The 190,360-nt window shown below is 68.5% G+C and carries 179 protein-coding genes and 4 tRNA genes; 137 read left to right on the forward strand and 46 right to left on the reverse strand.

What is annotated here, in order from left to right; translation table 11 throughout:
• On the forward strand, positions 1–668 hold a 668-nt coding region (locus BN948_RS03965), incomplete at its 5' end, for a fumarylacetoacetate hydrolase family protein (RefSeq protein WP_035620567.1).
• A 39-nt stretch (positions 669–707) separates the two neighbouring features.
• Here BN948_RS03965 and BN948_RS03970 read toward each other — a convergent pair.
• On the reverse strand, positions 708–1,490 hold the full coding sequence (locus BN948_RS03970; protein ID WP_009519120.1) for an IclR family transcriptional regulator: 783 nt from the start codon (positions 1,488–1,490) through the stop codon (positions 708–710).
• Between the two features lie 272 nt (positions 1,491–1,762).
• Between BN948_RS03970 and fdnG the strand changes: the two genes are divergently transcribed.
• From fdnG to BN948_RS04035, 12 genes are all read left to right on the forward strand, one after another.
• Positions 1,763–4,849, forward strand: a complete 3,087-nt coding sequence (gene fdnG / locus BN948_RS03980) for a formate dehydrogenase-N subunit alpha (RefSeq protein WP_138819907.1) — start codon at positions 1,763–1,765, stop codon at positions 4,847–4,849.
• Positions 4,846–5,724 carry a formate dehydrogenase subunit beta gene (fdxH, locus tag BN948_RS03985; RefSeq protein WP_009519117.1) on the forward strand — a complete coding sequence of 293 codons (879 nt, stop codon included), beginning with the start codon at positions 4,846–4,848 and terminating at the stop codon, positions 5,722–5,724. The genes fdnG and fdxH overlap by 4 nt, the downstream gene beginning before the upstream one ends.
• Positions 5,721–6,344 (forward strand): formate dehydrogenase subunit gamma, encoded by a 624-nt coding sequence (locus BN948_RS03990; protein WP_009519116.1) that lies wholly within the window; start codon positions 5,721–5,723, stop codon positions 6,342–6,344. Before fdxH ends, BN948_RS03990 begins: the two co-directional genes overlap by 4 nt.
• Positions 6,341–7,381 carry a formate dehydrogenase accessory protein FdhE gene (gene fdhE / locus BN948_RS03995; RefSeq protein WP_009519115.1) on the forward strand — a complete coding sequence of 347 codons (1,041 nt, stop codon included), beginning with the start codon at positions 6,341–6,343 and terminating at the stop codon, positions 7,379–7,381. The genes BN948_RS03990 and fdhE overlap by 4 nt, the downstream gene beginning before the upstream one ends.
• Positions 7,381–8,835, forward strand: coding sequence for an L-seryl-tRNA(Sec) selenium transferase (gene selA / locus BN948_RS04000; RefSeq protein WP_009519114.1), 1,455 nt, complete (start codon positions 7,381–7,383; stop codon positions 8,833–8,835). Before fdhE ends, selA begins: the two co-directional genes overlap by 1 nt.
• Before the next feature lie 39 nt (positions 8,836–8,874).
• Positions 8,875–10,227 (forward strand): NAD(P)/FAD-dependent oxidoreductase, encoded by a 1,353-nt coding sequence (locus tag BN948_RS04005; RefSeq protein ID WP_009519113.1) that lies wholly within the window; start codon positions 8,875–8,877, stop codon positions 10,225–10,227.
• A complete protein-coding gene (gene selB / locus BN948_RS04010) occupies positions 10,224–12,143 on the forward strand; it encodes a selenocysteine-specific translation elongation factor (protein ID WP_009519112.1) in 1,920 nt (639 codons plus the stop codon). Before BN948_RS04005 ends, selB begins: the two co-directional genes overlap by 4 nt.
• A 42-nt stretch (positions 12,144–12,185) precedes the next feature.
• Positions 12,186–12,278: transfer RNA gene (locus BN948_RS04015), tRNA-Sec, on the forward strand.
• 130 nt (positions 12,279–12,408) lie between these two features.
• Positions 12,409–12,849 (forward strand): glycine cleavage system protein H, encoded by a 441-nt coding sequence (locus tag BN948_RS04020; protein WP_009519111.1) that lies wholly within the window; start codon positions 12,409–12,411, stop codon positions 12,847–12,849.
• Positions 12,842–13,234, forward strand: a complete 393-nt coding sequence (locus tag BN948_RS04025; protein ID WP_009519110.1) for a DsrE family protein — start codon at positions 12,842–12,844, stop codon at positions 13,232–13,234. Before BN948_RS04020 ends, BN948_RS04025 begins: the two co-directional genes overlap by 8 nt.
• A 21-nt stretch (positions 13,235–13,255) precedes the next feature.
• Positions 13,256–13,864 (forward strand): nitroreductase family protein, encoded by a 609-nt coding sequence (locus BN948_RS04030; RefSeq protein WP_009519109.1) that lies wholly within the window; start codon positions 13,256–13,258, stop codon positions 13,862–13,864.
• 118 nt (positions 13,865–13,982) lie between these two features.
• Positions 13,983–14,846, forward strand: a complete 864-nt coding sequence (locus BN948_RS04035; protein WP_009519108.1) for a putative selenate ABC transporter substrate-binding protein — start codon at positions 13,983–13,985, stop codon at positions 14,844–14,846.
• A 16-nt stretch (positions 14,847–14,862) separates the two neighbouring features.
• Here the strand turns inward: BN948_RS04035 and BN948_RS04040 are convergent, their stop codons facing one another.
• Positions 14,863–15,990 carry a substrate-binding domain-containing protein gene (locus BN948_RS04040; protein ID WP_009519107.1) on the reverse strand — a complete coding sequence of 376 codons (1,128 nt, stop codon included), beginning with the start codon at positions 15,988–15,990 and terminating at the stop codon, positions 14,863–14,865.
• A gap of 98 nt (positions 15,991–16,088) precedes the next feature.
• Between BN948_RS04040 and BN948_RS04045 the strand changes: the two genes are divergently transcribed.
• The 7 genes from BN948_RS04045 to BN948_RS04075 all read left to right on the forward strand — a co-directional run bounded on the left by BN948_RS04045 (position 16,089) and on the right by BN948_RS04075 (position 21,909).
• Positions 16,089–16,817 (forward strand): ABC transporter permease, encoded by a 729-nt coding sequence (locus BN948_RS04045; RefSeq protein WP_009519106.1) that lies wholly within the window; start codon positions 16,089–16,091, stop codon positions 16,815–16,817.
• Positions 16,814–17,566 (forward strand): ABC transporter ATP-binding protein, encoded by a 753-nt coding sequence (locus BN948_RS04050; protein ID WP_009519105.1) that lies wholly within the window; start codon positions 16,814–16,816, stop codon positions 17,564–17,566. Before BN948_RS04045 ends, BN948_RS04050 begins: the two co-directional genes overlap by 4 nt.
• On the forward strand, positions 17,563–18,366 hold the full coding sequence (locus tag BN948_RS04055) for an ABC transporter substrate-binding protein (protein WP_009519104.1): 804 nt from the start codon (positions 17,563–17,565) through the stop codon (positions 18,364–18,366). The genes BN948_RS04050 and BN948_RS04055 overlap by 4 nt, the downstream gene beginning before the upstream one ends.
• Positions 18,363–19,109 (forward strand): substrate-binding domain-containing protein, encoded by a 747-nt coding sequence (locus tag BN948_RS04060; protein WP_009519103.1) that lies wholly within the window; start codon positions 18,363–18,365, stop codon positions 19,107–19,109. The genes BN948_RS04055 and BN948_RS04060 overlap by 4 nt, the downstream gene beginning before the upstream one ends.
• A gap of 82 nt (positions 19,110–19,191) precedes the next feature.
• Complete coding sequence (locus BN948_RS04065) at positions 19,192–20,142, forward strand: iron ABC transporter substrate-binding protein (protein ID WP_202901755.1); 951 nt, start codon at positions 19,192–19,194, stop codon at positions 20,140–20,142.
• 1 nt (position 20,143) lies between these two features.
• Positions 20,144–21,127 carry a FecCD family ABC transporter permease gene (locus BN948_RS04070; protein ID WP_009519101.1) on the forward strand — a complete coding sequence of 328 codons (984 nt, stop codon included), beginning with the start codon at positions 20,144–20,146 and terminating at the stop codon, positions 21,125–21,127.
• Positions 21,124–21,909, forward strand: coding sequence for an ABC transporter ATP-binding protein (locus BN948_RS04075; RefSeq protein ID WP_009519100.1), 786 nt, complete (start codon positions 21,124–21,126; stop codon positions 21,907–21,909). Before BN948_RS04070 ends, BN948_RS04075 begins: the two co-directional genes overlap by 4 nt.
• Here the strand turns inward: BN948_RS04075 and BN948_RS04080 are convergent.
• The 5 genes from BN948_RS04080 to BN948_RS04100 are packed head-to-tail and all read right to left on the reverse strand — an operon-like array spanning position 21,844 to position 25,260.
• Positions 21,844–23,616, reverse strand: a complete 1,773-nt coding sequence (locus BN948_RS04080) for a SulP family inorganic anion transporter (RefSeq protein WP_009519099.1) — start codon at positions 23,614–23,616, stop codon at positions 21,844–21,846. The two genes, BN948_RS04075 and BN948_RS04080, sit on opposite strands and share 66 nt — an antisense overlap.
• A gap of 11 nt (positions 23,617–23,627) precedes the next feature.
• Complete coding sequence (locus tag BN948_RS04085) at positions 23,628–24,047, reverse strand: protein tyrosine phosphatase family protein (RefSeq protein WP_009519098.1); 420 nt, start codon at positions 24,045–24,047, stop codon at positions 23,628–23,630.
• A gap of 9 nt (positions 24,048–24,056) precedes the next feature.
• Positions 24,057–24,488, reverse strand: coding sequence for a YeeE/YedE family protein (locus BN948_RS04090; protein WP_009519097.1), 432 nt, complete (start codon positions 24,486–24,488; stop codon positions 24,057–24,059).
• Between the two features lie 10 nt (positions 24,489–24,498).
• On the reverse strand, positions 24,499–24,936 hold the full coding sequence (locus BN948_RS04095; RefSeq protein WP_009519096.1) for a YeeE/YedE family protein: 438 nt from the start codon (positions 24,934–24,936) through the stop codon (positions 24,499–24,501).
• A 12-nt stretch (positions 24,937–24,948) separates the two neighbouring features.
• Positions 24,949–25,260 (reverse strand): ArsR/SmtB family transcription factor, encoded by a 312-nt coding sequence (locus tag BN948_RS04100; protein WP_009519095.1) that lies wholly within the window; start codon positions 25,258–25,260, stop codon positions 24,949–24,951.
• A gap of 107 nt (positions 25,261–25,367) precedes the next feature.
• Between BN948_RS04100 and BN948_RS04105 the strand changes: the two genes are divergently transcribed.
• Positions 25,368–26,246, forward strand: coding sequence for an MBL fold metallo-hydrolase (locus BN948_RS04105; RefSeq protein WP_009519094.1), 879 nt, complete (start codon positions 25,368–25,370; stop codon positions 26,244–26,246).
• 52 nt (positions 26,247–26,298) lie between these two features.
• Here the strand turns inward: BN948_RS04105 and BN948_RS04110 are convergent, their stop codons facing one another.
• Positions 26,299–26,604 carry a c-type cytochrome gene (locus BN948_RS04110; protein ID WP_009519092.1) on the reverse strand — a complete coding sequence of 102 codons (306 nt, stop codon included), beginning with the start codon at positions 26,602–26,604 and terminating at the stop codon, positions 26,299–26,301.
• A gap of 117 nt (positions 26,605–26,721) precedes the next feature.
• Between BN948_RS04110 and BN948_RS04115 the strand changes: the two genes are divergently transcribed.
• Positions 26,722–26,964 (forward strand): TIGR04438 family Trp-rich protein, encoded by a 243-nt coding sequence (locus BN948_RS04115; RefSeq protein ID WP_009519090.1) that lies wholly within the window; start codon positions 26,722–26,724, stop codon positions 26,962–26,964.
• A gap of 30 nt (positions 26,965–26,994) precedes the next feature.
• Here BN948_RS04115 and ilvD read toward each other — a convergent pair whose 3' ends face one another.
• Complete coding sequence (gene ilvD, locus BN948_RS04120) at positions 26,995–28,689, reverse strand: dihydroxy-acid dehydratase (RefSeq protein ID WP_009519088.1); 1,695 nt, start codon at positions 28,687–28,689, stop codon at positions 26,995–26,997.
• 106 nt (positions 28,690–28,795) lie between these two features.
• Here ilvD and BN948_RS04125 point away from each other — a divergent pair, with 106 nt between their 5' ends.
• From BN948_RS04125 to BN948_RS04135, 3 genes are read left to right on the forward strand one after another with little or no spacing between them, the layout of a single operon-like run.
• A complete protein-coding gene (locus BN948_RS04125) occupies positions 28,796–29,716 on the forward strand; it encodes a LysR family transcriptional regulator (protein ID WP_009519087.1) in 921 nt (306 codons plus the stop codon).
• A gap of 5 nt (positions 29,717–29,721) precedes the next feature.
• The gene (gene lgt, locus BN948_RS04130; protein ID WP_009519086.1) at positions 29,722–30,537 is read left to right on the forward strand and encodes a prolipoprotein diacylglyceryl transferase; all 816 of its coding nucleotides are present in this window, start codon (positions 29,722–29,724) and stop codon (positions 30,535–30,537) included.
• Complete coding sequence (locus tag BN948_RS04135) at positions 30,527–31,087, forward strand: type III secretion system chaperone (protein WP_138819903.1); 561 nt, start codon at positions 30,527–30,529, stop codon at positions 31,085–31,087. The genes lgt and BN948_RS04135 overlap by 11 nt, the downstream gene beginning before the upstream one ends.
• An 18-nt stretch (positions 31,088–31,105) precedes the next feature.
• Here BN948_RS04135 and BN948_RS04140 read toward each other — a convergent pair whose 3' ends face one another.
• The gene (locus BN948_RS04140) at positions 31,106–33,361 is read right to left on the reverse strand and encodes a hypothetical protein (RefSeq protein ID WP_035620576.1); all 2,256 of its coding nucleotides are present in this window, start codon (positions 33,359–33,361) and stop codon (positions 31,106–31,108) included.
• 418 nt (positions 33,362–33,779) lie between these two features.
• Here BN948_RS04140 and BN948_RS04150 point away from each other — a divergent pair, with 418 nt between their 5' ends.
• Genes BN948_RS04150 through BN948_RS04170 form a run of 5 tightly spaced genes read left to right on the forward strand, consistent with a single transcriptional unit; the run spans position 33,780 to position 39,222 of the window.
• Entirely contained in the window at positions 33,780–34,448 is a 669-nt protein-coding gene (locus BN948_RS04150) for a GntR family transcriptional regulator (protein WP_009519080.1), read from the forward strand.
• 37 nt (positions 34,449–34,485) lie between these two features.
• A complete protein-coding gene (locus BN948_RS04155) occupies positions 34,486–35,823 on the forward strand; it encodes a malonyl-CoA decarboxylase (RefSeq protein WP_009519079.1) in 1,338 nt (445 codons plus the stop codon).
• Between the two features lie 56 nt (positions 35,824–35,879).
• On the forward strand, positions 35,880–36,875 hold the full coding sequence (locus tag BN948_RS04160) for a Bug family tripartite tricarboxylate transporter substrate binding protein (protein ID WP_009519078.1): 996 nt from the start codon (positions 35,880–35,882) through the stop codon (positions 36,873–36,875).
• 4 nt (positions 36,876–36,879) lie between these two features.
• Positions 36,880–37,650 (forward strand): enoyl-CoA hydratase/isomerase family protein, encoded by a 771-nt coding sequence (locus BN948_RS04165; RefSeq protein WP_009519077.1) that lies wholly within the window; start codon positions 36,880–36,882, stop codon positions 37,648–37,650.
• Between the two features lie 9 nt (positions 37,651–37,659).
• Complete coding sequence (locus BN948_RS04170; RefSeq protein ID WP_009519076.1) at positions 37,660–39,222, forward strand: malonate--CoA ligase; 1,563 nt, start codon at positions 37,660–37,662, stop codon at positions 39,220–39,222.
• 312 nt (positions 39,223–39,534) lie between these two features.
• On the opposite strand, the gene BN948_RS04175 is transcribed toward BN948_RS04170, so the two are convergent.
• Positions 39,535–39,978 (reverse strand): universal stress protein, encoded by a 444-nt coding sequence (locus tag BN948_RS04175; RefSeq protein ID WP_009517505.1) that lies wholly within the window; start codon positions 39,976–39,978, stop codon positions 39,535–39,537.
• 115 nt (positions 39,979–40,093) lie between these two features.
• Here BN948_RS04175 and BN948_RS04180 point away from each other — a divergent pair, with 115 nt between their 5' ends.
• The 9 genes from BN948_RS04180 (at position 40,094) to BN948_RS04220 (ending at position 47,745) form a co-directional block, all read left to right on the forward strand.
• Complete coding sequence (locus tag BN948_RS04180) at positions 40,094–42,370, forward strand: heavy metal translocating P-type ATPase (RefSeq protein ID WP_009517506.1); 2,277 nt, start codon at positions 40,094–40,096, stop codon at positions 42,368–42,370.
• Positions 42,371–42,373: 3 nt separating this feature from the next.
• On the forward strand, positions 42,374–42,511 hold the full coding sequence (ccoS, locus tag BN948_RS04185) for a cbb3-type cytochrome oxidase assembly protein CcoS (RefSeq protein ID WP_009517507.1): 138 nt from the start codon (positions 42,374–42,376) through the stop codon (positions 42,509–42,511).
• Positions 42,512–42,589: 78 nt separating this feature from the next.
• Positions 42,590–44,038: a cytochrome-c oxidase, cbb3-type subunit I gene (gene ccoN / locus BN948_RS04190; protein WP_009517508.1), complete on the forward strand. Its 1,449-nt coding sequence runs from the start codon at positions 42,590–42,592 to the stop codon at positions 44,036–44,038.
• Positions 44,039–44,048: 10 nt separating this feature from the next.
• On the forward strand, positions 44,049–44,675 hold the full coding sequence (gene ccoO / locus BN948_RS04195) for a cytochrome-c oxidase, cbb3-type subunit II (RefSeq protein ID WP_009517510.1): 627 nt from the start codon (positions 44,049–44,051) through the stop codon (positions 44,673–44,675).
• Positions 44,676–44,689: 14 nt separating this feature from the next.
• Positions 44,690–44,827, forward strand: a complete 138-nt coding sequence (locus tag BN948_RS04200) for a cbb3-type cytochrome oxidase subunit 3 (protein WP_138819902.1) — start codon at positions 44,690–44,692, stop codon at positions 44,825–44,827.
• A gap of 43 nt (positions 44,828–44,870) precedes the next feature.
• A complete protein-coding gene (gene ccoP, locus BN948_RS04205) occupies positions 44,871–45,779 on the forward strand; it encodes a cytochrome-c oxidase, cbb3-type subunit III (RefSeq protein ID WP_009517512.1) in 909 nt (302 codons plus the stop codon).
• Positions 45,776–47,194, forward strand: coding sequence for a cytochrome c oxidase accessory protein CcoG (ccoG, locus tag BN948_RS04210; protein ID WP_009517513.1), 1,419 nt, complete (start codon positions 45,776–45,778; stop codon positions 47,192–47,194). Before ccoP ends, ccoG begins: the two co-directional genes overlap by 4 nt.
• Positions 47,195–47,213: 19 nt before the next feature.
• Positions 47,214–47,504 carry a hypothetical protein gene (locus tag BN948_RS04215; RefSeq protein WP_009517514.1) on the forward strand — a complete coding sequence of 97 codons (291 nt, stop codon included), beginning with the start codon at positions 47,214–47,216 and terminating at the stop codon, positions 47,502–47,504.
• 1 nt (position 47,505) lies between these two features.
• Positions 47,506–47,745: a hypothetical protein gene (locus tag BN948_RS04220; protein WP_035620583.1), complete on the forward strand. Its 240-nt coding sequence runs from the start codon at positions 47,506–47,508 to the stop codon at positions 47,743–47,745.
• On the opposite strand, the gene fnr is transcribed toward BN948_RS04220, so the two are convergent.
• A complete protein-coding gene (fnr, locus tag BN948_RS04225) occupies positions 47,723–48,442 on the reverse strand; it encodes a fumarate/nitrate reduction transcriptional regulator Fnr (RefSeq protein WP_009517516.1) in 720 nt (239 codons plus the stop codon). The genes BN948_RS04220 and fnr overlap by 23 nt on opposite strands.
• Positions 48,443–48,556: 114 nt before the next feature.
• On the opposite strand from fnr, the gene hemN reads away from it, so the two are divergent.
• Both hemN and BN948_RS04235 read left to right on the forward strand, forming a co-directional pair.
• Complete coding sequence (hemN, locus tag BN948_RS04230) at positions 48,557–49,954, forward strand: oxygen-independent coproporphyrinogen III oxidase (RefSeq protein WP_035620585.1); 1,398 nt, start codon at positions 48,557–48,559, stop codon at positions 49,952–49,954.
• Positions 49,955–49,964: 10 nt separating this feature from the next.
• On the forward strand, positions 49,965–50,636 hold the full coding sequence (locus BN948_RS04235) for a sulfite exporter TauE/SafE family protein (protein WP_009517518.1): 672 nt from the start codon (positions 49,965–49,967) through the stop codon (positions 50,634–50,636).
• A gap of 3 nt (positions 50,637–50,639) precedes the next feature.
• On the opposite strand, the gene BN948_RS04240 is transcribed toward BN948_RS04235, so the two are convergent.
• Positions 50,640–51,554 (reverse strand): DMT family transporter, encoded by a 915-nt coding sequence (locus BN948_RS04240; RefSeq protein WP_009517519.1) that lies wholly within the window; start codon positions 51,552–51,554, stop codon positions 50,640–50,642.
• Positions 51,555–51,835: 281 nt separating this feature from the next.
• Between BN948_RS04240 and aceA the strand changes: the two genes are divergently transcribed.
• From aceA to BN948_RS04305, 13 genes are all read left to right on the forward strand, one after another.
• Complete coding sequence (gene aceA, locus BN948_RS04245; RefSeq protein WP_009517520.1) at positions 51,836–53,167, forward strand: isocitrate lyase; 1,332 nt, start codon at positions 51,836–51,838, stop codon at positions 53,165–53,167.
• Positions 53,168–53,330: 163 nt separating this feature from the next.
• Complete coding sequence (locus tag BN948_RS04250) at positions 53,331–54,845, forward strand: ATPase domain-containing protein (RefSeq protein WP_009517521.1); 1,515 nt, start codon at positions 53,331–53,333, stop codon at positions 54,843–54,845.
• On the forward strand, positions 54,842–56,389 hold the full coding sequence (locus BN948_RS04255) for a hybrid sensor histidine kinase/response regulator (RefSeq protein WP_035620586.1): 1,548 nt from the start codon (positions 54,842–54,844) through the stop codon (positions 56,387–56,389). The genes BN948_RS04250 and BN948_RS04255 overlap by 4 nt, the downstream gene beginning before the upstream one ends.
• A 245-nt stretch (positions 56,390–56,634) precedes the next feature.
• Entirely contained in the window at positions 56,635–58,542 is a 1,908-nt protein-coding gene (gene thrS, locus BN948_RS04260) for a threonine--tRNA ligase (RefSeq protein WP_035620589.1), read from the forward strand.
• A gap of 115 nt (positions 58,543–58,657) precedes the next feature.
• Positions 58,658–59,266, forward strand: a complete 609-nt coding sequence (gene infC, locus BN948_RS04265) for a translation initiation factor IF-3 (protein WP_272945535.1) — start codon at positions 58,658–58,660, stop codon at positions 59,264–59,266.
• 192 nt (positions 59,267–59,458) lie between these two features.
• Entirely contained in the window at positions 59,459–59,662 is a 204-nt protein-coding gene (gene rpmI / locus BN948_RS04270; RefSeq protein ID WP_009517525.1) for a 50S ribosomal protein L35, read from the forward strand.
• Between the two features lie 24 nt (positions 59,663–59,686).
• Positions 59,687–60,049 (forward strand): 50S ribosomal protein L20, encoded by a 363-nt coding sequence (gene rplT, locus BN948_RS04275; RefSeq protein ID WP_009517526.1) that lies wholly within the window; start codon positions 59,687–59,689, stop codon positions 60,047–60,049.
• Positions 60,050–60,154: 105 nt separating this feature from the next.
• The gene (gene pheS / locus BN948_RS04280; protein ID WP_009517527.1) at positions 60,155–61,207 is read left to right on the forward strand and encodes a phenylalanine--tRNA ligase subunit alpha; all 1,053 of its coding nucleotides are present in this window, start codon (positions 60,155–60,157) and stop codon (positions 61,205–61,207) included.
• Positions 61,208–61,216: 9 nt separating this feature from the next.
• On the forward strand, positions 61,217–63,637 hold the full coding sequence (gene pheT, locus BN948_RS04285) for a phenylalanine--tRNA ligase subunit beta (protein ID WP_009517528.1): 2,421 nt from the start codon (positions 61,217–61,219) through the stop codon (positions 63,635–63,637).
• Positions 63,638–63,666: 29 nt separating this feature from the next.
• Positions 63,667–63,993, forward strand: a complete 327-nt coding sequence (locus BN948_RS04290) for an integration host factor subunit alpha (protein ID WP_009517529.1) — start codon at positions 63,667–63,669, stop codon at positions 63,991–63,993.
• A gap of 125 nt (positions 63,994–64,118) precedes the next feature.
• Complete coding sequence (locus tag BN948_RS04295; protein WP_009517530.1) at positions 64,119–64,571, forward strand: MerR family transcriptional regulator; 453 nt, start codon at positions 64,119–64,121, stop codon at positions 64,569–64,571.
• A gap of 37 nt (positions 64,572–64,608) precedes the next feature.
• Positions 64,609–64,685, forward strand: a tRNA-Pro gene (locus BN948_RS04300).
• 160 nt (positions 64,686–64,845) lie between these two features.
• Positions 64,846–66,078: a CaiB/BaiF CoA transferase family protein gene (locus tag BN948_RS04305; protein ID WP_138819900.1), complete on the forward strand. Its 1,233-nt coding sequence runs from the start codon at positions 64,846–64,848 to the stop codon at positions 66,076–66,078.
• Here the strand turns inward: BN948_RS04305 and serB are convergent.
• Positions 66,071–66,796, reverse strand: a complete 726-nt coding sequence (serB, locus tag BN948_RS04310; protein WP_009517532.1) for a phosphoserine phosphatase SerB — start codon at positions 66,794–66,796, stop codon at positions 66,071–66,073. The genes BN948_RS04305 and serB overlap by 8 nt on opposite strands.
• Positions 66,793–70,281 carry a transcription-repair coupling factor gene (mfd, locus tag BN948_RS04315; protein ID WP_009517533.1) on the reverse strand — a complete coding sequence of 1,163 codons (3,489 nt, stop codon included), beginning with the start codon at positions 70,279–70,281 and terminating at the stop codon, positions 66,793–66,795. The genes serB and mfd overlap by 4 nt, the downstream gene beginning before the upstream one ends.
• 76 nt (positions 70,282–70,357) lie before the next feature.
• Between mfd and ispD the strand changes: the two genes are divergently transcribed.
• The gene (gene ispD / locus BN948_RS04320; protein WP_009517534.1) at positions 70,358–71,083 is read left to right on the forward strand and encodes a 2-C-methyl-D-erythritol 4-phosphate cytidylyltransferase; all 726 of its coding nucleotides are present in this window, start codon (positions 70,358–70,360) and stop codon (positions 71,081–71,083) included.
• Positions 71,080–71,577, forward strand: coding sequence for a 2-C-methyl-D-erythritol 2,4-cyclodiphosphate synthase (gene ispF / locus BN948_RS04325; RefSeq protein ID WP_009517535.1), 498 nt, complete (start codon positions 71,080–71,082; stop codon positions 71,575–71,577). The genes ispD and ispF overlap by 4 nt, the downstream gene beginning before the upstream one ends.
• 1 nt (position 71,578) lies before the next feature.
• Here ispF and BN948_RS04330 read toward each other — a convergent pair whose 3' ends face one another.
• Both BN948_RS04330 and ompR read right to left on the reverse strand, forming a co-directional pair.
• On the reverse strand, positions 71,579–72,979 hold the full coding sequence (locus BN948_RS04330; RefSeq protein ID WP_009517536.1) for a sensor histidine kinase: 1,401 nt from the start codon (positions 72,977–72,979) through the stop codon (positions 71,579–71,581).
• Positions 72,979–73,710, reverse strand: a complete 732-nt coding sequence (ompR, locus tag BN948_RS04335) for an osmolarity response regulator transcription factor OmpR (protein ID WP_009517537.1) — start codon at positions 73,708–73,710, stop codon at positions 72,979–72,981. The genes BN948_RS04330 and ompR overlap by 1 nt, the downstream gene beginning before the upstream one ends.
• Before the next feature lie 170 nt (positions 73,711–73,880).
• Here ompR and BN948_RS04340 point away from each other — a divergent pair, with 170 nt between their 5' ends.
• Together BN948_RS04340 and BN948_RS04345 are read left to right on the forward strand one after the other, a co-directional pair.
• Positions 73,881–74,183, forward strand: coding sequence for a hypothetical protein (locus BN948_RS04340; protein WP_009517538.1), 303 nt, complete (start codon positions 73,881–73,883; stop codon positions 74,181–74,183).
• 30 nt (positions 74,184–74,213) lie between these two features.
• Positions 74,214–74,957, forward strand: coding sequence for an SIMPL domain-containing protein (locus BN948_RS04345; protein ID WP_009517539.1), 744 nt, complete (start codon positions 74,214–74,216; stop codon positions 74,955–74,957).
• A gap of 5 nt (positions 74,958–74,962) precedes the next feature.
• On the opposite strand, the gene BN948_RS04350 is transcribed toward BN948_RS04345, so the two are convergent.
• The gene (locus BN948_RS04350; protein WP_035620655.1) at positions 74,963–75,733 is read right to left on the reverse strand and encodes a 3-hydroxybutyrate dehydrogenase; all 771 of its coding nucleotides are present in this window, start codon (positions 75,731–75,733) and stop codon (positions 74,963–74,965) included.
• An 80-nt stretch (positions 75,734–75,813) separates the two neighbouring features.
• On the opposite strand from BN948_RS04350, the gene BN948_RS04355 reads away from it, so the two are divergent.
• The 5 genes from BN948_RS04355 (at position 75,814) to rimO (ending at position 81,250) form a co-directional block, all read left to right on the forward strand.
• Entirely contained in the window at positions 75,814–76,734 is a 921-nt protein-coding gene (locus tag BN948_RS04355; protein ID WP_009517541.1) for an alpha/beta fold hydrolase, read from the forward strand.
• A complete protein-coding gene (locus BN948_RS04360; protein WP_009517542.1) occupies positions 76,731–79,016 on the forward strand; it encodes a RelA/SpoT family protein in 2,286 nt (761 codons plus the stop codon). The genes BN948_RS04355 and BN948_RS04360 overlap by 4 nt, the downstream gene beginning before the upstream one ends.
• Positions 79,017–79,059: 43 nt before the next feature.
• Positions 79,060–79,136 (forward strand) — tRNA-Val (locus BN948_RS04365).
• 108 nt (positions 79,137–79,244) lie between these two features.
• A complete protein-coding gene (gene phaR, locus BN948_RS04370; protein ID WP_009517543.1) occupies positions 79,245–79,784 on the forward strand; it encodes a polyhydroxyalkanoate synthesis repressor PhaR in 540 nt (179 codons plus the stop codon).
• A 71-nt stretch (positions 79,785–79,855) separates the two neighbouring features.
• Positions 79,856–81,250, forward strand: coding sequence for a 30S ribosomal protein S12 methylthiotransferase RimO (gene rimO, locus BN948_RS04375; protein ID WP_035620592.1), 1,395 nt, complete (start codon positions 79,856–79,858; stop codon positions 81,248–81,250).
• A 93-nt stretch (positions 81,251–81,343) separates the two neighbouring features.
• Here the strand turns inward: rimO and BN948_RS04380 are convergent.
• Positions 81,344–81,428 (reverse strand) — tRNA-Leu (locus tag BN948_RS04380).
• Positions 81,429–81,461: 33 nt separating this feature from the next.
• Here BN948_RS04380 and rnr point away from each other — a divergent pair.
• The 3 genes from rnr to BN948_RS04395 are packed head-to-tail and all read left to right on the forward strand — an operon-like array spanning position 81,462 to position 85,163.
• Positions 81,462–83,708 (forward strand): ribonuclease R, encoded by a 2,247-nt coding sequence (gene rnr / locus BN948_RS04385; RefSeq protein WP_009517545.1) that lies wholly within the window; start codon positions 81,462–81,464, stop codon positions 83,706–83,708.
• A gap of 32 nt (positions 83,709–83,740) precedes the next feature.
• A complete protein-coding gene (locus tag BN948_RS04390) occupies positions 83,741–84,622 on the forward strand; it encodes a gamma-glutamyl-gamma-aminobutyrate hydrolase family protein (protein ID WP_236953938.1) in 882 nt (293 codons plus the stop codon).
• Positions 84,623–84,632: 10 nt separating this feature from the next.
• On the forward strand, positions 84,633–85,163 hold the full coding sequence (locus BN948_RS04395; protein WP_009517547.1) for a YggT family protein: 531 nt from the start codon (positions 84,633–84,635) through the stop codon (positions 85,161–85,163).
• Positions 85,164–85,167: 4 nt separating this feature from the next.
• On the opposite strand, the gene BN948_RS04400 is transcribed toward BN948_RS04395, so the two are convergent.
• Together BN948_RS04400 and BN948_RS04405 are read right to left on the reverse strand one after the other, a co-directional pair.
• Positions 85,168–86,682, reverse strand: coding sequence for a bifunctional ADP-dependent NAD(P)H-hydrate dehydratase/NAD(P)H-hydrate epimerase (locus BN948_RS04400; RefSeq protein WP_035620594.1), 1,515 nt, complete (start codon positions 86,680–86,682; stop codon positions 85,168–85,170).
• Positions 86,683–86,711: 29 nt separating this feature from the next.
• Entirely contained in the window at positions 86,712–87,965 is a 1,254-nt protein-coding gene (locus tag BN948_RS04405; RefSeq protein ID WP_009517549.1) for an FAD-dependent oxidoreductase, read from the reverse strand.
• Positions 87,966–88,174: 209 nt separating this feature from the next.
• Between BN948_RS04405 and rpsB the strand changes: the two genes are divergently transcribed.
• The 19 genes from rpsB to carB all read left to right on the forward strand — a co-directional run bounded on the left by rpsB (position 88,175) and on the right by carB (position 108,354).
• The gene (gene rpsB / locus BN948_RS04410) at positions 88,175–88,927 is read left to right on the forward strand and encodes a 30S ribosomal protein S2 (protein WP_009517550.1); all 753 of its coding nucleotides are present in this window, start codon (positions 88,175–88,177) and stop codon (positions 88,925–88,927) included.
• A 107-nt stretch (positions 88,928–89,034) separates the two neighbouring features.
• Complete coding sequence (gene tsf / locus BN948_RS04415) at positions 89,035–89,919, forward strand: translation elongation factor Ts (protein WP_009517551.1); 885 nt, start codon at positions 89,035–89,037, stop codon at positions 89,917–89,919.
• Positions 89,920–90,064: 145 nt separating this feature from the next.
• Complete coding sequence (pyrH, locus tag BN948_RS04420) at positions 90,065–90,775, forward strand: UMP kinase (protein WP_009517552.1); 711 nt, start codon at positions 90,065–90,067, stop codon at positions 90,773–90,775.
• 28 nt (positions 90,776–90,803) lie between these two features.
• Positions 90,804–91,364: a ribosome recycling factor gene (gene frr, locus BN948_RS04425; RefSeq protein WP_009517553.1), complete on the forward strand. Its 561-nt coding sequence runs from the start codon at positions 90,804–90,806 to the stop codon at positions 91,362–91,364.
• A 30-nt stretch (positions 91,365–91,394) separates the two neighbouring features.
• A complete protein-coding gene (gene uppS, locus BN948_RS04430) occupies positions 91,395–92,147 on the forward strand; it encodes a polyprenyl diphosphate synthase (RefSeq protein WP_009517554.1) in 753 nt (250 codons plus the stop codon).
• Positions 92,140–92,973, forward strand: a complete 834-nt coding sequence (locus tag BN948_RS04435; RefSeq protein WP_009517555.1) for a phosphatidate cytidylyltransferase — start codon at positions 92,140–92,142, stop codon at positions 92,971–92,973. The genes uppS and BN948_RS04435 overlap by 8 nt, the downstream gene beginning before the upstream one ends.
• A 3-nt stretch (positions 92,974–92,976) precedes the next feature.
• Positions 92,977–94,164, forward strand: a complete 1,188-nt coding sequence (ispC, locus tag BN948_RS04440; RefSeq protein ID WP_009517556.1) for a 1-deoxy-D-xylulose-5-phosphate reductoisomerase — start codon at positions 92,977–92,979, stop codon at positions 94,162–94,164.
• 43 nt (positions 94,165–94,207) lie between these two features.
• The gene (gene rseP / locus BN948_RS04445; RefSeq protein WP_009517558.1) at positions 94,208–95,590 is read left to right on the forward strand and encodes an RIP metalloprotease RseP; all 1,383 of its coding nucleotides are present in this window, start codon (positions 94,208–94,210) and stop codon (positions 95,588–95,590) included.
• A gap of 13 nt (positions 95,591–95,603) precedes the next feature.
• The gene (bamA, locus tag BN948_RS04450; protein WP_035620598.1) at positions 95,604–97,925 is read left to right on the forward strand and encodes an outer membrane protein assembly factor BamA; all 2,322 of its coding nucleotides are present in this window, start codon (positions 95,604–95,606) and stop codon (positions 97,923–97,925) included.
• Positions 97,925–98,458 (forward strand): OmpH/Skp family outer membrane protein, encoded by a 534-nt coding sequence (locus BN948_RS04455; RefSeq protein WP_009517560.1) that lies wholly within the window; start codon positions 97,925–97,927, stop codon positions 98,456–98,458. The genes bamA and BN948_RS04455 overlap by 1 nt, the downstream gene beginning before the upstream one ends.
• A 9-nt stretch (positions 98,459–98,467) precedes the next feature.
• Entirely contained in the window at positions 98,468–99,520 is a 1,053-nt protein-coding gene (lpxD, locus tag BN948_RS04460; RefSeq protein ID WP_009517561.1) for a UDP-3-O-(3-hydroxymyristoyl)glucosamine N-acyltransferase, read from the forward strand.
• Positions 99,517–99,957: a 3-hydroxyacyl-ACP dehydratase FabZ gene (fabZ, locus tag BN948_RS04465; protein WP_035620661.1), complete on the forward strand. Its 441-nt coding sequence runs from the start codon at positions 99,517–99,519 to the stop codon at positions 99,955–99,957. The genes lpxD and fabZ overlap by 4 nt, the downstream gene beginning before the upstream one ends.
• 16 nt (positions 99,958–99,973) lie before the next feature.
• On the forward strand, positions 99,974–100,768 hold the full coding sequence (lpxA, locus tag BN948_RS04470) for an acyl-ACP--UDP-N-acetylglucosamine O-acyltransferase (RefSeq protein ID WP_009517563.1): 795 nt from the start codon (positions 99,974–99,976) through the stop codon (positions 100,766–100,768).
• 14 nt (positions 100,769–100,782) lie between these two features.
• The gene (gene lpxB, locus BN948_RS04475) at positions 100,783–101,928 is read left to right on the forward strand and encodes a lipid-A-disaccharide synthase (protein ID WP_009517564.1); all 1,146 of its coding nucleotides are present in this window, start codon (positions 100,783–100,785) and stop codon (positions 101,926–101,928) included.
• A complete protein-coding gene (gene rnhB, locus BN948_RS04480) occupies positions 101,900–102,586 on the forward strand; it encodes a ribonuclease HII (RefSeq protein WP_009517565.1) in 687 nt (228 codons plus the stop codon). Before lpxB ends, rnhB begins: the two co-directional genes overlap by 29 nt.
• Positions 102,583–103,356: a TrmH family RNA methyltransferase gene (locus BN948_RS04485; protein ID WP_009517566.1), complete on the forward strand. Its 774-nt coding sequence runs from the start codon at positions 102,583–102,585 to the stop codon at positions 103,354–103,356. Before rnhB ends, BN948_RS04485 begins: the two co-directional genes overlap by 4 nt.
• Before the next feature lie 163 nt (positions 103,357–103,519).
• Positions 103,520–104,686 (forward strand): glutamine-hydrolyzing carbamoyl-phosphate synthase small subunit, encoded by a 1,167-nt coding sequence (gene carA / locus BN948_RS04490; RefSeq protein ID WP_035620665.1) that lies wholly within the window; start codon positions 103,520–103,522, stop codon positions 104,684–104,686.
• Positions 104,687–104,696: 10 nt separating this feature from the next.
• Positions 104,697–105,056, forward strand: a complete 360-nt coding sequence (locus BN948_RS04495; RefSeq protein ID WP_009517568.1) for a hypothetical protein — start codon at positions 104,697–104,699, stop codon at positions 105,054–105,056.
• Positions 105,057–105,072: 16 nt separating this feature from the next.
• Positions 105,073–108,354, forward strand: a complete 3,282-nt coding sequence (gene carB / locus BN948_RS04500; RefSeq protein ID WP_035620600.1) for a carbamoyl-phosphate synthase large subunit — start codon at positions 105,073–105,075, stop codon at positions 108,352–108,354.
• A 2-nt stretch (positions 108,355–108,356) separates the two neighbouring features.
• Here the strand turns inward: carB and BN948_RS04505 are convergent, their stop codons facing one another.
• Complete coding sequence (locus BN948_RS04505) at positions 108,357–109,211, reverse strand: AraC family transcriptional regulator (protein WP_009517570.1); 855 nt, start codon at positions 109,209–109,211, stop codon at positions 108,357–108,359.
• Complete coding sequence (locus BN948_RS04510; protein WP_009517571.1) at positions 109,208–109,660, reverse strand: GyrI-like domain-containing protein; 453 nt, start codon at positions 109,658–109,660, stop codon at positions 109,208–109,210. The genes BN948_RS04505 and BN948_RS04510 overlap by 4 nt, the downstream gene beginning before the upstream one ends.
• A 132-nt stretch (positions 109,661–109,792) precedes the next feature.
• Between BN948_RS04510 and BN948_RS04515 the strand changes: the two genes are divergently transcribed.
• The 4 genes from BN948_RS04515 to BN948_RS04530 all read left to right on the forward strand — a co-directional run bounded on the left by BN948_RS04515 (position 109,793) and on the right by BN948_RS04530 (position 112,660).
• Complete coding sequence (locus tag BN948_RS04515; protein WP_009517572.1) at positions 109,793–110,767, forward strand: helix-turn-helix domain-containing protein; 975 nt, start codon at positions 109,793–109,795, stop codon at positions 110,765–110,767.
• Positions 110,768–110,893: 126 nt separating this feature from the next.
• Positions 110,894–111,622 carry an alpha/beta hydrolase gene (locus tag BN948_RS04520; protein WP_009517573.1) on the forward strand — a complete coding sequence of 243 codons (729 nt, stop codon included), beginning with the start codon at positions 110,894–110,896 and terminating at the stop codon, positions 111,620–111,622.
• Positions 111,623–111,734: 112 nt separating this feature from the next.
• A complete protein-coding gene (gene greA, locus BN948_RS04525; protein ID WP_009517574.1) occupies positions 111,735–112,211 on the forward strand; it encodes a transcription elongation factor GreA in 477 nt (158 codons plus the stop codon).
• 11 nt (positions 112,212–112,222) lie between these two features.
• Positions 112,223–112,660 carry a DUF4149 domain-containing protein gene (locus BN948_RS04530; protein ID WP_009517575.1) on the forward strand — a complete coding sequence of 146 codons (438 nt, stop codon included), beginning with the start codon at positions 112,223–112,225 and terminating at the stop codon, positions 112,658–112,660.
• On the opposite strand, the gene folD is transcribed toward BN948_RS04530, so the two are convergent.
• The 3 genes from folD to BN948_RS04545 form a co-directional block, all read right to left on the reverse strand.
• A complete protein-coding gene (gene folD, locus BN948_RS04535; protein ID WP_009517576.1) occupies positions 112,648–113,511 on the reverse strand; it encodes a bifunctional methylenetetrahydrofolate dehydrogenase/methenyltetrahydrofolate cyclohydrolase FolD in 864 nt (287 codons plus the stop codon). The two genes, BN948_RS04530 and folD, sit on opposite strands and share 13 nt — an antisense overlap.
• 70 nt (positions 113,512–113,581) lie before the next feature.
• On the reverse strand, positions 113,582–114,208 hold the full coding sequence (locus BN948_RS04540) for a response regulator transcription factor (RefSeq protein WP_009517577.1): 627 nt from the start codon (positions 114,206–114,208) through the stop codon (positions 113,582–113,584).
• Positions 114,205–116,742, reverse strand: a complete 2,538-nt coding sequence (locus BN948_RS04545; RefSeq protein ID WP_009517578.1) for a PAS domain-containing sensor histidine kinase — start codon at positions 116,740–116,742, stop codon at positions 114,205–114,207. The genes BN948_RS04540 and BN948_RS04545 overlap by 4 nt, the downstream gene beginning before the upstream one ends.
• A 165-nt stretch (positions 116,743–116,907) precedes the next feature.
• Here BN948_RS04545 and aceE point away from each other — a divergent pair, with 165 nt between their 5' ends.
• The 7 genes from aceE to BN948_RS04580 all read left to right on the forward strand — a co-directional run bounded on the left by aceE (position 116,908) and on the right by BN948_RS04580 (position 126,410).
• Positions 116,908–119,619, forward strand: coding sequence for a pyruvate dehydrogenase (acetyl-transferring), homodimeric type (gene aceE / locus BN948_RS04550; protein ID WP_009517579.1), 2,712 nt, complete (start codon positions 116,908–116,910; stop codon positions 119,617–119,619).
• 15 nt (positions 119,620–119,634) lie between these two features.
• On the forward strand, positions 119,635–121,308 hold the full coding sequence (gene aceF / locus BN948_RS04555) for a dihydrolipoyllysine-residue acetyltransferase (protein ID WP_009517580.1): 1,674 nt from the start codon (positions 119,635–119,637) through the stop codon (positions 121,306–121,308).
• A 10-nt stretch (positions 121,309–121,318) separates the two neighbouring features.
• Positions 121,319–123,157: a dihydrolipoyl dehydrogenase gene (gene lpdA, locus BN948_RS04560; protein WP_009517581.1), complete on the forward strand. Its 1,839-nt coding sequence runs from the start codon at positions 121,319–121,321 to the stop codon at positions 123,155–123,157.
• Positions 123,158–123,308: 151 nt separating this feature from the next.
• Positions 123,309–124,010 (forward strand): 2OG-Fe(II) oxygenase, encoded by a 702-nt coding sequence (locus BN948_RS04565; protein ID WP_009517582.1) that lies wholly within the window; start codon positions 123,309–123,311, stop codon positions 124,008–124,010.
• Between the two features lie 2 nt (positions 124,011–124,012).
• Positions 124,013–124,657 (forward strand): DNA oxidative demethylase AlkB, encoded by a 645-nt coding sequence (gene alkB / locus BN948_RS04570; RefSeq protein ID WP_009517583.1) that lies wholly within the window; start codon positions 124,013–124,015, stop codon positions 124,655–124,657.
• Between the two features lie 2 nt (positions 124,658–124,659).
• Positions 124,660–125,724, forward strand: a complete 1,065-nt coding sequence (ada, locus tag BN948_RS04575; protein ID WP_009517584.1) for a bifunctional DNA-binding transcriptional regulator/O6-methylguanine-DNA methyltransferase Ada — start codon at positions 124,660–124,662, stop codon at positions 125,722–125,724.
• Entirely contained in the window at positions 125,721–126,410 is a 690-nt protein-coding gene (locus BN948_RS04580) for a 2OG-Fe(II) oxygenase (RefSeq protein WP_009517585.1), read from the forward strand. Before ada ends, BN948_RS04580 begins: the two co-directional genes overlap by 4 nt.
• Positions 126,411–126,433: 23 nt before the next feature.
• Here the strand turns inward: BN948_RS04580 and BN948_RS04585 are convergent, their stop codons facing one another.
• Positions 126,434–127,789: an alpha/beta hydrolase family protein gene (locus tag BN948_RS04585; RefSeq protein WP_009517586.1), complete on the reverse strand. Its 1,356-nt coding sequence runs from the start codon at positions 127,787–127,789 to the stop codon at positions 126,434–126,436.
• A 99-nt stretch (positions 127,790–127,888) separates the two neighbouring features.
• Here BN948_RS04585 and BN948_RS04590 point away from each other — a divergent pair, with 99 nt between their 5' ends.
• Entirely contained in the window at positions 127,889–128,845 is a 957-nt protein-coding gene (locus BN948_RS04590; RefSeq protein WP_009517587.1) for a LysR family transcriptional regulator, read from the forward strand.
• Complete coding sequence (locus tag BN948_RS04595) at positions 128,842–129,816, forward strand: tripartite tricarboxylate transporter substrate binding protein (protein WP_009517588.1); 975 nt, start codon at positions 128,842–128,844, stop codon at positions 129,814–129,816. Before BN948_RS04590 ends, BN948_RS04595 begins: the two co-directional genes overlap by 4 nt.
• Here the strand turns inward: BN948_RS04595 and BN948_RS04600 are convergent.
• Positions 129,767–130,324 carry a C40 family peptidase gene (locus tag BN948_RS04600; RefSeq protein WP_035620604.1) on the reverse strand — a complete coding sequence of 186 codons (558 nt, stop codon included), beginning with the start codon at positions 130,322–130,324 and terminating at the stop codon, positions 129,767–129,769. The two genes, BN948_RS04595 and BN948_RS04600, sit on opposite strands and share 50 nt — an antisense overlap.
• 64 nt (positions 130,325–130,388) lie before the next feature.
• The gene (locus BN948_RS04605) at positions 130,389–131,996 is read right to left on the reverse strand and encodes a 4-hydroxyphenylacetate 3-hydroxylase family protein (RefSeq protein WP_009517590.1); all 1,608 of its coding nucleotides are present in this window, start codon (positions 131,994–131,996) and stop codon (positions 130,389–130,391) included.
• 136 nt (positions 131,997–132,132) lie between these two features.
• On the opposite strand from BN948_RS04605, the gene BN948_RS04610 reads away from it, so the two are divergent.
• Positions 132,133–132,861, forward strand: coding sequence for a TetR/AcrR family transcriptional regulator (locus BN948_RS04610; RefSeq protein WP_148663177.1), 729 nt, complete (start codon positions 132,133–132,135; stop codon positions 132,859–132,861).
• Between the two features lie 78 nt (positions 132,862–132,939).
• The gene (locus BN948_RS04615) at positions 132,940–133,551 is read left to right on the forward strand and encodes an isochorismatase family protein (protein WP_009517599.1); all 612 of its coding nucleotides are present in this window, start codon (positions 132,940–132,942) and stop codon (positions 133,549–133,551) included.
• A 26-nt stretch (positions 133,552–133,577) separates the two neighbouring features.
• Here the strand turns inward: BN948_RS04615 and BN948_RS04620 are convergent, their stop codons facing one another.
• Complete coding sequence (locus tag BN948_RS04620; RefSeq protein WP_009517600.1) at positions 133,578–134,288, reverse strand: phytanoyl-CoA dioxygenase family protein; 711 nt, start codon at positions 134,286–134,288, stop codon at positions 133,578–133,580.
• A gap of 147 nt (positions 134,289–134,435) precedes the next feature.
• Between BN948_RS04620 and BN948_RS04625 the strand changes: the two genes are divergently transcribed.
• From BN948_RS04625 to zapE, 6 genes are all read left to right on the forward strand, one after another.
• On the forward strand, positions 134,436–136,325 hold the full coding sequence (locus BN948_RS04625) for a propionate--CoA ligase (RefSeq protein WP_009517602.1): 1,890 nt from the start codon (positions 134,436–134,438) through the stop codon (positions 136,323–136,325).
• Between the two features lie 83 nt (positions 136,326–136,408).
• On the forward strand, positions 136,409–136,783 hold the full coding sequence (locus BN948_RS04630; RefSeq protein ID WP_009517604.1) for an ArsR/SmtB family transcription factor: 375 nt from the start codon (positions 136,409–136,411) through the stop codon (positions 136,781–136,783).
• A gap of 215 nt (positions 136,784–136,998) precedes the next feature.
• Complete coding sequence (locus BN948_RS04635; RefSeq protein WP_035620611.1) at positions 136,999–139,890, forward strand: 2-oxoglutarate dehydrogenase E1 component; 2,892 nt, start codon at positions 136,999–137,001, stop codon at positions 139,888–139,890.
• Between the two features lie 83 nt (positions 139,891–139,973).
• Positions 139,974–141,227, forward strand: a complete 1,254-nt coding sequence (gene odhB / locus BN948_RS04640) for a 2-oxoglutarate dehydrogenase complex dihydrolipoyllysine-residue succinyltransferase (protein ID WP_009517607.1) — start codon at positions 139,974–139,976, stop codon at positions 141,225–141,227.
• A 10-nt stretch (positions 141,228–141,237) separates the two neighbouring features.
• On the forward strand, positions 141,238–142,665 hold the full coding sequence (lpdA, locus tag BN948_RS04645) for a dihydrolipoyl dehydrogenase (RefSeq protein WP_009517608.1): 1,428 nt from the start codon (positions 141,238–141,240) through the stop codon (positions 142,663–142,665).
• A gap of 7 nt (positions 142,666–142,672) precedes the next feature.
• Complete coding sequence (zapE, locus tag BN948_RS04650; RefSeq protein WP_009517609.1) at positions 142,673–143,770, forward strand: cell division protein ZapE; 1,098 nt, start codon at positions 142,673–142,675, stop codon at positions 143,768–143,770.
• Positions 143,771–144,007: 237 nt separating this feature from the next.
• Here zapE and BN948_RS04655 read toward each other — a convergent pair whose 3' ends face one another.
• Positions 144,008–144,766, reverse strand: coding sequence for a PP2C family protein-serine/threonine phosphatase (locus BN948_RS04655; RefSeq protein WP_009517610.1), 759 nt, complete (start codon positions 144,764–144,766; stop codon positions 144,008–144,010).
• A gap of 42 nt (positions 144,767–144,808) precedes the next feature.
• Here BN948_RS04655 and BN948_RS04660 point away from each other — a divergent pair, with 42 nt between their 5' ends.
• Positions 144,809–146,818, forward strand: a complete 2,010-nt coding sequence (locus BN948_RS04660; RefSeq protein WP_162182740.1) for an ATP-dependent DNA helicase — start codon at positions 144,809–144,811, stop codon at positions 146,816–146,818.
• Here the strand turns inward: BN948_RS04660 and BN948_RS04665 are convergent.
• On the reverse strand, positions 146,778–147,593 hold the full coding sequence (locus BN948_RS04665; RefSeq protein ID WP_035620615.1) for an outer membrane protein assembly factor BamD: 816 nt from the start codon (positions 147,591–147,593) through the stop codon (positions 146,778–146,780). The genes BN948_RS04660 and BN948_RS04665 overlap by 41 nt on opposite strands.
• Between BN948_RS04665 and BN948_RS04670 the strand changes: the two genes are divergently transcribed.
• From BN948_RS04670 to BN948_RS04775, 22 genes are all read left to right on the forward strand, one after another.
• Complete coding sequence (locus BN948_RS04670; RefSeq protein ID WP_009517613.1) at positions 147,592–148,629, forward strand: RluA family pseudouridine synthase; 1,038 nt, start codon at positions 147,592–147,594, stop codon at positions 148,627–148,629. The two genes, BN948_RS04665 and BN948_RS04670, sit on opposite strands and share 2 nt — an antisense overlap.
• Positions 148,630–148,753: 124 nt before the next feature.
• Positions 148,754–149,554 (forward strand): SMC-Scp complex subunit ScpB, encoded by an 801-nt coding sequence (gene scpB / locus BN948_RS04675; protein ID WP_009517614.1) that lies wholly within the window; start codon positions 148,754–148,756, stop codon positions 149,552–149,554.
• Positions 149,520–150,749 carry a 23S rRNA pseudouridine(2605) synthase RluB gene (rluB, locus tag BN948_RS04680; RefSeq protein WP_009517615.1) on the forward strand — a complete coding sequence of 410 codons (1,230 nt, stop codon included), beginning with the start codon at positions 149,520–149,522 and terminating at the stop codon, positions 150,747–150,749. Before scpB ends, rluB begins: the two co-directional genes overlap by 35 nt.
• A gap of 80 nt (positions 150,750–150,829) precedes the next feature.
• Positions 150,830–151,255: a nucleoside-diphosphate kinase gene (gene ndk, locus BN948_RS04685; RefSeq protein WP_009517616.1), complete on the forward strand. Its 426-nt coding sequence runs from the start codon at positions 150,830–150,832 to the stop codon at positions 151,253–151,255.
• Positions 151,256–151,262: 7 nt separating this feature from the next.
• On the forward strand, positions 151,263–152,414 hold the full coding sequence (gene rlmN, locus BN948_RS04690) for a dual-specificity RNA methyltransferase RlmN (protein ID WP_009517617.1): 1,152 nt from the start codon (positions 151,263–151,265) through the stop codon (positions 152,412–152,414).
• Positions 152,415–152,449: 35 nt separating this feature from the next.
• Positions 152,450–153,253 (forward strand): type IV pilus biogenesis/stability protein PilW, encoded by an 804-nt coding sequence (pilW, locus tag BN948_RS04695; RefSeq protein ID WP_050980637.1) that lies wholly within the window; start codon positions 152,450–152,452, stop codon positions 153,251–153,253.
• Positions 153,246–154,160 carry a RodZ domain-containing protein gene (locus BN948_RS27445; protein WP_009517619.1) on the forward strand — a complete coding sequence of 305 codons (915 nt, stop codon included), beginning with the start codon at positions 153,246–153,248 and terminating at the stop codon, positions 154,158–154,160. The genes pilW and BN948_RS27445 overlap by 8 nt, the downstream gene beginning before the upstream one ends.
• A gap of 8 nt (positions 154,161–154,168) precedes the next feature.
• Positions 154,169–155,428 carry a flavodoxin-dependent (E)-4-hydroxy-3-methylbut-2-enyl-diphosphate synthase gene (gene ispG, locus BN948_RS04705; protein WP_009517621.1) on the forward strand — a complete coding sequence of 420 codons (1,260 nt, stop codon included), beginning with the start codon at positions 154,169–154,171 and terminating at the stop codon, positions 155,426–155,428.
• 17 nt (positions 155,429–155,445) lie between these two features.
• Entirely contained in the window at positions 155,446–156,741 is a 1,296-nt protein-coding gene (gene hisS / locus BN948_RS04710; protein WP_009517622.1) for a histidine--tRNA ligase, read from the forward strand.
• A 50-nt stretch (positions 156,742–156,791) separates the two neighbouring features.
• Entirely contained in the window at positions 156,792–157,451 is a 660-nt protein-coding gene (locus BN948_RS04715) for a YfgM family protein (protein ID WP_009517623.1), read from the forward strand.
• A complete protein-coding gene (bamB, locus tag BN948_RS04720) occupies positions 157,448–158,569 on the forward strand; it encodes an outer membrane protein assembly factor BamB (RefSeq protein ID WP_009517624.1) in 1,122 nt (373 codons plus the stop codon). Before BN948_RS04715 ends, bamB begins: the two co-directional genes overlap by 4 nt.
• 19 nt (positions 158,570–158,588) lie before the next feature.
• Positions 158,589–159,929, forward strand: coding sequence for a ribosome biogenesis GTPase Der (gene der / locus BN948_RS04725; protein WP_035620619.1), 1,341 nt, complete (start codon positions 158,589–158,591; stop codon positions 159,927–159,929).
• A 23-nt stretch (positions 159,930–159,952) separates the two neighbouring features.
• On the forward strand, positions 159,953–160,258 hold the full coding sequence (gene hfq / locus BN948_RS04730; RefSeq protein ID WP_009517626.1) for an RNA chaperone Hfq: 306 nt from the start codon (positions 159,953–159,955) through the stop codon (positions 160,256–160,258).
• Between the two features lie 88 nt (positions 160,259–160,346).
• Positions 160,347–161,534 carry a GTPase HflX gene (hflX, locus tag BN948_RS04735; protein ID WP_238327221.1) on the forward strand — a complete coding sequence of 396 codons (1,188 nt, stop codon included), beginning with the start codon at positions 160,347–160,349 and terminating at the stop codon, positions 161,532–161,534.
• A 47-nt stretch (positions 161,535–161,581) separates the two neighbouring features.
• Entirely contained in the window at positions 161,582–162,958 is a 1,377-nt protein-coding gene (hflK, locus tag BN948_RS04740) for an FtsH protease activity modulator HflK (protein ID WP_009517628.1), read from the forward strand.
• A 16-nt stretch (positions 162,959–162,974) separates the two neighbouring features.
• Positions 162,975–163,868, forward strand: a complete 894-nt coding sequence (gene hflC, locus BN948_RS04745; protein WP_009517629.1) for a protease modulator HflC — start codon at positions 162,975–162,977, stop codon at positions 163,866–163,868.
• A gap of 2 nt (positions 163,869–163,870) precedes the next feature.
• Positions 163,871–164,062 carry a DUF2065 domain-containing protein gene (locus BN948_RS04750; RefSeq protein ID WP_009517630.1) on the forward strand — a complete coding sequence of 64 codons (192 nt, stop codon included), beginning with the start codon at positions 163,871–163,873 and terminating at the stop codon, positions 164,060–164,062.
• A 75-nt stretch (positions 164,063–164,137) separates the two neighbouring features.
• Positions 164,138–165,304, forward strand: coding sequence for an ATP phosphoribosyltransferase regulatory subunit (locus tag BN948_RS04755; RefSeq protein ID WP_009517631.1), 1,167 nt, complete (start codon positions 164,138–164,140; stop codon positions 165,302–165,304).
• A 15-nt stretch (positions 165,305–165,319) separates the two neighbouring features.
• Positions 165,320–166,708, forward strand: coding sequence for an adenylosuccinate synthase (locus tag BN948_RS04760; protein ID WP_009517632.1), 1,389 nt, complete (start codon positions 165,320–165,322; stop codon positions 166,706–166,708).
• Between the two features lie 75 nt (positions 166,709–166,783).
• On the forward strand, positions 166,784–167,308 hold the full coding sequence (locus BN948_RS04765) for a phosphoribosyltransferase (RefSeq protein WP_009517633.1): 525 nt from the start codon (positions 166,784–166,786) through the stop codon (positions 167,306–167,308).
• Positions 167,308–168,498, forward strand: coding sequence for a PLP-dependent transferase (locus BN948_RS04770; RefSeq protein WP_009517634.1), 1,191 nt, complete (start codon positions 167,308–167,310; stop codon positions 168,496–168,498). The genes BN948_RS04765 and BN948_RS04770 overlap by 1 nt, the downstream gene beginning before the upstream one ends.
• Before the next feature lie 25 nt (positions 168,499–168,523).
• On the forward strand, positions 168,524–168,721 hold the full coding sequence (locus BN948_RS04775; protein WP_009517635.1) for a hypothetical protein: 198 nt from the start codon (positions 168,524–168,526) through the stop codon (positions 168,719–168,721).
• A gap of 6 nt (positions 168,722–168,727) precedes the next feature.
• On the opposite strand, the gene mnmH is transcribed toward BN948_RS04775, so the two are convergent.
• Both mnmH and BN948_RS04785 read right to left on the reverse strand, forming a co-directional pair.
• A complete protein-coding gene (mnmH, locus tag BN948_RS04780; RefSeq protein ID WP_009517636.1) occupies positions 168,728–169,810 on the reverse strand; it encodes a tRNA 2-selenouridine(34) synthase MnmH in 1,083 nt (360 codons plus the stop codon).
• A gap of 8 nt (positions 169,811–169,818) precedes the next feature.
• Positions 169,819–170,484, reverse strand: coding sequence for an arylesterase (locus BN948_RS04785; protein ID WP_009517637.1), 666 nt, complete (start codon positions 170,482–170,484; stop codon positions 169,819–169,821).
• Between BN948_RS04785 and BN948_RS04790 the strand changes: the two genes are divergently transcribed.
• The 3 genes from BN948_RS04790 to BN948_RS04800 are packed head-to-tail and all read left to right on the forward strand — an operon-like array spanning position 170,483 to position 172,727.
• Positions 170,483–171,175, forward strand: coding sequence for an ABC transporter ATP-binding protein (locus tag BN948_RS04790; protein ID WP_035620623.1), 693 nt, complete (start codon positions 170,483–170,485; stop codon positions 171,173–171,175). The genes BN948_RS04785 and BN948_RS04790 overlap by 2 nt on opposite strands.
• Before the next feature lie 52 nt (positions 171,176–171,227).
• Positions 171,228–171,992, forward strand: a complete 765-nt coding sequence (gene rlmB / locus BN948_RS04795) for a 23S rRNA (guanosine(2251)-2'-O)-methyltransferase RlmB (protein ID WP_035620626.1) — start codon at positions 171,228–171,230, stop codon at positions 171,990–171,992.
• Between the two features lie 6 nt (positions 171,993–171,998).
• Positions 171,999–172,727: an SIR2 family NAD-dependent protein deacylase gene (locus BN948_RS04800; RefSeq protein ID WP_009517640.1), complete on the forward strand. Its 729-nt coding sequence runs from the start codon at positions 171,999–172,001 to the stop codon at positions 172,725–172,727.
• 55 nt (positions 172,728–172,782) lie between these two features.
• Here the strand turns inward: BN948_RS04800 and BN948_RS27450 are convergent, their stop codons facing one another.
• Positions 172,783–175,041, reverse strand: a complete 2,259-nt coding sequence (locus BN948_RS27450) for an RIFT barrel domain-containing protein (protein ID WP_051755926.1) — start codon at positions 175,039–175,041, stop codon at positions 172,783–172,785.
• Between the two features lie 159 nt (positions 175,042–175,200).
• On the opposite strand from BN948_RS27450, the gene BN948_RS26525 reads away from it, so the two are divergent.
• Positions 175,201–175,485: a hypothetical protein gene (locus BN948_RS26525; RefSeq protein ID WP_138819894.1), complete on the forward strand. Its 285-nt coding sequence runs from the start codon at positions 175,201–175,203 to the stop codon at positions 175,483–175,485.
• Between the two features lie 98 nt (positions 175,486–175,583).
• Here the strand turns inward: BN948_RS26525 and BN948_RS04810 are convergent, their stop codons facing one another.
• Entirely contained in the window at positions 175,584–177,014 is a 1,431-nt protein-coding gene (locus tag BN948_RS04810) for a polysaccharide lyase domain-containing protein (protein ID WP_009515183.1), read from the reverse strand.
• A gap of 58 nt (positions 177,015–177,072) precedes the next feature.
• Here BN948_RS04810 and BN948_RS04815 point away from each other — a divergent pair, with 58 nt between their 5' ends.
• Positions 177,073–178,395, forward strand: a complete 1,323-nt coding sequence (locus tag BN948_RS04815; RefSeq protein WP_009515184.1) for a UDP-glucose dehydrogenase family protein — start codon at positions 177,073–177,075, stop codon at positions 178,393–178,395.
• 3 nt (positions 178,396–178,398) lie between these two features.
• On the opposite strand, the gene BN948_RS04820 is transcribed toward BN948_RS04815, so the two are convergent.
• From BN948_RS04820 to BN948_RS04850, 7 genes are all read right to left on the reverse strand, one after another.
• Positions 178,399–178,995: a chromate transporter gene (locus BN948_RS04820; RefSeq protein ID WP_009515185.1), complete on the reverse strand. Its 597-nt coding sequence runs from the start codon at positions 178,993–178,995 to the stop codon at positions 178,399–178,401.
• Positions 178,996–178,999: 4 nt separating this feature from the next.
• The gene (locus BN948_RS04825; protein ID WP_009515186.1) at positions 179,000–179,587 is read right to left on the reverse strand and encodes a chromate transporter; all 588 of its coding nucleotides are present in this window, start codon (positions 179,585–179,587) and stop codon (positions 179,000–179,002) included.
• Entirely contained in the window at positions 179,577–179,963 is a 387-nt protein-coding gene (locus BN948_RS04830; protein ID WP_009515187.1) for a response regulator, read from the reverse strand. The genes BN948_RS04825 and BN948_RS04830 overlap by 11 nt, the downstream gene beginning before the upstream one ends.
• Before the next feature lie 24 nt (positions 179,964–179,987).
• Positions 179,988–181,232 (reverse strand): sensor histidine kinase, encoded by a 1,245-nt coding sequence (locus BN948_RS04835; RefSeq protein WP_009515188.1) that lies wholly within the window; start codon positions 181,230–181,232, stop codon positions 179,988–179,990.
• Between the two features lie 130 nt (positions 181,233–181,362).
• Positions 181,363–182,106 carry a 3-oxoacyl-ACP reductase FabG gene (gene fabG / locus BN948_RS04840; protein WP_009515189.1) on the reverse strand — a complete coding sequence of 248 codons (744 nt, stop codon included), beginning with the start codon at positions 182,104–182,106 and terminating at the stop codon, positions 181,363–181,365.
• A gap of 20 nt (positions 182,107–182,126) precedes the next feature.
• The gene (locus BN948_RS04845) at positions 182,127–184,268 is read right to left on the reverse strand and encodes a 3-hydroxyacyl-CoA dehydrogenase NAD-binding domain-containing protein (RefSeq protein WP_009515190.1); all 2,142 of its coding nucleotides are present in this window, start codon (positions 184,266–184,268) and stop codon (positions 182,127–182,129) included.
• Between the two features lie 114 nt (positions 184,269–184,382).
• On the reverse strand, positions 184,383–185,588 hold the full coding sequence (locus BN948_RS04850; protein ID WP_009515191.1) for an acetyl-CoA C-acetyltransferase: 1,206 nt from the start codon (positions 185,586–185,588) through the stop codon (positions 184,383–184,385).
• Between the two features lie 163 nt (positions 185,589–185,751).
• Here BN948_RS04850 and BN948_RS04855 point away from each other — a divergent pair, with 163 nt between their 5' ends.
• The 3 genes from BN948_RS04855 (at position 185,752) to BN948_RS04865 (ending at position 188,888) form a co-directional block, all read left to right on the forward strand.
• Positions 185,752–186,915, forward strand: a complete 1,164-nt coding sequence (locus tag BN948_RS04855; protein WP_009515192.1) for an acyl-CoA dehydrogenase family protein — start codon at positions 185,752–185,754, stop codon at positions 186,913–186,915.
• 81 nt (positions 186,916–186,996) lie between these two features.
• Positions 186,997–187,932, forward strand: coding sequence for a LysR family transcriptional regulator (locus BN948_RS04860; protein ID WP_009515193.1), 936 nt, complete (start codon positions 186,997–186,999; stop codon positions 187,930–187,932).
• A complete protein-coding gene (locus tag BN948_RS04865) occupies positions 187,929–188,888 on the forward strand; it encodes a LysR family transcriptional regulator (RefSeq protein ID WP_009515194.1) in 960 nt (319 codons plus the stop codon). Before BN948_RS04860 ends, BN948_RS04865 begins: the two co-directional genes overlap by 4 nt.
• 25 nt (positions 188,889–188,913) lie before the next feature.
• Here the strand turns inward: BN948_RS04865 and BN948_RS04870 are convergent, their stop codons facing one another.
• The 3 genes from BN948_RS04870 to BN948_RS04880 all read right to left on the reverse strand — a co-directional run.
• Positions 188,914–189,249 (reverse strand): hypothetical protein, encoded by a 336-nt coding sequence (locus BN948_RS04870; protein ID WP_009515195.1) that lies wholly within the window; start codon positions 189,247–189,249, stop codon positions 188,914–188,916.
• 135 nt (positions 189,250–189,384) lie between these two features.
• A complete protein-coding gene (locus tag BN948_RS04875; RefSeq protein ID WP_009515196.1) occupies positions 189,385–190,026 on the reverse strand; it encodes an ABC transporter ATP-binding protein in 642 nt (213 codons plus the stop codon).
• Positions 190,027–190,040: 14 nt separating this feature from the next.
• Positions 190,041–190,360: general secretion pathway protein GspB (locus tag BN948_RS04880; protein ID WP_035620685.1), on the reverse strand; the 320-nt coding region annotated here is incomplete at its 5' end.

Here is a 190,360-nt window from a genome sequence, read left to right on the forward strand (position 1 = left end):
TCCCCCGCCCGCCCAAGAACGTTTTCTGCCTGGGCCGCAATTACGCGGAACACATCCAGGAGGACAACGTGTCGCGCGACCAGAAGACCGAGCTGCCGAAATACCCGCAGTTCTTCACCAAACCCCACACCGCCATCGTGGGCGACGGCGCGGACATCCGCTACGACGAGCGCGTGACCCGGCGGCTGGACTACGAGGTGGAACTGGCGGCCGTCATCGGCCGGGGTGGGCGCGACATCGCGGCTGCCGACGCCCTGGGCCATGTGTTCGGCTACACCATCGTCAACGACATCACCGCGCGCGATCTGCAGCGCCGCCACGATCAGTGGTTCAAAGGCAAGGGGCTGGACACCAGTTGCCCCATGGGACCCTGGATCGTCACGGCCGACGAGATCCCCGATCCGCACGCGCTGCGCATCCAGCTCTCGGTGAACGGCGAGGCCCGCCAGGACGCCAGCACCGGCGACATGATCTTCCGTCTCCCCGAGACCATCGAATCGCTGTCGGCCGGTCTCACGCTCGAACCGGGCGACGTCATCGCCACCGGCACGCCTTCGGGCGTGGGCTACGCCATGGACCCGCGCCGCTTCCTGGCCGATGGCGACGTCATCGAATGCCGCATCGAAGGCGTGGGCGTGCTGCGCAACACGGTGCGCGCCACCGCCTGAGGCGGCGCGCGATGGGCGCCCGGCGCCCTTGATTCGCGCTCAGCGCCGCGGTGCCGAGAAGGTCTGCGGCAGCAATTCCATGTGCTCCCGGTGCGCCTTCACCACCTGGAGCAGCGCGTCCCGGTAGCGGGCGCGATTGGTGCGCAACGTGGGTATGCGGGTCGCCAGCCCCAGCACCATGGGCGGCTGGTGGCGCGGTGCGGCCAGCAGCATGGCGATGGTGCCGGAGCCCGGCGTCGCCACCCCTTCGCTGTAGGCATATCCGCGCTCGCGGCACTCGTCGAGTTTGGCGAGCAATTCGTTGAAGCGCACCGGCGGCGCCGATTTGTCTTCGGCGTTGATGCGCGTCACCAGCGCGCGCAGCTCGGCCCGGGGCTTGAGCGCCAGGATCACCTGCCCCACGGCCGAGCGCAGCAGCGGGCGCGTGACGCCGGCCACCACCTGGGTCACCCCCGCCGCCGGGCCACCCTTGACCACGTGGATGTACTGCACCTGGAAGCCGCTCTGGATGCCCAGCGTGACGGTGCACTCGGTCTCGTCGCGCAACTGGTACATGAGCCGCACCACGGTGCCGTCCGCCAGCAGAGCGTCGTTCACCCACAGCCCCAGCAGCGCGGCGCGCACGGTGGGCACGTAGGTGCGCTGCTCGCGCTCGTAGTCGAGATAGCCCAGGTCGCGCAGCGTGTTCAACAGCGCGAAGGTGCTCGACGAGGGGTAGTCGAGCGCGGACGCCACCTGCGACAGCGTGGCGGGGGCCCGCCGTTGCGCGAAAAACTCGAAGACTTCGACGACGCGTTGCGCTGATTTGACGGAGGCCGGCATGCTGACAAAGGTGTTACGCGAAGGTGGGTGGAGGGCCACTATATAGAGCGCTCGGCTCCAGGATCGACCCAAAGAAAGCGACAAGTTGGCGTGAGGCGCGACAGCTTGTCGCATTTCGCCCTGTTTGGCCGCGTTCCAACATGCGCACTGCATTTCATAAGGGCTAGTGCCCATCGGTTTGTCATGGTCTTGCATGCAAACTTGTCGTGCTCTGCCGTGACGCAGGCGTGCCAGAAACACGCGGGCCCCACGACCCGCTGGAGTTCAACGATATGGACATGAACCGGAGACATTTCTTCCGGGTCAGCGGTGCCGGGCTGGTGGGATCCAGCCTGGTGGCATTGGGCTTCTCGCCCACCGCCGCGCTGGCCGAGACGCGCAGCTTCAAGCTCGCGCGCACCACCGAGACACGCAGCATCTGTCCCTACTGCTCCGTCAGTTGCGGCCTGGTGATGTACACGCTGGGTGACAAGGCCAAGAACGTCAAATCGACCATCGTCCACATCGAGGGTGACCCGGACAACCCGGTGAACCGCGGCACGCTGTGCCCCAAGGGCGCGGGCGTGATGGACATGATCCAGTCGCCCAACCGCGTGCTGTACCCGCAGGTGCGGGAGGCGGGCGCCAGCGAATGGAAGCGCATCTCCTGGGACGAGGCGCTGACCCGCGTGGCCACGCACATGAAGCAGGACCGCGACGCCAACCTGATCAAGACCAACGACAAGGGCGTCACGGTCAACCGCTGGAACAGCACCGGCTTCCTGATCTCCTCGGCCTCGTCCAACGAGTCCAGTTACCTGTCCGTCAAGGTCGCGCGCGGCCTGGGGATGGTGGCACTCGATACGCAAGCACGTATCTGACACGCGCCGACGGTGTCCAGTCTGGGCCCGACTTTCGGTCGCGGAGCGATGACCAACTCGTGGACCGACATCCGCAACACGGATCTCGTCCTCATCATGGGCGGCAATGCCGCCGAAGCCCACCCCTGTGGTTTCAAGTGGGTGACCGAAGCGATGCAGCACCGCAAGGCCCGGCTGATCGTCGTGGATCCGCGCTTCACGCGCTCCGCGGCGGTGGCCGACGTCTATGCGCCCATTCGCAACGGCACCGACATCGCCTTCCTGGGCGGTGTCATCAACTACCTGTTGTCGAACGACAAGATCCACCTCGACTACGCGAAATTCAACACCGACCTCTCGTTCCTGACCAAGCCGGAGTACCAGTTCAACAACGGCATCTTCAGCGGCTACGACGAGGCCAAGCGCAGCTACAACAAGGCGAGCTGGGGCTACCAGGTCGGCGAGGACGGCTTCGTGAAGGTGGATGAGTCCCTGCAGGATCCGTTGACGGTCTACCAGCAGCTCAAGAAGCACTACAGCCGCTACACGCCCGAGATGGTGACCCGCATCTGCGGCACACCGCAGGACAAGTTCCTGCAGATCTGCCAGATGCTGGGCGAGATGTCCGCGCCGGACAAGACCAGCACGATCATGTACGCGCTTGGCTGGACGCAGCACACGGTGGGCTCGCAGAACATCCGCACCATGGCCATGATCCAGCTCCTGCTGGGCAACATGGGCCGCCCGGGCGGAGGGGTCAATGCGCTGCGGGGGCACGCCAACGTGCAGGGCGTGACCGACATGAACGCTTACTCGGAAGTGCTCTCGGGCTACCTGAGCGCGCCCGGCGATGCCGACACCACGGTGGAGGAGTACCTGGCCCGGCGCACGCCCAAGCCGCTGCGCCCGAACCAGATGGCGTTCACGCAGAACTTTCCCAAGTGGTTCAACAGCCTGATGAAGGCCTACTACGGGCCGGCGGCCACCGCCGAGAACGGCTTCGCCTACGACTGGGTGCCCAAGCGCGACGCGGGTTACGACATCCTGCACATGTTCGAGCTGATGCACCAGGGCAAGATGAACGGCTTCCTGGTGCAGGGCTTCAACCCACTGGCGGCGGTGCCCAACAAGAAGAAGCTCTCGGCGGCGCTGAGCAAGCTCAAGTACCTGGTGGTGATGGACCCGCTGGAGACCGAGACGGGCGAGTTCTGGAAGAACTTCGGGCCGCTCAACGACGTCGACCCCAAGGCCATCCAGACCGAGGTGTTCCGCTTTCCCACCAGTTGCTTCGCCGAAGAGACTGGCAGCTTCACCAACTCCAGCCGCGTCATCGCCTGGAAGGAGAAGGCGGTCGATCCCCCGGGTGAGGCCAAGGTGGACTCGGAGATCGTGGCGCGCCTGTTCATGAAGCTGCGCGCCATGTACGCCAAGGACGGCGGTACCCTGCCCGAGCCGGTGGCCGCGCTGACCTGGCCGTACCTCAACGCGCAGGTGCCCAGCTCGGCCGAACTGCTGCGCGAAATCAACGGCCGCGCCATCAGCGACGTGCTGGCGCCCGTGGACGCGAAGAACCCCACGGCGCCGCGCGCGGTGCTGGTGAAGGCGGGCGAGCAGATGCCCAACTTCGCGCTGCTCCAGGCCGACGGCTCCACCGCCTGCGGCAACTGGATCTACGCCGGTTGCTGGCAGCAGTCGGGCAACATGACGGCGCGGCGCGACCTGAGCGACCCGACCGGACTGGGCGTCTACCCGGGCTGGGGCTGGGCGTGGCCGGCCAACCGCCGCATCCTCTACAACCGCGCCAGCGCGGACAAGAACGGCAAGCCCTGGGACCCGAATCGCTCCTACCTGCGCTGGAACGGCACCGCGTGGGGCGGGGCGGACGTGCCCGACATGCGGCCCAACGCCACGCCCGAGGAAGCGGTCGGCTCCTTCATCATGAACCCCGAGGGTGTGGCCCGCCTGCACGCCATCGGCATGGCCGAAGGCCCGTTCCCCGAGCACTACGAACCCTTCGAGACCCCGCTGGGCAGCAACCCGCTGCATCCCGACAACCCGCTGGCCATCAGCAACCCGGCGGCGCGGGTGTTCAAGGGGGACATGGAAGCCTTTGGCAAGAAGGAGGAGTTCCCGTACGCGGCCACCACTTACCGACTCACCGAGCACCAGCACTTCTGGACCAAGCACGCGCGCAGCAACGCCATCGTGCAGCCGGCGCCCTTCGTGGAGATCAGCGAGGAGCTGGCGAAGGAGAAGGGCATTCGCCAGGGCGACCAGGTGAGGGTGCGCAGCAACCGGGGCGAGGTGGTGGCGGCCTGCGTGGTCACCAAGCGCATCAAGCCGTGGACCATCGACGGCAAGCTGGTGCACATGGTCGGCATCCCCATCCACTGGGGCTTCAAGGGCGTCACACAGAACGGCTACCTGGCCAATGCGCTGACCCCCTTCGTCGGAGACGCGAACTCGCAGACGCCGGAGTTCAAGGCCTTCCTCGTCAACATCGAAAAGGTGACCACATGAGCCTGCAATCACTCGACGTGGTCGCCCGCTCGGCCACCACCACGCCCACGCCGCAGGTTCGCACCAACGCACCTGCGCTCGCCAAGCTCATCGACGAGTCCAAGTGCATCGGCTGCAAGGCCTGCCAGGTGGCCTGCATGAACTGGAACGACCTGCGCGACGAGGTCGGCACCAACATTGGCGTCTACGACAACCCGGTGGACCTGACGCCCACCAGCTGGACGGTGATGAAGTTCTTCGAGGTCGAGCCCGAGCAGGGCAACCTCGAATGGCTGATCCGCAAGGACGGCTGCATGCATTGCGAAGACCCGGGCTGCCTCAAGGCCTGCCCGTCGCCCGGCGCGATCGTGAAGTACTCCAACGGCATCGTCGACTTCATCAGCGAGAACTGCATCGGCTGCGGCTACTGCGTCAAGGGCTGCCCCTTCGACGTGCCGCGCATCAGCCAGAAGGACAACAAGGCCTACAAGTGCACCTTGTGTTCCGACCGGGTGGGCGTGGGCCTGGAGCCGGCTTGCGTGAAGACCTGTCCCACCGGCGCCATCACCTTCGGCACCAAGGACGACATGGTCGCCTACGGCGAGAAGCGCTCCGGTGAGTTGAAGGAGCGTGGCTTCCAGAACGCCGGGCTCTACAACCCGCAAGGCGTCGGTGGCACGCACGTCATGTACGTGCTCAAGCACGCCGACCGGCCCGAACTGGAAGGCCTGCCGAAGGACCCGACGATCAGCCCGCTGGTCTCGCTGTGGAAGGGCATGGCCAAGCCGCTCGCGGTGGCCGCCGTGCTCGGCGCCGCCGTGGCCGGTTTCTTCCACTACATGAAGGTGGGCCCGATCGAGGAGAAGGACGCGGCCGAGAAGGAGGACGTCAAATGAAGCAGCGCCTCATTCAACGCTACAAGGACAGCGACCGCATGAACCACTGGTTCATCGCGATCATGTTCTTCCTGGCGGCCCTCTCGGGGCTGGCTTTCTTCCACCCCAGCCTGTTCTTCCTCAGCAACCTGTTCGGCGGCGGACAGTGGACGCGCATCCTGCACCCCTTCCTGGGGGTGCTGATGGTGGTCGGCTTCCTGGGCCTGTTCTTCAAGCTCTGGCGGCAGAACCTCATCAACGCGCGAGACCGCGAGTGGGCGAAGCACGCCGGGCGCATGCTGCACGGCGACAAGGCTGGCATGCCGCCGGCGGGCAAGTACAACTACGGGCAGAAGATCGTCTTCTGGCTCATGGTGCTGAGCCTGCTGGTGCTCGTGGTCACGGGCTTCATGTTCTGGCGCCCGTGGTTCGCCCCGTTCTTCAGCATCGGCGTCATGCGTGTGGCCGTGCTGCTGCACGCCATCGCGGCGGTGGTGCTGGTGCTCAGCGTCATCGTGCATGTGTACGCGGCCATCTGGGTCAAGGGCACCATGCGCGCCATGACGCGCGGCACCGTGACCGAGAACTGGGCGCGCCTGAACCACCCCCTGTGGCACGAGGAAGTGAGCCGACACCGATGAGCAACAGCGCGACCGTGCGCGTCATGTCCCCGGAAGAGATCGCCGCGCGCGGCGGCGGGGACACCCCTTTCCTGCGCTGGCCCGAGCGCGCCACGCTGTTCGCCGAACGCGAGATGCGCCTGCGCCAGCTCGCCAACGGCCACAGCCTGGGCGACTACCTGCGCTTCATGGCCGAGCTGGTGCACGAACAGCAGCTTGCGCTGCAAGCCATGCCCGTCGTGCCCCTGCCCGACGCGGCGGCCGTGGACCGCGCCGCGCGCGAGGGCCTGCCGCCGCTGCCGGCCGCCGACTGGCCGCGCGATCCGTCCTGGCGCGCCGTGGTGCACCGCATGGCCGCTGCCCTGGCCGAGCGCGCCCCCGAGGCCGCGCGGCCCGCGCTGCGCGAACTGGCGGAAGCCGACGAGGTGTTCCTCGAGCGCCAGGCCGACCTGCTGCTCAACGGCCTGTCCACCGGCCTGGACCTGGGTGCCGCGCCCGTGGTGGGCGCGGCCTTGCAGGTCTATTGGACGCACCTGCTGCTCTCGGTGCAGGGCCTGCACCAGGGGCAGGGCGCGCCGGTCGGCCGCATCGACGACACCAGCGCCTGCCCTTTCTGCGGCAGCCGGCCTGCCGCGAGCATCACGCGCACGGCGGGTGAATCGCTCGGCCAGCGCTACCTGCACTGCTCGCTGTGCAACCTCGAATGGCACATGGTGCGCGGCAAGTGCCCGCACTGCCTGGCGTCGAACGGCTTGAGCTACCAGTCGCTCGACCTGGCCGATGGTGAGGGAGGCGAGGGCGGCGAGGCGAGCGCCTCCCGCGCCACGTCCGCCACGGTGCAAGCCGAAACCTGCGACGACTGCGGCCACTACCTCAAGATCGTGCACACCGACCGCGACCCCTTCGTGGACCCGGTGGCCGATGACCTGGCCAGCCTCACGCTGGACCTGCTGGTGTCCGACACCGGCAAGCAGCGCCACGGCGTGAACTTCATGCTGCTGTTCGGCGAGCCCGAGCCCTTGCTCGAAGACGGCTCGCCACCGCCAGGGAGTCGATGATGGGCCGCCTGACCGAATCCGTCGTTGACGGTTCCCAGGCGAAGAACCCGGCGAGCCTCCAGGATCTTCCCTCGATCGATCGCGTGCTGCGCTGGCCCGGCGTGGCCGCGCTCGTGGACGAGCATGGCCACACCCTGGTGGCCGATGAGGCGCGCGCCGCCATCGATGGCCTGCGCGAGTCCGCGCGGCGGGGCCGGCTGGAGGCCGAGGCTTTGCAACCCGAGTCCGTGGCGCAGGCCATCCAGGCCCGCGTGGCCGAACGCCTGGCGCCGCGCCTTCGCGCCGTCATCAACCTCACCGGCACCGTCATCCACACCAACCTGGGCCGCGCCCTGCTGGCCGACGCCGCCCTGCAGCACCTGCTGGCGGTGATGGCCGGGCCCAACAACCTGGAGTACGACCTGGCCAGCGGCGGCCGGGGCGACCGCGACAGCGTCGTCGAGGAACAGCTGTGCACGCTCACCGGCGCCGAGGCCGCCACCGTGGTAAACAACAACGCGGCGGCGGTGCTGCTCACCATCGCCGCGCTGGCTCGGGGCCGCGAGGTCATCGTCTCGCGCGGCGAACTGGTCGAGATCGGCGGTGCCTTTCGCATGCCCGACGTGATGGCCAGCGCCGGCGCCACGCTGGTGGAGGTGGGCACCACCAACCGCACCCACCCGCGCGACTACGAGCAGGCCATCACCGAGCGCACCGGCCTGCTGATGAAGGTGCACACCAGCAACTACGCGGTGCAGGGCTTCACGTCTTCGGTGGACGAGCACGAGATCGCGCGCATCGCGCACGCGCGTGGCCTGCCCATGGCCACCGACCTGGGCAGCGGCGCGCTGGTGGACATGTCGGCCTGGGGCCTGCCGCACGAGCCCACGCCGCGGGAGAAGATCGCCGCCGGCTGCGACGTGGTCAGCTTCAGCGGCGACAAGCTGCTCGGCGGTCCGCAGGCCGGCCTCATCGTCGGCACGCGAGAGGCCATCGGCCGCATCCGCAAGTTCCCCATGAAGCGCGCGCTGCGCATGAGCAAGCTGCCGCTGGCCGCGCTGGAGGCCACGCTGATGCTCTACCTGCGCCCCGAGCGCCTGACGCAGGACCTGCCCACCTTGCGCCTGCTCACGCGCCCGGCCGAGGGCATCCGTGAACAGGCCGAGGCGCTGCTCGCGCCGGTGCAGGCCGCCGTGGCGCCGCGCTTCACGGTGTCGGTGCTCGATCTGCAGGGCCAGATCGGCTCGGGTTCGCTGCCGGTGGAGCGGCTGCCCTCGGCGGGCCTGGCCATCGCGCCCGTCGAGAAGAAGGGCAGTGGCCGCGCGCTGGACGAACTGGCCACCGCCCTGCGCGCACTGCCGCGCCCGGTGATCGGCCGCGTAGCCGACGACCGCCTGCTGCTCGATCTGCGCTGCCTGGAAGACAGCGCGCCCTTCCTCAACCAGTTGCCCGCGCTGCGCGAGGCGCTGGCCTGATCCGCTTTCGTTGTCACACAAGAAAAGGAGTCCACCCGCATGACGCTCGACCGCCGCCACTTCCTCACCGCCGCCGGTGCCGGCGTGGCCACGCTGGCCGCTGGTTGCGCCACCCCCAACGCCGCAAACAGGCCGGGCTTGCCTTTCTTCATCGGCAGCCCCGCCCAGACCCTGCTGCCCAAGGGCAAGGCGCCGCGCGTGGTGGTGTGCGGCGGCGGCTGGGGTGGCCTCACCACCGCCAAGTACCTTCGTCAGCTCGCGCCCGGCGCCGAGGTGGTGCTGCTCGAACGCAACCCGGTGTTCTTCTCCTGCCCCATCAGCAACAAGTGGCTGGTGGACATGGTGGACACCAGCTTCATCACGCACGACTACCTGCGCGTGTCGGAGCGGCACGGCTACCGCTTCATCCAGGCCGAGGTGCTGGAGGTGGACCGTGGCGCCAAACGCGTGGTCACCTCGCTCGGCGCGCTGGACTACGACTACCTCGTGCTCGCCCCGGGCATCCGCTACAACTACGAGGCCTGGTTCGGAAACGACCGCCGCATGGCCGACGCCACGCGCGCGCGCTTCCCCGCGGCCTACGTCAGCAATGCCGAGCACTTCGCGCTCAAGCAGGCGTTGCACAACTTCAAGGGCGGCGACTGGGTGATGACCTTGCCGCCCCCGCCGCAGCGCTGCCCGCCGTCGCCGTACGAACGCGCCTGCATGGTGGCCTGGTACTTCAAGAAGAACAACATCAAGGGCAAGGTCACCATCCTCGACCACAAGGACGGCGTGCGCCCCATCGGGCCGGGTTTCCGTGCCGCCTTCAACGAGCTCTACAAGGACTACATCACCTACGTGCCCAACGCGCACGTGCAGTCCATCGACCCGTTCAAGAAGGAGATCAAGACCGACGCGGGCGACATGAAGTTCGACCACGCGGTGCTGATGGCGCCGCACCAGGCGGGCGACTTGGCCTGGAAGGCCGACACCATCGGCCGCACCAGCGAAGGCAAACCCAACGGCTGGGCCGACGTCGACCCGCTGATGCTGCACCTCAAGGGCGACCCGAGCGTCTACGTCATCGGCGACGCCGTCGGCGTCGTCTCGCCGCAATTTGCCTTCTATCCCAAGAGTGCGCACGTGGCGAACAAGCACGGCCACATCGTGGCGGGGTACATCGCCGAGCGCGTTGCCGGCCGCGACCCGAAGCTCACGCTGCCCGACAACCTCTGCTACATGATGGTCAACGGCGAACCGCGCGAGGCCATCAGCGTGCAGTTCGACTACAAGGTCAATGACAAGGGCGTGATCGAGCAGACGCAGATCGACGTCAACCAGCGCAGCGGCGACCTCGTGAAAGAGAACTTCCGCTGGGCCGGCCTCAAGTTCGAGGACATGTTCGGATGATCGTCGGCACGGCAGGCCACATCGACCACGGCAAGACCACGCTGGTGCGCGCGCTCACCGGCGTGGACACCGACCGCCTGCCCGAGGAGAAGCGCCGCGGCGTTTCCATCGAACTCGGCTACGCCTTTCTCGACGCGCCCGATGGTGAGCGCATCGGCTTTGTCGACGTGCCAGGCCACGAGCGACTGGTGCACACCATGCTGGCCGGCGCCACGGGCATCGACCACGCCCTGCTGCTGGTGGCGGCCGACGACGGTGTGATGCCGCAGACGCACGAGCACCTGGCGGTGCTGAGCCTGCTGGGCCTGTCGCGCGGCGCAGTGGCTGTCACCAAGTGCGACCGCGTCGACGCCGATCGCGTGGCCTCGGTGGTGCGCGAGGTGCGCGCGCTCGTCGAACCCACGCCGCTGGCGGGCGCGCCGGTGCAGCCGGTCTCGGCTCACACGGGCGAGGGCCTGACGGCCTTGAAGCAGCACTTGTTCGAGGCCGCCGCGCGCGCCAGCGAACACCCACGCCTGCACGACGCCTTCCGCCTCGCGGTGGACCGCGTCTTCGTGCTCGACGGCACCGGCACCGTGGTCACCGGCACCGTGCACGCGGGCACCGTGCGCGTGGGCGAGGAGTTGCGCCTGGTGCCCGGCCAACGCAGCCTGCGCGTGCGCAGCGTGCACGCGCAGAACCGCGCGGTGCAAGAGGCGTCGGCGGGCCAGCGCTGTGCGTTGGCGCTGGCCGGCATCGAGCGAGATCAGATCCAGCGCGGGCAGTGGCTGGTCGCACCCGAGGCCGCAATGGCCACCGATCGACTCGACGCGCACCTGACGCTGTGGCACGGCGAAGCGCGCGCGCTGCGCTCGGGCACACCGGTGCACGTGCACATCGGCTCGCAGTCGGTGATGGGCAGCGTCGCCGTGCTGGAGCCGGCCGTGGTCGAGCCGGGCGGTTCGGCGCTGGTGCAACTGGTGCTGCGCGAGCCGGCCGGGGCCTGGCACGGCGACCGCGTGGTGCTGCGCGACGCCTCGGCCAGCCGCACGCTCGCCGGCGGCAGCGTGCTCGACCCGCTGGCGCCGGTGCGCTACCGGCGCACGCCGCAGCGCCTGAGTGAGTTGCAGGCGCTGCAGGCGCCCACGGCGGGCGAACGGCTCGCGGCCTTGCTGCGCGTGTCGCCACAGGGGCTGGAGTTGCGCCGCTTCGCCGCGGCGCAAGGGTGCGCGCCCGGCCTGGCCGCGCAGACCCTCGCCGATGCGGCGCTGCGCCAGCACGATGGACAGGGCGAGCACCTGCTGCACACCGAGCACGCGGACCAGGCCGCGCAGCGCGTGCGCGAGGCGCTGGCCCAGTACCACCAGAAGCAGCCCGACGAGCTGGGCCCCGACAGCGCGCGCCTGCGCCGCCTGGCCCTGCCGCGCCTGCCCGAGCCGCTGTGGCGTGCGCTGCTGGCGCGCGAGATCGCGCAGGGCGCGCTGCAACAGCGCGGCGCTTACGTGCATCTTCCGGAGCACGGCGTGCACCTGTCGGCGGTGGAGGAGCGGCTGGCGCAGAAGGTCGCACAGCCCTTGCTGCAGGCCGGCTTCGAGGGTGCCTGGGTGCGCGACCTGGCGCGCGACGCGAAGGAGTCCGAGGCGCTGGTGCGCGTGACGCTGGCGCGCCTGTCGCAGCGCGGCGAACTGAGCCAGGTGGTGAAGGACCTGTACTACCCGACCGCCACCATGGTGCGGCTGGCCGCGCTGGCGCGCGAGGTGGCCGCTGTGCACGGCGGGCAGGTGCTGGCGGCGGGCTTTCGCGACACCACCGGCCTGGGCCGCAAGCGCGCCATACAGATCCTCGAGCACTTCGACCGCATCGGCCTGTTGCGCCGGGTGGGCGACGTGCACTGGCTGCGCCAGGACAGTCAACTTTTCAGGGAGGCGCCCCTATGATGGCGCTGCGTTTTTCGAAGCGGGCCGCGAGGCCCGGTTCAAGGAAGGGAAACGACCCTGGTGGGTCGGCCGGGCTTCAAACCCGGTGGGTGGCGCCATGCGTCGCCGGGTGGGTTCGACTCCCATTCCTTTCCGCCGAGCACTTGAAGTACCCCCCGCCGCGCTTCGCGCGACCCCCCAAGGGGGGCGACACCTGCGGCCTGGCGAAGCCAGTTCCGCGGTGTCTCTGGGTTCGTCCCGGGCGGGTGGGGCGCAGTCGCTGATCATGGAGCGCTTTGCCCCTGACTTTCCTTCTGACTTGCTCTATCACGTGGAGCATCAGGTCTGGGCGCGCGTGGACGCGCCGGACCTGGTCACTGTGGGCATCACCGCGCTGGGCATCCGGTTGTCGGGCGAGGTCTACATGTGCCGCGCCAAGCCAGTGGGCACGGCGGTGGAGCAGGGGCGCTCCATCGGCGTGGTGGAGCTGGCCAAGTCCATCGTTTCGGTGAAGGCGCCGCTGTCGGGCACGGTGGTCGAGGCCAACGCCGCGCTCGCGCAGCGGCCGGAGCTGGTGCACCGGGACCCGTACGGCGACGGCTGGATCGCGCGCCTGCGGCCTGCGGCGCTGGAGGCGGAGCGGGCGGCCCTGGTGAGCGGCCCGGCCGTGCTGGCCGCGATGGCCGGGCACGCGCGGCTCTACCGAATCGAGATGGACCATGCTTGAACCGAACGAGGCCGCGGGCATCGCCATCCTGCTCTGGGCCGCCGAGCCCGAGGCGCCGCACCGGTTGGTGACGCCGTTCTTTCACGCCGCCGCCGCCGCCGCCATGGACACACCGGTGGAGATCTACTTCACCGCGCGCAGCGTGCACCTGCTCGTGCCCGGCGTGGCCGACGGCCTGCGCGCCAGCCCGCACCACGACAAGACCGTGGGCCAGGCCCTGCGAGAGGCGGTGGAACACGGTGCGCGCCTGTTCGCCTGCACCGACGCGCTGCACGCCCAGGGCATCGATCCGGACCACCTGATCCCCGAATGCACAGGCCTCGGCGGTGCCGTGCAGTTCATGGCCCGCGCGAGCGACCTGCGTTGGCGCACACTGGTGTACTGACCCACCGCTCGCGCGACCGCCATGAACGCCCCCGACCTTCCGCCCGCCGATCCGCTCGCGCCTTTGCTCTCGCGCGTGTCCGTCGGCACGAAATACCTGCGCGAGCCCGCCCCCTCGCCGGACGACCTGTTGCGCATGGCCACCGCCGCGCTGCGCGCGCCCGACCACGCGGGCCTGGTGCCCTACCGCTTTGCCGTGGTGCGCGGCGCGGCGAAGCAGCGCCTGGCCGACCTGTTCGAGGCCGCCGCGCGGGCCCACGGCAAGTCCGCCGAGCAGGCACTGCGCGACCGCGAACGCGCCACGGCGCCGCCGCTGCTGGTGGCGGTGATCGCGCGCATCGACGCTGGCCACCCCCTGGCCACCGTGCACGAACAATGGATCGCGCTCGGCGGTGCGCTCGCCAACTTCCTGACCGCCGCCCATGCCCTGGGCTACGGCGGCAAGATGCTCTCGGGCAGCAAGGTGCGCGACCACGCCGTCATGTCCGCCTTCTGCCGGCCCGGCGAGACGCTGGTGGGCTGGGTGGTGCTGGGTACGCCGCAGGGCGTGGGCCGGCCCAAGTTCGACAAACCCACCCCGGACGAGCTGCTCGGCGAGTGGCCCGGGCCGGCCGACACGCAAGACCTTTAACATCCGCCGCCAGCCCCCTGGGCCAGTGGCGCGTGCGCCGCGGGCATGCCGCCTTCCCTGAACGCAAGGCTGCGCCCGTTTTCTTCGAGTCCTTTCCTCCCTTCATCAGGAAGCCACCATGACCCGCTTCAACCCGCTCCATCGTTTCCGCAACGCCCTCGTGCTGGGCATCGGCCTGATCGCCTTCGCCTCGCAGGCGCAGCAGGTGTTCCGCCTCACCGCCATCCCCGACGAGTCGCCTACCGAACTCGCCCGCAAGGCCGCGCCGCTGGTGAAGTACCTGGAAGGCACGCTGGGCATGAAGGTGGAGTACACGCCCGTGACCGACTACGCCGCCGCCGTGGAGGCGCTGGTGAACAAGAAGGTGGACATGGCCTGGTTCGGTGGCTTCACCTTCGTGCAGGCCAACGTGCGTTCGGGCGGCAAGATCATTCCCCTGGTGCAGCGCGAGGAAGACGAGAAGTTCCGCTCGGTGTTCATCTCCAGCGACCCGGCGGTGAAGACACTGGCCGACCTCAAGGGCAAGGACGTGAGCTTCGGCTCGCAGAGCAGCACCTCGGGCCACCTCATGCCGCGCAGTTTCCTGCTGCAGGCCAACATCAACCCCGAGAAGGACTTCGGCCGCGTGGCCTACAGCGGTGCGCACGACGCCACCATCGCGGCCGTGGCCTCGGGCAAGGTGCAGGGCGGGGCGCTCAACATCTCGGTGTGGGAGAAGTTCGTGGCCGACAAGAAGGTCGACACCGACAAGGTGCGCGTGATCTTCACGACCCCGCCGTACTACGACTACAACTGGTCGGTGCACGCCGACATGCCCGCCGCGCAGCGCGAGAAGCTCGCGGCCGCGCTGCTCAAGCTGGACCGGGCCACGCCCGAAGGCAAGGCCGTGCTGGACCTGCAGCGCGCCACGCGCTTCGTGCCGACCAAGGCCGAGAACTACAAGGGCATCGAGGCGGCTGCGCGCAGCGCCAACCTGCTCTGATCGCCCGTGCGGCGGCTCAGCCCCACCAGGGCAGCAGCCGCTTCATCGCCGCCACCTCGCCGCAGTGGTCCGGCAGGTAGCCGGGCAGGGCGGCCAGGCGATCCTGCCAGGCGCGGCTGCGCAGGCGTTCCAGCAGGCGCTTCATGGGCGGCTCGTTCAGCGTGTCCTTCAGGCACACCAGCAGGTAGCGCTCGTCGGTGACGGGCACGAAGCCCAGGCTGGCGGCGCGCGCCGCGTACTCGGTGCCCAGGCCCACGTCGGCGCTGCCGCTGGCCACGGCGTGGGCCACTGCGCCGTGCGAGCGCTCCACGCGCTCGTAGCCGTCGATGTCGTCCGCCGGCAGCCCCGCCTGGGCGAGCAGTTCGTCCAGCAGCAGGCGCGTGCCCGTGCCCTTGGCGCGGTTGACGAAGCGCGCCTGCAGGCGCGCCACGTCGCCGATGTCGCGCAGGCGCAGCGGGTTGCCGGGCGCCACCACCAGTCCTTGCGTGCGCCGCGCGAAGCCGATGATCTTGTGCAGGCCCGGCTTGAGCAGCGGGCGGTAGGTGCGTGCGGTCAGCGTGCTCGCGTCAGCGAAGGGCTGGGTGTGGAAGCCTGCGATCTTGCAGCGGCCCTCATTGAGTGCGCGGATGGCGTCCACGCTGCCGCAGAACTGCACGTCCAGGTGCAGGCGCGTGGCCGCGTCCTTGCCGCTGCCGCCGCTGTCGTGCGCGGCGAAGTCCACCAGTTCGGCCAGCGCGTGGTCGTGGCTGGCGTAGAGCGTGAGTTGGGGGTGCTCGGTGTCCTCGCCGTCGAGCATCAGCGCGAAGGCGCGTTCCAGCTCGGCGCGCAGGTTCTCCATCTGCGGGCCCAGGCGGGCCTGGGCCAGGCGCTCGGCCGCCAGCAGCTTTTCGCCGAAGGGCGTGAGGCGCGCGGCCTGGCCGCGCTCCCAGAAGATCAGGCCTTGGCCGAGATCGGCCTCCCATTCCTTGAGCTGACCCCACACGTGGCGGTAGGACAGGCCCAGCTCGCGCGCCGCGCCGGAGATGGAGCCCGAGGCCTTGACCGCGTGCAGCACGTCCATCATGGGATTGCGCAGCAGCGCCGAGCCATTGCCGGCGGCGCGCTCGCGCGTGCTCAGTTGGTACGCCAGCTCGATTCGTCGCATGGGCGTCGAGTGTGCATCAAGCGCACCTATGCACCAAGGTTCATACCGCGTCAGTACGTAGCGTCGGCAACGCCCGTCGTCGGTAAGCTCGCCAACATATGAACACCTTTTCCGATAGCGTGAACACCGCGATCGGCCTGGTGCTGGCCGGGGACGCGGGGCTGTGGGCCATTGTGCTGCGCTCGCTGGCGGTCAGCGTCACCGCCACCGTCATCGCCTACGCGCTGGGCCTGTGGCTGGGTGCCTGGCTCGCTTCGGCGCGTTTCGCGGGGCGCGGGGTGGCGCTCACGCTGCTCAACACCGCGCTGGCCGTGCCGGCGGTGGTGGTGGGCCTGGTGGTCTACCTGCTGCTCTCGCGCTCGGGGCCGCTGGGCTTTCTGGGCTGGCTGTTCAACTTCGAGGCCATGGTGGTGGCGCAGGCCGTGCTGGTGCTGCCCCTGGTCACCGCGCTGGTGCGCCAGACGGTGGAGGACGCCGAACGCAGCCACGGCGAGCAGTTGCGGTCCATGGGCGCAGGCACGCTGATGCGCAGCCTTCTGCTGGCCTGGGACGAACGCTACGCGCTGCTCACCGTCTTCATCACGGCCTTCGGCCGGGCCATCGCCGAGGTCGGCACCGTGATGATCGTGGGCGGCAACATCGACGGCTTCACGCGCGTCATGACCACCGCCATCGCGCTGGAAACCAGCAAGGGCGACCTGCCGCTGGCCCTGGGCCTGGGCGTGGTGCTGCTGGCCGTGGTGCTGGTGCTCAACGCGCTGGTGTCGCTGGTGCGGCGCTGGCGCGAGCGCGCCGATGGCCTGGTCCCCCTGGGGGTTGGCATATGAGCGGCGTGCCGCCCCAGGCCGTGCACGCGCCGTGCTTTGAACTGCGTGGCGCCCAGGTTCGCCTGGGCCCGGCGCCGCGCGCGCCCGCGCTGGACGAGGTGAACCTGCGCGTCCTGCCCGGCGAGCGCGTGGCCTTCATCGGCGCCAATGGCAGCGGCAAGAGCACGCTGCTGCGCACGCTGCACGGCCTGCTGCCGCTGACGGCGGGCACGCGACAGGCGCCGGGCCGCCACCGCGTGGCCATGCTGTTCCAGCGCCCGCACATGCTGCGCATTCGCGCGCTGCACAACGTGGCCCTGGGCCTGTGGCTGCAGGGCCGGCGGTGGGGCGAGGCCAAGGCGCTCGCGCTCACGGCGCTGCAGCGCGTGGGCCTGGCCGACCTGGCCCAGCGCAATGGCCGCGCGCTCTCGGGCGGACAGCAACAGCGCCTGGCGCTGGCGCGCGCCTGGGCGCTGCAACCCGACATCTGGCTGCTCGACGAGCCCACGGCCAGCCTGGACCCACACGCCAAGCGCGAGGTGGAACAGCTCATCGCCGAGTTCACGGCCGCGCCCGCGAGCGGCCAGCCCACCACGCTGGTGTTCGCCAGCCACAACCTCGGCCAGGTCAAGCGCCTGGCCAGCCGCGTCGTCTACCTGGAGCAGGGCCGCGTGCTCGCCGACCTGCCCGTGCACGATTTTTTCAACGCCGACCTGTTGCGGGCCGTGTGCCCGCACGCCCATTTGTTCGTTCAAGGAGAAAGCTGGTGAAACCCATCCGTTCCGTCATCACCCTGGCCGCTGGCCTGCTGATCGGCACCGCCGCGCTCGCGCAGAGCATCGTCGTGGCCTCGACCACGTCCACCGAGCAGTCCGGCCTGTTCGGCGCCATCCTGCCGCAGTTCAAGCAGGCCACCGGCATCGACGTGAAGGTGGTGGCCCTGGGCACGGGCCAGGCCATCGACATGGCGCGCCGCGGCGACGCCGACGTGCTCTTCGTGCACGACAAGGTGGCCGAGGAGAAGTTCGTGGCCGAGGGCTTCTCGGCCAAGCGCCAGGAGGTCATGTACAACGACTTCGTGCTCGTGGGCCCCAAGGCCGACCCGGCGAAGACGGCGGGCAAGGACATCGTGGGCGCGCTGAAGAAGGTGGCCGCCGCCAACGCGCCCTTCATCTCGCGCGGCGACAAGAGCGGCACGCACGCGGCCGAACTGCGCTTCTGGAAGATGGCCGAGGCCGATGCCAACAAGGGCGGCGGCTACAAGGAATGCGGATGCGGCATGGGCCCGGCGCTCAACATCGCCTCCGGCAGCAACGCCTACGCGCTCACCGACCGCGGCACCTGGCTCAACTTCAAGAACCGCGGCGATTTGAAGGTGCTGGTGGAAGGTGACCAGCGCCTGTTCAACCAGTACGGCGTGATGCTGGTGAGCGCGGCCAAGCACCCGCAGGTGAAGACGGCCGAAGGCCAGAAGTTCGTGGACTGGGTCACCGGCCCGGCCGGCCAGGCGGCCATCGCCGCCTACAAGATCGGCGGCGAGCAGCTCTTCTTCCCGAACGCCACGAAGTGAGCGACGCGGCCGCCACGCCCCTGCGCGTGTTCGCGCCCGGCAGCCTGCGCGAGGCCTTCGAGGCGCTCGCGCCGCAGCACCGCGAGGCCGGTGGCCCCGACTGGCACGCAGCCTTTGCCGCCGCGGGCCTGCTGCGCGAGCGCATCGAGGCCGGTGCGCCGGCCGATCTGTTCGCCTCGGCCAATCTCGCGCACCCGCGCGCGCTGGCGGCCGAAGGTGGCTGGGACGGGCCGCTGGTCTTCGCGCACAACACCCTGTGTGCCATCGCCGCGCCGCACTGGCGTGGCGGCAGCGACGAGCTGCTCGACGCCATGCTCGATCCCCGCGTTCGCCTGGGCACCTCCACGCCGCGCGCCGACCCCTGCGGCGACTACGCGCTGGCCATGTTCGAGCGCGCCGAGGCCTTGCGCCCGGGCGCGCGCGACGCGCTGGCGGCCAAGGCGCTTGCGCTCACCGGCGGGCCGCAGTCGCCGCGCCCACCCGAGGGGCGCAACACCTACGCCTGGGTGATGGCCGAGCACAGTCTCGATCTGTTCATCACCTACCGCACCAACGGCCAGCGCGCGCGGCGCGACTGGCCCGAGCTGCGCACGGTGGAGCTGCCCGACACCCTGGGCGTGCGCGCCGACTACGGCGTGGCCTGGCGGCGCGGTGCCGGGCCGGTGGCCGAGGCGGCGGCGCGCTGGTTGCTGGGTGGCACCGCACGCGCCACACTCGCCGACCATGGATTCGAACTGCCTTGAGCCTTGGTCCCGCCGCGCCGTGCTGCTTGCGCTGGCGGCGTGCGGGGCGGCACCGGTCTTCGCCCAGGCGCCATCCCGCCGTGTGACCGACAGCGCCGGCCGCGCCGTGCCCGTGCCACCGCGCGTGCAGCGCGTGTTCCCCGCCGGGCCGCCGGCGGCCATCTGGCTCTACACGCTCGCGCCCGAGGCCCTGCTGGGCTGGCCGCGCGCCAACCGGCCCGAAGAGATCGAGTTCCTGCTGCCCGGCGTCGGCAATCGGCCCGAGGTGGGGCGCCTCACCGGGCGCGGCAACACCGCCAACCTGGAGACGGTGCTGGCGCTCAAGCCCGACCTGATCGTGGACACCGGTTCGGTTCGCCAGACCTTTGTAGAACTGGCCGAGCGCGTGCAGCAGCAGACTGGCATTCCCTACGCGTTGATCGATGGTGCGCTGGAGGCCGTGCCGGCTGGCTACCGCCTGCTGGGCGAACTGATGGGGCGGCCCGAGCGCGCCGAGGCGCTGGCTCGCTACGCCGAGGACACGCTGCGCCAGGTGCGCGAGCGCGTGGCCGGCGTGCCGCGCGAGCGCCACCCGCGTGTGTACTACGCGCGCGGCCCGCACGGGCTGGAGACCGGGCTCGATGGCTCCATCAACGTCGAGATGTTCGAGGCCATGGGCATTCAACTGGTGTCCACGCGCATGCCCGGCGGCCTGGCGCGCGTGTCCGTCGAGCAGGTGCTGAACTGGGACCCCGAGGTCATCATCACCATCGACCAGACCTTCGCGCAGAGCGCCGCGCAAAGCCCGCTGTGGCGCAACGTCAGCGCCGTGAAAAACGGCCGCGTGCACCTGAGCCCCAAGCTGCCTTTCGGCTGGGTGGACTTTCCGCCGAGCGTGAACCGGCTGCCGGGGCTGTGGTGGATCGGCGCGAAGGTGTTTCCCGAGCGCTTCCGCGAAGACCTCGGCGAGGTCGCGCGCGATTTCTATCGGCGCTTCTATCAGGTGGAGTTGTCGGCCACGCAAGTCCAGCGGGTTCTCGCTGGCCGCGACTGAGATGCGCAGCGGTGCCTGGTGGGCCTTGCTGGTGCTGCTCGCCGGCGTGCTGGTGGCCTTCACCGTGGGGCGCACGCCGGTGTCCTTGCCCCAGCTGTGGGCCGCGCTCAGTGGCGGCGAGCTCAGCGAATCGCTGCGCACCGTGGTCTGGCAGATCCGCGCGCCGCGCATCGTGGCGGCCGTGGCGGTGGGCGCGGCGCTGTCGGTGGCGGGCGCGGCCTTTCAGGGGCTGTTCCGCAACCCGCTGGTCTCGCCGGACATCCTGGGCGCCTCGGCCGGCGCGGCGCTGGGCGCGCTGCTGGGCATCTTCTTCTCGCTGGGGCTGGCGGGCATCCAGTTCGCCGCTTTCGCGGGCGGGCTGGTGGCGGTGGCGCTGGTGTACGCCACGGGTTCGGCCGTGCGCCAGGGTGACCCCATCCTCGTGCTGCTGCTCGCGGGCATCGTCATCGGCTCGCTGCTGGGCGCGGGCATTGGCCTGGTGAAGACGCTGGCCGACCCCTACAACCAGTTGCCCGCCATGACCTTCTGGCTGCTGGGCAGCCTGGCCGGCGCGCACGCCGACGACCTGCCCGCCTTGCTGGTGCCCGTGGCGCTGGGCCTGGGCGTGTTGCTGCTGCTGCGCTGGCGGCTGGACGTGATGTCCCTGCCCGAGGAGGAGGCCCGCGCGCTGGGCGCGCGCACCACGCTGCTGCGAGTGGGCATCGTGGCGGCGGCCACGCTGGTCACGGCCGCCAGCGTGGCGGCGGCGGGCATCGTGGGTTGGGTGGGACTGGTGGTGCCGCACCTGGCGCGCTTCCTCGTCGGGCCGTCCTTCGTGCGCCTGCTGCCCACGGCCGCGCTCCTGGGCGGCGGGCTGCTGCTGTTCATCGACACGCTGGCGCGCAGCGTGGCGGCGGTGGAGATTCCGCTGGGCATCCTCACCGCGCTGATCGGCTCGCCCTTCTTCATCGCGCTGCTGGGGCGGGCGCAGAAGGGGTGGCAATGATCGAGGCGGTGGACCTGCGCTTCGGCTACCCCGGCCACACCGTGGGCCAGGGCCTGTCCCTCGCGCTGCGCGCGGGCGAGGTGGTGGCGCTGCTGGGGCCCAACGGCGGCGGCAAGACCACGCTGCTGAAGACCCTGTTGGGTCTGTTGCCCGCGCAGGGCGGGGAGGTGCGGCTCGATGGCCGCTCGCTCACGGCCTGGGCGCTGCCCGAGCGCGCGCGCCGCGTGGGCTATGTGCCGCAGGGCCAGGCCAGCACCTTCGGCTACAGCGCGCGCCAGATGGTGCTGATGGGCCGCACCGCGCACCTGGGCCTGATCGCGCGGCCCGGTGCGCGCGATCAGGTGGTGGCCGACCAGGCCTTGCGTCGCCTGGGTATCGACCACCTGGCCGATCGGTCGGTGCACCGCATGAGCGGCGGCGAGCGCCAGCTCGTGCTCATCGCGCGTGCCCTGGCGCAGGAGCCGCGCGCGGTGCTGCTCGACGAGCCCACGGCCAGCCTGGACTTCGGCAACCAGGGGCTGGTGATGCGCGCAATCCGTGCGCTGGCCGGCGAGGGCCTGGGCGTGCTCTTCACCACGCACGACCCCAACCAGGCGCGGCGCTGCGCGGACACCGCGCTCCTGTTGCGAGAGGGGTGCGTGCTGGCGGCCGGGCCCGTGGCCCAGGTGGTGAATGCCGCGAACCTGCGCGCGCTGTACGGGGCGGACGTGGACGATTCAGGCGGGCCGCGCGGCCTGCCGGTGTTCCTGCCCGTGTTCCAGGCCGGTGTTGGCGGCCAGTGAGGTGGCGGCCTGGTGGTGCGTCAGGAACACCTGTCCGCTCAGGCGCTGAAGAAAGTCGCTGCGCTGCAGCTTGTCCATCACCGGGCCCTTCACCTCCGAGAGGTGCAGTTGCACGCCCGCGTCGCGCAGTCGCTGGTCGATGGCCTCCAGGCTGTCGAGCGCGCTCGCGTCGATGTCGTTGATGGCCGAGCACTGCAGCACCACGTGGCGCAGTTCGGGGTGGAGGGCCACGGCGGCGTTGATGCGGTCTTCCAGCGCGCGCGCGTTGGCGAAGTACAGGCTTTCGTCCATGCGCAGCGCCAGCACCTGCGGGTGTGTGATGACCTGGTGGCGCAGCACGTTGCGGTAGTGCTCGGTGCCGGGCACCTGGCCCACTTCGGCGATGTGGGGCTGGCTGGTGCGCCACAGGTGCAGCGCCAGTGACAGGCCCACGCCCGCCACCAGGCCGCTTTCCACGCCCACCGCCAGCGTGACCAGCAGCGTGGCGAGCACGGCGGTGAAGTCCGCCCGCGAATAGGCCCAGGTGCGCCGCAGGATGCCGAGGTCCACCAGCGAGAGCACGGCCACCACGATGGTGGCGGCCAGCGTGGCCTGCGGCAGGTGGAAGAGGGCGGGCGTGAGCAGCAGCGAGGCCAGCAGGATGCCCACCGCCGTGTACACGCCGGCCGCAGGCGTCTGCGCGCCGGCGTCGAAATTCACCACCGAGCGCGCGAAGCCGCCCGTGACCGGAAAGCCGCCCGTGAACGCGGCCGAGAGGTTGCTGCCGCCCAGGGCCACGAGCTCCTGGTCCGGCTCGATGCGCTGGCGCCGCTTGGCCGCGAGCGTCTGGCCCACCGAGACCGATTCCACGAAGCCCACCACGCTGATGAGCAGCGCCGGCACCAGCAGGGACTGCCAGAGGGACAGGTCCCACAGCGGTTGCGTGATCGGCGGCAAGCCCTGTGGCACCGCGCCCACCAGCTTGACGCCCCGCACGCCGCCGTCCACTGCCCAGGTGAACAGCGTGGCGCCCACGATGGCCGCCACCGGTCCGGCCTTGGCGCCGAGTTCGGCCGCGCGCGGCGGCACCCCCAGGCGGCGCAGCAGCGGCTGCAGGCCGCGCCGCACCCAGAACAGGAAGGCCAGGCTGGCCGCGCCGATGCCCAGCGTCAGGCCGTGCACCTGGCCGCGTTGCGCCCACAGGGCGGCCAGCATCTCCAGCAAGTTGTGCCCGCCCGCCGACACGCCCAGCAGGGTCTTGAGCTGGCTCGCCGCGATCAGGATGCCCGAGGCCGTGATGAAGCCCGCGATGACCGGGTGGCTCAGGAAGTGCGCGAGAAAGCCCAGGCGCAGCAGGCCCATGGCGAGCAGGATCAGGCCCGAGAGGAAGGCCAGCGTGATCGCCACCGCCAGGTACTGCGCGCCACCCGCCGCGGCGTGTTCGCCCACGGCGGCGGCCGTCATGAGCGAGACCACGGCCACCGGCCCCACCGCCAGCACGCGGCTGGTGCCCAGCAAGGCATAGACCAGCAGGGGCGCCACGCTGGCGTACAGGCCCACCTCGGGCGGCAGGCCCGCGAGCTGCGCATAGGCCAGGCTCTGCGGAATGAGCATGAGCGTGACGATGACCGCTGCGACGGCGTCGCGCAGCAGGGTGTCGCGGTCGTAGTCGCGCGCCCAATGCAGCACGGGCAGGTCGGGCCACCAGTGGCGCTTGGGCGGGTTCATGGCGCGCGGTATCAGCCCTGCGCCGAAGCCGGCGGCGGCATGCGGCTGAGGTCGTAGCCCGCGGCGGCGGCGGCTTGCAGCACCTCGGTCCAGGGGCGTTTGCCGGCCTGCGACAAGGCCCACAACTGGGTGCTGCGCGTGCCGCTGCGGCAGTAGGCCAGCACCGGGCCATCGGCCTGCGCGAGCGCCTCGCCGAAGGCGCGGCCCTGGGCCTCGTTCACTTGGCCCGAGACGGCGGGCAGGAACACGAAGCGCATGCCCGCGGCTTCGGCGGCGCGGGCCATGGCCTCGTGGTCCGGCTGGCCAGGCTGCTCGCCATCGGGCCGGTTGCAGATCAGCGTGGTGAAGCCGGCCGCGGCGGCGGCGGCCAGTTCCTCGGGCGCGATCTGCGGCGCAACGGACAGGGTGGGGGTGAGTCGTCTGAGATCCATGGTGCTCCTTCAGGTCGTTCGGGTCTTGGCGCCAAGGCGCTCCAGCGATTCGAACACGGCCATGCCCATGAGCATGGCCAGCACGAAGACAAGACCCTTGGACTCGCCCGAGGCCATGGACACCAGGCCGGGCCCGGGGCAGAAGCCCGCCAGGCCCCAGCCCACGCCGAAGGTGAGGCTGCCCAGCACCAGGCGGCGGTCGATTTCCGTGGCCTTGGGCAGGTACATGCCGCCACCCAGGAAGCTTCGCGTGCGCTGCTTGGCCAGGGCGAAGGCGAAGAAGCCCACGGCGATGGCGCCGCCCATCACGAAGGCCAGCGAGGGGTCCCAGGCGCCGGCCAGGTCGAGGAAGCCCTGCACCTTGCCCGGGTCGGTCATGCCTGACAGGAGCAGGCCCAGGCCGAACAGCAGGCCGATGAAAAAGGCGGACAGTTTCTGCATGGCGGTGCCCTCAGATCAGGTGACGGATGACGAACACGGTGGCAAAGCCCGCGGCCATGAAGGCCAACGTGGCCACCAGCGAGCGCGGCGACAGGCGGGAGAGCCCGCACACGCCGTGGCCGCTGGTGCAGCCCGAGCCGTAGCGCGTGCCGATGCCCACCAGCAGGCCGGCGAGCACCACCAGGCCCAGGCTCGCATCGATGCGCGGCGCGGTGATGAAGCCCTCGGGCGCGAGCCAGCCATACACCAGCGGCGACACCAGTAGGCCGGCCACCAGGGCCACGCGCCAACCGACGTCGCCGGTGCTCGGCTTGATCAGCCCGCCGAGGATGCCGCTGATGCCCAGCACGCGGCCATTGAACAGGATGAACAGGGCGGAGGCCACGCCCAGCAGTACGCCCCCGGCCAGCGAAGCCCAGGGGGTGAAATGGGTCCAGTCGATCGTCATGGTGTGTCTCCTTCAGCGGGAACAGAACTGTTGGTACAGGGTGCGGATGACGGCCTGCGCGGGCGGGCTGTCGAGGCGGTAATGGACGTGCTTGCCCTCGCGGCGCGTGCTCACCAGGCCCTCGTCGCGCAGCACCGTGAGCTGCTGCGACAGCGTGGGCTGGGTGATGCCCAGCGCGGCCTCCAGCTCGCCCACGTTGTGCTCGCCTTGCGAGAGCTGGCACAGCAGCATCAGGCGGTCGCGGTTGGACAGCGCCTTCATCAGGCGGCAGGCGTCGGCGGCGGCCGTCTGCATGTCGTCGAGATTCAGTTTGAGGGCGGGCATGGGACACTCCGTTCGGGATGCCGTTCATCGGCGGCACAGTCATCAATATATTGACTGATAGATTGTTTGTCAATATATTGTTGTTCACTTATTAAAAGGAGTCCGCCATGTCCGTCGCCACCACCGTCCGCCCCCGGGTCGAGGGCCTGTTCGATCCGGCCACCTGGACCGTCACCTACGTCGTGCACAACGGCCCAGGCTCGCCCGCGGCCATCATCGACTCGGTGCTCGACTACGACCCGAAGTCGGGCCGAACGCGCACGGCCTCGGCCGACAAGGTCATTGACTACGTGCGCGCCAACGACCTCAAGGTCGAGTGGATCCTGGAGACTCACGCGCACGCCGACCACCTCTCGGCCGCGCCCTATCTGAAGAAGCACCTGGGCGGGCGCATCGGCATCGGCGGGCGCATCACGCAAGTGCAGAAGGTGTTCAAGGCGGTGTTCCACCTGGAACCCGAGTTCCGCCTCGATGGTTCGCAGTTCGACCACCTGTTCCAGGAGGGCGAGCGCTTTCGCATCGGTGAACTCGAGGCCGAGGTGCTGTACGTGCCCGGCCACACACCGGCCTGCGCGGCCTACCACGTGGGCGACGCGGTCTTCGTGGGCGACACGATGTTCATGCCCGACGTGGGCACCGCGCGCTGCGACTTTCCCGGCGGCGATGCGAAGACGCTCTACGCCTCCGTGAAGAAGATCCTCGCGCTGCCGGGCGAGACGCGCCTATTCATGTGCCACGACTACCCGCCCAATGGCCGCGAGGTGCGCTTCGAGACCACGGTGGCCGAGCAGCGCGAGAAGAACATCCACGTGCACGACGGCATCAGCGAGGCGCAGTTCGTCGAAATGCGCACGAAGCGCGACGCCACGCTGGACATGCCGGTGCTGATCCTGCCGTCGGTGCAGGTGAACATCCGCGCGGGCGAGTTGCCGCCGCCCGAGGCGAACGGCGTGTCGTACCTGAAGATTCCGGTGAACGCGCTGTGAAAAAACAAAAAGCCGGCTGACGCCGGCTTTTTGTTGGGGAGAGGCTGGGGCCTTACTTCTGGCTCAGTACCCAGGCGGCCAGCTTTTTGGCCTCGGCCTCACTCACCTGCGGGTTGGCCGGCATCGGGATCGCGCCCCACACGCCCGAGCCGCCCTTCATGATCTTGGCGGCCAGCATGTCCGCTGCCTTGGCGTCGCTGCCGTACTTCTTGGCCACGTCCTTGTAGGAGGGGCCGACCAGCTTCTTGTCGATCGCGTGGCAGGCCATGCAGTTCTTGGCCTTGGCCAGTGCCTCGTCGGCCATGGCGGGTGCCGCCAGGGTGGTCATGGCGGCCATAATCAGAAGCGCACGTTTCATGGGATGTCCTTTGGAATGTCGGGGGCGAACGGGGCAAATTCTATCGAGTGGTTTTGTCATGGCCCTGTTATCGGACTTTCTTTGCCGGAATTTACCGGTCGTTTACCGGAGGCTGTGATGTATCTGCTGGGCCTGGGCATCGTGCTGTTGCTGATGAAGTACGTCGAGTACGGCCCCGTCGCCGGCTGGTCCTGGTGGATCGTGCTGGCCCCGTTCGGCCTGGCCGCGGCCTGGTGGGCCTGGGCCGATTTCTCGGGCTACACCAAGCGCAAGGCCATGGAGAAGATGGACCAGAAGAAGCGCGACCGCGTGGACAAGCAGCGCGAGAAGCTGGGCCTGAAGACGAACAGGCGCCGCTGAGGCGACGCCTGTTGCCGAGCGCAGCGACGATCAGAAGTTGTCCAGCACCGCGCCCTTGCTCGCGCTGGCCGCGTTGAACGCGAACTTGGCCTGCACGCCGCGCGTGTAGCGCGGAGCCGGGGCCTTCCAGGCGGCGCGGCGCTTGGCCAGCTCAGCCTCGCCCACGTTGAGCTCCAGTACCAGTTGGTGGGCGTCGATGGTGATCGAGTCGCCCTCGTGCACCAGCGCGATGTTGCCGCCCGCCGCCGCCTCGGGCGCCACGTGGCCCACCACCATGCCCCAGGTGCCACCGCTGAAGCGGCCGTCGGTGATCAGGCCCACGCTCTCGCCCAGGCCGGCGCCGATGAGCGCGCCGGTGGGCGCCAGCATCTCGGGCATGCCCGGCCCGCCCTTGGGGCCCAGGTAGCGCAGCACCATCACGTCGCCGGCCTTGATCTTGCCGTCCAGGATGGCCTGGAGGGCCGATTGCTCGTCGTCGAACACGCGCGCCGGGCCGGTGATCACCGGGTTCTTCAGGCCGGTGATCTTGGCCACCGCGCCCTCGGGCGAGAGGTTGCCCTTGAGGATGGCCAGGTGGCCTTGCGCGTACATCGGGTCGCTGATCGGGCGGATCACGTCCTGGTCCTTGCGGGGTTCGTCGGGCACGTCCTTCAGCACCTCGGCGATGGTCTGGCCGGTGATGGTGAGGCAATCGCCGTGCAGCAGGCCGGCCTTGAGCAGGACCTTCATGACCTGCGGGATGCCGCCCGCCTGGTGCAGGTCAACGGCCAGGTACTTGCCGCTGGGCTTCAGGTCGCACAGCACCGGCGTGCGCTGGCGGATGCGCTCGAAGTCGTCGATGCTCCACTCCACCTCGGCCGCGTGCGCGATGGCCAGGAAGTGCAGCACCGCATTGGTGGAGCCGCCCGTGGCCATGATGACCGCCACCGCGTTCTCGATCGCCTTCTTCGTGACGATGTCGCGTGGCTTGATGTCCTTCTTGATCGCCTCGACCAGCACCTTGGCCGATTCCTTGGCCGAGTTCTGCTTCTCGTCGTGCGGGTTGGCCATGGTGGACGAATAGGGCAGGGAGATGCCCAGGGCCTCGAAGGCCGAGCTCATGGTGTTGGCGGTGTACATGCCGCCGCAGGAGCCGGTGCCGGGGATGGCGTGCTGCTCGATGTCCTTGAGCTCCTGGTCGCTGATCTTGCCGGCGGCGTTCTGGCCCACGGCCTCGAACACGCTGACGATGTTGAGGTCTTGCCCCTTCCACTTGCCCGGCAGGATGGTGCCGCCGTAGACGTAGATGGCCGGCACGTTGGCGCGCAGCATGCCGATCAGGCCGCCGGGCATGTTCTTGTCGCAGCCGCCGACGACGACCACGCCGTCCATCCATTGCCCCTGCACGCAGGTCTCGATGCAGTCGGAGATGACCTCGCGGCTGACCAGCGAGTACTTCATGCCCTCGGTGCCCATGGCCATGCCGTCGCTGATGGTGGGTGTGCCGAAGATCTGCGGGTTGCCGCCGGCTTCCTCGATGCCCTTGACCGCCGCGTCGGCCAGTTTCTGCAGGCCGCTGTTGCACGGGGTGATGGTGCTGTGGCCGTTGGCCACGCCCACCATGGGCTTGCCGAAGTCGGTTTCCTTGTAGCCCATGCCGTAGTACATGGAGCGGTTGGGCGCGCGCGATTTGCCCTGGGTGATGTTGTCGCTGCGCAGCGCCTGCTTGGGGGTCTTGTCGGCCATGTCGTCTCTCTCGGGTGTCGTGGGGGAGGGGGAAAGCTTCGCAGTATGCGACAGCGCCGCGCGGGCTTCCAATCGGATCGGCTCGCTTCATTGATATGCTGGGCTTATGAACAAAGGCCTGAATCCGCAGCGTGGCGAATGGCGCCAGTGGCGCCAGTTCGCCGTGCTGGCCGAGGAACTGCACTTCGGCCGCGCCGCCGCGCGGCTGCACCTCACGCAGCCGGCACTGACGCAGGCCATCGCCTCGCTGGAAGCCGCGCTGGATGTGCGCCTGTTCGAGCGCAGCCGCCGCCAGGTGGCGTTGAGCGCCGCCGGCGAGGCCCTGCTGCCCGAGGTGCGCGAGCTGCTGCGCCGCGCCGAAGCCTTGCCCGCGCTGGCGCGCTCCGCCGCGCAGGGTGAGAGCGGCCGGCTGCGCATCGCCTTCGTCTCCACCGTGGGCTTCAGCCTGCTGCCGCCCTGGGTGCGCGCGTTTCGCGAGCGCTGGCCGCGCGTGGAGCTGGAACTGATCGAGGCCACGGGCGACGTGCAGCGCGAGCTCATCGCGCGGGGCGATGTGGACGCCGGCTTCGTGCTCCACGCCCCGGGCGACAGCGCACCCGGCCTGCAGCACCTGGCGCTGGTGACCGAGCCGATGGTGCTGGCCCTGCCCGAGGCGCACCCGCTGGCGGCGCGCGCGCGCCTGTCGCTGGCCGCCGTGGCGCACGAGCCGCTGGTGATGTTCCCGCGCCGCATCCTGCCCGAGGTGTTCGACGAGCTGGTGCGCCTGTACCGCGCCGCGGGGCACGAGCCGCGCGTGGCGCAGGAGGCGATCCAGATGCAGACCATCGTGAACCTGGTGTCGGCCGGCTTGGGCCTGGCCTGGGTGCCGCAGAGCGTGCGGCAATTCCAGCGGCCCGGCGTGGTCTACCGGCCCGTGGGCCTGCCCCGGGGTGAGGCGGTGCCGCGCTGCGAAACCAGCCTCGTCTGGCGCGACGCCGCGCTCAGCCCGGCACTGCAGCGCTTCGTCGACGCCGGGCGTTCACAATAGCCGCCATGCTGCAACACCCCCAGATCGATCCCGTGGCCCTGCAGATCGGGCCGCTTGCCATCCACTGGTACGGCCTGACCTACCTCGCGGCCTTCGCGCTGTTCTTCTGGCTGGGCCGTTTGCGCCTGCGGCACGAACCCTATGCCAGCATCACCCAGCCGCGCCGCTGGGAGAAACGCGACGTCGAGGACATCCTGTTCCTGGGCGTGCTGGGCGTGGTGGCGGGCGGGCGCATCGGCTACTGCCTGTTCTACCAGCCGGCCTATTACCTGCAGCACCCGCTGGAGGTGTTCTACGTGTGGCAGGGCGGCATGAGCTTTCACGGCGGCCTCATCGGCGTGATGCTGGCCATGGTGTGGTACGCGCGCAGCCGCGGCCGGCCGTTCTTCCAGGTGATGGACTTCATCGCGCCTTGCGTGCCCACCGGCCTGGCGGCCGGGCGCGTGGGCAACTTCATCAACGGCGAGCTGTGGGGCCGCGTGGCCGACCCTTCCTTGCCCTGGGGCATGGTGTTCCGCGGCGCGGGTGATCTGCCGCGCCACCCCTCGCAGGTCTACCAGTTCCTGCTCGAAGGCGTGCTGCTCTTCGTGCTGCTGTGGCTCTACGCGCGCCAGCCGCGCAAGACCGGCCAGGTGTCGGGCGTGTTCCTGCTGGGCTATGGCGTGTTCCGCTTCATCGCCGAGTTCTTCCGCGAACCCGACGCGCACCTGGGCCTGCTGGCGCTGGGCATGAGCATGGGGCAGTGGCTGTGCGTGCCGATGATCGTTGGTGGCATCGCCTTGTGGTGGTGGAGCGGGCGCGAGGATGCCCGTGGCGCTTGATCTGTTGACCCGTTGGACGCATGACTTCTGCCGGATGACGGGCCATTCGGCGCGGGCTCTGGACGAGGCCCAGGGTGTTGTCCTGGACGTCAGCGGTGCTACATTGATCGCCATCGAATGGCAGGCCGTTACGCACACGCTGCACGTGTACGGTCACCCGGTCGACGCCTCGCGGCCTGGCCCATTGCAGGCCAGCGCTTCAAGCGGCGAGTGGGAGGACGACGAAGCGGACGACGAAGCGGACGACGGTGGCGGCGATGACTGGGGCGACGGCGGGTACCACCCCGTTTCAATCGATCCGGGTGCCGATGACACCGAGGGGGCCACCCTGCACCTGAACCCCGACACGGGACTCGTCACGCTGTACCTGGTGGTGCCTTTTGCCACCCTGGACGCACAGTCTTTTGCCTCCATGCTGGAGGCCTTCATCGACGACGTGGCCTTGTGGTCGACGGTGTTCGCGCAAAGCCCGTCCGCCGACCCCGGGATGGGCGCTGCGTCGGGGCTCGAGACGGCGCGCGCCATGACGCAGGGATTGATCATCGCCTGACGCCGCGCGGCGCTGACGCTACTTCTTCATCATCTTTCGGTGGCCGTCGAAGTACGCCAACTCGTCGAGCAGCGGTACTCGCTGCTCAAGGTCGTGCAGCAGATTCAGCAACTTCCGGCAGCGGTCGAGGACGGTCTTGAGCAGGGCGCGCTCGGACGGCGATTGGGCCAGAGCGCCGCTGACGAGACGCGTGACGCGCTGCCGGATCCATCCCTGCAGCAGTGGGACGACGATCGCGGGGTCGTTGAACTGGTTGACGAGCGTGTCCAGTTGAACCTTGAGCACGGACGACTGCGGACTCAGGCACAGCCCGGCGCCCATGTCCCGCAGGTCCTGGTCGTTGGCCTGTGGCGTGTGGCGCAGCCGGCGGATGACCAGCGCCAGCGCAATGGACAAGGCGCGCGCGTCGACTTCCGAGGTCTGGTCGGCGGAGTCCTGGAGCCAGGCCAGCACGACAGGCATACCCGGCCGCCAGTTCGCGGCTGCGTTGCCCGGGTGGCCCATGTCAATCAAGGTGCCAAAGGCCACGCCGTCCAGTTCGGGATGGGTGCGACACAAGGCAACCAGCGCATGAAACCCCTTCGCGGCGGCCAGGCGGCTCAGCGCGGGCGCCAGTTTCTCGGGTCGAAGCAACCCACGCTCCAGCAGATCGCGCAACACGGTGAGTTGCACGTCCGGACCCAGCCTCTCATCGATCAGGACCTCATCGGCGGAAATCGGACGCGACATCCATTGCGGCGTCCAGAGGCTTGGCACGGGCCAATGCAGCACGCAGGAGCGGATCTCGATCGGGCAGAGCGCGAACAGGTCGCGCATTTTGTCCAGAGAGGGATGGAAGGTGTGCAACAGCGAGGCTTCGCTGCCCAGCAGCTCCAGCGAGAGTGAGAAGGGCTCGCCCTTGAGCTGGAAGTGGGCCAGGCAGGGGCTGAAGTACAGGCGTTCGGCTGGTGGGGGCACACCCGGATGGCGGTCGTCGTCGCCTTGCCGTGTCAGTTCGAGCACGGCGGCGGTCAACCAGGCCCACTGGGCGAGTGCTTCGCCCTCGGGCGTGGGCCACTTCGCCGAACGTTTGACCAGACGGGCGAGACCGTGCAGCACGCGGTCGAGCCAATCGTCGCGCACCTCGATCCATCCGATGCGCTGCGGGCCGTCCGCCTCCATGCCGATCGACTGCCCGACGTGTTTCAGAAACGCCAGGACGTCCCGAACGAAACGCAACGCCGCGCGGGGAGACTCGATGGCCTTGAGGCAGTCGAGCAGTGTCGGCAGGAGCGTGGTGCTCACGTCTTTTGGCTGGTAGTGCTGTGTCTTGAGCCACAGGCCGGCGCAGCCATGAACCGCCACGGCTTGCAAAAGGGCCTTCTGGTAGCCCGGGTCGGTGCGGATCATGGGATCCTGCAGCCACAGGCTGGCGCGCAGCAGCGATTCGATGGCCGCGGCCAGGTCGGTGCCCAGCAACAGCACACAGGCCTGGCGCACAAAGGCGGTGAGCGCGACGAGCCGCTCGCTGCGCATGATCAGGCATTGCTGCTTGAAGGGCATGAACTGCGTGGCCTCGGCAAGGTACACGGATTGACCGTCTCCACAGCACAGCCCGAAGGCCTGCAGTCCTTTGAACAGGACGTCCACGGTCAGATCCGCCGTGGCCTCGTTCATCAGCCCCGCCGAGACATACGACAGCAGCAGGTTGAGGAGCGCAGGTGAGGCTTCGGCACCTTCCTCGAGGGTCACTGTCGCCATGCCCGCCAGGCCGACATCGATGCAAAAGCCCAGCTCGCGCAGCTCGGCCTGTATGGCGTGGAGGGGGCGACCTTCCTGGTGCTGGCGACTCCATTGCCTGCGCAACTCGAGAATGGTGGGCCGGAGGTTCTCGTACTGGCCGTTCTCTTTCCCCAGCAGATCGTCGAAGCTCGCGTCGATCAGGCTTCGCCATTCGGGCGACTGGGCCCCGTTCAGCGGCTGGCTGGGGTCCTTCAACAGGCGGCTCACCACGAGTCTGCGGTCGCGCCCCGCGGGACAAGCGCCGAGCACCTGCGCGGCCAGCCCGGCGTCGCCCAGGCGCAGCAGGGCAGCCACCACCGCCGCGCGGGCGCGTGACCCGTTCGGCTTTGCGCGGCACAGCGTCTCCCACAGCGTCTTGTCAGCGATCAGGGTCAGGCACAGGGCCGGTGGCAGGCTGTGCTGGCTGCACAGGTCGATCAACGCGTTCGCCGCCGGCCACCCGGCCAAAGGCGTGTCGGGCTGATGAAGGCGTTTGAGCAGCGCCGCCTTCACCCTTTCGTTCAGCGCGTGGGCGGCCGTGCTGATGAATTCGATGCGGGGCGTCCCGGTGACGGTGTCGATACCGGTTCGAAGGTGCCGGCTCCAGGCGGTCCGCGGAGCGGTGGGTTTCACCGGCGGGCGGGAAGCGGGTTCGCGCGAGGCGGTGGGAGCGAGGGTGACGGCGGGCTGCTGAGCCTGGGGCGGAGGGTGGCCTGCAGACGTGCTGCGCGGCCGCGTACCGTCGAGTGAGTTGGATCGCATGAGGGTGTGAAGTTGTGTGACAGCGGATGCGACAGGCTTCGTGTTCTGAACACCACGGGCGTTCCTCTCGGAACCGTCACCGCACACCGCTCGTCGGCGGCGCGGGTTTTCCCCGTGACGACGCACCGGCTTCTGTTTAAGAATTATCTGTAATTACAGGTGATTACTCATGCGCGTGGTGCTCAACTCCCTGCACGATGAAGTGGCTTCGCAGCTTCGCGAGCGCATCTTTTCGGGTGAACTCGCGCCCGGCAGCTACCTGGACGAGCCGGCGCTGTGCGCGGCGCTGGGCATTTCGCGCACGCCGTTGCGCGAAGCGCTCAAGGTGCTGACGGCCGAAGGCCTGCTGCGCCACGAGCCGCGCCGTGGCTGCTTCGTGGCCGAGATCACCGAGCGCGACCTCGACGAGATCTTTCCCGTCATTGCGCTGCTGGAAGGCCGCTGCGCGTTCGAGGCCGCCAGCAACGCCAGCGACGCCGAACTGGTGGCCCTGGAGCAGTTGCACGACAAGCTCAACCGCGCCGCGCGCGCCAAGCGCATCAACGACTACTACGCCGTCAATTTCGCCATTCACGAGGCCATCATCGCTCTGGCCGACAACCGCTGGCTGGCCCAGGTCATTGGCGACCTGCGCAAGATCCTCAAGCTGGCGCGGCTGCAGCAACTGCACGCGCCGGGCCGGCTGGAGCAGAGCCTGTCGGAGCACATGGCGGTGTTCGCCGCGCTCAAGGCGCGCGACGCCGAAGGCGCCGAAGCGGCCATGCGCACCCACCTCACGCGCCAGCGTGCGGCGCTGCGCGACCTGGCGCGGCAGCAGAAGTCGAGGTTGAGTGCATGAGCGCCCGCTCCGCAGCGCGTGGCGCGAAGGATTCCGAATGAACACCGGTCAGTGGATTGCCGAGCGCGTGTCGCGGCTTCGTTTGCCAGCCAAGGAGAAAGTCCCCGCGCCACGCTCCACGAACGAGCGCCTTCGCGCGCGCCTGCGCCACGACGGCGAGGCCCTGGCGCCACGCGCGCTGCGGCAACTGCTGGACCAGCTCAAGGGCGTGGTCGATCCGATGGTGAGCGAAGTGGAGGGCGGCCGGCGCGCCCAGGCGCTGATCGATTGGTACGCCCGGGCCGACGCCCCACAGCGGCGCGACCTGTGGTTGCTGATGAGCGAGCACTTCACGGCCGACCCGCAGAAGGTGAAGAAGGCCCAGACCGAGTACCAGGCGGCGGTCGGCACGCCCGACGAGGCCGCCGCCGAGGTGCGCTACCGCCGCGCCACCGTGTCGCCGCGTCGGCGCATCCTGCAGCGCTTCAGCGCCAACCCGCAGGGCATTCCCTTCCTCGTGTCGCTGCGCGCCGAACTGCAGCCCGCGCTGCGAAGCGATCCGCGCCTGCAGGCGCTGGACGTGGAGATGGAGTACATGTTCTCCACGTGGTTCGACGTCGGCTTCCTCGAGCTGCGCCGCATCAGTTGGGACTCGCCGGCCTCGCTGATCGAAAAGCTCATCCGCTACGAGGCGGTGCACGACGTGCGCGGCTGGAACGACATGAAGAACCGCCTGGACAGCGACCGCCGCTGCTATGGCTTCTTCCACCCGCGCCTGCCGGGCGAGCCGCTGATCTTCGTGGAAGTGGCGCTGATGAACGACATCGCCGGCAGCATCACGCCGCTGCTGGACGAATCGGCCGCGCCCGCCGATCTTTCGCGCGCCACCACCGCCATCTTCTATTCCATCAGCAGCACGCAGGTGGGCCTGCGCGGCGTGAGCTTCGGCGACTCGCTGATCAAGCACGTGGTGGACACGCTGAAGGAAGAATTCCCGCGCCTGCGAACCTTCGCCACGCTCTCGCCCATCCCGGGCCTGCGGGCATGGCTGTCGAAGCAGGCGCCGCAAGAATTGCTCACGGCCTGGGAGCGCTGGAGCGAACTCGACGAAAAGGCCCCCGAGCGCCAGGCCTTGCTCTCCTGGGCTGCGCGCTACCTGGGCCACGAACTGCTCGACGGCAAACCCCTGGACCCGGTGGCGCGCTTCCACCTGGGCAACGGGGCGCGCGTCGAGCGCATCCATTGGGGCGGCGATCCATCCACCAAGGGCAACAAGCAGTCCTTTGGCCTCATGGTGAACTACCTCTACGATCTGCGGCGCCTGGACAAACACCGGGCCATGCTGGCAGCGGGAAAAATCCCGATAGGCGGGGCCGTCGAGGCCTTGTACCGTTGACGGTGACCTGGGCGCCAGGCCCCGTCGGCTTCATAACCACCAAGGAGACAGACAACATGAACCAGCCCATCCAACGGCGCACGCTGCTGCGCGCCGCCGCCGCCAGTGCCGTGCTCGGCCCCATCGGCGCCACCGGCGTTCGCGCGCAATCGGCCTGGCCCTCGCGCCCGGTCACCCTGGTCGTGCCGTTCCCGGCCGGCGGCGGCACCGACGCCTTCGCGCGCCCCATGGGGGCTTCGTTCACGCGCCTGTCCGGCAAGGCGCTGGTCATCGACAACCGGGGCGGCGCAGGGGGCACCCTGGGCGCCAGCATCGCGGCCAAGGCCAACCCCGACGGCTACACGCTGTTCATGGGCGCGGTGCACCACTCCATCGCCCCCAGCATGTACCCCAAGCTCGACTACAACATCGAGACCGACCTGGTGCCGCTGATCCTGGTGGCCAGCGTGCCGCAGGTGGTGGTGGTGAACCCCAAGAACATCACCGCACCCGACTTCAAGGCCTTCCTGGCGCAGGTCAAGGCCAACCCGGGCAAGCTCAACTACGCCTCGGCGGGCAGCGGCACCTCGCACCACCTGGCGGGCGAGCTGTTCAAGCAGCAGACCAACACCTTCATCACCCACATTCCCTACCGTGGCGCGGGCCCCGCGCTGGCCGATCTGATCGCGGGCAACGTGGACATGATGTTCGATGGTCTGGGCTCCTCGGCCGGCCACATCAAGGGCGGGCGCATCAAGCCGCTGATGGTCTCGGGCGCCAAGCGCAACCCCGCCTTCCCCGACGTGCCCTGCGCGGCCGAGGTGGGCCTGCCCCAGTACAACGTGACCACCTGGTACGGCGTGTGGGCGCCCAAGGGCACGCCGGCCGACGCGCAGGCGCGCGCGATCGAAGAGCTTCGCAAGGCCTGCACCACCGACGAGGCCAAGTCCGTCTGGGCCGCTCAGGGCGCGGAATTCCCCGATGTCACCGGCCCGGCCTTCGGCAAGTTTGTCAGCGCCGAGGTGAGCAAGTGGGCGCAGGTGGTCAAGGCCTCGGGCGCCAAGCTGGAGTGATCGATTGCCCGCGGACGGACTGCACCTCGCCATCGACGGCGCCACTGCGCGCCTGACGATCCGCCGCCCGGCGAAGTTCAACGCCATGTCGCGCGCGATGTGGCGCGAACTCGCCGAGGCCGTGGCCGACCTGGCCACGCGCGCCGAGGTGCGCGTGCTGGTGGTGGCGGGCGAGGGCGCCCACTTCTGCGCGGGCGGCGACATCGCCGAGTACCCCGGTTTCCGCTTCGACGAGGCCAGCCTGCGCGACTTCCACGAGCGCGAGGTCTGGGGCGGCCTGTCGGCCCTGCTGGCCTGCGACAAGCCCGTCATCGCGCAGATCGACGGCCACTGCATGGGCGCGGGCGTTGAGATCGCGAGCTGCTGCGACATCCGCGTGGCCAGCGCGTCCGCGCGTTTTGGCGCGCCCATCGCGCGCCTGGGCTTTCCCATGGCGCCGCGCGAGGCCGAGCTGGTGGCCCGCGAGGCCGGCCTGGCCACCGCGCGCGAGATGCTGCTGCAGGCCGCGGTGCTGGACGCGCCCACGATGCTCGCGCGCGGCTTCCTGCACGCCGTGGTGCCCGAGGCGGCGCTGGCCGACGAGGTCCTCACCCGCGCGCGGCGCATGGCCGAACTCTCGCCCGAGGCCGCGCGCCTGAACAAGCAGACCCTGCGCGCCCTGGCCGCCGGCATCTCCGCCGATGCGCTGGTCGACCGCGCCTACGAGTACGCCGGCCACGCCGAGCACCGCGAGGGCATCGCCGCCTTCCTGGACAAGCGCACGCCCGCTTTCTGAGCCATTTCCATGAACGAGAACGACAACCCCAACCTCTTCACCGCGCTGCGCGCGGCCTTCCCCGCCGACCTCGACACCACCGCCGTGGAAGTGGTGGGCGGCGCCAGCCACGGCCTGCGTTACAGCTGGCGCGACCTGGACCGCGCCAGCGCCATGCTGGCCAACCTGCTCGACAGCCTGAAGCTGCCGCCGCGCTCACGCATCGCCGTGCAGGTGGAGAAGTCGGTCGAGAACCTCATCCTGTACCTGGCCGTGCTGCGCAGCGGCCACGTGTACCTGCCGCTGAACACGGCCTACCAGTCCGGCGAGATCGAGTACTTCGTGGGCAACGCCGAGCCCGCCGTGGTGGTGTGCAGCCCGGCCAACTTCGGCTGGGTCAGCAAGATCGCCTTCAAGGCCGGCACGCGCCACGTGTTCACGCTGGGCGAGGACCGCAGCGGCACCTTGCTGGAGCGCGCCTCGCACCACGCCGACACACACACGCCGGCGCGCTGCCAGGCCGACGACCTTGCGGTCATCATCTACACCAGCGGCACCACCGGGCGCAGCAAGGGCGCCATGCTCACGCACGGCAACATGCTCAGCAACGCGCGCGTGCTGCAGTCTTACTGGGGCTGGAAGAAGGGCGACGTGTTGATCCACGCGCTGCCCATCTTCCACGTGCACGGCCTGTTCGTGGCCATCCATGGCGCGCTCATCAACGGCAGCGCCATGTTGTGGCTCAACAAGTTCGATCCGAAGGCAGTGATCGAGCTGTTCCCGCGCGCCACGGTGTTCATGGGCGTGCCCACGCTGTATACGCGCATGCTGGCCGAGCCCTCGCTCACGCGGAATCAGGTGAAGAACATGCGGCTGTTCGTCTCGGGTTCGGCGCCGCTGCTGATCGAGACCTTCACCGAGTGGCAGGAGCGCACGGGCCACACCATCCTGGAGCGCTATGGCATGAGCGAGACGGTGATGTTGACGTCCAACCCGTACGCGGCGGACGAGCGCCACAACGGCGAGAGCGAGCGTCGCGGTGGCACGGTGGGCTTCCCGCTGCCGGGCGTGAGCCTGCGGGTGGTGGACGAGGCGGGCCGGCCGGTGGAGGCGGGGGAGATCGGTGGCATTCAGGTGCGGGGGCCGAACATTTTTGCGGGCTACTGGCGCATGCCGGAGAAGACGGCGGAGGAGTTCACCACGGACGGCTATTTCAAGACGGGCGATGTGGGCCGGATTGACGAGCGCGGCTATGTGGTGATCGTGGGGCGCAGCAAGGACTTGATCATTTCGGGGGGCTACAACGTGTACCCGGCGGAGATCGAGGGTGCGCTGAACGAGATGCCGGGGGTGGCGGAGAGCGCGGTGGTGGGTGTGCCGCACCCGGACTTTGGCGAGGTGGGGGTGGCAGTGGTGATTCCCCGTCCTGAAGGTCCACCGGATCCGGAGGTTTTGATCGGCGCGTTGAAGGCTCGGCTGGCGAACTTCAAGATTCCCAAGCGCTGCTTCGTGGTGTCGGAGTTGCCGCGCAATACGATGGGGAAGGTGCAGAAGAACCTTTTGCGGGAGCAGTACAAGGGCCTGTTCGCCTAGGTTTTCTTCGGCTGCTCCGGTCGGCGGCGCTCGGGTGTCCGGCTCCGCGACTGTCCCCCGGAGCGGATCGCTGGCGCGCTCCGCTCCTCCTCCTTTATGTCGCTACGCCGGACACCCGATCACCGCCGACCTCGTTGGCACTCGTCGATTGGTACTCGACCGTGCCTGTTGCTCGCGGACGCTGGGTGCACTGCGTAGCGAAATAAAGGAGGAGGACGGCGCAGCCGTCCGGGGGACATTCGCGGAGCTGTGCACCCAGTGGCCGCGAGCTTCGCCAAGGTGCAGGCGAGAAATCAGCGAAGCACCAACAACTCAACGAAGCACCAGAACAGGTGTATGCGAGTGCGTCAGCACCTGCTGCGTCTCACTGCCCAACAGCAAGCGCTTGATGCCCCGCCGCCCGTGCGAGGCCATCACGATCAGATCGCACTTGTGCTTCTTGGCCGTGGCGATGATCACCTCCGAGATCAGGTCGCCCTTGCCCGTCACCGGCTTCACCCGCACTTCCATCAGTTGGCCCGCCGCCTTCACCGCGTTCACCGCCTCCATCGCCTCCGCCTGCCACTGCTTCTCGATGCGGGCCACCTCGGCCGCTGCCAGCGTCACACCGCCTTCGAAATAGGTCTGCGGATAGCGCGGCACCACCTTCAGGGCCACCACCTCCGCGCCGGTCAGGTCGGCCAGGGAAAGCGCATGGTCGACCGCCTTTTGCGACAGATCGGAGCCGTCGGTGGCGACAAGGATTCGCTTGTACATCTTCTTCTCCTCGTTGAATGATGGGAACGAAGCCGCAGGCTAGCGCCGCAGGGTGCTCCCGGGCTTGACCTGCGTCAAGGGGGTGGCGCTTCCTTTGCGAGTACCCTTGCGCCCCATGAGTTCCGCCGCCTGGTCGCGCGAGCATCGGGGTCCGCTGACGGTCACCGATGACTTCGCCGTGCTCGACGACCCCGTCGAGCAAGCCGCGTTCACGCAAGCCGTGGACGGGGCGGACGCGAGCCGTGAATCGGTGCTGGTGGTGCAGGGCATGTATTGCGCGGCCTGTGCCGACACCATCGAATCCGCGCTGGATGGCGCACCCGGCGTGGAACTGGCCCGTGTGAACGCCGGCACGCGCCGCCTGCAACTGCGCTGGGACCCATCGCGCACGCGCCTGTCCGAACTGGCCGCGCGTGTGGGCGACCGCGGCTACCGCCTGCTGCCGCTGCAACAGGCCCTGTCCATCGACGAGCGCCTGCGCGAGACGCGCCAGGCGCTGTGGCGCCTGTTCGTCGCGGGCTTTTGCATGATGCAGGTGATGATGTACGCGTGGCCCGCCTACGTGGCCGCGCCGGGCGACATCCCGCCCGACATCGACCAGCTCCTGCGCTGGGCCAGTTGGGTCATCAGCCTGCCGGTGGTGTTCTTTGCCAGCGGCCCCTTTTTCCGGCAGGCCTGGGCCGATCTGAAGGTGCGCCGCATCGGCATGGACACGCCGGTGTCGGTGGGCATCCTGATCACCTTCCTCGCCAGCTCGGCCGCCACCTTCGACCCCACCGGCCCCTGGGGACACGAGGTCTGGTACGACTCGCTCACGATGTTCGTGTTCTTCCTGCTGGGCGGCCGCTACCTCGAGGCACGGCTGCGCCAGCGCACGGCCGGCGCGCTGGATGCGCTGATCAACCGCCTGCCCGCCACCTGCGAGCGCGAACGCGCCGACGGCACGCGCGAGACCGTGTCCGTTCGCCGGCTGGCGGCGGGCGACGTGGTCTGCGTGCGCGCGGGCGAGGCATTCCCCGGCGACGGTGTGCTGCTCGATCCGCGCGCCTCGGTCGACGAGGCCCTGCTCACCGGCGAGGCCCGCCCGCAGACGCGGCGCGCGGGCGACCCGCTGGTGGCCGGCAGCCTCAACCTCGCCGGCCCCGTGCGCTTGCGGCTGGACCGCGTGGGCATCGACACCCGCTACGCCCAGATCGTGCGGCTCATGGAGCGCGCCGCCACCGACAAGCCGCGCCTGGCTGTTCTGGCCGATCGCATCGCCGGGCCCTTCCTGGTGCTGGTGATGCTCGCGGCGCTGGCCGCCGCTTTCGCCTGGTGGCAGGTCGATCCCTCGCGCGCGCTGGCCATCGCAGTGGCGGTGCTGATCGTTACCTGCCCGTGCGCGCTGTCGCTGGCCACGCCGGCGGCCATGCTGGCCTCGGCCGGCGCCCTGGCGCGCCGCGGCGTGCTGGTGCGCCGCCTGCAGGCGTTGGAGTCGATGGCCAGTGTGAACGCGGTGGTGTTCGACAAGACGGGCACGCTCACGCGCGAGCACCTGATGCTCAACGAGGTACTGCTGCGCCAGGGCGCCGACCGCGCCCAGGTGCTGGCGCTGGCCGCGGCCCTGGCGCGTGGCTCGCTGCACCCGGTGGCGCGCGCCGTGGCGGCTGCCGCCACGCCTTCGGATGAGCCGCTGCTCGACTGGCACGAAGAGCCGGGGCAGGGCATGTCGGCGCGCCTGTCCAACGGCCGCCTGCTCAAGCTGGGCTCGCCCCTGTTCACCGGCGCCATGCCCGAGCACGACGCCGAAGGCCCGCGCACCTACCTGGTGGACGAGCACGGCTGGCTGGCCACCATCACCCTCAGCGAAGGCCTGCGCGAGGACGCGCGCGTGGCCGTGCAGCGCCTGCGCGCCCTGGGCATGCAGACCTGGCTGCTTTCGGGTGACCGCGCCTCGCAGGCGCACCGCATCGGCACGGCCGCCGGTGTGGACCACGTGCTGGCCGATGCCACGCCCGAGCGCAAGCTGGCGGAAGTGCAAGCCCTGCAGCGGCAGGGCTGGCGTGTGGCCATGGTGGGCGACGGCCTGAACGATGGCCCTGTGCTGGCCTGGGCCGACGCCTCCTTCACCATCGGCCGCGCCGCGCCGCTGGCGCAGGCGCGCAGCGACGCGGTGGTGCAGGGCGGGCGCGTCATGGACGTGGTGGATACGCTGCTGCAGGCTCGCCGCACGCGGCGCGTGGTGCGCCAGAACCTTCTGTGGGCGGCGGTCTACAACGCCGTCTGCGTGCCGCTGGCGCTCATCGGCTGGATGCCGCCCTGGCTGGCCGGCCTGGGCATGGCGGCCAGCTCGCTGCTGGTGATCGGCAACGCCTGGCGGCTGAGCCGGCCCGAGGCCGCACCGAAGGGCTGAACCATGGACGTCCTCTATCTCCTCATCCCGCTGTCCGTGCTGATCGTCTTCGGCGTCATCGGCGTGTTCTGGTGGGCGCTGCAATCGGGCCAGTTCGACCACGTCGATCGCGAAGGCGAGCGCATCCTTCATGACGAATGAGACCGGCTTGACCTAGGTCAAGCCGCGCCGGCCCTCGCGCCCGGACACTCCCTCTGCAACATCGAGAGGAGTATCCGAATGGCCTTCCACGACAAGGCATCCACCGGCGCCGCGGTCTACAACGACAAGGTGGTGCGGCAATTCGCCCTGGCCACCGTGTTCTGGGGCGTGGTGGGCATGCTGGTCGGCGTGATCATCGCCGCGCAACTGACCTGGCCCGCGCTCAACCTGGGCATCGAATGGCTCAGCTACGGCCGCCTGCGGCCGCTGCACACCAACGCGGTCATCTTCGCGTTCGGCGGCTGCGGCCTGTTCGCGGCCAGCTACTACGTGGTGCAGCGCACCAGCCAGGTGAGGCTGTTCTCGGACGGCCTCGCGGCGTTCACTTTCTGGGGCTGGCAACTCGTCATCGTGCTGGCCGCCATCACGCTGCCCATGGGCATGACGCAGGGCAAGGAGTACGCCGAGCTGGAGTGGCCGATCGACATCCTGATCGCGCTGGTGTGGGTGGCCTACGCCATCGTCTTCTTCGGCACCATCGGCCTGCGCAAGGTGCGCCACATCTACGTGGCCAACTGGTTCTTCGGCGCCTTCATCCTGGCCGTGGCGCTGCTGCACATCGTCAACAGCGCGGCGCTGCCGGTGAGCCTCGGCAAGAGCTACTCGGCCTACGCGGGCGTGCAGGACGCGATGGTGCAGTGGTGGTACGGCCACAACGCGGTGGGCTTCTTCCTCACGGCGGGCTTCCTCGGGATGATGTATTACTTCATCCCCAAGCAGGCCGAGCGGCCGGTGTACTCGTATCGCCTGTCGATCGTGCACTTCTGGGCGCTGATCTTCACCTACATGTGGGCGGGCCCGCACCACCTGCACTACACCGCGCTGCCCGACTGGGCGCAGTCGGTGGGCATGGTGTTCTCGCTGATCCTGCTCGCGCCGAGCTGGGGCGGCATGATCAACGGGATCATGACCCTCTCGGGCGCCTGGCACAAACTGCGCGACGACCCGATCCTGCGCTTCCTCATCGTCTCGCTCTCGTTCTACGGCATGTCGACTTTCGAGGGGCCGATGATGTCCATCAAGACGGTGAACGCGCTGTCTCACTACACCGACTGGACCGTGGGCCACGTGCACTCGGGCGCGCTGGGCTGGGTGGGCCTGGTGACGATGGGATCGATGTACTACCTGATCCCGCGCCTGTACGGCCAGAAGAAGATGTACTCGGTGCCCGCCATCGAGCTGCACTTCTGGATCTCCACCATCGGCATCGTGCTCTACATCGCCGCCATGTGGATCGCCGGTGTGATGCAGGGCCTGATGTGGCGCGCCGTCAACCCCGACGGCAGCCTGACCTACACCTTCGTCGAGTCGGTCAAGGCCACCTTCCCGTTCTACGTGATTCGACTGGCCGGCGGCGTGCTCTACCTGGGTGGCATGTGCGTGATGCTGTGGAACACCGTGATGACCGCGCGCAGCGGCCGCGTCGATCCGGTGCAGATTCCCACCGCCCAAGCCGCCCACGCCTGAGGGACATCCCATGTCACAACAACACAAACCCGCCGGCTTCACGCACGAGCGCATCGAGACCAACAACTTCCTGATGATCGTGCTCATCGTGCTGGTGATCGCGATCGGAGGCCTGGTCGAGATCGTGCCGCTGTTCTTCCAGAAATCCACCACGCAGCCCGTGGAAGGTCTCAAGCCGTACACCGCGCTGCAGCTCGCCGGGCGAGACGTGTACGTGCGCGAGGGTTGCTACAACTGCCACTCGCAGATGATCCGCCCCTTCCAGGCCGAGACCCTGCGCTACGGCCACTACTCGGTGGCGGGTGAGTTCGTCTACGACCGGCCCTTCCAGTGGGGCAGCAAGCGCACCGGGCCCGACCTGGCGCGTGTGGGCGGACGCTACAGCGACGAGTGGCACCGCCTGCACCTCATCAACCCGCGCGACCTGGTGCCCGAATCCAACATGCCGGCCTACGCCTGGCTGGAGAAGAAGCCCGTGGACGCCGCCGGCATGCCCGTGCGCCTGAAGACGCTGCGCACCCTGGGGGCGCCCTACAGCGACGAGGAGATCGCCGGTGCCGCCGATGCCGTCAAGGGCAAGACCGAGATGGACGCGCTCATCGGCTACCTGCAGGTGCTGGGCACCGCCGTGAAGTGAGGCCCGCGATGAACATGGACATCAACACCCTGCGCTCCGTCGTCACCGTCATCAGCCTGCTGGCGTTCGTGGGCATCGTGGCCTGGGCCTGGTCGCGCCGCAACCGCGAGCGCTTCGACGAGGCCGCGCGCCTGCCTTTCCAGGACGAGTGAGCCAGCCCAGATACCACCCCACAAAGGGGAACCGGGAAACAACATGAGCGATTTCACGAGCAACTTCTGGTCCTTCTACGTGGCCATCCTCACCGTGGTGAGCATCGTGGCCTGCGCTGTCCTGCTGTGGGCGGCGGGCACCACCAAGGTCAAGCCGGGGCAGGACAACACCACCGGCCACGTGTGGGACGGTGACCTGCGCGAGCTCAACAACCCCCTGCCGCGCTGGTGGGTGTGGCTGTTCGTCATCACCATCGTCTTCAGCCTGGCCTATGGCCTGCTGTACCCCATGTACGGCCGCTACGCTGGCGTGCTGGGCTGGACATCCACCGGCCAGCACACGACCGAGGTGCAGGCGCATCAGGAGGCCATCGCCCCGCTGTATGCCCAGTTCCGCGACCAGCCGCCCGAGCGCCTGGCCGGTGACGCCCAGGCCATGGCGATCGGCGAGCGCCTGTTCATGAACCAGTGCGCCATGTGCCACGGCTCGGACGCGCGCGGCTCGAAGGGCTTTCCCAACCTCACGGATGGCGACTGGCTGCACGGCGGCGAACCGACGGTGATCGAGGCCACCATCACCCAGGGCCGGCACGGCATGATGCCGCCCCTGGCCGCGGCCGTGGGCAGTGCGGACGACGTGCGCAACGTCGCCAACTATGTGCTCAGCCTGTCCAACAGCCCACACGACCGCGTGCGTGCCTCGCAAGGCCGCATCAAGTTCGCGGTCTGCGCGGCCTGCCATGGCATGGACGGCAAGGGCAACACGGCGCTCGGCGCACCCAACCTCACCGACAACGTCTGGCTGCATGGATGGGGCGAGGAGGCCATCGTGCGTGCCGTCACCAACGGCATCGACAACCGCATGCCGGCGCAGAACCAGTTGCTCAACGCCGAGCAAATTCGCGTGTTGACGGCTTACGTGTGGGGGCTGTCGAATCGCCCGGCCCAATGAAGACCATTCCCATCCAACCCGTCAGCGAGGACGAGGAGATCACGATCTCCCTCTACGCCGCGCGGGAGAAGATCCAGGCGCGTGCGGTGAAGGGCGTGTTCGCGCGCTGGCGCTGGTTCTTCGTGTGGGCCACGCAGTTGGTGTTTTACGGACTGGCCTGGCTGCCCTGGAATGGCCGCCAGGCCGTGCTGTTTGATCTGGAAGCGCGCCGCTTCTACCTGTTCGATCTGGTCCTGTACCCGCAGGACTTCGTCTACCTCACGGGCCTGCTGGTCATCTCGGCGCTGTCGCTGTTCCTGTTCACTGCCGTGGCGGGGCGGTTGTGGTGCGGCTTCGCCTGCCCGCAGACGGTCTACACCGAGCTGTTCATGTGGATCGAGCACCGCGTGGAGGGTGATCGTTCGGCCCGTCTGCGGCTCGACGCGGCGCCCATGGGGCTGGCCAAATTCGGCAAGCGCGCGCTCAAGCACGGGCTGTGGGGCGGGCTGTCGCTGTGGACGGGCTTCACCTTCGTCGGCTACTTCACGCCGATCCGCGAACTCGCGGGCCTGGTGGCCAGCCTCTCGCTGGGGCCCTGGCAGACCTTCTGGATCCTGTTCTACAGCCTCGCGACGTATGGCAACGCCGGCTTCCTGCGCGAGCAGGTGTGCAAGTACATGTGCCCCTACGCGCGCTTCCAGAGCGCGATGTTCGACAAGGACACGATGATCGTGACCTACGACGAGGCGCGGGGCGAGCCGCGCGGCGCGCGCAGCAAGAAGGCCGATCCGAAGGCGCTGGGCCTGGGTTCCTGCGTGGACTGCACGCTGTGTGTGCAGGTCTGCCCCACCGGCATCGACATCCGCAAAGGCCTGCAGTACGAGTGCATCGGCTGCGCGGCCTGCATTGACGTGTGCGACGACGTGATGGACAAGGTGGGCTACCCGCGCGGGCTGATCCGCTTCGCCACGCAGAACGGCATCGCAAAGGGCTGGAGCCGCGCGCAGATGATCCGCCGGGCGCTGCGCCCGCGCGTGCTGGTCTACAGCGGCATCCTGCTGGCCGTCTCGCTGGCCGTGCTGGGCAGCCTGTGGCTGCGCACGCCGCTCAAAGTGGACGTGATCCGCGACCGTGGCGCGCTCGCGCGCGAGGTGGGGCAGGGCCGCATCGAGAACGTCTACCGCCTGCAGATCATGAACGCGACCGAAACCGCGCAGACCTACGAACTGAGCGTGCAAGGGCTGCCGGGCATTGCCCTCGAATCCGACGCGCGCGTGCAGGTGGCTCCGGCCGAGGTGCGCGCCGTGGCCGCGCGCGTGCAGGTGCCGCCTGGCGCGGCCACCAGCGGCCCGCACCCCATCCAGTTCGAGGTGCGCGCCGAACATGACGAGCGCGTGCAGGTGCGCGAGAAGAGCACCTTCCTCATTCCCCGATGACACCCTGCAGGAGACCGCCATGCACCTGAAGTCGATCGAACCCGAATCCACCGAGCCCTGGTGGCGCGTGGGCCCCATGTGGCTGGTGGTGGGTGGGCCGCTGGTGGTGGTGGCCGCCGCCATCGCCACCGCGGTCATTGCCATCAACGGAGCCGACCCGGTGCTCGACAAGGCCGCCTACCAGGCCACGCTGGAGCAGGCGCGCCGCCTGCAGGGCCCGCAGCGCGAGCAGGCCCTGATCGGTTTGCAACCCGCCCACCAGGCCCGCAACCACGCGGCCTCGCCGGTGGTGCGTGAAGGCGGACACTGAAGTGGAGGCCCGCAACTGGATGTGGGTGGGCTGGCCATCGTTCCTGATGGCCGGCGTGCTGGAGATGCTGGTGTTCGCGGTGGTGGACCCGAGCGAACTGCACTGGCGAGGCGGTGTCCTGGACTGGTCGCGCCCGGCCGTCTACACGCTGAGCTTCTTCTTGTTCTGGGCCGTGATCGCCGTGTCCAGTGCGCTGAGCGTGTGGCTGGCGCAGGACCTCAAGCGCAAGTCTGGGGATTGACGATGCGCCGCAGCGCCTCGGCGTCCTTGACGTGCACGTAGCGCTGCTTCACGTCGACGATGCCGTCGTCCACGAACTTCGAGAACGTGCGACTCACCGTCTCCAGCTTCATGCCCAGGTAGCTGCCGATCTCCTCGCGAGTCATGCGCAGGTTGAACTCGGACGGCGAGAAGCCGCGCGCCTGCAGGCGCTGCACCAGGTTGAGCAGGAAGGCCGCCAGGCGCTCCTCGGCGCGCATGCTGCCCAGCAGCAGCATCACGCTGTGGTCGCGCACGATCTCGCGGCTCATGATGCGGTGCACGTGGTGCTGCAGGGTGGTGAACTGGCGCGACAGATCCTCGACCTGGTCGAAGGGCATGACGCAGACCTCGGCGTCTTCCAGTGCCACGGCGTCGCAGGCGTGGCGGTCGCTCACGATGCCGTCCAGGCCGATGATCTCGCCCGCCATCTGGAAACCGGTGACCTGGTCGCGACCATCGGCGGTGGTCACGCAGGTCTTGAAGAAGCCGGAACGGATGGCGTAGAGCGAGGTGAACTGATCACCCACCGAGAAGAGGGCATCGCCGCGCTTGACGCGTTTGCGCGTCGAGATCAACGTATCAAGTTGGCCCATTTCCTGCGCGTTCAGGCCCATGGGCAGGCAGAGCTCGCGCAGGTTGCAGCTCGAGCAAGCCACTTTGATGCGTTGGGCGTCCATGTTTGTCATTCCCTCTGATTCGACGCTGCGGAGGATACTCCCCCCTGCGCGGGATGCGAGCGCCGCTTGACCAGGATCAAGGCTTCCCGGCAGCGCGTCGGGCACAGTTGCCGCATGCCACAAGGACTTGCCGTGAGCCACGCGATCCCCGACGACCTGCTCAGGCGTTTCGACGTCCCGGGGCCCCGCTACACCTCCTACCCCACGGCCGACCGCTTCGTGGAAGCCTTCACCGAGCAGGACTACCGCCTTGCACTGGGCCAGCGCCGCGCGGGCTCCATGGCCCTGCCACTGTCGCTGTACGTGCACATCCCGTTCTGCGAATCGGTCTGCTACTACTGTGCGTGCAACAAAGTCATTACAAAGCACCACTCGCGCGGCGCCGAATACCTGCGCCACCTCTCGCGTGAGCTGGACCTTCAGATCGAGCACCTGGGCGCCGGGCAGTCGGTGTCGCAACTGCACCTGGGCGGGGGCACGCCCACGTTCCTGAGCGACACCGAACTCGAAGACCTGATGGCCATGCTGCGGCGCCACTTCGCGCTGGTGCCGGGTGGGGAGTACTCGATCGAGGTGGACCCGCGCACCGTGGACGCGCAGCGGCTGCGCACGCTGCACCGCCTGGGCTTCAACCGCCTGAGCTTCGGCGTGCAGGATTTCGACCCCGCTGTACAAAAGGCCGTGCACCGCGTCCAGCCCGCCGAGCAAGTCTTCGCCCTGATGGACGCGGCGCGGCGCATCGGCTTCGAGTCGGTCAACGTGGACCTGATCTACGGCCTGCCGCTGCAGACGCCAGAGTCCTTCCGGCGCACGCTGGCGCAATTGCAGGCCCTGCGGCCCGACCGCGTGGCGCTCTACGCCTACGCGCACCTGCCGGCGCGCTTCAAGCCGCAGCGGCGCATCGTGGCGGCCGAGTTGCCCGGCGCCGCCGACAAGCTCGCCATGCTGTCGGCCTCGCTCGACATCCTGCGCGACGCGGGCTACGTGCATGTGGGCATGGACCACTTCGCGCTGCCCGATGACGCATTGGCCGTGGCCAAGCGCCAGGGCCGGCTGCACCGCAACTTCCAGGGCTACAGCACCCAGCCGGACTGCGACCTCATCGCGCTCGGTGTCTCGGCCATCGGCCGCGTCGGCGCCACCTACAGCCAGAACGCCAAGACCCTGGACGAGTACGTGGACCTGCTCGACCAGGGGCGCTTGCCCATCGTGCGCGGCCTGGCGCTCACGCGCGACGACCTGGTGCGCCGCGCGGTGATCATGTCGCTGATGTGCCAGGGCGAACTGCTGTTCGAAAGCGTCGACCAAGGCCAGTTGATCGACAGCCGCCGTTACTTCGCGAACGAGTTGCAGGCGCTGGAGCCCTTCGTGAAAGAAGGCCTGGTCACCCTGGACGACCAGGGCGTGCACGTCACCGAAACCGGCTGGTACCTGATCCGCGCGATCGCCATGCTGTTCGACCGCCACCTGCGCGCCGATCAGGACCGCGCGCGTTTCTCGAAGATCCTGTGAGGTCGACGGCATGTCCGGCTCCCTGCTGATCACCGCCTTGCTGATGGGCCTGGTGGGCGGCCCCCACTGCGTGGCCATGTGCGGTGCGGCCTGCGCGGGCATTGGGCGTGCCGCCGGGGAACGGGGCACCCGCGCCGTCGTGGCGTTCCAGCTCAGCCGCGTGGCCGGCTACGCCAGTGTGGGGGCGCTGGCGGCGGGCTCGGTGCAGGGCCTGGCCTGGCTGGGCGCGCACACGCAGGTGATCCGACCGGTATGGACCATGTTTCATGTGGCCGCGCTGCTGCTGGGCGCCTGGCTGCTGTGGCGGGCGCGGCAGCCTGCGTGGATCGACGGGGTGGGGCAGGGCGTGTGGCGCCGCGCCAAGCCCGCGATGACCTGGTTGGGTCCGCGCGCGCCCTGGGTGCTGGGCTACGGCTGGGCGCTCATGCCTTGCGGCCTGTTGTATTCCGCGCTGCTGGTGGCCTCGCTCACGGCCAGTGCGATTGAGGGCGCGGCGGTGATGGCGCTGTTCGCCATGGGCTCGTCGGTGTCGCTGTTCGCCGGACCCTGGCTGCTGCTGCGCCTGCGCGAGGCGCGCTCGGGCGCCTGGGGCATCCGCCTGGCGGGCCTGGCCTTGCTGCTGGCGTCGGGCTGGGCGCTATGGATGGGGATCACCCGGCCCACCGGGCTGTGGTGCCTCTGAGCGTCAGCGCCTGGCGCGTTCGGGCAAGGTGGCCAGCACCAGGCCCAGCAGCGCAATGCCGAAGGCCAGCAACTGCAGGCCGCTGAGGCGCTCGCCCATGAACACCACGCCGATGAGCGCCGCGCTGATCGGCAGCATCACGGTGAACACACCGGCCTGCGAGGCCGGCACGCGCTTGAGGCCACTCATCCACAGCCACACCGTCCACACGCTGGCGGCCAGCGCGTAGAACACCAGCAGCCCCCAGATGGACAGCGCCACGGCGCCGAAGTTGAACTGCAGCGCCGCCCAGATGCCGAAGGGCGTGACCAGCGCCAGCCCCCAGAGGTTGATGATGGCTGAGATGCGCTTGGGGCCCAGGCCTTCGGTGAGGCGCTTGCCGATCACCACGTAGGACGCCTCGCACACCACTGCCGCAAACACCAGCAGGTTGCCCAGCAGCGCCTGCGAGCCGCCGGCCGAAGCGCCCGCGCCCTTGTCGAGCGAGAACAGGCCGATGCCCAGGGCCGCGCAGGCGATGCCCGCCGCGCTGCGCGCGCCAATGCGCTCGCGCAGGAAGACCCAGCTCAGCACCGCCACCACGGCGGGGATCGACGACATCACCACGCCCGCCGCCACGGCGGTGGTCATGCTCACGCCGAAGAGCATGCAGATGGAAAACAGGAAGTTGCCCAGAAAGGACTCGAGAAAGAGCAGGGCGCGCGTGCGCAGGCTCAGTGGCGGTTCGTCGGACGGCTTGCGCAGCCAGCGCCACATGGCCAGCGCGCCGATGGCGAAGCGCAGCCAGGCCAGCAGGAACACCGGGAACACCAGCACCAGGGGTTTGGACAGCGCCACGTAGCTGCCCACGAGCGCCATGCTCAGGCCCAGGCTGCCGTAGGCCGTGGCGCGTTGGAGTGAAGTCACGGGCCGCATCATGCCGCAGGTGCACCCGGGGGTTTTCGGGATGAGGAATTTGCTTTTCGCATCAAGAAATCCGGAGATGCTGCGTTGCGGCAAATTTTCTTGATATGGGAGATGGGATTTCTCATTGAAAAATGTCAGAAAAACACCGTTGATTTAAAACAAGAAAATTTTTCTCTTGTATAAGACATAAGAGGCGTTTTGAGTCTTCTATAAGACTTAGAGTCTTGTTCAACGGCACCGCCTTTGCCGCGACCCGCCGCCCGGTACCCCCATCAACCCCAAGGAGTGTCCCCATGCCTCAGTCCCTCACCGAACAGCTCAGCCGCGCGCAACAGATCGAAGCCCTGGAGAAAGACTGGGCCACGAACCCGCGCTGGAAAGGCGTCAAGCGCGGCTACACCGCCGCCGACGTGGTGCGCCTGCGCGGCAGCATGCACATCGAGCACACCCTGGCCCGGCGCGGCGCGGAAAAGCTCTGGGAGAAGATCAACGGTGGCGCCAAGAAGGGCTACGTCAACGCCTTCGGCGCCATCAGCGCCGGCCAGGCCATGCAGCAGGCCAAGGCCGGGCTGGAAGCCGTGTACCTCTCAGGCTGGCAGGTGGCCGCCGACGGCAACACCAGCGAAACCATGTACCCCGACCAGTCGCTCTACGCCTACGACTCGGTGCCCACCATGGTCCGCCGCATCAACAACACTTTCAAGCGCGCCGACGAAATCCAGTGGGGCCGTGGCATCGAGCCCGGCAGCAAGGAATTCATCGACTACTTCCTGCCCATCGTGGCCGACGCGGAAGCCGGCTTCGGCGGCGTGCTCAACGCCTTCGAGTTGATGAAGAACATGATCGCCGCCGGCGCCGCGGGCGTGCACTTCGAAGACCAGTTGGCCGCCGTGAAGAAGTGCGGCCACATGGGCGGCAAGGTGCTCGTGCCCACGCAGGAAGCCATCGAGAAGCTGATCGCCGCGCGCTTCGCCGCCGACGTGATGGGTGTGTCCACCATCGTGCTGGCCCGCACCGACGCCGAGGCCGCCAACCTCATCACCAGCGACCACGACGCCAACGACAAGCCCTTCCTCACCGGCGAGCGCACGCAGGAAGGCTTCTACCGCGTCAAGAACGGCTTGGAGCAGGCCATCAGCCGCGGCGTGGCCTACGCGCCCTACGCCGACCTGGTGTGGTGCGAGACCGGCACGCCCGACCTGGGCTTCGCCCGCGAATTCGCGCAGGCCGTGCACGCCAAGAGCCCGGGCAAGCTGCTCAGCTACAACTGCTCGCCGTCCTTCAACTGGAAGAAGAACCTGGACGACAAGACCATCGCCCGCTTCCAGGACGAGCTCTCCGCGCTGGGCTACAAGTACCAGTTCATCACCCTGGCCGGCATCCACATCAACTGGTTCAACACCTTCCAGTTCGCGCACGCCTACGCGCGCGGCGAAGGCATGAAGCACTACACGGAGATGGTGCAGGAGCCCGAATTCAAGGCGCGCGAGCAGGGCTACACCTTCGTGTCGCACCAGCAGGAGGTGGGCGCGGGCTACTTCGATGACGTGACCACGGTGATCCAGGGCGGGTCGTCGAGCGTGAAGGCGCTGACGGGCTCGACCGAGGAAGAGCAGTTCCACTGAGTTGAATCCGACGGATACCTGAGGAGACAGGGCCGCCCTTCGGGGCGGCTTTTTTGTGCCTCTGTGGGATGTCGTGCGAGCCGCTGACCAAGGGCGGGGCAGCCGGCGCCGGGAACGCCGTTTGCCCTTGCTGTTTTTGCCCTGACGAAAGGGACTTCCCTGCATGACAGCACCACCCTCTGGCACACCCCCTGACGATCCAAAGCTGCTCAAGACAGGCGTTGGCGGCCTGGACGAGATTCTCGGCGGCGGCCTTCTGCCGGACCGGCTGTATCTGGTGGAGGGCACGCCCGGCGCGGGCAAGACCACCATTGCCCTGCAGTTCCTGATGGCGGGTGCCCGTCTGGGTGAGCCGGTGATGTACGTGACCTTGTCGGAGACGCTGGAGGAGGTGGCGGGGGTGGCGGCCTCCCACGGTTGGGACCTGTCGGGCGTGGCCCTGCGGGAGATGCTGCCCTCGCAACAGGCGCTTCAGCCGGAGGAGCAGTACACGGTGTTCCATCCCTCGGAGGTGGAGTTGGGCGAGACCACCGTTCGCCTGTTGAAAGAGGTCGAGCAGGTCAATCCGCGGCGCGTCGTCTTCGACTCCCTGTCGGAGCTGCGTTTGCTGGCGGGCAGTTCGCTACGGTACCGGCGCCAGATCCTGGCCTTGAAGCAGTTCTTCGCCGGCCGCCATTGCACGGTCCTCCTGCTCGACGACATGACCGCGATGGAGCACGACCTGCAGGTGCAGAGCATTGCGCATGCGGTGCTGCGGCTGGAGCAGCTCAATCCGCACTACGGCACGGCGCGCCGCCGCCTGATCGTGCTGAAGTACCGCGGCCAGGCGTATCGCGGAGGCTTTCACGATTACAAGATCCGGCGAGGCGGGCTGGTGGTCTTCCCGCGTCTGGTCGCCGCGGAGCACGCGCGCCACCAGACGCTGCCCCGGCTGTCCAGCGGGGTAGATGCCCTGGATGCGTTGCTGGGCGGGGGCATGGAGCGCGGCACCAGCACGCTGCTGCTGGGGGCGCCTGGCACTGGCAAGTCCACGGTGGCGGTGCAGTTCGCCCTGGCGGCGGCGCGTCGGGGGGAAACCTCGGCCCTGTTCGCTTTCGACGAGAGCCTGTCGACCCTGCGCACGCGCTGTGCCGGCATGGGCATGGACCTGGAGCCGCACCTTGCTGACGGCAAGGTGCGGCTTCGCCAGGTGGACACCGCCGAGCTGTCCCCGGGCGAGTTCGTGGCCTGCATCCGGGAGGCGGTGGTCGAGTTCGGGGCCCGGGTGATCGTTATCGACAGCCTCAATGGCTACCTCAACGCGATGCCGGACGAGAAGTTCCTCATCGCCCAGTTGCACGAGTTGTTGACCTACCTGGGCCAGGCCGGCGTGGTCACCTTGCTGGTGGGGGCCGAGCATGGCCTGATCGGCACGCAGATGCAGACGCCCGTGGACGCCAGCTACCTGGCGGACGCTGTGGTCCTGCTGCGCTACTACGAAACGGACGGCGAGGTGCGCCAGGCGATCTCGGTGATGAAAAAGCGTGGTGGCCGCCACGAGCGCAGCATCCGGGGTTTCGAGATGACCTCGCAGGGCCTGGTGGTCGGCGAGCCGCTCAAGCGGTTTCGCGGCATCCTCACCGGTGTGCCCACCCCTTCGCCGGACCTGGCGTCGCCGCCAGGTCTGCTCGCCCGGTGACCGCGTCCGATGCATCGCCCATCGAACGGCGCGTCCTGCTGCGCATGGTCACGGCGCGCGATGGCGCGATGGCCGTGCGGGTGCTGGCGCAGTCCGGCGTCTGCGCCGAGGCCTGCCGCGACGCGGCGCAGATCGCCACGCTCTTGCGTGAGGGGGCCGGCGCCCTGCTGATCGCGGAGGAGGTGCTCAGCGACGAAGGCTTCGCGGGTGTGAAACAGCAGTTGCTGGCGCAGGAGCCCTGGTCGGACCTGCCGGTGCTGGTGCTCGCGCGCGCCGGGGTCGATTCCCTCCCGATCACCGACGCCCTGCAGGAACTGGCCAATCTGACGGTGCTCGAGCGGCCGATGCGCGTGTCCTCGCTGGTGAGCGCGACGCGCAGCGCGCTGGCCGCTCGGCGGCGCCAATACCAACTGCGCGGCACGCTCCTGGGGCTGCAGGAGGCGGACAAACGCAAGACGGAATTTCTGGCCACCCTGGCCCACGAGTTGCGCAACCCCCTGGCGCCCTTGCGCACCGGTCTTGAACTGCTGGCCAAGCGCAACCGGGACACCGAGGAGGACTGGATCCATGCCCTGATGAGCCGCCAGGTCAGCCACATGGTGCGGCTGATCGACGACCTCATGGAGGTGTCGCGCATCACGCGCGGCAAGATCGAGTTGCAGTTTGCGCCGGTGGCGATGCAGGACGTGCTGCGGCACGCGGTCGAACTGAGCCTGCCCTTGATCGACGCGCATGCCCACCACCTCACGATGGACATTCCGGACGAGCGCGTGGTGGTGCATGGCGACTCGGTCCGGTTGACGCAGGTGTTTTCCAACCTGCTCAACAACGCCGCCAAGTACACGCCGCGCGGGGGGGAGTTGGCGCTGTCCCTGCAGCACGCCGACGCGCAGGCCCGCGTGACGGTGTCGGACAACGGGCCTGGCATTCCCCCGGACATGCGGGAGGCCGTGTTCGACCTCTTCGTGCAGGTAAACGACGCCTCCCGTGCGGCGCAGGGCGGCCTGGGCATCGGCCTGACGCTGGTCCGCAGTCTGGTGGAGTTGCACGGCGGCACGGTGAAGGCCGACAGTGCGGGCGGGACCGGTGGCACGCGGATGGTCGTGCGCCTGCCCTGGGCGGGGACGTTGGCGTCGGAAGCGACATCACCGGTGGCGGGGGAAGCGCTGAGGTGCGCGGGTGGTCGCCAGCGCGTGCTGGTGGTGGACGACAACGCCGATGCCGCCGACACACTGGCGGCCTTGTTGCAGACCCTGGGCGTCGCCGCGACGGTGGCCTACAGCGGTGCCGGGGCGCTGCAGGCGATTGAGGAACGCCCGCCTACGCTGGCGCTGCTGGACATTGGCATGCCCGGCATGGACGGCTTCGCGCTCGCCGAGCGCATTCGCGGCAACCCCGCCTGGTCGCCGGTGACGCTGGTGGCCCTGACCGGCTGGGCCCAGAAGACCGACCGGGAACGGACCGCGGCGGCTCGATTCGACCACCACCTGGTGAAGCCGGTGGACCTGGGCGAGCTCATCCGCATCCTGAATGAGCTGCCCTGAGCGGTGCAGGGGCGCGGCCTTGCTGCGGCCGTGAGGGACGCAGAAGCGCACTTTGTGGGACAATCCGCGCTCTTCTGTCAGTCCACGAGCAAGAGCGAGAAAGGCAAGTCGGTTATGACACCGCGAACTCAGGAGTTTTTCTCCGTGGCCCCTTGAGGCCAGCAGTTCGCGCCTGCCCGAATCCTTTTCCTCTCCCCACGAAAGCGCGGCCCCTGCCGCGCTTTTTTGTTTTCCGGATACGCAACATGCCCCAGATCACGCTCCCCGACGGTTCGCAACGCAGCTTTCCCGCGCCGGTGACGGTGGCCGACGTCGCCGCCTCCATCGGCGCCGGCCTGGCCAAGGCCGCGCTGGGCGGCAAGGTGGACGGCAAGCTGGTCGACACCAGCTTCACCATCGACCACGACGCCTCGCTGGCCATCGTGACGGCCAAGGACGCCGACGGCCTGGAGATGATCCGCCACTCCACGGCCCATTTGCTGGCCTATGCGGTCAAGGAGCTCTACCCCGACGCGCAAGTGACCATCGGCCCGGTGATCGAGAACGGCTTCTACTACGACTTCTCGTACAAGCGCCCCTTCACGCCGGACGACCTGGCCGCCATCGAAAAACGCATGACCGAACTCGCCAACAAGGACGAGAAGGTCGAGCGCCGCGTGCTGCCGCGCGACGAGGCCGTGGCCCATTTCAAGGCCATGGGAGAACACTACAAGGCCGAGATCATCGCCAGCATCCCGTCCAACGAGGACGTGAGCCTCTACCGCGAAGGCGGCTTCGAGGACCTGTGCCGCGGCCCGCACGTGCCCAGCACGGGCAAGCTCAAGCACTTCAAGCTCATGAAGCTGGCCGGCGCCTACTGGCGCGGCGATCACCGCAACGAGATGCTGCAGCGCATCTATGGCACGGCCTGGGCCAGCAAGGAAGAACTGCAGCAGTACCTGACCATGCTGGAAGAGGCCGAGAAGCGCGACCACCGCAAGCTCGGCCGCGAGCTGGACCTGTTCCACCTGGACGAGCACAGCCCCGGCACGGTGTTCTGGCACCCCAAGGGCTGGACGCTGTGGCAGGAGGTAGAGCAGTACATGCGCCGCGTCTACCGCGACAACGGCTACCTGGAGGTCAAAGGCCCGCAGATCCTGGACAAGGCGCTGTGGGAGAAGACGGGCCACTGGGACAAGTACCGCGACAACATGTTCACCACGGAATCGGAAAAGCGCGACTACGCACTCAAGCCGATGAACTGCCCTGGCCACATCCTCATCTTCAAGCAGGGCATCAAGAGCTACCGTGACCTGCCGCTGCGCTACGGCGAGTTCGGCCAGTGCCACCGCAACGAGCCCACGGGCGGGCTGCACGGGATCATGCGCGTGCGCGCCTTCACCCAGGACGACGGGCACATCTTCTGCACCGAGGACATGATCCTCGACGAGTGCGTGGCCTACACCAGCCTGCTGCAGAAGGTCTACAAGGACTTCGGCTTCGAGCACATCATCTACAAGGTGGCCACGCGCCCGGCCGCGCGCATCGGCACCGATGAGAGCTGGGACAAAGCCGAGCACGCGCTCATGGAGAGCCTGCGCCGCTCGGGCTGCGAGTTCGAGATCGCCCCCGGCGATGGCGCCTTCTACGGCCCCAAGATCGAGTACACGCTCAAGGACGCCATCGGGCGCCAGTGGCAGTGCGGCACCATGCAGGTCGATTTCTCCATGCCGGAGCGCCTGGATGCCGAGTACGTGGCCGAGGACGGCTCGCGCCAGCGGCCGGTGATGCTGCACCGCGCCATCGTGGGCAGCCTGGAGCGTTTCATCGGCATCCTGATCGAGCAGCACGCTGGCGCGCTGCCCGCCTGGCTGGCCCCGCAGCAGGTGGCGGTGCTCAACATCACCGATGCCCAGGCCGATTACTGTCGGGAAATCGCGAAATCAATGAAGAATCAAGGGCTTAGGGTCGAAACGGATCTGCGCAACGAGAAAATAACGTATAAAATACGGGAGCACGCGTTGCAAAAGCTGCCTTTCATTGCCGTTGTGGGCGACAAGGAAAAGGCCGCTGGTGCGGTGGCGGTGCGGGCCCGGGGCAACAAGGACCTGGGTGTCATGTCGCTGGAGGACTTCTCCCATCTGGTCGCGACATCGGTTTCATCCAAGGCGTGAACGCCCTCGGGCTTTGCCCGGTGAAGCTGCCGCACTTCCCCGCGTCCATGGCGTGTGCAGCCCGGCGGCCGAAAGGCCGCTTTTGATTCACTGACCCATCTCAAGGAAACGCACCATCGCTACCAACTTTCGCGACCGCCGCCAGCGTGAAGAACGCGCGCACCGCCTGAACCGGGAAATCATGGCCCCCGAGGTTCGCCTCAACGGCCCGAACAACGAGCCCCTGGGCATCGTCAGCTTGCAGGAAGCCCTTCGAATGGCTGGCGAGCTCGACGTCGATCTCGTGGAGATCGCCGCCACCGCAGTTCCGCCGGTGTGCCGCCTGATGGATTACGGCAAGTTCAAGTACCAGGAACAGAAGAAGGCGGCCGAAGCGAAAGCCAAGCAGACGGTCATCGAGATCAAGGAAGTCAAGTTCCGTCCCGGTACCGACGACGGCGACTACAACATCAAGATGCGCAACATCCGCCGGTTCCTGGACGACGGCGACAAGTGCAAGATCACGCTGCGCTTCCGTGGCCGCGAGATCACGCACCAGGAACTGGGTCTGGCCTTGTTGAACCGCATCCGCGACGAGTTGGGCGACCTGATCGTGGTGGAGCAGTTTCCCAAGCTGGAAGGGCGCCAGATGATCATGATGATCGCGCCCAGCCGCAAGAAGGTGGCGGCGGCGAAACCCACGGCCGAGGCGGCAACGCCGGCGGCCAGCCCTTCGGCGGCTTGAGTCGCTGGCGGCAGACGGATTTGAGGGATTGAGCGGGCAGGGTTGGTCCCCTGCCGGTTCGAGGCACAGGCCGCAAGGCCGGTGCCGAAAAGAAGGTCTGAGAAGGCCTTCTCAAAAGTGGCTCGGGGCCCATCAAGACCGTGACCGGCTGTCACGGCGCCTCACGAGCACAAATCAAAAAGGAGCATTCCAATGCCCAAAATGAAGACCAAGAGCAGCGCGAAGAAGCGTTTTCGCGTTCGTCCCGGTGGCACCGTCAAGCGCGGTCAAGCCTTCAAGCGTCACATCCTGACCAAGAAGACCACCAAGAACAAGCGCCACCTGCGTGGAGCCGTCAACGTTCATGAGACCAACATGGGTCACATGGCGCAGATGCTGCCGTTCGCTGGCCTGTAATCAAGACGAACAAGGAGAAGCACTATGCCTCGCGTCAAACGTGGTGTCACGGCTCGCGCCCGCCATAAAAAAGTCCTGGCCCTGGCCAAAGGTTTCCGCGGCCGTCGCGGCAACGTCTTCCGCATCGCCAAACAGGCGGTGATGAAGGCGGGCCAGTACGCCTACCGCGATCGCCGCACCAAGAAACGTGTGTTCCGCCAGTTGTGGATCGCGCGTATCAACGCCGGTGCACGCGCCTGCGGCCTGACGTACAGCCAGTTCGCCAACGGTCTGAAGAAGGCCCAGATCGAGATCGACCGCAAGGTCCTCGCCGACCTGGCCGTCAACGACCCGGCGGCTTTTGGCAGCATCGTGGAGCAGGTCAAAGCCAAGCTGGCCACCGCTTGATTCCCGGCAGGGCGCGTACGCGCCCGCTGCCGTTTGAAGGGGTTGAGGCTTGAGGGGTGACCCGTCGGCTTCAACCCTTTTTTCATTGCACCGGACACGCATCGAATGAACGAGTTGGACAACCTGGTCGAGGCGGCACGCGCCGAGTTCGCGCAGGCCGCCGCGCCTGCTGATCTGGAAAACGCGAAGGCGCGCTACCTGGGCAAGGCCGGCCGCATCACCGAGCTGATGAAGGGCATGGCTGCCCTGTCGGTTGACGAGAAGAAATCCCGAGGTGCCGCGATCAACCTGGCCAAACAAGCCATCGAAGGGGCGCTGACGATGCGTCGCCAGTCGCTGGCCGACGCCGAGCTGGAGGCCCAGCTCAAGGCTGAGGCGCTGGACGTGAGCCTGCCGGGCCGTCAACGAGGCGCCGGTGGCCTGCACCCCGTAAGCCTCACGCTCGAGCGTATCGAAGCGATCTTCGGCTCTATGGGCTTCGAGGTGGCCGAGGGTCCCGAGATCGAGTCTGACTGGTTCAACTTCACGGCTCTGAACACACCCGAGGACCACCCGGCTCGTTCCATGCATGACACCTTCTACGTGGAAGGTGGCTCGGCCAAGGCGCCGAACCTGCTGCGCACGCACACCAGCCCCATGCAGATCCGCCACGCAGTGCAGCACGTCAAGCACCACCGCTCGGCATTGGACGCTGGGCAGGGCATGCCCGAGATCCGCGTGATCGCGCCCGGCCGCACCTACCGCGTGGACAGCGACGCCACGCACTCGCCGATGTTCCACCAGTGCGAAGGCCTGTGGATCGGCGAGAACGTGAGCTTCAAGGACCTCAAGGTCGTCTTCACCGATTTCTGCCGCACCTTTTTCGAGAACGACGACCTGGTGCTTCGTTTCCGACCCAGCTTCTTTCCGTTCACCGAGCCCAGCGCCGAGATCGACATCCAGTTCCCCAGCGGCCCGCTGGCCGGGCGCTGGCTGGAGGTGGCGGGCTCCGGCCAGGTGCACCCGAACGTTGTGCGCAACATGGGCCTCGACCCCGAGCGCTACATCGGCTTCGCCTTCGGCATGGGGCCCGACCGCCTGACCATGCTGCGCTACGGCGTCAACGACCTACGTCTCTTCTTCGACGGTGACATCCGTTTCCTGAGTCAATTCCGATAAGCCGGCACCATGCAATTCCCCGAATCCTGGCTGCGCAGCTTCTGCAATCCGCCGCTGACGAGCCAGCAGCTCGCCGACACCCTCACCATGGCCGGGCTGGAGGTCGAAGAACTCCGGCCCGTCGCGCCACCGTTCTCGAAGGTGGTGGTGGGCGAAATCAAGTCCGCCACGCAACACCCCAACGCCGACCGCTTGCGCGTGTGCGAGGTCGATGTCGGGCAGGGTGCCCTGCTGAACATCGTGTGTGGCGCGCCGAACGCGCGCGTGGGCATCAAGGTGCCCTGCGCCCAGGTGGGCGCGGTGCTGCCGCCCGGTGAAGACGGCAAGCCCTTCACCATCAAGCTTGGCAAGCTGCGCGGCGTGGAAAGCCAGGGCATGCTGTGCTCGGCGCGCGAACTGCAGCTCTCCGAGAGCCATGAAGGCTTGCTCGAGCTGCCCGTCGATGCAGTTGTGGGGCGTGACATTCGCGAGCAACTGTCGCTTGACGACATGCTGTTCACGCTAAAGCTCACGCCCAACCTGGCGCACTGCCTGAGCGTGTACGGCATCGCGCGCGAGGTGGCCGCCATCACGGGTGCACCGCTGCAGTCGCCTGCGTTCCCTGCCGTGCCGGTGTCGCTGAACGACAAGCTCCCGGTTCGCATCGAAGCGCCCGACCTGTGCGGGCGCTTCAGTGGTCGCGTGGTACGAGGCGTGAATACCCAGGCGCAGACGCCGGCCTGGATGGTCGATCGCCTGGCGCGCTGCGGCCAGCGCAGTGTCACGGCTCTGGTGGACATCTCCAACTACGTGATGTTCGAGCTGGGCCGGCCTTCGCACATCTTCGACCTCGACAAGATCCACGGCGGCCTGCAGGTGCGCTGGGGCCGCGAGGGCGAATCGCTCAAACTGCTCAATGGCAACACCATCACGGTCGATGCTGGCGTGGGCGTGATCGCCGACGAGCAAGCCGTCGAGTCGCTCGCGGGCATCATGGGTGGCGACGCCACCGCCGTGTCCGACGACACGAACAACATCTACATCGAAGCCGCCTTCTGGTGGCCGAAAGCGGTGGCCGGGCGCTCGCGCCGCTACAACTTCAGCACCGACGCGGGCCACCGGTTCGAGCGCGGCGTGGACCCTTCCACCACCGTCGAGCACATCGAGCGCATCACGCAACTTGTGCTGGAGATCTGTGGCGGCCAGGCCGGCCCCATGGACGACCAGATCACCCAGTTGCCCCAAGCCAAACCGGTCACGCTGCGCGTGGCGCGCGCGGCCAAGGTGATTGGCATGCCGATCACGCAGGCGCAGTGCGTGGATTCGCTGCGCCGCCTGGGCCTGCCGCTCGAAGAGGGGCAGGGCACGGTCACCGTGACACCGCCGCCGTACCGATTCGACCTGCTGATCGAGGAAGACCTGATCGAGGAGGTGGTGCGCCTGGTGGGCTACGAGCAGTTGCCCACCACGCCGCCGCTGGCGCCCATCACCGCCAAGATCCGGCCCGAGGCGCGCCGAGGGGCCTTCGCCGTGCGTCGCCAGCTCGCGCAACTGGGCTACCAGGAAACGATCAACTTCAGCTTCGTGGAGGAGCGCTGGGAGCGCGAGCTCGCGGGTAACGTCGACCCGATCAAGCTGCTCAACCCCATCGCGAGCCAAATGAACGTGATGCGCTCTTCGCTGATCGGCAGCCTGGTGGCGGTGTGCAAATTCAACCTCGACCGCCGCGCCGAGCGCGTGCGTCTGTTCGAGATCGGCCGCGTGTTCCGCAAGGACGCGGCGGTGAAGGACAGCGACACCAGCGTGGCGGGGTTCGAACAGCCCATGCGCGTAGCTGGCCTCGCGGGTGGGCCCTTGAACGCCTTGCAATGGGGCGAGAGCGACCGCACGGCCGACTTCTTCGACGCCAAGGGCGACGTGGAAGCCCTGCTGGCGCCGCGCCGCGCCGAGTTCCGCGTGGCGGAGCACCCCGCCATGCACCCGGGCCGTTGCGCGTCCGTGTGGCTCGACGGCCATTGCATCGGTCACGTGGGTGAACTGCACCCGCGCTGGCGCCAGGCCTACGAACTGCCGCAGGCGCCCGTGCTGTTCGAATTGGAACTCGATGCCGTGCTGGCTTGGCCCGTGCCTGAGTTTCACGCCGTCAGCCGCCACCAGCCGGTGCAGCGTGACCTGGCGCTGGTGGTGGACGAGTCGGTGTCGCACGACGCCGTGATGGCCGCCATCCGCGCCGCGGGCAACCCCTGGCTGCAGGACGCCGTGCTGTTCGATGTCTACCGCCCCAAGAAGGGCGTGGTGGTGCCCGGCCTGTCCGAGCACGAGAAGAGCCTGGCCGTGCGGCTCGTCATGAACCGCGACGACGCTACACTGGCCGACGAACAGATCGAAGCCGCCGTGCAACAGACGCTCGCGTCCCTGCACGAGCGCGTGAAGGCCCGCTTGCGCGCCTGAGATCCCATACAGAAAAGAAGGAGTACCCGATGGAACTGGCCGTCGAAAGCCTGGAAACCCCCGCCCTGACCAAGGCGCAGCTCGCCGAGTTGCTGTTCGACCAGATCGGCCTGAACAAGCGGGAGTCCAAGGACATGATCGACGCCTTCTTCGATCTCATCACGGAGAGCCTGGTCAACGGCACCGACGTGAAGATCTCGGGCTTCGGCAACTTCCAGATCCGCACCAAGGCGGCCCGCCCGGGCCGCAACCCGCGCACTGGCGAGCCGGTGGCCATTCAGGCCCGGCGCGTCGTGACCTTCCACGCCAGTCCCAAGCTCAAGGAGCAGGTACAGGCGGCGGTCATCGGCGGCTGAGCGGCGCCGTCGTGCGGCTCGGTAGGGGCCGCTTACAACATTTCGCACGAAAAGCCCTGGGGTAGTCCCCGGGGTTTACCGACTTAGAGTAAATTCAAGCTTCGGTTTCTACCGCCTTGATTTACATGGAAAAATCGCTGCCCCCCATTCCAGCGAAGCGCTACTTCACCATTGGTGAAGTGGGCGAGCTGTGTGGCGTCAAGCCGCATGTGCTGCGCTACTGGGAGCAGGAGTTCACGCAGCTTCGCCCCATGAAGCGCCGAGGCAACCGGCGCTACTACCAGCACCACGAGGTGCTGATGATCCGCCGCATCCGTGAGTTGCTCTACGACCAGGGCTTCACCATCAGCGGCGCGCGCAACAAGCTGCAGGAACTGGCCCAGGCCGAGCGCGAAAAGCGCCGCCAGGACGACGAAGAGCCGATCGATGTGATCGACCTCGATGCGGTGATCCACGACGACGACACGACGGTGGTGTCGGCCGTGGTCACGCCGCCGGCCGCCACCGAGCCCACCTTGTTGAGTGACATGCGCAGAGAGCTGCTCGAGATTCGCGAACTGCTGCGGCTATCGGCCTGAGAGAGGGCCTTTTTGCTGGCTATAATGCGAGGCTTGTCGGCGTGTAGCGCAGCCTGGTAGCGCACTTGCATGGGGTGCAAGGGGTCGCGAGTTCGAATCCCGCCACGCCGACCATTCATGCAAAAGCCCGTCATCGCGAGATGACGGGCTTTTTCTTTTGCCATCCTCTCTCGACGAAAACTCTGCCTGTCTGCCTGCCTAGCCAGCCGATCTCGGTCCACCGTCGAAGGGAGCGGGAAGGTCGCGAAGAAGTGCCACGGCTACCATGCTTCCCATGACGACAAGCACAGACGAACTGAAGCGCGGTGGCGGTCCCCTGGCGGGAATTCGTGTCCTGGAGCTGGGCCAACTGATCGCGGGCCCTTTCGCGGCGAAGACGCTCGGCGACTTCGGCGCCGAGGTGATCAAGATCGAGTCACCTGAGGGGGGCGACCCGCTGCGTACGTGGCGCATGATGAAGGGCGACACGTCCATCTGGTGGGAGGTGCAGTCGCGCAACAAGCGCTCACTGGCGCTGGACCTGAAGGATCCCGAAGGTCAGCGGATCGTGCGCGAGCTTGCGGCGCGCTGCGACGTGCTCATCGAGAACTTCCGGCCGGGCGCGATGGAGGGTTGGGGCCTCGGCCCCGACGAGTTGATGGTTCTCAACCCGCGCCTGATCGTGCTGCGCGTCAGCGGCTACGGCCAGACGGGACCGTACAAGGACCGTCCCGGCTTCGGCGTCATCGCCGAGGCCATGGGGGGGCTGCGGCACCTCACGGGCGAGCCGGGCCGCGTGCCGGTGCGCGTCGGCGTCAGCATCGGCGACACCTTGGCGGCGCTTCACGGCGTCATCGGCATCCTGCTGGCGCTGCAGAGCCGCCACGCCACGGGGCGCGGCCAGGTCATCGACGTGGCGCTGAACGAATCGGTCTTCAACTGCATGGAGAGCCTGCTGCCGGAGTTCAGCGCCTTCGGCGCGATACGCCAGCCCGCCGGCAGCGCGCTGCCCGGCATCGCGCCCACCAACGCCTACCGTTGCCAGGACGGTGCCTACATCCTGGTCGCGGGCAATGGCGACAGCATCTTCAAGCGGCTCATGGCCGCCATCGGCCGGCCGGACCTGGCGGCCGACGAGGGCCTGGCCCGCAACGACGGGCGCGTCGCGCGGGCGGCGGAGCTCGATGCGGCGATCGAGGCCTGGACGTCTCTCAGGTCATCCGATGAGGTCCTGGCGGCGATGGATGCCGCCAAGGTGCCGGCGGGGCGCATCTACACGGCGAAGGACATCGCCGAAGACCCGCACTACCAGGCCCGGGGTATGGTGGACGAAATGGCTTTGAGCGATGGCACCCGGGTGCGCATGCCCGGCATCGTGCCCAAGCTGTCGGCCACCCCGGGCGCCGTACGGACGCAGGCCCCCAGGCTGGGGCAGGACTCCGCCGAGGTGCTTCGGGAGCTGGGCCTCGACGCTTCCGCCATCGAGGCCCTCGTGCAACGCGGCGTCGTGCGCGGCCGCGCTAGCTGAGCACCTCCAGCAGGCGGTCCAGGCCGCCTTGCTCGATCGACACCATGGCCTGCTCGCGTACGGCTGGCTTGGCGTGGTAGGCCACCGACAGGCCCGCCACGCGCATCATGGGCAGGTCGTTGGCGCCGTCGCCCATGGCGATGCATTCCGCGGGCTCGATGCCCAGCAGCGAGGCCACTTCCAGCAGGGTGCGCCGCTTCTCCGCGCCGTCGCAGATGTCGCCCCAGGCCTGATCGACCATGCGGCCGGTGAGCTCGCCGCAGTTGGCGCCGCTGGCGATCTCCAGCACGTTGGCGCGCACGAAATCAATGTCCAGCGTGTCGCGCACGCGGTAAGCGAAGTAGGTGAAGCCACCCGACACCAGCAGCACCTTGAGCCCGGCGGCCTTGCAGGCACGAATGAGTTCGGCGGCACCGGGGTTGATGCGCAGGCGCTCGACCAGCACCTGTTCCATGTCGGCCACGGTTACGCCCTTGAGCAGGGCCACGCGGCGGCGCAGGCTGTCCTTGTAGTCGGTGATTTCGCCGCGCATCGCGGCTTCGGTGATGGCGGCCACTTCGGTCTTCTTGCCGACGACGTCGGCGATCTCGTCCACGCACTCGATGCTGATGAGCGTGGAGTCCATGTCGAAGGCGATGAGCTTGAAGTCGCTCAGCTTGAGCGGCGGCGTGAAGCCGCGCACGGTGAGGCCGGGGGCGAGGGTCTGGGCGGTGGTCATGCGGTTTCGGTGGTCTTGTTGGGTTGGCCCAGGGCGCGCAGCACGTCGCGCACGAGTTGCACGCGGTCTTTCACCTCGGGCAGGGCGCGCTCGATGCGCAGCTTCTCGTTGCCCGCGAGCTTGATGTGCTTGTGTTTCTGGATGAGCTCGATGATGCGCATCGGTTCGATCGGCGGGTTGGGCTTGAAGGTGATGTTGGTGACGCCGGGCGCGGCATCGACCTTGGCCACGCCGTAGGGCGCGCTGAGCACGCGCAGGCGGTGCACGTCGATGAGCGTCTGCGCCTGCGGCGGTGGTTTGCCGAAGCGGTCGACGATTTCCTCGAGCAGGGCGTCCACCTGATCGGTGTTGCGGGCAGTGGCCAGCTTCTTGTAGAAGCTCAGACGCAGGTGCACGTCGCCGCAGTAGTCGTTGGGCAACAGGGCGGGGGCGTGCAGGTTGATGTCGGTGGTGACCGACAGCGGCGCCAGCAGGTCGGGCTCGCGGCCAGCCTTGAGCGCCTTCACGGCCTCGGACAGCATCTCGTTGTAGAGCTGGAAGCCCACCTCCAGCATGTTGCCGCTCTGGTTCTCGCCCAGCACTTCGCCGGCGCCGCGGATCTCCAGATCGTGCATGGCCAGGTAGAAGCCGCTGCCCAGTTCCTCCATCTGCTGGATCGCGTCCAGGCGCTGCGCGGCCTGCTTGGTGAGGCCCTCGATCTCGGGCACCAGCAGGTAGGCGTAGGCCTGGTGGTGGCTGCGGCCCACGCGGCCGCGCAACTGGTGCAGCTGCGCCAGGCCGAATTTGTCGGCGCGGCTCATGACGATGGTGTTGGCCGTGGGCACGTCGATGCCGGTCTCGATGATGGTCGAGCACAGCAGCAGGTTGTAGCGCTGGGCCACGAAGTCGCGCATCACGCGCTCGAGTTCACGCTCGGGCATCTGGCCGTGCGCGACCGCGATGCGCGCCTCCGGCAGGATCTCCTCGAGCTTTTGTTTGCGGTTCTCGATGGTCTCGACCTCGTTGTGCAGGAAGTACACCTGCCCGCCGCGCTTCAACTCGCGCAGCACGGCCTCGCGGATGACGCCGTTGCCTTCGTTGCGCACGAAGGTCTTGATGGCCAGGCGGCGCTGCGGCGCGGTGGCGATCACGCTCAGATCGCGCAGGCCTTCGAGCGCCATGCCCAGGGTGCGCGGGATCGGCGTGGCGGTGAGCGTGAGCACGTCCACCTCGGCGCGCAGTTGCTTCATGGCCTCCTTGTGGCGCACGCCGAAGCGGTGCTCCTCGTCGATGATGAGCAGGCCCAGGTTCTTGAACTGCGCCTTCTCGCTCAGCAGCTTGTGCGTGCCCACGACGATGTCCACCGAGCCATCGGCGATGCCCTTCATGGCCGCCGTGATCTCTTTTTGCGAGCGGAAGCGGCTCATCTCGGCGATCTTCACCGGCCATTTGCCGAAGCGGTCCACCAGGGTCTGGTAGTGCTGTTCGGCCAGCAGCGTGGTGGGCGCGAGGAAGGCCACCTGCTTGCCGCCCGTGACGGCCACGAAGGCCGCGCGCAGCGCGACCTCGGTCTTGCCGAAGCCCACGTCGCCGCAAACCAGGCGGTCCATGGGCTGCGGGCTGATCATGTCCTGCACCACGGCATGAATGGCGGCGCGTTGGTCTGCGGTCTCCTCGAAGCCGAAGTCGTTGGCGAAGGCCTCGTAGTCCTGCGGCGAGTAGCGAAAGGCGTGGCCCTGGCGCGCGGCGCGGCGCGCGTAGATGTTGAGCAGCTCGGCGGCGGCGTCGCGCACCTGCTCGGCGGCCTTGCGCTTGGCCTTCTCCCACTGGCCGCTGCCCAGTTTGTGCAGCGGGGCTTCGTCGGCGCTTACGCCGGTGTAGCGCCCGATCAGGCCGAGCTGGCTCACGGGCACGTAGAGCACGGCCTTGTCGGCGTACTCCAGGTGCAGGAACTCCTGCAGCGCGGGCGTGCCGTCGGGGTTCTTCTCGCCCATGTCGAGGTTGATGAGCCCGCGGTAGCGGCCGATGCCGTGCGCGGCGTGCACCACGGGGTCGCCCACGTTGAGCTCGGACAGGTCCTTGATCAGCGCGTCGACGTCGCTCACCTGTTCCTGCTTCTTGCGCCGGCGCGTGGTGGGGCCGGCGGCGAAGAGTTCGGTCTCGGTGATGAAGTCGATGCCGGCCTCGACCCAGGCGAAGCCGGTGGCCAGCGCGGCGGTGGCGATGCCGGTCTTCTCCTCGCTGGCCTGGAATTCGGCCAGGCTGTCGAAGGCGGGCGGGTTCAGGCCACTGGCGCGCAGGAAGTCGAGCAGGCTTTCGCGGCGGCCGTCGCTTTCGGCGAGCACCAGCGCGCGCTGCGGGCTGGCGCGCAGGTGGGCCTGCAGTTTGGCCAGCGGCTCGTCGGCGCCGCGCACCACGGCCAGGTCGGGCAGGGCCTGGGCGAAGGCGCTGTCGCCCACATCGCTGGTGCCGGGGCGCATCACCACCTGGGCGTGTGCCTTGGCCTGGGTGAAGAACTGCTCGGCGTTGAGGAAGAGGGCGTCGGGCGGCAGGATGGGGCGGTCCGGGTCGCCCTGCAGCAGGCGGTGGCGCTCGCGCGTGTCTTGCCAGAAGCGCTGGAAGGCGGGCTCCAGCTCGCCGTGCAGAACCACCGTGGCCTGCTCGCCGAGGTAGTCGAACACCGTGGCCGTCTCCTCGAAGAACAGCGGCAGGTAGTACTCGATGCCGGCGGTGGCCACGCCGTTGCCCATGTCCTTGTACAGGCGGCTCTTGGTCGGGTCGCCTTCGAGCAGTTCGCGCCAGCGGCTGCGAAAGCGCGCGCGTGCCGCGTCGTCCATGGGGAACTCGCGGCCGGGCAGCAGGCGCACCTCGTTCACGGGGTACAGGCTGCGCTGGCTGTCGGGGTCGAAGGTGCGGATGCTGTCGATCTCGTCGTCGAACAGGTCCACGCGGTAGGGCACGGGGCTGCCCATGGGGAACAGGTCGATGAGGCCGCCGCGCACGGCGTACTCACCCGGGCTCACCACCTGTGTGACGTGCTGGTAGCCCGCGAGCGTGAGCTGGCCCTTGAGCCGTGCCTCGTCCAGCGACTGCTTGACCTTGAAGTGGAAGGTGTAGCCGGCCAGGAAGGACGGCGGCGCGAGTCGGTACAGCGCGGTGGTGGCGGGGATCAGCACCACGTCGGCGCCGCCGTCGTGCTGGCGCTGCGAGATGCGCCACAGCGTGGCCAGGCGCTCGCTGATGAGGTCCTGGTGCGGCGAGAAGGTGTCGTAGGGCAGGGTTTCCCAGTCGGGAAACAGCGTGATGCGCAGATCGGGCGCGAAGAAGGCAAGCTCGTCGATCAGGCGCTGCGCGTCGTTCGCGTCGGCGGTGACGATGGCGGTGAGGCGGCCGGCGCCTTGTTCGCGTTCGGCCAGGCGGGCAAGCCACAGCGCGTCGGCCGAGCCGCCCGGGTGGGGCTGGGTGTGGCGCTTGCCGGGGCTCAGCGCGGGGAGGGTGAGGGACATTCGGTCGGTACCAATACGAATACCCCCGGTTGCGTCGAGCCCGGGGGTGTGGGCGAATTCTAGAATGGCGCCGCCCATGAGCAACGCCTTGCCCCCTTCCGACCCCACCCCCGTGTCCTCCCGCTGTCATGCGCTGCTGCCCTGCGCAGGCACCGGCTCGCGCGCCGGCACCCCACTGCCCAAGCAGTACCAGCCGCTGGCCGGCCGGCCGCTGGTGCACCACACGCTGGCCGCGCTGCGCGGCGTCGCTCGGCTCGATCGCATCCTGGTGGTGCTGGCGCCCGAGGACGCGCACTGGCCTGGTGACGTGGACGGCGTGGAGGCAGTGCGCCAAGGCGGCGCCACGCGGGCCGAGAGCGTCTTCAACGGCCTACTGGCCCTGCGCGAGCGTGGCGTGCCCGACAGTGACTGGGTGCTGGTGCACGACGCCGCGCGCTGCCTGGTCACGCCCGAGGAGGTGTCGGCGCTGATCGACGCCTGCGCCGGCGACCCTGTCGGCGGCCTGCTGGCGCTGCCGCTGCCCGACACGCTGAAGGACGAGGCGGGGGGCCGCGTCGCCGGCACCATCGAACGCCGCCACAAGTGGCTGGCCCAGACGCCGCAGATGTTCCGCCTGGGCGAGCTGCTGGGCGCACTCCAGGCCACGCGCGCCACGGGTTTCGAGGGCATCACCGACGAGGCCAGCGCCATCGAGCGCACCGGCCAGCGCCCGCGCCTGGTGGAAGGGCGCGCGAGCAACATCAAGGTCACGTACCCGCACGACTTCGCGTTGGCGGAAGCCATTCTGAGGAGCCGCGCATGAGCCAGCCTGTCAACACCATCCGCATCGGCGAGGGCTGGGACGTCCACCGTCTCGTCACCGGACGCCCGCTCGTGCTGGGCGGCATCACCGTGCCGCACACGCACGGCCTGCTGGGCCATTCCGACGCCGACGCGCTGCTGCACGCCATCACCGACGCGCTGCTTGGTGCCGCCGCGCTGGGCGACATAGGCCGCCATTTCCCCGATACCGACGAGCGCTTCAAGGGCGCGGACTCGGGCGCGTTGCTGGCCGAGGCGGCACGCCGCGTGCGCGCCGAGGGCTATGAGATCGGCAACGTCGACAGTACCGTGGTGGCGCAGGCGCCCAAGCTCGCGCCGCACATCCCGGCCATGGTCGAACGCATCGCCGCGCTGCTCGGGCTCTTGCCTGCGCAGGTGAACGTGAAGGCCAAGACGGCCGAGAAGATGGGCCCGGTGGGGCAGGGCGAGGCCATCGAGGCCCGCGCCGTGGCCTTGCTGACGCGACGGGCCTGAGTCAGGGCGCGCGGCGCAGTTTCATGTGCGCCGCCAGGCCGCCTGTGCTGCTGTTGGCCAGCGCGAAGCGCCCGCCCATGCGCGTGATCGCGCGTTCCACGATGGCCAGGCCCAGGCCGGTGCCGGTGGCGTCGGAACGCGCCGCGTCGCCACGGAAGAAGGGCTGCGTCAACTGCTCCAGCATCTCGGGCCGCACGCCCCGGCCGTGGTCGCGCAGCTTGATCAGCACCGCGTCGTCCTTGGCCTTCGCCGCGATGTCGATCCGCACCACGCCGGTGTCAGGGTCGCGGCCATAGCGCGACGCGTTTTCCAGCAGGTTGTTGAACACGCGTTGCAGTTCCACCGGATCGCCCAGCACCCGCAGCTCAGGTTCGAGGCGGGTCTTGATGAGGGTCTTCGGGTCGTCGCCCAGCGCGAACAATGCCGTCTCGACCACGTCGTTGAGGCTGACATCCTCCGGCTTCATGTGGTCGGGCCGCGCGTAGTCGAGGAACTTGTCGATGATCGCCGTGACCTGCTCGATATCGGCCGACATGTGCTCGCGCGCCATCGGATCGGCCACGCTCATCTCGGTTTCCAGCCGCAGGCGCGCCAGCGGGGTGCGCAGGTCGTGCGAGATGCCGGCGAGCATGAGCGCGCGGTCCTGCTCGATCTTGGACAGGCGCTGCGCCATGCGGTTGAAGCCGATGTTGACCTCGCGGATCTCGCTGGTGGCCACCGTCTCGTTGAGCTGGCTGGCGTTGAAGTCGCCCTCGCGCACGCGGCTGGCCGCGAAGGACAGTTTCTTCAGCGGCCGGTTGATCAGCCGCGCGATGAGCGCTGCGCCCGCCAGCGAGAGCAGGGCGGCCGTGCCCAGCCAGATCAGCCAGGTGGTGCCCGCCACGGGGCCGATGCGCGAGGGATCGGTGAGCAGCCAGTACGGGTCGCCGTCGATCGAAAAACCGATCCACAGCCCCGCCTGGCCATTCACCTCGCGCGCCACCACGGTGTCGGGGCCCAGGCGGGCCTGCAACTGCCCGGCCACGTTGCGGCTGAGCAGGTCGGTGTCGTAGTGCTGGAAGGTGTCGTTGGGCTCACGCGGGGCGATGCGCAGGCCTTCTTCGGCGGCCAGGGTCTTGATGAGCGACACACGCGCGATGGAGTCCGAGTGGATCAGCGCCGCGCGGCTCAGGTTGACCAGCGAGGCCAGTTGCTGCGCGCTCTGCAGGGCGCGCGGCTCGTACTCGAGCGCGCGGAAGGTCTGCAGCCACGCGATGATGCAGCCGGTGAGCAGCAGCGTGAGGAAGAAGAAGGTGCGCCAGAAAAGGCTCACGCCGCGCGTGGGCCGCATCTCCAGCGGAGCCGGGGCGGTTTCCAGCGCGGCGGGTTCGGTCTCGAACGGTACGCGTGACTCGCTGTCCATCAGGAACTGCCGTCCGGCACGAACACATAGCCCACGCCCCACACGGTCTGCAGGTAGCGCGGCGACGAGGCGTCGTCCTCGATGAGCTTGCGCAGGCGAGAGACCTGCACGTCCAGGCTGCGGTCGAAGGGCTCGAACTCGCGCCCGCGCGCCAGCTGGGCCAGCTTTTCGCGCGACAGCGGCTGGCGCGGATGGCGCACCAGGGCCTTGAGCATGGCGAACTCGCCGGTGGTCAGGGGCAGGTCGTTGCCGTCCTTGCGCAGGGTGCGCAGGCTCAGGTCGAACTCGTAGGGGCCGAACTTCACGGTCTCGGCGTCTTGCGAGGGTGCGCCGGGCACCTCGGCCGGCGGGCGGCGGCGCAGCACGGCGTGCACGCGGGCCAGCAGCTCTCGTGGGTTGAAGGGTTTGCCGAGGTAATCGTCGGCACCGACCTCCAGGCCGACGATGCGATCGACGTCCTCGCTCTTGGCGGTGAGCATGATGATGGGTGTGCGGTCGCCATTGGCGCGCAGGCGGCGGCAGATCGACAGGCCGTCCTCGCCGGGCATCATCAGGTCGAGCACGATGATGTCCACGGCCTCGCGCTGCAGCACGCGGTTCAGGGCTTTGCCGTCTTCGGCCAGCATCACTTCGAACCCTTCCTGCATGAGGTAGCGGCGCAGCAGATCGCGGATGCGCACGTCGTCGTCGACAACGAGAACCTTGTTGGGGCGGGTGTGGGTTTGTGGCATGCGAGCAACTCCTGGCAAATGTAACAAAGCCGATTCTGGCAGCGGCAAGTGCTTGTCAACGCTCGTTTTTTGATTTTCTGACAGGCTGTTACAGAAGTTGCCCGCAATGCCATCGTCTTGACGCAAGGCTCACTCGCACAATCGCTGGTCTGGTCATACTCCTGCTCACCATGAAGTCCGTCTGGATCGCAACCATCGCTTGTCTGGCCGCGGGTTTGGTGCTCGCCAATCCGCAGCACCCGCGCGAAGCGGGCGTCATCGGCGTTGCCGGTGCCGACACGGCGACCGTGATGCCGATCTCGATCGACGCTGGCGAAGCCCGCGCGCCCATGCGGTTGCGCGATGCCTTGCGACAGCCCTTCGACGACATGGATGACGGCGGCAAGCCTTTCCGGCTGTCCGTGGAGGAGCGTCAGCGCCTGCGCGAGCAACTGAGGGGGCAGCCGCCCTTCGAAGCCCATCGCCAGCCCTGAACGCCAGCACCGAACAACACCAACCAACACATGTTCATGCCTTATCTGCCCGCCCGTTCGGCGGCTGCGGTCCGCCGCGCCGCTTCCGCTCTCAGCCTCATGGCCGCCGTGATGGTGACGCCCGCCGCGCTGGCCCAGGCGCCCGAAGTGCCCGCCAACGTGGTGAACCTCTCGGCCAGTGGTCACATGGAAGTGCCGCAGGACTGGCTTACCGTGGTGCTGAGCACGACCCGCGAAGGCAGCGATGCCGCCACGGTGCAGAACCAGTTGAAGGTGGCCGTGGACGCCGCGCTGGCCATCGCCCAGCCGCAGGTCAAGCCCAAGCAGCTGGAGGTGCGCACTGGCAACCTGCGCCTGTACCCGCGCTATTCCAGCAACGGCCGCATCAGCGGCTGGCAGGGTCAGGCCGAGGTCATCATCGAAGGGCGTGACATCGCCAACGTGAGCGCCGTGGCCGGCCGCGTGCAGACGCTCACCGTCTCCAGTATGGGCTTTTCGCTCTCGCGTGAGGCACGCCTGGCGCTTGAATCCCAGGTGCAGGCCCAGGCCATCGAGCGCTTCCGCGCACGAGCCACCGAGATCGCCAAAGGCTTCGGCTTCTCCAGCTACACGCTGCGAGACGTCTCGGTGAGTTCGGCCGACATGCCCGAGCGGCCCATGCCCCGCATGATGGCCATGGAAGCCAAGGCCGCCGCAAGCGACGCCGCCATTCCGGTGGCGGCCGGCACCAGTACCGTGAGCGTCACGGTGTCGGGTGCCATCCAGATGCGCTGAAGGCCTTACTGGGCGGCCCAGCCGCCGTCCATGTTCCAGGCCACGCCGCGAACGTTGTTGCCCGCGGGCGAGCAGAAGAAGACCGCCAGTTCACCCAGCTCTTCGGGCGTGGTGAACTGCATCGACGGCTCCTTCTCGCCCAGCAGCTGCTTCGTCGCTTCGTCGTTCGACAGCTTCAGTGCGGCCGCTTTCGCGTCCACCTGCTTCTGCACCAGCGGCGTCAGCACCCAGCCGGGGCAGATGGCGTTGCAGGTGACGCCCGAGGTGGCGGTCTCCAGCGCCGTCACCTTGGTCAGCCCCACGATGCCGTGCTTGGCCGCCACATAGGCCGACTTCTCGGCCGAACCCACCAGACCATGCACCGAGGCGACGTTGATGATGCGGCCCCAGTTGGCCTTGAGCATGGCCGGCAGCGCCAGGCGCGACGTGTGGAAAGCACTGGAGAGGTTGATCGCGATCACCGCGTCCCAGCGCTCCACGGGGAAATCCTGCACCTTGGCCACGTGCTGGATGCCCGCGTTGTTCACCAGGATGTCCACCTGGCCGAAGGTCTTGGCCGCGTAGGCCATCATGGCCTCGATCTCGTCGGGCTTGCTCATGTCGGCGCCGTGGTAGCCCACCTTCACGCCCAGCGCGGCCACTTCCGCCTGGGGGCCGGCGGCGTCGCCGAAGCCATTGAGCACGACGTTGGCGCCCTGGCGGGCCAGGGCCTTGGCGATGCCAAGGCCGATGCCGCTGGTGGAGCCGGTGACGAGAGCGGTTTTCCCGGTGAGCATGGGGTTCTCCAGTTCCATTACGATTGGTTGGACGGTCTGCCGCGCATTATGGATGGCAGGCGTCAGCCCTGAGCCGCACCATGACCGAACCCCAACTCCAGCACATCGTCGTCGGTGGGGCCGCGGCCCGTGAAGGCGGCCCGCGCTGCATGGCCTGGTGGGACTGGCGCAGCACCCAGGGCCGCGACGATCACGTGGTCGTCTGCGTGCACGGCCTGTCGCGCCAGGGACGCGACTTCGACACCCTGGCGCGCGCGCTGCAGCCGCACTGCCGCGTGGTGGCGGTGGACGTGGCCGGGCGCGGGCACAGCGACTGGCTGGCCGATCCCATGGCCTATCAGGTGCCCACCTACGTGGCCGATCTCACCGCGCTGCTGCTGCACCTGCGCGCCGAACGGCCTGGCGTGCGCATCGACTGGGTCGGCACCAGCATGGGTGGCCTCATCGGCATGGGCGTGGCAGCGCAGCCGCCGCTGGCGCCCACACGCCTGGTGCTCAACGACGTGGGGCCGGTGGTGCAGTGGGAGGCGCTGATGCGCATCGGCACCTACCTCGGCCTCGACCCGGTGTTCGATTCCGAAGAGGCGGCCGACGAGTACCTGGCGAGCATCTCCAAGGGCTTCGGTCCGCACACGCCCGAGCAGTGGCGCGCCCTGTCGCGGCCCATGCTTCGCCAGCGCGACGGGCGCTTCCACCTGCACTACGACCCGGCCATAGCCGTGCCCTTCAAGGCCATGACGCAAAGCGTGGAAATGCAAGCGCTGCAAGCGGCCGTGCGGGCCGGCGAGGCCGCGCTGTGGGACCTGTACGACGCCATCGCCGCGCCCACGCTGGTGCTGCGCGGCGAAGACTCCGACCTGCTGAGCATGGACACGGTGAAGGCCATGCAGCAGCGTGGTCCGCGCCCGCGCTGTGTGAGCTTTGCCGGCGTGGGGCATGCACCCACCCTGGTGGCCGACGACCAGGTGCGCACCGTGCTCGACTTCCTGCTGTCGCCATGAAGCGGGTGAATCCGACGATCGACGACGTCGCGCCGGCCACGGCCGCGATCGTGGCCGCCACGGCCGGGGGACTGCCGCAACAGGCCAACGCCCTGGCGCGCGCCCGGGCCTTCGCCGAGCCGCTGCTTGAAGGCGAATGCCTCGACACGGGCGAGAACACCTGGGCGCACGCCGAGGCGGTGGCGCGCATCCTGGCCGACATCGGCGGTTCGGAAGCCATGCAGGCCGTGGTCTATCTGGTTTATGCCTGCCAGCACCTGAACCGGCCGCAAGAGGTCATCGCCAAGGCTTTCGGTGAACAGCACGCCGCGCTGGCGATGGAGACCACCAAGCTCGTGCAACTGCAGAGGCAAGCGCGCCTGAAGGCGGCCGAGAAGCTGGCGCGCAAGCAGGAGGAGCGACTGGCCGCGCAGGACGCTGGCCAGCCGCTGCCGGGCCCGTCCAAGGCGCCGGTGTCCGAACTCGCGGCCAGCCAGACCGAGAACGTGCGCAAGATGCTGCTCGCCTTCTCGCGCGACCTGCGCGTGGTGATGCTGCGACTGGCCTCGCGGTTGCAGACGCTGCGCTACTTCGCCTCCATCCGCGGCGACCCGGGCGAGATCCTGGCCAGCGAGTCGCTGCACGTGTTCGCGCCCTTGGCCAACCGCCTGGGCATCTGGCAGATCAAGTGGGAGATGGAAGACCTGGCCTTCCGTTTCCTGGAGCCGCAGACCTATAAGGACGTGGCCCGGCTGCTCGACGAAAAACGCACCGAGCGCGAGGCGCACGTCGAGCAGGTGCGCGAGGACCTGCAGCGGGCCCTGTTGGCGCAGGGCATCGCCGCGATGGTGCAGGGCCGGCCCAAGCACATCTACAGCATCGTCAAGAAGATGCGCGGCAAGGCCCTCGACTTCGAGCAGGTCTTCGACATCCGTGCGCTGCGCGTGATCGTGCTTGAAACGGCCGACTGCTACGCGGTCCTGTCTTTCGTGCACGAACACTTCACGCCCGTGGCGGACGAGTTCGACGACTACATCGCCAAGCCCAAGCCCAATGGCTACCAGTCGCTGCACACGGTGGTGCGCGACGCCCAGGGCCGCGCCTTCGAGATCCAGATCCGCACCCAGGCCATGCACGACCACGCCGAGCACGGCGTGGCCGCGCACTGGGCCTACAAGGAAGCGGGCGCCAAGGGCTATGGCGGTGTCACGGCCAATTCCGAGTACGACGCCAAGATCGCGGTGCTGCGCCAACTGCTGGCTTGGGAGCGCGACCTGAGTGGCACCGCGCAGGGCCTGTTCGACGACCGCATCTACGTGCTCACGCCCAACGCCTCCATCGTCGAACTGCCGCAGGGCGCCACGCCGGTGGACTTCGCCTACACCGTGCACACCGACCTGGGCCACCACTGCCGGGGCGCCAAGGTCGACGGGGCGATGGTGCCGCTGAACACCCCGCTGCAGAACGGCCAGACGGTGGAGATCGTCTCCAAGGACGGTGGCCCCTCGCGCGATTGGCTCAACCCCGAGCTCGGGTATCTGGTGAGCCACCGAGCCAAGAGCAAGGTTCGGGCGTGGTTCAACGCCCAAGCCCTGGCCGAGACCATTGCGCGCGGGCGCGAGGCGGTGGAAAAGCTGCTGCAGCGCGAGGGCCGCACCGCGCTCAGGTTCGAGGATCTCGCCATCGACATGGGCCTGGGCTCGGCCGACGAATTGTTCGAGCTGGTCGGCAAGGACGAGCTTTCCCTGCGTTCGATCGAGACGCATCTGCGCCCACCCGAGCCCGAAACCGCGCCCGAACCGACGAGCTGGGTGCGCAAGCCCCGGCGTGGCAACGACGGCCCCACGGGCGATGTGCTCGTGGTCGGCGTCGGTTCGCTGATGACTCAACTGGCCAAGTGCTGCCGGCCCGCGCCGCCGGACGAGATCCGCGGTTTCGTCACGCGCGGCAAGGGTGTGAGCGTGCACCGCGCCGACTGCACCGACTTCGCGCACCTGGCGCGCAAGAGTCCGGACCGCGTGATCGAGGTGGATTGGACGGGCCGCGACGACGCGCGCGGCAGCCAGCCAGCGGTGTACCCGGTCGATGTGGCGATCGAGGCGCTGGATCGCCAGGGCCTGCTGCGCGACATCTCCGACGTGTTCGCCCGCGAGAAAATGAACGTCATCGGCGTGCAGACCCAGTCCGTCCGGGGCGTCGCCTGGATGACCTTCACCATCGAGGTGGCCGACGCCCGGCAGGTGTCCCGTGCGATGTCGGTGGTGGGTGACGTCAACGGCGTTCGCATGGTGCGCCGCAAATAGGCGTGGTTGGAACTGCTATACTGCGAGGCTTCGATTCGTTCGAAGGCGCGTAGCTCAGCTGGTTAGAGCACCACCTTGACATGGTGGGGGTCAGGGGTTCGAGTCCCTTCGCGCCTACCAGTATTCCCCGAAGGGCCTGTTGCCAACGCAACAGGCCCTTCGTCATTTGGTGCACTGCACAGGGAAAACCATGCCCGGTACCCCCTGGCTGCTTCCTAGAATGCCGGAATGGCGACCAAATCCAAGACCGAAGCAGCGGGCGCGCGTGGCGTGCGCGTGATCAAGAAGTACCCCAACCGCCGGCTGTACGACACCGACACCTCGTCGTACATCACGCTGGCCGAGGTGAAGGCGCTGGTGATGGGCAACGAGCCCTTCGTGGTGCGCGACGCCAAGACCAACGAGGACCTGACGCGCAGCATTCTGCTGCAGATCATCCTCGAGGAGGAATCGGCCGGCGCGCCGATCTTCACCGAGCAGGTGCTGGCCAACATCATCCGCTTCTATGGCCATGCCATGCAGGACTTCATGGGGTCGTACCTGGAGAAGAACATTCAGGTCTTCATGGACCTGCAACAGAAGATGACCGAACAGGGCGGCGGGCTCAACCCCGAGGCCTGGAAGCAGTTCATGAACCTGCAGTCGCCCATGATGCAAGGGATGATGGGAACCTACCTGGAGCAGTCCCGCAACGCCCTGACCCAGATGCAGGAGCAGATGCAAAAGAACAGCGAGCAGATGCTCGCCGCGCTCGGCCTCAAGCGCTGAATCGGCCTCAAGCGCTGAACGGGTGCCGGGCCCATCAGCGAATGGGCGGGGGTCTGAGACAATCGGCCCTCATGTCCGACACCATTGCCCCCACGACCACCGTCGGCGCGACGACGCCCAAGGTGGGCTTCGTCAGCCTGGGCTGCCCCAAGGCGCTCACCGATTCCGAACTCATCCTCACCCAGCTCAGCGCCGAGGGCTACACCACGTCCAAGTCCTACGCCGGCGCCGACCTGGTCATCGTCAACACTTGCGGCTTCATCGACGACGCGGTCAAGGAAAGCCTCGATGCCATCGGGGACGCCCTGGCCGAGAACGGTAAGGTCATCGTCACCGGTTGCCTGGGCGCGCGCGAAGGCGAGGGCGGCGGCAACCTGGTGCGCCAGATGCACCCCAGCGTGCTGGCCGTCACCGGCCCGCACGCCACGCACGAGGTGATGGAGGCGGTGCACCAGCACCTGCCCAAGCCGCACGATCCCTTCGTGGATCTGGTGCCTCCCCAGGGCATCAAACTCACGCCGCGCCACTACGCGTACCTCAAGATCAGCGAAGGCTGCAATCACCGCTGCACCTTCTGCATCATCCCGTCCATGCGCGGCGACCTCGTGAGCCGACCGATTGGCGACGTGCTTACCGAGGCGCGCAAGCTGTTCGAGGCAGGGGTGAGGGAGCTGCTGGTGGTGAGCCAGGACACGTCGGCCTACGGCGTGGACGTGAAGTACCGCACCGGCTTCTGGGACGGCAGGCCCGTGAAGACGCGCATGTACGACCTGGTGCGCGAACTGGGTGAACTGGCCAAGCCCTTCGGGGCCTGGGTCCGACTGCACTACGTCTATCCCTATCCGCACGTGGACGAGATCGTGCCGCTGATGGCCGAGGGGCTGGTGCTGCCTTACCTGGATGTGCCATTGCAGCACAGCCACCCCGAGGTGTTGCGTCGCATGAAGCGGCCTGCGAGCGGTGAGCGCAACCTCGAGCGCATCGCGCGCTGGCGCGAGATCTGTCCGCAGATCGTGGTGCGCAGCACCTTCATCGCCGGCTTCCCGGGCGAGACGGAGGCCGAGTTCGACCACCTGCTTGATTTCGTGCGCGAAGCGCGCATCGATCGTGCCGGCTGCTTCGCGTATTCACCGGTGGACGGTGCCGCCGCCAATGCCATCGCCGATCCTGTGCCCGAAGCGCTGCGCGAGGAGCGCCGTGCGCGTTTCATGGCCGTGGCCGAGCAGGTATCGGCCGAGAAGTTGCGTGCCTTGGTGGGCGCCAGCATGCAGGTGCTGGTGGACAGTGCGCCCGGCCTGGGCAAGAAGGGTGGCGTGGGCCGCAGCTACGCGGACGCGCCCGAGATCGATGGCGTGGTGCGCTTGCTGCCGCCCGAGAAGATCAGCAAGACACTGAAGGTGGGCGAGTTCACACGCGCCCGCATCGTCGACACGGATGGTCACGACCTCGTGGGTGTGCCCGTTTGATTCACCGCGTGACACAAGGCCGGATGCCCCGGCCTTGTTGGGCCCCACAAAGAGAAAAGGCTTGCAGTCCGTTGACTGCAAGCCCTTATATGATGGTGCCCAAGAGAGGACTCGAACCTCCACGCCTCTCGGCGCTAGTACCTGAAACTAGTGCGTCTACCAATTCCGCCACCTGGGCATCTCAGGAAACCGGCAGTATAGCAGAGAAAAATTGAGCGATAAAAACAACCTCCTCGCCGAATTCGAAGGCGTCGTCTCCGGACACCGCGACGGACACGGCTTCGTGGTCCGGGACGATGGACAGCCCGACATCTACCTTCCTTCCAACGAAATGCGCGCTGTCCTGCACAAGGACCGCGTGATGGCGCGCATCGTGCGGCTCGACCGCAAGGGGCGCCCCGAAGGCCGCGTCACCGAAATCATCGAGCGGTCCAATGCGCCCATCATCGGGCGGCTGTTGCAGGAAGGCGGCGTGTGGCTCGTGGCGCCCGAAGACAAGCGCTACGGCCAGGATGTGCTGATTCCCAAAGGCGCCACGGGCTCGGCCAAGCCGGGCCAGGTGGTGGTGGTGGAACTTACGGAGCCGCCCGCGCTGTATGGCCAGCCTGTGGGGCGCGTGAAGGAGGTGCTCGGCGAGATCGACGACCCGGGCATGGAGATCGAGATCGCGGTGCGCAAGTACGGCGTGCCGCACGAGTTTTCGCAGACCGCCATGGCGCAGGCGCGGGCCTTGCCTGATCACGTGCGCCCCGCCGACCTGCGCCACCGCGTAGACCTGCGCGACGTGCCGCTGGTGACCATCGACGGCGAGGACGCGCGCGACTTCGACGACGCCGTGTACTGCGAGCCTGCCAAGGTGGGCAAGGCCAAGGGCTGGCGCCTGTTGGTGGCGATTGCCGACGTGAGCCACTACGTGCAGACCGGCTCGCCGATCGATGTCGACGCCTACGACCGCGCGACCTCGGTCTACTTCCCGCGCCGGGTGATCCCCATGCTGCCGGAGAAACTGTCCAACGGCCTGTGCTCGCTCAACCCCGGGGTGGAGCGCCTGTGCATGGTGTGCGACATGCTCATCAACGCACGCGGCGAGATCCACGCCTACCAGTTCTACCCTGCGGTGATGTTCAGCCACGCGCGCTTCACCTACACCGAGGTGGCGGCCATCCTGCAGAACACGCGCGGCCCCGAGGCCATGAACCGCAAGCCGCTGGTGCCGTACCTGCTGAACCTGCACGACGTGTACCGCGCCCTGCTGTCGGCACGCAATGCGCGCGGCGCGGTGGACTTCGAGACGGTTGAGACGCAAATCGTCTGCGACGAGTCGGGTCGCATCGAACGCATCGTGCCGCGCACGCGCAACGATGCGCACAAGCTGATCGAGGAGGCCATGCTCGCGGCCAACGTATGCTCGGCCGAGTTCATCGAGCAGGGCAAGCACCCGGGCCTGTTCCGGGTGCACGAAGGCCCCACGCCCGAGAAGCTGGAGACGCTGCGCAACTACCTCAAGGCCATGGGCGTGAATGCGTCGCTCAGCGACGAGCCCAAGCCTGGCGAGTTCCAGCAGATCGCAAAGGCGACGCAGGAGCGGCCGGAATCGCAGCAGATCCACACCATGCTGCTGCGCTCCATGCAGCAGGCCATTTACACGCCGATCAACAGCGGGCACTTCGGCCTGGCCTTCGAAGCCTACACGCACTTCACCAGCCCGATCCGGCGCTACCCCGATCTGCTGGTGCACCGCGTGATCAAGGCGATTCTGCACAAACAGAAGTACCAGTTGCCCGCGCTGCCGACGCCGGGCGAGGCGCACGCCAAGCTCAGCAAGCGACTGGCCAGCCGCGTCAAGCCGCCCGCACCCAACGCCCGCAAGCCCTCGGCCGACACCCTGGCCTGGCAGGCCGCGGGTCTGCACTGCAGCGCCAACGAGCGCCGCGCGGACGAGGCCAGCCGCGACGTGGAGGCCTGGCTCAAGTGCAAATACATGCGCGAGCACCTGGGCGAGGTGTTCTCGGGCGTGGTCACTGCGGTCACGAGCTTCGGCATCTTCGTCACCCTGGACGCGATGTACGTCGAAGGCCTGGTGCACATCACCGAGCTGGGCGGCGAGTACTTCCGCTTCGACGAAGCGCGCCAGGAGTTGCGCGGTGAGCGCACGGGCATTCGCTACGCACTGGGTTCGCGCGTGCAGGTGCAGGTCAGCCGCGTCGATCTGGACGGCCGCCGCATCGACTTCCGTCTGGTGAGCGGGGACGACGATGTGGTGCTCAAGGCCATGCGCGACAAGAGCGGGGGGGAGGGCGGTGCGGCTTCGGCGCGCCAGGACAGGCGAGGGGGCAAGTCGCGCCCGCCCGCGCCCATGCCGGAGTTGAAGGCCGCGGTGCGCCGCGCCGCTGGCAAGAAGGCGGCCCCCAAGGCCGCGCGCGCGACGCAATCGAAGTCACGGCGGGGCAAGCGATGACGGTGGCGGCGATAAGCACCCGGGGCGGTCACGTGACGGCCGCCCGCAAGTCGTCGTCTCGCGTCAAACAGGAACGCCCCCTGCGCATCGGAATGTCGGCGCGCCTGATGCACGAGGTGCCACCCGAACTGGGTTTTCGTAACAAGAGCCTGCAGTACATCGAAGCCTCGCTGGCGCACTGGATCATGGCGCACGGCGCCGTGGCCTTCATGGTGCCCGCTGTCACGCACGACAGTCCGCACGCTGCGCGCCATCTCAAGGTCGAGCACGTGGTGCAGGAACTGGACGCGCTGGTGCTGCAGGGAGGTGCCGACGTGGCACCCGAAACCTACGGGCAGGAACCGCTGCGCGATGAGTGGCGGGGCGACGTGGTGCGCGACCGCTATGAGCTCGCGCTGCTGCGCTGTTTTCTGGCGCAGAAAAAACCGGTGCTGGGCGTGTGCCGCGGCGCGCAACTGCTGAATGTGGCCTTCGGCGGCACCCTGTATCAGGACATTGCCACCCAGTGTCCGGCGGCGCATGAACATATCGACGTCGATTTGTACGACCAGTTCGAGCACGATGTGACCTTCATCCAGGGCTCGCAACTCATCGACTTGTATCCCAAGGCCACTCAGTTGCGCGTCACCAGCATTCACCACCAGGCGGTGGCCGACGTGGGCAAAGGTCTGGTGGTGGAGGCGGTGTCCTCGCTCGACGGCCTGGTCGAGGCAATCCGCTGGACGGGTGACGCCTATGCGCGCGGCCTGCAGTGGCACCCGGAGTTTCATCAGGGTCGCCACGCGCTGATCGACAGCTCGCCCATCATGCTCGACTTCCTCGAGGCCTCTCGGGCCGAGGCCATGCGCCGCTTCGATGCGGGGCAAGAGTTCGATCCTCGCCCGCCGCGCGCCGGCCTGCGCCTGACGACCTAAACTCGCCGGCATGCGCGTTCTGCTCTTCCTTCTCGACACGTTCTTCTTCTTCCTCGTGGCCGCGGCCTTGCTGCGCGCCTGGATGAACCACCTGCGGGTGCCCATGCAGGTGCAGCCGGGGCGCTTCGTCATGGCCATCACCGACTGGCTTGTGCAGCCGTTGCGCCGGTTGCTGCCCGCGTTCATCGCCAAGGGCCGCATCGACGGCGCCAGTTTGGTGGCCGCCGTGCTGCTGGCCCTGGTGCATGCGGGGCTGTGGTTGCTGATCGCCTCGGGCGGTGAGGTGCCGTGGGCGGCGGTGCCCGTGCTGGGCCTGCGCTTCCTGGTGCGTGATCTGCTCCAGGGCCTGATGCTGCTGCTGATCGTCTACGCGATCCTGTCGTGGGTGCAGCCGCGCTCGCCGGTGATGGGCCTGCTCGACCGGCTGTGCTCGCCCATCGTCGCTCCGGTGCGGCGCGTGGTTCCGCTCGTGGGCGGGGTGGACCTGTCCGTCCTGGTGGTGATCATCGCCCTGCAGGTGGGGCTGATGCTGCTGGGCTGATCGCTCAGAGCGGCTGAGCGGCGAGCGCAAGCCGCCCGGCCGTGAGGGCGTGGCCGGTGGGCCAACGATCGGCCAGCGCTCCGTGCGCGGCCACCGCGCGGCGCACCGCCTCGGCGCTGTTGCCATGCGGGCGCGCCAGGGCGGCTCCAATCATGCCCGCCAGCACGTCGCCCGTGCCGGCGGTGGCCAGGCGGGCGTTGCCCGTGGCGTTGATCCAGGGCGTGCCGCCGGGTTCGGCCACCACGGTGCCCGAACCTTTGAGGACGACGATCGCGCTGAAACGCTCGCTGAGCTGGCGCGCGCTGGCCAGGCGATCGGCCATCACCTCGGCGGTGCCGATGCCCAGCAGGCGGGCGGCTTCCAGGGGGTGGGGTGTGAGCACCGTCGCCCAGCCCTGCGCCTGGCGACGCTGGGCCAGGCGCTGCAGCGCGGGGTCGTGGGCAAGGGCGTTGAGGCCATCGGCGTCGATAACCAATCGTGGGCACGCCAAGGCAGGGGACAGCCATTCGCGGATCGCCTCACCTCCCCCGCAACCCACCACCAGCACCGGCAGGGACAGAGGATCGGCGGCCAGCAGCGCGGCAGGTTTCCGCAGCATCAGCTCGGGACACAGCGGGTCGTGCGATGGCGCCGGGCTGCCGCCGACCAGCGCCAGGTACACGCGCCCCGCGCCGGCGTGCAACGCGGCCCGCGCCGCCAATACGGCGGCACCCGCCATGCCGATGCCGCCACTGTCCGGCAACTGCCCACCGATCACCCCCACGTCGCCGTAGCTGCCCTTGTGTCCGACGTGAGGATCCCGGGCCTTGTCCGCGCCCTCGGGCAGGTAGCCGCCCCACCAGGCCGTGGGCGGCGCCACCGTCCCGGTGGCCACGCCCAGGTCGTCGAACCACACCGATCCCGCCGCATCCCGCCCGCTCGCCGTGAACAGCCCGGGCTTGAGGGTCAGCAGGCTCAGGGTGTGCCGCGGGCCGGCATCGGTGAGGGCGCCCATCGGGTCTTGCCCGGTGTCGGCCGACAGGCCGCTGGGCAGATCAACGCACAGCACCGGCGCGTGATGAGCGCGCACCTGCCGCACGCGCTGGGTCAGCGCATCGTCGCCTGGCGCGCGGGCGCCGATGCCCAGCAGGGCGTCGATGATCAGATCGGGGGCATCGGGTGGCGTGGTCTGGACGGTCACGCCTGCCGCCACGGCCTCGCGCAGCGCCCAGGCCGCATCGGGCGGCAGCCGTTGGGCATCGGCGTCGTGCGTCACCACGATCTCGCGCCAGCCGGCGGGCGATGCCTGCAGCAGGTGGCGCGCGGCGACGAGGCCGTCGCCCCCGTTGTTGCCCGGGCCGCAGGCCACCCACAGGCGCCGCGCGTGCGGCTGCCAGGCCAGAGCGAGACGGGCCACCGCCTCGCCGGCACGCGCCATCAGCGTGTGCGGCGGCAGGCTCGCGGCCCGGGCCTGCTCGATCTCGCGCGTGCGCGCGGTGTCATGCAGGGCTTCGGGTTGGTCGGCGCGCAGGGCTCGCATGTGGGGCATTTCACCACGCGAGCGCGCGGTCACAAGCCCAGGCGCGAAGGGGCGAAGGGCGCCAGCTCGGCACCCGACGTCGGCCGCGTGATCGCGTCGGACAGGCGACGCGCCGCGCCGCAGGCCATGGCCCAGCCCGCCTCACCGTGTGCCAGGTTCAGCCACAGGCCAGGCAGGCGGCTCGGGCCGATCGCAGGAAGACCGTCGTTCGACACGACGAGAGCGCCGCGCCAGCTCTGCACCGAGGCCTGTGGGCCCGAGAATCGCGCCGCGGCCGGGAACCAGTGCGACAGCACCTGGCCCAGCCGTCGCACGCTCGCCGGATCGGTGCCGGCGGCCGAACCGCCGAGATCGGTGCCGCCCGAGGCCCGCACGCGCTGGCCCAGCCGCGTGATGGCCACGCGCGACTTGAGGTCGAGCACGGCCGACACCGGTGCGTCCATGGGTTCACGCATGCCGGCGCTCAGCGAATGCGACCACAGCACCGTCCATGGGGCGGGCAGGCCGAGGCCGGCGAAAAGATCCTCCGCACCGACACCGGCGCACATTACCACCGCGTCGAAGCGTTCATCGCTACCATCGGAGGTACTCAGGCGCCAGCCGCCGCCGTCCGGCCGCAGGGCGCTCACGCTGGTGCGCAGCCGCAGCGCGCCACCCAGGCGGGCCACGCGGTGGCGCATCAGCATGGTCCACTCGCGGCAGTTGGCCACCGCCGGGCCGCGCAGGTGCACGGCCGAGTGCAAGGGGGCCGACGGGGCGAGCGCGGGTTCCAGGGTGCGGGCTTCGTCGGCAGACACGGGGCGCAGCTCGAGCCCGAGCCCCCGCAGGCGATCGATGGTGGTTTGCGCGCCGGCCGCCTCGCGGGCGTCGCTCAGCAGCACCAGCATGTCGTCACTGCGGTCGTGGTCCAGGTCCAGTTCCCGGGTCAGGTCTATCTGGCGCTCAAGGCCGTGGTCAATCAGCTCGCGCAGCGCCAGCAGGGTGTCATTGCCGCGCCGGTGCTGTTCGCGCCGCCAGCGGCGCCACCAGTGCCAGGCGGCTGCGTCCAGGCCGGCGCGCCAGCGCACCCCCGGGCCGGGCGCCGCCCAGGGGGCGTGCAGGCGCAACTCAGGGCCGGCCCAGGCCAGGGCCCAGGCGGTGGAGACCAGTCCGGCCGGGGCGAAGCTTGCTTCCTCGGCCGGCGTGCCGCGCTTCTCGTACACGGTCACGGCGTGACCGTCGTTCAACAACTCATGGGCGGTGGTCACGCCGCAGACGCCTGCGCCCACGATGGCGATGTTCATTCAAAGGGAGAGGAAAAGGGGGAGTGTGCCCGGATGGTGGGTGCTATAATCGACAGGCTTTGCACTTGATGGCTTCGTCTGAAGCTCATCGGTGTGGAGTCAATCGCAAACCGGCCCATCCGGGTGTCGCGTCGGTCAAGGTGGAGTTGCTCCACCCGCCACCGCCGTGATCGGGGCCGGATTTTAGACCTAACCTCTGGAAACAACTCATGTCCATTTCCATGCGCGAAATGCTGGAAGCCGGTGTCCATTTCGGTCACCAGACCCGCTTCTGGAACCCCAAGATGGCGCCCTTCATCTTCGGGCACCGCAACAAGATCCACATCGTCAACCTCGAGAAGACGTTGCCGATGTTCCACGACGCGCAGAAGTTCGTGCGTCAGCTCTCCGCCAACCGCGGCACTCTGCTGATGGTGGGCACCAAGCGTCAGTCCCGCGACATCGTGGCCCAGGAAGCGCGCCGCGCCGGCGTGCCCTTCGTCGACCAGCGCTGGCTGGGCGGCATGCTGACCAATTTCAAGACCGTCAAGACCTCCATCAAGCGCCTGAAAGACATGCAGGCCCAGAAAGAGGCCGGCCTGGACAACATGAGCAAGAAAGAGCAGCTCATGTTCAGCCGCGAGATGGAAAAACTCGAGAAGGACATCGGCGGCATTCAGGACATGAACGCGCTGCCCGACGCCATCTTCGTGATCGACGTGGGCTTCCACAAGATCGCCGTGCTCGAGGCCCAGAAGCTGGGCATCCCGCTGGTGGGCGTGGTCGACACCAACCACTCGCCCATGGGCATCGACTATGTGATCCCCGGTAACGACGACTCGGCTCGCGCCGTGGCCCTGTATGCGCGCGGCATCGCCGACGCCGTGCTGGAAGGCCGCGCCAACGCCGTGAACGACGTGGCCAAGGCCGTGGCGGCCGAAGGCAGCGACGAGTTCGTCGAAGTGCAGGACGACGCGGCCTGATTCCGTTTCGCTCGCGAACGAGGGGCTCGCGTAGCCCCTTTTTCATAACCGGAACCCATCATTGACCCGCCGGCGCCCATGACGCGCCGGATTCCAGGAGAACACACATGGCAATTACCGCAAGCATGGTCGCTGAGCTGCGCGCCAAGACCGACGCCCCCATGATGGAGTGCAAGAAGGCGCTCACCGAGGCCGATGGCGACATGGCCAAGGCCGAGGAGCTGCTGCGCGTCAAGCTGGGTACCAAGGCCGGCAAGGCCGCCAGCCGCGTCACGGCCGAAGGCGTCGTGGCCGCTTCCATCAGCGCCCAAGCGGGCGCGCTGATCGAGGTCAATTGCGAGACCGACTTCGTCACCAAGAACGACAGCTTCCTGGCCCTGGCCAATGCCGCGGCCAAGCTGGTCGCCGAGCACAACCCGGCCGACATCGAGGCCCTGGGTGCGCTGTCCTACAGCCAGGACGGCTTCGGCCCCACGCTGGAAGACGTGCGCAAGGGCCTGATCGGCAAGATCGGCGAAAACATGTCTTTCCGCCGCTTCAAGCGCTACAGCGCCGCCAAGCTGGCCGCCTACCTGCACGGCACCCGCATCGGCGTGATCGTGGAGTTCGATGGTGACGAAACGGCCGCCAAGGATGTCGCCATGCACGTGGCCGCCATGAAGCCGGTGGCACTGACCAGCAACGACGTACCGGCCGAGCTGATCGAGCGCGAGCGCTCGGTGGCCACAGCCAAGGCGGCCGAATCGGGCAAGCCCGCCGACATCGCAGCCAAGATGATCGAAGGCTCGGTGCAGAAGTACCTCAAGGAGGTCTCGCTGTTCAATCAGCCCTTCGTCAAGAACGACAAGCAGACTGTGGAACAGATGCTCAAGGCCGCTAACACCACGGTGAAGTCCTTCACCCTGTTCGTGGTGGGCGAGGGCATCGAGAAGAAGGTCGACGACTTTGCTGCCGAAGTGGCGGCCCAGGTCGCGGCGGCCAAGGGCGCCTGACCGGCGCTCCACTGACCAGACAACGGGCCGCAAGGCCCGTTGTCATATGCGTTGACGATTTTCACTGGTGGAGAGACAGGGAGTTCCCGTCCCCCCCGCTACACTTGGCGGCTGCCCGCGCCGCAACCGATCCAGAAAGCCATTCATGCCCGCCTACCAACGGATCCTGCTGAAGCTGTCCGGTGAAGCCCTCATGGGCGACGACGCCTTCGGCATCAACCGCGCCACCATCGTGCGCATCGTCGACGAGATCGCCGAAGTCACCCGCCTCGGCGTGCAGGTGGCCATCGTCATCGGCGGTGGCAACATCTTCCGTGGCGTGGCCGGCGGTTCCGTGGGCATGGACCGCGCCACCGCCGACTACATGGGCATGCTCGCCACGGTGATGAACTCGCTGGCGCTGGCCGACACCATGAACAAGGCCGGCCTGGTGGCCCGCGTGATGTCCGCCATCGGCATCGAGCAGGTGGTTGAGCCCTACGTGCGCCCCAAGGCCCTGCAGTACCTCGAGGAAGGCAAGGTTGTGGTCTTCGCCGCGGGCACCGGCAACCCGTTCTTCACCACCGACACGGCCGCCGCGTTGCGCGGTGCCGAGATCGGTGCCGAGATGGTGCTCAAGGCCACCAAGGTCGATGGCGTGTACACCGCCGACCCGAACAAGGACCCGGCCGCCACGCGCTACACCACCATTTCCTTTGACGAGGCCATGGCCAGGAACCTGCAGGTGATGGATGCCACCGCGTTCGCGCTGTGCCGTGACCAGAAGCTGCCCGTCAAGGTGTTTTCCATTTTCAAGCCGGGCGCGCTGCGCAACGTGGTGATGGGGGCCGACGAAGGCACCCTCGTGCACGTTTGAACACCGGTCGTACACAGGAGATCACGACATGAGCATTGCCGACATCCGCAAGAACGCCGAGCACAAGATGCAGCAATCGATCGAGGCATTCAAGACCAGCCTGACCCGGGTGCGCACCGGCCGCGCGAACCCCGCGCTGCTCGACACGGTGCATGTGGATTACTACGGCTCCATGCTGCCGCTGTCTCAGGTGGCCAACCTTACCTTGCTCGACGCCCGCACCATCGGTGTCGCGCCCTGGGAAAAGGGCATGGGCGCCAAGATCGAGAAGGCGATCCGCGAGTCGGACCTGGGCTTGAACCCGGCCTCTCAGGGTGACCTGATCCGTGTGCCGATGCCGCCCATGACCGAAGAACGCCGCCGGGAGCTCACCAAGGTCGTGAAAGGCGAGGGCGAGGCCGCCAAGATCGCCATTCGCAACCTGCGCCGCGACGCCAACGAGGCGGTAAAGAAGCTGGTGAAGGACAAGGAAGCCTCCGAGGACGATGAGCGCCGGTCGCAGGAAGACATCCAGAAGCTGACCGACCGCATGATCACCGAGGTCGACCGGCTCGTGGCCAGCAAGGAACAGGACATCATGGCGGTCTGAGCCCAGGGCTCCGATCGCCAGAGTTGGCGCATGCAGAATCCCGCCGCCCCGAACCTGCCCCATCACGTCGCGATCGTGATGGATGGCAACGGCCGTTGGGCCCAGAAGCGCTGGCTGCCGCGCGTCGCCGGCCACAAGCAGGGGGTCGATGCGCTGCGCCGCATCGTCGAGGCCAGCGTGCAGCGCGGCATTCGCGTGCTCACGGTGTTCGCGTTCTCGTCCGAGAACTGGAGCCGCCCGGTGGACGAGGTGGCCAGCCTGATGGACCTGCTGGCCCTGGCCTTGTCGCGCGAGGTGCCGCGGCTGTCGGAAACTGGCGTGCGGCTGCATTTTCCCGGTGACCGCTCGCGCTTGTCGCCCCGCCTGGCGCAGGGCCTGACGTCGGCGGAAGAGGCCACGCAGGGCAACGAGCGCCTGGTGCTCAACGTGTGTTTCAACTACGGTGGACGATGGGACATCGCACAGGCTGCGCAGCGCCTGGTCGAACGCGGCGGGCCCATCACGGAAGAGAGCCTATCGGCCGTCATGGCACTGAGTCATGTGCCCGACCCTGACCTGATCATCCGCACCGGCGGCGAGCTGCGCATCAGCAATTTCCTGCTGTGGCAGGCAGCCTATGCCGAACTGGTGTTCAGCGATTGCCTGTGGCCAGAGTTCGACGCCGAGCAACTCGATCTCGCCCTCGCCGAGTACGCGCGCCGCGAGCGGCGCTTCGGCCAGACATCGGCGCAGCGCGCCGATGCCACGGCACTCACCGCCGACGCCGGCCCCCGAGATGCTTAAGCAGCGGATCATCACGGCGGTGCTGCTGCTCGCCGTTTTCCTGCCCACGCTGCTGTACCCCACGATCGAGCCCTTCGCGGCCTTCACGCTGGCGCTGATCGGTGCGGCGGGTTGGGAGTGGGCGCGGCTCAATGGCTGTGGCCAGACGCGCGCGGTGAGCTGCGGCCTGGCGCTGGCCGTGGCTGGCCTGATCTTCTGGCTGATAGGCGGGGTGGAGCGCTCCTGGCGCGAACTCTGGCTGGCTCTGGGTGTGGTCTGGGTGCTGCTGGCCGTGGTGCTGCTGCGCGGCGGTACGGAGGCGCTCAAGCGGTGCCCTCTGTGGATCCGTTTGTGGCTCGGCCTGTTCCTCATTGCCTGTGCCTGGCTGGCGCTGGTACAAGCCCGCCTGCTGGGGCTGGGCTTCCTCCTTTCGGTGTTGCTGCTCGTGTGGGCGGCCGACATCGCGGCGTACTTCGGCGGCAAGCGATTCGGGCGCCGCAAGCTCGCGCCCAGCATCAGCCCGGGCAAGAGCTGGGAAGGGGCCATCAGCGGCTTGATCGGCGTGGTGCTGCTGGCCTGGGTCTGGCTGATGGGTACGCAGCGCGGCTGGTTCGCGCCGCGCCATCTCTACGACTACCTGTGGTCTCTGGGGCCGCTGCTGGCGGTGCTCGGGCTCATGTTCCTGGCCGCGATGAGCGTGGTGGGTGATCTGGTCGAATCCCTGGTCAAGCGCGCCGCGGGCGTGAAAGACTCCAGCGGCCTGCTGCCCGGACACGGCGGCGTGCTCGATCGTATCGACGCGCTGTTGCCCGTGCTGCCTCTGGCCATGATGCTCGTGACCTTCTGATCCATGTCCGCTTCCCCGCAGTCCGTCGCCATCCTCGGTGCCACCGGCTCCATCGGGCAGAACACGCTCGACGTGATCGCCCGCCATCCCGAGCGCTACCGCGTCTTCGCGCTCACCGCCGCACGCCAGGACGAGGTTCTCTTCGAGCAGTGCCGCCGCTTCCAACCGCGTTTTGCCGTGCTGGTCGATGCCACCGCGGCGGCCCGCCTGCGCCAGCGCGTGCGCGAGGCCGGTCTGGCCGTCGAGGTGCTCGAGGGCGCACAGGCCCTGTGCGAGGTGAGCGAGGCGCCCGAGGTCGATGCGGTGATGGCCGCCATCGTGGGCGCCGCTGGCCTGGCGCCCAGCCTGGCGGCGGCGCGTGCCGGCAAGAAGCTGCTGTTGGCCAACAAGGAAGCCCTCGTGGTGGGGGGCGATCTGTTCATGCAGGCCGTGCACACCGGCGGCGCCACGCTGCTGCCCATCGACAGCGAACATTCGGCGGTGTTCCAGTCGCTGCCCGAAGACCCGGCCAGCTGGGAGCGGCGCGTCGACAAGATCGTCCTCACCGCCTCGGGCGGCCCGTTCCGCACCCGCGACCCGGCCACCCTGGCCGGGGTGACACCCGAGCAGGCCTGCGCCCACCCCAACTGGGTCATGGGGCGCAAGATCTCAGTCGATTCCGCGACCATGATGAACAAGGCCTTGGAGGTCATCGAGGCGCGCTACCTCTTCGGCCTGGCGCCCGAACGCATCGAGGTGGTCATCCACCCGCAAAGCGTCGTCCATTCCATGGTGCAGTACCGCGATGGCTCCGTCGTTGCGCAACTGGGCACGCCCGACATGCGCGTGCCCATCGCCTACGGGCTGGCCTGGCCCGAGCGCATTGCCTCGGGCGCCAGCCCGCTGGAATTCGCCACGCTGGGGGCGCTCACCTTCGAAGCCGCCGACGACCAGCGCTTCCCTGGCCTGCCGCTGGCCTGGTCGGCGCTGCGCGGGCCCGCCGGCACCACCGCGGTGCTCAACGCCGCCAACGAGGAGGCCGTTGCCGCCTTTCTCGACCGACGGCTGCGCTTCGACCACATCCATGCGGTCAACGATGCAACTTTGCAGCGGGTGAGTCCTTCCAAGCCACAATCGCTGGACGACCTGCTGGCGCTCGATGAAGAGGCCCGAGCGTGTGCGCGGCAGCAGGTCGCCCGCCTGCCGATCTGATCCTTAGCGCCTGCCGAGCTCAGCAAGGCGCAGTGAGTAGTCCATGCTGACCGTCCTTGCCTTCATTCTTGCCCTGGGCCTGCTGATCGCGGTCCACGAATATGGCCACTACCGTGTGGCCGTGGCCTGCGGCGTCAAGGTGCTGCGGTTCTCGGTCGGCTTCGGCAAACCCATCCTGAGCTGGCGCCGCGCCGGCAGCCCCACCGAATTCGTGGTCGGCGCGCTGCCCCTGGGCGGCTACGTTCGCATGCTCGACGAGCGAGAGGCGCCGGTCGATCCCGCCGAGCGCCACCTGGCCTTCAACACCCAGCCGCTGCGTTCGCGCGCGGCCATCGTGGCCGCCGGTCCGGTGGCCAACCTGCTGCTGGCCGCGATCATCTACGCGGCCATCAACTGGGTCGGGGTCGAGGAGCCTCAGCCGGTGCTGTCGGCGCCGGCCGCCGGTACCCTGGCCGAGCGGGCCGGCCTTCACGGCGGTGAATGGGTGCTGCGAGCCAGCGAGGCGAATGGGGATGGCGACGGCGACGGGGCGAGCGAGGTCGTGGTCTCTTTCGAAGATCTGCGCTGGCGCATCACCCAGGCGGCGCTCGATGGCCATGACCTCACCCTGTGGGTGGCCGCCGCTCCTGAGGCGCCCGCGCGTGCTGTGACGCTGCCGTTGGCGGGTCTGGACGTGCGCGAGGCCGATGCCTCGCTGTTTCGCCGTATCGGCATCACCTCGCCTCACACCGCGCCGCGCGTGGGGCGGGTGTTCGAGGGTGGGGCGGCCCAGGCGGCTGGCCTGCTCGACGGCGACCTTGTGCGCCGCATCGACGGTCGGCCGGTGCGGGATGGCCAGGAACTTCGGCGCCTGATTCGCGAAGCCGTAGGTCCGGCAGGTCAACCTCGCGCGCAACGCTGGGACATCGACCGCGGCGGCCAGACCCTGAGCCTGGCCGTGACGCCGCGCCCCCAGCAACAGGGAGGCGATTGGATCGCGCGGGTGGAGGCCTATGTGGGCGACGCCCCGGCCATGCTGACCGTGCGGCACGGCCCCATCGACGGCCTGGTGCGTGGCGTGGTGAAAACCTGGGAGGTGTCCTGGCTCACCCTGAAGATGATGGGGCGCATGCTGATCGGCGAGGCCTCGCTGAGCAACCTCAGCGGCCCCTTGACCATCGCCGACTACGCGGGCAAGTCGGCCAGTCTCGGCCTGACTTCGTACCTCACCTTCCTGGCCCTCATCAGTGTCAGCCTGGGGGTGCTCAATCTGCTGCCGCTGCCCGTCCTCGATGGGGGACACCTCATGTATTATCTTTGGGAGGCGCTCACAGGCCGCAGCGTGTCGGACGCGTGGATGGAGCGCTTGCAGCGTGGTGGTGTCGTGGTGCTCATGGCGCTCATGTCCGTTGCCCTGTTCAACGATGTCGTCCGCCTCGCCGGCTGAACATTTCCTTCGCATGAATCAACACAAAAGAGGTCTTCGCGGCCTGAGTCTGTCTGCGCTCGCGATGGCCCTGCTAGCCGCCTTGCCGGCGTGGGCGGTCGATCCCTTCACCCTGCGCGACATCCGTGTCGAGGGCCTGCAGCGCGTCGAGCCGGGCACCGTCTTCGCTTCGCTGCCATTTCGCATCGGCGAGCAGTACAACGACGACAAGGGCAGCGCCGCCATCCGTGCGCTGTTCGGCCTGGGCCTGTTCAGCGATGTGCGACTGCAGATCAACAACGACGTGTTGGTCGTCATCGTGGAGGAGCGGCCCACCGTCGCCGGCCTGAGCTTCTCGGGCATCCGCGAGTTCAGCGACGAAGTGATGCGCGGCGCACTGCGCGACGTCGGCCTGACCGAAGGCCGACCCTTCGACAAGGCCCTGGCCGACCGCGCCGAGCAGGAACTCAAGCGCCAGTACATCAACCGCAGCTACTACGCGGCCGAGGTTGTGACCACCGTCACTCCCACCGAGCGCAACCGCGTCGACCTGAACTTCAGCGTGACCGAAGGCGAAATCGCCAAGATCACCGAGATCCGCATCGTCGGCAACCAGGCGTTCTCCGAATCGACGCTGCGCAACCTGTTCGACCTGGACACCGGCAACTGGCTGAGCTGGTACACCAAAAGCGACCGCTACTCGCGCGCCAAGCTCAACGCCGATATCGAGACCCTGCGCTCCTACTACCTCAGCCGTGGCTTCATCGACTTCCGAGTCGACTCCACCCAAGTCGCCATCTCGCCCGACAAGCAGAGCATGTCGGTCACCCTGAACATCACGGAAGGCGATCGCTACGTCGTGTCCTCGGTAGCGCTGCAGGGCGACTACCTGGGCCGCGAAGACGAGTTCAAGTCGCTCGTGACGCTCAAGCCCGGCGAGGCCTACAACGTCGAGGACGTCACCAACACCACAAAGGCCTTCACCGAATACTTCGGTGCCTTCGGCTACGCCTTTGCCCAGGTCGAGGCGACGCCCGACATCGATCGCGCCAACAAGCGCGTGGCCTTCACCTTGCGCGCCGCGCCACAGCGGCGTGTGTACGTGCGCCGCATCCACGTCGAAGGCAACAACCGCACGCGCGACGAGATCATCCGCCGCGAATTCCGCCAGTTCGAGGCCGCCTGGTACGACAGCGACCGCATTCGCCTGTCCCGCGACCGCGTCGACCGCCTGGGTTTCTTCACATCGGTCGAACTCAATACCGAGCCCGTGCCGGGGTCACCCGACCAGGTCGACCTCACCGTCACCGTGACCGAGAAGCCCACGGGCAACCTCACGCTGGGCGCCGGCTACTCGCAAGAAGAAAAGCTCTCCATCATCGCGGGCATCCGCCAGGAAAACGTCTTCGGCACCGGCAACTACCTGGGCCTGGACATCAACACCAGCAAGTTCAACCGCCAACTGGTGGTCAGCACTGTCGACCCGTACTTCACCAAGGATGGCGTCTCCCGAGCCTTCGACGCCTACTACCGCACCACGCGCCCCTACGACAACCAGGACGGCGACTACCGCCTGGTCACCAAAGGCGCCAGCGTGCGCTTCGGCGTGCCGTTTACCGAACTCGACACGGTGTTCTTTGGCGCCGGCATCGAGCAGACCACCATCGAAGACGGTGATTTCCTGCCGCAGGCCTATCAGGACTACGCCCAGGAGTTCGGCCGCACCAGCAACACCATCCCGCTGACGCTGGGCTGGACCCGCGACAGCCGCGACAGCTCGCTGGTGCCCACCAAGGGGCGCCTGATGCGGATCAACGGCGAACTCAGCGCCTGGGGCGACGCGCGCTACGCCAAGACCAATCTGCAGTTCCAGCAGTACTACCCGCTGACGCGCCAGTACACGCTGGCCTTCAACGCCGAGTTGGGTTACGGCAAGGGCCTCAATGGCCGCCCGTACCCGGTGTTCAAGAACTTCTTCGGCGGCGGCCTGGGCTCCGTGCGCGGTTTCGAAGGCGGCACCCTGGGCCCGACCTCGACTGTCATCAACTCGCCCACTGGCGCCCTCATCAACATCGGTGGCAATCGCAGCATCGCGCTCAACACCGAATTCATCATGCCGTTCCCGGGCGCGGGCAACGACCGCACGCTGCGCATGTTCGGCTTTTTCGACGTCGGCAACGTCTTTGGCGAGAACGACACTCGCGAGAACGCCCGCGACCTGCGCGCTTCAGTGGGTGTTGGCGTGAGCTGGCTCTCCCCGATCGGTCCATTGCGCATTGCATTTGCCAACCCCGTTCGAAAGTTCGACGGCGATAGAATCCAGAGATTCCAGTTTCAGATCGGAACGTCCTTTTGATGAATACCCCAATTCGCCTGTTTGCACGGCATTTCACCCTGGCGGTGTCGCTTGCGCTGGCCATGGTTGGCGGGGCTGCGGCGCAGGACGCCAAGGCCGGCGCCAAGGTCGGCGCCGTCAATGTCGAGCGCATTCTGCGCGACTCCAGCACGGCCAAGGCCGTCTCGGCCAAACTCGAGCAGGATTTCTCCAAGCGTGAGCGCGACCTGCGCGCGTCGGCCGATCAACTGCGTCAGGCTGTCGAGAAGTTCGAGCGCGAATCGCCCACGCTGCCTGAAAGCCAGCGCACGCCGCGCCAGCGCCAACTGGTCGACCAGGAACGTGACCTGCAGCGCCGCCAGCGCGACTTCCAGGAAGAGCTCAACCTTCGCCGCAACGAGGCTCTCCAGCAGGTGGTCGAAAAGCTCAATCGCGTCATCCGCACGATCGCCGAGGCTGAGAAGTACGACCTGATCGTGCAGGAAGCCTATTACGTGAGCCCGCGCGTGGACATCACCGACCGTGTGATGTCCCAGCTCGACAGCAGCAAGTAAGCCGCGGCCGTGGCAGCACCGCTGGGCGCCATCGTCGATGCCCTCGGTGGCAGCCTGCTCGGTGACCGCAATTTCCTCGTGCAGCGGCTGGCGCCACTGGGCAGCGCCGGCCCTGATGAGTTGGCCTTCGTGGCCAGCGCGCGCTACGCCACCCAGATCACCGCTTCCGGTGCCGGCGCGCTCATCGTGCCGCCGGCGCTCGAAGCCGCCACGGCCGATCGGGTCGGGCGCATCGTCACCGACGACCCCTACCTCTATTTCGCCCGCCTGACGCAATGGTGGCGCGAGCGGCATGCGCCGGCGCGCGCATCGCGCGTGGATCCGCTGGCCAGCGTGCACCCCGAGGCGCAACTGGCTCCTAACGTCGATGTCGGCCCGTTCGCGGTGATCGACGCAGGCGCCCGGATCGGCGAGGGCGTGCGCATCGGCGCGCACGCGGTGGTGGGGCGCGACGCGGTGGTGGGCGAGGGCAGCGTGCTGCACCCGCGCGCCACGCTGGGCGAGCGCTGCACCCTCGGCGACCGCTGCGTCCTGCACAGCGGGGTGGTGATCGGCGCCGACGGCTTCGGCTTCGCGCCGCACCAGGGGCAATGGATCAAGATCGAGCAGCTCGGCGCAGTCCGTATCGGCCACGACGTGGAGATCGGCGCCAACACCTGCATCGACCGCGGCGCGCTCGACGACACCGTCATCGAGGACGGCGTCAAGCTCGACAACCTCATCCAGATCGGTCACAACGTGCGCGTGGGCGCGCACACGGCCATGGCCGGCTGCGTGGGCGTGGCCGGCAGCGCCGACATCGGGGCGCATTGCACCATCGGTGGTGGCGCCGTGGTGCTGGGTCATCTCAGGCTGGCCGACGGCGTCAACATCTCGGCCGCCTCCGTGGTGACACGCTCGATCCTGAAGCCGGGGCACTACACCGGCATGTTCCCCATCGACGACAATGCCGCCTGGGAAAAGAACGCTGCTTCGCTCAAGCAGCTCAACCGCCTGCGCGAGCGGCTCAAGGCCGTGGAACAAGCGATCGCGCGGGCCCAGACCAGAACGGACGACGCCTGATGGACATCCACCAGATCCTCAAACTGCTGCCCCACCGCTACCCCATCCTGCTCGTGGATCGCGTGATCTCGATCGAGAAGGGCCAGCGCATCCAGGCCCTCAAGAACGTCACCATCAACGAGCCCTTCTTCACCGGGCATTTTCCACACCGCCCCGTGATGCCCGGCGTGCTGATGCTCGAGGCCATGGCGCAAACCGCTGCGCTGCTGACCTTCGACACACTGGGCGTGGCACCCGACGACAAGACGGTCTACTACTTCGCCGGCATCGACGGCGCGCGCTTCAAGCGCCCGGTGGAGCCCGGCGACCAGTTGCTGATGGACGTGACGCTGGAGCGCGCCAAGGCCGGCATCTACAAGTTCAAGGGTGTCACCCGCGTGGGCAACGACGTGGCTTGCGAGGCCGAGCTCATGTGCACCATGCGCACCATCGCGTGACGCCGGGGGCGCGCGCATGAATCTGATTCACCCCACGGCGATCGTCGATCCCTCGGCCTCGCTCGACAGCACCGTCCAGGTCGGCCCGTACACCGTCATCGGGCCGCACGTGAAAATCGGCGCCGGCACCACCGTCGGCGCGCACTGCGTGATCGAGGGGCACACCACCATCGGCCGCGACAACCGTATTTTCCAGTTCAACTCGCTCGGCGCAATCCCGCAGGACAAGAAGTACGCGGGCGAACCCTGCGAACTGATCATCGGCGACCGCAACACCATCCGCGAGTTCTGCACCTTCAACATCGGCTCGCCCGGGGACAAGGGCGTCACCCGCGTGGGCGACGACAACTGGATCATGGCCTACGTGCACCTCGCGCACGATTGCACGGTGGGCAACAAGACCATCTTCGCCAACAACACACAGCTCGCGGGCCACGTGGAGGTGGGCGACTGGGTCATCTTTGGCGGCTTCACCGTGGTTCACCAGTTCGTGCGCATCGGCCCCCACGCCATGACGGCCATGTGCTCCCTGCTGTTCGCCGACGTGCCGCCCTTCGTGATGACCCAGGGTCAGCCGGCCGGCGCGCGCTCGATGAACTTCGAGGGCCTGCGCCGCCGCGGTTACTCGGCCGAACGCATCGCCGCCGTGAAGGCCATGCACAAGGCCTTGTACCGCGACGACCTCACGCTCGACCAGGCCACCGCACGCATTGACGTGCTGCGCAACGAGCGGCCCGAGGCCGCCGAGGACGTGGACCTGATGCTGGGTTTCCTGCGCGGCACCTCGCCGCAGCGCGGCATCGTTCGCTGAGCACGGGAGTCCAGGTGAGTTCGTCGCCACGTTTCGCGCTGGTGGCCGGCGAGGCCTCGGGCGATCTGCTCGCAGGCCTGCTGCTGGGCGGCCTGCGCCAGCGCTGGCCCGAACTCTCCAGCGTGGGGATCGGCGGCCCGCAGATGGCGGCGCAGGGCTTAGAAGCCTGGTGGCCCAGCGACAAGCTGGCCGTGCGCGGGTACGTGGAGGTGCTGCGCCACTACCGCGAGATCGTGGGCATCCGCACCCAGCTGCGCCAGCGCCTCCTGCATGGCGAGCGGCCCGACGTCTTCATCGGCGTGGACGCACCCGATTTCAATCTCGAGCTCGAAGCGAACCTGAAGGCCGCGGGCGTGCGCACGGCGCATTTCGTCTGCCCTTCCGTCTGGGCCTGGCGGCCCGAGCGGGTGAAGAAGATCCAGGCGAGCGCCGACCATGTGCTGTGCATCTTTCCCTTCGAGCCCGCCTTGCTGGCCGAGCATGGCGTCGCCGCCACTTACGTCGGGCATCCCGTGGCCAATGTGGTGCCCTTGGAGCCGGATCGCCTGGCGGCACGCCGCCAACTCGACCTGCCCGAGGACGCGCCGGTCGTGGCCATCCTGCCAGGCAGCCGAGGCTCCGAGGTCGACTACCTCGCGCGGCGCTTCTTCGATGCCGTGAGCCTGATGCACCAGGCCCGCCCGAATCTGTGCTTCGTGCTGCCCGCGGTGCCTTCGCAGCGCGAGCGCATCGAGCGCGTGGCGCGCGAGGCCGGCGTGGCCGGGTACGTGCGCATCGTGCCCGGCCAGTCGCACGCCGTGCTCGCCGCCTGCGACGTGACTCTCATTGCCAGCGGCACCGCCACCTTGGAGGCCGCGCTGTTCAAGCGGCCCATGGTCATCGCCTACAACATGAACTGGATCTCCTGGCAGATCATGCGGCGCCAGCGCCTGCAGCCCTGGGTGGGGCTGCCCAACATCCTGTGCGGTGACTTCGTCGTGCCCGAACTGCTGCAGGATGAGGCCTCGCCGCCGCGCCTGGCGCAGGCCGTGCTCGACTGGCTCGATGACCCCGGGCGCGTGCAGGCGCTGCAAGCCCGCTTTGTCCAACTGCACCACGAGCTGCGCCGCGACACCGCGGCCCTGGCCACCGATGCGATCGAAACGCTTCTTGCTCGCTGAACAGGCCACGCTGGTCTGGGACACGCCGGGCCTGCACGCCGGCGTGGACGAGGCCGGCCGCGGCCCGCTGGCCGGCCCGGTGGTGGCGGCGGCTGTCATCCTCGACGAATTGCAGCCCATCAAGGGCCTGGCCGATTCCAAGCAGCTCACCGCCCTGCAACGCGCACGGCTGTATGACGAGATCCGCGCCAAGGCCCTGTGCTGCAGCGTGGCCGAAGCCTCGGTGGAAGAGATCGATACGCTCAACATTCTTCAGGCCACCATGCTCGCCATGCGCCGCGCGGTGCTGGGCCTGCGCCTGAAGCCCGTGAAGGTGCTGGTGGACGGCAACCGCTTGCCGCCGCTGGACGTGCTGGCTGAGGCCATCGTGCAAGGCGACGCCAAGGTGCAGGCGATTTCGGCTGCATCCATTCTGGCCAAGGTCACGCGCGACCGCCTGCTCGACGAGCTGCACCTGCAGCACCCGCAGTACGGCTTCAACCAGCACAAGGGCTACGGCACCGCGCAGCACCTCGACGCCCTGCGCCAGCACGGTCCGCTGCCCGTGCACCGGCGTTCCTTCGCACCGGTGGCGCAGGCTTTCGCGGAGCGAGTGAGCCCCGCACGGCCGCCCGAAGGAGCTCGCACCGCAGCTCCTTGCGCGAAGGCGGCGCAATGACGGTTGAGCCCCAAGACATCCTGTCGCGCGACAACCCGCTCGTGAAAGAGCTGCGCGCCCTGGCCCAGGACAACACGGCCTACCGCCGGCGCGGCCGTGTCTGGCTCGACGGCGATCACCTCTGCCGCGCCTTGCTCGCGCGCGGGCAGCGACCCGCCATCGCGGTGTTCAGCGCCTCGGGCTGGCTGCGCGCCGACGCCGAACTGCTCCGCAGTGCGCCGCGTGTGGTGCGCCTGCCCGACGCCATCATGGCCAGCGTGAGTGGCTTGGAATCACCACCCGCCATGGGTTTCGTGATCGATCTGCCCGACGCGCCCGACCTGCAGCCCGACGCCCCCACCGTGGTGCTCGACCGTCTGCAAGACGCGGGCAACGTCGGCTCCATCCTGCGCAGCGCCGCGGCCTTCGGTTTCACGCAGGTGGCCGCGCTCAAGGGCACGGCGGCGCTGTGGTCGCCCAAGGTACTGCGCGCTGGCATGGGCGCGCACTTCGGCTTGCGCCTCGTCGAGGGCCTCGCGTTCGAAGACCTGGCCACCCTACGGGTGCCCTTGCTGGTCACCAGCTCGCACCAGGGCGAGTGGCTGCACCGCGCCGCCTTGCCCTGGCCCTGCGCCTGGGTGATGGGCCACGAAGGGCAGGGCGTCAGCGAGACTCTGATGCAGCGCGCACAGGCCTTCGTGCGCATCGCGCAACCCGGTGGTGAAGAGTCGCTCAACGTGGGCGCCGCGGCGGCCATCTGCCTGCATGCGAGCGCGGCCGCAAGGCTATAATTCCACGGTTTATCTGCAATCGGCGCCTTGCCTCGCGCGCCGCGGCTCCACACCCCAGGAAGTCCGTCCATCCAGTGCCCTTGCCGGCCGGGTGGACGCGAAGCCTGCGCGGCACCTGCCGCCCGCGCGCGACGGCCAGCCCACCCCTTTTCTGGAGATTCCCGTGCTGCCCGTCCACCCGAAAGCCCTTCTCGCGCTCGCTGATGGAACGGTCTTTGAAGGCATCTCCATCGGCGCCACCGGCCAGACCTCGGGCGAGGTGGTGTTCAACACCGCGATCACCGGCTACCAGGAGATCCTCACCGATCCCAGCTACTGCCGCCAGATCGTCACGCTGACCTACCCCCATATCGGCAACACCGGCGTCAATGCCGAAGACGTGGAGGCCACGCGCATCCACGCCGCCGGCCTGATCATCAAGAACCTGCCGCTGCTGGCCTCCAACTTCCGCAGCGAAGCCACCCTCAGCGACTACCTGCGCCGCGAGAACACCGTGGCCATCGCCGACCTGGACACGCGCGCGCTCACGCGCCGCTTGCGTACCCATGGCGCGCAGAACGGCTGCATCCTCGCGCTCGAACCCGGCCAGGCCATCACCGACGCCCACCGCAAGGTCGCCATCGACGCCGCCAAGGCCGCGCCCAACATGGCGGGGCAGGACCTGGCCAAGGTCGTGTCGGTGGACAAGCCCTATGCGTGGTCGCAGACCGAATGGACGCTGGGCGAGGGTTACGGAGAAATCGGCGAAGCGGTCTTCCATGTCGTCGCCTACGACTTCGGCGTCAAGCACAACATCCTGCGCATGCTGGCCTCGCGCGGTTGCCGCGTCACCGTGGTGCCAGCGCAGACGCCCGCGGCCGAGGTCTTCAAGCTGCAACCTGATGGTGTGTTCCTCTCCAACGGCCCCGGTGACCCGGAGCCCTGCGACTACGCCATCGCCGCCGCGCGCGAGATCATCGATGCTGGCCTGCCCACCTTCGGCATCTGCCTGGGGCATCAGATCATGGCCCTGGCCAGTGGCGCCAAGACCTTCAAGATGAAGTTCGGCCACCACGGCGCCAACCACCCGGTGAAAGACCTGGACGACGGCCGCGTGTCCATCACCAGCCAGAACCACGGCTTCGCGGTGGACGAGAAGACCCTGCCCGCCAACCTGCGCCCCACGCACGTGAGCCTGTTCGACGGCACGCTGCAGGGACTGGCCCGCACCGACCAACCGGCCTTCTGCTTCCAGGGCCACCCTGAAGCCTCGCCCGGCCCGCACGACATCGGCTACCTGTTCGACCGCTTCGTCTCCCTCATGAAGGAACGCGCGGCCGTTGCCGCCTGACAGGGCCTGAATGAAGCTCTTCAGCTTTCCCGCCGCCGCCATCGAGAAGGCCATCGCCAAGCGCCAGCTCACGCTGCCGTCGCCGCACAAGGAGTGGTTCGCGCAGCGTTGGTCGCAGAAGCCCTACCGCAAGGCCTTCCTCGACCTCAAGGCCACGCCGCTGGTCACGCTGCTGGCCAAGTGCAAGACCTGGGACGACGAGACCTTCAACGCCGAAATGGCCGCGTGGGACGTGCGCTTCCACGACGCCGAAGCCGAGGTGCTGCGTCCCCTCATCCAGGGCGATGGCCTGCTGCAACTGATGCAGAAGGCCGTGCCCGCCGAGCGCGCGCAGGCCCTGCTCGACAAATTGAATCAACGCGCGGACTGATCCGCGCCGACACAAGATGCCCAAGAGAACAGACATCCAGACCGTGCTGATCATCGGCGCCGGTCCCATCATCATCGGCCAGGCCTGCGAGTTCGACTACTCCGGCGTGCAGGCCTGCAAGGCCCTGCGTGAAGAGGGTTACCGCGTGGTGCTGATCAACAGCAACCCCGCCACCATCATGACGGACCCGGCCACGGCCGACGTCACCTACATCGAGCCCATCACCTGGCAGACGGTCGAGAAGATCATCGCCAAGGAGCGCCCGCAGACGGCCGGCGGCTTCGCCATCCTGCCCACCATGGGTGGCCAGACCGTGCTCAACTGCGCGCTCGACCTCTGGCGCCACGGCGTGCTGGCCAAATACGGCGTCGAGCTCATCGGTGCGACGCCCGAGGCCATCGACAAGGCCGAGGACCGCCTGAAGTTCAAGGATGCGATGACCCGCATCGGCCTGGGCTCGGCGCGCTCGGGCATCGCACACACGCTGGACGAAGCCTGGGCCGTCCAGAAGACGGTGGGCTTCCCGGTCGTGATCCGCCCGAGCTTCACGTTGGGTGGCACCGGTGGCGGCATCGCCTACAACCCGGAAGAGTTCGAGATCATCTGCAAGCGCGGCATCGAAGCCTCGCCCACCAACGAGCTGCTGATCGAAGAGTCGCTGCTCGGCTGGAAAGAGTACGAGATGGAGGTCGTGCGCGACAAGGCCGACAACTGCATCATCGTCTGCTCGATCGAGAACCTGGACCCGATGGGCGTGCACACGGGCGACTCCATCACCGTGGCGCCCGCGCAGACGCTGACCGACAAGGAATACCAGATCCTGCGCAACGCCAGCCTCGCCGTGCTGCGCGAGATCGGCGTTGACACCGGCGGCTCCAACGTGCAGTTCTCGATCAACCCGAAGGACGGTCGGATGGTCGTGATCGAGATGAACCCGCGCGTGTCGCGCTCGTCCGCGCTGGCCTCCAAGGCCACGGGCTTCCCGATCGCCAAGGTCGCGGCCAAGCTGGCCGTGGGCTACACGCTCGACGAGCTGCGCAACGAGATCACCGGTGGCGCCACGCCCGCCAGTTTCGAGCCCTCGATCGACTACGTCGTCACCAAGATCCCGCGCTTCGCCTTCGAGAAGTTCAAGGACGCCGACGACCGCCTGACCACGCAGATGAAGAGCGTGGGCGAGGTCATGGCCATGGGCCGCACCTTCCAGGAAAGCTTCCAGAAGGCCCTGCGCGGCCTGGAGGTCGGTGTCGATGGCATGAACGAGAAGACGCAGGACCGCGAGACGCTGGAGAAGGAACTCGGCGAGCCCGGCCCCGAGCGCATTTGGTACGTGGGCGATGCCTTCGCCGCAGGCTGGACGCTCGACGAAGTGCACCAGTTCACCAAGATCGACAAGTGGTTCCTCGTGCAGATCGAGGAGATCGTCAAGCTCGAACTGGCCATGGATGCGCTGACCGCCGAGAAAGGCGAGGGCGCGCTGGCCTCGCTCGACGTGGTCACGCTGCGCGAGCTCAAGAAGAAGGGCTTCTCCGACCGCCGCCTGGCCAAGCTGCTCAAGACCAGCGACGCCGCCGTGCGCGCGCGCCGCCGCGAACTCGGCGTGCGCCCGGTGTACAAGCGCGTGGACACCTGCGCGGCCGAGTTCGCCACCACCACCGCCTACCTGTACTCCACCTACGAAGGCCACGGCGATGCCGAGTGCGAGGCCGAGCCCACCACGAACAAGAAGATCATGGTGCTCGGTGGCGGTCCCAACCGCATTGGCCAGGGCATCGAGTTCGACTACTGCTGCGTGCACGCCGCGCTCGCGATGCGCGAGGACGGCTACGAGACCATCATGGTCAACTGCAACCCCGAGACGGTGTCCACCGACTACGACACCAGCGACCGCCTCTACTTCGAGCCGCTCACGCTGGAGGACGTGCTCGAGATCGTGGACAAGGAAAAACCCGCCGGCGTGATCGTGCAGTACGGCGGACAGACGCCGCTGAAGCTGGCGCTTGGCCTGGAGGCCGCAGGCGTGCCCATCATCGGCACCACGCCTGACATGATCGACGCCGCCGAGGACCGCGAGCGCTTCCAGAAGCTGCTGCACGACCTGGGCCTGCGCCAGCCGCCCAACGCCACCGCCCGCACCGAGCCCGAGGCCCTGGAGAAGGCCGCCGCGCTGGGTTATCCGCTGGTGGTGCGCCCGAGCTACGTGCTGGGCGGCCGCGCCATGGAGATCGTGCACGAGCAGCGCGACCTGGAGCGCTACATGCGCGAGGCCGTGAAGGTCAGCAACGACTCGCCGGTGCTGCTCGACCGCTTCCTCAATGACGCCATCGAGTGCGACGTGGACGCCGTGCGCGACGCCACGGGCCGCGTGTTCATCGGCGGCGTGATGGAGCACATCGAGCAGGCTGGCGTGCACAGTGGCGACTCCGCCTGTTCGCTGCCGCCGTACTACCTGAGCAAGGCCACGGTGGACGAGCTCAAGCGCCAGACCGCGGCCATGGCCCAGGGCCTGAACGTGGTGGGCCTGATGAACGTGCAGTTCGCCATTCAAGAAGTGGAAGAGGGCGGCGCGAAGAAGGACGTGATCTACGTGCTCGAAGTGAACCCGCGCGCCTCGCGCACGGTGCCCTTCGTCTCCAAGGCCACGGGCATTCAGCTCGCCAAGGTGGCCGCACGCTGCATGGCGGGCCAGTCGCTGGACCAGCAGGGCATTGGCGACGAGGTGGTGCCGCCGTACTTCAGCGTGAAGGAAGCGGTGTTCCCCTTCGTCAAGTTCCCGGGCGTGGACACCATCCTCGGCCCCGAGATGAAGTCCACCGGCGAGGTGATGGGCGTGGGCAAGACCTTCGGCGAAGCCTTCGTGAAAAGCCAGATCGGCGCGGGCACCAAGCTACCCACGGCGGGCCGGGTCTTCCTCACAGTGAAGAACAGCGACAAGCCGCGCGCCGTCGAGGTGGCGCGCCAACTCGTCGATCTGGGCTTCGAGCTGATCGCCACGCGCGGCACGGCCGCCGCCATCGAGGCTGCGGGCTTGGCGGTGCAGACCGTCAACAAGGTCACCGAAGGCCGCCCACACATCGTGGACATGATCAAGAACGGCGACATCGCGCTGGTGATCAACACGGTGGAGGAACGCCGCAATGCCATCGCCGACTCGCGCGCGATCCGCACATCGGCGCTGCTGGCGCGTGTGACGACCTTCACCACCATCGCCGGCGCCGAGGCGGCCGTCGAGGGCATGAAGTTCCTGAGCAGCCTGGACGTGATTTCCGTGCAGGACATGCACGCGCAACTGGCCTGATTTCAGGCGGCCAGCGGGAGGCAGATGTCGGTCAGGAGATCTGCGGGTGCCGTATCCCTGGGGTTGTTGAGGTACTCCTCGAACACGGGCGCGTCGGCCGCTTCGCGGCCCGATTGCACCAGCCAGTGACCGTAGAGCCACTGGTAGGCCGAGCGCATGGTCGCGTAAGGCCCGCGGTGGCGCAGCACGGCGCATTCCACGCCGCCCATTTCCCAACGCACCAGCGGTGGCGGCACCGTGGCCTCCGCGGGCACGGACAGGCCGGCGCGTGAGGCGAGCTGCGCCTCGGGCACGGCGAAGGGGTCGTCGAAGTACTCACCCAGCCAGCGGCTGTCCGCGCGCACCAGCCCGGCGGACCACAGGTGCGCCACGGCCGATTCGAAGGCCTTGCCGATCAGCATGTAGGAGCCGCGGTGGTCGAAGCCCGCGACCGTCATCGGGGGCAGCGTGCGCACCTCCACCGCGTGGCCGACCGCCTCGTGCGTGGCGCCGCCGGCCTGGAAGTCCACGTGCGAGCCGCGCTCGCGGTACTCGCTCGGCGCCATGCCGTACGCCTGGCGGAAGGCGCGCGTGAAGGACTGCGCGTTGGGGTAGCCGCAGCGGCGCGCGATCTCCAGTACGGGCAGCGCGGTGTTGGCGAGGTAACCCGTGCCCCGGTGCAGCCTCAGGCGCCGCAGCGTCTGCGCGATGGTCTCGCCACTGAGCGCGTGGTACACGCGGTGCCAGTGGTAGGGCGACAGGTGCGCCACCTCGGCCAGCGTCTCCAGGCGGATGTCCTCCGCCAAGTGGTCGTGAAGGTAAGCCGTCACGCGGCTCATGCGCTCGTGGTAATCGCACCAGCCATTAGGTCGCTTCATGGTTCGGCAACGCCCACGCTGATCTCGATGGCGCCGCCCGCGCCGTAACGCTCGTAGTCGGCGATGAAGGTTTTTCGCAGGTCCTGGCGCTGCCAGATGCCTTGCCAGGCGGCGCCCACCTGATCGACGCGTCCAGGCGCCACGGTGAACACCGCGCGCTGCGAGACCGGCACGACGGCGCGCACCATGCCGGGGGGCGGATCGGCCTGCGGCGCCACGGCGGCACCGACGATCAGCGAGTACAGACCGGTGTTGTCGCGGCCCGCGAACTCGAAGTTCGTGTAGACCGCGAAGACCTCGTCGGACAGGCGCCCCTCGATGCGCGCCAGTGCGTTCTCCTGGCTGAAGCGCTGCCAGTGGGCGGGGATGGTCTCGAAGGCCATGAGGTTGGAGGTGCGCAGTTCGATGCCGACGATGTGCAGCGCTGGCGACAAAGGCTGGAGGGTCATGTTGGGCTCCGGAGTGAACAGGGTCTCCAGTCTGGGTCGCCGCACCGGACGATTCTTGCTCACCTCGGTGGGACACGCCGCTGCGGGTTTGCGCCAAGGCCAGGCCTGCGCCAAGGGCCTACAGTGCGGGCCATGCCAGCCGCCGCACCCGTTTCCCCCAGCGCCAGCGCCCGGCACTGGAGCACCGAGGCCGTGCCGCCCGAGCGGAGGCTCGACTATTGGGTCGGCGCCATCTGTGAAGCCTTCCTGGAGATGGACTGCAGCTCGCGCGAGGCGCGGCACTTCGACGGCCGGCTGGTGAGCGTGGCCTCGGGCGCCTTGTCTTTCAACCAGGTCGAGGCCAGCACACAAGACGTCTACCGCACGCGCGCGGCCATTGCGCGCGGCGCGCAGCAACCCTTCTACCTGATCACGCACCGCCGCATGCCGTGGCACGTGGTGCAGGGCGGCCAGCGCGTGGGCCTGCGTCCCGGCGATGCGGTGCTGGTCGATTCGGCGCGCACCTACGAGCTGCACTACCCCAGTGCGGTGGAGGTCGTGTCCATCCAGTTGCCACGTGCCTGGGTGGGGCAGTGGCTTCGCCAGCTTGACCATCCCGTGGCGCGCGTTGCGTGGCGGGACCAGGGCTGGGGCCAGGCGCTGTCGGCCTGGAGCCTGCAGTTCGCGCACGAGCCCGAGCTGGCCTCGCTGGTGCCCGAGCACCTGCTGGCCGATCAGCTCGGCGCGATGCTGTCGGCTGCGCTGGAGCCCGCGGTGGCGCCCACGCGCGCGGGCCGCGATCTGGCCGCGCGCGCGCGGGTGCTGATGCGCGATCGGCTGGACACGGCCGGCTTGCAAGCGAGCGATGTGGCGCAGGCCCTGGGCGTGTCGCTGCGCACCCTGCACCGCGCCTTCGCGGCGGATGGCGCCACGTTCTCCGACTCCCTGCGCGGCCTGCGCTTGCAGCGCGCCGCCGAGCTGCTGGCCCAGCCCAGGTTGGAGGGCGTGAGCGTGGCGGAGATCGGCCGGCGCTGCGGCTACGCCGACGCCTCGCACTTCGTGCGCGAGTTCCAGCGCTGGCACGCGCTGACCCCGGCGCGCTGGCGCCGCGACCGGCTCTCCCACTGAGGTTCGCGCACCGCGTGGCGCGCGCAGGCCATCGGCGTGGCACGCACAGGCCATTGCACCAGGCGCACCACGCCTACGCTGCGCGCAGCGCTCGACGGATCGGGCGCCTTTCCTCAGGAGACATTCATGGCCGATACCTACGTCCTCGTTCACGGTGCCTGGCACACCGGCGAACTCTTCGAACCCGTGGCCCAGGCGCTGCGCGCGCGCGGGCACGTGGTGCACACGCCCACGCTCGCGGGCAACCGCCCCGGCGACGACCGCGCCACCTTCGGCCTCACCGAGGCCGCCGATTCGCTCGCGTCCTATCTGGAGCAGCACGACCTGACGGACGTGCGCCTGGTCGGCCACAGCTACGGCGGCATGGTCATCAGCCAGGTGGCGGCGCGCCTGTCGCAGCGCCTTGCGCGGCTGGTGTATTGGGTGGCGTTCGTGCCGCTGGATGGCGAATGCCTGAACGACATGGTGCCGCCGCACTACAAGGGCCTGTTCGACGACATCGCCGCCGCCAACCACAATGCCGTGATGCTGCCGTTCCCCATCTGGCGCGAGGCCTTCATCAACGACGCCGACGCCACACTGGCACGGAGCACCTACGAACAGCTCAACCCGCAGCCCTACCGCTGCTTCACCGAACCGGTGCGCCTGGGCACACAGATTGCCGAATTGCCCATGGGCAAAAGCTACCTGCTGTGCACCGAGGACACTGCCATGCCGCACAGCCTGCCCTGGCACCCGCGGCTGTCGGAGCGGCTGGGTCTGTATCGACTGGTGTCCACGCCCGGCAGTCACGAACTGTGTTTCACGAACCCGGCCTTGCTGGCCGAGAAGATCGAGCAGGCAGGGCGCGACTGAGCCCTCCCGGCGCCCTGGCATCCGGTTGACCGGCAGGCCCACCGGGGCATAATGTCTTTTCGACACCGCCGAGCGGCAACGCCCGGCGGTTTGCTTTTGTGGAGAGAAAGACATGGCCACCATCCCCATCACCAAGCGCGGCGCCGAAAAGCTCAAGGAAGAGTTGCACCGCCTCAAGACCGTGGATCGCCCGGCGGTGATCAACGCGATCGCCGAAGCGCGCGCGCAAGGCGACTTGAGCGAGAACGCCGAATACGACGCCGCCAAGGACCGCCAGGGCTTCATCGAAGGCCGCATCGCCGAGATCGAGAGCAAGCTCTCGACGGCGCAGATCATCGACCCCAGCGCCCTGAACGCGGGCGGCAAGGTGGTGTTCGGTGCCACCGTTGAACTCGAGGACGAGGACAGCGGCTCGGCTGTCACCTACCAGATCGTCGGCGAGGACGAGGCCGACCTGAAGCACGGGCTCATCAACATCGGCAGCCCGATCGCCCGCGCGCTGATCGGCAAGGAAGAGGGCGACACCGCCGAGGTGCAGGCCCCCGGCGGCACGCGCCGCTACGAAATCGTGGCCGTGCGCTACGCCTGATCGCACCCGCAATGCGCCTGCAACGCCCCGCGCTGATGCTCGCCGCCCTCTGGTGGGGCGGTATCACCGCGTTGAGCTTCCTGGCCGTGCCCACGCTCTTCGCCTCGCTGGGCAGCCCGGCCGTGGCGGGGCCGGTGGCAGCGAAGCTGTTCTCGCTGCAATGCTGGGCCGGCGTGGTGATCGGTGCGGCGCTGCTGATCATCGTTCAGCGCGACGGCCCGGGCGGCGACAACGCCACGCTGCTGGCCCTGGTGTGTCTGGGACTGATGCTGGCCCTGGTGCAGGAGTTCGGCGTGGCGCAGAAGATCGTCACCGCACGCGCCAGCGGCGGCAACCTGAAGCTGTGGCACGGTGTGGGCACCGCGTTCGTGCTGGGCCAGTGGCTCAGCAGTGGCGCGCTGCTGTGGCGCTTGAGCCGGCCCCGCCCGGCGATCGATCAGCCAGCCTGACCGGAGGCCTGGCGCTCGGCCGAGTCGAGCGTGTTCACCATCAACATGGTGATGGTCATCGGCCCCACGCCACCGGGCACGGGCGTGATCCAGCCGGCCACTTCTTTCACGCCGTCGAAGTCCACGTCGCCGCAGAGCTTGCCGGCGTCGTTGCGGTTCATGCCCACGTCGATCACCACCGCGCCGGGCTTGACCATGTCGGCCGTGAGCACGTTGCGCTTGCCCACGGCAGCCACCACGACGTCGGCCTGGCGCGTGATGGCACCCAGGTCCCTGGTGCCGCTGTGGCACACGGTGACGGTGGCGTTGGCCTGCAGCAGCATCAGCGCCATGGGCTTGCCCACGATGTTGCTGCGCCCGATCACCACCGCGTGCTTGCCGCGCAAGTCGTAGCCGATGTGCTCCAGCATCTTCATGCAGCCGTGCGGCGTGCAGGGCCAGAAGCCGGGCAGGCCGGTCATCAAGGCGCCGGCGCTGGCCACGTGAAAGCCATCCACGTCCTTGGTGGGGGAGATCGCCTCGATCACCTTCTGCGCGTCGATGTGTGCGGGCAGCGGCAGTTGCACCAGGATGCCGTGGATCGTCGGGTCGTTGTTCATGGCTTCCACGCGCGCCAGCAGCTCGGCCTCGCCCATCGTGGCGGGCCAGGTCTCCAGCACCGAGTGCATGCCGGTGTCCTCGCAGGCCTTGACCTTGTTGCGCACGTAGACCTGCGAGGCCGGGTTGTCGCCGACCAGGATGACGGCCAGGCCCGGTGTCACGCCGCGGGCCTTCAATGTCTGCACGCGGGTCGCCACGTCGGCGCGAAGTTGGCGGGAGAGGGCGTTGCCGTCGATGAGCTGGGCGGTCATGGTCTTGCGGTGTCCAGGGGGAAAACGAAACGCCCGCCAAGGTGGCGGGCGTTGGTGAGTGGGCGTGCGGTCAGGCCTTGGCGGGCGTCTGGCCCAGTGCGATCTTGAGCAGGTCGGCCACCGTGTTGGCACCGAGCTTTTCCATGATGTTGGCGCGGTGCGCCTCCACCGTCTTGATGCTGATGCCCAGGTCGTCGGCGATCTGCTTGTTCAGGCGGCCGGCGACGATGCGCTCGAGCACCTGCGATTCGCGACCGGTGAGCTTGGAGAGCAGGGCGTCGCGGCTGGCGGCCTGCTGGTGCGTGGCGAAGGCCTCGCGCGCGTGCTCCAGCATGCGCTCGACCAGGGCCAGCAACTGATCTTCCTTGAAGGGCTTCTGGATGAAGTCCAGCGCGCCCTTCTTCATGGACTCGACCGCCATGGGCACGTCGCCATGGCCGGTGATGAAGACGATGGGCAGCGGTGACTGGCGCTCGACCAGGCGGTCCTGCAACTCCATGCCGGTCATGCCGCCCATGCGGATGTCGGCGATGAGGCAGGCGACCTCGCGGGCGTCGTAGCGGGAGAGGAAGGCCTCGGCCGATTCGAAGCAACGAACCCGGAAGTCCTTGCCCTCGAGCAACCACTGGAGGGAATCGCGCACGGCCTCATCGTCGTCGACGACATAGACAGTGCCCTTTTTGGGGATCAGGCTCATCTCGCTCTCTCGGTGTCCGTCAGTGGCTCGTTGGCGGCGGTGTCCGACGGGCCCTGGGGTTGAAGTCGCGACGCGACGGGGATCCAGAAGCTGAAGCAGCACCCCGTCACCTCCGTGCCATTGTAGAGGTTCTCCATGTGCATCCGGCCATGGTGAGACTCCACGATGCTGCGGCACAGCTTGAGGCCGATGCCCATGCCTTCGCTCTTGGTGCTGTAGAAGGCCTCATAGATGCGTTCGAGCATCTCCTCGGGCACGCCCTTGCCCGAGTCGCGCACCTCGAACTCCACCACCTGCTCGCCGTCGAGCTGGCGCGGCGCCACGCGCAGCTCCACCAGGCGCTCGCCCTGCGGCCGGCCCGCCTGCACGATGGACTCACCCGCGTTCTTGAGCAGGTTGATCAGCACCTGCTCGATGAGGATCGGGTCGACCATGAGCGCGGGCAGGCGCGCGGCCACGTAGGGCGTGAGCCGCACCTGCTGGCGCCGCAATTCGATGTCGGCCAGTTCGATGGCGTTGTTGACCATCTGCGCCACGTCCGACAGCGTGGGATTGGGTTCGCTGCGCTTCACGAAGGCGCGGATGCGCTGGATGATCTGGCCCGCGCGCTGCGCCTGGCGCGCGGTCTTCTCCAGCGCCACCAGCATCTCCTCGGGCGTGATGCGCTGCTCCTGCAGGCGCGAGATGATGCCGGTGCAATAGTTGCTGATGGCGGTCAGCGGCTGGTTGAGTTCGTGCGCCACGCTGGAGGCCATCTCGCCCATGGTGATCAGGCGGCTGGCGGTCTGCGCGCGCTCGGTCTGCCGCGCGGCCTGTTCCTCGGCGGTGCGCCGCGGCGTGATGTCGCTGGCGATCACCATCTGCGCCAGGCGCCCGTCCACCCAGGTGAGGTAACGCGTGCGCACCTCCAGCCAGCGGTCCAGCTCGGGCACGAAGACCTCGGCGTTTTCCACGCCGGCGTCGGTGAGCGAGCCGGTGGGCATGCCCGCGAAGGCGTCCACCTGGTCGGCGTCGTCCAGGCTGGGCTGGGGCTGGTTGCCCGCCAGGTCCACCAGGTGGCGGTGGCCCTGGCCGCGCGTGCCGAACCACAACCGGTACATCTTGTTGGCGAACAGCAGCTCCTCGCTGCCCAGCGGCGCCACCGATACCGCCGAGTCCAGCGATTCCAGCACGGTGGTGAAGCGCTCGTAGGAGGCCGACAGTTCCTCGCGAATGCGCTTGGGCTCGGTGATGTCGGTCATCGACGTCATCCAGCCGGTCTGATGCCCCTTGGGGTCGATCAGCGGCGAGACGTACATGCGTGCGTCGAACACGGTGCCGTTGCGGCGGCGCACGCGCACCTCGAAGCCGCCCGGGGTGGACCGGCCATTGAGCTCGTCCTCCAGCCGCGCATGCAACTGCTCGTGGTCTTCCTCGGGCCAGTACGGGAAGGGCGCGGTGCGGCCCACCAGCTCGGCTTCGGTCCAGCCCGTCATCGAGCAGAAAGCCGGGTTCACGTAGGTGATGCGTCCCTGGATGTCGAGGGCGCGCATGCCGGTGAGCATGGAGTTCTCCATGGCCCGGCGGAAGTTGGTCTCGGCCACCAGGGCCTGTTGGGCCTGCACGCGGCGGCGCGTGTGGCGCCAGGTGCCGAGCAGCATCCACACCGTGAGCGCCGACAGCGCACCGATCACACCGAAGAAGCCCGAGCCCACGATGTCCTGCGAGGTGCGGTAGCCCTGGGCCTTGAGGATCAGGCCGTTGCCCACGGGTGAGACCGGCACCTCGTGCTCCAGCGAGGGGCTGGACCAGGGCAGGAAGGACAGCACCGGTTCGCCGGTCTGCAGGCTGCCGGCCAGCACGGTACCCGTGTCGTCGAGCAGGGCGACGGCGTAGCGGGCCATGATCTCGGGCGGCATGCCGAAGCGCATGAGGCCGTCCACCGAGTACTCGCCCATCACCGTGCCTGCGAAGCGGCCTTGCTCGGACAGCGGAACGTGCAGCATCAGGCGCGCGCCGCGCGGATCGTTGTCGGTGAGCGGGCGTGAATAGATCGGCTGGCGCAGGTCGCGCGCCAGGTCGAAGCTGCCGTCGGTTTCGGACGGCGTGAGCGCGCTGCCGGTGGCGCGCATGAGCGCCACCGGTGCGCTGGGCGAGGTGTAACCCGCCAGCACGCGCCGGCGCCCGTCCACCCAGGTGATGGCCAGCAACTCGGGGAACTGGCTCACCAGGGTCTCGGCCTGGAAGGCGAACTCCTCGGCGTCGATCGCCTGGTTGTCGATCTCCCGGGCCAGGCGCATCAATTGCTCCTGGCGCTCCAGCAGGCGCAGGCGCAGTCGTTGCTGGGCGTATTCCACGTCGCGCGTGACGGCCTCGCGCTCGCGGTCGATCTCCTCGAAACGCAGGTAGGCAATGGCCACCACGATGGCGGCCAGGAAAAGCAGCACCGCCAGCAGCGGGCCCAAAGTGGCGAAGCGGTCCTGCCGCGACGGCGGCAACCGGCGCCACCAGCGTTTCCACCACGGAGCGGTGGTGGCAGGGGGGGTATGGGACATGGCGGGAGGAGTCTACGTGAGGGGCCTTGGTTCATGCGGTCGCCGCCCACAAATTTCATAATAAGAAATCAATAGGCGCATCTTGAAATGCCCAAAGCTCTGTGGAAGAATCCGCGACTTCACCGGGTAAGACCTTAAGCTTGCCCCCATACACAGGAGACAGCGATGTCAGCGAACGACACCAACGATGGCCGTGGGGCCGTGGACAGCGACGCCCAGGAAACCCGCGAATGGATGGAGGCGTTGGCCGCCGTCATCGAAAAGGAAGGTCCCGAGCGCGCGCACTTCCTGCTGGAACAACTCCTGGAAGAAGCCCGCCAGCACAGCCTGGACCTGCCGTTCTCGGCCAACACCGGCTACGTGAACACCATCGAGCCGGACCAGGAAGTCCGCTGCCCCGGCAACATCGCCATCGAAAAGCGCCTGCGCGCCTACATGCGCTGGAACGCCATGGCGATGGTGGTGCGCGCCAACCGCCTCAACCCGGCCGACGGTGGCGACCTGGGCGGCCACATCGGCTCCTTCGCCTCGGTGGCCAGCATGTTCGGCGCGGGCTTCAACCACTTCTGGCACGCCGCGAATGAAAAGCACGGTGGCGACCTGCTCTACATCCAGGGCCACAGCTCGCCGGGCATCTACGCACGCGCCTTCCTTGAAGGCCGCCTGACGGAAGAGCAGCTCGACATGTTCCGCCAGGAGGTGGACGGCAAGGGCCTGTCCAGCTACCCGCACCCCAAGCTGATGCCCGAGTTCTGGCAGTTCCCGACGGTGTCGATGGGTCTGGGCCCGCTGATGGCGATCTACCAGGCGCGCTTCCTCAAGTACCTGCACGCCCGCGGCATCGCCGACACCGCCAACCGCAAGGTCTGGGTGTTCTGCGGCGACGGCGAGATGGACGAGCCCGAATCGCTGGGCGCCATCGGCCTGGCCGCGCGCGAGAACCTCGACAACCTGGTGTTCGTCATCAACTGCAACCTGCAGCGCCTGGACGGCCCGGTGCGTGGCAACGGCAAGATCATCCAGGAGCTGGAAAGCGAGTTCCGCGGCAGCGGCTGGAACGTCATCAAGCTGCTGTGGGGCAATGGCTGGGACGCCCTGCTGGCGCGCGACAAGAGCGGCAAGCTCAAGCAGCTCATGATGGAGACGCTGGACGGCGACTACCAGGCCATGAAGGCCAACGACGGCGCCTTCGTGCGCAAGAATTTCTTCGGCAAGTACCCCGAGACCGCCAAGCTCGTCGAGCACATGACGGACGAGGAGATCTTCGAACTGCGCCGCGGCGGCCACGAGCCTGACAAGGTGTACGCCGCCTTCCACGCCGCCAACGAACACAAGAACCAGCCCACGGTGCTGCTCGTCAAGACCGTCAAGGGCTATGGCATGGGCAAGGCCGGTGAAGGCAAGAACACGGTCCACCAGACCAAGAAGCTCACGGACGAGGACATCAAGTACATCCGGGACCGCTTCAACATTCCCATCCCCGACAGCGAGTTGCCCAAGCTGCCGTACTACAAGCCGGCCGATGACACGCCGGAGATGAAGTACCTGCACGAGCGCCGCCAGGCGCTGGGCGGTTACCTGCCGCAGCGTCGCCCGCAGGCGGACGAGAGCTTCACCGTTCCGTCGCTGGAGACGTTCAAGGCGGTGCTGGAGCCCACGGCCGAAGGCCGCGAGATCAGCACCACGCAGGCTTACGTGCGCTTCCTCACCCAGTTGCTGCGCGACCAGGCGCTGGGCCCGCGCGTGGTGCCCATCCTGGTGGACGAGGCCCGCACCTTCGGCATGGAAGGCCTGTTCCGCCAGATCGGCATCTACAACCCGAAAGGCCAGCTCTACACCCCGGTCGACCGCGACCAGGTGATGTACTACAAGGAAGACAAGGCCGGCCAGATCCTGCAGGAAGGCATCAACGAAGCCGGCGGCATGGCGAGCTGGATCGCGGCGGCCACGAGCTACAGCACGAACAACCGGATCATGATCCCGTTCTACGTGTACTACTCGATGTTCGGCTTCCAGCGCATCGGCGACCTGGCCTGGGCGGCGGGCGACATGCAGGCGCGTGGCTTCCTGCTCGGCGGCACCTCGGGCCGCACCACGCTCAACGGCGAAGGCCTGCAGCACGAGGACGGACACAGCCACATCCTGGCCGGCACCATCCCCAACTGCGTGAGCTACGACCCGACCTTCGCGCACGAGGTGGCGGTGATCATGCACCACGGCTTGAAGCGCATGGTGGAGCGCCAGGAGAACGTCTTCTACTACCTGACCCTGCTCAACGAGAACTACCCCATGCCCGGCCTGCAGCCCGGCACCGAGGAGCAGATCATCAAGGGCATGTACCTGTGCAAGCAGGCGCCCGCGCTCAAGAAGGACGCGCCCACGGTGCAACTGCTGGGCAGCGGCACCATCCTGCGCGAAGCGTTCGCCGCGCAGGAACTGCTGGAGCAGGACTGGGGCGTGGCCGCCGGCATCTGGAGCTGCCCGAGCTTCAACGAACTCACGCGCGACGGCCAGGACGTGGAGCGCTGGAACCTGCTGCACCCCACCGACAAGCCGCGCACGGCCTTCGTGACCGAGCAACTGGCCAAGACCACCGGCCCGGTGATCGCGTCCACCGACTACATGAAGAACTACGCGGAGCAGATCCGCCCCTTCGTGCCCAAGGACCGCACCTACAAGGTGCTGGGCACCGACGGCTTCGGCCGCAGCGACTTCCGCAGCAAGCTGCGCGAGCACTTCGAGGTCAACCGCCACTACATCGTGCTGGCCGCGTTGAAGGCGCTGAGCGAGGAGGGCAAGCTGCCGGCCGCCAAGGTCGCCGAGGCGATCCAGAAGTACGGCATCAAGGCCGACAAGATCAACCCGCTGTACGCGTGAGCGCCGGAGACCGACATGGCAAGCATTGAAGTGCAAGTCCCGGACATCGGGGATTTCGACGAAGTGGCGGTGATCGAGCTGCTGGTGAAACCGGGCGACACCGTCAAGGCGGAGCAGTCGCTGATCACCGTGGAGAGCGACAAGGCCTCGATGGAGATCCCGTCCTCGCACGCGGGGGTGGTTCAGGCGCTCAAGGTCGCGATCGGCGACAAGGTGAAGCAGGGCTCGGTGGTGGTGGTGCTGGACGCCGAGGGTGCGGCCGCGCCGGCCCCGGCGCCGTCGGCCCCCGCGCCGGCTCCTGCTGCCGCAGCCCCTGCGCCCGCGCAGGTCTCTGCGCCAGCGCCCGCGCCTGCCGCTTCGGCGCCCGCCGGCCCGATCGAAGTGCGCGTGCCCGACATCGGCGACTTCAAGGACGTCGCGGTGATCGAGGTGCTGGTCAAGCCCGGTGATGAGATCAAGGTCGAGCAGTCGCTGATCACCGTGGAGAGCGACAAGGCCTCGATGGAGATTCCCTCGTCGGCGGCCGGTGTGCTCAAGGAGCTCAAGGTCAAGATCGGCGACACGGTGAACATCGGCGATCTGGTCGCGGTGCTGGAAGGCACGGCCTCGGCGTCCGCCGCCGCGCCTGCGCCTGCACCAGCCTCGGCACCCACGGCCACCGCACCGGCGCCCGCGCCGCAGGCGTCCAGCCCGGCGCCCGCGCCGAGCGCGGCGCCTGCGCCAGCACCCGCACACAACCCCACCACGGCCCCCGTCGGCCTGCCGCACGCCTCGCCCTCGGTGCGCAAGTTCGCGCGCGAACTCGGCGTGCCGCTGGCCGAGGTCAAGGGCACCGGCCCCAAGGGCCGCATCACGCAAGAGGACGTGCAAAGCTTCACCAAGGCCGTGATGGCCGGCACCGCGAGCACCCAGGCGCAGGCCGCGAAGGCGCCGGCCGGTGGCGGTGGCGGGGCGGGCCTGGATCTGCTGCCCTGGCCCAAAGTCGACTTCACCAAGTTCGGTCCGGTCGAGCGCAAGGACCTCTCGCGCATCAAGAAGATCAGCGGCGCCAACCTTCACCGCAACTGGGTGATGATCCCGCACGTCACCAACAACGACGAGGCGGACATCACCGAGCTGGAGGCCTTCCGCGTGGCCACCAACAAGGAGAACGAGAAGTCCGGCGTCAAGGTGACCATGCTGGCCTTCGTGATCAAGGCGGTGGTTTCGGCGCTGAAGAAATTCCCCGAGTTCAACGCCAGCCTCGACGGCGACACCCTGGTTTACAAGCAGTACTTCCACATCGGCTTCGCGGCCGACACGCCCAACGGCCTGGTGGTGCCTGTGCTCAAGGACGCGGACAAGAAGGGCATCCTGCAGATCAGCCAGGAGATGGGTGATCTGGCCAAGAAAGCGCGCGACGGCAAACTCGGACCGGCCGACATGTCGGGCGGCTCGATGTCGATCAGCTCGCTCGGTGGCATCGGCGGCACGCACTTCACGCCCATCATCAACGCGCCCGAGGTGGCGATCCTGGGCCTGTCGAAGAGCCAGATGAAGCCGGTGTGGGACGGAAAGCAGTTCGAGCCGCGCCTGACGCTGCCGCTGTCGCTTTCCTACGACCACCGCGTCATCGACGGCGCGTCCGCCGCGCGATTCAACGCGTACCTCGGCCAGGTGCTGGCGGACTTCCGCCGCGTGCTGCTGTAAGGAGCCGACGATGGCACTCATGGACATCAAGGTTCCCGACATCGGCGACTTCAAGGACGTCGCGGTCATCGAGGTGCTGGTCAAACCCGGCGACACGATCAAGCTCGAGCAATCGCTGATCACGGTGGAGAGCGACAAGGCTTCGATGGAGATCCCCTCGTCGCACGCCGGCGTTCTCAAGGAGCTCAAGGTCAAGATCGGTGACACGGTCAATATCGGCGACCTGCTCGCCGTGATCGACGGGGAGGGCGCCGCCAGCGCGCCGGCACCCGTTGCGGCGCCTGCTCCTGCTCCGGCGCCGTCTCCCGCGCCCGCCGCTTCCTCACTCGCTCCCGCTCCGCGCGTGGCCGCCCCCGCCGCGCCGGCCTATGGCGGCGCGGCCGATCTGGACTGCGACGTCGTCGTGCTCGGCGGCGGCCCCGGCGGCTACTCCGCCGCCTTCCGCGCGGCCGACCTCGGCCTCAGGGTCGTGCTGGTGGAGCGCTACGCCACGCTCGGCGGCGTCTGCCTCAACGTGGGCTGCATCCCGTCCAAGGCGCTGCTGCACGTGGCCGCCGTCATGGACGAGGTGACGCACCTGGCCGGCTACGGCATCGAGTACGGCCGCCCGGTCGTCAACATCGAGAAGCTTCGCGGCCACAAGGAAAAGGTCGTCGGCAAGCTCACCGGCGGCCTGAACTCGATGGCGAAGATGCGCAAGGTGACCGTGCTGCGCGGCTACGGCAGCTTCGTCGGCCCCAACCACCTGGGCGTGGAGCTGACCGAGGGCACGGGCCAGGAGAAGACCGGCAAGAAGCAGGTGGTGGGTTTCAAGAAGGCCATCATCGCCGCCGGCTCGCAGGCTGTGCGCCTGCCCTTCATGCCCGAAGACCCGCGCGTGGTGGACAGCACCGGCGCGCTCGCGCTCAAGGACGTGCCCAAGCGCATGCTGATTCTTGGCGGCGGCATCATCGGCCTGGAAATGGGCACGGTCTACAGCACCCTGGGCGCGCGCCTGGACGTGGTGGAGATGCTCGATGGCCTGATGCAGGGCGCCGACCGCGACCTGGTGAAGGTCTGGCAGAAGATGAACGCGCCGCGCTTCGACAACATCATGCTCAAGACCAAGACGGTGGGGGCCAAGGCCACGCCGGCGGGCATCGAGGTGAGCTTCGAGGGCGAGAACGCGCCCGCGCCGCAGACCTACGACCTGGTGCTGCAGGCCGTGGGCCGCAGCCCCAACGGCAAGAAGATCGGTGCCGACGCGGCGGGCGTTGCCGTGACGGACCGCGGCTTCATCGACGTCGACATCCAGATGCGCACCAACGTGCCGCACATCTTCGCCATCGGCGACATCGTGGGCCAGCCCATGCTGGCGCACAAGGCGGTGCATGAGGGGCACGTGGCGGCCGAGGTCATCGCGGGCGAGCTGCAGGGCAAGGCCGACCTGGCCGCCGCCGCGTTCAACGCGCGCGTGATCCCCAGCGTGGCCTACACCGACCCCGAGGTCGCCTGGGTGGGCCTCACCGAGGACCAGGCCAAGGCGCAGGGCATCAAGGTCAAGAAGGGCCTGTTCCCCTGGACGGCCTCCGGCCGTGCCATAGCCAATGGCCGCGACGAGGGTTTCACCAAGCTGCTGTTCGACGATTCGCCGGAAGCGCATGGCCACGGTCGCATCCTGGGTGGCGGCATCGTGGGCACGCACGCGGGCGACATGATCGGCGAGATCGCGCTCGCCATCGAGATGGGCGCCGACGCGGTGGACATCGGCAAGACCATCCACCCGCACCCCACGCTGGGCGAGAGCATGGGCCTGGCGGCCGAGGTGGCGCACGGCAGTTGCACGGACGTGCCGCCGCAGCGCAAGTAAGCCAGCCGCTACTCGTGAACGGAAGCCACCGGCCCGAGAGGGTCCGGTGGCTTTTTCGTTCCGACACGAATTCGACCGCAAGGAGCGGAGTGTCCCGGGAGGAACGGGCTCCTACACTGATCTCACCTGTCGATCCAGTGAGTGAGGTGCCATGACAAGCTTGGTGAGCCAAGACCGCGATTGGGACGCCGTCGAGCGTGCGCTCGACGCGCAGGGCCACGCGGTCCTGCCCGGCGTGCTGACCCCCGCGCAATGCGAAACGCTTGCCGCGCTCTATTCCCGCGCGGACGGCTTCCGCTCGCGCATCGTCATGGCTCGCCACGGCTTCGGGCGCGGTGAGTACAAGTATTTCGCCTACCCCCTGCCGCCGCTGCTTGAGCGGCTTCGCCACGCGCTGTACCCCCGACTCGCCCCGATCGCCAACCGTTGGCAAGCGCAACTGGGCCTGGCCACGCGCTACCCGGACGGGCTGGACGCCTTCCTGCGGCGCTGCCACCAGGCCGGCCAGACGCGGCCGACGCCGCTGATCCTGCGTTACGGGGAAGGTGACTACAACTGCCTGCACCAGGACTTGTACGGCGAGCACGTCTTTCCGCTGCAGGTGGCCATGCTGTTGTCGGAACCGGGCCGCGATTTCACCGGTGGAGAGTTCGTGATGACCGAGCGCTCGACCCAGGGCCAGCGCGCGGACGTCGTGCCATTGCGCCAGGGCGACGCGGTGGTGTTCACCGTGAACGAACGGCCCGCGTCGGGCCGGCGTGGTATTCGCCGGTTGGCCATGCGGCACGGTGTCAGCCGCGTGCTCAGCGGCCAGCGCCACACGGTGGGCCTCATCTTCCACGACGCGAGCTGAGCATGGAAACACTTGACCTGTTCGAGCCCACCGAGCGGGAGCAGCGCCTGGGACCCGGCGCCGTGCTGCTGCGCGGCTTCGCGCTGCCGCAGGTGCCCGCACTGGTGGCCGCCATCGCAGCCGTCGCGTCGGCATCGCCGTTCCGTCACCTGGTCACGCCGGGCGGCTTCACCATGTCGGTGGCGATGACCAATTGCGGCGCGCTGGGCTGGACGAGCGACCGCCTGGGCTATCAATACACCGCCATCGACCCCGAGAGCGGTGCGCCCTGGCCCGCCATGCCGGCCGTCTTTGCACAACTGGCGAACGAGGCCGCGGCGGCGGCAGGCTTCGAGCACTTCGAGCCCGATGCCTGCCTGGTCAACCGCTACACACCCGGCGCGCGGCTGTCGCTGCACCAGGACAAGAACGAACGCGACTACACCGCTCCCATCGTGTCGGTGTCGCTGGGCATGCGCGCCACGTTCCTGTGGGGTGGCCTGGCGCGCAGCGGTCCCACGCTCAAGGTGGCGCTGCGCCACGGCGACGTGGTGGTGTGGGGCGGCGCCGACCGCCTGCGCTACCACGGCGTGTCGCCGCTCAAGGACGAGCCCCATGCGCTGCTGGGCAGCCAGCGCTTCAACCTCACATTCCGCCAGGCCGGATGACCATGAACACGATCGCTGCTTACGACACCGACGACGCCCGCTGGGCGGCGGTGCAACAGAGGGAGGCCGCCGCCGACGGCCACTTCGTCTACGCCGTGCGCACCACCGGCGTGTACGCCCAGCCCAGCTCGGCGGCGCGCTTGCCCCGGCGCGAGAACGTGGCGTTCTTCGATTCCGCCCAGGCCGCCGAGGCTGCGGGCTACCGCCCCAGCCGCCGCGCCCAGGGCGACCGAACCCGCGCAGCGGCCGAGCGCGCCGCGCTGGTGGCGCGCGCCTGCCGGCTGATCGAGGCGTCGGAGACGCCGCCGCCGCTGGACGCATTGGCGGCCGATCTCGGCATGAGCCCCTTCCACTTCCACCGCCTGTTCAAGGCCGAGACGGGCCTGACGCCCAAGGCCTACGGTTCGGCCTTTCGCGCCCGACGCCTGCGCGCGGAACTGAGCGCGCCCGAGGCTTCCATCACCGACGCCATCTACGGCGCCGGCTTCAACGCCAACAGCCGGTTCTACGAGGCGTCGGACCAGTTGCTGGGCATGCGCGCCCGCGACTACCGGGCCGGCGGCGCTGGTGCGGACATCCGCTTCGCCGTGGGCCAGTGTTCGCTGGGCGCCATCCTGGTGGCCCAGAGCCAGCGCGGCATCTGCGCCATCCTGCTCGGCGACGACCCGGACACGCTGGTGCGCGAGCTGCAGGACCAGTTTCCCCGGGCCCGGCTCATTGGGGGCGACGCGGCCTTCGAGCAATGGGTGGCGCAGGTGGTCGGTCTCATCGAGGCGCCCGCGATCGGCCTGCAACTGCCGCTGGACGTGCAGGGCACGGCCTTTCAGGAGCGGGTGTGGCGCGCGCTGCGCGAGATCCCGCCGGGGGCGACCGCGAGCTACACGGAGATCGCCGAGCGCATCGGCTCGCCGCGCTCGGTGCGGGCCGTGGCGCAGGCCTGCGGCGCGAACCGCCTGGCCGTGGCCATTCCCTGCCACCGCGTGGTGCGGCGCGACGGCGACCTGGCCGGCTACCGCTGGGGCGTGGAGCGCAAGCGGGAGTTGCTGCGCCGCGAGGCCCAGGCGTGAACGGCGCTCGCCTGGACTGGGCAGAGATCTCGGCCCAACTGGATGAAGAAGGCCATGCCCTGTTGCCCGGCTGGCTGGGCGCCGAGGCGGCACGCAGTCTGGCGTATGGGGCCGAGACCTTGGGCGCTGTGCGCGTGCCACTGGCGGCCAGCGGTCTGGGGAGCGGTGACTTGTTCTGCTTCGAGGCGGGTTTGCCGGCGCCGCTCGACGCCTGGCGCACGTCGCTCTATCCGCACCTCGCCGCCATCGTCAACCGCTGGAACCACACCCTCGGCGTCGAGGCCCGCTACCCGCCGACGTTCACCGACTTCCTCCAGCGCAACCGGCAAGCGGGCCAGACGCGCGGCCAGTCCCACCTGAGCCGCCTGGGCGTAGACGACCACCTGCTGCTGCACCAGCGCAACGAGGGCGAACAGGTGTTCCCCCTGCAGCTCGTCGCGCTGCTGTCCGAGCCCGGCGTCGATTTCGAGGGCGGCGAGTTCGTGACGACGGAGCAGCGCCCGCGCATGCAATCGCGCCCCGCTGTCCTGCCGCTGAAATTGGGCGACGTGGCGCTCATCGCCACGGACGAGCGCCCCGTACAGGGCAGCCGTGGCCCCTACCGGGTGAGGCTCAAGCACGCCATCGGCCGCGTGCGGCGGGGCGAACGTGTCGGCCTGGAATTGAGCTTTCACGGCGCGCGCTGAAGCCTTGCCCGAGGCGTTTCTCGTCAGCGCGGCGCCACGCGGCTGCTCAGCGGCGGGCTCTTGTAGTCCGGCAGCAGCTTGCAGGCCTCGCCATAGGCCGCCTCGTAGCACTTGCACAGCGCCGCCACGCGCTGCGGCGTGGGCTTGTCCTTCCTGTCGATCCAGTTCAGCAGCGCGGTGAACAGCGCCGGGTACTGCGGCTCGCTCAGGTAGCTGTGCTCGGACTCGTCGCTGTAGGTCTGCACCAGCAGGGCGCCGTTGCCCGCGCGTTCCACGATCTCGCGGTAGGCGGACTCGAGTTCGACGAAGGCGGTCGGGTCGTTCACCGCGTGCAGCGCCAGCACGGGCACGTTGATGCGGCCCTGCGGGTCGCTGTCGCGCGCCAGTTCGGCCACGGCGGCGGGGTCGGCCGCGTAGCGCTGCACGCCCGCGTTCAAGGCCGCGTCGTCGGCCGAGCCCTGGTAGCGCACACGCATGTTGTCGAAGGGGTTGCGGCCGTCCAGGCGCAGTTGCGTGAGGTCGCGGAACAGCCAGGTGGCCCAGTTCAGGTGCGCGATGAGCGAGCGCTCGGGGATGCGGATGGCGTTGACGATGGTGGCCAGGTTGGCCTTCTGTCGGTCCGTGCGCTGCGCGGCGGGCTTGCGCACGCCGGTGCACTCGTCCACGCGCGCCGCCAGTTCGGCGCGCGTGAGCCGTGCGTTCATGGGCAGGCCTTGCCACAGCGGGTACTGGGGTTCGTCGACCTTGGGGTGGTTCTGGCAGACGTATTGATAGACCACGCGCAGGTCGAGCCGGAAGTCGTAGGCGCGCGTGCCGCCACCCAGCACGCCGCTGGTGAGCAGCACGCCGTCGTACGGGCCGCGCGTGGGGCCGCTCGGGCCGCTCACCGTGGCGTATAGCTCGGCCGCCTTGGACGCCACGCCCGCGCCGTAGCTCTGCCCGTGCAGCAAGGTGCGGCGCGGCACGCCGAAGTGCTGCACGAAATGGCGGCGCGCGCGCTCGCTGTCCTCGGCCGCCATGCTGACGCCGAAGCCGCCGCGCCGGTAGGTGGCGGCGACCCAGGCGTAGCCGGCCTTGACGGTGATCGCCCAGCGCTTGAGGTCTTGCTCACCACGTTCGATGCGGGCCGGGCCGGTGTCGGCCGGCCCGCCGTGGGCGTGCACCACGAGCACGCCGGTGGCGGGCTTCCAGCCCGCGGGCAGGGCGGTCCAGAAGAAGCCGCCCAGGCCGTCATCGGCGGTGAAGCAGCGGGCGCCGGCCGGTACCTCCGTGGGGCAGGCGCGCGGCGTCGGGTCGCCGGGGCCGGGCGCGGCCAGGGTGTGCGAGGGAAGGCAGGCGAAGGCGGCCAGGGCGAGGCCCGCCAGGGAGCGGATGGGCACGGCTTGTCTCCGGTGTTGTGATTCGGGTCCGCCGCACGATAGGTGGGCCGCCACCCCGCGTCAAATATACTGAAAGACCGATTTCAATACCTTTTGGATATGGAGTTCCGGCACCTGCGCTACTTCCTCGCCGTGGCCGACGCCGGGCACATGACGCGCGCGGCCGAGCGCCTGGGCATCCAGCAGCCGCCCTTGAGCCTGCAGATCAAGGCGCTGGAGGCGGAGCTGGGCGTGGCGCTGTTCCAGCGCCACCCGAAGGGCGTGGCGCTGACGGACGCGGGCCACCAGTTCGAGCAGGAGGCGCGCCGCCTGGTGGACGAGATGGCCGCCATGCAAGGGCGCATGGCCCGCGTGGCGCGCGGCGAACTCGGCGTGCTCAACGTCGGCTTCACCAGTTCGGCGGCGGCCCACGCCTTCACGCCCGAGGCCCTGCGCGCCTGCCGCCGCGCCTGGCCCGGCATCACCCTGGCCATCCGCGAGGACCACGCCGCCGGCATCACCGAGGCCGTGGCCAGCGGGCGATTGCATTGCGGGCTGATTCGCGTGCCCGTGTCGCAGCCCGATCACCTGAGCTTCGAGGTGCTGCTGCGTGAGCCGGTGCTGGTGGCGCTACCGGTGGACCACCCGCTGGCGGACCCGGCGAGCGGGTCGGTGGGTCGGCGCGGCCCTCGGGCGCTGGCCTTGACCGAGTTGCGACAGGAAGGCTTCATCCTCGTGCGCCAGCCCGGCGCGCCCGGGCTCTACGCCAACCTGCTGGCGCTGTGCGAGGCGCAGGGTTTTCGCCCGCGCATCGCGGCCGAAGTGGAGCGCATGGTGACGAGCCTGAATCTGGTGGCCGCGGGCGTCGGCATCGCGGTGGTGCCGGCGTCCATGCATGGCCTGCACCCGCAGGCGGTGGTGTACCGGCCGCTGGCCGACGGCACGCCGTTGGACGCGCCGCTGACCCTGGTCTACCGCAGCGCCGACGCCAGCGGGCCGGCCGCGCATTTCCTCAAGATCGTTCGCGACACCGCCCGCCGGTATCAGGCGCGTGGGCGAAAAGGACCGACTCGGTGAACGCGAACCGCCGGCAAGCGACGGTGGCGCTGCTGGCGCTGGCAGCGTCGCGGCTGGCCCGGGCAACACCGCCATGGCCCGCGCGGCCGCTGCGCCTCATCGTGGTCTACCCACCGGGTGGGCTCAGCGACGGCCTGGCCCGCGCCATCGCCGACGGACTGGCCGCACGCCTGGGCGTGCCGGTGCACGTGGACAACCGGGCGGGCGGCGGCGGCGTCGTGGGCCTGCAAGCGTTGGCGCGGGCCGTGCCCGACGGTCACACGCTGGCGTTTTCCGCCACCAGCCCCCTGACGCTGCGCCCCCACCTGGGCCCGGTCGGTTTCGACCCGCTGCGCGACGTCGCGCCGGTGGCCAGCGCCATGGTCACGCCGGTGCTGCTGGTGGGCACGCCGGCGTTCACGGGCGAGCGCTTCGCTGACCTGCTGCAGCAGGCTCGCGAGCGGCCCCGGGCCCTGCGCTGGGCGACCTCGGGCGTGGCCACGGCGGGGCACCTGGTGCTGGAGCAGGTGCAGGCCGGCGCTGGAATTGCCGTGACGCATGTGCCCTACAAGGGCGGCGGGCAGCAGCTCAACGACGCCCTGAGTGGCCAGTTCGAGTTGCTGTCCACCAACGTGGCGCCGCTGCAGTTGCAGCACGTGGCGGCAGGGCGCTTCAAGCCGCTGGCGGTGGGTGCGCCGCGGCGGCTGGATGTGTTGCCCGAGGTGCCCACCTTTGCCGAGCTGGGCCTGCCGCAGGCCAACATCGGTTCGCTGTTCGGCCTGTTCGCGCCGGGTGGCACGCCGCTCGCGCTGTTGGACCGGCTCAACGCCGAGATCAACCAGGTGCTGGCGTCCCCCGCCATCCGCGACCGGCTGGTCGCATCGGACAACCTGCCCGCCATCGACGACCGCGCGGCCTTCGCGCGCCGCATCGCCGAGGCCCTCAGGGCTGGGCCTGAGGCGAACCCGCCGGCACCCGGCGCGCGCCGTTGAAGCGCTTGTTCCAGTACGCCACGCGCATGTCTTCCACGCGCACCTGGGCGCCGGCGCGCGGCGAGTGCACGAACTTGCCGTCGCCGATGTAGATGCCCACGTGGCTGAAGGAGCGGCGCAGGGTGTTGAAGAACACCAGGTCGCCGGGTTGCAGGTCGCTGCGCTCGATGGGCTGGGTGGCGGCGGCCTGCTCGTCGGAACGGCGCGGCAGCAACTTGCCCATGGACTGCTCGTACACCGCACGCACGAAGCCGCTGCAGTCGAAGCCGGTGTCGAAGGTGTTGCCGCCGTACTTGTAGGGCACGCCCAGGAAGGCCAGGGCGTTGATCACCAGGCTGGACGCCTGTTGGGTGGCGGTGGCGCCGGCCTGCTGCACCTGCTCACCCAGGCGGCTCATGAAGCCCTTGTCGGCCAGCAGCGTGTCCATGTCTTCCCAGCTTCCGCTGGGCGGCGCGGCGTGTGCCACGGCCGAGCAGCCGATGAGGAGGAGGGGAAGCCAGCGACGCATGGACGCGGAGGGTAGTGCGCCACACCTCTCCCGTCAACTGAAAAAAGCGCCGTAAGCGCTTGATTCAGGCTGATTTTGTTGCTTTCGTATTCGTTGGTAATTCAATCATCATGGCTTGGCCGGGCTGCGTGCAGCCCGTGTCGCAGCAGCGGCCGGGCTGGCGGTTGCGTGTGATGGCGCGCGCCGGGTCGGCGCTCAGGCCGCGATCCAGCAGGCGCTCGACCAGGTCGACCTTGTCGCCCACCGGGTAGTGGCGCCAGATTTCCTGCTTCATGGCGGCCGGCGAGCCGCCGCCGTGCAGGCTGATCACGCTGTACCAGCCGCCCTGGTAGCCCGCGGTGAGGTCCTCGATGAAGCGCGCCGCCTGGATGCGCTGCTCGTAGGGCACGTCCGGGCTGGCGCGCAGCACGTCGGACAGGCGGCCCGCGGTTTCGGGGTTGTGGTCCTCGTCGGGGCCGGGCAGCGTCACGATGAGGCCGCCGCTCACCGTGTGCGCCAGGCGGTGCATGTCGTAGATCTTGGTGGCCAGCAGCAGCTTGCCGATGTTGGCGAACACCGGGTCGGGCATGAAGACTTCGGCGTGTTCGTCGCGCCGGCCGTAGACGCTGGCGGCCACACCGCAGGCGTAGAAACCCTCCACGATGGTGATCAGCTCCACCATCTGCTCGCGCAGCTGGCTCTCGGCGCCTGGGTCGAAGCCATTGGCCTCGCACATCAGCGCGCCCGCGCCGATCAACAGGTCCCCGAAGCCCGCGCGCGCGGCGATGCAGGTCTGGCGGTGGTGGGTGGCGTAGCTGTAGGTGAGGTGGCCGGAGTGCTCCCATTCACCGGCCAGGAAGACGCGCTCCCAGGGCACGAACACGCGGTCGAACAGGCACACGCCGGTGCTCTGGCCGAAGCGGCGCGAGAACAGGGCGTCGCCGTGCTCGAGCTTCTCGCCCGGGCGCCCGGCCGGGCGGGCCACGATGGTCAGGCCCTCGGCATCCACCGGCACGGCGCAGCAGACGGCGAAGTCGGCGTCGGCCTCGCCCATGTTGCGGCAGGGCATGACCAGCAGCTCATGCATGTAGGGCGCGCCGGTGACGATGGCCTTGGTGCCGCTGATGACGATGCCTTTGGCGTTGCGCTCGACGATGTGAACGTAGCTGTCGGGGTTGGCCTGCTGGTGCGGGCGGCGGCTGCGATCGCCCTTGGCATCGGTCATGGCCACGCCCAGGGTCAGGTCCTGGTCCTGCACGCGGTGCAGGTAGTCCACGAAGCGCTCGCCATGCTCGCGTCGGCCGGTGGCGTCGTCCAGCCGGGCGCTGAGCTGGGCAATGGCGTGCAGCGCGTCGTGCGTCAGGTAACGCTGGGCGCAGCCGGTTTCCTGGCAGATCAGGCGCACGGCCTCCAGTTTGTTGAGCAAGTCGCCCGCGCTGGCGGACAGGTGGGTCATGCGGTTCACCGTGCGCCCGCTGGTGTGCTGCACGGCCGTCATCAGCGGCGCGTACTCCGGGCGATGGGCGAAGTCGTAGGTCAGCGCCACCGCGTTGATGCCGGGTTGCAGCGCCGGGTCGTCGGCCACGCTCTCTACCCAGCGGCCGTCCACGCTCACCCGCGGGCGGGAACGCCGCAGCGATTCGCGGTAGTCGGCGCCAGTCATCAGTGTTGGCGTGGGGGCCATGGTGTTCATGCGTTTGTCTCCTGTTCTTGGGGCTGCCGGATGTTGAATTTTCATGGCTGCAATCGAAAGATTAAACAGTGTTCAATTGTTTGACAAGGGTTTATCAAATCGAACCGAGTTCGATTCCCTGGCTACACTGCGCGCCATGAACGTGCACCTCGACGAGCTTCGCCCCCTGCCCAGCGCGGCCGACCAGGCCGAGGCCCAGCGCCAGCTCGAGCTGCGGCAGCAGCGCCAGCTCGCCATGTCGGACACCCGCCGCGCCCACGTGCTGGACGCCGCACGCCGCGTCTTCGCCGACAAGGGGGTCGAGGGCGCCAGCATCCGCGAGATCGCGCGCGAGGCCGGCTACACCGCCGGGGCGCTGTACAGCTACTTCGACAGCAAGGAGGCCATCTACGGCGCGCTGTTGGCCGAATCGCTGGATCGCCTTCAGGCCGAGGTGCAGGCCGCGCGCGCGCTCAAGGCCCAGCCCGGCAAGGCCCTGGCCGCCAAGGCCCAGGCCTGGTTCGGCTTCTACGCCAGCAACCCGCGCGACCTGGACCTGGGCTTCTACCTCGTCAACGGCCTGGCCCCGCACGGCCTCACGCACGAGCTGGATCGCACCCTCAACGAGCGCCTGCTGGAGGCTCTGCGCCCCTGCGAGCAGGCCCTGGAGGACCTGGGCCTGCCGCCCGACGCCGCGGCGCGCGAGAATGCCGCCCTGTTCGCGCACGGCATGGGGCTGTTGCTGCTCAAGCACACCGGCCGCATCCGGCTGTTCGGGCAGGCGGCCGAGGCCCTGTTCGCGCAGTACGTGGACCGCCTGGTCGAGCGCTTCGACCCCGCCGCGCCCGGCCGCGCGCTGCCGCAGCGCGACCTGTTCGCCGAGTGATTCTCTGTCGCCGACCGGCCCGCGCGCCGGTCGGGTGTTCCCGGGCCCACGGCCCACCCAAACTCTTTACCGCTCGCCATGCTGCTTGACGCCGACGACTCCCAACTGGTGCTGGTGGACTACCAGCCCCGCCTCATGCCCGCCATTCACGAAGGCCCGCAGGTGCTGGCCAACGCCCTGCGTCTGGCGAAGATGGCCCAGGCCTTCGACGTGCCGGTGTGGGGCACCGAACAGAACCCCGACAAGCTGGGCGCCCACCCGCCCGAGCTGCGCGCCCTGTGCCGCCGCACCCTGGCCAAGATGCACTTCAGCGCCGTGGCCGACGGCCTGGCCGACTGGCTGCGCCCGCCCGCGCGGCCCCAGGGCGGCAACGTGCGCAGCTTGCCCAAGCACCTGCAGAAAGAGCGTGCCCAGGCCCCGCGAGAGGCCGAGCGCCCCAGCATCGTCATCGCCGGTTGCGAAGCCCACGTCTGCCTGATGCAGACGGCGTTGGAGTTGCTGGAACAGGAGTTCGAGGTCTGGGTGGTGACGGACGCCTGCGGCTCGCGCACCGAGCGCAACCGCGACGCCGCCTTCGACCGGCTGGCGGGGGCGGGCGCCGAGCTGCTGACGACCGAAATGGTGGCCTTCGAGTGGCTGCGCACGGCGGAGCACCCCGAATTCAAGGCGGTGCAGGGGCTCATCAAGTAGGGCGATTCAAGCCCGGCCGCCCCCGGCTACCCGCGCAGCAGGAAGCGGGTGGTCGCCATCATCCGCAGGTTTTTCGATGCGTTGATGGACGGCGTGTGCAGCACACGCATGTCCATCAGAAAGACGTCGCCGGCCTTCCCCGACATCTCCACGATCTCCGTGTCGCCGGCGCGCAGGATCGCCTGCACGTCGCCGGGCGATTTCAGGGCGGCCCGCAGCGCGCGGGTTGTCTCGCCGGGCATCCGGTGAGAGCGCGCCAGCGCCAGCGTGGCGCCGCCCTGCGGCACGACGTCGTCGATCAGGTAGAAGGCCTGGACGCCGGGAATGCCGTCGTCTGGCGTCGCGGCGATGTCCACGTGCCAGTTCAGGCCGTTCAGCGACCACTGTCCCTGGCGGGGCAGCGACATCAGGAGTTGCGTGCCTTGCCCTTCTTGAGGCGCCTTGCCGGTGAGGCCGCGGACCGCGCGCTGGACGTCGGGTGTGCTCAGCGCGCCGTGCAGATCGAGCTTCACCATCGACGACAGCCTGCCGATCTGCTGAAAGGGCGGCAAGGCGTTCAGCGATCCACCGGCGGACCGCCCCTTGTTCCACACCTTCAGGCGCGCGAGTTCCTCGAGGATGCGTTCCCTGACCGCCCCCATGGCCCCCCTGGCGTGGAGCCCCCTCAGCCGCAGCAGGCCCTGGCGATGAAAGGCCTCGAGGTCCGATGGCGTGAAAACGGGTGCGGTGGCGGTCATCTGCGGCGCTCGGCCGGGTGTGGGGGCCGAGGCCGGTCATGCTAGCCCAGACCCGGGTAAGCCCCGTCAGCCCCACGCAAGCCAGTTCCTCATAATTAAGAATTCAGAAGCGACCGCCAGCCCGGCAGGCCGCGCGAGGAGACATGCATGGGATACGCCGACTTCCACCGCCGCTCGATCGACGACCCCGAGGGTTTCTGGACCGAGCAGGCCCGCCTGATCGACTGGCACCGGCCCTTCACCCGCGTCTGCAACGACGACAAGCCGCCCTTCGTGCACTGGTTCGAGGGTGGCCAGACCAACCTGTGCCACAACGCGGTGGACCGGCACCTGAAGGAGCGGGCGAAGCAGAACGCGCTGATCTTCGTGTCCACGGAAACCGAGACCGAGCGGATCGTCAGCTTCGAGGAACTGCACGCCGAGGTGCAGCGCATGGCCGCCATCCTGCTCGCCCAGGGCGTGAAAAAGGGCGACCGCGTGCTCATCTACATGCCCATGATCCCCGAGGCCGCCTTCGCCATGCTGGCCTGCGCGCGCATCGGCGCCATCCACTCGGTGGTGTTCGGCGGCTTCGCCAGCCATTCGCTGGCCAGCCGCATCGACGACGCCACACCGGTGGCCATCGTCAGCGCCGACGCGGGCTCGCGCGGCGGCAAGGTGGTTGCCTACAAGCCGCTGCTGGACGAGGCCATTGCCCTGGCGAAGCACAAGCCCGCCGCGGTGCTGCTGGTGGACCGGGGCCTGGCCCCCATGAACCGCGTTGCAGGGCGTGACCACGACTACGCCACTCTGCGCGAGCAGCACCTCGATGCGCAGGTGCCCTGTGCGTGGCTGGATTCGACCGACATCAGCTACACCATCTACACCAGCGGCACCACCGGCAAGCCCAAGGGTGTGCAGCGCGACGTGGGCGGCTACGCCGTGGCCCTGGCGGCCAGCATCAAGCACATCTTCATGGGCGAGCCGGGCGAGACCTACTTCTCCACCAGCGACATCGGCTGGGTGGTGGGCCACAGCTACATCGTCTACGGCCCGCTCATCGCGGGCATGGCGACCATCATGTACGAGGGCTTGCCGATCCGCCCCGACGGCGGTATCTGGTGGAAGCTGGTCGAGAAGTACAAGGTCACGGTGATGTTCAGCGCGCCCACGGCGGTGCGCGTGCTCAAGAAGCAGGACCCGGCCTTCCTGAAGCAATACGACCTCTCCAGCCTCAAGGCGCTGTTCCTGGCCGGTGAACCGCTGGACGAGCCCACGGCGCGCTGGATCGCCGACGGCCTCGGTGTTCCCATCATCGACAACTACTGGCAGACGGAGTCGGGCTGGCCGATCCTGACCGTGGCCAATGGCGTGGAGCGCCAGCCCAGCAAGTTCGGCAGCCCGGGCGTGCCCATGTATGGCTACCGCGTGAAGCTGCTGCACGAGTCCACCGGCGAGGAACTGACGGGCGCCGACGAGAAGGGCGTGGTGGTGATCGAAGGTCCCACGCCGCCGGGATTCATGCAGACCGTGTGGCGCGACGACGCCCGCTTCGTCAACACTTACTGGAAAAGCATCCCGGGCAAGATGGTGTATTCCACCTTCGACTGGGGCATCCGCGACCGCGACGGCTACTACTACATCCTGGGCCGCACGGACGACGTGATCAACGTGGCTGGCCACCGCCTGGGGACGCGCGAGATCGAGGAGAGCATCGCCAGCCACCCCAACGTGGCCGAGGTGGCGGTGGTGGGCGTGGCCGATCAGCTCAAGGGCCAGGTGGCCATGGCCTTCGTGGTGGCCAAGGATGCTTCGGCGCTCGGTGATGCCAACGCCCAGCTGAAGCTGGAAGGCGACATCATGAAGCTGGTCGATTCGCAACTGGGTGCCGTGGCGCGGCCGGCGCGGGTGCGCTTCGTGGCTTTGCTGCCCAAGACGCGCAGCGGCAAGCTGCTGCGCCGCGCCATCCAGGCGGTGTGCGAGGGGCGCGACCCCGGCGACCTGACCACCATGGATGACCCGGGCGCGCTGCAGCAAATCCGGGATCTGCTGGCGTGACAAGGACTTACCCCTAGGCTGGCGTGGTGCGTCAGGCCCGGGGCTATCATCCATGCTTATATTTCCAACCAAGCGCGGATGCCATGGCCGACATGATCGCCAGTGATGCCCAGGTCGAGAAAGGGCGGGTCTTCGAACTCGCCGCCGAGCTCTTCGGCGTACTCTCCACCCCCATGCGGCTGCGCATCCTCAGCGCTCTGTGCGACCAGGAAAAGTCGGTCTCCCAGCTCTTGCGTGAGATCGACACCACCCAGCCCAACCTGTCGCAGCACCTGAACCTGCTCTACCGCTCGGGCGTGCTGGCCAAGCGCAAGGACGGTACGCAGGTGTTCTACCGCGTGCAGAGCGAGAAGGCCGTGATGCTGTGCCGTACGGTGTGCACCCAGATCGCGATCGAGATGGACGAGCCGGCCTCGGTGCCGGCGTCCGAGCGGCTGTCGCCGCGCGCCGTGCCCTGAGCGCGTCCGCGGGCCCCGCCAGCCTCACCACCCGTCACAGTATCGACGTGGGCTTTGGCCCATCATCACCCTCTTGGCTCGGGGCGGTGGCACAATGCCGTCCGCAGTCAGGTCCTTCCAAGCACTGTCGCATCCGCCAACCGGTCCAGCCGTGTCGCGGAAGGTTGTCTTAACCAGCTAATGTCTTCCCGAGGAAGACGGAGGTCAGCGGATCCATGAGCGATACCCCATCGAACGCGGGCAACATCTACGTTGCCTACCAGGGCAACTCGTACCTCTTCGGCGGCAATGCGCCGTACGTGGAGGAGATGTACGAGAACTACCTCGCCAACCCCACCAGCGTGCCTGACAACTGGCGCGAGTACTTCGACGCCCTCCAGCACGTTCCCGCGGTCGACGGCAGCAACGCCAAGGACGTCCCGCACCTGCCGGTCATCAACGCCTTCGCCGAACGCGCCAAGCAGGGCGGCACCACCGTGGTGGTCGCCTCCGGTGCCGATTCCGACCTGGGCCGCAAGCGCGTCGCGGTGCAACAGCTCATTGCCGCGTACCGCAACGTGGGCGCCCGCTGGGCCGACCTGGACCCGCTCAAGCGCGCCGAGCGTCCCCACATCCCCGAGCTCGAACCCTCGTTCTACGGCTTCACCGACGCCGACTACGAGACGGTGTTCAACACCAGCAATACGTTCTTCGGCCGCGAGACCATGTCGCTGCGCGACCTGCTCAACGCGCTGCGTGAAACGTACTGCGGCTCCGTGGGTGCCGAGTACAACTACATCACCGACCAGAACCAGAAACGCTGGTGGCAGGAAAAGCTGGAGACCACGCGCTCGCGCCCCAGCTACAACGCCGAGAAGAAGAAGCACATCCTGGATCGCCTGACGGCCGCCGAAGGCCTGGAGCGCTTCCTGCACACCAAATACGTCGGCCAGAAGCGCTTCTCGCTTGAAGGCGGCGAGAGCTTCATCGCCTCGATGGACGAACTGGTTCAGCAGGCCGGCCAGGCCGGCATACAGGAAATCGTCATCGGCATGGCCCACCGCGGCCGCCTCAACGTGCTGGTCAACACCCTGGGCAAGATGCCCAAGGACCTGTTCGCCGAGTTCGACCACACCGCGCCGGAAGACCTTCCCGCCGGTGACGTGAAGTACCACCAGGGCTTCAGCTCCGACGTGTCCACGGCCGGTGGCCCGGTGCATCTTTCGCTGGCCTTCAACCCCTCGCACCTGGAGATCGTGAACCCGGTGGTCGAGGGCTCGGTGCGCGCCCGCATGGACCGCCGCGGCGACCCGCTGGGCAAGCAGGTGCTGCCCGTGCTGGTGCACGGCGACGCCGCTTTCGCCGGCCAGGGCGTGGTGATGGAAACCCTGGCGCTCGCCGAAACGCGTGGCTATTCCACCGGCGGCACGGTGCACCTGGTCATCAACAACCAGATCGGCTTCACCACCTCCGACCCGCGCGACAGCCGCTCCACGCTGTACTGCTCGGACATCGTGAAGATGATCGAGTCGCCCGTGCTGCACGTGAATGGCGATGATCCCGAGGCCGTGGTGTACGCCACCCAGCTCGCGCTCGATTTCCGCATGACCTTCCAGAAGGATGTGGTGGTCGACATCGTGTGCTTCCGCAAGCTGGGGCACAACGAGCAGGACACCCCCAGCCTGACCCAGCCGCTGATGTACAAGAAGATCGCGGCGCACCCCGGCACGCGCAAGCTCTACGCCGAGCGCCTCGCGGCCCAGGGCCTGGGCGAAACGCTGGGCGACGACATGGTCAAGACCTACCGTGCCGCGCTCGACGAGGGCCGCCACACGGTGGACCCGGTGCTCACCAACTTCAAGAGCAAGTTCGCGGTCGACTGGAGCCCCTACCTGGGCAAGAAGTGGACCGACAGCGCCGACACCGCCATTCCGCTGACCGAATGGAACCGCCTGGCCGAGCGCATCACCACCATTCCCGACACCGTGACGCCGCACCAACTGGTGAAGAAGGTGTACGCCGACCGCGCGGCCATGGCCCGTGGCGACATCCCGGTGGACTGGGGCATGGGCGAGCACATGGCTTTCGCCTCGCTGGTGGCCAGCGGCTTCCCCGTGCGCCTGTCGGGTGAAGACTGCGGCCGTGGCACGTTCACGCACCGCCACGCCGTCATCCACGACCAGAACCGCGAGAAGTACGACGAGGGCACCTACATTCCCCTGCAGAACGTGGCCGAGAACCAGGCTCCGTTCGTGGTCATCGACTCCATCCTCTCTGAGGAGGCGGTGCTGGGCTTCGAGTACGGCTACGCCTCGAATGACCCGAACACCCTGGTGATCTGGGAAGCGCAGTTCGGCGACTTCGTCAATGGCGCCCAGGTGGTGATCGACCAGTTCATCGCGTCCGGCGAAGTGAAGTGGGGTCGCGTCAACGGCATCACCATGATGCTGCCGCACGGCTACGAAGGCCAGGGCCCCGAGCACAGCTCGGCTCGCCTGGAGCGCTTCATGCAGTTGGCGGCCGACACCAACATGCAGGTGGTGCAGCCCACCACGGCCAGCCAGATCTTCCACGTGCTGCGCCGCCAGATGGTGCGCCCGCTGCGCAAGCCGCTGGTGCTGTTCACGCCCAAGAGCCTGCTGCGCAACAAGGACGCGACCTCGCCGCTGTCCGAGTTCACCAAGGGTGGCTTCCAGACCGTCATCCCCGAGCAGAACGCCGAGGTGGTGAAAAACGCGGCCAAGGTCAAACGCATCATCGCGTGCTCGGGCAAGGTCTACTACGACCTGGTGAAAAAACGCGAGGAGAAAGACAGCGACGATGTGGCCATCATCCGTGTCGAGCAGCTCTATCCGTTCCCGCACAAGGCCTTCAGCGCCGAAGTCAAGCGCTACGCCAACGCGGTGGACATCGTGTGGTGCCAGGACGAGCCGCAGAACCAGGGCGCCTGGTTCTTCGTGCAGCACTACATCCACGAGAACATGCTCGACGGGCAGAAGCTCGGCTACGCCGGCCGCACGGCCTCGGCCTCGCCGGCGGTGGGTTACGCCCACCTGCACCAGGAGCAGCAGAAGCAACTGATCGACGCCGCCTTCGGCAAGCTCAAGGGCTTCATCCTCACCAAATAAAGACAGTCTGTCGGGCGCGCGGCCTCGCGCTCGCGCCGCCACGCGCCCGACGCTTCCCCTAGAACGAACGCACGGAACAGAACATGGCAATCGTTGAAGTCAAAGTCCCGCAGTTGTCCGAATCGGTGGCCGAGGCCACGCTGCTGCAGTGGAAAAAGAAGGTCGGTGAGGCGGTGTCCGCCGACGAAATCCTGATCGAGATCGAGACCGACAAGGTCGTGTTGGAGACCCCGGCGCCCGCCGGCGGTGTGATCACCGAAATCCTGCAGGCCGACGGTGCGACCGTGGTCGCGGAGCAGGTGATCGCGCGCATCGACACCGCCGCCGTGGCCGGTGCCGCCGCCCCGGCGGCCGCGCCCGCTGCCGCCGCGCCCACGCCCGCTCCGGCGCCCGCTGCCGCAGCAGCCGCGTCCACCAGCAAGGCTGGTGTGGCCATGCCCGCCGCTGCCAAGCTGATGGCCGACAACAACCTGGCCTCGGGCTCCGTGGCCGGCACCGGCAAGGATGGCCGCGTGACCAAGGGCGATGTGCTCGGCGCGATGGCCGCGCCCAAGGTGGCCGCGCCCGTCGCGGCGCCCACGGGCGCCCCCACCAAGGCCCTGCCGCAGGTGCAGGTGGCCGGCCCCAACCTCGGCGACCGCCCCGAGGAGCGCGTGCCCATGACGCGCCTGCGCGCCCGCATCGCCGAGCGCCTGCTGCAATCGCAGTCCACCAACGCCATCCTCACCACCTTCAACGAGGTCAACATGGCCCCGGTGATGGAGATGCGCAAGAAATTCCAGGAGAAGTTCGAGAAGGAGCACGGCGTCAAGCTCGGCTTCATGAGCTTCTTCGTCAAGGCGGCGGTGCACGCGCTCAAGAAGTACCCGGTGCTCAACGCCAGCGTCGATGGCAACGACATCGTCTACCACGGCTACTTCGACATCGGCATCGCGGTGGGGTCGCCGCGTGGCCTGGTGGTGCCCATCCTGCGCAACGCAGACCAGATGAGCTTCGCCGACGTGGAGAAGAAGATCGCCGAGTACGGCCAGAAGGCCAAGGACGGCAAGCTGGGCATCGAAGAGATGTCGGGCGGCACCTTCTCCATCAGCAACGGCGGTGTGTTCGGCTCCATGCTGTCCACGCCCATCATCAACCCGCCGCAGTCGGCCATCCTGGGCGTGCACGCCACCAAGGACCGCGCCGTGGTGGAAAACGGGCAGATCGTGATCCGCCCGATCAACTACCTCGCCATGTCCTACGACCACCGGATCATCGATGGACGCGAAGCCGTGCTGGGCCTGGTCGCCATGAAGGAAGCGCTGGAAGACCCGGCCCGCCTCCTGTTCGACATCTGAGGACCGCACGATGAGCCAGCAATTCGACGTCATCGTCATCGGCGGCGGCCCCGGGGGCTACATCGCGGCCATCCGCGCCGCGCAACTCGGCTTCAAGGTCGCCTGCATCGACGAGTGGAAGAACGCGGCCGGCGGCCCGGCCCCGGGCGGTACCTGCACCAACGTGGGCTGCATCCCGTCCAAGGCGCTGCTGCAGTCCAGCGAGCACTTCGAGCACGCCAACCTGCACTTCGCCGACCACGGCATCAACGTGGGCAGCGTCAAGCTCGACCTGGGCAAGATGGTGGGCCGCAAGGACGCCGTCGTGAAGCAGAACAACGACGGCATCCTGTACCTGTTCAAGAAGAACAAGGTCACGTTCTTCCATGGCCGTGGCTCGTTCGTGAAGGCGGTTGACGGCGGTTACGAAATCGCTGTCAAGGGCGCCAAGGACGACACCCTCATCGGCAAGCAGGTCATCGTGGCCACCGGCTCCAATGCCCGCGCGCTGCCGGGTGCTGCCTTCGACGAGGAAAACATCCTCTCCAACGACGGCGCCCTGCGCCTGGGCGCCGTGCCGAAGAAGCTGGGCCTGATCGGCTCGGGCGTGATCGGCCTGGAAATGGGTTCGGTCTGGCGCCGCCTGGGCGCCGAGGTGACCATCCTCGAAGGCCTGCCCACCTTCCTGGGCGCGGTGGATGAGCAGATCGCCAAGGAAGCCAAGAAGGCCTTCGACAAGCAGGGCCTGAAGATCGAGCTGGGCGTGAAGGTCGGCGAGATCAAGAGCGCGAAGAAGGGCGTCAGCATCGCCTACACCAACGCCAAGGGCGAGGCCCAGACGCTGGAGGTGGACAAGCTCATCGTCTCCATCGGCCGCGTGCCGAACACCATCGGCCTCAATGCCGAGGGCGTGGGCCTGCAGCTCGACGAGCGCGGTGCGGTCGTGGTTGATGGCGATTGCAAGACCAACCTGCCGGGCGTGTGGGCCATCGGTGACGTGGTGCGTGGCCCCATGCTCGCCCACAAGGCCGAGGAAGAGGGCGTGGCCGTGGCCGAGCGCATCGCTGGCCAGCACGGACACGTCAACTTCAACACCATCCCCTGGGTCATCTACACCAGCCCCGAGATCGCCTGGGTCGGCGAGACCGAGCAGCAGCTCAAGGCCCGTGGCGCCGCCTACAAAGCTGGCACCTTTCCGTTCCTGGCGAACGGCCGCGCCCGCGCGCTGGGCGACACCACCGGCATGGTCAAGTTCCTGGCTGACGCCGCCACCGACGAGATCCTGGGCGTGCACATCGTGGGTCCCATGGCGAGCGAGCTCATCTCGGAAGCCGTGGTGGCCATGGAGTTCAAGGCCAGCAGCGAGGACATCGCGCGCATCTGCCACGCGCACCCCTCGTTGTCCGAGGCGACGAAGGAAGCCGCGCTGGCCGTCGACAAGCGCACGCTGAACTTCTGACACCGCCTTGAGCGTCCGCAGCGCCTACGAGGCCGCGCTCAAGGAGCGCGGCTACACGCCCGACCCGGCCCAGTTGCGGGCCGTGGACGCGCTGGAGCGCTGCGCGAACGAGTGGGCGCACTACAAGAGCAAGCGCTCCAACGCGCTGAAGAAGCTCATCAACCGGCCCGACATCCCGCGTGGCGTGTACATGTACGGCGGGGTGGGGCGCGGCAAGAGCTTCCTCATGGAGTGCTTCTTCCAGGCTGTACCGCTCAAGCGCAAGACGCGGCTGCACTTCCACGAATTCATGCGCGAGGTGCACCGTGAGTTGCGCGACCTGCAGGGCACGCAGAACCCGTTGGATGTGCTCGGCGAGCGCATCGCCAAGCGCTACAAGCTGATCTGCTTCGACGAGTTCCACGTGGCCGACGTGACGGACGCGATGATCCTGCACCGTTTGCTGGACTCGCTGTTCCGCAACGGCGTGGGCTTCGTCACCACGTCCAACTTCCACCCCGACCAGCTCTACCCCGACGGCCTGCACCGCGACCGCATCCTGCCCGCGATCGGGCTGCTGAAGGAGCGGCTGGAGGTGGTGAATGTTGACAACGGCACCGACTACCGCCAGCGCACGCTGACGCACATCGCGCTGTACCACACGCCTCTGGGGCCGGAGGCCGAGGCCGCGATGGAGGCCACGTTCAACCAGCTCGCCGAAGCCGGCGACCTGAACCCGGTGATGGGCATCGAGTCGCGGCAGATCCAGGCGGTGCGGCGCGCGGGGGGCGTGATCTGGTTCGACTTCCGCACGCTGTGCGGCGGGCCGCGATCGCAGAACGACTACCTGGAGATCGCGAGCGAGTTCCACACGGTGCTGCTGTCCAACGTGCCGCAGATGTCGGTGCGCATGGCGTCTGAGGCGCGGCGCTTCACCTGGCTGGTGGACGTGCTCTACGACCGTTGCTGCAAGCTGGTGTTATCCGCCGCCGTGCCGCCGGAGGAGCTCTACCTCGAAGGGCCGCTGTCGCATGAGTTTCCTCGTACAGTGTCCCGGCTGACGGAGATGCAGTCGCAGGAGTACTTGGCGTTGCCGCACCGGGTGGTGGATACGGCGCTCACCTGATTTTCTCCGGCTGCTCCGGGGGCTTCCGTGCTCCGGCTGCGCCGGTCGGTGGCGGCCGGGGTGTGCGGCTCCGCTCATGTCCCCCGCCAAGGGCTGCGCCCTTGGCTCCGCCTTTACTTCGCTGCGCCGCACACCCCGTCCACCACCGACCTCGTTGGCACTCGTCTCATGTGCTCGCAAACGCTACCTCACCCCGCGACCGCGAGCGTGCGCTAGAGACCTAAGCGCGAAGGGGATTCAGATCAACGGATCCAGCTTGACAACAACAAGGGAGAGGTTGTCTCCCGTCCCCCGCGCCCGTGTACGTGCCTTCTGGATCAGAAACTCGCAGGCCTCGCGCGGCGAGAGCATGGCGATGGTGCTGGCCAGTTCTTCGGGTGAGAAGTAGTGCCAGATGCCGTCGCTGCAGGCCATGAGCGCGTCGCCCGCGTTGAGCTTGGGCACCGCGTGCAGGTCGATCGGCGGGTCGTTCTCGGTGCCCAGGCAGCCCATGAGGATGTTGGCGTGCGGGTGGTCCAGGGCTTCCTGCTCGGTGAGCTCTCCCTGGTTCACCAGCGTCTGCACGTAGGAGTGGTCGGTGGTGCGGTGCAGCAGCTTGCCCTGGCGGAAGTGGTAAACGCGTGAATCGCCCGCGTGCGCCCAGTGGCTCTCGCCGTTGGGCAACAGCAAGAAGGCCGCGACCGTGCTGTGCGGCTCCTGCTCGGCCGACACCGCCGTCAGCTTGATGACCATGTGCGACTCGTTGACGATCTGCTTGAGCAGGGCGCGCGGATCGTCGGTCTCCGGGTCGAAGCGGTTGAAGAGCTGGCGTGCCGTGAGCATCACCTGATCGGACGCCTTGCGCCCCCCGCTGCGCCCGCCCATGCCGTCGGCCAGCACGGCCAGCAGGCAGTTGGGGATGCGCGTGTGCTGCATCAGCTCGACCTGGTCCTGCTGATAGTCGCGGTCACCCTTGTGGATGCCGGTCGATGCCAGGATGCGATAGCCTTTGCTCATATGGATTCAATCGGTTGGAGCGGCGGGGGCGCGGTGGACGCAATGGTATCCACTTCTCCCTTGATGGCCCGCGTGGCGCAGGCGCTCGCACCGGAGGGCGCGCTGGCCCGCGCCTGGCCCGAGTGGCGCGCGCGCGAGGCGCAGGCCGCGATGGCGCAAGCGGTCGCGCAGACCGTGGAGGAGGGTGGCGCCTTGCTGGTGGAGGCACCGGCCGGCAGCGGCAAGACCCTGGCTTACCTGCTGCCTTGGCTGCTGTCGGGCCGCCGCGCGGTCATCTCCACCAGCACCCACGTGCTGCAGCGCCAACTGGCCGAGCGCGACCTGCCGCGGCTGGCCAGTGCCACAGGCCAGGCGGTGCGCGTGGCGGTACTCAAGGGCCGTGGGCGCTACGTGTGCCTGGCCCGCCTGCAAGCCGCGGTGGACATGGGCCCGCGCATCGGCGCGCCGGCCGAACACGCCTGGCTGCGCGAGCTGCTGCTGTGGGCTGAGCGCGGCGGCGATGGTGATCTGGATCAGGTGGCCGGCGTGGACACCATCGCCGGCCTGCACGGTCGCGTCACGTCCACCAGCGAGAACTGCGCGCGCCAAGCCTGCGCGCGCTGGGCCGAATGCCACGTGGAGCGCGCGCGCCGCGCCGCGCAGGCGGCCGATGTGGTTGTGATCAACCACCACGTGTGGCTGGCTGAGCTGCAGCGGCAGCGACGCGGGCGTCCCCGGCTGCTGCCCGAGGTGGACGTGGTGGTGTTCGACGAGGCGCATGCCCTGCATGGCCTGCGCGCGCGGCTCGATGCCGAGGTGATCGAGCACACGGCGCTGCAGCGCCTGTGGGCCGACCTCACCGCCTTGGCCGATGGGCCGCTGCGCGGCCTGCAGGCTTGGCGGCTGCTGGCGCACGACGGCCAGGTGGCGACGCGCGGCCTGGCCCAGGCCCTGGGTGCCGCAGTGTCGCGCGAGGGTCGCCAAGCCTGGCCGTTGGGCGATCGCCAGGCGCCGTGGCGCCTGGCGACGGCGGTCGCTGCGGCGCAGGCCGCGCTGCGGGCCAGTGCGGACGCCGATCCGCGTCTGGGGCGGTTGCTGGAACGAACCCGCGCAGCGGCGGCGGTGCTGCACACCCTGCTGAGCAGCGACGACCCGGCGGCCGTCTGGCTGGATTGGCAATCGCGTGAGGACTGGGCCTGCCTGCGCCCGGCGGTGGAAAACGACGCCTTGGCCGCGCACGCGTTGGTCACGGGCACGTCGCTGGGCGCGCGCAGCGTGGTGCACGCCTCGGCCACGCTGGGGCAGGACGAGGCCCTGTTGTGGCACCGCGATGCCTTGGCCGTGGGCGCGGACTGGTCGCCGCGCACGCTGCGCTTGCGCGTGGGCGACGAAGACCCAGGTGCCGCGGCGCTCTACGTGCCCGAAGGCCTGCCCGAGCCCGCCGAAGCCACGCACCCACAGGCGCTGGCCGAGCGCATCGTGCCGTGGATCGAGCTGCTGGGCGGGCGCTGTCTGGTGCTGGCCACCACACGCCGCGCGGCGCAGCGCCTGGCGCAGGCCCTGCAGGCGCGAGGGCGGCCAGGCTGGCGGGTGCTGCTGGTGGGCGACAAGCCCACGCACGCGGCGCTGCAGGCCTTGCGCCACGCCGGTGGCGGCGCGCCGACCATCGTGGTGGCCTGCGGCGCCCTGTGGCAGGGCATCGACGTGCCGGGCGAGGCCCTGCAACTGCTGGTGATCGACAAACTGCCCTTTGCCCCGCCCGACGACCCCTGGCTTCAGCGGCGCCTGGAGCGCGCCCGCGCGGTCGGGGCCGATCCGTTCACGTCGGTGCAACTGGCCGACGCCGCCATGGCCTTGCGGCAGGGCGCCGGGCGCCTGATCCGCCGCGCGGGCGACCGGGGCCTGATCGTGATCGGCGACGTGCGTCTGCGCCGGCGCGCCTACGGCCCAGCCTTGCTGGCGGCGCTGCCCGCCTGCCGCTGGCTGGACACCGAGGGAGAGGTTCAGGCCTGGCTGGGTGAGCTGGAGGCGCTCACCAGATCTTCCACCACGGATCGCCCGAGCGCTTCTTGACGCCGCCGTTGAGGTACTCACTGTCCGGGTAGCTCGCGCGCATCACGCGCTCGGCGTCGTCGCGCAACTGGGGCATGCCCAGGGCGTCGTACGAACGGATGATGAGCGACAGCGCTTCTTCAAGCGCCGGTGCGTCGGTGTAGTCGGTGAGAGCGGATTGCGCGCGGTTGATGGCGGCCACGTAAGCGCCACGGGTGAAGTAGTAGCGCGCCACGTGCACTTCGTACTGCGCGAGCGAGTTCACGATGTAGCGCATGCGCGCCACGGCGTCGGGGGTGTAACGCGACTCGGGAAAGCGCGTGCTCAGTTCGCGGAAGGATTCGAAGGATTCCTTGGCCGCTTTCTGGTCGCGTTCGGACAGGTCCTGCCGCGCGAGCGCGCCGAAGAGGCCGAGGTTGTCGTTGAAGTTGACCAGGCCCTTGAGGTACAGCGCATAGTCGAGTGCCGGGCTGGCCGGGTGCAGGCGCATGAAGCGGTCCAGCGTGGCCAGCGCCTGTGCGGGCTGGTCGCCCCGGTATTGGGTGTAGGCCTTGTCGAGCTGGGCCTGTTGCGCCAGCGGCGTGCCGGCGGCGCGGCCTTCGAGCTTTTCGAACAGCGTGACGGCGCGCTCGAAGTTGCCGGCGTCGCGTTCGTCAATCGCCTCGCTGTACAGGCGGTTCGGGCTCCAGCCGATGGTTTCGTCGACCGGGGTCGTGCTGCAGGCCTGCAGCAGCGCCGCCAGGGCGATGGCGGCCAGGGACGGGGCCGATAATCCACGGCTCAACTTCAAGGGCATGGCGCTGGAACAGGACTCGTTGAACGAAGCGGACAGTATATCGGCCGGGTGGGTGTCGCCAGAGGGCGAGGCCTGGGACGAACAGGCCGAGCTGCGCCGCCACGAGGTGCCCGCGGAACTGCACGGCTGGCGCCTGGACCGCGCACTCGCCACGCTGGTGCCCGAGTTCTCGCGCTCCTACCTGCAGCAGTTGCTGGCCGATGGTGGCGTGCTCTGGCGCGACAAGCCCTGCGCCAAGGCGTCGACCAAAGTGTCGGCAGGCGACGCCGTGCAGGTCACGCTGCGACCCACGCCGCAGGCGCGCGCCTTCGTGGCCGAACCCATGGCGCTGGACGTGGTGTTCGAGGACGAGCACCTGCTGGTCATCGACAAGCCCGCCGGCCTGGTGGTGCACCCGGCTGCCGGACACTGGGGCGGGACCCTGCTCAATGGCCTGCTCGCGCATCACGCGGGCGCCGCCGCGCTGCCGCGCGCGGGCATCGTGCACCGGCTCGACAAGGACACCTCGGGCCTGATGATGGTGGCCAAGTCGCGCCAGGCCATGCAGGCGCTGGTCAATGCCATTGCCGCGCGCGAGGTGGGACGCCAGTACCTGGCCATTGCGCACGGCGCCTGGCGCCACGAAGGCCTGCGCAGCGTGCGCGAACCTATCGGCCGCGACCCGCGCAACCGCCTGCGCATGGCGGTGGTGGGGGAAGGGGCGGGCAAGCCCGCACAGAGCGATTTCCTCGCGCTCGACCGATCCGATGACGCCATGCTGGTGGCGTGCAAGCTGCACACCGGGCGCACGCACCAGATCCGCGTGCACATGGCCTGGCTGGGGCACCCGCTGGTGGGCGACGCGCTCTATGGGGGGCGGCCCCTGTGGGGTTTGCAGCGACAGGCCCTGCACGCGATTTCCTTGCGCCTGTCACACCCGGTGTCCGGCGCGCCGCTGGCCTACTGGCGCGACCCGCCCGAGGACCTGTCCGCCGCCTTGGCGGCCGGGGGCCTCCGGTACAATCCGCCCCCTGCCGGCCAGGGCCTGATCGACTGATCCGCCCGCGCAGGCGTTTCTTCCGTCGTGGCCGGTGCCGCGACCTGCGGCCGGGCCTCAGCGCCGGTCTGCGCCCACCCAGTGCCCTCATTCGCGGCCCCGGCGCCGAGCGACCAAGACCATCATGAACACCACGGATGCCAAGCGTGTCCTCGAGACGGCCCTCATCTGTGCCGCGCAACCGATGACGGTGCGCGAACTCTCGGTGCTGTTCGACGGCGAACTCGCGGCCGATACCCTCAAGTCCCTGCTGGCCGACCTGCAACTCGACTGGACTGGCCGTGGCGTGGAGCTGGTGTCCGTGGCCACCGGCTGGCGCTTCCAGAGCCGGCCCGAGATGCGGCACTACCTCGACCGCCTGCACCCCGAGAAGCCGCCGCGCTACTCGCGAGCCACGCTGGAGACGCTGGCCATCATTGCCTACCGCCAGCCCGTGACGCGCGGCGACATGGAAGACATCCGCGGCGTCACCATCAACTCGATGATCCTCAAGCAGCTCGAGGACCGCGGCTGGGTCGAGGTGATCGGCCACCGGGAAACGGTGGGCCGCCCGGCGCTGTTCGCCACCACGCGCCAGTTTCTCGACGACCTCGGCCTGAGCTCGCTCGACCAGTTGCCCCCGCTGGAGGCCAGCGAGGTGCAGGAATCGTCGCTGGGCTCGCTCGATTTCGAGAGCCTGGCGGCGGCGCAGTTGCCGGTGCCGGCCGAGGAGGGTGACGGCCCGCTGGCCGATGCGGCGGCGCCGGACGCCGCTGCGCCAGTGCCGGCCGACACCGACAACCCGGCCGACGCCGACGACGCCCCCCGCGCCGCCGCTGACACGCCCCCTGATGAACCGGACGACGTCGAGGCACCCGCCGCCGGCGAACCCGCCCCCGAGGACGACACCGATGAGCCCGGCCACCCCACGCAAACCCCGGCCTGACCGGCCCCGCGGCGACAAGCCCCGCACCGACCGACCCGGCCCGCAACGCCCCCGGCGCGCGCCCCAGGCCGACGCCCTGAGCTTCGACGAGGTCGTCAGCGGCGCCTTCGACGAGGCCCAGTCGCAAGCCCCCGACGCGTCCCCTGAATCGGCCGCTGAGCCAGCCAAGCGCGTGCTCGCGCCCGAGGCCGAATCGCCCAAACTGCACAAGGTGCTGGCCCAGGCCGGCCTGGGCTCGCGGGTGGAGATGGAGCAACTCATCGTGCAGGGCCGCCTGTCCGTGAACGGCGAGCCCGCGCACGTGGGCCAGCGCATTCAGCACGGCGACCAGATCCGCCTGGACGGCAAGCCCCTGCGCGTGCGCCTGCAGCCCCCCGCGCCGCGCGTGCTGGCGTACCACAAGCCCGCGGGTGAGGTGGTGACGCACGACGACCCGCAGAACCGACCCACGGTGTTTCGTCGCCTGCCGCGCCTGTACCAGGGCAAGTGGCAGTCGGTGGGCCGCCTCGACCTCAACACCGAGGGTCTGCTGCTGTTCACCAACGCGGGCGAGCTGGCCAACCGCCTCATGCACCCCAGCTTCGGCCTGCAGCGCGAGTACGCGGTGCGCGTGCTGGGCGCCATTTCCAACGAGGAGCGCCAGCGCCTGCTCGACGGTGTGCAACTGGAGGACGGCCCGGCGCAATTCCAGACCATCGAGGACGGGGGCGGCGAGGGCGCCAACTGCTGGTACCGCGTGACCATCGGTGAAGGACGCAACCGCGAGGTGCGCCGCCTGTTCGAGGCCGTGGGCCACGCCGTGAGCCGACTGATCCGCATCCGCTACGGGGCCGTGGTGTTGCCGCGTGGGCTGCCGCGCGGGGCCTGGATCGAGCTCGGCGAGCGCGACGTGCAGCGCCTGGCCCAGGCCGCCGGCGTGCGTGCGCCTCGCGCGCCGCGCGAGGACGCCCCGGCCCCGGCCACGGCGCGCCGCCGCCATGGGCCAGGACCCAAATCGCCCCCGCCCAAGGCGTCGGCCCCGCGCCGTCGGGACGAAGGCTCACCCGCGCGCGGGCGAGCCTCGGGCGGCCAGCCCGACCCCATGAAAACCAGCCAGGGCTACATCGGCCACGACGCCGTGCAGCGCCAGCGCCGCGAGGGGGGCAAAGGTCCCGCCAAACCCCCGCGTCCTCAGGGGCGTCGCCCCCGGGGCTGACACTTCCGCCATGTAGAATGGCGGGCTTTGCGGACCACGGGTCCGCTGCTCCGATCGCACTCAAAAACTTCAGGAAACCCATGGCCATCGAACGCACCCTCTCGATCATCAAACCCGACGCCGTCGCCAAGAACGTGATCGGCCAGATCTACGCCCGTTTCGAGGCCGCCGGCCTGAAGGTCGTGGCCGCCAGGATGGCCCACCTCTCGCGCCGTGAAGCCGAGCAGTTCTACGCCGTGCACAGCGCGCGTCCCTTCTTCAAGGACCTGGTCGACTTCATGATCAGCGGCCCGGTGATGATCCAGGTGCTCGAAGGTGAAGGCGCCATTCTCAAGAACCGCGACCTGATGGGCGCCACCGACCCGAAGAAAGCCGCCGCCGGCACCATCCGCGCCGACTTCGCCGACAGCATCGACGCCAATGCGGTTCACGGTTCCGATGCGCCCGAGACGGCCGCCGTGGAAGTGGGCTTCTTCTTCCCTGGCATGAACGTCTACTCGCGTTGATCATGTCATGACGGTCAACCTGCTCGACTTCGATCTCGAGGGGCTGGCCGCCTTCTGCGAAGGGCTGGGCGAAAAGCGCTTCCGCGCCGTCCAGCTCTTTCGCTGGATCCACCAGCGCGGTGCATCCGACTTCTCCCAGATGACTGACCTCGCGCGCAGCCTGCGCGAGAAGTTGCCCGGCGTGGCGCGCATCGAAGGCCTGAAGGTGCTGTCGCGTCAGGATTCGGCCGATGGCACCATCAAGTGGCTGTTCGACGTCGGTGACGGCAACGCCGTCGAGACCGTGTTCATTCCCGAGGACGACCGAGGCACGCTGTGCGTGTCCTCGCAGGCGGGCTGCGCCGTGGGCTGCCGCTTCTGCTCCACGGGGCACCAGGGCTTCTCGCGCAACCTCACCACCGGCGAAATCCTTGCCCAGCTCTGGTACGCCGAGTTCTTCCTGCGCGTGTTCCTCAACCGCCCCGGGGAACGCGTGATCACCAACGTGGTCATGATGGGCATGGGAGAGCCGCTGCAGAACTACCACGCGCTGGTGCCCGCGCTCAAGGTCATGCTCGACGACCACGCCTACGGTCTGTCGCGCCGCCGGGTGACCGTGTCCACCTCGGGCGTGGTGCCCATGATGGACCGCCTGGCGCAGGACTGCCCGGTGGCCCTGGCCGTGTCGCTACACGCACCCTTCGATCCGCTGCGCGATGACCTCGTGCCCCTGAACCGCAAGTACCCCATCGCCGAGCTGCTCGACGCCTGCCTGCGCTACCTGCCGGCCGCGCCGCGCGACTTCGTCACCTTCGAGTACTGCATGCTCGACGGGGTGAACGACCAGCCCGAGCACGCGCAGGCGCTGCTCAGGCTGCTGCGCGAGCACGGTGGCCGCGGCGTGCCCGCCAAGCTCAACCTCATTCCCTTCAACCCCTTCCCCGATTCCGGCCTGCGCTGCTCACCGCGCGCCGTGGTGCAGCGCTTCGGCCAACTGCTCAACGAAGGCGGCGTTGTCACCACCATTCGCAAGACGCGCGGAGACGACATCGACGCTGCCTGTGGCCAGTTGGCCGGCGACGTGCTGGACCGCACCGATGCCGCGCGCCGCATGGCGCGGCGTCGTGAGTCGGTTCACCCCATTCGTTTGATGACCCCGAAGAAGGAAAGGCAGGCATGACCCAAGCAGCGAACCGTCCGCTTCCCGCCCGAACCATGAGGACGCTGTGGCTCTTGTCCATGGTCCTGGCGCTGGTGTGGCTGGCCGGTTGCGCGTCGCAGGGCCCGCGCGTGTCTGCCTCGCCCACGCCGGGCGTGGAGCCCATCACCGCGTCGGACGAGCCACCGGCGGTGCGTCGCGCGCGCATCCGCTACGAGTTGGCCGCGAGCTACTACGAACAGGGTCAGACCACCGTGGCGCTGGACGAGATCAAGCTCTCGCTGGCGGCCGACCCCAACTACGGTCCGGCCTACATCCTGCGCGGGCTGGTGTACATGCGCCTTAACGACGCTGCGCTGGCGGAGGAGAGCTTCCGTCGCGCGTTGCAGATCAATTCGCGCGACGCGCAGGCCCAACACGCCTATGGCCTGTTCCTGTGCGAGCAGGGCCGTTATGCGCCGGCCGATGACATGTTCAACCAGGCCCTGGCCAATCCCACCTACGGCGGGCGTTCGCGCACCTGGCTGGTCCAGGGGGTGTGCCAGATCCGGGCCGGCAAGCTGCAGGACGCCGAGGCGACGCTGTCGCGCGCCTACGAATTCGACGCCAGCAACCCGATCGCCGCCTACAACCTGGCCAGCCTGAAGCACCGTCGGGGCGACCACCAGGGCGCGCAATTCATCATCCGCCGCGTCAACAACTCCGAACTGGCCAACGCCGAGACCCTGTGGCTGGGCATCAAGGTCGAGCGCCAGATGAACAACGACGTGGCCGCCGCACAACTTGCCCAGCAACTGGGGCGGCGTTTTCCGCAGTCCACCCAGTGGGCGGCGTATCAGCGAGGGGCATTCAATGAGTGAGTTCGAGGAGCAGACCCTCGAATCGCCAGCGGCGGTGAGTCGCCCGGTGTTGTTGCGCGAGGCGCGGGAGGCCGCGGGCCTGCACATCGCCGCGCTGGCCGCGGCGCTGAAGGTGCCGGTGCGCAAGCTCGAGGCCCTCGAAGCGGGTCGGTACGACGAACTGCCTGACCTCACCTTCGCGCGCGCCCTGGCCTCCAGCGCCTGCCGCCAGCTCAAGATCGACCCGGCGCCGGTGCTGGAGCAGATTCCGCAGAATCCCGCGCCTGCGCTGCGTGGCAGCGAGAGCGCGATCAACGCGCCCTTCAAGCCCGCAAGCGAGGCGCCGGCGGCCAGCCCGCTGACCTGGCTGTCGAAGCCCGCGCTGCTGGGCACCATCGCCTTGCTGCTGGCGGCCCTGGTCGTGATGTTCCTGCCCGACATGGAATCCGCGGGTACAGCCGACAACGCAGCGCAGAACACGGCTCAGGAAGCCGCGCCGGCAGCGCCTGCGGCGGCGCCCGGACTACCCATCTTCCAACCCGCGGACACCGTCCCTGCCGCAACCCCCGGCGCACCGGCGAGCGAGGAAACCACCGCGCCAGCCGAAGACGGTGCCCCGGCCACCGAGGCGCCCGCTGCACCCGCCGTGACGGCCACGCCCCAGGCGACTGCAGCGGCCCCGGCTTCCAGCGCCACGGTGCTGCAGATCGAAGCCAGGGAAGAATCCTGGGCCGAGGTCACGAACGGCACCGGCAACGTGGTGCTGCAACGCCTGCTGCAAGCGGGCGAGCGCGTCGAGTTTTCCGCCGCTCCGCCGTACGCGGTGGTGCTGGGCAAGGCCAGTGCGGTGCAGGTCAACGTGCGCGGCCGCGCCTTCGACGCCAGGGCGATCGCGCGCAACGACGTGGCCCGTTTCGAGGCCAAGTGAGTTCCGTCATGTCCAACACCCCTATTCCCCTGCCACAGGCCGCGCCGCGCCGCACGCGCCAGGGCGTGGTGCGCTGGGGCGACCACGGTGTGAGCATCGGCGGCGACGCGCCGGTGCGCGTGCAGTCGATGACCAACACCGACACGGCCGACGCCATCGCCACCGCCATCCAGGTGAAGGAACTGGCCCAGGCCGGCTCCGAACTCGTGCGCATCACCGTCAACAACGACGAGGCCGCCAAGGCCGTGCCGCACATCCGCGAGCAGTTGGACCGCATGGGCATTCCCGTTCCGCTGATCGGCGACTTCCACTACAACGGCCACCGCCTGCTGACCGACCACCCGGCTTGCGCCGAGGCCTTGTCCAAGTACCGCATCAACCCCGGCAACGTGGGTCGCGGCGAGAAAGGCGATCGCCAGTTCGCGCAGATGGTCGAGATCGCGGCGCGCCACGGCAAGCACATCCGCATCGGCGTGAACTGGGGCAGTCTCGATCAGGACCTGCTGGCTCGCCTGATGGACGAGAACCACGCGCGGGCCCAGCCCTGGGACGCCAAACAGGTGATGTACGAGGCCCTGATCACCTCGGCCATCGACTCGGCGAAGAAGGCCGAGGAAATCGGCCTGCCCGGAGAGAACATCGTGCTCTCGTGCAAGGTCAGCGCGGTGCAGGACCTCATCGCCGTCTACCAGGCCCTGGCGCAGCGCTGCGACTATCCCCTGCACCTGGGCCTCACCGAGGCCGGCATGGGCACCAAGGGCGCGGTCGCTTCCACAGCCGCGCTGTCGGTGCTGCTGCAGCAGGGCATCGGCGACACCATCCGCATCTCGCTCACGCCGCAGCCCGGCGAATCGCGCACGCAGGAGGTGCTGGTGGGTCTGGAGATCCTGCAGGCCCTGGGCCTGCGCAGCTTCGTGCCCAGCGTCACCGCCTGCCCCGGCTGTGGCCGAACCACCAGCACCACGTTCCAGGAGCTGGCCAAGCAGATCGACGACTACCTGCGCGCGTCCATGCCCGTCTGGCGCGAGCGCTACCCCGGCGTCGAGGGCATGAAGGTCGCGGTCATGGGCTGCATCGTCAACGGCCCGGGCGAGAGCAAGCACGCCGACATCGGCATCAGCTTGCCCGGCACCGGCGAGGCGCCCGCCGCACCGGTGTTCATCGACGGCCAGAAAGCTGTCACGCTGCGCGGTGAAGGCATCGCTCGCGAGTTCCAGACCATCGTCGAAAACTACATCGAGAAGCGGTTCGGCGGCGTGCACGCCTGAACGAACCCGGGATTTTCATGGCCGAGAAACTGGTTGCCGTCAAAGGCATGAACGACATCGCCCCTCCGCAGTCGGCGCACTGGGAGTGGCTGGAAGACAAGCTGCGCGCACTCATGGCGGGCTACGGGTACCGCAATGTGCGCACGCCCATCGTGGAGCCCACCGCCCTGTTCGTGCGGGGCCTGGGCGAGGTCACCGACATCGTCGAGAAGGAGATGTACTCCTTCGAGGACAAGCTCAATGGCGAGCACCTGACGCTGCGGCCCGAGAACACCGCGGGCGTGGTGCGCGCCGCGCTCGAGAGCAACATGCTCTACGAAGGCCCCAAGCGCCTGTACTACATGGGCCCCATGTTCCGGCATGAGCGCCCGCAGCGCGGCCGCTACCGCCAGTTCCACCAGTTCGGTGCCGAGGCCCTGGGCTTCGCCGGGCCCGACGTGGATGTCGAACTCATCGTGCTGGCGAGCGATCTGTGGGCCGCGCTGGGCCTCTCCGGCATCGAGCTCGAGATCAACAGCCTGGGCCAGCCGGCGGAGCGTCAAGCGCACCGGCAGGCGCTGATCGCCTACCTCGAATCCCACGCCGATCGCCTGGACGAGGACGCGAAGCGCCGTCTGCACAGCAATCCGCTGCGCATCCTGGACACCAAGAACCCCGCCATGCAGGACATGGTGAACGCGGCACCACGGCTCATCGACCACCTCGGGCCTGAATCGCTGGCGCACTTCGACCGCGTGAAGGCCCTGCTGGATGCCCATGGCATCGCCTACCGAGTCAACCCGCGCCTGGTGCGCGGCATGGACTACTACAACCTCACGGTGTTCGAGTTCGTCACCAGCCAGCTCGGTTCGCAGGGCACGGTGTGCGCGGGCGGCCGATACGACGGCCTGTTCGAGCAGATCGGTGGCAAGCCCACGCCGGCCGTGGGCTGGGCGTTGGGCATGGAGCGCATCCTCGAGCTGCTCAAGGAGCAGGGTCGCCTGCCCGAGCCGCCCACGCCCGACGCCTACGCCGTGGTGCCCGACGCCGCCACGCTGCCGCGCGTGATGCCGCTGCTGCGCGCCCTGCGCCAGGCCGGCGCGCGCGTGCAGATGCACGCCGCCGCTTCCGAGGGCATGGGCAGCATGAAGTCGCAGTTCAAGAAGGCCGACGCCAGTGGCGCGCGCTTCGCGCTGATCTTCGGCGCCGACGAACTCGCCCAGGGCCAGGTGGCGCTCAAGCCCCTGCGCGGCGAGCGCGACGCCACTGCGGCGCAGTTGACGCTGCCCCTGACCGATCCGGCCGCCATCGCGGTCCGCCTGCGCGCCGACTGAGCGCGCGCCGCCTACCTACAATCCAGCACTTTCGCGTCCGTCCAGTACCCATGGCCAAACACCTCGACCTCGAAGAGCAGGAACAGCTCGACCAGCTCAAACACTTCTGGGCCAAGTACGGCAACCTCATCAGTTGGGCGCTGATCGTGGTCTTCGGCTCCTTCGCCGCGTACAACGGCTGGAACTGGTGGCAGCGCAACCAGTCGGCCAAGGCGGCGGTCTTGTACGAGGAAGTCGATCGCGCCGTGCAGTCCAAGGATCTGGACCGTGTCGGCCGTGTGCTCTCCGACATGCGCGCCGATTTCGGCGGCACCACCTTTGCCGCCCAAGCCAGCCTGCTCGCGGGCAAGGCCCAGTTCGAGGGCGGTCAACTCGACCAGGCCCGCGAGACGCTGCAGGCCGTGCTGAACGACAGCAAGGACGAAGGCCTGCAGGCCGTTGCCCGCCTGCGCCTGGCCTCGGTGGAGTTGCAGGCCGGCAAGCCCGACGCTGCCTTGCAGGTGCTGCAGGCCAAGGCGCCGGCCGCCTTCGAGCCGCTGCTGGCCGATCGCCGCGGCGACGTGCTGCTGGCGCAGGGCAAGGCCGACGAGGCCAAGGCCCAGTACGAGGCAGCCTGGAAAGCGCTCGACGCAGGCAACGAATTGCGCCGCCTGGTGGCCGTGAAGCTGGCCTCCCTGGGCGTGGCCGTGGACGCGGGGGCCAAGCCATGAAGCGCCTGACTGCCGCCAGCCTGTGCCTCGCGATCGCACTCACGCTCGCAGCCTGTTCCTCCGGGCCCAAGAAGCCGCAACCGGCCGACCTCGGCCCGGCGGCCCAGTTGATGGGCGTGCGCCAGATCTGGACCGCCAGCGTAGGCGAGGGCGGGTCGGGCTTTGTGCCGGTGCACGCCGGTGGCCGCGTCTACGCAGCGGGCGCCACGGGCGTGGTGGCTGCGATCAACGCCAGTACCGGCGCCGACGTCTGGCGCCTCGATCTGCGCACGCGCCTGTCCACCGGTGTGGGCAGCGACGGCCAGACCGCCGCCGTGATCACCGCCGAGAACGTGCTCGTGGCCATCGCCGACGGCGAGTCCCGCTGGCGCGTGCGCCTGCCGGCACGCTCCTTTACGCCACCTCTGGTGGCGGGCGGCCGGGTCTTCGTGCTCACGGCCGACCGCACCGTGGTGGCCTACGATGCCGCCAACGGCGCGCGCCTGTGGGGCCAGACCCGCACGGGCGATCCGCTCACGCTCAATCAGCCGGCCGCATTGGCGGCCGTGGGCGACACACTGGTGGCCGGCGTGTCCGGCCGCCTGGTCGGCCTCAACCCCGACAACGGCTCGGTGCGCTGGGAGTCCCTGGTGGCCACGTCGCGCGGCACGAACGAGGTCGAGCGCCTCGTGGATGTGGTGGCGCCCGTGGGCCGCATCGGCGCCAACGTCTGCGTGCGCGCCTATGGCGCGGCGGTGGGCTGCCTCGACGGCGTGCGTGGCTCGGTCATCTGGACCAAGCCGGCCCAGGGTGTGGTGGGCGTGCATGGCGACGATCGCCTGGTGTTCGGTAGTGAAAGCAACGGCACCCTGCTGGCCTGGCGGCGCGACAGCGGCGAACAGGCCTGGACCTCCGAACGCCTCAAGAACCGCCAGTTGAGTGCGCCGCTGGCCCTGGGCCGCGTGATCGCGGTGGGCGACGGTAGCGGCCTGGTGCACGTCCTCTCGCGCGAGGACGGCAGCGAAATGGCTCGCCTGTCCACCGACGGTTCGGCCATCGTGTCGCAGCCCCTGCTGGCCGGCGACGCCCTGGTTGTCATGACCGCGCGCGGTGCGCTCTACGCCTGGCGCCCCGAATAAGAAGGCGTCTGCTCCTCCCATGAAACCCGTTGTCGCCCTCGTGGGTCGTCCCAATGTGGGCAAGTCCACGCTGTTCAACCGCCTCACGGGCACACGCGACGCCATTGTGGCCGACCTGGCCGGCCTCACGCGCGACCGCCACTACGGCAATGGGCGCCTGGGCAAGCAGGAATACATCGTCATCGACACCGGCGGCTTCGAGCCCGACGCCGGCGAGGGCAGCATCTACCGCGAGATGGCCCAGCAGACCCGCCAGGCCGTGGCCGAGAGCGACGTGGTGCTGTTCGTTGTCGACGCGCGCGCCGGCCTGAGCGCGCAGGACCACGACATCGCCACCTACCTGCGCCGCCTGGGCAAGCCCTGCGTGCTGGTGGCCAACAAGGCCGAGGGCATGACCCAGGGCGCGCAGTTCGTCGAATTCTTCGAGCTCGGCCTGGGCGAGGTGCTGCCCGTGTCCGGTGCGCACGGGCAGGGCGTGCGCTCGATGATCGAGGCCGCGCTGGAGCGCCTGCCTGGCCTGGCCGAGCCTGACGAGGACGAAGCGCAGGCAGCGCCCGACACCATCCGCCTCACGGTGGCCGGCCGCCCCAACGTGGGCAAGTCCACCCTGATCAACGCCTGGCTTGGCGAGGAACGCCTGGTCGCCTTCGACATGCCGGGCACCACGCGCGACGCCATCCGTGTGCCCTTCGAACGCAACGGGCAGCGCTTCGAACTGGTGGACACCGCCGGCCTGCGCCGCAAGGGTCGTGTGTTCGAGGCGATCGAGAAGTTCTCCGTCATCAAGACCCTGCAGGCCATCGAAAGCGCCCACGTCGTGCTGCTGCTGCTCGACGCCACGCAGGGCGTGACCGACCAGGATGCCCACATCGCCGGCTACATCCTGGAGAGCGGGCGCGCCGTGGTGGTGGCCATCAACAAGTGGGACGCGGTGGACAGCTACCAGCGCGAGCAGATCGAGCGCCAGATCGAAACCCGGCTAGCCTTCCTGAAGTTCGCGGCGCTGCACCGCATCTCGGCGCGCAAGCGCCAGGGCCTGGCGCCGCTGTGGGCGTCCATTGCCCAGGCGCACGCCTCGGCCATGCGCAAGATGTCCACGCCGGTGCTGACCCGCCTGCTGCAGGAGGCGGTGGCCTTCCAGGCCCCCTCGCGGGGCGGGCAGGCGAGGCCCAAGATGCGCTACGCCCACCAGGGTGGCATGAACCCACCGGTGATCGTGATCCACGGCAACTCGCTCGACCGCGTGCCCGACGCCTATCGGCGCTTCCTCGAAGGTCGTTTCCGCAAGGCCTTCGATCTCGTGGGGACGCCGCTGCGCATTGAGTTCAAGACGTCCAGCAACCCGTTCAAATCCGAATAAATGGCCTCGTGAGGCCACGGGGCATGCCCGTGTGGTATGTTTCCACCCTCCAAAACCAGTCGAACACGGAGCATATCGTGAGCAACAACAAAGGCCAGCTCTTGCAAGACCCGTTCCTGAACCAACTGCGCCGGGAACACGTCCCTGTCTCGATCTACCTGGTCAACGGCATCAAGCTGCAGGGCCAGATCGAGTCTTTCGACCAGTACGTCGTCCTGCTGCGCAACACCGTGACGCAAATGGTCTACAAGCACGCCATCTCGACCATCGTTCCCGGTCGTCCCGTGCAGTTCTCGGTCAACAACCCCGACGATCCCAACGCCGCCTGAGTCCGCCACTGCGCGACACGCGAAGCCCGAGCCGCCAGGCGCGCCCTGACGGTCGGGCGGGCAACGCAGGGCGCGTTGCCCCACCGATTTGACAGCACCCACACCCTCTCTCCCCAACACCACGCCACCGGTCATCCTGGTGGGGGTCGACTTCGGTTATCCCCATTTCGACGCCGATCTGCAGGAGCTGGGCCAACTTGCCGAGACGGCCGGCTACCGCGTGGCTGACCGTGTCACCTGCAAGCGCCGTGCGCCCGACCCAGCCCTGTTCGTGGGCTCCGGCAAGGCCGACGAGATCAAGATGCTGGTGCAATCCACCGGCGCTGCCGAGGTGCTGTTCGACCAGGCGCTGAGCCCGGCTCAGCAGCGCAACCTCGAGCGCCACCTGGGCTGCCCGGTCAACGACCGCACCCTGTTGATCCTGGAAATCTTCGCGCAGCGCGCGCGCAGCCACGAAGGCAAGCTGCAGGTCGAGCTGGCGCGCTTGCAGTACCTGTCCACGCGGCTGGTGCGGCGCTGGTCGCACCTGGAGCGCCAGAGCGGGGGCATCGGCATGCGCGGCGGCCCGGGCGAAACGCAGATCGAGCTGGATCGCCGCATGATCAACGAGGCCATCAAGCGCACCAAGGAGCGGCTCGAGAAGGTCAAGAAGCAGCGCGCCACGCAGCGCCGCCAGCGCCAGCGCCGCGACGCCTTCACCATCTCGCTGGTGGGCTACACCAACGCCGGCAAGAGTTCACTCTTCAACGCCCTCGTGAAGGCCCGCACCTACGCCGCCGACCAGCTCTTCGCCACGCTGGACACCACCACGCGTCAGCTTTACCTGGGTGAAGCGGGGCGCACGGTGTCGCTGTCCGACACCGTCGGCTTCATCCGCGAACTCCCCCACGGCCTGGTGGACGCCTTTGCCGCCACGCTGCAGGAAGCGGCCGACGCCGACCTGCTGTTGCACGTGGTGGACGCTGCCAACCCCGACCACCCCGAGCAGATCGCCGCCGTGCAGCGCGTGCTCGGCGAGATCGGCGCGGCCGAGGTGCCGCAATTGCTGGTCTTCAACAAGATCGATGCCATGGACCCGGCCAACCGCCCCCATCGGGCGCTGGACGCCATGGAGGTCGACGGCCAGAGCGTGCCGCGTGTGTTCGTGAGCGCCCTCTCGGGTGACGGCCTGCCCGAGTTGCGCGCCTGGCTGGCGGCCGAGGTGGCGCGCCGGCAGGCCCCGATGGCCGACCAAGACCCTTTGCAGACCGCCGAAGCCGCGGACCCGCTGCCCTGATTGGGCACAATGTGAACTCCGAGTCGATAACAGGAACAACACCGAGCATGGATGTGAACATTGGGACCCCGCACGCCGGGCGCGATACCGCCCCGGCCCGCTCACGTGGCTGGCGCCGCTGGCTGGGCGTCTTCAACCTCAACGACCCGCGCTGGGGCCGAGACGACGGTGACCAGAACGGCCGGGGTGAGGACGATCCGCGTTCTCCGCAGCGCCCCCCGCGGGGCCAGGGCCCCAACCAGGGCCCGCCCGATCTGGACGAACTCTGGCGCGACTTCAACCGCAAGCTCGGTGGCCTGCTGGGTAACCGCCGGCCCAACGGACAGGGCGGCTCCAATGGCGGTGGCAACGGTGGTGGTGGTGGTCGGCCGGGCTTCAACCCCAACCCCAAGGCCGCCGGCTTCGGTGCGGGCCTCATCATCGGCATCGCGGTGCTCATCTGGCTGGGCACGGGCTTCTTCATCGTGCAGGAAGGCCAGCAGGCCGTCATCACGCAGTTCGGCCGCTACCACAGCACCGTGGGCGCGGGTTTCAACTGGCGCCTGCCGTACCCTGTGCAGCGCCATGAGACCGTGTTCGTGACGCAACTGCGCTCGGTCGACGTGGGCCGCGACAACATCGTGCCCGCCACCGGCCTGCGCGAGTCGTCCATGCTCACCGAGGACGAAAACATCGTCGACATCAAGTTCGTGGTGCAGTACCGCCTGAGCGACGCGCGCGCCTTCCTGTTCGAAAGCCGCGACCCCGACCTCGCCGTGCTCAAGGCCGCGGAAACCGCGGTGCGCGAGGTGGTGGGCAAGATGAAGATGGACGCCGTGCTCGCCGAGGAGCGCGACCAGATCGCCCCGCGCGTGCGCACGCTCATGCAGACCATCCTCGACCGCTACAACGTGGGCATCGACGTGGTGGCCGTGAACCTGCAGCAGGGCGGCGTGCGCCCGCCCGAGCAGGTGCAGGCCGCGTTCGACGACGTGCTGCGCGCCGGCCAGGAGCGCGAGCGCGCCAAGAACGAGGCCGAAGCCTACGCCAACGACGTGGTGCCGCGCGCACGCGGTACCGCTTCGCGCCTGAAGGAAGAAGCCGAAGGCTACAAGGCCCGCATTTCAGCCCAGGCGCAGGGTGACTCGCAGCGCTTCAAGTCGGTGCTGGCCGAGTACCAGAAGGCGCCGCAGGTCACGCGCGACCGCCTCTACACCGAGACCATGCAGCAGATCTACGGCAGCGTAACCAAGGTGCTGGTGGACACCCAGAATGGTGGCTCCAACCTGCTGTATCTGCCGCTCGACCGCCTGATGCAGGCGGCAGGATCCGGTGGCGCCGCCCCCGGCTCGCCCATCACGACCCTGCCGAGCACGCCCGCGCCGTCGACGAGCCCGATGGAGCGCACCGATCCCGCCCGTTCGCGTGAACGCGAAAGCCGCTGAAGCCGGGAGAACCCATATGAACAAACTTGGCTTCATCATCACCTCTCTCATCGTGTTGCTGGCCGTGGCCAGCTCCATGCTGTTCGTGGTCGATCAGCGTCAGTTCGGCGTGGTCTACCAACTGGGCCAGATCAAGCAGGTCGTCACCGAACCTGGCCTGAACTTCAAGCTGCCGCCGCCCTTCCAGAACGTCACCTACATCGACAAGCGCCTGCTCACGCTCGAAAGCCAGGACAGCGAGCCGACGCTCACCGCCGAGAAGCAGCGCGTGGTGATCGACTGGTACGTTCGCTGGCGCATCAGCGACCCGCAGGCCTACATCCGCAACGTCGGCGTGAACGAGCGCGCCGGCGCGCTGCAGCTCAACCGTGTGGTGCGCAACGCCTTCCAGCAAGAAGTGAACAAGCGCACCCTGCGCGAGTTGCTGTCCGAGCGCCGCGAAGAGCTCATGCGCGAAGTGCAGCGGGGCGTGGTGGCGGCCGTGCAAGGCGCCAACCAGCCCTGGGGCATGGAGGTGGTAGACGTGCGCATCAACCGCGTCGACTACGCCGAATCCATCGTGACCTCCGTCTACCAGCGTATGGAGGCCGAACGCAAGCGCGTGGCCAACGAACTGCGCTCCACCGGTTTTGCAGAAGGCGAAGCGATCCGCGCCGATGCGGACCGCCAGCGCGAGGTGATCGTCGCCGAGGCCTACCGCGATGCCCAGCGCATCAAGGGTGAGGGCGATGCCGCCGCCGCCGCGTCCTACTCCGAGGCCTTCGGCCGCGACCCGGCCTTCGCCCAGTTCTACCGCAGCCTGGAGGCCTACAAGGCCAGCTTCACCAGCCGCAACGACGTGATGGTGGTCGATCCTTCGACCGACTTCTTCCGCGCCCTTCGCAGCCCGAGCGCCGCGACGCAGCGTTGACCATGAACAACGGCGACGCCTGGTGGTTGGCGCTGGGCCTCGTGCTGGTGTTCGAAGGCCTGCTGCCGCTGTTGTCGCCCAGCGGCTGGCGCCGCGTCTTCACGCAGATGCTGTCGCTGCGCGATGGGCAGATCCGCTTCTTCGGCCTGATCAGTGTGGCGGTGGGCGCGCTCATCGCAATGCTCTTCGGCTGAGGACCGCGGCCCCGGTTCCAGGGGCTCGCGATACACCCCGGTAGAATCCCGCTTTTAACAGCGCCTGAAAACGCCATGTCCGCCTGGGTCCTTCCGGATCACATCGCCGATGTCCTGCCGTCCGAGGCCCGGCACATCGAAGAACTCCGCCGCAGCCTGCTCGACACCGCTCGCAGCCATGGCTATGAGTTGGTGATGCCGCCGCTGCTCGAGCACATTGAGTCGCTGCTCACTGGCACCGGCGAATCGCTCGACCTGCACACCTTCAAGCTCGTCGACCAGCTCAGCGGCCGCACGCTTGGCCTGCGCGCCGACAGCACGCCGCAGGTCGCGCGCATCGACGCCCACCTGCTCAACCGCCGGGGCGTGGCCCGCCTGTGCTACTGCGGTCCGGTGGTGCACACGCGCAGCGAGCGTCCCACGGCCAGTCGCGAGCCGCTGCAGTTTGGTGCCGAGATCTACGGCCACGCCGGCCTGGAAGCCGACCTCGAGGCGTTGGAGTTGGCACAGGCCTGCCTGCGCAGCGCCGGCCTGCGCGATCTGCAGGTCGATCTGGCCGACGTGCGCATCATCGACGCCGTGCTCGACCCGCTGGGCCTGCCCGCCGCCTCCGTGGCTCGGCTGCACGCGGCACTCACGGCCAAGGATGTGGCCGAACTGCGCCTGCTGTCGCGTGCGCTGCCCGACGCCGCGCAGCGCGACCTGGCCGCGCTTGCGACGTTGTTCGGCGACGCCTCGGTGCTCGCCGAGGCGCGCCGTGTCCTCACGCCATCGCCCGCGCTGCACGCCGCCCTTGACGAGCTGCAATGGCTGGCCGATCACGTGCAGGGCATGGCGGTGTCCTTCGACCTGTCCGACCTGCGGGGCTACGCCTACTACACGGGCGTGCGCTTCGCCGTGTTCGCACGCGACGCGCGCGGCCCCGCCGCCGACATCGCGCGCGGCGGCCGCTACGACGAGGTGGGGGCGGTGTTCGGGCGCAAGCGCCCGGCCGTGGGTTTCAGCCTCGACCTGAAGGAGCTCGTGGCCTGCGTGGCACCGCGTCAGCTGGTGGCGGCCATCCGTGCACCCTGGGGCATGGATGCCGGTCTGCGCCAGGTCATCGCTGCCTTGCGCACCGAAGGCCACACGGTGGTCTGCGTGTTGCCAGGGCATGAGCACGAAGTCGATGAATTCCTCTGTGATCGCGAGCTGGTGCCCGACACCAGCCGCCCGGGCGGCTGGGCCGTCCGACCTCTTTGACGACAGGAAACCGAGATGAGCAACAAGGGCAGCGCCGCAACCCCCGGGCGCAATGTGGTGGTGGTCGGCACCCAATGGGGTGATGAGGGCAAGGGCAAGCTGGTTGACTGGCTGACCGAGACCGCGCAGGGTGTGGTCCGCTTCCAGGGCGGCCACAACGCCGGCCACACATTGGTCATCAACGGCGTGAAGACCGCGCTGCACCTCATTCCCAGCGGCATCATGCGCGCGGGCGTCAAGTGCTACATCGGCAACGGCGTGGTGCTCTCCGTGAGCAAGCTGTTCGAAGAGATCGCGGGCCTGGAGAAGGCCGGCGTCGAGGTGCGTTCCCGCCTGCGCGTGAGCGAGGCCTGCCCTCTGATCCTTCCGTTCCACGCCGCCGTGGACATCGCGCGTGAGGCCGCCAAGGTCAAGGCCGGCACCGAAAAGATCGGCACCACCGGACGCGGCATCGGCCCGGCCTACGAAGACAAGATCGCGCGCCGCGCGCTGCGCGTGCAGGACCTGAAATACCCCGAGCGCTTCGCCACCAAGTTGCGCGAGCTGCTCGACCTGCACAACCACGTCCTCACCACGTACCTGCACTCCGCCGACATGGCCTGGGACGACAAGATCGCGCCCTACATGAAGGACGGTGCGATCCAGTTCGAGCCGGTGTACACCGAAGCCATGGCCCAGGCCGAACATCTCAAGCCCATGATCGCCGACGTCTCGCGCGAGCTCAACGAGGCGCACCAGGCCGGCACCAACCTGCTGTTCGAAGGCGCGCAGGGCACGCTGCTCGACATCGACCACGGCACCTACCCCTTCGTTACCTCCAGCAACTGCGTGGCCGGCAACGCCGCGGCCGGCGCAGGCGTGGGCCCGCAACTGCTGCACTACGTGCTGGGCATCACCAAGGCCTACTGCACGCGCGTGGGCGGCGGCCCGTTCCCCACCGAGCTCGACTGGGAAAAGGAAGGCACGCCAGGCTGGCACATGGCCACCGTGGGCGCCGAGAAAGGCGTCACCACCGGCCGCTCGCGCCGCTGCGGCTGGTTCGACGCCGCACTGCTCAAACGCTCGGCCCAGGTGAACGGCCTGTCGGGTCTGTGCATCACCAAGCTCGACGTGCTCGACGGCCTCACCGAGTTGCAGCTCTGCACTGGCTACGAACTCGATGGCGAGCGCATCGACATCCTGCCGATGGGCGCCGACGAGATCGCGCGTTGCAAGCCCATCTACGAAACCATGCCGGGCTGGACCGATTCCTCGGTCGGCGTCACGCGCTTCGAGGAACTGCCCGCGAACGCGCGCCATTACCTCAAGCGCATCGAGGAAACCACGGGCGTGCCGATCCACGTGGTGTCCACCAGCCCCGACCGCGACCACACCATCCTGTTGCAGCACCCGTTCCAGGGCTGAACCCGGGAAAGCCCGGGTAGGGCGCCCGATCCCGTCACGACACACTGTTCCGCACCCCATCCCGGAGTCCCCCGCATGCTCACCGAAGACGGCAAACACCTCTACGTCTCTTACGACGAGTACCACAACCTCATCGAAAAGCTGGCGCTCAAGGTGTACCAGTCGGGCTGGGAGTTCGACACCATCCTGTGCCTGGCACGCGGCGGCATGCGCCCGGGCGACATCCTCTCGCGCATCTTCGACAAGCCGCTGGCCATCATGTCCACCAGCTCCTACCGCGCCGATGCCGGCACCGTGCAGGGCAAGCTGGACATTGCCCGCTACATCACCACGCCCAAGGGCGAGATCGCGGGCAAGGTGCTGCTGGTCGACGACCTGGCCGATTCCGGCCACACGCTGAAGGTCGTCATCGACCTGCTCAAGAACAACTACTCGCCCATCACCGAGCTGCGCAGCGCCGTGATCTGGACCAAGGCCATGTCGTCCTTCGCGCCCGACTATTCGGTGGAATTCCTGCCCACCAACCCCTGGATCCATCAGCCTTTCGAGGGTTACGACAGCCTGCGTCCGGCACAGTTGCTGGAGAAATGGAAGCTGTGATGGGGAAGGAGAAGCTCTCCACCCAGCTCATCCACCATCCTTACAAGCCCCCCGAGGGCTTCGAGGCTGTCGCGCCCGGGGTGCACAAGGCCTCCACCGTCATCTTTCCCAACGTGCACGCGCTGCGCACGTACGACTGGAAAGACAAGAGCGGCTACACCTACGGTCTGCACGGCACGCCCACCACCTTCACGCTCGAGGAGCGCATCGCCACGCTGGAGGGCGGCACGCACTGCGTGCTGGCGCCCAGCGGCCTGGCGGCGGTGGCGCTGGTGGACATGGCCTTCCTGCGCACGGGCGACGAGCTGCTGATCCCCGACAACGCCTACGGCCCGGGCAAGACCTTCGCTGCCGAGGAGCTGGAGGCGTGGGGCATCACGCACCGCTTCTACGACGCCATGGACCCGGCCGATCTGGCCGCGAAGATCACGCCTGCCACGCGCCTGGTGTGGCTGGAGGCGCCGGGCTCCATCACGCTCGAATTCCCCGACATTCCCGCGCTCGTGACCGTGGTGCGCCAGGCCAGCGAAGCTCGCGAACGCCCCATCGTCACCGCCCTGGACAACACCTGGGGCGCGGGCATCGCCTTCGCGCCCTTCGATCTGGGCGTGGACCTGTCGGTGCAGGCTCTCACCAAGTACCCCAGCGGCGGCGCCGACGTTCTCATGGGCTCAGTCGTGTCGCGCGACGAGGCGCTGCACCGCGCCGTGCTGCTGTGCCACATGCGCCTGGGCCTGAACATCGGCGTGAACGACGCCGAACTCGTGCTGCGCGGCCTGCACACCATCGGTCTGCGCTACCACGCGCAGGACGCCGCCACGCGAGAGCTGGCCGCCTGGATGCAGCAGCAGCCCGGCGTCGCGCAGGTGTTCCACCCCGCGCTGGCGGGTTCCCCCGGGCACGCCCACTGGCAGCGAGATGCGAAGGCGGCGGCTTGCCTGTTCAGCGCCGCTTTCGACGCCACCATTCCGCAAGAGCGCATCGACGCCTTCTGCGACGCGCTCAAGCTGTTCAAGCTGGGCTGGAGCTGGGCCGGGCCCATCAGCCTGTGCGCCCCGTACCGGGTGCCTGCCATCCGGTCACTGGGTTGGCCTCACGCGGGGGGTCTGGTACGCTTTGCCATCGGCTTGGAACACGTCGAGGACCTGCGGGCCGATCTGGCCCAGGCCTTGCCCCGCTTGCAGTCCTGAATCCACAACCTTTCGAAAGCGCGCTTTGGCAACTCCCAACTACGGCTACGAGAAACGACAGCGCGAGCTGGCCAAGAAGCAGAAGAAAGAAGAGAAGCTGCGCAACAAGGCCGCTCGCAAGAGCGACCACCCCGACGGCACCGATCAAACCGACGACAACCCGGGCGGTGCCCCGGGCGATGCCGGGCAGGGCGGCGGTGGTGACGCCGGCAGCGCCGATTGACGCCGCTCAGTCGTTCAGCAGAACCGGGGCCGCTTCGCTCTCGATGATCTGACGCGCGGCCACCCGCATCGCCTCTGGGTGGCGATCCACCGGTGCGCAATCGCGCGCCTGCGCGAACAGCCGGAAGTTGCGCGCGGTGGAACTCGCGTAGGTGGGGTCGTAGTGCTGGGCCAGCAGGTCGCGCACCATCTCCGCCGTGCGCCCCGCACGCACCTGTTCGGTCCACCCGTTCACCACCTCGCCGCCGCGCAGCGCGCGCAGGGCCTGCAGGCGCCCGATCAGCAGTTCAGGATCGCGCACGAAGTAGTCGTAGTCTTCCAGCAGCAGCGCCACGCGCTCCCCGTCGCTCAGGTGCAGGGCGATGCAGGGGCTGGTCCGCATGGCGTCCATCAGCCCGTCGGGCACGCGCAGGTTGCCCACCTTCTTGCTCTCGCTTTCCACGTACACGGCCCGCTCGGGGTCGAAGCGGCGCAGCGCGTCCCACAGCAGGGAGTCGAAGCGCTTCTGGCTGGGTTGGGGCTGGCCGGGCAGGTGGCCCAGTACCGAACTGCGGTGGCAGGCCAGGCCTTCCAGGTCGAGCACCTGCGCGCCTTCGGCCGCCAGGGCGTGCAGCAGGCGCGTCTTGCCGCTGCCAGTGGGGCCGCAGATCACGCGGTAGGGCAGGCCGGCGGCCAGCCGGGGCAAGTCGTCCACCAGCGCGGCGCGCCAAGCCTTGTAGCCGCCTTCGATGAGCGTGACCTGAAAGCCGATGGCGCCCAGAATGGTGGCCAGCGCGCCGCTGCGGTTGCCGCCGCGCCAGCAATAGATCAGCGGGCGCCAGCCCTTCGGCGTGTCGAGCACCTCGCGCTCGATGTGGGCCGCGATGTTGCGCGCGGCCAGCATGGCGCCGCGCTTCTTGGCCTCGAAGGCGCTCACCTGCTTGTACATCGTGCCGATCTCGATGCGCTCGGCGTTGTTCAGCGTGGGCCAGTTCAGCGCGCCCGGCACGTGATCGAGCGCGTGTTCGTCCTCGGTGCGGGCGTCGATGACGGTGTCGAACTCGGCGAGGCGGCGCAGCGCCTCGGTGGCGCTCAGGGTGGCAACGGGCATGGACCCGATTATCCGGCCACCACCAGCTTGCGCAGCTCCGGCCACACCGTGTCGCGCATCATCGGCTGGGCCTTTTCGTTGGGGTGGATGCGGTCGCTCTGGAAGAGGGCGAGCGGGTCGGCTCCGTCGGCCACGCCTTTCAGGAAGAAGGGGACCAGCGCGGCCTCTTCCTCGCGCGCCACCGTGGCGAACAGCTCGCGGAATTCCTGCCCGTACTTCGCGCCGTAGTTGGGCGGCATCTCCATGCCCAGCAGCAGCACGCGCGCACCGGCGGCCTTGGCGGCGCGCGCCATGGCGGTGAGGTTGTCGCGCGTCATGTTCAGCGGCAGGCCGCGCAGGGCGTCGTTGCCGCCGAGTTCGATGACCACCACCGCCGGCTGGTGCTGCTTGAGCAGCGCCGGCAGGCGCGAGCGCCCGCCCGAGGTGGTGTCGCCGCTGACGCTGGCGTTGACCACCCGCGCCGGAACCTTTTCGCCCTTGAGCCGCTCTTCGGTGAGGGCGACCCAGCCGCTGCCGCGTTTGAGCCCGTATTCGGCGCTGAGCGAGTCGCCCACCACCAGCACCACGGGCGCCGCCTTGCCCTGGGCGTATGCGGCGCTCGCCGGCCCCAAGGCCAGCGCGGCCAGCAGGCCCAGGCTAAAGTGGCGGCGGTTCGAATTCAGGGAATGTTTCATGTCCGATGTGATGATTGCGGTCAACCATGTGTTCAAGTCGGTAACCGACTCGACCGGCACGCTGACCATTCTGCGCGATATCGATTTCAGCCTGCGCCGCGCGGAAACCGTGGCCATCGTGGGCGCTTCGGGCTCGGGCAAGAGCACGCTGCTGTCGATCATTGCGGGCTTGGATACGCCCACCCAGGGCACGGTTCACATCGATGGTGTCGATCTGTTCGCCATGGACGAGGACCGCCGCGCCGCCTTGCGCGCGGAGAAGGTGGGCTTCGTGTTCCAGAGCTTCCAGTTGCTGGCCAACCTCACGGCGCTGGAGAACGTGATGCTGCCGCTGGAACTGGCCGGTCGGCGCGACGCACGCGCTACCGCCACGCAGATGTTGCAGCGCGTGGGTCTGGGCGAGCGGCTGAACCACTATCCCAAGGTGCTGTCGGGCGGCGAGCAGCAGCGCGTGGCCCTCGCGCGGGCCTTCGTGGTGCGCCCGGCCGTGCTGCTGGCCGACGAACCCACGGGCAGCCTGGACTTCGCCACCGGCGCCAGCGTGATGGAGCTGATGTTCGAGCTCAACCGCGAGCAGCACACCACGCTGGTGCTGGTCACGCACGACCGCGGCATCGCCGAACGCTGCGAGCGACGCATCACCATCGCGGCAGGGCAGGTGGCCGACATCAGCACCAGCGTGGAGGCCTGAAGGCCGAGCAGGCTGAATGGGACGAGTGGGCCGGGGCCCGATAATCGCGCCCATGTCCGCCCCGCCCAAAGCCCCGTCCGCCACCAAGGTCCTGTTCGGTTTCCACGCGGTCGGCGTGCGCCTGAAGACCGCGCCCCAGACCGTTGTCGAGGTCTACTTCGAGGCCACGCGCCGCGACGCGCGCATGCGCCAGTTCCTCGATCGCGCCAAGGATGCCGGCGTGCGCCTGATCGAGGCCGATGGCCTGCGCATCGCCAAGCTCGCGGGCAGCCACGGCCACCAGGGCGTGGCCGCGCGCGTGCTGCCCGTTGAACAGGCCCGCTCGCTCGACGACCTGCTCGACCAGGTCGAGGGCGCAGACCAGGCCCCGCTGCTGCTGGTGCTCGATGGCGTGACCGACCCGCATAACCTGGGCGCGTGCCTGCGCGTGGCCGACGGCGCCGGCGCGCACGCCGTGGTGGCCCCCAAGGACCACGCCGTGGGCCTGAACGCCACCGTGGCCAAGGTGGCCAGCGGCGCCGCCGAGACCATGCCGTACTTCATGGTCACCAACCTCGCGCGCACGCTGAACGAACTGAAGGAACGCAACATCTGGGTCATCGGCACCAGCGACGACGCGCCCAAGTCCGTCTACGAGGTCGACCTCAAGGGCCCGGTGGCCCTGGTGCTCGGTGCCGAGGGTCCGGGCATGCGCCAGCTCACGCGCAAGACCTGCGACGAGCTGGTGCACATCCCCATGCGCGGCGCGGTCGAGAGCCTGAACGTGTCTGTGGCCAGCGGCATCTGCCTGTACGAGGCCCTGCGCCAGCGCGGCTGATTGCCCATGGACGAGGAACTCCGCGCCTGGGTCCGCTCGGCGCGGGCCATTGCCGTGCTCAGCGGCGCGGGCATGAGCGCCGAATCCGGCGTGCCCACCTTTCGCGACGCCCTCACCGGGCTGTGGGCGCGCTTCGATCCGCAGCAGCTCGCCACCGAGGCGGCCTTTCGCCGCCAGCCACAACTGGTGTGGGACTGGTATGCCGAGCGCCGCGCCGCGCTGGAACGCGTGCAAGTCAACGCCGGGCACGTGGCGATCGCCGATTTCCAGCGCCGTCACCCGGGCCGACTCACGGTGATCACGCAGAACGTGGATGGCTTGCACCAGCGCGCGGGCAGTGCGGGCGTGCTGGCCCTGCACGGCAACATCGCGCAGGACCGTTGGCTCGACGCGCCGCGCGCCTGCTGCAACGAGGCGGTCCTTGCCGATGGGCGCCCGCCGCGCTGCGGTGTGTGCGGCAACCTGCGTCGCCCCGCCGTGGTGTGGTTCGGGGAGATGCTGCCCGAGGCCGAACTCACAGCCGCGCAGGCGGCGGCCGAGGCCTGCGACTTGATGCTGGTGGTCGGTACCTCGGGCGAGGTATACCCGGCCGCCGGCCTGGCGTCGGTGGCGGGCCAGGCGGGTGCGCGCGTGCTGATCGTCAACCCCGACGCCACGGCGCTCGACGGCGTGGCCACGCGCTGCCTGCGCGCCACGGCGGCTGTCGCCTTGCCGGCCTTGCTGGACGGGGCCTGACAAAGAAAAAGCCCCGAGGCCGGGGCCGCGGGGCTTTGTCGGAGAACCGTGGCGCTCAGCGCGGCACGATCGCGTAGGACGGGTCGTTCTTGAAGTCCGGGTCCAGGTTGGGCGTGAACTGCACCCAGCGGGCCTGCGCCGTGGAGGCATTGGTTGCGCCGGCGTTCTTCGCCGCGGCCAGCATGCCGCGCGCCACTGCCGCGTAACCACCGGCCCAGTCGGGGTAGGCCGGGTCGCCCGAGGCCGCCGTGGTGCCGCAGGCCGTGGTGCCGTAGTTCAGCTTGTAGAAGTCGGCCCAGCTGTTGACGAACGAACTGCCGTTCTTGGTCTGCAGCCAGTAGCCCGCGGCGCGGCTGGTGCAGAAGCCGGCCGACTGGGTGGTGGCCAGGAAGCGGTCGATCTGCATGCGGCCCACGCTGTTGAGCACCGTGCTCGCGTTCGTCACGTTGTTCTCGGCCAGCCAGCTCATCACCGTGGCGAAGAAGTCCGATTCATACGAAGGCGACTGGTTGTTGTTGTACTGCGAGATCAGCGCGCCCATCGGCGAGAACAGCGCACCCGACTTGCCCGGACCGTAGGTGTCCAGCGCCCAGCTCATGTTGTTCGACAGGATGGTGTCGAAGTAGCTGCTCATCGGGTGCGAGTCCGGCGCCGCGAACGCCGCTTCGGCGATGGAGCGGATGCCCCAGGCCTGACCGCGCACCTGCTCGGGCATCAGCAGACCTTTCGAGCTCTGGCGGTACGCCGGGTCGTTGGCGGCGATGTTCCAGGCGGCCCAGAACATCATCTCGTCGAGGTAGAAGGCGTCGCCGGTAACCAGGTACGGGATGTAGGCGTAGGAACCCTGGTGCGCGATATCCGGCGTCCAGGAGCTGGAGCCACCGCTGGGCACCGACGGGCTGGAGCTGCCATAACGCACCGCGATGTTGGGGTACTTGATCACGCTGATCGGCTGGTCCGTGGCCTCGTCGCGGTAGTGCACGGGGGCGCTGGCGGCGGCGTCGGCGTTGGCCAACATGGACGCACGGGCGCGGTCGTCCTGGGAGATCAGGTACATAGCGGTCCAGCGCGGCAGCGGGGCGATCTCGGCGCGGCCACCGGTGCCGGGCATGTTGGTCGTCAGCATGGCCGTGCCCATGGGGCCGGTGTTGACTTTGGCCAGGTTGGAGGCCTCGGCCGCCAGCACGGTTTCCGGAATCGTCAGGCCCAGGTTGTAGTTCCAGGTGGCACCGCTATCCAGGAAGTAGCGCATGTTGTGGCGCACGCGCACGTTAGGCGCAGCCCCACCGCTCCACAGCACCTTGTGCCAGCGCGCCTTGCTCGAGTGAGTGAAGGACGGTTGCGACAGCAGGGTCTGGCCGTTGGCGGTGACGGTGAGCGAGTAGGTGACGTTGGCGGGGCTGGACTTGAGGGCCCAGTTGTTCTCCATCACCACGTCCGTGCGGATCTGGCCGCTCTGATACAGGCGGGTGTGCAGGCGCGCCATCAGGTGCGGGTGGGCCGCGCCGGTGGACTGGTTGACCATGGGCGCGACGATGTTGAACTCGCTGGCAACCGGGCCGTGCAGGCGCCGGTTGCTGCCGGCCGCGATGGCCTGTTGCAGCGCCTGCTGCGGGTTGGCCACCAGGGTGGTGCCGTCGGACAGGCGGGCCGTGACCTGCAGGTTCCAGGCCGGCGAGGCGGGCAGGGAGACGCTGGGCGTGGTCTTGGTGGCCGGGTAGATGTTGATGATGCGCGCGGTGTTGGCCGGCAGGCTGGGCACGGAGGCGCTGAGCACAGCGAAGCGCACCGAGCCGTTGGTGTGCGTGGACACCTCGTCCATCTGCAGCGGCACGGTGTTGCCGGCGCTGTCCTGGGCACGCAGGCCCTGGCTGGTGGCCAGATCGCCGCTGCGGAAAGGCTGGCCGAAGGTGATGGGCAGGTTGGTCTGGGCGCTGCCGGACGTGACTTCCACGCAGGTGATGGCACCGGCCGCGCAGTTCAGGCCGCCGACGCCGACGGCCGGGGCAGGCGCCGGAGCGGGGGCAGGCGCCGGAGCGGGAGCAGGCGCCGGAGCGGGGGCTTTGATCGCCTCCCACCATTTCAGCACGCTGCTCCAGGACCAGCCGCGGGCGGCCGCGGCTTCCATTTCGGCGCCGGTCGGAGCGACACCGTTGGCGGGCGGAGGTGGCGCGCTGGAGGCGTTGTCAACGGCCGCGGGCGCGGGGGCGGGCGAGGCGCTGGCGTCGGCACCACCACCGCCACCACCGCAGGCGGTCAGGGCCACACAGGTGAACAAGGCCGCCAGCGCCGGGCGGTGAAAAGCCCGTTTCACACGGGGATTAACCAATTCGATTTCCATGATGTTTGGCGTTCTCAGTGAATTCAATTGAAAGTGTCCAATGCCCGGTGAATTTCACCCAAAAGCATTAATACCAAGGTATGGGGTTTCTTTTTTCGCCGTGATCTGTCGCACGTTTTTCACCCCTTTGTCTTGTTTCTCGACGCCACTGCGAATGACTTTAGGGGGGCTGAAAGCGTGAAAAGCGGCACAGTTGATCGGCTGTTCAAAATCGGCGATGTGCGGAAGTGCACACGAACGCACGGCATCTTGCGACCGATGAGTGGTATTTCCCGTACAAAAAGACACAAGTTCGCCCGCTACTTCCTCGGCATGCCGAAGGTGGAGCAGGTCACGGAGGGCTGGCTGATTCGGGTGAATCAGAGGGATGCGATATCAGAAAATACCGTCAATGAATTATTGACGGACAAACGCTAATCGCCGGCGTTTCAACAGGTAACTCGTGCGGTCCAATTCCTGGAATTGGATCGAGTTGCTTGTCACCGGATGTTGGAATCCGGTGACGAATTGTTAACTCACGGGAGGAGTGCTCCGGGTGCGTAATGGCCGGCGCGCAATTGGCCATTGAAATCCGTCGAAATGTCGGTGGCGCTGGGCCCACTGGTCGTTGGCTGGTGCCATTGCCATTGCAGGGCCGCGGCGGCGGCCGGATCGAGCCATTGCCCCAGCGGCGTGGTGCCACGCTGGTCCACCACGCTGCCGTCGCGTCGCCAGACGCGGCCGTCGACAAGGTTGCCGTCCAGTTGGGCGCGCGAGCCCGCCCGCACAGTGATGCCCGCCGTATTGATCAGGGTGTTGTGCACCACCCGCACGTCCACGCCCCGGTTCACATCGACGCCCGCGTCGTTGCAATGCGCGACCACGTTGTTGGCGGCCAAGCCGCCTCGGTGTTCGTACGAACGGCAGGTCCGGTCACGGCAGACCTCGGGGTCGGTACCACCGCCGCCCACGGAAATGCCAATGCGCTCGCCGGGCTGCGACAGGCCCCCGGGCGTGCACACCAGCAGGTTGCGTTCGATGCGGATGCCTTCACTGGCGCCCTTGGCGAACAACCCGTAGGCGACGCGGTTTCCGTGCAGCTTCACGAAGTTCATCACCCGGTTGTCGTGCACCCGCCAGCGGTGGGCGCCGACCAGATCGAGCATCACCACCGGCTGGGCGGTGTCGCGCGGCGCGCTGTTGCTCAGGGTGTTCCAGGAAAGTTCGCCTTCGTCGGGCCAGCGGCCGTGCTGGCCGTTGACCTTGACGTGGGCGTTGAAGTCGGTGATGCGGTTGTTGCGGATGCCGACGTGGGCGCCGCGCCCGATCACGTGGAAGGCGTGTTCGCAGTCGCCATGGCGGGCGCAGGCGCCCCGGATGTCCAGGTTCTCGAACACCCAGTGCGGTCGATCGACGCGGATGCCGTCCACCTGCGTGAAGGCGAACCACACGGTGCCCGGGCGCTCGGCGCGCAGCGCGATGGGCGCGTCGGCGCGGCCGTCGTGGCCCAGGCGCAGCGTGGCGTCGAACGGGTAGAGGCCGGGCGCCACCACGATCTGCGTGCCCGGTGTGGCGTGCAGAAGGGCCTCGCGGATGGCCTGTGGGGTGTCGGCGATCCGTTGGCTGGAGAGCCCGGCCGGCGGAGGGGGAGCCTCGGGGCGCTGGCCTTTGCCTAAATCGGGCAAGGGGCCGGGCGGTGGCTCGGGCTCTACCCGCGTGCGCAGGGCGTGCAGCGGTGGCAGCAGCCAGCGCTCCAGCCGCGGGTGCCCTTGCAGGCGGCGCTCGGTGTAGCGGATCAGCTCGTTGGGACTGCGGCTGTTGGCCTGCTCCCACACGGCCTGCCCGCGGGCGGTGCCGAACAGCCAGGCCAGGGGCGCCAGCGCCAGCAGCAACAGCAGGCCGAGCGCCAGCGCGAACAGCTTCACGCGGCGTCGCCCATACGGGGGAGGGTAGGACGAAAGTGCCATATTCGTTCGCTATCATGCCCTGTCCCCGCCATGAGGGACGCACAACGAGGGAACCGCAATGAAAGTGACGGTGGTGGGAACGGGGTATGTGGGCTTGGTCAGCGGGGCCTGCCTGGCCGAGGTGGGCAACGACGTGCTGTGCCTCGACGTGAACCCCGAGAAGATCCGCATTCTGGAGTCGGGCGGCATCCCGATCTTCGAGCCGGGCCTGAAGGAGATGGTGGCGCGCAACGTGGCCGCCGGCCGCCTGCACTTCACCACCGACGTGGCGCGCGCCGTGAACCACGGCACCATCCAGTTCATCGCCGTGGGCACGCCGCCCGATGAGGACGGCTCGGCCGACATGCAGTACGTGCTGGCCGCGGCACGCAACATCGGCCGCCTGATGACCGACTACAAGGTGGTGGTGGACAAGAGCACCGTGCCCGTGGGCACCGCCGACAAGGTGCACGCCGCCATTGCCGACGAGCTGGCCAAGCGCGGCGTGAACACGCCCTACGCCGTGGTGTCCAACCCCGAGTTCCTGAAAGAGGGCGCGGCGGTGGACGACTTCATGAAGCCCGACCGCATCATCGTGGGCGGCAGCGACGAGCAGGCCATCTTCCTCATGCGCGCGCTCTACGCACCCTTCCAGCGCAACCACGAGCGCCTGCTGGTCACCGACGTGCGCAGCGCCGAACTCATCAAGTACGCGGCCAACGCCATGCTGGCCACGCGCATCAGCTTCATGAACGAACTGGCCAACCTGGCCGAGAAGCTGGGCGCCGACATCGAGATGGTGCGCCAGGGCATCGGCTCCGACCCGCGCATCGGCTACCACTTCCTGTACCCCGGCGCGGGTTACGGCGGCTCCTGCTTCCCCAAGGACGTGAAAGCGCTGATCAAGACCGCCGCGAGCGACGCCGAGCTGGACCTGAAAGTGCTGAGCGCCGTCGAGGCCGCCAACGACGCGCAGAAGCAGGTGCTGGCGCGCAAGCTCAAGCAGCGCCTGGGCGATGACCTGAAGGGCCGCCACATCGCGTTGTGGGGCCTGGCCTTCAAACCCAACACCGACGACATGCGCGAGGCGCCGAGCCTGAGCTTCCTCGAAGAGGTGCTGGCCGCCGGCGCGACCGTGACGGCTTACGACCCGGCCGCCATGCACGAGGCGCAGCGCGTGCTGGGCGATGAGCCGCGCGTGAGCTACGCCAAGACGCCCAACGAAACCCTGGACGGCGCGGACGCACTGGTCATCGTGACGGAGTGGAAGGAGTTCCGCAGCCCGGACTTCGACCTCATCAAGGAGCGCCTGAAGCAGCCGCTGATCGTGGATGGGCGCAACCTGTATGACCCAGCGTTCGTGCGGCGCATGGGGTTCGACTACCTGCCCATCGGTCGCTGAGCTTCAGACCCAGCCCAGCGCCCCCAGCACCCCGCCCGCGCCGATCAGCCACAGCAAGTGCACCTTGGTGCGCCACACGGTCAGGGCCGCCACCGCCGTCAGCAGCCACAGGCGCCAGTCGCGCGCCGGCTGGTCGTGCGCGGCGGTCAGCACCCAGCCGGTGGCGATGAGCAGCGCGATCACGATCGGCGCCATGCCCGCCTTGAAGGCCCGTACCCCGCGCCGCTCGCGGTGCTGGTGGGCCCAGCGCGTGGCCGTGTAGGTGAGCACCGATGAGGGCAGCAGGATGGCGACCATCGTCACCACCACCCCGAACAGCCCCAGCGCCCAGGCCCGCCAGCCCGCCGCCGGGCCGCCGGCCGCGTTGATGCCGATGTTGAAACCGAGCAGTGCGATGAACAGCACATTGGGCCCGGGTGCGGCCTGCGACAAAGCGATCGAGGCCGTGAACTGCGGATCGCTCAGCCAGCCGTGCTGCACCACCAGGTAACGGTGCATGTCGGGTGCCACGGTGATCGCGCCGCCCACGGCGAGCAGCGAGAGCGTGAGGAAGTGGGTGAACAGATCCAGCCAGTCCACGGCCATGGGTAAGCCCGCCATGTAATCAGCCCCCCGTGCGGCCCAGTTGGCGCCAAGCCCAGGCGCAGGACAGCGTGCCCAGCCCCAGCAGGACCCAGGCCAGCGGCCAGCGCAGCAGGGCGATCGCCACGAAGGTGAGCGCGGCAAAGCCCGTGCACACGCTCAAGCCCATGACGTTGTTGCGCAGCGCCGTCACCAGCTTGAGGCCGGTGGCGGCGATCAGCCCCGCGGCCACGGCGCCCATGCCACGCAGCGCGGCCTGCGCCTGCGGCAGGCTGGCGAGCTGGCTGTAGAGCACGGCGACCAGCAGCAAGAGCACCAGCGGCGCCACCAGCATGCCCGCCAGCGCCGACAGCGCGCCCGGCAGGCCGAAGTGCCGCCCGCCGATCATCAGCGCCAGGTTCACCACGTTGGGCCCCGGCATGATCTGCGCGACCGCCCAGTCCTCGACGAATTGGTCGCGCGTTAGCCAACGACGCTTCTCCACCAGCTCGCGCTGCACCACGGCCAGCACGCCGCCAAAGCCCTGCAGGGCCAGCCAGGTGAAGGCGGTGAAGAGTTCGGTGCGCGAGCGCGGGCTCGCGGGGGCGTCGGCCGGGGGCTCAGCCGACACGGAGCATCTGGCGCACCACGTCGGCGGTGAGCGGCTTGGTCACGTAGCCCTGGATCACTGGCAGCTCGGCGGCGCGTTGACGGTCCTGCGGCGCGTCGGACGAGGTGAGCATCAGCAGCACGGTGGCGGGCTTGCCCTCGAGCAGACGCGTGGCCTGCTGTGCGACCTCGAAGCCGTCGAGCACCGGCATGTTGATGTCCAGGAAGATGCAGGTGGGCTGCGCGAGTGGGTCGTCGCGCAGGAACTTCAACGCGTCCACACCGTTGTCGAAGATCCGCACCTCGCCGGTGAAGCCGGCACGCCGGATCATGATTTCGTGGAAGACGTTGTCGGCGTCGCTGTCGTCGATCAGGATGAAACGCGCGGGGGTGGCCATGCGGAGTCCTTGTCTCACGCCTTCTCAGGCTCGGTCTGCCTGTGCCGGCAGGTGCAGGGTGAAGCGGCTGCCGACGTCGATGGACGATTCGAGCGTCAGGCGGCCTTGATGGAGTTCGGCAATGCGCTGGCAGATGGGCAGGCCCAGGCCCGTGCCGTCGTAGCGGCGGCGGGTGTGCAGTCGGTTGAACAGGCCGAAGATGCGGCCCTGGTGTTCCTGCGCGATGCCCACGCCGTTGTCGCTCACGTGGATCTGGTCGATCGCACCGCCGCGCGAGGCGCCAACGGTGATGACGGGCGGCACGCCGGGCCGGGTGAACTTGAGCGCGTTGCTCAGCAGGTTGTGCAGCGCCACGCGCAGCAGGCCGGGGTCGGCCATCACCACGGGCAGGGCGGTGTCGATCTCGACGCGGCCCTGACAGCGCTGGAGCACCGGTTCCAGGTCCTGCGTGACCTTCTGCGCCAGGGCGGCGGCGTCCACCGCCTCGATGCGCAGCGGGTGGGTGTCGAGTTGGGCGAACTCGACCAGGTCGTCGAGCAGGCGCCCGATGCGCCGACCGCCCTCGCGCACGAAGCCCAGGTAGCGCTGCGCGGGCGCGGGCAGCTCGGCCTGGTGGTCGTCCACCAGCAGCGCGGAGAAGTTGTTGATGGTGTTGACCGGCTCGCGCAGGTCGTGGGAGAGCATGTAGATGAAGCGCTGCTGCTCGACCGTCTTGCGTTCGAGCAGCGCGACGGTGCGGCTGAGGCGGACCTCGTTGCGCCGCAGGGTTTCCATGTCCTGCGTGCCTTGCTCGAGCAGCGTGGCCGCCAGCCCGGCCAGGCGGCGCAGGCCGTCGACCTGTTCGCTGGACAGGCACCGCGCCTGCACGTCCATCACGCACACGGTGCCCAGGGCCAGGCCGTCGCGGGTGACGATGGGTGCGCCAGCATAGAAGCCGAGGTCGGGCTGCTCGCGCCGCAGGGGGTGGTCCTCGAAGCGCGGGTCGTGGCGCACGTCCTCGATCACCAGCACCTCGCCGGGCGCTTGAATGGCGTTGGAGCAGAAGCTCCAGTCGCGCGGGGTTTCGCTCAGCGGCAGGCCGATGCGGGCCTTGAACCACTGGCGCTCGGCGTCCACCAGCGAGACCAGCGCGATGGGGGTGCCGCAGAGCGACTGCGCCAGGGCGGCGATGTCGTCGTAGGCGCGCTCGGGCAGGGTGTCCAGCACGCCCAATGCCCGCAGCCGCGCAAGGCGCGGGCCTTCGGTGGCGGGCGGCGGGGAGGGTGGCATCGAGGGCTGGCAGCGAGCAAAACCCCGATTTGTAACACGCTGGCCCAGGGTTCGGGTGGGTTTGTTTTGGCCGCCCCGATGCGAGATTTCTCGTCTCCCCAAAATGGGGGATAACCGTCCCGCGCCAGATTCAGACCGACATGCCGCCGCTGACCTCGATCACCGCGCCATTGACGTAGCTGGCGTCGTCGCTGGCCAGGAAGGCATAGACGCTGGCGATCTCCTCGGGCCGGCCCAGGCGGTGCAGGGGCACGCGCTGGCGCATCTCCTCGAGGACCTTGTCGGGGATGGTGCCGAGGATGGGGGTTTCGATGAACCCGGGAGCCACCGCGTTGACGCGGATGCCCTTGGGGCCGAGTTCGCGCGCCCAGGTCTTGGTGAAGCCGATGACGCCGAACTTGCTGGCGGCGTAGTTGGTCTGGCCGAAGTTGCCGTACAGGCCCACCACCGACGACGCGTTGAGGATCACGCCATGGCCCTGGCGCACCATGGCGTCGGCCACGGCCTGGGCGCAGTGGAACACGCCGCGCAGGTTGACGTCGATGACGCGATCGAATTGCTCGATCGTCATCTTCTGCAGGCGCGCGTCCTGCGTGATGCCCGCGTTGTTCACCAGCACGTCGATGCGGCCGTGGCGCGCCAGCACCTGGGCCACCACCGCGTCCACGCGCTCGCGCTCGGTCACGTCCAGGGCGTGGCCCTCGGCCTGCGCGCCCAGCCCCTGGCAGCGGCGCACGGCGGCGGCCACGGCCTCGGGCTTGAGGTCGGCCACGATGACGGTGGCGCCCTCGCGGGCGAATGTTTCGGCGGTGGCCAGGCCAATGCCCTGGGCGGCGCCGGTGATGAGACAGATCTTGTTCGAGAGTCGGGACATCGTTTCAGGGGATCAGGGGGTCAGTACTGGGGCTGGAAGCGGCGGATGGCGTCGCGCGCGGCGCCGTCGAGCAGGAAACCGCGGCCGAAGCGTCGCGCCAGCACGTCGCAGCGCCGCTCGAAGGCCTCGATGCCCTGGCCGTAGATGAACTGCAGCGCACCCCCCGTCCAGGCCGGAAAGCCGATGCCGAAGATGGACCCGATGTTGGCGTCGTGCGCGCTGGTGAGCACGCCCTCGGCCAGGCAGCGCGCGGTTTCCACCGACTGGCGATACAGCAGGCGGTCCTTCACCTCCTGCAGGTCCCATTGCAGTCGGGGGTCCTCGAACAGGCCCTTGAGTTCCACCCACAGGCGCTTGCGCTGGCCCGCCGGGTACTCGTAGAAGCCACCGCCCGAGGCGCGCCCGGCGCGCTTGAGCGTCTTCACCATGCGCTCCACCAGCAACTCGCCCTGGCCGGGCTCATAGACCTTGCCCTCGGCCTTGAAATCGGCGCGCGTCTGGTCGAGCACGTGCACGGCCAGCGACAACGAGGTCTCGTCCAGCACGGCCAGCGGACCCACGGGCATGCCGGCCTGCACCGCGGCGTTCTCGATCACGGGCGCGGGAATGCCTTCGCCCACCATGGCCGCGCCCTCCATCACGTAGGTGCCGAAGGTGCGGCTGGTGTAGAAGCCGCGCGAGTCGTTCACCACGATGGGCAGCTTGCCCAGGGCGAGCACGTAGTCGTAGGCACGGGCGATGGTTTGATCGTCGGTGCGCTGACCGCGGATGATCTCCACCAGCTTCATCTTGTCCACCGGGCTGAAGAAGTGGATGCCGACGAACTTCTCGGGCCGCCGGCTGGCCTTGGCCAGGCTGGAGATGGGCAGGGTGGAGGTGTTGCTGGCGAAGAAGCCGCCGGGTGCGAGCTGCTCTTCGGCCTCGCGCGTGATCTGCGCCTTCACCTCGCGGTTTTCGTACACCGCCTCGATGATGAGCTCGCAGCCCTTGAGGTCCTTGGGGTGGTCGGTGGCCAGGATGCGGTCGAGCAGGCCAAGCTGCTCCTGGATGCTCATCAGCCCTTTCTCGACCCGCGCCTGGGTGAGGCGGTGGCTGTAGGACTTGCCCAGCTCGGCGTTTTCCAGGCTCACGTCTTCCAGTACCGTCTCGATGCCCCGGCTGGCCTGCGCGTGCGCGATGCCCGCGCCCATCATCCCCGCGCCCAGGATGCCCACCTTGCGCGGCACGAAGCGCGGGAAGTCCTTCGGGCGCGAGCCGCCGCTGCGCACGGCGTTCATGTCGAAGAAGAACGCGTTGATCATGTTCTTCGCGACCGGGCTCACGAGCAGCTGCGCGAGGTAGCGGCTCTCGATGCGCAGCGCCGTGTCGAAGTCGACCATCGCGCCCTCGACCATGGCGGCCAGCGCGGCCTCGGGCGCGGGGTACAGGCCCTGGGTCTTCTGTCGCAGCACGGCCGGCGCCACGCTCAGCATGCCGGCGATCTTGGGGTTGCTCGGCGTGCCGCCGGGCATCTTGTAGTCCTTCTCGTCCCAGGGGTGGCGGGCCTGCGGGTGGGCGCCGATGAAGGCCTCGGCCGCGGCGCGCAGGCTCAGCTCGTCGATCGCCAGCGCGTGCACCAGGCCCAGGTCCAGCGCCTCGCGCGGGCTGAACAGGCGGCTTTCCAGGATGTAGGGTTGCGCGCCCTGCAGGCCCAGCAGCCGGGTCATCTTGGTGATGCCGCTGGCGCCCGGGATCAGGCCCAGGGTGATCTCGGGCAGGCCGAGCTGGATCTTCGGGTGGTCGATGGCGACGCGGTGGTGGCCGACCAGGGCCACTTCCCAGCCACCGCCCAGCGCGGAGCCGTTGATGCAGCTCACCACCGGCACGCCCAGGGTCTCCAGCGTGCGGAAGTTCTTCTTGGTCTGCTCGATCTCGGCGTAGACCTGGCGCGCGTCGCTGGCCTTCAGGCGCATGGTGCCCTTCAGGTCGGCACCGGCGAAGAAGGTGCTCTTGGCCGAGGCCAGGATGATGCCCTTGATGAGTGCCTTGTCGCGCACCACCAGGCCGGTGACGGTGGTGAGGTCGCGCTGCCAGTCGGCGCACATGGTGTTCACCGGCGAGCCGGGCTCGTCGAAGGTGATGGTGGCCAGGCCGTCGTGCAGCTCGTAGCGGATGGTCTTCACGGGTGTCCTTTCGGCTGTTTCCCCAGAAGCACCGCGGAACCGGCTTTGCCGGGCCGCTGGTGCTGCCCCCTTTCAGGGGGTGACGCGCCGAAGGCGCGGCGCGGGGGTGGGTCGTCAGACCCTTTCAATAATCGTGGCGATGCCCATGCCGCCGCCCACGCAGAGGGTGGCCAGACCGCGCTTGAGGCCACGGCGCTCCAGCTCGTCCAGCAGCGTGCCCAGGATCATGGCGCCCGTGGCGCCCAGCGGGTGGCCCATGGCGATGGCGCCACCGTTGACGTTGACCTTCTCGTGCGGTACGCCCATCTCGCGCATGAACTTCATGGGCACGGCGGCGAAGGCCTCATTCACCTCGAACAGGTCGATGTCGTCCACCGTGAGTCCGGCTTTCTCCAGCGCCTTTCGGCTGGCCGGCATGGGGCCGGTGAGCATGATGGTCGGGTCCGCGCCCGACAGCGCGGCCGCGACGATGCGCGCGCGTGGCGTGAGTCCGTGGGCCTTGCCCGCCGCCTCGCTGCCGATCAGCACGGCCGCCGCGCCGTCGACGATGCCCGAGGAGTTGCCCGCGTGGTGCACGTGCTCGATGCGCTCGACCTGCGGATACCGCTGCAGGGCCACGGCGTCGAAACCCATGCCGCCCAGTTGCTCGAACGCGGGCTTGAGCGAGCCCAGGCCTTCCATCGTCGTGTGCGGCTTGATGAACTCGTCCTCGCCGAGCACGGTCTGGCCCAGCATGTCCGTCACCGGCACCACGGATCGGTCGAAGCGGCCTTCGCCGCGGGCGCTGGCGGCGCGGCGCTGGGACTCGAGCGCGAAGGCGTCCACGTCCTCGCGCGAGAACCCTTCGAGGGTGGCGATCAGGTCGGCGCCGATGCCCTGGGGCACGAACATCGTGGCGCTGTTGGTGGCCGGGTCCTGCGCCCAGGCGCCGCCGTCGGAGCCAATGGGCACGCGGCTCATGCTTTCCACGCCGCCGGCGACGACCAGATCCTCCCAGCCGCTGCGCACCTTCATGGCCGCCAGGTTCACCGCCTCCAGGCCCGAGGCGCAGAAGCGGTTGAGCTGCACGCCCGAGCAGCGCCAGTCCCATCCCGCCTTGAGCGCGGCCACCTTGGCGATCACCGAGCCCTGCTCGCCGATGGGCGAGACCACACCCATGACCACGTCGTCCACCGCGGCGGTGTCGAAGTCGTGGCGGCGCTGCAGCGCACTCAGCGTGCCGGCCAGTAGGTCGATCGGCTTGACCTCGTGCAGGCTGCCGTCCTTCTTGCCCTTGCCACGGGGCGTGCGGATGGCGTCGTAGATATACGCTTCGCTCATGCTGATGACCTCCGCGCAGCGCGCTGCGGTGCGAGCGCCTTCGGAACGGCCGGGCGGCGCTCATGGTGTTTCCTCGGTGGTGCCCAATACCTCGGCCCAGTATATTGACTTTCGCCAAGCAACTGCTTGCCAAAAATCCCCCATCCGTCCAGTCGGTGACATCATGATCGAACGCACCCTCTTCAACAGCGACCACCAGGCCTTCGCCGACGCCTTCCAGCGTTTCGTCGACAAGGAGATCGCGCCCTTCCACGAAGCGTGGGAGGAGCAGGGCTACGTAGACCGCGACGTCTGGCGCAAGGCCGGGGCCAACGGTTTCCTGTGTCCTTCCATGCCCGAGGCCTACGGCGGCGCGGGCGCCGACCGGCTGTATTCCGTGGTGCAGATGGAGGCGCTGGCGCGCGGCGGCTTCAGTGGCATCGGTTTCGGACTGCACAGCGAGATCGTGGCCCCGTACATCCTGCACTACGGCACCGAGGCGCAGAAGCGGAAGTACCTGCCGCTGCTGGCCAGCGGCGAGATGGTCGGCGCCATCGCCATGAGCGAGCCCGCCGCCGGCAGCGACCTGCAGGGCATCAAGACCACTGCGCTGGTGCAGCCCGATGGGAGCTACCGCCTCAATGGCAGCAAGACCTTCATCACCAACGGCTGGCACGCCGATCTGGTGATCGTGGTGGCCAAGACCGACCCGGCGGCCGGCGCCAAGGGCACGACGCTGCTGCTGATGGAGCGCGGCATGCCCGGCTTCGAGACCGGCAAGCGGCTGAAGAAGCTGGGCCTGAAGGCTCAGGACACCTCGGAGCTGTTCTTCAACGACGTGGTGGTGCCGGCGGAGAACCTGCTCGGCGGGCCGGACTTCCTCGGCCGCGGCTTCGTCTGCCTGATGGAGCAACTGCCCTGGGAGCGCCTGCAGATTGCCATCGGCGCCGTGGCGGCGGCGCAGGCCGCCATCGACTGGACCTTGCAGTACGTGAAGGACCGCAAGGCCTTCGGTACCACGGTGGCGGCGTTCCAGAACACACGCTACACCCTGGCCGAGTTGCAGACCGAGGTGCAGGTGGCGCGCGTGTTCGTGGACAAGTGCTGCGAGCTCGTGAACGAAAACCGCCTCGACTCCGCCACCGCCAGCATGGCCAAGTACTGGTGCTCCGACCTGCAGTGCAAGGTGATGGACGAGTGCGTGCAACTGCACGGCGGCTACGGCTTCATGTGGGAATACCCCATCACCCGCGCCTACGCCGACGCGCGCGTGCAGCGCATCTACGGCGGCACGAACGAGATCATGAAGGAGCTGATCTCGCGGCAGATGGGCCTGGGCGGGCGTTGAGGGTCAGCGACTCCGTCACGTGTTCGTGGGGCGTTCGGTGTAGGCTGTGGCCGGGCACAGTCGTTGCTGGAGCGCTTGGCCATGAAGAACGCCGACATCAAGCAGTTGGAGTTGATGTGCGAGTTGATCGAAACGCAGAGCCTGAGTGAGGCGGCCGCGCGGCTGGGCATGACGCCGTCGGCGGCCAGCCAGTCGCTGAGCCGACTGCGCGCCACCTTCGGTGAAGAGGTCTACGTCCGTCAGGGCAATGCCTACCGGCTCACGCCCCACGGAGAGCAGGTGATGGGGGGTGTGCGGGCCATCGTGCGCCACTGGAACGAGGCGCTGCAGGCCAGCGGCGATTTCGACCCGTCCACCTGCGAGCTGCGCTTCGCCGTGGCCTGCGTGGCGCACACGGCCTCGCCCGATCTGGTGCGGCTGCACGCCGACATGCGCCGGCTGGCGCCTCGGGCGACACTTGATTTCCAGGTGCCGCTGCACAACGCCGTGGACGTGCAATCGCTGCGCGCGGGCAAGCTCGACGTGCTGTGCGCCAGCGCGCCGCCGCCGCCCGACATGCGCGACGTGCACCACGAGTTGCTGTGCACGCACGCGCTCACGCACGTGGTGCTTGGCCGCGGCCATCCCCGCATTGGCGAGTCGATGACGCTGGCCCAGTACCTGGGCGAAGAGCACCTGGTGGCGCACTACCGCAACCTCGACCCGGCGTCGCGCAGCCCGCTGGACGCGGCGCTTCTCGCCCACGGCCACGCCGCGCGCCGCGCCACCTATGTGCAATCGTTGTGGACGGCGCTGCACATGGTCTCGCGTTCGGACTACCTGCTCACCGTGTCGGCCGAGGGCGCTCGCGTGCTGGAGCGCTACCTGAGCGAGGTGCGCAGCCTGCCGCTGCCGCCCGACATGCCGGCGGTGCGCAGCGAACTGCACATGATCTGGCACGAACGCACGCACCGCAGCCGCCCCCACCAGTGGCTGCGCGAACGCCTGCGCGAGGTGTGCGCGGGGGCCATCCAATGAGTTCGGCGGACCTGCGACAGGTCGCCTTGCTGGTGGCCTTGATCGATGCGCAGAGCCTGAGCCTGGCGGCCGAGCGCTTGCACATGACGCCGTCGGCCGCCAGCCAGTCGCTGCAGCGACTAAGGGACGTGTTCGGCGACGAACTCGTCGTGCGCCAGGGACCCCGTTACCTGCCGACGCCCCTGGGCGAGACCGTGTTGCCGTCGTTCCGTGACATGGCGGCCTTGTGGCAGCACACCAGTGCGGGGACGGCGGTCTTCGACCCGGTCAGCAGTGAAGCATCGTTGAGCCTGGTCTGCGACGCCGTGTTCGCCGAACTCGACCTGGCCGCCTGCTACGCCGCGATCGTGTCCGCGGCGCCGCGCGTGCTGCTGGACGTGCGCACGCCCGATCCGGTGCCCGGCAGCTTCGCCTCGTTGCGCTCGGGCGCGGTCGATGTCGTGCTGACCACGTTCACGCCGCCGGGCGACGCCGAGGACCTGCACGCCGAGCGCTTTGCCGACGCCGAATTCACGCATTGCTGCCTGAGCGTGGCGCATCCCCGCATCGGAGCCGGCCTGACACTGGCGCAATACGCCGCCGAACAGCACGTGAGGGCGCACCCCATCGAGCGCTCGGGCGGTTCTCTCACGCCCATCGACCAGGCCCTGGTGTCCCTGGGGCATTCGCCGCGGCGCTCCAGCATCGTGCTGTCCATGCCGCACCTGGCCGCCATCGTGGCCACCACGGACCGTCTGACCACGGTGTCGCGCCACCAGGGTGCGGTGCTGTCGCGCTACGCCGAGGGCCTGCGGCTGTTGCCCCTGCCCCCCGAGGTGCCCCGCATCGCGGCGCCGCGCTACATGGTCTGGCACCACCGCACGCACCACAGCCCGGCGCACCGCTGGCTGCGCGACCGCCTGCGGGAGTTCGTGTACGCGGAGGCCGGACCGGGCCCGCCGCCGGGGCAGGCCTGAGCGATCCGATCGGGTGTCGGCGCCCTCAGCGCATGAGGCGGTAGAGCTCGTGCAGGCGCAGCACGGCGATGGCTGGGCCACGGGTTCTGACCATGAGGTCAAAGCACTCGAAGAACAGACCGCGCAGGGACTCGGGGTCGGTCGTGGCGATCAGGGTGGTGTAGAGGGCCTGATCGGCGGGCTCCAGGTAGTCCACATAGTGCCCCACGGTCTGCACGATGGTGGTGCGCGCGCGCTCCATGGCGTCGCTGGGGGATTCGTGGGCCGCCGTGTCATGGCGGGGGGCGAGTTGCCAGCGCGCCATCAGCATGTCCAGCATGGACGCGGTGGATGGCGGTTCGGCAACGGTGGCGTGGCTCATGCGTAACTCCTGGATCCCATCGGGCGCCGGGGCCAGGTGAGCGGGTGCATCGGCTCTGGCTTCGGCGTGGAGGGGAATCTAGGGCGGCAAGCCCCCGCTGTCGATTTCGAAATTAGCAAGAACGGTTTAGCGGCGCTAAAAACCCTGCCCTGTTCGGCCCCCCAGCGCCCGGACGCGGCTGCCAGGGGTATCCGGCGGGGCTTCGTGGTCCGCCGCCACCCAGGCGCGGCTGGGGTGCTCGGCCATGTCGGCCAGGCAGTCCGCCAGGAAGCGGGCCGACGGTGCGTCCAGTGCCGCGAAGGGCTGGTCGATGAGGGTGACGGGCGCGCCCGCCGCCAGCGCCGCCGTGAGCCAGACCTTGCGCCGACTGCCGGTTGACAGCATGTACAGCGGCTTGTGCAGGTGCTCCGCCAGGCCGAAGCCGTCCACCAGGTCGGACAGGGCGGCCTCACTCAGGCGGGGCCAGTGGGTGGCCAGGCCCTCCAGGTAGCCGGCGGCGGGCAGGGCGTCGTGCGCTTCGGTCTGGGGATCGATCCAGAACACCTGGCGGCGGTAGGCCGCCGGGTCGTCGTGCAACCAGTGGCCGTTCGCCCACAACCGCCCGGCCTGGGGCGCCAGCGCACCGGCCAGCAACGACAGCAGCGTACTTTTTCCGCTGCCGTCTTCGCCCGTGAGCCAGGTGAGGCCCGGACCGAGCGCCAGCGAGGTGTCGTTGAACAGCGGGGCGCTACCCGGCCAGGCGAAGCGCAGGCCTTCGGCGCGCAGCAGCGGGGTCATGGCGGGGTGTGGAGCTAGTAGGGCAGGCGCAGCCGCTGGCCCTGGTGGACGATGACGGCGCCGCGCGGGCCGATCGATTCCAGCTTGAGCCCCGGGGCGATGTCCTGCCCCTCCTGCAGCACCTGGCCGTCGACGATGAGCATGCGCAGCGCGGGGTTGGAGGCGTAGGTTGTGCCGCTGACTTTGAGTGGGGGCAGGGCGGCGCGCGCCGTGGGGTTGAGGTCGCTCACGCGGGGCAACTGGGCTTCGCTCGTGGTGGCCGGGGCGGGCGCGGGTGCCGCGGATGCCGCAGGCGCACGGGCCGCCGGTGATGGCGTGGGCGCCGGTGTGGCAC

This window comes from Hydrogenophaga intermedia (assembly GCF_000723405.1).
Taxonomy (GTDB): domain Bacteria; phylum Pseudomonadota; class Gammaproteobacteria; order Burkholderiales; family Burkholderiaceae_C; genus Hydrogenophaga; species Hydrogenophaga intermedia.

Excerpts from the sequence above, each read along its gene's own strand:
- BN948_RS03970 (WP_009519120.1), bottom strand. The coding sequence starts at position 1,490 with ATGCCGGCCTCCGTCAAATCAGCGCAACGCGTCGTCGAAGTCTTCGAG.
- fdxH (WP_009519117.1), top strand. The coding sequence starts at position 4,846 with ATGAGCCTGCAATCACTCGACGTGGTCGCCCGCTCGGCCACCACCACG.
- BN948_RS03990 (WP_009519116.1), top strand. The coding sequence starts at position 5,721 with ATGAAGCAGCGCCTCATTCAACGCTACAAGGACAGCGACCGCATGAAC.
- fdhE (WP_009519115.1), top strand. The coding sequence starts at position 6,341 with ATGAGCAACAGCGCGACCGTGCGCGTCATGTCCCCGGAAGAGATCGCC.
- selA (WP_009519114.1), top strand. The coding sequence starts at position 7,381 with ATGGGCCGCCTGACCGAATCCGTCGTTGACGGTTCCCAGGCGAAGAAC.
- BN948_RS04005 (WP_009519113.1), top strand. The coding sequence starts at position 8,875 with ATGACGCTCGACCGCCGCCACTTCCTCACCGCCGCCGGTGCCGGCGTG.
- selB (WP_009519112.1), top strand. The coding sequence starts at position 10,224 with ATGATCGTCGGCACGGCAGGCCACATCGACCACGGCAAGACCACGCTG.
- BN948_RS04020 (WP_009519111.1), top strand. The coding sequence starts at position 12,409 with ATGGAGCGCTTTGCCCCTGACTTTCCTTCTGACTTGCTCTATCACGTG.
- BN948_RS04025 (WP_009519110.1), top strand. The coding sequence starts at position 12,842 with ATGCTTGAACCGAACGAGGCCGCGGGCATCGCCATCCTGCTCTGGGCC.
- BN948_RS04030 (WP_009519109.1), top strand. The coding sequence starts at position 13,256 with ATGAACGCCCCCGACCTTCCGCCCGCCGATCCGCTCGCGCCTTTGCTC.
- BN948_RS04035 (WP_009519108.1), top strand. The coding sequence starts at position 13,983 with ATGACCCGCTTCAACCCGCTCCATCGTTTCCGCAACGCCCTCGTGCTG.
- BN948_RS04040 (WP_009519107.1), bottom strand. The coding sequence starts at position 15,990 with ATGCGACGAATCGAGCTGGCGTACCAACTGAGCACGCGCGAGCGCGCC.
- BN948_RS04045 (WP_009519106.1), top strand. The coding sequence starts at position 16,089 with ATGAACACCTTTTCCGATAGCGTGAACACCGCGATCGGCCTGGTGCTG.
- BN948_RS04050 (WP_009519105.1), top strand. The coding sequence starts at position 16,814 with ATGAGCGGCGTGCCGCCCCAGGCCGTGCACGCGCCGTGCTTTGAACTG.
- BN948_RS04070 (WP_009519101.1), top strand. The coding sequence starts at position 20,144 with ATGCGCAGCGGTGCCTGGTGGGCCTTGCTGGTGCTGCTCGCCGGCGTG.
- BN948_RS04075 (WP_009519100.1), top strand. The coding sequence starts at position 21,124 with ATGATCGAGGCGGTGGACCTGCGCTTCGGCTACCCCGGCCACACCGTG.
- BN948_RS04080 (WP_009519099.1), bottom strand. The coding sequence starts at position 23,616 with ATGAACCCGCCCAAGCGCCACTGGTGGCCCGACCTGCCCGTGCTGCAT.
- BN948_RS04085 (WP_009519098.1), bottom strand. The coding sequence starts at position 24,047 with ATGGATCTCAGACGACTCACCCCCACCCTGTCCGTTGCGCCGCAGATC.
- BN948_RS04090 (WP_009519097.1), bottom strand. The coding sequence starts at position 24,488 with ATGCAGAAACTGTCCGCCTTTTTCATCGGCCTGCTGTTCGGCCTGGGC.
- BN948_RS04095 (WP_009519096.1), bottom strand. The coding sequence starts at position 24,936 with ATGACGATCGACTGGACCCATTTCACCCCCTGGGCTTCGCTGGCCGGG.
- BN948_RS04100 (WP_009519095.1), bottom strand. The coding sequence starts at position 25,260 with ATGCCCGCCCTCAAACTGAATCTCGACGACATGCAGACGGCCGCCGCC.
- BN948_RS04105 (WP_009519094.1), top strand. The coding sequence starts at position 25,368 with ATGTCCGTCGCCACCACCGTCCGCCCCCGGGTCGAGGGCCTGTTCGAT.
- BN948_RS04110 (WP_009519092.1), bottom strand. The coding sequence starts at position 26,604 with ATGAAACGTGCGCTTCTGATTATGGCCGCCATGACCACCCTGGCGGCA.
- BN948_RS04115 (WP_009519090.1), top strand. The coding sequence starts at position 26,722 with ATGTATCTGCTGGGCCTGGGCATCGTGCTGTTGCTGATGAAGTACGTC.
- ilvD (WP_009519088.1), bottom strand. The coding sequence starts at position 28,689 with ATGGCCGACAAGACCCCCAAGCAGGCGCTGCGCAGCGACAACATCACC.
- BN948_RS04125 (WP_009519087.1), top strand. The coding sequence starts at position 28,796 with ATGAACAAAGGCCTGAATCCGCAGCGTGGCGAATGGCGCCAGTGGCGC.
- lgt (WP_009519086.1), top strand. The coding sequence starts at position 29,722 with ATGCTGCAACACCCCCAGATCGATCCCGTGGCCCTGCAGATCGGGCCG.
- BN948_RS04150 (WP_009519080.1), top strand. The coding sequence starts at position 33,780 with ATGCGCGTGGTGCTCAACTCCCTGCACGATGAAGTGGCTTCGCAGCTT.
- BN948_RS04155 (WP_009519079.1), top strand. The coding sequence starts at position 34,486 with ATGAACACCGGTCAGTGGATTGCCGAGCGCGTGTCGCGGCTTCGTTTG.
- BN948_RS04160 (WP_009519078.1), top strand. The coding sequence starts at position 35,880 with ATGAACCAGCCCATCCAACGGCGCACGCTGCTGCGCGCCGCCGCCGCC.
- BN948_RS04170 (WP_009519076.1), top strand. The coding sequence starts at position 37,660 with ATGAACGAGAACGACAACCCCAACCTCTTCACCGCGCTGCGCGCGGCC.
- BN948_RS04175 (WP_009517505.1), bottom strand. The coding sequence starts at position 39,978 with ATGTACAAGCGAATCCTTGTCGCCACCGACGGCTCCGATCTGTCGCAA.
- BN948_RS04180 (WP_009517506.1), top strand. The coding sequence starts at position 40,094 with ATGAGTTCCGCCGCCTGGTCGCGCGAGCATCGGGGTCCGCTGACGGTC.
- ccoS (WP_009517507.1), top strand. The coding sequence starts at position 42,374 with ATGGACGTCCTCTATCTCCTCATCCCGCTGTCCGTGCTGATCGTCTTC.
- ccoN (WP_009517508.1), top strand. The coding sequence starts at position 42,590 with ATGGCCTTCCACGACAAGGCATCCACCGGCGCCGCGGTCTACAACGAC.
- ccoO (WP_009517510.1), top strand. The coding sequence starts at position 44,049 with ATGTCACAACAACACAAACCCGCCGGCTTCACGCACGAGCGCATCGAG.
- BN948_RS04200 (WP_138819902.1), top strand. The coding sequence starts at position 44,690 with ATGGACATCAACACCCTGCGCTCCGTCGTCACCGTCATCAGCCTGCTG.
- ccoP (WP_009517512.1), top strand. The coding sequence starts at position 44,871 with ATGAGCGATTTCACGAGCAACTTCTGGTCCTTCTACGTGGCCATCCTC.
- ccoG (WP_009517513.1), top strand. The coding sequence starts at position 45,776 with ATGAAGACCATTCCCATCCAACCCGTCAGCGAGGACGAGGAGATCACG.
- BN948_RS04215 (WP_009517514.1), top strand. The coding sequence starts at position 47,214 with ATGCACCTGAAGTCGATCGAACCCGAATCCACCGAGCCCTGGTGGCGC.
- fnr (WP_009517516.1), bottom strand. The coding sequence starts at position 48,442 with ATGGACGCCCAACGCATCAAAGTGGCTTGCTCGAGCTGCAACCTGCGC.
- hemN (WP_035620585.1), top strand. The coding sequence starts at position 48,557 with ATGCCACAAGGACTTGCCGTGAGCCACGCGATCCCCGACGACCTGCTC.
- BN948_RS04235 (WP_009517518.1), top strand. The coding sequence starts at position 49,965 with ATGTCCGGCTCCCTGCTGATCACCGCCTTGCTGATGGGCCTGGTGGGC.
- BN948_RS04240 (WP_009517519.1), bottom strand. The coding sequence starts at position 51,554 with ATGATGCGGCCCGTGACTTCACTCCAACGCGCCACGGCCTACGGCAGC.
- aceA (WP_009517520.1), top strand. The coding sequence starts at position 51,836 with ATGCCTCAGTCCCTCACCGAACAGCTCAGCCGCGCGCAACAGATCGAA.
- BN948_RS04250 (WP_009517521.1), top strand. The coding sequence starts at position 53,331 with ATGACAGCACCACCCTCTGGCACACCCCCTGACGATCCAAAGCTGCTC.
- thrS (WP_035620589.1), top strand. The coding sequence starts at position 56,635 with ATGCCCCAGATCACGCTCCCCGACGGTTCGCAACGCAGCTTTCCCGCG.
- rpmI (WP_009517525.1), top strand. The coding sequence starts at position 59,459 with ATGCCCAAAATGAAGACCAAGAGCAGCGCGAAGAAGCGTTTTCGCGTT.
- rplT (WP_009517526.1), top strand. The coding sequence starts at position 59,687 with ATGCCTCGCGTCAAACGTGGTGTCACGGCTCGCGCCCGCCATAAAAAA.
- pheS (WP_009517527.1), top strand. The coding sequence starts at position 60,155 with ATGAACGAGTTGGACAACCTGGTCGAGGCGGCACGCGCCGAGTTCGCG.
- pheT (WP_009517528.1), top strand. The coding sequence starts at position 61,217 with ATGCAATTCCCCGAATCCTGGCTGCGCAGCTTCTGCAATCCGCCGCTG.
- BN948_RS04290 (WP_009517529.1), top strand. The coding sequence starts at position 63,667 with ATGGAACTGGCCGTCGAAAGCCTGGAAACCCCCGCCCTGACCAAGGCG.
- BN948_RS04295 (WP_009517530.1), top strand. The coding sequence starts at position 64,119 with ATGGAAAAATCGCTGCCCCCCATTCCAGCGAAGCGCTACTTCACCATT.
- BN948_RS04305 (WP_138819900.1), top strand. The coding sequence starts at position 64,846 with ATGACGACAAGCACAGACGAACTGAAGCGCGGTGGCGGTCCCCTGGCG.
- serB (WP_009517532.1), bottom strand. The coding sequence starts at position 66,796 with ATGACCACCGCCCAGACCCTCGCCCCCGGCCTCACCGTGCGCGGCTTC.
- mfd (WP_009517533.1), bottom strand. The coding sequence starts at position 70,281 with ATGTCCCTCACCCTCCCCGCGCTGAGCCCCGGCAAGCGCCACACCCAG.
- ispD (WP_009517534.1), top strand. The coding sequence starts at position 70,358 with ATGAGCAACGCCTTGCCCCCTTCCGACCCCACCCCCGTGTCCTCCCGC.
- ispF (WP_009517535.1), top strand. The coding sequence starts at position 71,080 with ATGAGCCAGCCTGTCAACACCATCCGCATCGGCGAGGGCTGGGACGTC.
- BN948_RS04330 (WP_009517536.1), bottom strand. The coding sequence starts at position 72,979 with ATGGACAGCGAGTCACGCGTACCGTTCGAGACCGAACCCGCCGCGCTG.
- ompR (WP_009517537.1), bottom strand. The coding sequence starts at position 73,710 with ATGCCACAAACCCACACCCGCCCCAACAAGGTTCTCGTTGTCGACGAC.
- BN948_RS04340 (WP_009517538.1), top strand. The coding sequence starts at position 73,881 with ATGAAGTCCGTCTGGATCGCAACCATCGCTTGTCTGGCCGCGGGTTTG.
- BN948_RS04345 (WP_009517539.1), top strand. The coding sequence starts at position 74,214 with ATGTTCATGCCTTATCTGCCCGCCCGTTCGGCGGCTGCGGTCCGCCGC.
- BN948_RS04350 (WP_035620655.1), bottom strand. The coding sequence starts at position 75,733 with ATGCTCACCGGGAAAACCGCTCTCGTCACCGGCTCCACCAGCGGCATC.
- BN948_RS04355 (WP_009517541.1), top strand. The coding sequence starts at position 75,814 with ATGACCGAACCCCAACTCCAGCACATCGTCGTCGGTGGGGCCGCGGCC.
- BN948_RS04360 (WP_009517542.1), top strand. The coding sequence starts at position 76,731 with ATGAAGCGGGTGAATCCGACGATCGACGACGTCGCGCCGGCCACGGCC.
- phaR (WP_009517543.1), top strand. The coding sequence starts at position 79,245 with ATGGCGACCAAATCCAAGACCGAAGCAGCGGGCGCGCGTGGCGTGCGC.
- rimO (WP_035620592.1), top strand. The coding sequence starts at position 79,856 with ATGTCCGACACCATTGCCCCCACGACCACCGTCGGCGCGACGACGCCC.
- BN948_RS04395 (WP_009517547.1), top strand. The coding sequence starts at position 84,633 with ATGCGCGTTCTGCTCTTCCTTCTCGACACGTTCTTCTTCTTCCTCGTG.
- BN948_RS04400 (WP_035620594.1), bottom strand. The coding sequence starts at position 86,682 with ATGCGAGCCCTGCGCGCCGACCAACCCGAAGCCCTGCATGACACCGCG.
- BN948_RS04405 (WP_009517549.1), bottom strand. The coding sequence starts at position 87,965 with ATGAACATCGCCATCGTGGGCGCAGGCGTCTGCGGCGTGACCACCGCC.
- rpsB (WP_009517550.1), top strand. The coding sequence starts at position 88,175 with ATGTCCATTTCCATGCGCGAAATGCTGGAAGCCGGTGTCCATTTCGGT.
- tsf (WP_009517551.1), top strand. The coding sequence starts at position 89,035 with ATGGCAATTACCGCAAGCATGGTCGCTGAGCTGCGCGCCAAGACCGAC.
- pyrH (WP_009517552.1), top strand. The coding sequence starts at position 90,065 with ATGCCCGCCTACCAACGGATCCTGCTGAAGCTGTCCGGTGAAGCCCTC.
- frr (WP_009517553.1), top strand. The coding sequence starts at position 90,804 with ATGAGCATTGCCGACATCCGCAAGAACGCCGAGCACAAGATGCAGCAA.
- uppS (WP_009517554.1), top strand. The coding sequence starts at position 91,395 with ATGCAGAATCCCGCCGCCCCGAACCTGCCCCATCACGTCGCGATCGTG.
- BN948_RS04435 (WP_009517555.1), top strand. The coding sequence starts at position 92,140 with ATGCTTAAGCAGCGGATCATCACGGCGGTGCTGCTGCTCGCCGTTTTC.
- ispC (WP_009517556.1), top strand. The coding sequence starts at position 92,977 with ATGTCCGCTTCCCCGCAGTCCGTCGCCATCCTCGGTGCCACCGGCTCC.
- rseP (WP_009517558.1), top strand. The coding sequence starts at position 94,208 with ATGCTGACCGTCCTTGCCTTCATTCTTGCCCTGGGCCTGCTGATCGCG.
- bamA (WP_035620598.1), top strand. The coding sequence starts at position 95,604 with ATGAATCAACACAAAAGAGGTCTTCGCGGCCTGAGTCTGTCTGCGCTC.
- BN948_RS04455 (WP_009517560.1), top strand. The coding sequence starts at position 97,925 with ATGAATACCCCAATTCGCCTGTTTGCACGGCATTTCACCCTGGCGGTG.
- lpxA (WP_009517563.1), top strand. The coding sequence starts at position 99,974 with ATGAATCTGATTCACCCCACGGCGATCGTCGATCCCTCGGCCTCGCTC.
- rnhB (WP_009517565.1), top strand. The coding sequence starts at position 101,900 with ATGCGATCGAAACGCTTCTTGCTCGCTGAACAGGCCACGCTGGTCTGG.
- BN948_RS04485 (WP_009517566.1), top strand. The coding sequence starts at position 102,583 with ATGACGGTTGAGCCCCAAGACATCCTGTCGCGCGACAACCCGCTCGTG.
- BN948_RS04495 (WP_009517568.1), top strand. The coding sequence starts at position 104,697 with ATGAAGCTCTTCAGCTTTCCCGCCGCCGCCATCGAGAAGGCCATCGCC.
- carB (WP_035620600.1), top strand. The coding sequence starts at position 105,073 with ATGCCCAAGAGAACAGACATCCAGACCGTGCTGATCATCGGCGCCGGT.
- BN948_RS04505 (WP_009517570.1), bottom strand. The coding sequence starts at position 109,211 with ATGAAGCGACCTAATGGCTGGTGCGATTACCACGAGCGCATGAGCCGC.
- BN948_RS04510 (WP_009517571.1), bottom strand. The coding sequence starts at position 109,660 with ATGACCCTCCAGCCTTTGTCGCCAGCGCTGCACATCGTCGGCATCGAA.
- BN948_RS04515 (WP_009517572.1), top strand. The coding sequence starts at position 109,793 with ATGCCAGCCGCCGCACCCGTTTCCCCCAGCGCCAGCGCCCGGCACTGG.
- BN948_RS04520 (WP_009517573.1), top strand. The coding sequence starts at position 110,894 with ATGGCCGATACCTACGTCCTCGTTCACGGTGCCTGGCACACCGGCGAA.
- greA (WP_009517574.1), top strand. The coding sequence starts at position 111,735 with ATGGCCACCATCCCCATCACCAAGCGCGGCGCCGAAAAGCTCAAGGAA.
- BN948_RS04530 (WP_009517575.1), top strand. The coding sequence starts at position 112,223 with ATGCGCCTGCAACGCCCCGCGCTGATGCTCGCCGCCCTCTGGTGGGGC.
- folD (WP_009517576.1), bottom strand. The coding sequence starts at position 113,511 with ATGACCGCCCAGCTCATCGACGGCAACGCCCTCTCCCGCCAACTTCGC.
- BN948_RS04540 (WP_009517577.1), bottom strand. The coding sequence starts at position 114,208 with ATGAGCCTGATCCCCAAAAAGGGCACTGTCTATGTCGTCGACGACGAT.
- BN948_RS04545 (WP_009517578.1), bottom strand. The coding sequence starts at position 116,742 with ATGTCCCATACCCCCCCTGCCACCACCGCTCCGTGGTGGAAACGCTGG.
- aceE (WP_009517579.1), top strand. The coding sequence starts at position 116,908 with ATGTCAGCGAACGACACCAACGATGGCCGTGGGGCCGTGGACAGCGAC.
- aceF (WP_009517580.1), top strand. The coding sequence starts at position 119,635 with ATGGCAAGCATTGAAGTGCAAGTCCCGGACATCGGGGATTTCGACGAA.
- lpdA (WP_009517581.1), top strand. The coding sequence starts at position 121,319 with ATGGCACTCATGGACATCAAGGTTCCCGACATCGGCGACTTCAAGGAC.
- BN948_RS04565 (WP_009517582.1), top strand. The coding sequence starts at position 123,309 with ATGACAAGCTTGGTGAGCCAAGACCGCGATTGGGACGCCGTCGAGCGT.
- alkB (WP_009517583.1), top strand. The coding sequence starts at position 124,013 with ATGGAAACACTTGACCTGTTCGAGCCCACCGAGCGGGAGCAGCGCCTG.
- ada (WP_009517584.1), top strand. The coding sequence starts at position 124,660 with ATGAACACGATCGCTGCTTACGACACCGACGACGCCCGCTGGGCGGCG.
- BN948_RS04590 (WP_009517587.1), top strand. The coding sequence starts at position 127,889 with ATGGAGTTCCGGCACCTGCGCTACTTCCTCGCCGTGGCCGACGCCGGG.
- BN948_RS04600 (WP_035620604.1), bottom strand. The coding sequence starts at position 130,324 with ATGCGTCGCTGGCTTCCCCTCCTCCTCATCGGCTGCTCGGCCGTGGCA.
- BN948_RS04605 (WP_009517590.1), bottom strand. The coding sequence starts at position 131,996 with ATGAACACCATGGCCCCCACGCCAACACTGATGACTGGCGCCGACTAC.
- BN948_RS04610 (WP_148663177.1), top strand. The coding sequence starts at position 132,133 with ATGAACGTGCACCTCGACGAGCTTCGCCCCCTGCCCAGCGCGGCCGAC.
- BN948_RS04615 (WP_009517599.1), top strand. The coding sequence starts at position 132,940 with ATGCTGCTTGACGCCGACGACTCCCAACTGGTGCTGGTGGACTACCAG.
- BN948_RS04620 (WP_009517600.1), bottom strand. The coding sequence starts at position 134,288 with ATGACCGCCACCGCACCCGTTTTCACGCCATCGGACCTCGAGGCCTTT.
- BN948_RS04625 (WP_009517602.1), top strand. The coding sequence starts at position 134,436 with ATGGGATACGCCGACTTCCACCGCCGCTCGATCGACGACCCCGAGGGT.
- BN948_RS04630 (WP_009517604.1), top strand. The coding sequence starts at position 136,409 with ATGGCCGACATGATCGCCAGTGATGCCCAGGTCGAGAAAGGGCGGGTC.
- BN948_RS04635 (WP_035620611.1), top strand. The coding sequence starts at position 136,999 with ATGAGCGATACCCCATCGAACGCGGGCAACATCTACGTTGCCTACCAG.
- odhB (WP_009517607.1), top strand. The coding sequence starts at position 139,974 with ATGGCAATCGTTGAAGTCAAAGTCCCGCAGTTGTCCGAATCGGTGGCC.
- lpdA (WP_009517608.1), top strand. The coding sequence starts at position 141,238 with ATGAGCCAGCAATTCGACGTCATCGTCATCGGCGGCGGCCCCGGGGGC.
- BN948_RS04655 (WP_009517610.1), bottom strand. The coding sequence starts at position 144,766 with ATGAGCAAAGGCTATCGCATCCTGGCATCGACCGGCATCCACAAGGGT.
- BN948_RS04660 (WP_162182740.1), top strand. The coding sequence starts at position 144,809 with ATGGTATCCACTTCTCCCTTGATGGCCCGCGTGGCGCAGGCGCTCGCA.
- BN948_RS04670 (WP_009517613.1), top strand. The coding sequence starts at position 147,592 with ATGGCGCTGGAACAGGACTCGTTGAACGAAGCGGACAGTATATCGGCC.
- BN948_RS04665 (WP_035620615.1), bottom strand. The coding sequence starts at position 147,593 with ATGCCCTTGAAGTTGAGCCGTGGATTATCGGCCCCGTCCCTGGCCGCC.
- scpB (WP_009517614.1), top strand. The coding sequence starts at position 148,754 with ATGAACACCACGGATGCCAAGCGTGTCCTCGAGACGGCCCTCATCTGT.
- rluB (WP_009517615.1), top strand. The coding sequence starts at position 149,520 with ATGAGCCCGGCCACCCCACGCAAACCCCGGCCTGACCGGCCCCGCGGC.
- ndk (WP_009517616.1), top strand. The coding sequence starts at position 150,830 with ATGGCCATCGAACGCACCCTCTCGATCATCAAACCCGACGCCGTCGCC.
- rlmN (WP_009517617.1), top strand. The coding sequence starts at position 151,263 with ATGACGGTCAACCTGCTCGACTTCGATCTCGAGGGGCTGGCCGCCTTC.
- pilW (WP_050980637.1), top strand. The coding sequence starts at position 152,450 with ATGAGGACGCTGTGGCTCTTGTCCATGGTCCTGGCGCTGGTGTGGCTG.
- BN948_RS27445 (WP_009517619.1), top strand. The coding sequence starts at position 153,246 with ATGAGTGAGTTCGAGGAGCAGACCCTCGAATCGCCAGCGGCGGTGAGT.
- ispG (WP_009517621.1), top strand. The coding sequence starts at position 154,169 with ATGTCCAACACCCCTATTCCCCTGCCACAGGCCGCGCCGCGCCGCACG.
- hisS (WP_009517622.1), top strand. The coding sequence starts at position 155,446 with ATGGCCGAGAAACTGGTTGCCGTCAAAGGCATGAACGACATCGCCCCT.
- BN948_RS04715 (WP_009517623.1), top strand. The coding sequence starts at position 156,792 with ATGGCCAAACACCTCGACCTCGAAGAGCAGGAACAGCTCGACCAGCTC.
- bamB (WP_009517624.1), top strand. The coding sequence starts at position 157,448 with ATGAAGCGCCTGACTGCCGCCAGCCTGTGCCTCGCGATCGCACTCACG.
- der (WP_035620619.1), top strand. The coding sequence starts at position 158,589 with ATGAAACCCGTTGTCGCCCTCGTGGGTCGTCCCAATGTGGGCAAGTCC.
- hfq (WP_009517626.1), top strand. The coding sequence starts at position 159,953 with ATGCCCGTGTGGTATGTTTCCACCCTCCAAAACCAGTCGAACACGGAG.
- hflK (WP_009517628.1), top strand. The coding sequence starts at position 161,582 with ATGGATGTGAACATTGGGACCCCGCACGCCGGGCGCGATACCGCCCCG.
- hflC (WP_009517629.1), top strand. The coding sequence starts at position 162,975 with ATGAACAAACTTGGCTTCATCATCACCTCTCTCATCGTGTTGCTGGCC.
- BN948_RS04750 (WP_009517630.1), top strand. The coding sequence starts at position 163,871 with ATGAACAACGGCGACGCCTGGTGGTTGGCGCTGGGCCTCGTGCTGGTG.
- BN948_RS04755 (WP_009517631.1), top strand. The coding sequence starts at position 164,138 with ATGTCCGCCTGGGTCCTTCCGGATCACATCGCCGATGTCCTGCCGTCC.
- BN948_RS04760 (WP_009517632.1), top strand. The coding sequence starts at position 165,320 with ATGAGCAACAAGGGCAGCGCCGCAACCCCCGGGCGCAATGTGGTGGTG.
- BN948_RS04765 (WP_009517633.1), top strand. The coding sequence starts at position 166,784 with ATGCTCACCGAAGACGGCAAACACCTCTACGTCTCTTACGACGAGTAC.
- BN948_RS04770 (WP_009517634.1), top strand. The coding sequence starts at position 167,308 with ATGGGGAAGGAGAAGCTCTCCACCCAGCTCATCCACCATCCTTACAAG.
- mnmH (WP_009517636.1), bottom strand. The coding sequence starts at position 169,810 with ATGCCCGTTGCCACCCTGAGCGCCACCGAGGCGCTGCGCCGCCTCGCC.
- BN948_RS04790 (WP_035620623.1), top strand. The coding sequence starts at position 170,483 with ATGTCCGATGTGATGATTGCGGTCAACCATGTGTTCAAGTCGGTAACC.
- BN948_RS04785 (WP_009517637.1), bottom strand. The coding sequence starts at position 170,484 with ATGAAACATTCCCTGAATTCGAACCGCCGCCACTTTAGCCTGGGCCTG.
- rlmB (WP_035620626.1), top strand. The coding sequence starts at position 171,228 with ATGTCCGCCCCGCCCAAAGCCCCGTCCGCCACCAAGGTCCTGTTCGGT.
- BN948_RS04800 (WP_009517640.1), top strand. The coding sequence starts at position 171,999 with ATGGACGAGGAACTCCGCGCCTGGGTCCGCTCGGCGCGGGCCATTGCC.
- BN948_RS04810 (WP_009515183.1), bottom strand. The coding sequence starts at position 177,014 with ATGGCACTTTCGTCCTACCCTCCCCCGTATGGGCGACGCCGCGTGAAG.
- BN948_RS04815 (WP_009515184.1), top strand. The coding sequence starts at position 177,073 with ATGAAAGTGACGGTGGTGGGAACGGGGTATGTGGGCTTGGTCAGCGGG.
- BN948_RS04820 (WP_009515185.1), bottom strand. The coding sequence starts at position 178,995 with ATGGCGGGCTTACCCATGGCCGTGGACTGGCTGGATCTGTTCACCCAC.
- BN948_RS04830 (WP_009515187.1), bottom strand. The coding sequence starts at position 179,963 with ATGGCCACCCCCGCGCGTTTCATCCTGATCGACGACAGCGACGCCGAC.
- BN948_RS04835 (WP_009515188.1), bottom strand. The coding sequence starts at position 181,232 with ATGCCACCCTCCCCGCCGCCCGCCACCGAAGGCCCGCGCCTTGCGCGG.
- fabG (WP_009515189.1), bottom strand. The coding sequence starts at position 182,106 with ATGTCCCGACTCTCGAACAAGATCTGTCTCATCACCGGCGCCGCCCAG.
- BN948_RS04850 (WP_009515191.1), bottom strand. The coding sequence starts at position 185,588 with ATGAGCGAAGCGTATATCTACGACGCCATCCGCACGCCCCGTGGCAAG.
- BN948_RS04855 (WP_009515192.1), top strand. The coding sequence starts at position 185,752 with ATGATCGAACGCACCCTCTTCAACAGCGACCACCAGGCCTTCGCCGAC.
- BN948_RS04860 (WP_009515193.1), top strand. The coding sequence starts at position 186,997 with ATGAAGAACGCCGACATCAAGCAGTTGGAGTTGATGTGCGAGTTGATC.
- BN948_RS04865 (WP_009515194.1), top strand. The coding sequence starts at position 187,929 with ATGAGTTCGGCGGACCTGCGACAGGTCGCCTTGCTGGTGGCCTTGATC.
- BN948_RS04870 (WP_009515195.1), bottom strand. The coding sequence starts at position 189,249 with ATGAGCCACGCCACCGTTGCCGAACCGCCATCCACCGCGTCCATGCTG.
- BN948_RS04875 (WP_009515196.1), bottom strand. The coding sequence starts at position 190,026 with ATGACCCCGCTGCTGCGCGCCGAAGGCCTGCGCTTCGCCTGGCCGGGT.